Annotated in this window: 198 protein-coding genes, 1 tRNA gene, 9 pseudogenes and 1 riboswitch (2 of these 209 running past the window's edge); of the genes and pseudogenes, 119 read left to right on the top strand and 89 right to left on the bottom strand. The window is 69.2% G+C overall.

The features are described 5' to 3' along the window. On the bottom strand, nucleotides 1–775 hold the 5' portion of the coding sequence (locus tag ACFT9I_RS02200) for an MFS transporter (protein ID WP_382559455.1). Its footprint begins 488 nt before the window's first position; the window shows 775 of its 1263 coding nt (coding positions 1–775); its start codon is at nucleotides 773–775; the stop codon falls past the left edge of the window. Between the two features lie 90 nt (nucleotides 776–865). Between ACFT9I_RS02200 and ACFT9I_RS02195 the strand changes: the two genes are divergently transcribed. From ACFT9I_RS02195 to ACFT9I_RS02150, 10 genes are all read left to right on the top strand, one after another. Further along, on the top strand, nucleotides 866–1627 hold the full coding sequence (locus ACFT9I_RS02195; protein ID WP_382559453.1) for a DeoR/GlpR family DNA-binding transcription regulator: 762 nt from the start codon (nucleotides 866–868) through the stop codon (nucleotides 1625–1627). A 159-nt stretch (nucleotides 1628–1786) separates the two neighbouring features. Beyond that, a complete protein-coding gene (locus ACFT9I_RS02190) occupies nucleotides 1787–2848 on the top strand; it encodes a LacI family DNA-binding transcriptional regulator (RefSeq protein WP_382559451.1) in 1062 nt (353 codons plus the stop codon). Nucleotides 2849–2862: 14 nt separating this feature from the next. Beyond that, entirely contained in the window at nucleotides 2863–4182 is a 1320-nt protein-coding gene (locus ACFT9I_RS02185) for an ADP-ribosylglycohydrolase family protein (RefSeq protein ID WP_382559449.1), read from the top strand. Next, nucleotides 4179–5249 carry a nucleoside hydrolase gene (locus tag ACFT9I_RS02180; RefSeq protein WP_382559447.1) on the top strand — a complete coding sequence of 357 codons (1071 nt, stop codon included), beginning with the start codon at nucleotides 4179–4181 and terminating at the stop codon, nucleotides 5247–5249. The genes ACFT9I_RS02185 and ACFT9I_RS02180 overlap by 4 nt, the downstream gene beginning before the upstream one ends. A 33-nt stretch (nucleotides 5250–5282) precedes the next feature. Continuing rightward, nucleotides 5283–6644 (top strand): ABC transporter substrate-binding protein, encoded by a 1362-nt coding sequence (locus tag ACFT9I_RS02175; protein ID WP_382559445.1) that lies wholly within the window; start codon nucleotides 5283–5285, stop codon nucleotides 6642–6644. A gap of 64 nt (nucleotides 6645–6708) precedes the next feature. Beyond that, the gene (locus ACFT9I_RS02170) at nucleotides 6709–7656 is read left to right on the top strand and encodes a carbohydrate ABC transporter permease (RefSeq protein WP_382559443.1); all 948 of its coding nucleotides are present in this window, start codon (nucleotides 6709–6711) and stop codon (nucleotides 7654–7656) included. Nucleotides 7657–7658: 2 nt separating this feature from the next. Further along, a complete protein-coding gene (locus ACFT9I_RS02165; protein WP_382559441.1) occupies nucleotides 7659–8549 on the top strand; it encodes a carbohydrate ABC transporter permease in 891 nt (296 codons plus the stop codon). Further along, nucleotides 8546–9391: a ribokinase gene (locus ACFT9I_RS02160; RefSeq protein ID WP_382559439.1), complete on the top strand. Its 846-nt coding sequence runs from the start codon at nucleotides 8546–8548 to the stop codon at nucleotides 9389–9391. Before ACFT9I_RS02165 ends, ACFT9I_RS02160 begins: the two co-directional genes overlap by 4 nt. Before the next feature lie 8 nt (nucleotides 9392–9399). Further along, a complete protein-coding gene (locus ACFT9I_RS02155; RefSeq protein ID WP_382559437.1) occupies nucleotides 9400–11334 on the top strand; it encodes a choice-of-anchor Q domain-containing protein in 1935 nt (644 codons plus the stop codon). 115 nt (nucleotides 11335–11449) lie between these two features. Further along, nucleotides 11450–12283 (top strand): hypothetical protein, encoded by an 834-nt coding sequence (locus ACFT9I_RS02150; protein WP_382559435.1) that lies wholly within the window; start codon nucleotides 11450–11452, stop codon nucleotides 12281–12283. A gap of 129 nt (nucleotides 12284–12412) precedes the next feature. On the opposite strand, the gene ACFT9I_RS02145 is transcribed toward ACFT9I_RS02150, so the two are convergent. After that, complete coding sequence (locus ACFT9I_RS02145) at nucleotides 12413–13138, bottom strand: acyclic terpene utilization AtuA family protein (RefSeq protein WP_382559434.1); 726 nt, start codon at nucleotides 13136–13138, stop codon at nucleotides 12413–12415. A 230-nt stretch (nucleotides 13139–13368) separates the two neighbouring features. On the opposite strand from ACFT9I_RS02145, the gene ACFT9I_RS02140 reads away from it, so the two are divergent. The 3 genes from ACFT9I_RS02140 (at nucleotide 13369) to ACFT9I_RS02130 (ending at nucleotide 17152) form a co-directional block, all read left to right on the top strand. Continuing rightward, complete coding sequence (locus ACFT9I_RS02140) at nucleotides 13369–14328, top strand: 5-dehydro-4-deoxyglucarate dehydratase (RefSeq protein WP_382559432.1); 960 nt, start codon at nucleotides 13369–13371, stop codon at nucleotides 14326–14328. After that, nucleotides 14325–15725, top strand: coding sequence for a gluconate:H+ symporter (locus ACFT9I_RS02135; protein WP_382559623.1), 1401 nt, complete (start codon nucleotides 14325–14327; stop codon nucleotides 15723–15725). The genes ACFT9I_RS02140 and ACFT9I_RS02135 overlap by 4 nt, the downstream gene beginning before the upstream one ends. A gap of 89 nt (nucleotides 15726–15814) precedes the next feature. Continuing rightward, complete coding sequence (locus ACFT9I_RS02130) at nucleotides 15815–17152, top strand: enolase C-terminal domain-like protein (RefSeq protein WP_382559430.1); 1338 nt, start codon at nucleotides 15815–15817, stop codon at nucleotides 17150–17152. Nucleotides 17153–17193: 41 nt separating this feature from the next. Here the strand turns inward: ACFT9I_RS02130 and metE are convergent, their stop codons facing one another. After that, complete coding sequence (metE, locus tag ACFT9I_RS02125; RefSeq protein WP_382559429.1) at nucleotides 17194–19518, bottom strand: 5-methyltetrahydropteroyltriglutamate--homocysteine S-methyltransferase; 2325 nt, start codon at nucleotides 19516–19518, stop codon at nucleotides 17194–17196. Between the two features lie 159 nt (nucleotides 19519–19677). Then, nucleotides 19678–19899: riboswitch (cobalamin riboswitch) on the bottom strand. A gap of 152 nt (nucleotides 19900–20051) precedes the next feature. On the opposite strand from metE, the gene metF reads away from it, so the two are divergent. The 3 genes from metF to ACFT9I_RS02110 all read left to right on the top strand — a co-directional run bounded on the left by metF (nucleotide 20052) and on the right by ACFT9I_RS02110 (nucleotide 23556). Then, complete coding sequence (metF, locus tag ACFT9I_RS02120) at nucleotides 20052–20978, top strand: methylenetetrahydrofolate reductase [NAD(P)H] (RefSeq protein ID WP_382559427.1); 927 nt, start codon at nucleotides 20052–20054, stop codon at nucleotides 20976–20978. Then, nucleotides 20975–21442 (top strand): GNAT family N-acetyltransferase, encoded by a 468-nt coding sequence (locus tag ACFT9I_RS02115; RefSeq protein ID WP_382559425.1) that lies wholly within the window; start codon nucleotides 20975–20977, stop codon nucleotides 21440–21442. The genes metF and ACFT9I_RS02115 overlap by 4 nt, the downstream gene beginning before the upstream one ends. A gap of 602 nt (nucleotides 21443–22044) precedes the next feature. Beyond that, entirely contained in the window at nucleotides 22045–23556 is a 1512-nt protein-coding gene (locus ACFT9I_RS02110; protein WP_382559423.1) for an FAD-binding oxidoreductase, read from the top strand. Nucleotides 23557–23603: 47 nt separating this feature from the next. Here ACFT9I_RS02110 and ACFT9I_RS02105 read toward each other — a convergent pair whose 3' ends face one another. Further along, nucleotides 23604–24686 carry an aldo/keto reductase gene (locus ACFT9I_RS02105; protein WP_382559421.1) on the bottom strand — a complete coding sequence of 361 codons (1083 nt, stop codon included), beginning with the start codon at nucleotides 24684–24686 and terminating at the stop codon, nucleotides 23604–23606. A gap of 207 nt (nucleotides 24687–24893) precedes the next feature. Between ACFT9I_RS02105 and ACFT9I_RS02100 the strand changes: the two genes are divergently transcribed. Further along, nucleotides 24894–25811 carry an AraC family transcriptional regulator N-terminal domain-containing protein gene (locus tag ACFT9I_RS02100; protein ID WP_382559419.1) on the top strand — a complete coding sequence of 306 codons (918 nt, stop codon included), beginning with the start codon at nucleotides 24894–24896 and terminating at the stop codon, nucleotides 25809–25811. Between the two features lie 5 nt (nucleotides 25812–25816). Here ACFT9I_RS02100 and ACFT9I_RS02095 read toward each other — a convergent pair whose 3' ends face one another. Continuing rightward, nucleotides 25817–27544 carry an amidohydrolase gene (locus tag ACFT9I_RS02095; RefSeq protein WP_382559417.1) on the bottom strand — a complete coding sequence of 576 codons (1728 nt, stop codon included), beginning with the start codon at nucleotides 27542–27544 and terminating at the stop codon, nucleotides 25817–25819. Between the two features lie 196 nt (nucleotides 27545–27740). Here ACFT9I_RS02095 and ACFT9I_RS02090 point away from each other — a divergent pair, with 196 nt between their 5' ends. Together ACFT9I_RS02090 and ACFT9I_RS02085 are read left to right on the top strand one after the other, a co-directional pair. Beyond that, nucleotides 27741–28991 (top strand): MFS transporter, encoded by a 1251-nt coding sequence (locus tag ACFT9I_RS02090; protein ID WP_382559416.1) that lies wholly within the window; start codon nucleotides 27741–27743, stop codon nucleotides 28989–28991. A gap of 154 nt (nucleotides 28992–29145) precedes the next feature. Beyond that, entirely contained in the window at nucleotides 29146–29694 is a 549-nt protein-coding gene (locus ACFT9I_RS02085; RefSeq protein WP_382559414.1) for a TetR/AcrR family transcriptional regulator, read from the top strand. 54 nt (nucleotides 29695–29748) lie between these two features. Here ACFT9I_RS02085 and ACFT9I_RS02080 read toward each other — a convergent pair whose 3' ends face one another. Beyond that, complete coding sequence (locus tag ACFT9I_RS02080; protein WP_382559412.1) at nucleotides 29749–30312, bottom strand: TetR/AcrR family transcriptional regulator; 564 nt, start codon at nucleotides 30310–30312, stop codon at nucleotides 29749–29751. Nucleotides 30313–30417: 105 nt separating this feature from the next. Here ACFT9I_RS02080 and ACFT9I_RS02075 point away from each other — a divergent pair, with 105 nt between their 5' ends. Then, nucleotides 30418–31326: an NmrA/HSCARG family protein gene (locus tag ACFT9I_RS02075; protein ID WP_382559410.1), complete on the top strand. Its 909-nt coding sequence runs from the start codon at nucleotides 30418–30420 to the stop codon at nucleotides 31324–31326. Between the two features lie 30 nt (nucleotides 31327–31356). Here the strand turns inward: ACFT9I_RS02075 and ACFT9I_RS02070 are convergent, their stop codons facing one another. Next, nucleotides 31357–32145: an alpha/beta hydrolase gene (locus ACFT9I_RS02070; protein WP_382559408.1), complete on the bottom strand. Its 789-nt coding sequence runs from the start codon at nucleotides 32143–32145 to the stop codon at nucleotides 31357–31359. A 197-nt stretch (nucleotides 32146–32342) separates the two neighbouring features. On the opposite strand from ACFT9I_RS02070, the gene ACFT9I_RS02065 reads away from it, so the two are divergent. The 5 genes from ACFT9I_RS02065 (at nucleotide 32343) to ACFT9I_RS02045 (ending at nucleotide 35949) form a co-directional block, all read left to right on the top strand. Further along, a complete protein-coding gene (locus ACFT9I_RS02065) occupies nucleotides 32343–33140 on the top strand; it encodes an SAM-dependent methyltransferase (RefSeq protein ID WP_382559406.1) in 798 nt (265 codons plus the stop codon). A gap of 74 nt (nucleotides 33141–33214) precedes the next feature. Continuing rightward, the gene (locus tag ACFT9I_RS02060; protein WP_382559404.1) at nucleotides 33215–34456 is read left to right on the top strand and encodes an MFS transporter; all 1242 of its coding nucleotides are present in this window, start codon (nucleotides 33215–33217) and stop codon (nucleotides 34454–34456) included. A 203-nt stretch (nucleotides 34457–34659) separates the two neighbouring features. Then, nucleotides 34660–35028 (top strand): MerR family transcriptional regulator, encoded by a 369-nt coding sequence (locus tag ACFT9I_RS02055; RefSeq protein WP_382559402.1) that lies wholly within the window; start codon nucleotides 34660–34662, stop codon nucleotides 35026–35028. Between the two features lie 226 nt (nucleotides 35029–35254). Next, a complete protein-coding gene (locus ACFT9I_RS02050) occupies nucleotides 35255–35566 on the top strand; it encodes an SRPBCC domain-containing protein (protein ID WP_382559401.1) in 312 nt (103 codons plus the stop codon). Then, nucleotides 35563–35949 carry an ArsR/SmtB family transcription factor gene (locus ACFT9I_RS02045; RefSeq protein WP_382559399.1) on the top strand — a complete coding sequence of 129 codons (387 nt, stop codon included), beginning with the start codon at nucleotides 35563–35565 and terminating at the stop codon, nucleotides 35947–35949. Before ACFT9I_RS02050 ends, ACFT9I_RS02045 begins: the two co-directional genes overlap by 4 nt. A 48-nt stretch (nucleotides 35950–35997) precedes the next feature. Here the strand turns inward: ACFT9I_RS02045 and ACFT9I_RS02040 are convergent, their stop codons facing one another. Beyond that, a complete protein-coding gene (locus ACFT9I_RS02040; RefSeq protein WP_382559397.1) occupies nucleotides 35998–36663 on the bottom strand; it encodes a transcriptional regulator in 666 nt (221 codons plus the stop codon). Between the two features lie 112 nt (nucleotides 36664–36775). On the opposite strand from ACFT9I_RS02040, the gene ACFT9I_RS02035 reads away from it, so the two are divergent. Both ACFT9I_RS02035 and ACFT9I_RS02030 read left to right on the top strand, forming a co-directional pair. After that, nucleotides 36776–37738, top strand: a complete 963-nt coding sequence (locus tag ACFT9I_RS02035; protein ID WP_382559396.1) for a threo-3-hydroxy-L-aspartate ammonia-lyase — start codon at nucleotides 36776–36778, stop codon at nucleotides 37736–37738. Between the two features lie 129 nt (nucleotides 37739–37867). After that, nucleotides 37868–38668, top strand: coding sequence for a GNAT family N-acetyltransferase (locus ACFT9I_RS02030; protein ID WP_382559394.1), 801 nt, complete (start codon nucleotides 37868–37870; stop codon nucleotides 38666–38668). A gap of 45 nt (nucleotides 38669–38713) precedes the next feature. Here the strand turns inward: ACFT9I_RS02030 and ACFT9I_RS02025 are convergent, their stop codons facing one another. From ACFT9I_RS02025 to ACFT9I_RS02015, 3 genes are all read right to left on the bottom strand, one after another. Then, the gene (locus tag ACFT9I_RS02025; protein ID WP_382559392.1) at nucleotides 38714–39574 is read right to left on the bottom strand and encodes an ABC transporter ATP-binding protein; all 861 of its coding nucleotides are present in this window, start codon (nucleotides 39572–39574) and stop codon (nucleotides 38714–38716) included. Continuing rightward, nucleotides 39558–40613: an ABC transporter substrate-binding protein gene (locus tag ACFT9I_RS02020; RefSeq protein ID WP_382559390.1), complete on the bottom strand. Its 1056-nt coding sequence runs from the start codon at nucleotides 40611–40613 to the stop codon at nucleotides 39558–39560. The genes ACFT9I_RS02025 and ACFT9I_RS02020 overlap by 17 nt, the downstream gene beginning before the upstream one ends. Before the next feature lie 79 nt (nucleotides 40614–40692). Further along, nucleotides 40693–41568 carry an ABC transporter permease gene (locus ACFT9I_RS02015; RefSeq protein ID WP_382559389.1) on the bottom strand — a complete coding sequence of 292 codons (876 nt, stop codon included), beginning with the start codon at nucleotides 41566–41568 and terminating at the stop codon, nucleotides 40693–40695. Between the two features lie 442 nt (nucleotides 41569–42010). Here ACFT9I_RS02015 and ACFT9I_RS02010 point away from each other — a divergent pair, with 442 nt between their 5' ends. The 6 genes from ACFT9I_RS02010 (at nucleotide 42011) to ACFT9I_RS01985 (ending at nucleotide 48660) form a co-directional block, all read left to right on the top strand. Beyond that, nucleotides 42011–42406: a winged helix-turn-helix transcriptional regulator gene (locus tag ACFT9I_RS02010; RefSeq protein ID WP_382559387.1), complete on the top strand. Its 396-nt coding sequence runs from the start codon at nucleotides 42011–42013 to the stop codon at nucleotides 42404–42406. 207 nt (nucleotides 42407–42613) lie between these two features. Next, entirely contained in the window at nucleotides 42614–43261 is a 648-nt protein-coding gene (locus tag ACFT9I_RS02005; RefSeq protein WP_382559385.1) for a DsbA family oxidoreductase, read from the top strand. Nucleotides 43262–43400: 139 nt separating this feature from the next. Beyond that, the gene (locus ACFT9I_RS02000) at nucleotides 43401–44888 is read left to right on the top strand and encodes an MFS transporter (RefSeq protein ID WP_382559383.1); all 1488 of its coding nucleotides are present in this window, start codon (nucleotides 43401–43403) and stop codon (nucleotides 44886–44888) included. Between the two features lie 239 nt (nucleotides 44889–45127). After that, entirely contained in the window at nucleotides 45128–46540 is a 1413-nt protein-coding gene (locus tag ACFT9I_RS01995; protein ID WP_382559381.1) for a family 2B encapsulin nanocompartment shell protein, read from the top strand. 35 nt (nucleotides 46541–46575) lie between these two features. Beyond that, nucleotides 46576–47766: a family 2 encapsulin nanocompartment cargo protein terpene cyclase gene (locus ACFT9I_RS01990; protein ID WP_382559379.1), complete on the top strand. Its 1191-nt coding sequence runs from the start codon at nucleotides 46576–46578 to the stop codon at nucleotides 47764–47766. Between the two features lie 15 nt (nucleotides 47767–47781). Further along, the gene (locus ACFT9I_RS01985) at nucleotides 47782–48660 is read left to right on the top strand and encodes a geranyl diphosphate 2-C-methyltransferase (RefSeq protein ID WP_382559377.1); all 879 of its coding nucleotides are present in this window, start codon (nucleotides 47782–47784) and stop codon (nucleotides 48658–48660) included. Between the two features lie 127 nt (nucleotides 48661–48787). Here ACFT9I_RS01985 and ACFT9I_RS01980 read toward each other — a convergent pair whose 3' ends face one another. Further along, nucleotides 48788–49732 (bottom strand): MBL fold metallo-hydrolase, encoded by a 945-nt coding sequence (locus ACFT9I_RS01980; RefSeq protein ID WP_382559375.1) that lies wholly within the window; start codon nucleotides 49730–49732, stop codon nucleotides 48788–48790. 91 nt (nucleotides 49733–49823) lie between these two features. Here ACFT9I_RS01980 and ACFT9I_RS01975 point away from each other — a divergent pair, with 91 nt between their 5' ends. Further along, nucleotides 49824–50540: a TetR/AcrR family transcriptional regulator gene (locus ACFT9I_RS01975; protein ID WP_382559373.1), complete on the top strand. Its 717-nt coding sequence runs from the start codon at nucleotides 49824–49826 to the stop codon at nucleotides 50538–50540. A 30-nt stretch (nucleotides 50541–50570) separates the two neighbouring features. On the opposite strand, the gene ACFT9I_RS01970 is transcribed toward ACFT9I_RS01975, so the two are convergent. Further along, on the bottom strand, nucleotides 50571–51446 hold the full coding sequence (locus tag ACFT9I_RS01970) for an ergot alkaloid biosynthesis protein (protein ID WP_382559371.1): 876 nt from the start codon (nucleotides 51444–51446) through the stop codon (nucleotides 50571–50573). Continuing rightward, nucleotides 51446–51910 (bottom strand): nuclear transport factor 2 family protein, encoded by a 465-nt coding sequence (locus tag ACFT9I_RS01965; RefSeq protein ID WP_382559369.1) that lies wholly within the window; start codon nucleotides 51908–51910, stop codon nucleotides 51446–51448. Before ACFT9I_RS01965 ends, ACFT9I_RS01970 begins: the two co-directional genes overlap by 1 nt. A gap of 118 nt (nucleotides 51911–52028) precedes the next feature. Between ACFT9I_RS01965 and ACFT9I_RS01960 the strand changes: the two genes are divergently transcribed. The 3 genes from ACFT9I_RS01960 (at nucleotide 52029) to ACFT9I_RS01950 (ending at nucleotide 54628) form a co-directional block, all read left to right on the top strand. Then, a complete protein-coding gene (locus ACFT9I_RS01960; protein ID WP_382559620.1) occupies nucleotides 52029–52622 on the top strand; it encodes a TetR/AcrR family transcriptional regulator in 594 nt (197 codons plus the stop codon). Between the two features lie 88 nt (nucleotides 52623–52710). Then, nucleotides 52711–53403: a TetR/AcrR family transcriptional regulator gene (locus ACFT9I_RS01955; RefSeq protein ID WP_382559367.1), complete on the top strand. Its 693-nt coding sequence runs from the start codon at nucleotides 52711–52713 to the stop codon at nucleotides 53401–53403. A gap of 70 nt (nucleotides 53404–53473) precedes the next feature. Then, nucleotides 53474–54628, top strand: a complete 1155-nt coding sequence (locus tag ACFT9I_RS01950) for an FAD-dependent oxidoreductase (RefSeq protein ID WP_382559366.1) — start codon at nucleotides 53474–53476, stop codon at nucleotides 54626–54628. A 32-nt stretch (nucleotides 54629–54660) separates the two neighbouring features. Here the strand turns inward: ACFT9I_RS01950 and ACFT9I_RS01945 are convergent, their stop codons facing one another. Both ACFT9I_RS01945 and ACFT9I_RS01940 read right to left on the bottom strand, forming a co-directional pair. Beyond that, nucleotides 54661–55284: a CE1759 family FMN reductase gene (locus ACFT9I_RS01945; protein ID WP_382559364.1), complete on the bottom strand. Its 624-nt coding sequence runs from the start codon at nucleotides 55282–55284 to the stop codon at nucleotides 54661–54663. Then, on the bottom strand, nucleotides 55281–56375 hold the full coding sequence (locus ACFT9I_RS01940; RefSeq protein WP_382559617.1) for an LLM class flavin-dependent oxidoreductase: 1095 nt from the start codon (nucleotides 56373–56375) through the stop codon (nucleotides 55281–55283). Before ACFT9I_RS01940 ends, ACFT9I_RS01945 begins: the two co-directional genes overlap by 4 nt. 221 nt (nucleotides 56376–56596) lie before the next feature. Here ACFT9I_RS01940 and ACFT9I_RS01935 point away from each other — a divergent pair, with 221 nt between their 5' ends. Both ACFT9I_RS01935 and ACFT9I_RS01930 read left to right on the top strand, forming a co-directional pair. After that, nucleotides 56597–57460, top strand: a complete 864-nt coding sequence (locus ACFT9I_RS01935; RefSeq protein ID WP_382559362.1) for a DUF3592 domain-containing protein — start codon at nucleotides 56597–56599, stop codon at nucleotides 57458–57460. 47 nt (nucleotides 57461–57507) lie between these two features. Further along, entirely contained in the window at nucleotides 57508–58749 is a 1242-nt protein-coding gene (locus tag ACFT9I_RS01930) for a hypothetical protein (protein WP_382559360.1), read from the top strand. 34 nt (nucleotides 58750–58783) lie between these two features. Here the strand turns inward: ACFT9I_RS01930 and ACFT9I_RS01925 are convergent, their stop codons facing one another. From ACFT9I_RS01925 to ACFT9I_RS01915, 3 genes are all read right to left on the bottom strand, one after another. Beyond that, the gene (locus ACFT9I_RS01925; RefSeq protein ID WP_382559359.1) at nucleotides 58784–59791 is read right to left on the bottom strand and encodes a hypothetical protein; all 1008 of its coding nucleotides are present in this window, start codon (nucleotides 59789–59791) and stop codon (nucleotides 58784–58786) included. A 158-nt stretch (nucleotides 59792–59949) separates the two neighbouring features. Continuing rightward, nucleotides 59950–60486: an EF-hand domain-containing protein gene (locus tag ACFT9I_RS01920; protein WP_382559357.1), complete on the bottom strand. Its 537-nt coding sequence runs from the start codon at nucleotides 60484–60486 to the stop codon at nucleotides 59950–59952. Between the two features lie 219 nt (nucleotides 60487–60705). After that, nucleotides 60706–61248, bottom strand: a complete 543-nt coding sequence (locus tag ACFT9I_RS01915) for an FABP family protein (RefSeq protein ID WP_382559355.1) — start codon at nucleotides 61246–61248, stop codon at nucleotides 60706–60708. Nucleotides 61249–61418: 170 nt separating this feature from the next. On the opposite strand from ACFT9I_RS01915, the gene htpX reads away from it, so the two are divergent. Beyond that, nucleotides 61419–62324, top strand: a complete 906-nt coding sequence (gene htpX, locus ACFT9I_RS01910; RefSeq protein WP_382559353.1) for a zinc metalloprotease HtpX — start codon at nucleotides 61419–61421, stop codon at nucleotides 62322–62324. A gap of 41 nt (nucleotides 62325–62365) precedes the next feature. Next, complete coding sequence (locus ACFT9I_RS01905) at nucleotides 62366–62950, top strand: hypothetical protein (RefSeq protein WP_382559351.1); 585 nt, start codon at nucleotides 62366–62368, stop codon at nucleotides 62948–62950. On the opposite strand, the gene ACFT9I_RS01900 is transcribed toward ACFT9I_RS01905, so the two are convergent. Further along, entirely contained in the window at nucleotides 62861–64138 is a 1278-nt protein-coding gene (locus ACFT9I_RS01900) for an MFS transporter (RefSeq protein WP_382559349.1), read from the bottom strand. The genes ACFT9I_RS01905 and ACFT9I_RS01900 overlap by 90 nt on opposite strands. A 54-nt stretch (nucleotides 64139–64192) precedes the next feature. Between ACFT9I_RS01900 and ACFT9I_RS01895 the strand changes: the two genes are divergently transcribed. Continuing rightward, entirely contained in the window at nucleotides 64193–64969 is a 777-nt protein-coding gene (locus ACFT9I_RS01895) for an AraC family transcriptional regulator (RefSeq protein WP_382559347.1), read from the top strand. Nucleotides 64970–65110: 141 nt separating this feature from the next. After that, entirely contained in the window at nucleotides 65111–67126 is a 2016-nt protein-coding gene (locus ACFT9I_RS01890; protein ID WP_382559345.1) for an NAD-binding lipoprotein, read from the top strand. A gap of 200 nt (nucleotides 67127–67326) precedes the next feature. On the opposite strand, the gene ACFT9I_RS01885 is transcribed toward ACFT9I_RS01890, so the two are convergent. Then, on the bottom strand, nucleotides 67327–70311 hold the full coding sequence (locus ACFT9I_RS01885; protein ID WP_382559343.1) for an FAD-binding and (Fe-S)-binding domain-containing protein: 2985 nt from the start codon (nucleotides 70309–70311) through the stop codon (nucleotides 67327–67329). 21 nt (nucleotides 70312–70332) lie between these two features. Continuing rightward, nucleotides 70333–71499, bottom strand: coding sequence for a pyridoxal-phosphate-dependent aminotransferase family protein (locus tag ACFT9I_RS01880; protein ID WP_382559342.1), 1167 nt, complete (start codon nucleotides 71497–71499; stop codon nucleotides 70333–70335). A gap of 97 nt (nucleotides 71500–71596) precedes the next feature. Between ACFT9I_RS01880 and ACFT9I_RS01875 the strand changes: the two genes are divergently transcribed. Then, the gene (locus tag ACFT9I_RS01875) at nucleotides 71597–72349 is read left to right on the top strand and encodes an IclR family transcriptional regulator (protein ID WP_382559340.1); all 753 of its coding nucleotides are present in this window, start codon (nucleotides 71597–71599) and stop codon (nucleotides 72347–72349) included. A gap of 424 nt (nucleotides 72350–72773) precedes the next feature. After that, nucleotides 72774–74057: an SLC13 family permease gene (locus tag ACFT9I_RS01870; RefSeq protein ID WP_382559338.1), complete on the top strand. Its 1284-nt coding sequence runs from the start codon at nucleotides 72774–72776 to the stop codon at nucleotides 74055–74057. Nucleotides 74058–74133: 76 nt separating this feature from the next. Here the strand turns inward: ACFT9I_RS01870 and ACFT9I_RS01865 are convergent, their stop codons facing one another. After that, nucleotides 74134–74322, bottom strand: a complete 189-nt coding sequence (locus tag ACFT9I_RS01865) for a hypothetical protein (RefSeq protein ID WP_382559337.1) — start codon at nucleotides 74320–74322, stop codon at nucleotides 74134–74136. A gap of 269 nt (nucleotides 74323–74591) precedes the next feature. On the opposite strand from ACFT9I_RS01865, the gene ACFT9I_RS01860 reads away from it, so the two are divergent. The 4 genes from ACFT9I_RS01860 (at nucleotide 74592) to ACFT9I_RS01845 (ending at nucleotide 78150) form a co-directional block, all read left to right on the top strand. Next, a complete protein-coding gene (locus tag ACFT9I_RS01860; protein ID WP_382559335.1) occupies nucleotides 74592–75239 on the top strand; it encodes a TetR/AcrR family transcriptional regulator in 648 nt (215 codons plus the stop codon). Between the two features lie 138 nt (nucleotides 75240–75377). After that, nucleotides 75378–76619, top strand: a complete 1242-nt coding sequence (locus ACFT9I_RS01855) for an NAD(P)/FAD-dependent oxidoreductase (RefSeq protein ID WP_382559333.1) — start codon at nucleotides 75378–75380, stop codon at nucleotides 76617–76619. 77 nt (nucleotides 76620–76696) lie between these two features. Next, nucleotides 76697–77926, top strand: coding sequence for a cytochrome P450 (locus ACFT9I_RS01850; RefSeq protein ID WP_382559331.1), 1230 nt, complete (start codon nucleotides 76697–76699; stop codon nucleotides 77924–77926). A 29-nt stretch (nucleotides 77927–77955) separates the two neighbouring features. Continuing rightward, nucleotides 77956–78150: a ferredoxin gene (locus ACFT9I_RS01845; RefSeq protein ID WP_382559329.1), complete on the top strand. Its 195-nt coding sequence runs from the start codon at nucleotides 77956–77958 to the stop codon at nucleotides 78148–78150. A gap of 92 nt (nucleotides 78151–78242) precedes the next feature. Here ACFT9I_RS01845 and ACFT9I_RS01840 read toward each other — a convergent pair whose 3' ends face one another. Continuing rightward, a complete protein-coding gene (locus ACFT9I_RS01840) occupies nucleotides 78243–78764 on the bottom strand; it encodes a hypothetical protein (RefSeq protein ID WP_382559327.1) in 522 nt (173 codons plus the stop codon). Between the two features lie 343 nt (nucleotides 78765–79107). On the opposite strand from ACFT9I_RS01840, the gene ACFT9I_RS01835 reads away from it, so the two are divergent. Then, nucleotides 79108–79548, top strand: coding sequence for a hypothetical protein (locus tag ACFT9I_RS01835; protein WP_382559325.1), 441 nt, complete (start codon nucleotides 79108–79110; stop codon nucleotides 79546–79548). 79 nt (nucleotides 79549–79627) lie between these two features. On the opposite strand, the gene ACFT9I_RS01830 is transcribed toward ACFT9I_RS01835, so the two are convergent. Next, on the bottom strand, nucleotides 79628–80032 hold the full coding sequence (locus ACFT9I_RS01830) for a DUF5997 family protein (RefSeq protein ID WP_382559323.1): 405 nt from the start codon (nucleotides 80030–80032) through the stop codon (nucleotides 79628–79630). A 58-nt stretch (nucleotides 80033–80090) separates the two neighbouring features. Here ACFT9I_RS01830 and ACFT9I_RS01825 point away from each other — a divergent pair, with 58 nt between their 5' ends. After that, nucleotides 80091–80897 (top strand): LysR family substrate-binding domain-containing protein, encoded by an 807-nt coding sequence (locus ACFT9I_RS01825; protein ID WP_382559321.1) that lies wholly within the window; start codon nucleotides 80091–80093, stop codon nucleotides 80895–80897. A gap of 55 nt (nucleotides 80898–80952) precedes the next feature. Here the strand turns inward: ACFT9I_RS01825 and ACFT9I_RS01820 are convergent, their stop codons facing one another. From ACFT9I_RS01820 to ACFT9I_RS01800, 5 genes are all read right to left on the bottom strand, one after another. Beyond that, nucleotides 80953–81414, bottom strand: a complete 462-nt coding sequence (locus ACFT9I_RS01820; RefSeq protein ID WP_382559319.1) for an SRPBCC family protein — start codon at nucleotides 81412–81414, stop codon at nucleotides 80953–80955. A 20-nt stretch (nucleotides 81415–81434) separates the two neighbouring features. Further along, the gene (locus tag ACFT9I_RS01815) at nucleotides 81435–82244 is read right to left on the bottom strand and encodes a PrsW family intramembrane metalloprotease (RefSeq protein ID WP_382559317.1); all 810 of its coding nucleotides are present in this window, start codon (nucleotides 82242–82244) and stop codon (nucleotides 81435–81437) included. 89 nt (nucleotides 82245–82333) lie between these two features. Continuing rightward, a complete protein-coding gene (locus ACFT9I_RS01810; protein WP_382559315.1) occupies nucleotides 82334–83119 on the bottom strand; it encodes an SAM-dependent methyltransferase in 786 nt (261 codons plus the stop codon). Nucleotides 83120–83281: 162 nt separating this feature from the next. Next, nucleotides 83282–84352 (bottom strand): hypothetical protein, encoded by a 1071-nt coding sequence (locus ACFT9I_RS01805; RefSeq protein WP_382559313.1) that lies wholly within the window; start codon nucleotides 84350–84352, stop codon nucleotides 83282–83284. An 89-nt stretch (nucleotides 84353–84441) separates the two neighbouring features. Continuing rightward, nucleotides 84442–85269: an aldo/keto reductase gene (locus ACFT9I_RS01800; RefSeq protein ID WP_382559311.1), complete on the bottom strand. Its 828-nt coding sequence runs from the start codon at nucleotides 85267–85269 to the stop codon at nucleotides 84442–84444. A gap of 270 nt (nucleotides 85270–85539) precedes the next feature. Here ACFT9I_RS01800 and ACFT9I_RS01795 point away from each other — a divergent pair, with 270 nt between their 5' ends. After that, entirely contained in the window at nucleotides 85540–86796 is a 1257-nt protein-coding gene (locus ACFT9I_RS01795; RefSeq protein WP_382559614.1) for a glycosyltransferase family 4 protein, read from the top strand. Then, nucleotides 86793–87695: a hypothetical protein gene (locus ACFT9I_RS01790; protein WP_382559309.1), complete on the top strand. Its 903-nt coding sequence runs from the start codon at nucleotides 86793–86795 to the stop codon at nucleotides 87693–87695. Before ACFT9I_RS01795 ends, ACFT9I_RS01790 begins: the two co-directional genes overlap by 4 nt. A gap of 44 nt (nucleotides 87696–87739) precedes the next feature. On the opposite strand, the gene pgm is transcribed toward ACFT9I_RS01790, so the two are convergent. Together pgm and ACFT9I_RS01780 are read right to left on the bottom strand one after the other, a co-directional pair. Continuing rightward, complete coding sequence (gene pgm / locus ACFT9I_RS01785; protein ID WP_382559307.1) at nucleotides 87740–89386, bottom strand: phosphoglucomutase (alpha-D-glucose-1,6-bisphosphate-dependent); 1647 nt, start codon at nucleotides 89384–89386, stop codon at nucleotides 87740–87742. A 61-nt stretch (nucleotides 89387–89447) separates the two neighbouring features. Continuing rightward, nucleotides 89448–90062 (bottom strand): TetR/AcrR family transcriptional regulator, encoded by a 615-nt coding sequence (locus ACFT9I_RS01780; RefSeq protein WP_382559305.1) that lies wholly within the window; start codon nucleotides 90060–90062, stop codon nucleotides 89448–89450. Between the two features lie 156 nt (nucleotides 90063–90218). On the opposite strand from ACFT9I_RS01780, the gene ACFT9I_RS01775 reads away from it, so the two are divergent. The 3 genes from ACFT9I_RS01775 (at nucleotide 90219) to ACFT9I_RS01765 (ending at nucleotide 93989) form a co-directional block, all read left to right on the top strand. Then, complete coding sequence (locus ACFT9I_RS01775; RefSeq protein ID WP_382559303.1) at nucleotides 90219–90713, top strand: FBP domain-containing protein; 495 nt, start codon at nucleotides 90219–90221, stop codon at nucleotides 90711–90713. Between the two features lie 103 nt (nucleotides 90714–90816). Beyond that, nucleotides 90817–91638 carry an HAD family hydrolase gene (locus ACFT9I_RS01770; RefSeq protein ID WP_382559301.1) on the top strand — a complete coding sequence of 274 codons (822 nt, stop codon included), beginning with the start codon at nucleotides 90817–90819 and terminating at the stop codon, nucleotides 91636–91638. Beyond that, entirely contained in the window at nucleotides 91635–93989 is a 2355-nt protein-coding gene (locus ACFT9I_RS01765; protein ID WP_382559299.1) for a glycoside hydrolase family 65 protein, read from the top strand. The genes ACFT9I_RS01770 and ACFT9I_RS01765 overlap by 4 nt, the downstream gene beginning before the upstream one ends. Nucleotides 93990–94061: 72 nt before the next feature. Here ACFT9I_RS01765 and ACFT9I_RS01760 read toward each other — a convergent pair whose 3' ends face one another. Then, nucleotides 94062–94541: an Lrp/AsnC family transcriptional regulator gene (locus tag ACFT9I_RS01760; RefSeq protein WP_382559297.1), complete on the bottom strand. Its 480-nt coding sequence runs from the start codon at nucleotides 94539–94541 to the stop codon at nucleotides 94062–94064. Nucleotides 94542–94707: 166 nt separating this feature from the next. Between ACFT9I_RS01760 and ACFT9I_RS01755 the strand changes: the two genes are divergently transcribed. The 4 genes from ACFT9I_RS01755 to ACFT9I_RS01740 all read left to right on the top strand — a co-directional run bounded on the left by ACFT9I_RS01755 (nucleotide 94708) and on the right by ACFT9I_RS01740 (nucleotide 99648). Further along, nucleotides 94708–96015: an amidohydrolase family protein gene (locus tag ACFT9I_RS01755; RefSeq protein ID WP_382559295.1), complete on the top strand. Its 1308-nt coding sequence runs from the start codon at nucleotides 94708–94710 to the stop codon at nucleotides 96013–96015. After that, entirely contained in the window at nucleotides 95999–97480 is a 1482-nt protein-coding gene (locus ACFT9I_RS01750; RefSeq protein WP_382559293.1) for an APC family permease, read from the top strand. The genes ACFT9I_RS01755 and ACFT9I_RS01750 overlap by 17 nt, the downstream gene beginning before the upstream one ends. Nucleotides 97481–97641: 161 nt before the next feature. Continuing rightward, nucleotides 97642–98442 carry an NPP1 family protein gene (locus ACFT9I_RS01745; protein WP_382559291.1) on the top strand — a complete coding sequence of 267 codons (801 nt, stop codon included), beginning with the start codon at nucleotides 97642–97644 and terminating at the stop codon, nucleotides 98440–98442. Between the two features lie 249 nt (nucleotides 98443–98691). Next, nucleotides 98692–99648 carry a right-handed parallel beta-helix repeat-containing protein gene (locus ACFT9I_RS01740; protein ID WP_382559289.1) on the top strand — a complete coding sequence of 319 codons (957 nt, stop codon included), beginning with the start codon at nucleotides 98692–98694 and terminating at the stop codon, nucleotides 99646–99648. A gap of 93 nt (nucleotides 99649–99741) precedes the next feature. On the opposite strand, the gene rox is transcribed toward ACFT9I_RS01740, so the two are convergent. The 4 genes from rox to ACFT9I_RS01720 all read right to left on the bottom strand — a co-directional run bounded on the left by rox (nucleotide 99742) and on the right by ACFT9I_RS01720 (nucleotide 107678). Continuing rightward, on the bottom strand, nucleotides 99742–101169 hold the full coding sequence (gene rox / locus ACFT9I_RS01735) for a rifampin monooxygenase (protein ID WP_382559287.1): 1428 nt from the start codon (nucleotides 101167–101169) through the stop codon (nucleotides 99742–99744). 208 nt (nucleotides 101170–101377) lie between these two features. Further along, entirely contained in the window at nucleotides 101378–102694 is a 1317-nt protein-coding gene (locus ACFT9I_RS01730) for an extracellular solute-binding protein (protein WP_382559285.1), read from the bottom strand. Continuing rightward, complete coding sequence (locus tag ACFT9I_RS01725) at nucleotides 102691–103656, bottom strand: hypothetical protein (RefSeq protein ID WP_382559283.1); 966 nt, start codon at nucleotides 103654–103656, stop codon at nucleotides 102691–102693. Before ACFT9I_RS01725 ends, ACFT9I_RS01730 begins: the two co-directional genes overlap by 4 nt. A gap of 173 nt (nucleotides 103657–103829) precedes the next feature. Then, complete coding sequence (locus tag ACFT9I_RS01720) at nucleotides 103830–107678, bottom strand: tetratricopeptide repeat protein (RefSeq protein WP_382559281.1); 3849 nt, start codon at nucleotides 107676–107678, stop codon at nucleotides 103830–103832. A gap of 41 nt (nucleotides 107679–107719) precedes the next feature. Here ACFT9I_RS01720 and ACFT9I_RS01715 point away from each other — a divergent pair, with 41 nt between their 5' ends. Then, nucleotides 107720–108085 carry a trypco2 family protein gene (locus ACFT9I_RS01715; RefSeq protein WP_382559279.1) on the top strand — a complete coding sequence of 122 codons (366 nt, stop codon included), beginning with the start codon at nucleotides 107720–107722 and terminating at the stop codon, nucleotides 108083–108085. 75 nt (nucleotides 108086–108160) lie between these two features. Here ACFT9I_RS01715 and ACFT9I_RS01710 read toward each other — a convergent pair whose 3' ends face one another. Both ACFT9I_RS01710 and ACFT9I_RS01705 read right to left on the bottom strand, forming a co-directional pair. Next, nucleotides 108161–109303, bottom strand: coding sequence for a type III polyketide synthase (locus tag ACFT9I_RS01710; RefSeq protein WP_382559277.1), 1143 nt, complete (start codon nucleotides 109301–109303; stop codon nucleotides 108161–108163). Nucleotides 109304–109313: 10 nt separating this feature from the next. Continuing rightward, nucleotides 109314–110522, bottom strand: coding sequence for a cytochrome P450 (locus ACFT9I_RS01705; RefSeq protein ID WP_382559275.1), 1209 nt, complete (start codon nucleotides 110520–110522; stop codon nucleotides 109314–109316). 395 nt (nucleotides 110523–110917) lie between these two features. On the opposite strand from ACFT9I_RS01705, the gene ACFT9I_RS01700 reads away from it, so the two are divergent. Beyond that, nucleotides 110918–111400: a hypothetical protein gene (locus tag ACFT9I_RS01700; RefSeq protein ID WP_382559273.1), complete on the top strand. Its 483-nt coding sequence runs from the start codon at nucleotides 110918–110920 to the stop codon at nucleotides 111398–111400. Nucleotides 111401–111481: 81 nt separating this feature from the next. Here the strand turns inward: ACFT9I_RS01700 and ACFT9I_RS01695 are convergent, their stop codons facing one another. Then, nucleotides 111482–112264 (bottom strand): calcium-binding protein, encoded by a 783-nt coding sequence (locus tag ACFT9I_RS01695; RefSeq protein WP_382559272.1) that lies wholly within the window; start codon nucleotides 112262–112264, stop codon nucleotides 111482–111484. A gap of 157 nt (nucleotides 112265–112421) precedes the next feature. Here ACFT9I_RS01695 and hemC point away from each other — a divergent pair, with 157 nt between their 5' ends. From hemC to ACFT9I_RS01680, 3 genes and pseudogenes are all read left to right on the top strand, one after another. After that, complete coding sequence (hemC, locus tag ACFT9I_RS01690; protein WP_382559270.1) at nucleotides 112422–113357, top strand: hydroxymethylbilane synthase; 936 nt, start codon at nucleotides 112422–112424, stop codon at nucleotides 113355–113357. Between the two features lie 138 nt (nucleotides 113358–113495). Continuing rightward, nucleotides 113496–114419: a TIGR03564 family F420-dependent LLM class oxidoreductase gene (locus tag ACFT9I_RS01685; protein ID WP_382559268.1), complete on the top strand. Its 924-nt coding sequence runs from the start codon at nucleotides 113496–113498 to the stop codon at nucleotides 114417–114419. 89 nt (nucleotides 114420–114508) lie between these two features. Beyond that, nucleotides 114509–115507 (top strand): annotated as a pseudogene (locus ACFT9I_RS01680) (NAD-dependent DNA ligase LigA); the annotation flags it as partial. A gap of 374 nt (nucleotides 115508–115881) precedes the next feature. Here the strand turns inward: ACFT9I_RS01680 and ACFT9I_RS01675 are convergent. The 3 genes from ACFT9I_RS01675 to ACFT9I_RS01665 form a co-directional block, all read right to left on the bottom strand. Next, entirely contained in the window at nucleotides 115882–116316 is a 435-nt protein-coding gene (locus ACFT9I_RS01675; RefSeq protein WP_382559267.1) for a hypothetical protein, read from the bottom strand. Nucleotides 116317–116487: 171 nt separating this feature from the next. Beyond that, nucleotides 116488–117834, bottom strand: coding sequence for a hypothetical protein (locus ACFT9I_RS01670; protein ID WP_382559265.1), 1347 nt, complete (start codon nucleotides 117832–117834; stop codon nucleotides 116488–116490). Nucleotides 117835–118486: 652 nt separating this feature from the next. Beyond that, a complete protein-coding gene (locus ACFT9I_RS01665; protein ID WP_382559263.1) occupies nucleotides 118487–119071 on the bottom strand; it encodes a hypothetical protein in 585 nt (194 codons plus the stop codon). 243 nt (nucleotides 119072–119314) lie between these two features. Here ACFT9I_RS01665 and ACFT9I_RS01660 point away from each other — a divergent pair, with 243 nt between their 5' ends. From ACFT9I_RS01660 to ACFT9I_RS01635, 6 genes and pseudogenes are all read left to right on the top strand, one after another. Further along, nucleotides 119315–119497 carry a hypothetical protein gene (locus tag ACFT9I_RS01660; RefSeq protein WP_382559261.1) on the top strand — a complete coding sequence of 61 codons (183 nt, stop codon included), beginning with the start codon at nucleotides 119315–119317 and terminating at the stop codon, nucleotides 119495–119497. 238 nt (nucleotides 119498–119735) lie between these two features. After that, nucleotides 119736–119999, top strand: a complete 264-nt coding sequence (locus ACFT9I_RS01655; protein WP_382559259.1) for a helix-turn-helix transcriptional regulator — start codon at nucleotides 119736–119738, stop codon at nucleotides 119997–119999. Nucleotides 120000–120167: 168 nt separating this feature from the next. Continuing rightward, nucleotides 120168–121082, top strand: coding sequence for a DUF6083 domain-containing protein (locus ACFT9I_RS01650; protein WP_382559257.1), 915 nt, complete (start codon nucleotides 120168–120170; stop codon nucleotides 121080–121082). A gap of 2 nt (nucleotides 121083–121084) precedes the next feature. Further along, the gene (locus ACFT9I_RS01645) at nucleotides 121085–121561 is read left to right on the top strand and encodes a hypothetical protein (protein WP_382559255.1); all 477 of its coding nucleotides are present in this window, start codon (nucleotides 121085–121087) and stop codon (nucleotides 121559–121561) included. Continuing rightward, nucleotides 121558–123045, top strand: a complete 1488-nt coding sequence (locus tag ACFT9I_RS01640; RefSeq protein WP_382559611.1) for a UvrD-helicase domain-containing protein — start codon at nucleotides 121558–121560, stop codon at nucleotides 123043–123045. Before ACFT9I_RS01645 ends, ACFT9I_RS01640 begins: the two co-directional genes overlap by 4 nt. Nucleotides 123046–123676: 631 nt before the next feature. Beyond that, a pseudogene (locus ACFT9I_RS01635) lies at nucleotides 123677–123972 on the top strand (transposase); the annotation flags it as partial. Nucleotides 123973–124799: 827 nt separating this feature from the next. On the opposite strand, the gene ACFT9I_RS01630 reads toward ACFT9I_RS01635, so the two are convergent. Together ACFT9I_RS01630 and ACFT9I_RS01625 are read right to left on the bottom strand one after the other, a co-directional pair. After that, a complete protein-coding gene (locus tag ACFT9I_RS01630; RefSeq protein WP_382559254.1) occupies nucleotides 124800–125102 on the bottom strand; it encodes a PASTA domain-containing protein in 303 nt (100 codons plus the stop codon). A 54-nt stretch (nucleotides 125103–125156) separates the two neighbouring features. Beyond that, nucleotides 125157–127373, bottom strand: a complete 2217-nt coding sequence (locus tag ACFT9I_RS01625; protein WP_382559252.1) for an MMPL family transporter — start codon at nucleotides 127371–127373, stop codon at nucleotides 125157–125159. 336 nt (nucleotides 127374–127709) lie between these two features. Between ACFT9I_RS01625 and ACFT9I_RS01620 the strand changes: the two genes are divergently transcribed. Then, on the top strand, nucleotides 127710–128912 hold the full coding sequence (locus ACFT9I_RS01620; RefSeq protein WP_382559250.1) for a sensor histidine kinase: 1203 nt from the start codon (nucleotides 127710–127712) through the stop codon (nucleotides 128910–128912). Here ACFT9I_RS01620 and ACFT9I_RS01615 read toward each other — a convergent pair. After that, on the bottom strand, nucleotides 128887–129570 hold the full coding sequence (locus ACFT9I_RS01615; protein ID WP_364536480.1) for a response regulator transcription factor: 684 nt from the start codon (nucleotides 129568–129570) through the stop codon (nucleotides 128887–128889). The two genes, ACFT9I_RS01620 and ACFT9I_RS01615, sit on opposite strands and share 26 nt — an antisense overlap. Before the next feature lie 421 nt (nucleotides 129571–129991). On the opposite strand from ACFT9I_RS01615, the gene ACFT9I_RS01610 reads away from it, so the two are divergent. Then, a complete protein-coding gene (locus ACFT9I_RS01610; protein WP_382559248.1) occupies nucleotides 129992–130546 on the top strand; it encodes an NB-ARC domain-containing protein in 555 nt (184 codons plus the stop codon). A gap of 285 nt (nucleotides 130547–130831) precedes the next feature. On the opposite strand, the gene ACFT9I_RS01605 is transcribed toward ACFT9I_RS01610, so the two are convergent. Beyond that, nucleotides 130832–131221 carry a hypothetical protein gene (locus ACFT9I_RS01605; protein ID WP_382559246.1) on the bottom strand — a complete coding sequence of 130 codons (390 nt, stop codon included), beginning with the start codon at nucleotides 131219–131221 and terminating at the stop codon, nucleotides 130832–130834. A 6-nt stretch (nucleotides 131222–131227) separates the two neighbouring features. On the opposite strand from ACFT9I_RS01605, the gene ACFT9I_RS01600 reads away from it, so the two are divergent. After that, nucleotides 131228–132358 carry an immunity 49 family protein gene (locus ACFT9I_RS01600; protein WP_382559244.1) on the top strand — a complete coding sequence of 377 codons (1131 nt, stop codon included), beginning with the start codon at nucleotides 131228–131230 and terminating at the stop codon, nucleotides 132356–132358. Here ACFT9I_RS01600 and ACFT9I_RS01595 read toward each other — a convergent pair. From ACFT9I_RS01595 to ACFT9I_RS01580, 4 genes are all read right to left on the bottom strand, one after another. Then, the gene (locus ACFT9I_RS01595) at nucleotides 132310–133290 is read right to left on the bottom strand and encodes a hypothetical protein (protein ID WP_382559242.1); all 981 of its coding nucleotides are present in this window, start codon (nucleotides 133288–133290) and stop codon (nucleotides 132310–132312) included. The genes ACFT9I_RS01600 and ACFT9I_RS01595 overlap by 49 nt on opposite strands. 352 nt (nucleotides 133291–133642) lie before the next feature. Further along, nucleotides 133643–135679 (bottom strand): hypothetical protein, encoded by a 2037-nt coding sequence (locus ACFT9I_RS01590; RefSeq protein ID WP_382559241.1) that lies wholly within the window; start codon nucleotides 135677–135679, stop codon nucleotides 133643–133645. A gap of 85 nt (nucleotides 135680–135764) precedes the next feature. Further along, a complete protein-coding gene (locus tag ACFT9I_RS01585) occupies nucleotides 135765–137804 on the bottom strand; it encodes a hypothetical protein (RefSeq protein ID WP_382559239.1) in 2040 nt (679 codons plus the stop codon). Continuing rightward, entirely contained in the window at nucleotides 137801–138469 is a 669-nt protein-coding gene (locus ACFT9I_RS01580; protein ID WP_364536456.1) for a hypothetical protein, read from the bottom strand. Before ACFT9I_RS01580 ends, ACFT9I_RS01585 begins: the two co-directional genes overlap by 4 nt. A gap of 257 nt (nucleotides 138470–138726) precedes the next feature. Between ACFT9I_RS01580 and ACFT9I_RS01575 the strand changes: the two genes are divergently transcribed. The 3 genes from ACFT9I_RS01575 to ACFT9I_RS01565 all read left to right on the top strand — a co-directional run bounded on the left by ACFT9I_RS01575 (nucleotide 138727) and on the right by ACFT9I_RS01565 (nucleotide 140066). Beyond that, nucleotides 138727–139446: a hypothetical protein gene (locus ACFT9I_RS01575; protein WP_382559237.1), complete on the top strand. Its 720-nt coding sequence runs from the start codon at nucleotides 138727–138729 to the stop codon at nucleotides 139444–139446. 39 nt (nucleotides 139447–139485) lie between these two features. Further along, nucleotides 139486–139920, top strand: coding sequence for a hypothetical protein (locus ACFT9I_RS01570; protein WP_382559236.1), 435 nt, complete (start codon nucleotides 139486–139488; stop codon nucleotides 139918–139920). 71 nt (nucleotides 139921–139991) lie between these two features. After that, nucleotides 139992–140066, top strand: a tRNA-Trp gene (locus ACFT9I_RS01565). Between the two features lie 84 nt (nucleotides 140067–140150). On the opposite strand, the pseudogene ACFT9I_RS01560 reads toward ACFT9I_RS01565, so the two are convergent. Then, a pseudogene (locus ACFT9I_RS01560) lies at nucleotides 140151–140409 on the bottom strand (dTDP-4-dehydrorhamnose reductase); the annotation flags it as partial. Between ACFT9I_RS01560 and ACFT9I_RS01555 the strand changes: the two are divergent. The 3 genes and pseudogenes from ACFT9I_RS01555 to ACFT9I_RS01545 all read left to right on the top strand — a co-directional run bounded on the left by ACFT9I_RS01555 (nucleotide 140330) and on the right by ACFT9I_RS01545 (nucleotide 142369). After that, the gene (locus ACFT9I_RS01555; protein ID WP_382559234.1) at nucleotides 140330–140833 is read left to right on the top strand and encodes a hypothetical protein; all 504 of its coding nucleotides are present in this window, start codon (nucleotides 140330–140332) and stop codon (nucleotides 140831–140833) included. The pseudogene ACFT9I_RS01560 and the gene ACFT9I_RS01555 sit on opposite strands and share 80 nt — an antisense overlap. A gap of 335 nt (nucleotides 140834–141168) precedes the next feature. Next, nucleotides 141169–141708: pseudogene (locus tag ACFT9I_RS01550) on the top strand (DUF5753 domain-containing protein); the annotation flags it as partial. Beyond that, nucleotides 141599–142369, top strand: coding sequence for a DUF397 domain-containing protein (locus ACFT9I_RS01545; protein WP_382559608.1), 771 nt, complete (start codon nucleotides 141599–141601; stop codon nucleotides 142367–142369). The pseudogene ACFT9I_RS01550 and the gene ACFT9I_RS01545, both read left to right, overlap by 110 nt. A 28-nt stretch (nucleotides 142370–142397) precedes the next feature. Here ACFT9I_RS01545 and ACFT9I_RS01540 read toward each other — a convergent pair whose 3' ends face one another. Next, the gene (locus ACFT9I_RS01540) at nucleotides 142398–142916 is read right to left on the bottom strand and encodes a hypothetical protein (RefSeq protein ID WP_382559232.1); all 519 of its coding nucleotides are present in this window, start codon (nucleotides 142914–142916) and stop codon (nucleotides 142398–142400) included. A gap of 226 nt (nucleotides 142917–143142) precedes the next feature. Beyond that, the gene (locus ACFT9I_RS01535; RefSeq protein WP_382559230.1) at nucleotides 143143–144096 is read right to left on the bottom strand and encodes a TauD/TfdA dioxygenase family protein; all 954 of its coding nucleotides are present in this window, start codon (nucleotides 144094–144096) and stop codon (nucleotides 143143–143145) included. A gap of 162 nt (nucleotides 144097–144258) precedes the next feature. Here ACFT9I_RS01535 and ACFT9I_RS01530 point away from each other — a divergent pair, with 162 nt between their 5' ends. From ACFT9I_RS01530 to ACFT9I_RS01510, 5 genes are read left to right on the top strand one after another with little or no spacing between them, the layout of a single operon-like run. Then, complete coding sequence (locus ACFT9I_RS01530; protein ID WP_382559228.1) at nucleotides 144259–144930, top strand: hypothetical protein; 672 nt, start codon at nucleotides 144259–144261, stop codon at nucleotides 144928–144930. Next, nucleotides 144927–146270 carry a cytochrome P450 gene (locus ACFT9I_RS01525; protein ID WP_382559226.1) on the top strand — a complete coding sequence of 448 codons (1344 nt, stop codon included), beginning with the start codon at nucleotides 144927–144929 and terminating at the stop codon, nucleotides 146268–146270. The genes ACFT9I_RS01530 and ACFT9I_RS01525 overlap by 4 nt, the downstream gene beginning before the upstream one ends. Before the next feature lie 43 nt (nucleotides 146271–146313). Then, nucleotides 146314–147693 (top strand): cytochrome P450, encoded by a 1380-nt coding sequence (locus tag ACFT9I_RS01520; RefSeq protein ID WP_382559224.1) that lies wholly within the window; start codon nucleotides 146314–146316, stop codon nucleotides 147691–147693. Then, the gene (locus tag ACFT9I_RS01515; RefSeq protein ID WP_382559222.1) at nucleotides 147693–148769 is read left to right on the top strand and encodes a hypothetical protein; all 1077 of its coding nucleotides are present in this window, start codon (nucleotides 147693–147695) and stop codon (nucleotides 148767–148769) included. Before ACFT9I_RS01520 ends, ACFT9I_RS01515 begins: the two co-directional genes overlap by 1 nt. Next, a complete protein-coding gene (locus ACFT9I_RS01510) occupies nucleotides 148766–149875 on the top strand; it encodes a TIGR03857 family LLM class F420-dependent oxidoreductase (protein ID WP_382559220.1) in 1110 nt (369 codons plus the stop codon). Before ACFT9I_RS01515 ends, ACFT9I_RS01510 begins: the two co-directional genes overlap by 4 nt. A 116-nt stretch (nucleotides 149876–149991) precedes the next feature. Here ACFT9I_RS01510 and ACFT9I_RS01505 read toward each other — a convergent pair whose 3' ends face one another. Further along, the gene (locus tag ACFT9I_RS01505; protein ID WP_382559218.1) at nucleotides 149992–150651 is read right to left on the bottom strand and encodes an MSMEG_1061 family FMN-dependent PPOX-type flavoprotein; all 660 of its coding nucleotides are present in this window, start codon (nucleotides 150649–150651) and stop codon (nucleotides 149992–149994) included. 23 nt (nucleotides 150652–150674) lie between these two features. On the opposite strand from ACFT9I_RS01505, the gene ACFT9I_RS01500 reads away from it, so the two are divergent. Beyond that, the gene (locus ACFT9I_RS01500) at nucleotides 150675–150863 is read left to right on the top strand and encodes a hypothetical protein (protein ID WP_382559216.1); all 189 of its coding nucleotides are present in this window, start codon (nucleotides 150675–150677) and stop codon (nucleotides 150861–150863) included. On the opposite strand, the gene ACFT9I_RS01495 is transcribed toward ACFT9I_RS01500, so the two are convergent. Beyond that, nucleotides 150850–151611 carry a DeoR/GlpR family DNA-binding transcription regulator gene (locus ACFT9I_RS01495; protein WP_382559214.1) on the bottom strand — a complete coding sequence of 254 codons (762 nt, stop codon included), beginning with the start codon at nucleotides 151609–151611 and terminating at the stop codon, nucleotides 150850–150852. The two genes, ACFT9I_RS01500 and ACFT9I_RS01495, sit on opposite strands and share 14 nt — an antisense overlap. Nucleotides 151612–151750: 139 nt before the next feature. After that, nucleotides 151751–152071: pseudogene (locus ACFT9I_RS01490) on the bottom strand (cupin domain-containing protein); the annotation flags it as partial. 70 nt (nucleotides 152072–152141) lie between these two features. On the opposite strand from ACFT9I_RS01490, the pseudogene ACFT9I_RS01485 reads away from it, so the two are divergent. The 3 genes and pseudogenes from ACFT9I_RS01485 to ACFT9I_RS01475 all read left to right on the top strand — a co-directional run. After that, nucleotides 152142–152674, top strand: a pseudogene (locus tag ACFT9I_RS01485) (ABC transporter permease); the annotation flags it as partial. A gap of 301 nt (nucleotides 152675–152975) precedes the next feature. Beyond that, on the top strand, nucleotides 152976–153590 hold the full coding sequence (locus ACFT9I_RS01480) for a TetR/AcrR family transcriptional regulator (RefSeq protein ID WP_382559212.1): 615 nt from the start codon (nucleotides 152976–152978) through the stop codon (nucleotides 153588–153590). Between the two features lie 219 nt (nucleotides 153591–153809). Next, a complete protein-coding gene (locus tag ACFT9I_RS01475; RefSeq protein WP_382559210.1) occupies nucleotides 153810–156047 on the top strand; it encodes an MMPL family transporter in 2238 nt (745 codons plus the stop codon). A 355-nt stretch (nucleotides 156048–156402) separates the two neighbouring features. On the opposite strand, the gene ACFT9I_RS01470 is transcribed toward ACFT9I_RS01475, so the two are convergent. The 3 genes from ACFT9I_RS01470 to ACFT9I_RS01460 form a co-directional block, all read right to left on the bottom strand. Beyond that, the gene (locus ACFT9I_RS01470) at nucleotides 156403–156633 is read right to left on the bottom strand and encodes a hypothetical protein (protein ID WP_382559208.1); all 231 of its coding nucleotides are present in this window, start codon (nucleotides 156631–156633) and stop codon (nucleotides 156403–156405) included. Beyond that, a complete protein-coding gene (locus ACFT9I_RS01465) occupies nucleotides 156593–157249 on the bottom strand; it encodes a TetR/AcrR family transcriptional regulator (protein WP_382559206.1) in 657 nt (218 codons plus the stop codon). The genes ACFT9I_RS01470 and ACFT9I_RS01465 overlap by 41 nt, the downstream gene beginning before the upstream one ends. 134 nt (nucleotides 157250–157383) lie before the next feature. Then, the gene (locus ACFT9I_RS01460; protein ID WP_382559204.1) at nucleotides 157384–157773 is read right to left on the bottom strand and encodes a TetR family transcriptional regulator C-terminal domain-containing protein; all 390 of its coding nucleotides are present in this window, start codon (nucleotides 157771–157773) and stop codon (nucleotides 157384–157386) included. Nucleotides 157774–158426: 653 nt separating this feature from the next. Here ACFT9I_RS01460 and ACFT9I_RS01455 point away from each other — a divergent pair. From ACFT9I_RS01455 to ACFT9I_RS01440, 4 genes and pseudogenes are all read left to right on the top strand, one after another. Continuing rightward, a complete protein-coding gene (locus tag ACFT9I_RS01455; protein WP_364536401.1) occupies nucleotides 158427–158855 on the top strand; it encodes an OB-fold domain-containing protein in 429 nt (142 codons plus the stop codon). After that, a complete protein-coding gene (locus ACFT9I_RS01450) occupies nucleotides 158848–160050 on the top strand; it encodes a thiolase family protein (RefSeq protein ID WP_382559202.1) in 1203 nt (400 codons plus the stop codon). The genes ACFT9I_RS01455 and ACFT9I_RS01450 overlap by 8 nt, the downstream gene beginning before the upstream one ends. Nucleotides 160051–160086: 36 nt before the next feature. Beyond that, on the top strand, nucleotides 160087–161652 hold the full coding sequence (locus ACFT9I_RS01445; protein WP_382559200.1) for an AMP-binding protein: 1566 nt from the start codon (nucleotides 160087–160089) through the stop codon (nucleotides 161650–161652). Nucleotides 161653–161704: 52 nt separating this feature from the next. Continuing rightward, nucleotides 161705–162517, top strand: a pseudogene (locus ACFT9I_RS01440) (aldo/keto reductase); the annotation flags it as partial. Here ACFT9I_RS01440 and ACFT9I_RS01435 read toward each other — a convergent pair. From ACFT9I_RS01435 to ACFT9I_RS01385, 11 genes are all read right to left on the bottom strand, one after another. After that, the gene (locus ACFT9I_RS01435) at nucleotides 162464–163147 is read right to left on the bottom strand and encodes a hemerythrin domain-containing protein (protein WP_382559198.1); all 684 of its coding nucleotides are present in this window, start codon (nucleotides 163145–163147) and stop codon (nucleotides 162464–162466) included. The pseudogene ACFT9I_RS01440 and the gene ACFT9I_RS01435 overlap by 54 nt on opposite strands. 32 nt (nucleotides 163148–163179) lie before the next feature. Next, nucleotides 163180–164007, bottom strand: a complete 828-nt coding sequence (locus ACFT9I_RS01430) for a nitroreductase/quinone reductase family protein (RefSeq protein WP_382559196.1) — start codon at nucleotides 164005–164007, stop codon at nucleotides 163180–163182. A 155-nt stretch (nucleotides 164008–164162) separates the two neighbouring features. Beyond that, nucleotides 164163–164879, bottom strand: coding sequence for an NADPH-dependent F420 reductase (locus ACFT9I_RS01425; protein WP_382559194.1), 717 nt, complete (start codon nucleotides 164877–164879; stop codon nucleotides 164163–164165). Between the two features lie 419 nt (nucleotides 164880–165298). Then, nucleotides 165299–165448: a hypothetical protein gene (locus tag ACFT9I_RS01420; RefSeq protein ID WP_382559192.1), complete on the bottom strand. Its 150-nt coding sequence runs from the start codon at nucleotides 165446–165448 to the stop codon at nucleotides 165299–165301. A gap of 130 nt (nucleotides 165449–165578) precedes the next feature. Beyond that, entirely contained in the window at nucleotides 165579–165797 is a 219-nt protein-coding gene (locus tag ACFT9I_RS01415; protein WP_382559605.1) for a reverse transcriptase N-terminal domain-containing protein, read from the bottom strand. 258 nt (nucleotides 165798–166055) lie between these two features. Continuing rightward, nucleotides 166056–166259 carry a hypothetical protein gene (locus ACFT9I_RS01410; protein ID WP_382559190.1) on the bottom strand — a complete coding sequence of 68 codons (204 nt, stop codon included), beginning with the start codon at nucleotides 166257–166259 and terminating at the stop codon, nucleotides 166056–166058. Next, on the bottom strand, nucleotides 166256–166735 hold the full coding sequence (locus tag ACFT9I_RS01405; protein WP_382559188.1) for a transposase: 480 nt from the start codon (nucleotides 166733–166735) through the stop codon (nucleotides 166256–166258). Before ACFT9I_RS01405 ends, ACFT9I_RS01410 begins: the two co-directional genes overlap by 4 nt. Nucleotides 166736–166969: 234 nt before the next feature. After that, nucleotides 166970–167743, bottom strand: a complete 774-nt coding sequence (locus ACFT9I_RS01400; protein ID WP_382559186.1) for an SDR family NAD(P)-dependent oxidoreductase — start codon at nucleotides 167741–167743, stop codon at nucleotides 166970–166972. 53 nt (nucleotides 167744–167796) lie between these two features. Then, complete coding sequence (locus ACFT9I_RS01395; protein ID WP_382559184.1) at nucleotides 167797–169422, bottom strand: beta-N-acetylhexosaminidase; 1626 nt, start codon at nucleotides 169420–169422, stop codon at nucleotides 167797–167799. Between the two features lie 473 nt (nucleotides 169423–169895). Further along, nucleotides 169896–171800 carry a GDSL-type esterase/lipase family protein gene (locus tag ACFT9I_RS01390; protein ID WP_382559183.1) on the bottom strand — a complete coding sequence of 635 codons (1905 nt, stop codon included), beginning with the start codon at nucleotides 171798–171800 and terminating at the stop codon, nucleotides 169896–169898. Between the two features lie 23 nt (nucleotides 171801–171823). Further along, the gene (locus tag ACFT9I_RS01385; RefSeq protein WP_382559181.1) at nucleotides 171824–173254 is read right to left on the bottom strand and encodes an MFS transporter; all 1431 of its coding nucleotides are present in this window, start codon (nucleotides 173252–173254) and stop codon (nucleotides 171824–171826) included. Between the two features lie 613 nt (nucleotides 173255–173867). Here ACFT9I_RS01385 and ACFT9I_RS01380 point away from each other — a divergent pair. Continuing rightward, nucleotides 173868–174488, top strand: coding sequence for a TetR/AcrR family transcriptional regulator (locus ACFT9I_RS01380; RefSeq protein ID WP_382559179.1), 621 nt, complete (start codon nucleotides 173868–173870; stop codon nucleotides 174486–174488). Between the two features lie 539 nt (nucleotides 174489–175027). On the opposite strand, the gene ACFT9I_RS01375 is transcribed toward ACFT9I_RS01380, so the two are convergent. Then, nucleotides 175028–177301, bottom strand: coding sequence for a glycoside hydrolase family 3 C-terminal domain-containing protein (locus ACFT9I_RS01375; RefSeq protein ID WP_382559177.1), 2274 nt, complete (start codon nucleotides 177299–177301; stop codon nucleotides 175028–175030). A 100-nt stretch (nucleotides 177302–177401) separates the two neighbouring features. On the opposite strand from ACFT9I_RS01375, the gene ACFT9I_RS01370 reads away from it, so the two are divergent. From ACFT9I_RS01370 to ACFT9I_RS01300, 15 genes are all read left to right on the top strand, one after another. Next, nucleotides 177402–178058 (top strand): TetR/AcrR family transcriptional regulator, encoded by a 657-nt coding sequence (locus ACFT9I_RS01370; RefSeq protein ID WP_382559175.1) that lies wholly within the window; start codon nucleotides 177402–177404, stop codon nucleotides 178056–178058. Between the two features lie 490 nt (nucleotides 178059–178548). Beyond that, a complete protein-coding gene (locus ACFT9I_RS01365) occupies nucleotides 178549–179817 on the top strand; it encodes a cytochrome P450 (protein WP_382559173.1) in 1269 nt (422 codons plus the stop codon). Nucleotides 179818–179836: 19 nt separating this feature from the next. Then, nucleotides 179837–180040, top strand: coding sequence for a ferredoxin (locus tag ACFT9I_RS01360; RefSeq protein ID WP_382559171.1), 204 nt, complete (start codon nucleotides 179837–179839; stop codon nucleotides 180038–180040). Then, nucleotides 180041–181306 (top strand): NAD(P)/FAD-dependent oxidoreductase, encoded by a 1266-nt coding sequence (locus ACFT9I_RS01355; protein WP_382559169.1) that lies wholly within the window; start codon nucleotides 180041–180043, stop codon nucleotides 181304–181306. Further along, nucleotides 181297–182397, top strand: coding sequence for an NAD(P)-dependent alcohol dehydrogenase (locus tag ACFT9I_RS01350; protein WP_382559167.1), 1101 nt, complete (start codon nucleotides 181297–181299; stop codon nucleotides 182395–182397). Before ACFT9I_RS01355 ends, ACFT9I_RS01350 begins: the two co-directional genes overlap by 10 nt. A 32-nt stretch (nucleotides 182398–182429) precedes the next feature. Then, entirely contained in the window at nucleotides 182430–183863 is a 1434-nt protein-coding gene (locus tag ACFT9I_RS01345; RefSeq protein ID WP_382559165.1) for an aldehyde dehydrogenase family protein, read from the top strand. 55 nt (nucleotides 183864–183918) lie between these two features. Next, nucleotides 183919–186084, top strand: coding sequence for a glycoside hydrolase family 3 C-terminal domain-containing protein (locus tag ACFT9I_RS01340; protein WP_382559163.1), 2166 nt, complete (start codon nucleotides 183919–183921; stop codon nucleotides 186082–186084). A gap of 958 nt (nucleotides 186085–187042) precedes the next feature. Beyond that, nucleotides 187043–188236, top strand: a complete 1194-nt coding sequence (locus ACFT9I_RS01335) for an amidohydrolase family protein (protein ID WP_382559161.1) — start codon at nucleotides 187043–187045, stop codon at nucleotides 188234–188236. A 32-nt stretch (nucleotides 188237–188268) separates the two neighbouring features. Beyond that, nucleotides 188269–189090 (top strand): amidohydrolase family protein, encoded by an 822-nt coding sequence (locus ACFT9I_RS01330; RefSeq protein WP_364536339.1) that lies wholly within the window; start codon nucleotides 188269–188271, stop codon nucleotides 189088–189090. Between the two features lie 101 nt (nucleotides 189091–189191). Continuing rightward, nucleotides 189192–191384, top strand: a complete 2193-nt coding sequence (locus ACFT9I_RS01325; protein ID WP_382559158.1) for an acyl-CoA dehydrogenase family protein — start codon at nucleotides 189192–189194, stop codon at nucleotides 191382–191384. 52 nt (nucleotides 191385–191436) lie between these two features. Beyond that, complete coding sequence (locus tag ACFT9I_RS01320; protein ID WP_382559156.1) at nucleotides 191437–192180, top strand: SDR family NAD(P)-dependent oxidoreductase; 744 nt, start codon at nucleotides 191437–191439, stop codon at nucleotides 192178–192180. Between the two features lie 51 nt (nucleotides 192181–192231). Continuing rightward, nucleotides 192232–193005: an SDR family NAD(P)-dependent oxidoreductase gene (locus ACFT9I_RS01315; protein WP_382559154.1), complete on the top strand. Its 774-nt coding sequence runs from the start codon at nucleotides 192232–192234 to the stop codon at nucleotides 193003–193005. A gap of 40 nt (nucleotides 193006–193045) precedes the next feature. Then, entirely contained in the window at nucleotides 193046–193840 is a 795-nt protein-coding gene (locus ACFT9I_RS01310; RefSeq protein ID WP_382559152.1) for a crotonase/enoyl-CoA hydratase family protein, read from the top strand. A gap of 430 nt (nucleotides 193841–194270) precedes the next feature. Further along, nucleotides 194271–194546 (top strand): CocE/NonD family hydrolase, encoded by a 276-nt coding sequence (locus ACFT9I_RS01305; protein ID WP_382559602.1) that lies wholly within the window; start codon nucleotides 194271–194273, stop codon nucleotides 194544–194546. After that, nucleotides 194546–194695 (top strand): hypothetical protein, encoded by a 150-nt coding sequence (locus ACFT9I_RS01300; RefSeq protein WP_382559150.1) that lies wholly within the window; start codon nucleotides 194546–194548, stop codon nucleotides 194693–194695. The genes ACFT9I_RS01305 and ACFT9I_RS01300 overlap by 1 nt, the downstream gene beginning before the upstream one ends. Here ACFT9I_RS01300 and ACFT9I_RS01295 read toward each other — a convergent pair. After that, nucleotides 194655–195018 (bottom strand): annotated as a pseudogene (locus ACFT9I_RS01295) (DNA polymerase); the annotation flags it as partial. The gene ACFT9I_RS01300 and the pseudogene ACFT9I_RS01295 sit on opposite strands and share 41 nt — an antisense overlap. A gap of 108 nt (nucleotides 195019–195126) precedes the next feature. Here ACFT9I_RS01295 and ACFT9I_RS01290 point away from each other — a divergent pair. Next, on the top strand, nucleotides 195127–196041 hold the full coding sequence (locus tag ACFT9I_RS01290) for an NADP-dependent oxidoreductase (protein WP_382559148.1): 915 nt from the start codon (nucleotides 195127–195129) through the stop codon (nucleotides 196039–196041). A gap of 185 nt (nucleotides 196042–196226) precedes the next feature. Here ACFT9I_RS01290 and ACFT9I_RS01285 read toward each other — a convergent pair whose 3' ends face one another. From ACFT9I_RS01285 to ACFT9I_RS01275, 3 genes are read right to left on the bottom strand one after another with little or no spacing between them, the layout of a single operon-like run. Beyond that, complete coding sequence (locus ACFT9I_RS01285; protein WP_382559146.1) at nucleotides 196227–197006, bottom strand: SDR family oxidoreductase; 780 nt, start codon at nucleotides 197004–197006, stop codon at nucleotides 196227–196229. After that, entirely contained in the window at nucleotides 196985–197350 is a 366-nt protein-coding gene (locus ACFT9I_RS01280; RefSeq protein ID WP_382559144.1) for a hypothetical protein, read from the bottom strand. Before ACFT9I_RS01280 ends, ACFT9I_RS01285 begins: the two co-directional genes overlap by 22 nt. 43 nt (nucleotides 197351–197393) lie before the next feature. Beyond that, complete coding sequence (locus tag ACFT9I_RS01275; RefSeq protein ID WP_382559142.1) at nucleotides 197394–199826, bottom strand: glycoside hydrolase family 2 TIM barrel-domain containing protein; 2433 nt, start codon at nucleotides 199824–199826, stop codon at nucleotides 197394–197396. Between the two features lie 235 nt (nucleotides 199827–200061). Here ACFT9I_RS01275 and ACFT9I_RS01270 point away from each other — a divergent pair, with 235 nt between their 5' ends. The 3 genes from ACFT9I_RS01270 to ACFT9I_RS01260 all read left to right on the top strand — a co-directional run bounded on the left by ACFT9I_RS01270 (nucleotide 200062) and on the right by ACFT9I_RS01260 (nucleotide 203575). Continuing rightward, a complete protein-coding gene (locus ACFT9I_RS01270; protein ID WP_382559140.1) occupies nucleotides 200062–201027 on the top strand; it encodes a LacI family DNA-binding transcriptional regulator in 966 nt (321 codons plus the stop codon). 101 nt (nucleotides 201028–201128) lie between these two features. Continuing rightward, nucleotides 201129–202136, top strand: coding sequence for a Gfo/Idh/MocA family protein (locus ACFT9I_RS01265; RefSeq protein WP_382559138.1), 1008 nt, complete (start codon nucleotides 201129–201131; stop codon nucleotides 202134–202136). Between the two features lie 68 nt (nucleotides 202137–202204). After that, nucleotides 202205–203575 carry a Gfo/Idh/MocA family oxidoreductase gene (locus ACFT9I_RS01260; protein ID WP_382559136.1) on the top strand — a complete coding sequence of 457 codons (1371 nt, stop codon included), beginning with the start codon at nucleotides 202205–202207 and terminating at the stop codon, nucleotides 203573–203575. 388 nt (nucleotides 203576–203963) lie between these two features. Here the strand turns inward: ACFT9I_RS01260 and ACFT9I_RS01255 are convergent, their stop codons facing one another. From ACFT9I_RS01255 to ACFT9I_RS01215, 9 genes are all read right to left on the bottom strand, one after another. Continuing rightward, complete coding sequence (locus ACFT9I_RS01255; protein WP_382559134.1) at nucleotides 203964–205169, bottom strand: PleD family two-component system response regulator; 1206 nt, start codon at nucleotides 205167–205169, stop codon at nucleotides 203964–203966. Then, on the bottom strand, nucleotides 205166–208039 hold the full coding sequence (locus tag ACFT9I_RS01250; RefSeq protein WP_382559132.1) for an ATP-binding protein: 2874 nt from the start codon (nucleotides 208037–208039) through the stop codon (nucleotides 205166–205168). The genes ACFT9I_RS01255 and ACFT9I_RS01250 overlap by 4 nt, the downstream gene beginning before the upstream one ends. Before the next feature lie 546 nt (nucleotides 208040–208585). Continuing rightward, nucleotides 208586–208723 carry a hypothetical protein gene (locus ACFT9I_RS01245; protein ID WP_382559130.1) on the bottom strand — a complete coding sequence of 46 codons (138 nt, stop codon included), beginning with the start codon at nucleotides 208721–208723 and terminating at the stop codon, nucleotides 208586–208588. Nucleotides 208724–209014: 291 nt separating this feature from the next. Next, nucleotides 209015–209344, bottom strand: a complete 330-nt coding sequence (locus tag ACFT9I_RS01240; protein WP_382559128.1) for a hypothetical protein — start codon at nucleotides 209342–209344, stop codon at nucleotides 209015–209017. A gap of 73 nt (nucleotides 209345–209417) precedes the next feature. After that, nucleotides 209418–210286 (bottom strand): IS5 family transposase gene (locus ACFT9I_RS01235; RefSeq protein WP_382559126.1). Its coding sequence is split into 2 segments (ribosomal slippage): nucleotides 209418–210154 and nucleotides 210154–210286, totalling 870 coding nucleotides; the frame shifts between segments, so codons are not numbered across the junction. Nucleotides 210287–210374: 88 nt separating this feature from the next. Next, nucleotides 210375–210803: a hypothetical protein gene (locus ACFT9I_RS01230; RefSeq protein ID WP_364536495.1), complete on the bottom strand. Its 429-nt coding sequence runs from the start codon at nucleotides 210801–210803 to the stop codon at nucleotides 210375–210377. Continuing rightward, nucleotides 210800–212959 (bottom strand): hypothetical protein, encoded by a 2160-nt coding sequence (locus ACFT9I_RS01225; RefSeq protein ID WP_382559124.1) that lies wholly within the window; start codon nucleotides 212957–212959, stop codon nucleotides 210800–210802. The genes ACFT9I_RS01230 and ACFT9I_RS01225 overlap by 4 nt, the downstream gene beginning before the upstream one ends. Continuing rightward, entirely contained in the window at nucleotides 212956–214857 is a 1902-nt protein-coding gene (locus ACFT9I_RS01220; protein WP_364536501.1) for a hypothetical protein, read from the bottom strand. The genes ACFT9I_RS01225 and ACFT9I_RS01220 overlap by 4 nt, the downstream gene beginning before the upstream one ends. Continuing rightward, entirely contained in the window at nucleotides 214854–216311 is a 1458-nt protein-coding gene (locus ACFT9I_RS01215) for a site-specific integrase (protein ID WP_364536601.1), read from the bottom strand. The genes ACFT9I_RS01220 and ACFT9I_RS01215 overlap by 4 nt, the downstream gene beginning before the upstream one ends. A 47-nt stretch (nucleotides 216312–216358) precedes the next feature. Here ACFT9I_RS01215 and ACFT9I_RS01210 point away from each other — a divergent pair. Further along, a pseudogene (locus ACFT9I_RS01210) lies at nucleotides 216359–217468 on the top strand (BRCT domain-containing protein); the annotation flags it as partial. A 118-nt stretch (nucleotides 217469–217586) separates the two neighbouring features. Further along, the gene (locus ACFT9I_RS01205; protein ID WP_382559121.1) at nucleotides 217587–218168 is read left to right on the top strand and encodes a GNAT family N-acetyltransferase; all 582 of its coding nucleotides are present in this window, start codon (nucleotides 217587–217589) and stop codon (nucleotides 218166–218168) included. A 58-nt stretch (nucleotides 218169–218226) separates the two neighbouring features. Here the strand turns inward: ACFT9I_RS01205 and ACFT9I_RS01200 are convergent, their stop codons facing one another. After that, nucleotides 218227–219237 (bottom strand): GlxA family transcriptional regulator, encoded by a 1011-nt coding sequence (locus tag ACFT9I_RS01200; RefSeq protein WP_382559120.1) that lies wholly within the window; start codon nucleotides 219235–219237, stop codon nucleotides 218227–218229. 52 nt (nucleotides 219238–219289) lie between these two features. On the opposite strand from ACFT9I_RS01200, the gene ACFT9I_RS01195 reads away from it, so the two are divergent. Further along, a complete protein-coding gene (locus ACFT9I_RS01195; RefSeq protein ID WP_382559118.1) occupies nucleotides 219290–219694 on the top strand; it encodes a cupin domain-containing protein in 405 nt (134 codons plus the stop codon). Between the two features lie 12 nt (nucleotides 219695–219706). On the opposite strand, the gene ACFT9I_RS01190 is transcribed toward ACFT9I_RS01195, so the two are convergent. Together ACFT9I_RS01190 and ACFT9I_RS01185 are read right to left on the bottom strand one after the other, a co-directional pair. Then, nucleotides 219707–220174, bottom strand: coding sequence for a hypothetical protein (locus ACFT9I_RS01190; protein ID WP_382559116.1), 468 nt, complete (start codon nucleotides 220172–220174; stop codon nucleotides 219707–219709). A gap of 138 nt (nucleotides 220175–220312) precedes the next feature. Beyond that, nucleotides 220313–220627 carry a nuclear transport factor 2 family protein gene (locus tag ACFT9I_RS01185; RefSeq protein WP_382559114.1) on the bottom strand — a complete coding sequence of 105 codons (315 nt, stop codon included), beginning with the start codon at nucleotides 220625–220627 and terminating at the stop codon, nucleotides 220313–220315. Nucleotides 220628–220817: 190 nt separating this feature from the next. On the opposite strand from ACFT9I_RS01185, the gene ACFT9I_RS01180 reads away from it, so the two are divergent. Continuing rightward, on the top strand, nucleotides 220818–223217 hold the full coding sequence (locus ACFT9I_RS01180; RefSeq protein WP_382559112.1) for an AbfB domain-containing protein: 2400 nt from the start codon (nucleotides 220818–220820) through the stop codon (nucleotides 223215–223217). A 27-nt stretch (nucleotides 223218–223244) separates the two neighbouring features. Next, nucleotides 223245–223448, top strand: a complete 204-nt coding sequence (locus ACFT9I_RS01175; RefSeq protein WP_382559110.1) for a hypothetical protein — start codon at nucleotides 223245–223247, stop codon at nucleotides 223446–223448. Nucleotides 223449–223704: 256 nt separating this feature from the next. On the opposite strand, the gene ACFT9I_RS01170 is transcribed toward ACFT9I_RS01175, so the two are convergent. Beyond that, nucleotides 223705–224952 (bottom strand): serine hydrolase domain-containing protein, encoded by a 1248-nt coding sequence (locus tag ACFT9I_RS01170; RefSeq protein ID WP_382559108.1) that lies wholly within the window; start codon nucleotides 224950–224952, stop codon nucleotides 223705–223707. Nucleotides 224953–225476: 524 nt separating this feature from the next. On the opposite strand from ACFT9I_RS01170, the gene ACFT9I_RS01165 reads away from it, so the two are divergent. Beyond that, nucleotides 225477–227909 carry the 5' portion of a carbohydrate-binding protein gene (locus tag ACFT9I_RS01165; RefSeq protein ID WP_382559106.1) on the top strand. The gene runs 450 nt beyond the window's last position, so the window shows 2433 of its 2883 coding nt (coding positions 1–2433); its start codon is at nucleotides 225477–225479; its stop codon lies beyond the right edge, outside the window.

The following is a 227909-nucleotide window of genomic DNA, read 5'->3' as shown; positions in this document are numbered from 1 at the left end:
TCGCGGGCGCGCCGAGGACGTCCTTCAGGTGCAGCGCGCTCCAGTCGTTGGCGGCGCCCTCGGCCAGCATGACCATCGCGGCCAGGGAGGCGAGGATCCAGATCCGCCCGGGGGGCTTGCGCCGCTTCCCGGCGCGGACCCGCTCGCCGTCCGCGCCGTCCGCGCCGTCCGCGCCGTCCGCGGCAGTGGTCGCGGTGGCGGTGGTGGCGGGCTGCGGCGCGGTCCGAAGCAGAGCCCGTGCCGACACCAGTGCGATCACGATGCCGACGACTCCCACGGTGGCCATGCCCATGGGCGGGCTCATGCCGGCGCTCGCGGTGCCCACTCCGACGAGTGCGGCGATGACACCGCCGACGGAGAACATGGCGTGGAAGGCTGACATGATCGGCCGGTTGTACGCCTTCTCCACGTGCACGGCGTGGGCGTTCATGCTCACGTCGAGGCAGCCGTTGCAGAAGCCGAAGACCAGCAGGGCACCCGCCAGCGTCCAGACATCCGGCGACAGGCCGGGCAGCACCAGGGTCGCGCCGGCCAGAACTCCGCCGATGGGGAGCACCACGTGCGCCCCGAGGCGGTCGGCCAGCCGCCCGGCCACCCGCATGCCGGTGAAGGCCCCGAGCCCCAGCAGCACCAGCAGGCTCCCCAGCGTGGCGTGGCTGATGCCGACCCGTTCTTCGATGGCGGGGATGTGCACCACCCAGGTGCCGATCAGGCTGCCGCACAGGGCGAAGTAGACGAAGTTCGCCACGCGGGCGGATCGAAGCGAGCGGTCCATGCCAACCACCATAACGAACATCTATCGTGTTTGGAAATCCATCTAATGAACAGCTTGGATGTTCGGTTCGAGGTGGTGTTCAATCGCGGTATGAGCAACGCAGACCGGCACAGGCTGATCGCCCATGCCGTCAGGGAGTCGGGCAGTTCCTCGGTCCAGGAACTCGCCGAGCTGACCGGCGCCTCGGAGATGACCATCCGGCGCGACCTCGACACGCTGACCGCACAGGGCGCCCTCGAACGCGTCCGCGGCGGAGCGCGCGCCCTGCTGCTCAGGGGTGAGGAGCCGCCCTTCGCGCTGCGCGCCCACGATGCCGTCGACGCCAAGCGCCGGATCGCCGCCGAGGTGTCCTCACTCGTCGCCGACGGCGAGACCGTCCTCCTGGACAGCGGCACCACCTGTCTGGAGGTCGCCAGGCTCCTGCGGCAACGGCCGATCACCGTGATGCCCCTGTCCCTGCAGGCCATCCACACACTCGGCGACTCCCCGGGCCCCACCACGCTGATGGTGCCCGGCGGACGGCCCCGGGCCGCCGAGGGAGCCCTCACCGGCCCCCTCACCCTCGCGTCCCTGGCGGCGCTGCGCTTCGACACCGCGATCATGGGCTGCTGCGGCCTGAGCGCGGCCGAGGGCCTCACCGCCTACGACCTCGACGACGCCGCGGTGAAGAAGGCCGCCATCGCCTCCAGCCGCCGCATCGTCGTCGCCGCCGACGGCAGCAAACTCGGCCACACCGCCCACGCCCACGTCGGCCCCGCCACGCTCCTGCACACCCTGGTCACCGACGGCACGGCGCCCGCCGACGAGGTGGCCGCACTCGAAGCGGCCGGCACCGTCGTCAAGACCGTCTGACGAGACCGCCGCGCGGGCCGGAGCGCGGCGGTCTGCTCGTCACGGAGGGTATCGATCACCCTCGGTCGAATTACAGACAGCGCACCCCTTGACTTTTTGGCGCGATCTGGATGACTGTTGCCACTCGAACGCAAACCGGTTTGCAAGCGAGGAGCGCAGATGGACGAGACGGATGGCGCGTCTACGACAACCCCTGAGCAAACCGGTTTGGGTGTTGGTGGGGCGAAGGGGCCCGCGACCATATCGGACGTCGCCGCGCGGGCCGGAGTGAGCAAGACGACCGTCTCGCACGTGCTGTCCGGCCGGCGGCCCGTTTCCGAGGCCACCCGTCGCAAGGTGACGCGCGCGGTCGAGGAGATGGGGTTCCAGCAGAACTTCTTCGCACTCGGCCTGTCCGGTCGCCGCAGTCAGACCATCGCGCTGGTCGTCCAGGACCTGACGAACCCGTTCTATCCCGCCCTCGCGCGTGGTCTTCAACAGGCGGTCGGAGGGCGCGAGTACGTCGTCCTGCTGGCGGACGTCGGAGCCGGTACGCCGCCGATCGGAGCCTTCCTCAACGAGGCCGTCCAGCGCCGGGTGGACGGAGTGGTCGTGGCCGCCGTCGACGTACCGGACCGCATGCTGGAACCGCTCCTCGCCTCGGGGGCCCGGGTGGTGACCGTCGGCTCACCCCGGCACGGCACATCGACCGATGTGGTGTCGTCCGACGACGAGAGAATCGCCGCCGACGCGGTCGCCTACCTGCACGGTCGGGGCCATCGAAACCTCGGCATCATCTCCGGCCCCAGCCGGGTCGCTCCTGGTTCGGCGCGGCTCGACGGCTACCGGCAGGCTCTGCGTGATCACGGTCTACGGCCCCTGCGGGCGGCCGAGGCGGTGGGTGACTGGACGCGGGAGTCCGGGGCGAAAGCGATGAACCTGCTGATGGACCTGGAGCGCCGGCCGACGGCGGTCTTCTGCGCCAACGACCTCATGGCGATCGGCGCCCTCGACGCGGCCCGTTCGCTCGGTCTGTCCGTCCCCTCCGATGTCGCCGTCCTGGGGGTGGACGACATCGACGCGGCCAGCCTCGTCAGCCCTTCCCTGACCACGGTGCGGGTCCCGGCCCAGGAGATCGGGCGAGTGGCGGGAGAGCTGTTGCTCGCCCGCATAGACGCGCCCTCCGAGACGCCCCGCCGCGTCCTGGTCCAGCACCACCTCGTCAATCGTGAATCTGCCTGAGGAGCTCACCGCTCGTGCACGACGTACTCGACCCACGCGATCTCGTCCCCGACGAAGCCGAACAGCTTCTGTCGTCGGGCCACCCGGCCCAGGATCTGCTCAACGACGCCCGTCGGGCCGCCGCGGCCGACGACCTCGCCGCGCTGGCCTCCATATCGGAGGCGCTCTCCACCATGCGGCGCTCCACCGGCTGGGACTTCGACGAGCCGTCCGACCCCCAGGAGATCCGGGCGGCGCTCGCCCCGGCGGCACCCGCCCGGCCCGCCGTCGCGGAACAGCTTCCGCGCCGACTGGCGGGCGCCTGGCTGGGGCGGTGCGTGGCCAACACGATGGGCAAGCCCGTCGAGGGACTGACGCGGGACGAGGTCGGCATCTACCTGCGGGCCGTCGGCCAGTGGCCGCAGACCGGATACATCCCCCTGCTGGACGAACTGCCCGCCGGGGTCAGCCACTTGCACGAATCGGCCCCCTACGCCGCGGGCGGCCGCTTCGACGCCATTCCGCGCGACGACGACCTGGACTGGACGATCCTCGGCCTGCACCTGCTGGAGACGTACGGAAGCGGCCTGACGACCGAGGACATCGGCCGCGAGTGGCTCGACCGCGTCCCCTTCACCCAGACCTTCACGGCGGAGCGGGCGGCGTACCGCAACCTCATCCGCGGCCTGAAGCCGCCACACACCGCCACCCATGACAATCCGTACCGTGAATGGATCGGCGCGCTGATCCGGACGGACATCTACGGCTACGTCCGGCCCGGCGATCCGCGCGCCGCGGCGAAGATGGCACTGACGGACGCCGTCCTCTCGCACACCGCCAACGGGATCTACGGCGCCATGTGGTCGGCCGCACTGGTCGCCGAGGCCCTCGTCTCCACCGAGCCGATCGACGCCCTGCGCGCCGCACTCACCGTCGTACCGCCGCGCTCCCGGCTCCACGCGAGCCAGGCCGAACTGCTGCGCCTGGCCGAGCGGGGCGCCGACGAGGAGACCGCACAGCGCTGGATCGACAGCGAACTGGGTGGCTACAACTGGGTGCACACCGTCAACAACGCCGCCATCATCGCCGCGGCACTCCTGTGGGGTGAGGGCGACTTCGTCCGCAGCGTCGCCCTCGCCGTCCGCGCCGGCCGCGACACCGACTCGACGGCGGCGACGGTCGGCAGTGTCTTCGGCGCCCTGCACGGACCCGACGCCGTACCTGCCCGACTCGTGGAGCCGACCGGGGGAGTGGTCCGCAGCGCGGTCCGCGGTTTCGACCGGATCACCGTCACCGAACTCGCCGCCCGGACCGAAGTCGTCCGCGCGGCCTTCGAACAGGAAGTACGCGCATGACCACCAACACGCGCACGACCGGCACGCGCACGACCGGCACGCACACGACCGGCGCACACCTGACCGGCACACGCAGGATCGTGATCGACACCGACCCCGGCCTGGGCGAACCCGGATCCGACATCGACGACGGCCTGGCCATCGCCCTGGCCCTGCGCTCGCCCGAACTGACCGTCGAGGCACTGACCGTCGTCAACGGCAACGTCGACGTCGACACAGGAGTCGACGTCGCGAGGCGCCTCACCCAGCGCCTGGGCCACCCGGACCTCCCCGTCCTGCGCGGCGCCGACCGGCCGCTGCTGCGCGACATGGCTCCGCTCCGCGCACTGTTCGACGATGTCGTCGGTGACCGTCCCGTCGCCCCGACAGCGGCGAGGGACCGGCTCGGACCGACCAGCGACCTCACCGCTGCCGCGTACCTCGTGGAACTCGCGGCAGCGCATCCGGGCGAGATCTCGGTGGTCGCCATCGGCCCCATGACCAACCTCGCGCTGGCCCTGCGCCTCGACCCGGGGTTCGCGCGGAACGTGGCGGAGATCGTCATGATGGCCGGTTCCGCCACCGGGTACGCCCAGAACATCACCGTGGTCGGTGACTTCAACGCCTACGTCGACCCCGAGGCGCTCGCGATGGTCCTGGCCAGCGGTGCCCGGCTGCGCATGGTGGGCATCGACCAGACCTCCCGGGTGCGGCTGACCCGCGACGACGCCGCCGTCCTGTCCCGTGGTGACTCCTTCGGCCGCTGGGCCGGCGAGTGCGCGCTGGCCTGGATCGACTTCCTGGCCAGGGCCTTCCCCCTGCGCGAGGAACACAGGGACGCCTGCTTCCTGCACGACCCGCTGGTCGTGGCGGCCGTCATCGACCCGTCCCTGTGCACCTGGGCCGACGCCCACGTGGCCACCGACACCACCAGCGAACTCGCCCGGGGCCTGGTGGTGGCGGACCGCGGACTCGCCCTCGCTCCGCCCCCCGGTCCCCCCAACGCATCGGTCGCCGTCGACACCGACGTGCCTGGCTTCGGCCGCCTCTTCCTCGATCGCCTCACCGGTACCTCCGCCGGCGATTGACCGCGATTCCCATGACCGTCAGAGAGGACCGTCATGAAGCTTTCCGTCCTTCCCCGCCCTGTCAGGGCGGCCACACAACTCGTCGGTGGCGCCGTCGCCGTGGCCCTGCTGGTCACCGGCTGCGGCTCCGGGTCCGACTCGGCCGGCAGCGCACAGCGGCCCGCCGGTCTCACCGCCGCGGACAGCCTCAAGGACCCGAGCAAGCCGGTCACCATCACCTACGCCGGTGCCGCCTACTCGGCGGACGACATCAAGCCGGTGCTCGCGGCCTTCCACCAGGAACACCCGAACATCACCGTCAAGTACCAGGCGGTCCCGTTCGACCAGTTCAACAGTGTGCTCAGCACCCGGCTGAGCCGCCAGGACTCGACCCTCGACGTCTTCGACGTCGACATGCCCCGTACCGACGCCTACCAGGCACGGGGCTGGCTCACCGATCTGTCCTCGGCATTCCCCGACCTGGCGGGCAAGGTCGACAAGACCTCACAGGAGGCAGCGACCAGCGACGGAAAGCTCGTCGCGCTGCCCTACCAGACGTCGAGCCAGCTTCTCTACTACAACAAGGCCCTTCTTGAGAAGGCCGGCATTCCTCTCCCGTCGGCGAAGCCCGCCGACCGCCTGACCTGGGAGAAGGTCACCGCCGACGCCAAGAAGACCCAGCAGGCCGGCGCCAAGTGGGGGCTGCTGTTCGATCAGGTCAACCGCTACTACCAGCTGCAGCCCCTGGCCGAGAGCCTCGGCGGCGGCTCGGGCGCAGGCGGCACCAAGGACCTCACTCCCGAACTGCAGACCGCGGGCTGGGAGAAGGCGATGACCTGGTACGGCTCGCTGTACAAGGACAAGATCTCCCCCCGGGGCGTACCGGTGGCACAGACCCCCGACCTCTTCGCCTCGGGCCAGGTGGCCTTCTTCCCGGGCGGCCCCTGGTGGGCGACCAAGTTCACCGACAACGCCAAGCTGGACTTCGGCGTCACCGCCTACCCGTACTTCAAGGACGGCAAGCCTGTCACGCCCACCGGTGGATGGTCCCTCGGCCTGAATCCCGCGAGCAAGCAGGCGGTCGCCTCCGAGATCTTCATGAAGTACATGGCACTCGACAACGGCGGGTTCGCCCAGCACATGTCCAGCCTCGCCGTGCCGCCCTCCAACACAGCGGGCACAGCGGCCTTCTACGACCAGAAGGTCTTCAAGGACCCCCGCATGGCGGGCGCCGTCGAACTGACCAAGTACGAGCTGGCCAACACCGCGACACTGCGCGCCAGGACCGCCGGCTACGTCGAGTTCGAGGACACCCTGTCCAAGACCTTCGACGACATCAGCAACGGCGCCTCCGCGAGCAGCGCGCTGTCCTCCGCCACCAGCACGATCAACCAGGCATGGGCCAAGTACCGCTGACCCGTGTGAACCGACCGGCCGGAGCGAGCCGACAGAACTCCGGCCGGCGGGAGGGACATCCGCAATGACACTCACCACCCAGCCTCCGGAAGCCGGAGGGACAGCTCCGCCGCCACTCGGCAAGGGCAGCCTTCACCGGCGCAGGCTCGTAGGCAACCTCAGCGCCGCGGCCATCTTCCTGACGCCCGCTCTCGCGCTCATCATCGTGCTGCGGCTCGTCCCGGTCATCCAGGCCGTCAACGACGCCACCCACACCAGCCTCCCCGGCAGCACCCTGCCGCCACGCTCCGTGGGCCTGGACAACTTCACGGCACTCTTCCACTCCGAGGCCTTCTGGTCGTCCGTCCAGCAGACCTTGATCTTCAACGTCATCGTCAACCCGCTGCAGATCGCGCTGGCACTCGCCCTCGCCGTACTCCTCACCCAGAACCTGCCGGCGACCGGTATCTGGCGCACACTGATCTTTCTGCCCGCCGCGGTCCCCATGACCGGTTCCGCGGTGGTGTGGGGCATCGCCCTGCGCCCGGACGGCCCCGTCAACGCGGGACTCGCCTCCGTCGGCATCGGCCAGCAGCCCTTCCTCACCGGGCAGGGACAGGTCGTCGCGAGCCTCATCCTCATCGCCAGCTGGATCGGCGTCGGATACTGGATGATCTTCCTCATCGCCGGGCTCAACGACATCCCGGCCGTGTACTACGAAGCGGCCGCGATCGACGGTGCCGGGCCCCTGCGCCGGTTCTGGTCCGTGACGCTTCCCCTGCTCCGCCGACCGCTGCTGTTCGTCCTGGTCGCCGACACCGTCTCGAACTTCGTCCTGTTCGCGCCCATGCAGATCCTCACCGACGGGGGACCACAAGGAAAGTCGAACTTCCTGATGTACGACATCTTCCACAACAGCTTCGAGCTGTCCGATCCGCACACCGCCGCGGCGGAACTCCTCGTGCTGCTCGCCCTGATGATCGTCATCGTCGGGGTCCAGTTCCGGCTGCTGCGCAGTGCGGAGGGGAGCTGACCATGAACCGCACCCCGCTTCCGCACGCCGTTTCCGCCCCCGACTCATCACCGGCCCGGGGACCCGGCCGGACAGGCCGTGTCGTACTGGCCGTCGTCGCCGTCCTGGTGGCCCTCGCCTTCCTGCTGCCGGTGCTCTGGCTCATCGCCAGCACGTTCCGCAGTGCCAACGAGACCTTCGCCAGCAGTTCGTCCCTGAACTGGCACATGCTGTGGCCCGAACACTGGACTCTCAAGAACATTCACTCGGCGATCGACAACGGCTTTCTGCGCAACCTCTCCAACAGCGTGATCGTCGCGGCCCTGACCGTCGTTGTCGGCATCGTGATCTCCGCGATGGCGGCTTTCGCCCTGGCGGTCGTCGACTTCCCCGGCCGTAAATTCGTCTTCGGCATGGTCGTGCTGAGTTTCCTCGTACCTTTCGAAGCCATCGCCATTCCCCTGGCACACACGTTCAGCGACTGGGGCCTCACCAACAGCATTCCCGCTCTTGTCCTCCCCGGACTCGGGAACGGACTGGCGATCTTCACACTCCGTCAGTTCTTTCTGGGCATCCCGTCGGAGCTGGCCGAAGCCGCACGCGTCGACGGTGCCGGATGGCCCCGGATCTTTCTCAAGATCTATCTGCCGCTGACGCGCCCGGCGCTCATCGGCACCGGTCTGATCCTCTTTCTCTTCCAATGGCAGGCCTATCTCTGGCCCATCCTCGTCACCACCACCGACGGCAAGGATCTCGCGCCCGTCGCCATCGCCAAGACCTTCAACGCGTTCAGCAGCGACTACGGCCGCGTGTTCGCCGAGACAGCCGTACTCGCGGTCATTCCCGCGGTGATCCTGCTCGGCCTGCAGCGCTACTTCGTCGCATCGGTCGCCACCACCGGGAGCAAGAATTGAACCGCGTAGCCGTGGTCGGATCCGCGAACCTCGACCTGGTCGCCCATACCTCTCGTCGCCCCGCTCCGGGCGAAACCGTCCTGGGCACCGGTTATCACCAGCACCCGGGCGGGAAAGGCCTCAATCAGGCGGTCGCCGCGGCCACCATGACCACGACGGCGTTCGTCGGCCGCCGCGGATCCGACGACGCCGGCAGGGGGCTGGCGGCCGAGCTGGTACGGCACGGGGTCGACACTTCCCAGTTCCTCGCCGTCGAAGGACCCAGCGGGCACGCCCTGATCACTGTGACACCCGACGGTGAGAACAGCATCACCGTGCTTCCGGAGGCGAACCACCTGCTGCTACCGGCCGACGCCACCCAGGCGCTCGACGTCCTCGCGCCTCGTCTCGTTCTCACCCAACTGGAGATTCCGCGGGAGACCACCGAGGCCACGGCACGGTGGGCGGTCACTCATGGCGTACGGCTGATGCTCAACGCCAGCCCCAGTGCCGCCCTGCCCGAACACGTCCTCGCCGCCGCGGATCCCCTCGTCGTCAACCTGACCGAGGCGCGGCAACTGACCGGCGCCGACACCCCGACGGACGCCGCGAGGCTCCTCGCGGAGCTGTGCGTGTCCGCCGTCATCACCCTCGGTTCCGACGGCTCTCTCGTCGTGGAGAAGGGTCGGACGACCCACCTTCCCGCACCGAGTCTGACGCCCGTCGACACCACAGGAGCGGGCGATGTGTTCGCGGGTGTGACAGCGGCTCAGCTCGCCCACGGAACCGGCCTCGCCGAAGCGGCGCGACAGGCGACCCAGGCGGCAGCCCAGGCCATCCAGACACCGCGGTCCAGCCGATAGGAGCACCCGTGCACCTCAGAGACCACGCACCACGTCGAGTCAGAGACCACACACCACGTCGAATACGACACCTGCGAACCGCCGCCGCGGGCCTCGTCGGCACCGTCCTCGCCACGCTTGCCGCGACGAATCCGGCGCACGCCGTTCCCACTTCCGCCCCGACCGCCGTGGTCCGGGCGGCAGCCGTACCGCCCTCGACGACCGGTGCCCGGCTCCAGACCTCGGGCAACCCGACTCCCGTGGGAAACGGGACGGTCCGCTACCTGGACTCGCAGGCCGGCGACGACAGCGCGGCGGGCACCACCCCGGCGACCGCGTGGAAGACACTCAACCGTGTCACCGCCGCGTCGCCGGCACCCGGCGACGTGGTCGCCCTGCGCCGAGGCCAGACCTTCACCGGCAGCGCGACGCTGGGCGGCTCAGGCACCGCCTCCGCCCCCATCACCGTTACCGCGTTCGGCACCGGGGCCCCGCCGACCCTGTCGAACCCCGGGGGCTGGAACATGCTGCAGCTCGCGGGCAGCCACATCGAGGTCACCCAACTGCGCTTCGCGGACGGTGCCGTCTTCGACAACGCGGACGGGCAGGGCATCACCGGGCCCAAGTACCGGCTCAGCGGCGCGATCGCCGTCACCGGACCGGCCGGGTCCGCGCACATCCACGACAACGAGTTCACCCAGGTCGGCGTCGGGGTGAAGACCTATGCCCTCGGCACCCGGATCGACCACAACTCCTTCCACGACCTGAAGATCGCCTTCAGAGGCATGGACGCGGGAGCCGAGACGTCCTACGGAGCCCTCGGCGTCTCGATCAACAACAGCGACGCCCAGGTCAGCTTCAACCGGTTCGTCAACTGCCGTTCCACCGACAGCCCGTACGGAGCGGACGGCGGCGCGGTCGAGATCGAGGGCTTCGACCACGCCAAGAACGACATCACGATCGACCACAACTACTCGTCGGGCTCGCAGGGCTTTCTCGAGGTGACCGAGACCACCACCTCGAACGTCAGCCTGCTCTACAACATCAGCGACGACTATCAGCAGTTCGTGGCCTTCGACACGACCACCCAGCCGTCCGGATACCGGGTCGACCACAACACGGTCGTACGGGCCCGAGGCGACAACCAGACGCAATTCGCCATCTACTTCTACCGCGAACCGGGCCCCGACCCGACGGACTCCTGGCTCTCCCTCACCAACAACATCTTCTACCTGACGTCAGGGGTGGTCCTCCACGACTACGACTGGCCGCACGACCACAACCTCGTCCTTGGCACGCTCGGTTACGCGCCCGGCCCCGGCGACATCCAGGCCGACCCCCAGTTCACCGACACCGCGGGCGGCGACTACCGGCCCGGCCCGACGAGCCCGGCCAGGGACAACGGCACCGCGGCGACAGCCGCCACCGACATCTACGGCAACAACAGCACGGTGGGGCCCGGGTCCGACATCGGCGCGGTGGAGGCGCAGAACGCGCCGGCGGCGGGGGCCGACGCCGTGGCCGACGGCGGCTTCGAACAGCAGACGGCCATCACCGCGACCAGTTCGCCCTGGGTGGCGGACGGCAGCCCGCAGTCCGGCGTGGACGTCGCCCAGGGCACGGCACACACCGGCCAGGACAACGCCTGGATCACCTCCACCGACCAGACGGGCTGGGGCGCGGTCAAGCAGAACGTCCCTGTCGTCGCCGGCGCCACGTACCGACTGACCGCCTGGGTGAAGAACTCCGGGAACATCGACCACGGCTGGCTCGGTGCCAAGACGGCCCAGGGAACCGTGATCAACGAGATCAGCCACGGCGGCAGCCCGGACTGGACGCGTTTCGTCCTCACGGTGAAGCCAGGCACGGCCACACAACTCTCCCTGTACGTCGGTTACTACGGTCCGGTCGGTCAGAGCGCGTGGGAGCGGATCGATGACGTCACACTGCGGAGGATCAGCTGACCCGGCCTCGAAGTCGGCCTCGGACGCGGCCTCGGAGCCGGGCGGGCGGGGGCAGGACGCCGATACTGGATGCCGCACCGGACGATCCGGCCGGCACCCGCACAAGGAGACATCGGTGGACGACGAGAGCCCCAGCACGGACGTGACCCTGTGGGCCACGCTGGACGAGCACGCTGCCGGGCCGCGAGGGGATCTCCTCGCCCACTGGTTCCGTACCGCGCTGGACCGGCTCTTCCCGGCGGACGCCGAGGCCGACTCGTACGCGCTGGTCACGCAGTCGATCAGCGGCGGGCATGAGATCCGGGTCCGGGACGTCCGGGCCAACTGGCAGGTGCTCGCCGACGCGCTGCGGCCGCTGCCGTTCTACGCGGCGGCGGGCTTCCACGAGCCCTCCGAGGACGCGGACTCCTGGGTCGACGTCGTCGGCCGCCTCGGCGGCACCCAGACGAGCGGCGGCGGACACACCGAACTGTCCGCGGATCTCCGGGCCGGGGACCGGATCGCGGATCCCGCGTTCTGCGCGGGTCTCGTCGACTTCCTGGCCGTGGCCCTCGACGGAGCCAATCCGGCCTTCGCCCGGGTGGACCACCTCAACTTCCATGAGAGCACCGACCTGGAGGCCACGCTGAGACGCGCCCGGCGCAAGTCCCGGAGGGAGTCCCGCACCCTGCTGCGCGGCTACTCCTGGGTCACCGGCGTCCCCGCCGAACTGGCCGCCCGGCTCGGCGGCGCCCGCTCCCTGGCGGCGACCGGCGCGTTCCACGACGTACGGGAGCTGACCGGCGGCGGGCTGTTGCTCCAGGCCAGCGACACCCTCGCCGGATACGACGAGCGGAGTATGCACGCGGTGTTCCGCGCCCTCGCACCGGTGCTCCCGCCGGGCATGCCGGGCAGGGCCCCCGCCCGGCCCGACCCACGGGTGGTCTTCGAGGACGCGGCAGAGGTCTGAGCGCCCGCGCCGGGCGGCGCGGCGTGGCGGCCAACGAGGCCAGCGGAACGTGGTGTTGCCCGGCGTGGATGTCGCGATCCCGGAGGCTGCCCTGGCTGACGGGCCGTGGGTAGGAGACCTTGACGACGTTCAGGGACGGGATACGGAAGATCCGTACGTGGTCGGCTCGGATCCCATGGCGAAGGCCAGGCTCGGCAGGTACGGCATGTCGGGGAGCGGCAGGTGCAGCATGAGCGGGTTGGCGATCTTCGCGACGGCTGTGGCCGTCGACTGCGCGGGGGCGCGGACCAGCAGCGTGACGCCGACCTCGCGGGGTGGGCGGTCGGCCGGGTCGATGTCTTCCAGGACGGCGTTGTGGCCGTAGAGCCGGATGTCGAAGTCGTACTCGGTGGCGCCGAGTCCGAGGGTGTCGGCGACGCGCTCGGTGAGGATCTTGCGCAGAAAGGCCGCCCACTCCTCGATGCCGGCGAGGATGTGGTCGTCGCGGATCGCGGTGAAGGACATGGTCTCGTGGCCGACGAGCCGGGCTCCCTCCAGCTTGATCGTGTGCTGCTCGGCGGGGTGGAACAGCGATCCCTCGACCCGTACGCGCCGGTGGTCCAGGGTCGTGTACGAGGCTCCGCCGACGTCCAGCTCTCCCGCGAGTTCCCTCATACGGAACGGATCGACCGTCTCGACGATCTTCGCGGCGTGCCAGGTGGGGCCGGGAGGCATGCCCAGGGGGTACGCCGCCGCGACGGCGGTGTCGGTGGCACGCCCGGCGAGTACGACGTCCGCCCCGCCGCGCAGGGCCTCCTCGATCGGCTCGTGCCCCGTCATCCCGACGATGTGGCGGCAGTCCCGGAGGGTGGCCACGTCGAGCGGTTGCGCGGGAGCCGGCGGGTGGATCGCCCGTGATTCCAGGCGGCCGAGGAGGCCGGCGCCGGGCCCGGTCCGCCTCCGGGTCCGGCGGACTACGTCGTGGGGTCGTGGGTCGCTGCGTGGGTGGGTCCGTGTGGGGTGACCCATTGACCTGCCCTGTTCATGGTTCTAGCCTGCATTCTCATACGTAGACGTCAGCTACATGGGAAAGCAGGGCCGGATCGATGGCAGGGCTGAGCGTGGAGACCGATGACGTGGCACAGCGGCTGCGTGAGGCGATGGCGAGCGGAGTGCTGTCCTTCCCAGTGACGAGCTTTCACGAGGACGGCGAACTCGACATGGAGGGCTATCGGGGGTACCTGGCCGCCCAGCTGGCCTCCGCACCCGGTGCGGTGTTCCCCGCCTGTGGAACAGGCGAGTTCAGCGGGCTGAACGAGGACGAGTACCGGGCGGTCGTCGCGGCCACCGTCGAGGTCGCCGACGGCCGGCTGCCCGTCGTCGCCGGCATCGGCTACGGCTGGGCGCAGGCACTGCGGTTCGCCCGGATCGCGGAAGAGGCGGGCGCCGACGCCCTGCTGGTGATGCCCCACTATCTGGTCGAGGCCCCGCAGGACGGCCTGGTGGAGCAGTTGCGCCGGATAGCCGGCGGCACCCGGCTGCCGCTCATCGCCTACCAGCGCGGCCCGGTCACCTTCACCCCGGAGGGGCTGCGCCGGATCGCGGACATCCCCACCGTCATCGGCCTCAAGGACGGCCACAGCGACCTCGACCGGCTCCAGCGCCTCACCCTGGCGGCGCCCGACGGCTTCCTCTTCTTCAACGGCGCGGCCACCGCCGAGATCCAGGCACGCGCGTACGCCACGGTCGGTGTCCCCGCCTACTCCTCCGCCGTCCACGCCTTCGCCCCCGAGATCGCCAACGCCTTCTTCGCCGCGCTGCGCGACGGTGACGACGCGACCGTGAACAAGCTCCTGCGCGACTTCTACGTCCCGTTCGTCGAGCTGCGGGACCGGGTGCCGGGCTACGCCGTCGCGCTGGTCAAGGCCGCCGCCCGGCTGCGCGGCCTGGCCGTCGGTCCCGTACGTGCCCCTCTCATCGACCCCGGCCTGGCCGACCTCGCCGACCTGGCGAAGATCCTCGACGACGGCCTGAACCTGGTCGGCGCCGTACGACGACGCGCCTGAGCCACGCGCCCGCGCCGTCACGAACCACAGTTCGACGCACAGTTCAAAGGGGAACTGCCATGCCTCTCGTCGTCGTCGGGATCAGCGTTCTGATCCTGCTGCTCCTCATGACCAAGCTGCGACTGAACGGCTTCGCGGCCCTTCTCCTCGTGGCCGTCGGCGTCGGCATCGTCCAGGGCATTCCGCTGGAGAAGATCCCTGACGTCCTCTCGGAGGGCATCGGCGGTCAGATCGGCGACACCATGCTCACCATCGGGCTCGGCGCCATGGTCGGCCGCGTGCTGGGGGACTCCGGGGCCGCACAGCGCATCGCCGGCACGCTCCTCGACGCCTTCGGCCCGCGCTGGGTCCAGGTGGCCATGGTCGTCACGTCCATGCTCATCGGCGTGACCATGTTCTACGAGGTCGCGTTCATCATCATCGTGCCGATCGCGTTCACCCTGGTGAGGGTCACCGGGGTGAACCTGCTCTGGGTCGGGCTGCCGATGTCCATCGCGCTGTCCACCATGCACAGCTTCCTGCCGCCGCATCCCGGCCCCACCGCCGTCGCCTCGACCTTCCACGCGTCGGTCGGACTGACCCTGTTCTACGGCCTGTTCATCGCCATCCCCGTCGGTGCGCTCATCTCGCTCGTGTGGCCGCGCCTGCCCTTCATCAGGGCGATGAACCCCAGCATCCCCAAGGGCCTGGTCAGCGACCGCGAGTTCACCGACGAGGAGATGCCCGGCCTCGGCTGGTCCCTGTCCGCGACCCTCTTCCCCGTCGTACTCATCGCCGGCGCCGCGGTGACCGATCTGATCACCTCCGCCGACACCCCGGTCCTGCACTTCGTCGCCTTCATAGGCTCCGCGCCGATCGCGCTCCTGCTGACCCTCGCCCTCGCGGTCTGGGCGTTCGGACCACGGATCGGCCGCAGTCTCGCGGACGTCAGCGCCTCCTGCACCTCGGCCGCCCAGGCCATGGCGATGGTCCTCCTGGTGATCGGAGCGGGCGGCGCCTTCAAGAACGTCCTCGTCGAAGGCGGCATCGCCGACTACATCAAGGACGTCACGGACACCTGGTCGATCTCGCCGATCGTCCTCGCCTGGCTCATCGCGGTCATCCTCCGCGTCGCACTCGGCTCCGCGACGGTCGCCGTCGTGACGGCCTCCGGTGTGGTGCTGCCGCTCCTGGCGGGCAGCGGGGTCCACCCCGAGATCCTGGTCCTCGCCGTCTCGTGCGGCTCGATCGCCTTCTCCCATGTGAACGACCCCGGCTTCTGGTTGTTCAAGGAGTACTTCAACCTCTCGGTGATCGAGGCGATCAAGGTCCGTACCAGCTATACGACAGTGCTCGCGATTCTCGGCCTGGGCGGCGTTCTGGCCGTCGAGTCGGTCCTCGACGTCCTCAACCTCTGAAGTCCCCGACCAGCCCTGCCCCCCGACGACCTCCGTACTCACCGACCGGCCTCCGACCCCCGTACACCTTCGTCCGTAAGGTTTCCCTGATGAGCATCAGCAGCCAGCCAACCGTCACCGCGCTCTCCGTCTACCCGGTCGCCGGCCGGGACTGCATGGAGCTGAACCTCTCCGGCGCGCACGGTCCCTACTTCACCCGCAACGTGGTGGTCCTCCAGGACTCCGAGGGACGGACGGGCCTCGGCGAGGTGCCCGGCGGGGAGAAGATCACGCAGACGCTGCGCGACGCCGAGTCGCTCGTGCTCGGCGCGAAGGTCGGCGACTACAAGCGGGTCCTGCGCGAGATCGGGGACCGGTTCGCGGGCCGGGACTCGGGAGGCAGGGGCGGGCAGACCTTCGACCTGCGTACGACGGTCCACGCCGTCACCGCCGTCGAGTCGGCGCTCCTCGACCTCCTCGGACAGCACCTGGACGTGCCCGTCGCGGCACTCCTCGGCGACGGGCAGCAGCGCGACTCCGTACGCGTACTCGGCTACCTCTTCTACGTCGGTGACCCCGACCGGACCGACCTGGAGTACGCCCGTGAACCCGGCGCGGCCGAGGACTGGTACCGCGTCCGGCACGAGGAGGCCCTGACACCCGAGGCGATCGTGCGCCAGGCCGAGGCCACCCACGAGCTGTACGGCTTCCGGGACTTCAAGCTCAAGGGCGGTGTCCTGGACGGCGCCGAGGAGGTCAAGGCCGTACGCGCCCTCAAGGACCGCTTCCCCGAGGCCCGGATCACCCTCGACCCGAACGGCGCGTGGTCGCTGCGCGAGGCGGTCGAGCTGTGCCGGCCGCTGGTCGGCACGCTCGCCTACGCGGAGGACCCGTGCGGAGCCGAGGACGGCTACTCCGGGCGGGAGATCCTGGCCGAGTTCCGCCGTGCCACCGGTCTCCCCACGGCCACCAACATGGTCGCCACCGACTGGCGGCAACTGACCCACGCCCTGGCCCTGCAGTCGGTCTCCATCCCGCTGGCCGACCCGCACTTCTGGACCATGCAGGGCTCGGTCCGTGTCGCCCAGCTCTGTCACGCGGCCGGTCTGACCTGGGGCTGCCACTCCAACAACCACTTCGACATCTCCCTGGCCATGGTGACCCACTGCGGGGCCGCGGCCCCCGGCGACTACAACGCGCTCGACACCCACTGGATCTGGCAGGAAGGCCTGGAGCGGCTCACCACGGCCCCGCCACGCATCGTCGACGGCGAGATCGCCGTCCCCGACGCTCCCGGGCTGGGAGTCCGGCTCGACATGGACCGGCTCCTCGCGGCCCACGACCTCTACCGGGAGAAGGCACTCGGCGCGCGCGACGACGCCGCCGGGATGCGCTACCTGGTCCCCGACTGGAAGTTCGACGCGAAGCGCCCCTGTCTGGTGCGCTGAACGCCCGGGGGCACGCGACGCGTGCCCCCGGGCCCGTCGGGTCAGGAACCGTCGGCGGCCAGCTGCGCGCGGATCTCACGGGCGGCGGTGACGAGGTTCTCCAGGGAGGTCCTGGTCTCGGGCCAGCCGCGGGTCTTGAGTCCGCAGTCCGGGTTCACCCAGAGCCGGTCGGCGGGGATCGCCTCAAGTCCCTTACGAAGAAGGGCGGTTGCCTCTTCGGCGCTGGGGATGCGGGGGGAGTGGATGTCGTAGACGCCGGGTCCGGCTTCACGCGGGTAGCCGTGTGCGGCGAGTTCGCCCGCGACCTGCATGTGGGAGCGGGCCGCTTCGAGGCTGATGACGTCGGCGTCGAGGTCGTCGATGGCCTGGACGATGTCGCCGAACTCCGCGTAGCACATGTGGGTATGGATCTGCGTCTCCGGACGGACGCCGGCGGTGGTGAGGCGGAACGACTCGGTCGCCCACGCCAGGTAGTCGGCGTGGTCCGACGAACGCAGCGGCAGCGTTTCGCGCAGCGCGGGCTCGTCGACCTGGATCACCGAAGTGCCCGCCGCCTCAAGGTCGTTGACCTCGTCGCGCAGGGCGAGTGCGACCTGGCGGGCGGTGTCGCCGAGCGGCTGGTCGTCGCGGACGAAGGACCAGGCGAGCATCGTGACGGGGCCGGTGAGCATGCCCTTGACCGGCCGGTCGGTGAGTGACTGCGCGTACGACGTCCAGCGCACCGTCATCGGCTCCGGGCGCGAGATGTCTCCGGCGAGCACCGGCGGACGTACGTAACGCGTGCCGTACGACTGGACCCAGCCGTGCTGCGTGGCGACATAGCCGGTCAGCTGCTCCGCGAAATACTGGACCATGTCGTTGCGTTCGGGCTCGCCGTGCACCAGGACGTCGATACCGGTCTTCTCCTGGAAGGAGAGGACATCGCGGATCTCCTCCTTGATCCGCTCCTCGTAACCGGCGGTGTCGATCAGCCCCTTGCGCAAGTCGGCCCGCGCGGTGCGCAGTTCGGTGGTCTGCGGGAAGGACCCGATGGTGGTCGTGGGCAGTAGCGGCAGATTGAGGTGCGCCCGCTGGGCGGTGGTGCGCTGGGCGTACGGCTGCGAGCGCCGGCCGTCCGCGTCGGTGACGGCCGCGGTACGGGCGCGCACGGCCGGGTCACGGGTGAGCGCCGAGCCCGCGCGGGAGGCGAGAGCGGCGCGGTTGGCGGCGAGTTCGGCGGTGATCGCGCCGGTGCCCTCGGCCAGGGCGCGGGCCAGCGTCGCGACCTCGGTGCTCTTCTGGCGGGCGAACGCCAGCCAGTGGGCGATCTCCGGAGCGATGTCGCTCTCGGCGGTGGCGTCGAGCGGGACGTGCAGGAGGGAGCAGGAGGCGGCGACGTCCACCTGGTCGGCGAGGCCGAGGAGCGTGCCGAGGGTGGCCAGCGACTTCTCGAAGTCGTTGATCCAGATGTTGCGTCCGTTGACGACACCCGCGACCAGGCGCTTGCCGGTCAGCCCGCCGACGGCCGCGAGGTCTTCGAGATTCGCGGCGCCCGATTCGGTGAAGTCCAGGGCCAGGCCTTCGATCGGGGCCTTGGCGAGCACCGGAAGCGCGTCGCCGAGCCGCCCGAAGTAGGAGGCGACGAGCAGCTTCGGCCGGTCGGTGGCGCCGCCCAGATCGCGGTAGGCGCGGGTGGCGGCGTTCAGCTCGGCCGGGGTGCGGTCCTCGACCAGCGCGGGCTCGTCCAGCTGCACCCAGTCGGCGCCGGCGGCACGCAGGTCGGCCAGGACCTCCGCGTACACCGGCAGCAGCCGGTCCAGCAGCGTCAGCGGCTCGAAGTCCGCGGCCACGCCCGGCGCGGGCTTGGCCAGCAGGAGATAGGTGACGGGGCCGAGGAGCACGGGCCGGGCGGTGAGGCCGAGCGCGAGGGCTTCCCTCAGCTCGGCGACCTGCTTGGCGGAGTCGGCGGCGAAGACCGTGTCCGGCCCCAACTCGGGGACGAGATAGTGGTAGTTGGTGTCGAACCACTTCGTCATCTCCAGCGGCGCCACGTCCTGCGTGCCGCGCGCCATCGCGAAGTATCCCTCCAGCGCGTCGGCGTCGACCGCCGCACGGTGCCGCGCGGGAACAGCGCCGACCATGACGCTGGTGTCCAGCACATGGTCGTAGTACGAGAAGTCACCGGACGGCACTTCGTGGATACCGGCGTCGGCCAGTTGCCGCCAGTTCGAACGGCGAAGATCGGCGGCGGTCCTCCGGAGCGCGTCGGCGTCGACGCGGCCCTTCCAGTAGCCCTCGATGGCCTTCTTCAGTTCGCGGTTCTGTCCCTGGCGGGGGTAGCCGTACACGGTGGCCCGTGCTGCCGCGGCTGCGGACTGCGCTGTCACGGAACTCTCCTTCGCGAGATGTGTCCTGAACATCCCGGAGACGGGACGCGGACGCGAAGGGACGACCGATCGTGCGGACGCCTCGCGCGATTGCCACGCGTGCCGCTCGATATGTACGCCGACCCGCCCACGAGGTCACCGGAATGGCCGCGCGCGATCGGTCGCGCACGGGCAACGGGCAGGTCTTCGGACTCGTGGGCCCGTCTCGTATCGGTTACGAGACACCTACTGGCCGTCGCTTCCCAGACCCGGCCGGGCCCAGTGCGTATGACGGCGGTCGTTCCCACTCACCGCTGCGGGGCAGTCCCGGATTCCCACCGGGTTCCCTCTTACGACGTCCTGCCTGGCGGGCAGGAGCGAACCAGCTGCACTGAACAGCCTACGGGGGACGGACGGCGCCCACACACCGCTGCCCACAATCCGGACGTGATCCCGGAGGCGATCCCGGACGCGGGACGTGGCGGGCGGCCCGAAGCGGATATCAGCAATTGGACGGCGATCGGATCGCCCGTGGCAGCCATTAACCTGCGCACATGGCTCACGGTATTCCCAGCACAAGAGCGGACCGCGCTCTGTCCATCCGCGACCTCCTCGCCGCGGGCGGCCGTAGCTACTCCTTCGAGTTCATGCCGCCGCGCAGCGCGGCGGCCGAAGCCGGGCTGTGGACGGCGATCCGACGGCTGGAAGCACTGTCACCGGACTTCGTCTCGGTGACGTACGGCGCCGGTGGCTCGACGCGTGGCCGCACCATCGGCATGACCGGGCGGATCGCCCAGGAGACGACGCTCACCCCGGTCGCCCACCTCACGGCGGTCGACCACAGCGTCGCGGAGCTGCGTAACATCCTGGGCCACTACGCCGACCAAGGCGTCCGCAACATCCTCGCGCTGCGCGGCGACCCGCCCGGCGACCCGCTGGGCTCCTGGACGAAGCACCCGCAGGGGGTCGAGTACGCGGCCGAACTGGTCGAGCTGATCAAGGAATCCGGCAACTTCTGCGTCGGCGTCGCGGCCTTCCCCGAGATGCACCCGCGCTCCACCGACTGGGACATCGACATCCGCCACTTCGTCGACAAGTGCAGGGCCGGAGCCGACTACGCGATCACCCAGATGTTCTTCGACGTCGACGACTACCTGCGCTTCCGCGACCGGGTCGCGGCCGCCGGTTGCCCGACGCCGATCATCCCGGAGATCATGCCGGTCACCACGATCCGCTCACTGCGCCGCATTCCGAGCCTCAGCACCGCGGTCTTCCCGGCGGGGCTCGCCGAGCGGATGCTCGCCGTCGAGGACGACCCCAAGGCGGTCAGGGCGCTCGGTATCGACCACGCCACCGAGATGTGCCGTCGGCTGATCAGCGAGGAGGCTCCGGGTCTGCACTTCATGACCATGAACTTCTCCAAGGTGACGACGGAGATCTACCAGAATCTCGACCTGCGGCAGGAGCCACCGACGAGATGATCTCACTCCGTGAAGTGCGCGACAGCGACATGAACATCTTCTGGGAGCACCTGTCCGACCCCGCGGCGCAGCACGTGGCGGCGGTCACCAGGAAGTACCACTACGACCGGGGGCACTTCGACGACCACTGGGCGAGGATTCGTGCCAGCCCGGATGTGCTGATGCGTACCGTGCTCGCCGACGAGGAGGTGGTCGGTCATGTCGCGGTGTACGGGCCTCCGGACGAACGCGAGGTCACGTACTGGATCGGCCGGGCGCACTGGGGCCGGGGGGTCGCCACGGCGGCGCTCGCGGCACTGATCGACCTTGTGGGAACGCGGCCGTTGCACGCCCACGCGGCGGCGGACAACACGGGCTCGATCCGCGTACTGGAGAAGTGCGGCTTCGTCATCACCGGACAGGGGAGGGGCTTCGCCCAGGCCCGCGAAGGCGAGATCGACGAAGTTCTCCTCACCTTGAGCTGAATTCGGCGGGGGTTCGTCCCCGGGTCGGTGACGCCGCCCTGGCCGCTGTCGAGGTGCCCGCGACGTTGTTGACGAGCAGAGCGATGTCCCCGTGCCGGTCAAGCGTGTGGCCCACCAGGCGGGCCAGCCCGCCGGGGTGGCCAGGTCGATCTCCAGCGCGTCCGGTGTCGCGTCCCGAAGGGCGTCGGTAACCGTGCGGCTGGCCGTGCTGCGCTCCGCCGGACCGGTCACCTACCGGCGCCACGGCCGGAGTGTCCGCTACGCACTCGCCTCACCTGAAGCCGCCGACCTGGTGCGCAACCTGACCGGCCTCGCCGGCACCCAATCCGTGCACCCAGGACTGATCCCGGCAGACGCGTCGGCCAACCCACCCTCCAGGGAGGGAGCTTCTCGGGGTTCCGTACTGCCGGGCCGGGGCGGGGCGGGTCGTTCTGGACGTATGCCGCTTGCCCGTTCCCACTCGCGCGCACGGTGATCTTTCGCGTGAACCGTGATCATCCGAGAGTGTCGCGGTTCCTTCGGGTCCTCGTGTCGCTCCATCGTGAGCCTGCCCGCCACGAGGCGGGCCCATGGGATCACCGCAGGACAGAAAGGGAGCGACTGTGCAGATCAGCCGACGAGTCGTACTGCGCGGCGGCGTGGCCTCAGCAGCCGGGGCCGCCCTGGCCGAGGCGTACGCGAGCGGGCCGGCGGCGGCCGACACGGCACGGCGCCCCGAGCGCCACCAGCGCCCCGAGCACGCCGTCTGGCGGGAGTTGCGCCGGACGGTGAGCCCGGCAGCCCGGCTGTACCGGCCCGGCGATCAGGGCTATCCGGCCCACGCCACCCCCAACAACCAGCGCTATGCCTCCATCCGCCCCGCCGGAGTGCTCAACTGCGCCTCGCAGGACGACGTGGCAGCCGCGGTGCGCTGGTGCGCGAAGCACGGGGTGCCGTTCGCGCCCCGTTCCGGCGGCCACAACTACGCCGGATACTCGACCACCAGCGGCCTGGTGATCAGCCTGCGGCCGATCCGGCACGTGGTGCCGCAGGGTCGCCGACTGCGTCTGGGCGGCGGCGCCACCAACTCCGACGTGTACGCGGCCCGGGACGCCGGCCTGTACTTCCCCGGCGGGCGCTGCCCGGACGTCGGCGTGGCCGGCCTGACGCTCGGCGGCGGACTCGGCTTCAACGACCGCAAATGGGGCCTGACTTGTGACCGGCTCGTCGAAACCCGCGTCGTACTCTCCGACGGGACCGTGGTGCGTGCCGCCGACGACGAGAACGCCGACCTGTTCTGGGCCTGCCGCGGTGGCGCGGGCGGCAACTTCGGGATCAACACCTCCTTCGTCTTCGACGCCGTACCGGTGGACCGACTGCGCGCCACCGTCTTCGATCTCGCCTTCGACCTGCGAGCGGCGGTGCAGGTGATGGACGAGTTGCAGCACGTTCTCGACGCCGACCGCGGCTGCGACTTCGATCTGCGCATCGGCTTCAAGCACGCGGGCGAGGGCACGACCTCTCTGGCGCTGCTCGGCCACCGACTCGGTTCCGAGGAGGCCCTGCGCCGTGTCATCGGGCCACTGCTGAAGCTGCGCCCGGCAAAGGAGTTCATCGAGGAGCGCGGTTTCTGGACCGCGCAGGAGTACCTCATGGCGAGTACCGCCATGGAGTCCTACGCCTCCAAGTCCCTCGTCCCCGACCGGTGGTTGACCCCGGACACGGTGACGGCCGTCGCCGAATGGGCCCGCGCGTGGCGCCCCGGCCCGGCTCGGGCCACCGGCTTCGTGACGCTTTTCGCCATGGGCGGCTCCAGCGACGCGCCCCGCCCGGACGAAACGGCCTACCGCCACCGCGCGGCCACCTTCGTGATCGACATCGGCACCACATGGCATCCCGGCACCGCCCCCACCGAGGTGGAGGCCCTGCTGGCACAGACCCGCGCCGTGCACCGCACGCTCCGCCAACGCCTCCGTACCGACGCGGCGTACGTCAACTTCCCCGACCCGGAGCTACGTGACTGGCAGCACGCCTACTACGGCGCCAACTACGAGCGCCTGGTGGAGGTCAAGCGCCGGTACGACCCGGCCGGACTGTTCCGCTACGCGCAGGGTGTCGGCGGACCCCGGAGCTGACGTCTCGGCCTGTCGGGTCGTGGGGTGGGGGCGGGGCTCCCGGACGGTCAGTAGCGGACGTCGCTCTGCAACAGCGGCGGATATACGGCCGATTCCTCGCCGTCCACCGTGGCCCCGGCGAACTGCAGCATCGCGCGCCCCTCGCCGTGCATGGGCGCCGGGTAGTCGAGCGTCGGGGCGGAGACCTCGTCCAGGGCGCGCATGTGTTCCGGGCCCAGCGTGATCTCAAGGGCGGCGAGGTTGTCCTCCAGGTGCTCCACGCGCCGCGCTCCCAGGATCGGTACGACGATGCCCCGCCGGGCCCGCAGCCAGGCGAGGGACACCGCGGCGGAACTGGTGCCGAGTTCGTCGGCGACGGAGGCGACCGTGTCGATGACGGTGTACTCCAGCTCGTCGGGACCGCCGACGTAGGCGGAGCGGGCCGAGTCGGCGACCTCGGCGCCGCGCCGGTACTTGCCGGACAGGAAGCCGTTCTTCAGCGGGCTCCAGGGAGTCAGCGCCATGCCCTGGTCCCGTGCCAGCGGCGCGAGTTCGCCCTCCACGGTACGGGCCAGCAGCGAGTACTCGACCTGCAGCGCGATCAACGGAGTCCAGCCTCTGAGCAGCGCCACGGTCTGTGCCTGCGCGGTGACCCACGCCGGGGTGTTGGAGAAACCGATGTAGCGGATCTTGCCGGCCCGTACCAGGTCGTCGAGGGTACGCATGGTCTCCTCGATCGGGGTGTGGCGATCCCAGTTGTGCAACCAGTACAGGTCCAGGTAGTCGGTGCCCAGCCGCCGTAGCGACTCGTCGAGCTGGGCGACGATCGACCCCCGGCCCGCGCCGCCACCGTTGGGATCGCCGGGGAACATGTTGAAGAAGAACTTCGAGGCAAGCACCACGCGTGCACGCCGCCCGGGGTGTGCGGCGAGGTGGTCCCCGAGGATCTTCTCCGAGTGACCGTTGGTGTAGAAGTTCGCCGTGTCGATGAAGTTCCCGCCCCGGTCCAGATAGGCGGCCAGGATCTTCTCCGACTCCTCGACACCGCACCCGGCGCCCCCGGGGTCCTGCCCGAAGGTCATGGCGCCGAGTGCGAACGGGCTGACACGCAGCCCCGAGCGGCCAAGGGTGACGTACTGATCGAGTGACATGAGAGCCCACCTTCGGTTGTGTGAGTGCTTGCGCGAACGGACGAACGGACGAACGGACGGCTGTACGGCCACAGGAACGAACACCTCCAGCACACCTCACACCCCGTGGGCCGGGGTAGACCGATCCGCGCGAGGCTTTGCACAATCCTGCCGAGTTGGCCCGGATCAGGCTTGCCCAGGTCCGCCGCGAGTGCTTGCCTGATGTGTATGTCCACCACCACGTCGCCGCTCGACGAACTCAGGACGCTGATCGCGGCCCACGCCCGCCCGGACGGGGGAACGGCGATCGAGGGACTGCTGATGTCCCGCGTGGCGGACGTCGAGCCGGATCATTCACTGACCGAGCCGCTGCTGGTGGTCATGGCCCAGGGCGGCAAGCGGCTCCTGCTCGGCGACGAGGTGTACGAGTACCGCGCCGGCCAGTGCCTGATCGTCACCACGGATCTGCCCGTCACCGGCCACTTCCTCGGCGCCAGCCGAGAGCACCCGTCGCTCGCCCTGGGGCTCGTCCTACGGCCGGCCGCGATCGCCCCGCTTCTGCTGCAGAGCGCGGCCCCACGTCGTACGAGCCGCGAAGCCGTACCGCCGTCGATCGCCACCGGCGATGCCGGTCCCGAACTGCTCGACGCCGTAACGCGGTTGGTGCGGTTGCTCGACCACCCCGCCGATGTGCCGGTACTCGCACCGCTGATCGAGCGGGAGATCCTGTGGCGGCTGCTCCGCGGACCGCACGGCGGCATGATCCGCCAAATCGGCCTGCCCGACAGCAACTTGACCCATATCAACCGGGCGGTCCAATGGATCCGCGACAACTACGCCGAACCCCTGCGAGTCGACGACCTCGCCCGGCTGGTCGGAATGAGCACCTCGGCCTTCCACCGGCACTTCCGCACCATCACCGCCACCAGCCCGCTGCAGTTCCAGAAACGCATCCGACTGCAGGAGGCCCGCACCCTGTTGCTCGCCCACCCGGACGACGTCGCGGGCGCCGGACACCTCGTCGGCTACGACAGCCAGTCCCAGTTCACCCGCGAATACCGCCGCCTCTTCGGCGCCCCGCCCGGCCGCGACGCGGCGCGCCTGTCCGCCGCCGCCGATCCCCGCGAGGGCCGACGCCTGCCCTGAAGGGCCTAGTTGGCAGTTGTTCCGTCGGCGGCTGTTCCCTCGGCCGTTGTTCCGTCGTGTACGAGGCGGCCGGCGAACCACGTCTGCCGGACCTGGGTGGCATGAATCCGCTCGATCGGTGTCTCGAAGAGGTTGCGGTCCAGGACGACGAAGTCGGCGGACAGTCCGGGTGTGAGCCGCCCCGTCCACTGTCCCAATCCCATCGCCCGGGCGGCGTTGACGGTGTGAGCCCTGATGGCGGTGTCGAGGTCCAGTGCCTGGTCGGCCGCCAGTGAGCCGGGGAACGAGGGGTCGGGGTTGCGCCGGGTCACCATCGTCTCGATGCTCAGCCACGGATTCGGCACCGGCATGGCGACGGGCCAGTCGGATCCGGCCGCCACGAGGCTGCCCGCGTCGTGCAGTTCCCGCAGGGGCCAGATGCGTTCCATGTAGTGGTCCTGTACCTGCTGGGCGATGACGCCGCTCATGGGGTTGGGGAACCACAGCACCGGTGAGGCGTCGGCCACGACGCCCAGTTCGGCGAAGCGGGCCACATCGTCGGGGTGGACGAACTCGGGGTGCGCGATGTGGAACACGGGCCCGGCGCCGTACCGCTCGCGCATGACCGCGACGGCGTCCAGGCTCTGGCGTACCGTCCCGTCCGCGGTGGCGTGCAGTTTGACGTGCAGCCCGCGCGAGAGCGCGTCCTCCAGCAGTTGGTGCAGTTCCTCGTCGCTGAACAGTCCCTCACCGTGGAACGGGCACGCATGGGCGTCGGGGGCGCCCGCGGAGGCGAAGGGATCGGGCTTGTACGGGTCGAGGAACTTCGACGTCCGGGTCATCGGCACACCGTCGAGGATGCCTTTGACGAAGTCCGGCCGGACATGGGTGGAGCGGCGCGCCGGAGCGGTGTCGAACAAGTCGGTGCCGACCGGGCCCGACTCGATGAACTCCCTGGCCGGCATCGACCCCACGATCCACGCGTTCAGTTCGCCCGCCCGGTCGAGTTCGGTGAACACGTCCAGCCAGGCGCCCATCGTCGCCGCGTCCTGTGTCGCCGTGACACCCATCGAGTTGAAGATCGACACGGCCGTACGAGCCGACCGCAGATCCCGCTCACGCGGATCCCCGAAGCTGCGGCGGGCGGCCAGTTCGGCATCCGTGGAGGGCTGGCCGAGCAGGAGGCCGACCGGACGGCTGGCAGTGTCTCGTACGTAACTGCCGCCGGCCGGGTCCTTGGACGCGGCATCGATGCCGAGGATCCGCAGGGCCCGGGAATTCACCCACCGGTTGTGCAGCGAGTCGTCGCGCAGCATCACCGGCCTGCCCTGACTCGCCTCGTCCAGGGCCGCCAGCATCTCCGGCGTACCCATCGCGTGGAACACCGGGCTGATGACGAGGCCGCCGATCACCCATTCGTCCGGACCGAGTTCGCCGGCCCGCTGCCGTACCGCATCAAGGATCTCCGCCACACCGAACGCCGGCGAGAGCCCGAGCTCCCACGCGGCGGCCTGGCCGCCGAATCCGACATGGGAGTGCACGTCGATCAATCCCGGCAGGACCATGCCGCCCTCGGCCTGGACAACCCGGGTCCGCGCACCGGTCACGGCCGCGACCTCGGCCTCGTCACCCACCACGACGACTTTCCCGTCACGTACGGCGAGGGCCTCCGCCCACGGCCGGGCGGGGTCGAGGGTGTAGACGGCGGAACCACGGACAACGAGATCGGCTGGCTGACTGTCCTCAGTAGACATACGGCTGACTCTCCGGGCCCACCGCGAGGTACGGCCCCGCATTGAAGGAAAAGAACCGTTTTCGCGCTCTTTGTAATCTATCGAAGCGCTCCCGGCCCCACCCGCCGAGCCCGGCCGCGCCCGCGTCCCGTGGTGTGCCGCGGCAGCTCACGCGGAGGAGTGTACGTTCGTACGCTCTGATTGTAGGCTCCCCTCCATGACTGTTGACGTAATGCGCCCGCCTGCCCCGGCAGAACGGCAGGCGCGCACGGCCGTCGCCGTGCTCTTCTTCACCAACGGGGCGTTGTTCGCCAACCTCCTGCCGCGCTTTCCGCAGATCAAGGCGGATCTCGGCATCGGGAACGCCGCCTACGGCCTGGCCGTCGCGGCGTTCCCGACGGGCGCCATCGCGGCTGGCCTGGCGGCCGGGGTACTCATCCGCCGGTTCGGGTCGGGGCCCGTGGCGGTGGCCGGCACCATGCTGACAGGCATAGGTGTCCTGGCCGCCGGTCTGTCCGGCTCCGTGGTGCTGTTCGCGACAGCGCTGTTCCTGGCCGGGGCGATGGACGCGATCACCGATGTCGCGCAGAACGCCCACGGCCTGCGTGTGCAGCGCCGATACGGTCGCTCCATCATCAACTCCTTCCACGCCATCTGGTCCATCGGCGCGGTCGTCGGTGGATCCATGGCCGCCGGCGCCATCGCGCTCGGCCTGTCGCTGGGGCAGCACCTGCTGATCTCGGCGGTGGTGTTCGGGATCGCCGCCTGCGTCGCCCTGCGGTTCTGTCTGACCGGGCCCGACACCGAGCCGGTCGCGGAGGAAGCGGAGAAGACCTACGTAGCTGAAAAAACGGACGAAGCGGACGTCGAAGGCCGGGATCGAGCGGAGCGAGGGGAGCGTAGAAGGGCGCGTCTGCGCACCCGGTACGTGCTGGCGGCACTCGTCCTCATCGCCGCGGGCGGCGCCCTCGTCGAGGACGCGGGCAGCTCCTGGGCCGCGCTCTATCTCTCCGACTCGCTGCATGCCTCGGGAACGCTCGCGGCCTCCGGCTACATCGCCCTGGTCGGAGCCCAGTTCGTCGGCCGCCTGATCGGCGACAGGCTCGTCGACCGGTTCGGCCAGCGTACGGTCGCACGCTTCGGCGGGCTCATCGCCGCTGTCGGCATGGGTCTGGCCCTGGCCGTGCCCACGGCGACCGGCACGATCCTCGGTTTCGCCACGGCCGGGTTCGGGGTGGCGACGCTGGTGCCCGCGGCGATGCACGAAGCGGATGAGCTGCCCGGTCTCAAGCCCGGGTCGGGGCTCACGATCGTCTCCTGGCTCATGCGGCTGGGTTTCCTGCTCTCGCCGCCGATCGTCGGACTCGTCGCGGACGCGACCAGCCTTCGGGTGGGTCTGTTGGTGGTGCCCCTGGCCGGGCTGATGGTGATGTTGCTGGCGGGGGTGTTGCAGGCCCGGCGCCGGTAAGCGGCGCCCCCGGACGGCGACCGAGCGTGTACGTTCGCACGTATGCCGATGGACTGCTTCGGGCGAGGCCCGCGCACATACGTGGAACGCACGCCGGCCGGGGACCTCCGCGGCGACCCCGCCCGCCCGGTCCGTAGCCTCTGAGCGCACCGACATGGCCACCGGACACACCGACCCGCAGCGCCGCGAACGCATCATCGCCGCCACCCTCGACCTCATCGCCGAAGAGGGCCTCGCCCGTGTCTCCCACCGCAAGATCGCGGCGCGGGCCGGCGTGCCGCTGGGATCGATGACGTATCACTTCAGCGGTATCGACGAACTGCTTCGCGAAGCCTTCGGCCGCTTCACCGACCACATCGTCGCGGTCTTCGACACCTACCTCTCCGTCCCGACCGATCGTGACCAGGCAAGACAGGCTGTGGCCGACCTCGTCCACACCCTGTCCGAGGGGCCGCAGCGCGAGCTGGTCCTCACCCAGGAGCTGTACACCCTCGCCGCCCGCCGGCCGGAGTACCGGGAACTCACCCACGAGTGGATGCGCCGCAGCCGTATCCATCTGGAGAAACACTTCGACCCGGACACCGCCCGCCAACTCGACGCCCTCATCGAGGGTTTGGCACTCCACCGCGCCCTGGCCCGCGAACCGCACGACCGCGACCTGACGCTTGAGGCCATCACCCGCATCACCACGCGGGCCTCCTGAACACGCGGGCCTCCTCGTACGCCGGCCGGGCACTGTCAGTACGACAGCGGGCTCTCACCCCTGCGGGCTGACCCCCGCCACGGTCAGGCGGAGCAGCCGGTGCGCCTCGGCGGTGGGGTCCGGGTGGTGTTCCGTGGCCAGTGCGATGCCCGTGACCAGTGTGACCAGGTCGGTGACGGTCACGCCCGGCGCCACCGCGCCGGCCCGCGCGGCCCGCTCCAGCAGCGGTTCGACCGCGCCGCCGAGCTTCGCGGAGCAGGCGTTCACGTGATCCGGGTCGTCCGCCCTCCCGTCCTGGACCAGCGCGTCGGCCAGGCCCCGCGCGGAGGCGGCGTACGTGGTGAGCGCGCCCAGCCACTCCAGCAGCGCGGCCCGCGGGTCGGCCGCCCCGGCCAGATCGCGCGCCCGGGTGCACAGGGCCTCGATCCGCTCGCTGAACACCGCGTTCAACAGCGCGGCGCGGCTGGGGAAGTGCCGCCGCACGGTGGCCGAGCCGACGCCCGCGGTGCGGGCGATCTGTTCCAGGGAGGCATCGACGCCGTGCGCGGCGACCTCCTCCTCGGCCACGGCGAGAATCCGCGCGTAGTTACGACGGGCGTCCGCGCGCTGGACGGTCATGGTGTGATCTCCGAGCTTGCTAAGTGGCGGGGTCCTCCGTATCGTACCGAAAGTTAAGTGGCGGGCCTCGCCACTTAGCTGTGGGCCACCATCCGAGGAACACCCATGACTACAGATTCCGCACCCGTCCTGGTCGTCGGCGCCACCGGTTTGCAGGGCGGGGCCACCGCCCGCGCCCTGCTGGCTGCGGGCGTTCCGGTCCGGGCGTTGGTCCGCGACCCGGCGACCGACCGGGCGAAGGCCGTCGAAGCGCTCGGCGCCGAGCTGGTCACCGGCGACCTGGACGACCGCGACTCGCTGACGCGGGCCGCCGGGGGAGCCCGCGCCGTCTTCTCGGTCCAGATGCCCGACGTGAACGGACGCGCCTTCGAGGGCGAGGTCGAGCAGGCCGTCAATCTGATCGAGGGCGCGCGGGCCGCCGGAGTGCCGCAGTTCGTGCACACCTCCGTCTCCGGCGCCGGGCAGCACACCAGTTGGGTCAGGGACGACTGGGCCTGGATGGAGCCGTACTACGCCGCGAAGGCCGGGATCCAGGACCGGGTGCGTGCGGCGGGCTTCACGCACTGGACCCTCATCAAGCCGGGCTTCTTCATGGAGAACTTCCGCCCCTCCGTGGAGATCCTGTTCCCCCGTGGGGTCGAGGGCGGCCTGGTGACCCTCCTCAAGCCCACGACCCGGCTGTCCCTCGTCGCGGTCGACGACATCGGCAAGGCGGCCGCCGCGGCCATCGCCGAGCCGGAACGGTTCGACGGGGTCGAACTGGAGCTGGCGAGCGACTACTTGACGATGACGGACATCGCCAAGGTCCTCTCCCGCAACCTGGGCGCCGAGTTGACCGCGCCCGATATGACCAAGGAGGAGGCGACCGCCGCGGGGATGCCCGACATGGGATTCGGGCAGTCCCATGTCAATGAGTACCCGCAGCCCGCCCGCCCCGAATTCGCGCGGGCCCTCGGTATCCCACTCACGACCTTCGAGGAATGGGCGCACGCACACCTGCGGCCCACGGCCTGACGTCGCCCGGGGCCTGTTACTCCCCGACGTTCACGCCGGTCGCGACGCCGGTCGCGACGCCGGTCGGGACGTCGGTCGCGCCGCGGCCGCGATCATCGCCGCGGTTTCCTCGCCCGCGCGAACAGCGTGCTCGGCGGTCGAGGGAACACAGTGCCCGAGCGCCGGGTCGAACTCTGTCATGACGACCCCGGCGTGATCCGTGGCGAATTCCCGCAAGGTCACCGGCCACCGCTTCGCGCGCAGGGCGGCGTGGAAGTCGCGCGAGTGACCGCTGTCGAGTACGGAGTCGGCCGTGCCGTGCACCAGCGTGATCGGGACGGCGTCGGTGCCCGCCGGGGTGAGGTCGTCCAGCGGGGCGGTGCCGGTGGAGCGGGCGGGCAGGTCGTAGCGGCCCGCGATACCGACGGCGGCGGCGAGTTGTACGCCCTCGGCCAGAGCGGGTCGCAGGGCGAAGGCCATGGCGGCTCCGGCCCCGGCCGACCAACCGGCAAGTACGACACGCTCCCCGTCGCCGCCGAATTCGACGGCGTGGTCGCGGACGTACCGCAGCGATGCCATGAGGTGCGACCGGCCGCCGTCGGGCGCGTCGGAGCGCCAGTCGGGGACGAAGACCGGCACGCCATGAGACGCGATCTCGCGTGCCAGCGCGGCGAGAACACCCTTCTCGTCCGGGCCGATGCCATGCCACAGCAGCACGCTCGGGCCCAACGGCCCGGCTGTCGCGGGTCGGTGGACATCCAGGTGCTGAGGCGGCGGCGCACCGTCCCCCGGCAGGTAGATCAGATCGCGTAGCTCGGTCCCGGTCTCGGTGGGGGACATGTGCCTTCCGAAGAGGGTGAGGTGCCTCGAACTCGTAGCGTCGCCAACTCGTCGTACGAGGCGGCGTGCCACGAGGTGCGAGGAACTACCTTCGCACGCCGCGAAGTTGCTGTGGGAAGCTGTCGGCAGTCGTTCGCGGGCGGGAGATCCGGAGCGGTCGCCGGGAGCGGCGAGGAGCGAGCAGCGAGGAGCGCAGCGTGGGACAGAACGCCTTCCGTGCCGAGCGGATCGACACCAGCAGGCCCCATCCCGCGCGGATCTACGACTACTTGCTGGACGGCAAGGACAACTACGAGGTCGACCAGCGGGCCGGCGACGAACTGGCCGCCGCGGCGCCCGAGGTGCGGATCGGCGTGCGGGCCAACCGTGCCTTCCTGCAGCGCGCCGTACGGTACGTGGTCGGCAGCGGCGTCCGACAGATACTCGACGTGGGCACCGGGCTGCCCACCTCGCCGAACGTGCACGAGACCGCCCAGGAAGTGGCGCCGGACGTGCGCATCGCGTACGTCGACAACGACCCGATCGTGAACGCGCACGCCAACGCGCTGCTCAGCCGCTCCGGCGAGACCAGCATCGTGCTCGCCGACCTGCGCGACCCGCGGGCCATCCTGGACCACCCCGACGTCCGCCGGGTCATCGACTTCGACGAGCCGGTCGCCCTGCTCCTCGTCGCCGTACTCCACTTCATCACCGACGCCGAGAAGCCCGAGCAGATCGTCGCGACTCTTCGCGACGCGCTGCCGGCCGGCAGTTTCCTGGTCCTCTCGCACGCCACGGGTGACTTCGCCGATCGCAGCGATGCCCAGGCCGTCTACGCCAAGGCCACGGCGACTCTCAACCTCCGTACCCGCGCCAGGGTCGAGCGGTTCTTCGACGGCTTCGAACTGATCGAGCCCGGCCTGGCCCAGGTCCCGTTCTGGCGTCCGGACGCACCGCCGCCGGCGGGATCCGAGACGATCGGCTTCTTCGGCGGCGTGGCACGCAAGACCGGGTGAACAGCCGCCCCCAGAAGGCGGGTTGAGCCGCTGGCTTGACCTTCACGGTGGCGTGAAGGCCGAGGCTGAGCGGCATGGATACGACGGAGAAGCCGAGACAGCCGGAGCCGACGGGGCGTTCGTGGGCGTTGGCGGTGCTGACCATGTGCGCGTTCGTGCTCGGCACCGGAGAGATCATGATCGCCGGGCTGCTGCCCGACATCGCGGCGGACGCCGGAGTGTCTCTGTCCACCGCCGGTCTGCTGGTCAGTGCCTTCGCGCTGACGGTGGTGGTGGGTGGCCCCGTGCTGGCGCTGTCCACCACCGGGGTGCGCCGCGAGCGGCTGCTCGCCGTCCTGATGGTGCTGTTCGTGCTGGGGAACGCACTCGCCGCGCTGGCGCCCTCGTTCGGGGTACTCGCGGCCGGCCGCGTCGCGGCGGCGCTGGCGCACGCGGCGTTGATGCCGATGTTCTTCGGCCTGGCAGCCGATGCCGTACCCCCGGCGAGGCGCGGTACGGCGGTCGCCCGGGTCTCCCTCGGGCTCAGCCTCGCGATGATCGCGGGGTTGCCGATCGGCACGGCGATCGGGCAGTGGCTGGGCTGGCGGGCCACGTTCTGGGGCGTCGTGCTGCTCACGCTGGCGGTGGCCGCGCCGCTGTTGACGCTGGCGAGAACGGCACCGGATCCCGCCGGGGCAGGGCGCGGACGGTCGGCCGAGCTACGGGTGCTGGGGGAGCGCAGGGTGCAGGCGGTGGTGGCGGTGACGGCTCTCAGCGCTGCCGCGGCGTTCACCGCGTACACCTATGTCACACCGCTGTTGACCGACAGCGTCGGCTTCGGCGCCTCCACCGTCACGGTGCTTCTGCTGCTGTTCGGTATCGGCGGCACCGTCGGCAGTCTCGTCGGCGGCAGGCTGGCCGACCGGTCGGTGCTGCGGGCGGTCACCGTCGGGGTGGCCGCCCTCGCCGGCGCCCTGCTGACGCTGGGCGTGGTGGCCACGGTCAAACCGCTCGCCGTGCTGTTCCTCTTCCTCTTCGGCGCCGCGTACTACGCGGTGATCCCGGCCGTGAACACCCGCATGCTGGACGTCGCCTCCGAACGCGCCAGGATTCTGGCGCTGACGGTGCAGAGTTCGGCGTTCAATCTGGGCATCGCGCTGGGCGGCTGGCTCGGTGGACGGGTGATCGCCGGCGGAGCGACGCTGCGCTGGGTCCCGGTGGCGGGCGGCCTCGTCGCACTGCTCGCCCTGGCGGTCGCCCTCGCCGAAAGCCGTCACGACCGGCACCGGGGGACGGCCGGGACCGACGGAGCACGGCACGTGGAGGCAGCGGTATGAGCGACATCAACCGGCGCGTCATCGCCGCGTTCCAGGCCCGTGCCGTGCGGCGGATCCCCGTCGTGCTGCTGACGAGGACCGGCGCTCGGGCTTGACCTTCACGTGGGCGGCAAGGTTTACGCTCCCCCTGAACGGCCCCGGACACGGCCACGGCCACGGCCGCGTCCGGGCCGCGTTCACGTGCACGTCCAGGAGGGAGCGCCATGCGCATCGGGGAACTCGCCCACGCCACCGGTACCACCACCCGGGCGCTGCGTTACTACGAGGAGCAGGGCCTGCTGCGCCCCGTACGCGCCGCCAACGGCTATCGCGCGTACGGGGACGACGCGGTCCGTGTCGTCGAGAACATCCGGCTGCTTCTCGCGGCCGGACTCACCACCGAGGATCTGCTGCTCATCGACGGCTGTCTGCGCGACGAACTCGTCGGCGAACACGCCTGCGCCGACGCCACACCCAAGGCCGAGCTGTTCGAGCAGCGCCTCGTCTTGATCCAGCGCCGTATCGACGACCTCACGGGATTCCGGGACCAACTCCGCGACCGGCTGGCCGAGGTCACGTCGTCGCGAAGGTGAGGTGCAACCTGCGGGTTGCGCCTGAGGTGAGCCATGTGCAACTCTGGGGTTGCACGGTTGCATCCAACTGGCGGCGATGAAGGAGTTTCCTCATGAGCGAGAACCGAATCGAACGCGAGATCACGATCGAAGCCTCCCTGGAACGGGTCTGGTCGCTGGTCTCCGAACCGGGATTCTGGGTGACCGACGAGGCAACCTGACCGGTGCCGTGGCGAAGGAAGGCGAGGTGAACGTGGCGCGGAGCGCCGAGTACGGGGACTTCCCGGTACGGGTGGAGAAGGTCGAGCCGCCGACGTACCTCGCGTACCGCTGGGCCAGCGCGTTCCCCGGGCAGGAACTGCGCGAGAACAACAGCACGCTCGTGGAGTTCACGCTCATCCCGGAGGGTGACGCGACGCGGCTCCGTGTCGTCGAGAGCGGATTCGAGGTGCTGGCCGGGTCCGAGGAGCTGCGCAGCCAGGCGGTGAAGGACAACACCGGCGGCTGGCCGCAGGTGCTCGACGCGTTCAAGAAGCGCGCCGAACAGCCGTCCGCGTGACGGACGAACCTCACGGCCTGGACGCGGTGGTCGACAGCGTCTTCGTCGCCCTGGCGGACCCCACGCGCCGCAAGCTGCTCGACCTGCTCGCCGCCCGGGGCGAGGTCACCGCGACGACGCTCGCCGACGGCCTGCCCGTGTCGCGGCAGGCGGTGGTCAAGCACCTGGCCGTCCTGGACGCCGCCGGGCTGGTCTCCGGCCGCCGGGTCGGCCGCGAGGTGCGCTACGCGGTGCGGCCCGCGGTGCTGGACGCGACGGCGCGATGGATGGCCACGCTGGCCGCCGACTGGGACCGGCGGCTGGCGAACATCAAGCGCGTCGCGGAGGCGGCGGAGGCGGCGGAGGCGGCGGAGGCCGCGGAGCGGGAGGCGGGCCAGGCGTGACGCGGTGCGACATCAGGGGGCCGCGGCCGGCGTCAGGCAAGACACTCCTCAGGGCCCGTCCGGTGCGGTGTCACGGCACGCGGCGAGGTCCGCGTACAGGCCGGATCGGGACACCCCCAGCCGTTCGGCGACGCGAGGCACCGCGTTGCGCATCTTGAACACGCCGCGCCGGTCGAGGGCTTGGACCAGGCCGAGTCGTTCGGTGCGGGTGAGCGCGTCGAACGGCTTGCCCCGGGCCAGTTGTTCGGTGCGTACAACGGCGTCGACCACCTCTTCGAAGTCGTTGGTGAAGGTGGTGGCCGGAAGTTCGACCGGCGCCGTGCCGGCGAGCGCGGACAGGACGTCGGCCGCGTCGCGCAGAGCTGTCACGTCGATGTTGACGCACAGGGCGCCGAACACCTGGCCGTTCCCGTCCCGCAGCGGCATCGTCGATGACTTCAGGACGCGGCCGTCGGGACCGCGCGAGAGGTAGTTCAGATCGTTCGGCGCGTCGTCGCCCTTGGCGAGCACGGAGAGCCCGATCTCGCTCAGCGCCCCGCCGACCCGGCGCCCGGTCACCTGCCCGGCCACCGCCACCACGGACCGATCGCCCAGACGGTAGTCGTGCAGGACGACCTCGCACGACGGGCCGAAGGTGGCCGCCAGCCCGTCGACGACCGGCATCAGCGCGGCCAGGATCGCATCACCCGATGTATCGGACACGCGGCACCTCATCTCTCTCCCGGGCCGCAGCGGCGAGGCGGCAACGTGGACTCCGAGTCTACGTCGTGGACGTATAGTCCAGAGTCGTGTCAGGTTGATCCGTGCCCGTGAAGGGAACCAGCAGATGCCTCAGTCGCCGACCTACGACGACGTCCAGGGCGCCGCCGCGCGCATCGCGTCGTACGCCCATCGCACCCCGGTGCTGCGCTCGCGTCTCATCGACGAGCGGCTCGGTGTCGAGGTGGTGTTCAAGTGCGAGAACTTCCAGCGCATGGGTGCCTTCAAGTTCCGCGGCGCGTTCAACGCGCTGTCGCGGTTCACTCCCGAGCAGCGGCGTGCCGGGGTGGTCGCCTACTCCTCGGGCAACCACGCCCAGGCGGTCGCACTCTCCGCCCGACTGCTCGGCATGCCGGCCACGATCGTGATGCCGCACGACGCGCCCGCCGCGAAGGTGGCCGCGACCAAGGGGTACGGCGGGGAGGTCGTCGCGTACGACCGCTACACCGAGGACCGGGAGGAGATCGGCCGCGCGCTGGCAGCCGAACGAGGTCTGACGCTGATCCCGCCGTACGACCACCCGCACGTGATCGCGGGCCAGGGCACCGCCGCCAAGGAACTGTTCGAAGAGGTCGGCGACCTGGACGCCCTGTTCGTTCCCCTCGGCGGTGGCGGTCTGCTGTCCGGTTCGGCTCTGTCGGCGAAGGCCCTGTCGCCGAACTGCCGGGTGTACGGCGTCGAACCGGCAGTCGGCGACAAGGGCGCGCAGTCCGTCCGGCAGGGCTCCATCGTCCATATCGACACCCCGAAGACCATCGCCGACGGTGCGCAGAACCAGCACCTCGGCGCCTATACGTTCGACATCATCCGCCGTGACGTCGCCGACTTCCACGCCGTCGAGGACGCCGAACTCGTCGAAGCCATGCGGGCCTTCGCGACCTTCATGAAGATCGTGGTCGAGCCCACCGGATGCCTCGGCTTCGCCGCCGTCCGCGACCTGGCCGCCCGACTGCGCGGGCAACGGGTCGGCGTGATCATCAGCGGCGGCAACATCGACCTCGACCGCTACGCGGCACTGCTGGCCTCATGACCGGCGAAGCCGTATGACCGGCGGAACCATCGCGAACAGGGATCGTTGTCCAGTTGGGTAGCTCTTACGCACGCGACGGACACGACGCTCGCGACAGACACGACGGACGCGACAAGTTGAGGGGTCTCAGTGGCCGGTCTTGCGGACTCGATCGAATCGATGGAACAACTCGCCACGGTCTGGCGCGCCATGGTGCTCGACCGTGACGCGGAAGCGGATGTACGAGACCTTCCCGGCCTCGCCGTTCGCTGGGCGGACTGCCGGTTCCCCTTCTGGAACTGCGTCACGCTGACCGACGTCGGCGCGGACGCCGCGCTCGTCGAGCAACGGCTGCGGCAGGCGGCGGACATCATGCGCTCGAAGAGGCATCCGGGCTTTCTGTGGGTCTTCGAGGATCTCCTCGACGACGGGGCACGCGCGGCGCTGGAGACGGTGGCGGGACAGGCGCTCCTCGAACACGCCTTCCCCGGCACGGGCATGGCCGGAGACCTGCTCCCCATTCCTGAACCCGACCACCCCGACCTGGAGTTCGTGCGCGTGCGCACCGACGAACAGCTCCGGGCCTACGCGGACCTCAACTCGCGTGCGTACGGATTCACCCCTGAGGACGGTCGCGACGGACTGGCCGGCTCCGCGCTGTGGAAGAACGAGGTCTACGCCTACCTGGGTATGCGGGACGGCGTTCCGGTGACCTGCGCCGGGACGGTCGAGGCGGACGGCCGGCTCTTCGTCGTGCTCGTCGCCACGGACCCGAAGTGGGAGCGCAGGGGCTACGGCGAGGCGGTGACACGCAAGGCGCTGTACGAGGGGGCCCGAGCCACCGGACTGACCCGGGCGACCCTGCACGCGACCGTCGCCGGGTCGCCCGTGTACCCGCGTATCGGCTTCGTGCCGAACTCGCCGATGCGCTTCTACAGCTTGAAGGGCTGACCCGGGCTGACTCCCTGCCCCGCCGGCCCTGAGGAGGGGGCGGGGTCAGCGGGCCGCGTCCCGTACCGCGGCGCCGATCTCCGCGCGCAGCGCGGCGTACTCGGGCAGACCCCGCAGCTCGTCCGGGTCGTCGGCGCTCCCGTTACGCGGCAGGGCGATGGGGGCGTCCAGCGCCACGGTCCCCGGACGGGCGGTCAGAACGACCGCCCGGGTGCCGAGGAAGACGGCCTCGTCCACACTGTGCGTCACGAAGACCGACGTGGTCCCGGTCTCGGCGCTCACCGTGCGCAGGTCCTCCTGGAGGCGTTCGCGGGTGAGCGCGTCCAGCGCCGCGAACGGCTCGTCCAGCAGCAGTAGATCCTTGCCGCCCGCCAGGGCCCTGGCGATGGCCACCCGCTGCTGCTGGCCGCCCGATATCTGCCAGGTCCTGCGGCGCGCGGTGCCGGCCAGCCCCACCCGTTCCAGCAACTCCTCGACGCGTGCGGGGCGTTCGGCCCGGGGAACCCCGGCGTAGCGCAGGGCCAGGGAGATGTTGTCCCCGACCGTGTGCCAGGGGAACAGCCGTGGCTGCTGGAAGACGACTCCCGCCTGACGCCCCGGCTCCGGCGGCCGGCCATGTACGGCGACCTCGCCCGACGAGGCCTGTTCGAAGCCGGCGATCAGCCGGAGCAACGTGGTCTTCCCGCACCCGGACGGGCCGACGAGCACCAAGAACTCGCCGGCCGGGATGTCCAGCGACAGCGGGCCGAGCGCGGTGACGGCGTCGGCGCCGCGCCCGTACCGGTGATGGACGTCGCGTACGGTCACGGCGGGCGGTGTGACGGCCGCCGGGCCGTCGTCCGCAGGGCGGGTCGCCTCGTCGTGCTGCCGGACCGCGCCGGCGGGGTGCTCATTCGGTGACGGCATCGCTGAGCCCTTCCACGTACACGGCCTTCTCCAGCTCCGACAGCTCCGGGGCGGCCGGGATCTGCTTCTGTCCGGCCAGGAACTCCGCCGCGCTCCGCAGGTTCTGGGCCAGTCCGCCGACCTGGCCCGGCCGGCCGAGCCACTTGTCGTCGGCCTGTTCCGCCGGCTTGAGGAAGATCCCCTTCTTGAGCTGGGCGGCGGCGTCCTCGGAGCTGATACCGAGCTGCTTGCCGACGGCCGCAGCGGCGGCCGACGGATCGTCATGGATCACATTCAGCGCCTGTGCCTGGGCCTTGCGCCAGGCGGTGATCACTTCGGGCTGCGCCTTGATGAAGCTGGTCGACGCCACCCCGAGGTCGAGCGTGGGCTTGTCGGCCGCGGCCAGTTCACGGCTGGTGATGAGGGTCTTCCCGCTCTTGCCGAGTTCGTCGAGCGTGGGGAGCCAGACGTAGGCCGCGTCGATGTCGCCGCGCGACCAGGCGGCGACGATGTCCTGCGGTTCCAGGTCGAGCAGCTTGACCTTCGAGGCGTCCACGCCCGCTCCGTCGAGTGCGGCGAGGAGGCTGTAGTGCGAGGTGGAGCTGAACGGTGTCGCGACCTTACGGCCCGCCAGATCCTTGACGTCCTTGATGCCCGAACCGTCACGGGCGACGAGCGCCTCGTTGTCGCCCGCGACATCCAGCACCCAGGTGACCTGGTACGGGATGTTCAGCGGCTCGGACAGACCGCGTGCCACCGGGCTGGAGCCGATCGCGGCCAGATCCACCGAGCCCGAGACGAAAGCGGTGTTGATGGTCGCGCCGGAGTCGAACTTGATCCACTTGATGGTGTGGTCGGGCAGCGCCTTCTCCAGCCAGCCGTTCTCCTTCACGATCAAGTCGCCACTGGGGAAAGCCTGGTAGGCGATCCGGATCGTCTTGCCGCCGCCCTCGGAATCACTGCCCCCGGCGTCACCGGTACCGCAGGCGGTGACGGCGATCAGCGCTCCCAGAGCCGCGACGAGCGTGGTGGTGCGGCGCGGACCGCGTGTTGCGGGCATGGCGTAGTCCTTCATTCGGTGGGCGGTGAGTAGAGCGGTACGGCGGGGAGAGCGGTACGGCGGGGGAGGGCGCGCGGCGTCAGGACAGTCGGCGCCAGGGCGCGAGCCGGTTCTCCACGCTCCGCAGCAGGCCGTCGATCAGCAGGCCCGAGACGCCGATCGCGAAGAGGCCGAGGATCACCACGTCGGACTGGTTGTAGCGCTGGGCGTCGCGGATCATCCCGCCGATGCCCGGCAGCCCGTTGACGGTCTCGGCGGCGACGACCGAGGAGTACGCGATCCCGAACGCCAGCCGTACGCCGACCAGGATCTCCGGCAGCGCCGACGGCAGGACGACGGAGGCGACCACCTGCGAGCGGCGTGCCCCGATGGCCCGCGCGGCCTCCACCAGCGAGGCGGGTGCGGAGGCGACGGCGGACGCGGTGGCCACGGCCACCGGCGGCATGGCGGCGATCGCCAGCAGCCACAGTTTGGGCGCCTCGTCGATGCCGAACCAGATGATCAGCAGGCTGAAGTAGGCGAGCGGCGGCAGGGTACGGAGAAAGGCGACCGCCGGCTCGAACACGACCCGCACCCACGGCAGCGTGCCCATCAGCACCCCGGCCACGAGCCCGGCCAGGACGCCCGCGCCCGCTCCGATCCCGATCCTGCGCAGGCTGATGCCCACATGTTCGATCAGGGTGTGGCCCTGGTAGCCGCGTACGCCGTCGTGGGTGCCGGACGTCGTGACGAGCGCGTCCCAGACGGCCGAGGGCGGTGGTACCAGCAACGGTGACCACAACCGCAGGGCGGTCACGAGCTGCCAGAGGGCGAGCAGGACGGCCAGGGCGATCAGCCGGAGTCCCACCCTGCGCAGCCGCGCGGCCCTCTCCGACGAGCGGCGCGGCGCGGGGGCGGTCCCGGTGGAGAGCTCCGGGCCCGACGGATCTTTCGCCGTGGCGGTGGATGTGGTCATGGCGGACTCCGTCGAAAGGGCGCGGCCAGGCGGACGATCGCGCCCGGGAGGGCGGACAAGGAGACGGGCAGGCCTTCCCGCCGGGCGCGAACGGCGCCTGCGGGAAAAGGGAGATGCCACCGAGAAGATGCGAGGTGCGGGGTGTGCGAGGGCGGGGTCGGCACGCCGTACACGGAAGGATTCAATCCGTGCCGACGCGCGGACAGGGCCGCACGATTCGGGAAGCGCTCAGCGCCGCCGGGCCAGGCTCAACAGGAGCAGCTGGTCACACGGCAGAGATCGATGTGGAGACACTCCACGAGATACTGATCGCTGGTCACGGCAGGATTTCTAGCACAGCGCCATGGCCGGTACCAGAGGGTGTCCGCGACCTGGTACGGAACAGGGCGAGCGTGCACGGTAACTGAGTCTCCGTCAGCCGGCCGGTGGTTAAGCTCGCCTCATGGCCGCAGAGAAACCCGCGACGTCCCGGCTCCCCGAAGGCGCGGGCGACGCGTTCCGGGAGGACTGCCCGGGGCGTACCGTGCTCGACCATGTGACCAGCCGCTGGGGCGTGTTGATCCTCGCCTCGCTGCGCGAGAGGCCGCTGCGGTTCTACGAGGTGCGGGACCGGGTCGGTGGGATCAGCGAGAAGATGCTCTCGCAGAATCTGCGGATCCTGGGCCGTGACGGGCTGGTCGCCCGTGAGGTGGAGCCCGCGCTGCCGCCCAAGGTCAGTTACTCCCTGACACCCCTGGGCCAGGAGCTGGCTCATCCGCTCCAGAGCCTCATCGACTGGATCTCGGCCTGCACGCCCGCGATCGTCGAGGCACAGCGCGCCCACGACACGGCTTCCTGACCGGAGGGGAGCGCCAGGGGGTGTCGCACTCGGTCGCCCGGTCTGCGGCTCGGCCCACGTCTTGGACCGCGACTCGCCGGCCTGGGTGATGTGCGTCACGCCGCGACGTGGGCCCGATCGGAGAGCCTGCACACCTACTTGGAGGGTTGCGGCTTACCTCAAGGTAGGGGCTTACTCGCAGAACGTCCCTTCTCTAGGCTCCCGGGCGTGAACGAGATCACTGTGGAGATCTGGACCGACGTCGTCTGCCCGTGGTGCTTCATCGGGAAGCGGCGGTTCGAGAAAGCCCTGGCGCAGTTCGAGGAGCGCGACGCGGTGCGGGTGCACTGGCGCAGCTTCGAACTCGACCCGGCCGCGCTGCGCGACGCCGCGGAGACCATCCCCCAACGCATGCTCCGGCGCCAGGGCATCCCGCCCGAGCGGGCCGCCGAACTGCTCGCCGGGGTCAGCGAACAGGCCGCGGCGGAGGGCCTGGACTACCACCTGGACCGGGCGCGTCCCGTCAACACCTTCGACGCCCACCGGCTGGCGCACCACGCGGACACCCTGGGCCTGGCCGAACGCTTCCAGGAGCGGCTCATGCGCGCCTACACCGCCGAGGGCGCGTCGGTCGCCGACCACGCCACCCTGATCACGCTCGCCGAGGAGTCGGGGCTCGACACGGGTCCGGTACGTGAGGTGCTGGCCGGAGACGCGTACACCGACGCCGTCAGGGCGGACGAGGCCCGTGCCGCCCAACTGGGCGTCTCCGGAGTGCCCTCCTTCGTCGTCGCCGAGAAGTGGTCCGTCTCCGGCGCCCAGCCGGTCGACGTGCTCGGCGGACTGCTGCGCCGCGCCCTAGTCGAGACCGCCTGACCCGGCGGGCGGCACCCCGGCCCGAAGGCCACGGCCATGACCACCGTCCAAGTACGGCACGACCACCGCGACCACGACACACGCCCCGCACGGCCCTCGGCTGTCCCGTCCTCATCCCGCCCCGAGAAGAGAGTCCCCCATGAGTACGTCCACGGCGCGCTCCGGTGCCTCGAACCCGACCGAGGTCCACCCCGCCGGCGAGCCCCGGCTCGGACTCGTTCTGACTGTCTGCTGTCTCGCGCAGTTCCTCGTCACGCTCAGCGTGGCGATCGTCAACGTCGCACTGCCCAGCATCCAGAGCAGCCTGGGCTTCAGCGCCGGCGGCCTCCAGTGGGTGGTCAACGCCTACACGGTGACCTTCGCGGGCTTCCTGCTGCTCGGCGGGCGGATCGCCGATCTCTTCGGCCGGCGCCGGATCTTCCTGTCCGGCGTCGCCCTCTTCACGCTCGCCAGCCTGGCCGGCGGCCTGAGCCAGAACGCGGGCACCCTGATCGTGGCCCGCGCGGTCCAAGGGCTGGCAGCCGCGGTGATCGCGCCGACCACGCTGGCGGTGCTCGGTACGACGTTCAAGGACCCGCACCAGCGGCACAAGGCGTTCGGCGCCTGGGGTGCCGTGTCCGGCGCCGGCGGCGCGTTCGGTGCCCTGGCGGGCGGGGTGCTCACCGAAAGCCTGTCCTGGCGGTGGATCCTGTTCGTGAACATCCCGATCGGCCTGCTGCTCATCTTCGGTGTCCTGCGGGCCATCACGGAGCTGCGGCACGACGGGCAGGACCGCCGGCTCGACGTCACGGGCGCGGTCACCGTCACCGTCGGTCTGCTCGCCCTCGTGCTCGGCATCGTGCGGAGCGGACCGCGCGGCTGGGACTCGGCGCAGACCCTGGTGCCGCTGCTGACCGGTATCGCGCTGGTGGTCGTATTCCTGCTGGTCGAGGGGAAGTTCGCGGCCCAGCCCCTGATGCCGCTCGGGATCTTCCGGTCCAGGTCCGTCACCGCGGCCAACGTGGTCGCGATGACGAGCGGGGCCGCGCTGTTCAGCATGTTCTACTTCCTGACGCTCTTCCTCAGCCAAGTACGGGACTACAGCCCGCTGCGCACCGGCTTCGCGTACCTCCCGCTGGCCTTCTCCATCATGGTGGCCGCACAGTTCTCGGCCGCCCTCGTCCGCCGGGCCGGTCCCCGTGCGACGCTGCTGGCGGGTATGGCGCTGACCGCCGGAGGGCTGCTGTGGCTGTCCCGGATCACCGAGGACTCCACCTTCGTCGGCGGACTTCTGGGGCCCACGATCATCCTCGGCGCGGGCCAGGGCCTCTCGATGTCCGCATCGGCCATCGCGGGGGTCGCCGGTGTCGCGCCCGAACAGGCCGGTCTCGCTTCGGGGTTGCTCAACGCGACCCGGCAACTGGGCGGCGCGCTGGGCCTCGCCGTCCTCGCGGCGGTGGCCACCTCCCGTATCGACACGGTCCTCGACGAGGGCGGCCGGCCCGCGGCGGCGCTTGCCCGGCATGCCTATGCCTCGGGTTACGCGCTGGCCTTCGGGGTGGCGGCGGGCCTGGCCGTTGTCGGTCTGCTGGCCGCGTTCGCCGCGCCCGGCAGGCCGCCGGCGCCGAAGGGCCAGGCCGCGGAGTGAACTCCTGACTCCCCGGTGCACGGCACTGGTTGATCGCACTGGTTGATCGCACCGTTCGAACACCGCCGGTCAGTCGGATAAACCTCATGGCGAACAAGATCGCCGCATCGAGGTAACTCGGCGGAATCTTCGGCCGAGTTGGGCGCGACGGCCGTTAGCGTTCCCATGGACCTGGACGGATTGCCCGCGATTACGCGTATGTCCGCCCAGCACCGCCGTCGCAAAGGAGAACCCACCCGATGACCGTCGACAGCAGCCCGGAAGCACAGCAGGAGTCGCCACCGCAGTCCAGTCTCGGCACCGCGGCTGCCCGCAATCTCGCCACCACCACCAAGTCCGCCCCGCAGATGCAGGAGATCACCTCCCGGTGGCTGCTGCGGACGCTTCCCTGGGTCGAGGCCAAGGGCGGTGTCTACCGGGTGAACCGTCGGCTGAGCTACACCGTCGGCGACGGGCGCGTGGAGTTCGTTCAGGACGGTGCCAACGTCCGGGTGATCCCCCGCGAACTCGGCGAACTGGCCCTGCTGAGCGGCTTCGAGGACGACGAGGTGCTGAGCGCGCTCGCCGACCGGTGCGTCCAGCGCGACTTCCGCGCGGGCGAGACGCTGGCCGAGCGAGGAACGCCCGCCGAGCAGATCCACCTCATCGCGCACGGTCGCGTCAATCAGACCTCCGTCGGCAAGTACGGCGACGAACTGGCCGTCGCGGTCCTCGCCGACGGCGACCACTTCGGTGAGGACGCGCTCCTGGACACCGACGCGAGGTGGGACTACACGGCCACCGCCGAGACCAACGGCACCCTTCTCACCCTGTCCCGGGCCGACTTCGCCGCCGTACTGTCCTCGGCGCCCGGCCTCCGGACCCACGTCGAGGGGTTCAGCTCGATTCCCCACCAGCGGCAGAACCGGCACGGCGAGGCCGAGATCGCGATGTCGGCCGGCCACACCGGCGAGGCCGCGCTGCCCGGCGCGTTCGTGGACTACGAACTGAAGCCGCGCGAGTACGAACTCTCCGTCGCGCAGACCGTTCTGCGCGTCCACAGCCGGGTCGCCGACCTCTACAACGGGCCGATGAACCAGACCGAGGAGCAACTCCGGCTCACCATCGAGGCGTTGCGTGAGCGCCAGGAGTACGAGCTGGTCAACAACCGGGAGTTCGGCCTGCTCCACAACGCCGACTTCAAGCAGCGCATCCAGCCCCACTCCGGTCCGCCCACCCCGGACGACCTCGACGAGCTGCTCTGCCGCCGCCGCGGCACCAAGGTCTTCCTCGCCCACCCCAAGACGATCGCGGCGATCGGGCGTGAGCTGAACGCCCGCGGGCTCTATCCGGACCACGTCGACCTCGGCGGCCAGCAGGTCCCGGCCTGGCGCGGCGTACCGATCCTGCCCTGCGGCAAGATCCCCGTCACCAAACAGAACACCAGCTCGATCATCGCCATGCGCACCGGCGAGGACAACCAGGGGGTCGTCGGTCTGCGCCAGACCGGCCTGCCGGACGAGTACGAACCGGGTCTGTCGGTCCGCTTCATGGGCATCAGCGAGCAGGCGATCATCTCGTACCTGGTCAGCACCTACTACTCCACCGCCGTCCTGGTGCCCGACGCGCTCGGCGTGCTGGAGAACGTGCAGATCGCCCGCACACGGTCGTAGTACCGACCGGGCACCACGACCCCAAGGAGTTACGGATGCCCGATCCCGGGCCTTCCTCTCTGCAGCCGAGTCCGTCCGCCGCCGCGGTGAGGCAACCGAGCCCTGCCCTGGAACGGATCCTGGGCGGCCCCAGTGGTCTGGGCACGGCCAGCCTGCACCTGGGCCGACCCGCGGCACCTCCAACTCCCCCCGAAAGCACCGCTCTCCCGGATCCTCCGCAGCCCGAGACCCCGGAGGAGGAAGCGGAGGGCAGACCGATCCCCGGTCTCTATCACCACCCGGTGCCGCAGCCCGACCCGGTACGGGTGGAGGAGGTCGGACGCCGGATCAGAACGTGGGCGGTGGACGAGGTCCAGGCGTTCCCGCCGGAGTGGCAGGATCAGTTCGACGGCTTCTCCGTCGGCCGCTACATGGTCGCCTGCCATCCGGACGCCCCCACCGTCGACCACCTGATGATCGCCACCCGGCTGATGGTCGCCGAGAACGCGGTCGACGACTGCTACTGCGAGGATCACGGCGGCTCACCCGTCGGACTCGGCGGCCGTCTCCTGCTCGCGCACACGGCTCTCGACCCGGTGCACACGACGAAGGACTACGCATCGCAGTGGGCGGAGTCGCTCCAGTCCGACGGACCCCGGCGCGCCTACCGCTCCGCGATGGAGTACTTCTGCCGGCAGTCCACTCCCTCGCAGGCCGACCGGTACCGGCACGACATGGCCCGTCTGCACCTGGGCTATCTCGCCGAGGCCGCGTGGGCCGAGACGGATCACCTTCCCGAGGTGTGGGAGTACCTGGCGATGCGCCAGTTCAACAACTTCCGCCCCTGCCCCACGATCACCGACACCGTCGGCGGCTACGAACTGCCCGCGGACCTGCACGCCCAGCCCGCCATGCAGCGGGTCATCGCGCTCGCCGGCAACGCCACCACGATCGTGAACGACCTGTATTCGTACACGAAGGAACTCAAGAGCCCCGGACGGCACTTGAACCTGCCCGTGGTGATCGCCGAACGTGAGGGCGTCTCCGACCGGGACGCCTATCTGAAGGCGATCGAGGTCCACAACGACCTCATGCGCGACTTCGAAGCCGAAGCCGCCGCCCTGGCGGCCGCCTGCCCCGTCCCGAGCGTGCTGCGTTTCCTCCGGGGAGTGGCCGTGTGGGTCGACGGCAACCACTACTGGCACCAGACCAACACCTACCGATACAGCCTGCCCGATTTCTGGTAAGGAGCGCATTTCACTGTGACCAGCACCCAGCTCAGCACCGGCACGTCCGTGTACATCCCCGCCCCGGCGTCGCCGTACCAGGGTGACATCGCCCGCTACTGGGACGGTGAGGCCAGGCCCGTGAATCTGCGTCTCGGTGACGTCGACGGGCTCTACCACCACCACTACGGCCTCGGCGACATCGACCACGCCGCCCTGGGGGACCCGGAGGACAGCGGGTACGAGAAGAGGCTGATCGCCGAGCTTCACCGGCTGGAGTCGGCCCAGGCCGAAGTCCTCCTGGACCAGCTCGGTTCCATCGGGCGCGACGACACACTCATGGACGCCGGCTGCGGCCGGGGCGGTTCGATGGTCATGGCCCATCAGCGGTTCGGCTGCACGGTCGAGGGCGTCACCCTGTCGGCCAAACAGGCCGAGTTCGCCAACCGGCGTGCCCAGGAACTCGGCATCGAGGACCATGTCCAGGCCCGCGTGTGCAACATGCTCGACACGCCCTTCGAGACGGGGCAGGCCGCAGGCTCGTGGAACAACGAGTCGAGCATGTACGTCGACCTGGACGACCTCTTCGCCGAGCACTCCCGCGTCCTCCGGATCGGCGGCCGCTATGTGACCATCACCGGCTGCTGGAACCCGCGTTACGGCCAGCCCTCGAAGTGGGTCTCCCAGATCAACGCGCACTTCGAGTGCAACATCCACTCCCGCCGTGAGTATCTGAAGGCCATGGCCGACAACCGTCTCGTACCGCAGGCCATCATCGACCTGACCCCCGAGACGCTGCCCTACTGGGAGCTACGGGCCACGTCTTCGCTGGTCACCGGCATCGAGGAGGCGTTCATCAACTCGTACAAGGACGGCTCCTTCCAGTACCTGCTGATCGCGGCCGACCGCGTCTGACCGAAAGCTGAGCGACAACCGACCGAAGGCCAACTGAAGCCGACCGGAAGGTCCGGACCGCCCGTCAACCTACGGACGGATCCGGACCTTCCGGCGGGCGTGGTGGACCCGACCGCCGGGTGGATCGTCAGTTCGTGGAGCCGGCCGCGTAGAACGCCTGAACAGCGAGGCCGATCCACTCGGGCCGCTCCCAGGTGCTCCAGCGGGCGCGCGCCGCCTTCTCGATCGTGGCCGCCGCCTCGTCGGCGGACGCGCCGCTCGTGCGCAGGCGCTCGACCTCGTCGCGCACGTGGGCCAGGTAGTCGCGTACGTCGCGGATCAGCGAGGTGTCCGACACCTCGCCGTGCCCGGGAACGACGATCTCCGCTTCGAGGGCGGCGAGTTGATCGAGCACGGTGATCCAGCGCGGGCCGTCGACATCGACGTCGTACGGCGGGAAGTACGGGGTGATCGGGAAGATGCGGGTCTCGAACAGGTCCCCGCCGAACAGCACCCGGTCGTCGATGAGCACGGTCTGGTCGGAGGCGGTGTGCGCCGGGCCGACGGTGCGCAGCACCGCCGTACGGCCGCCGAGGTCGATCTCGGCCCGGTCGTCGTACACGAGATCGGGGTCGACCAGCTCGACGCCGTCGAGTTCGGCCGCGACGGCGGGGCTCATGTTCCGGAACATGTCGATGTACGCGGAGCCCTTGCGGTGCAGTTCATCGCGCTGGCCGCGGTTGTACACGATCGTGGCCGCGCCTTTGAACGCCTGTGCGCCGAAGCCGTGTTCGGGGTGGAAGTGCGTGATCGTCAGATAGAGCGGCAGATCACCGGCCAGGAGCCGGGCCTGCTCCAGGACGTGGGCGCCGTTGCGGGGGCCCATGCCGGTGTCGATGACCAGCGCCGCCTTCTCGCCCACGACGATGCCGATGTTCGGTACGAGGTCCACGCGCCGGTCGGGTATCACGAAGACGCCGTCCGAGACCTGGACCGGTTCACCGCTCACGATCGGCGCCGGCGCTCCGCCGATGTCCGGCGCGCCCTTCGGGTCGATGCCGCCCGTACTCACCGAAGGTTCTGAGGTGCACATGGCCGCACTCCAATCTAATCAGCGTTCAGATGGCGTGCGTCGAATGTAACACCGATCTGAGCGCCGTTAAGATTGGCGGTAGGATCGACGGATGGCGAGACAGCACTACCACCACGGTGAACTGCGGAACGCGCTGCTGGACGCCGCGGAGGCGCTGGTCCGCGAACGCGGCGCCGACGGCTGGTCGCTGCGCGAGGCGTCGGCGCGCGTCGGGGTCAGTTCCAGCGCCGCGTACCACCACTTCGCCTCACGCGACGCACTGGTGCGCGCACTGAGGCGGCGCGTACTCGCCCGGCTGGGCGAACGCCTGAGCCAGGCCGTCGGCCGAACCGCCGGCCCGGAGGCGGGCACCGATCACCAGCGGCGCCTGGTCGCCGTCGGGCGCACCTACGTGCAGTGGGCCGTCGAGGATCCCTCGGTCGCGCGGCTGGCCTTCGGCGCGGGGGCCGTCGAGCCCGGCTCGGATTCCGGCTCGGATCCTGACTCCGACTCCGGCCCTCGTCCCGACTCCGGGAGCGCGCCCCACCCGCACGACCTCCTCGACGCCGAACTCGACCGGCTCGTCGAGGCCGGCGGACTGTCGGAAGCCGCCCGCCCCGGGGCCGACTTCGTCGTCTGGGCCGCCATCCACGGACTCGCGACGCTGCTTGTCGACGGGCTGGCCCGGCTCGACGAGCCGCAGGCCGTCGCTCGCGAGGCGGAGCGCGTCGTACGGGCGGTCCTCACCGGCCTGACGCGGGAAGCCGTGCCGCCCCAGAACTGGCCGACCGTGCGCTCGGCCCACACGGAACGCCGCGCCGAACGGTAGGGCGGCCGACGGGTTGTGGTGTGCGCCGGCTCAGGCCAACTCCCGCTCGGCGAAGGCGCGGAAGGTGCGCGGCGGGCGGCCGGTGACGCGCCGCACCGTGTCGGTGGTGCGGTCCTCGGTCCCCTCCGAGATGGATCGGTCCATGCCGGCGAGCAGCGCGGCGTACTCGGCGGGCATCAAGGTTGCCAGACGGTCGCGCATCTCCTCGTACGTCAGCTGTCGATGGGTGACGGTCCGGCCCGTGACCTCGGCGAGTACGGCGGCGATGTCGCCGTAACTCAGCGCCTGTGGACCGGTGATGACGAGTTCACTGTTGGGGGCCTGGGTGTCGGCCAGCGCGCGGACGGCGACGCCGGCGATGTCGTCGGCGTCGATGAACCCGACACGGCCGTCACCCGTGGCCGTCACGACGGTCCCGTCCGCCCGGATGCTCTGTGCGTGCGGGTGGTCGCCGGCGAAGTTCTGCATGAACCACGAGGGCCGCAGCACCGCCCATTCGTCGAACAGGCCGGGCAGCGCCTGGTGGATCTGTCCCGTGGACGGACCGCCGGCGGGGATCGCCGACGAACTGAGCAGTACGGCACGGCGCACGCCGGCCGTACGGGCCTGCTGGAGGAAGGGCAGCATGATGTCGGCCGGCTCCAGGGAGCCGAGCGGCGGAATGAGATAGACCCGGTCCGTGCCGCTGAGGGCTTCGTCGTACGTCGTGGGGTCGTTCCAGTCGAAGCGGACGGCCTCGGTGCCGGTCACGGCGGTGGCTCGTCGGCTCGCGGCCTTCACGCGGTGCCCGCCCGCGGCGAGTTGGGCGGCGACGCGGCTGCCGGTGGTGCCCGTGGCGCCTATGACCAGGGTCGTGCCGGGAGTCGTCGTACTTCCGGGGGTGGTCGTCCGTCCGGGAGTGCTCATCAGTTCTTCCCTGTGAAGTCGACCGAGGGGTCCTGGACCGCGAGCGGGTTCCAGTAGTCGCGGTAGTGGGTGATGAGGCCGTTCTTGACGGTCACCACGGCGATGTAGGTCATGTCGAACGGCTTGTCGGTCTCCACCAGCCGGCCCACCCCGCGCATCTCGACCACGATCGTCTCCGGGACGGTGGTCCGGTGGATCTCCACGTCGGGGAAGTCGTGGACGTCGATGTGGTCGGGGTAGCCGCGCATGTAGTCACCGATCGCGGCCTTGCCGTCCAGCCGCTTCGGCCAGCCGTCGGGCGCGAACGGGAATTCGAGCACGCCGTCGGTGTCCCAGAGGTCGACCCAGCCGGGGATGTCCTTTTCCACCAGCAGTCGCAGTCCTTGGCGATACAGGTCCGCAGGTGCGGCTGCGGCTGCGGGTGTCGGGGCGGGTGCCGGGGCCGGTGCCGTGTTCGTGGGCATGAGGTGCTCCATCCAGTACGATACGGACCGTGGGTCCGCTTCTTGTTGAACGATACGGACCTTGGGTCCGCTTTGCAAGCAACGGAGGAATCTCATGTCAGCGCCAGCGCCAGTGCCGGTGCCCGAGCGCAAGCCGCGCAAGGACGCGGCCCGCAACCGGGCCGCCGCCCTCGCGGCGGCCGACGACCTCTTCGCCCACTGCGAGAGCCCCGAGTCGGTCACGATGGCCGACATCGCGGCGGCGGCCGGTGTCGGCAAGGCGACGCTCTTCCGTGCTTTCGGCGATCGCACCGGCCTGATCCACGCGCTGTACGAAGCGCGGCTCGAACCGGTCGCGAGCGCCATCGAGCAGGGCCCGCCGCCGCTGGGACCCGACGCCCCGCCGCGCCGGCGCGTACCCGCCCTGCTCGACGCCGTCCTGTGCTTCAAGCTCGACAACCGCCACCTCGCGCTGGCCCTGGAAGGGATCGGCGGCGACAGCCCGTACCGGGCGGGCCACTACCAGCGGTGGCACGGCACGCTCCAGGCCGTACTTGAGCAGATCCCCGGTCTCACGGACAGCGATTTCACCGCCCACGCGCTGCTCGCCGCCACCCGCGCCGACCTCGTCGAACACCTCGCCGGTCAGCAGCGCGTGCCGCGTGAGCTGATGCGGGCGCAGCTGGCGTCCTTCACGGCCAAGGTCCTGGGCTCCGACGCCCCTCCGAGCTGACGGTCGAGCCTCCCGAAGGGGGCGGGGTGGTGGGCGGCGGCATAGGCCGAACTTGTTCGTGACGAACATGTTCGTTACGCTCGTAGGCATGACACCACGTCCCCCCGCGCCCAAGAGCCGCCGCGAGCGTCCGGCCAAGCCCGCGCTCAGCCATCAGGGCATAGTCGAGGCAGCCGTACGGATCATGCGTACGGAGGGACTTCAGCGCGTCACCATGCGCCGTCTCGCGAAGGAGCTGGACACCGGGCCCGCGTCCCTCTACGTCTACGTCGCCAGTACGGCCGAGCTGCACGCCGCGATTCTGGAGGAGTTCCTGGGCGCGGTCGATCTGCGCCCCGTGACGGCGCGAGGGGACTGGCGCGAGCGGCTCGCCACGGTCCTCATCTCGTACACGCGCGTTCTGTTCGAGCATCCGACCCTCGCGCACTCCGCGCTCGTCGCCCGGCCGTCCGGCGCCAACTACTTGGCGCTGGTCGAGGCGGTCCTCGCCCTGCTGGACGAGGGCGGCGTCCCCGGGGCCCAGGCCGCGTGGGGCGTGGACGTGCTGCTCCAGGTCGCCACCGCCACCGCCGCCGAGCAGTCCACCCGCGCCGAGGACACCGACGCGAGGGACGACCACAACACACTCGCCAGGACCCTGCGAGAGGTGTCGGCCGACACCCACCCCCGTATCGCCGCGCTCGCCGACGACCTGGTGTCCGGCACGCCGCGGGAACGTCTGAGCTGGATGTTCCGCACGGTCGTCAACGGAGCGCTGACCACGCCTCGGCAACAGCCCTGAACTCGGCCACCGGCGGCCCCGTCGGCAGCGCCCGCCCCCGCACCTCACACCCTGAAGAAGGAGCGCCCCCATGACCACCACCACCCACCACCCGATCGCCGTCATCGGCGGCGGCCTCGGCGGCCTGACCCTCGCCCGGGTCCTGCACGTCCACGGCATCGACGCCACGGTCTTCGACCTGGAGGCGTCCCCCGACGCGCGGACGCAGGGCGGCATGCTCGACATCCACGAGGAAACCGGCCAGGCGGCGCTGCGCGAGGCCCAGTTGCACGAGGCGTTCCTGGCCAAGGTCCACCCCGGCGGCCAGGCGCTGCGGGTCCTCGACAAGCACGCACACGTCCTGCGCGAAGAGAAGGACGACGGTACGGGAGGGCGCCCCGAGATCGACCGGGGCGACCTGCGCGACCTGCTGGTCTCCTCACTGCCTGAGGGCACCGTCCGCTGGAACGCCAAAGCGGTCTCCTGCCGCGCGCTGGGCGACGGCAGGCACGAGGTCACGCTGGCCGACGGCCACGTGTTCACCACGGACCTGCTCATCGGCGCCGACGGCGCCTGGTCCCGCGTCCGGCCTCTGATGTCCGCCGAGACGCCCGCCTACACCGGCATCTCCTTCGTCGAACTCGACCTGCACGAAGCGGAGAAGCGCCACCCCGAGAGCGCGGCGCTGATCGGCGGCGGCATGTGCTTCGCGCTCGGCGACGAGAAGGGCTTCCTCGCCCACCGCGAGACCGACGGCAGTCTGCACATCTATGTGGCGCTGCGCGCGGACGAGAAGTGGCTGGGGACCCTGGACTTCACCGACCCGGACACCGACACCGTGAAGACGGAACTGCTGAAGAACTTCGACGGCTGGGCCCCCGCCCTGCGAGATCTCGTCTCCGACGCGGACGGCCCGCTCGTGCCCCGCTACATCCACGCCCTGCCCATCGGCCACCGCTGGCCCCGGGTCCCGGGGACGACACTCCTCGGCGACGCGGCCCACCTGATGTCGCCCTTCGCCGGAGAGGGCGCCAACCTCGCCCTGATCGACGGCGCCGACCTCGGGCGCTGTCTGGCCGAGCATCCCGGTGACCGGGAGGCGGCGCTGACGGCGTACGAGGAGATCCTCTTCCCGCGCTCCGAGGAGACGGCCGAGCAGTCCGTCGAGGGTCTGGAGACCATCTTCGACGCGAGCGCGCCCCAGCGGCTCCTCGACATGTTCGCCCAGTTCGACGAGACACAGTGACGGCCCGCTGATTCCCCGCTCACCGGTCCGCCTCAGGACCTGTCGCGGCCCAGGAGTTGTTCCATGGCGGCGGCCCCCTCGCTGAAGGCGTCGCGCCGGCGGTGGGGGCCGCATCCCTGGACCAGTCGGGCGTAGTCGGTCGCGGCGGCCGTGATGCGGTCGCGCAGGACCGCCGCCCCGTCCGACTGGGAGCCGAAGTCGTCCGTGGCGGCGTACACGCCCCGCGACGACACGATGGCGTGCAGATACGAGAACATCGGCCGCAGCGCGTGTTCGAGAACGAGCGAGTGCCGTTCGGTGCCGCCCGTGGCACCCATGAGCACGGGCATGTCCGACAGCGTCTCCTCCGGGAGCACGTCGAAGAAGGACTTGAACAGACCGCTGAAGGAAGCGTTGAACGCGGGGGTGACCACGATGACCCCGTCGGCGTCCGCGACCGTACCGAACGCCTCGTCGAGCGGCGCGGCCGGGAAGCCGCTGAACATCGCGTCGATGATGGCGTGTCCCAGGGGGCGCAGTTCGACGAACGAGGACTCCACCGTGATGCCGGCGGCGGTGAGTTGTGTACGTACGGCTGCCTCCAGGCGGTTGGCGAGCATGCGCGTCGAGGAGGGTTCGCGCAGTCCGCCGGTGATGATCGTGAGTTTGGTCGTCACGTATTCCCCGCATTCCCCGCGTCGCGCTCCCGCAGCAGCGACTGATGCGTGGGGGCCGCCGGGGCATCGGCGGACCTGCCGACGGCGAATTCCTTGCGGAGGACCGGCACCACCTCTTCCCCCAGGAGGTCCAGCTGCTCCAGCACCGTCTTGAGCGGCAGTCCCGCGTGGTCGAGGAGGAACAACTGGCGCTGGTAGTCGCCCGCGTACTCACGAAAGCCCAGCGTCTTGTCGATCACCTGCTGCGGGGAGCCGACGGTCAGGGGCGTGAGCGAGGTGAACTCCTCCAGGGACGGCCCGTGCCCGTACACGGGCGCGTTGTCGAAGTACGGCCGGAACTCCCGTACCGCGTCCTGGCTGTTGGGGCGCATGAACACCTGTCCGCCGAGGCCCACGACGGCGGACTCCGGGGTGCCGTGCCCGTAGTGCGCGAAGCGCTGCCGGTACATCTCCACCATCTTCCGGGTGTGCGACGCGGGCCAGAAGATGTGGTTGGCGAAGAATCCGTCTCCGTAGTAGGCGGCCAGTTCCGCGATCTCGGGGGTACGGATGGAGCCGTGCCACACGAAGGGCGGGATGCCGTCCAGCGGGCGGGGTACGAGGGTGAAGCCCTGCAAGGGCGAGCGCAACTTGCCCTCCCAGTCGACCACTTCCTCGCGCCACAGCCGACGCAGCAGGTCGTAGTGCTCGACGGTCAGCGGGATGGCCTGACGGATGTCCTGGCCGAACCACGGATAGACCGGCCCGGTGTTCCCACGCCCCAGCATCACGTCCGTCCGGCCGCCCGACAGGTGCTGGAGGACGCTGAAGTCCTCGGCGATCTTGACGGGGTCGTTGGTGGTGATCAGCGTGGTCGACGTCGACAGGATGATCCGCTCGGTCAGCGCGGCGATGTACCCGAGCAGGGTGGTGGGGGAGGAGGGCACGAAGGGCGGATTGTGGTGCTCGCCCGTGGCGAAGACGTCGAGGCCGACCTCCTCCGCCTTACGGGCCACGGTCACGGTGGCCCGGATACGTTCCGCCTCGGTGGGAGCACCGCCTGTGGTCGGGTCGGGGGTCACGTCACCCACGGTGAAGATTCCGAACTGCATCCCGCTCATATCGCCGACACCGCCCTCCTCGGCCGCCTACCGGACTCACAGAACACTGGAGTCACAAAACACCTCATTTCTACCCTCCGAGGTATGCGTTGAATCCGGTCGCGTACGCAGGAGGACCGGCGGACACGCAGGGGACTGCCCGTCGCCCACCCCCTGCGGCATGATTGATCGCGGATCGGCGCCGGGCGGCGGGGTGACGACAGGGGGCGGGCATGAACTGGCACGGAGCGCTGCTGCTGTGGTGCGCGGCGTGCGGCGTACTCGCGCTGATCGGGTACGGCCGGTCACTCGCCGGCGTCACCTGGGCACAGCGGGCGGTGCGGGTCCCGGGGCGGATAGCCGAGGTACGGACCCCGCAGCACGGAAGCGACGGCTCGGCCGGGATACCTGTGACGATCGCCTTCCCCGACCCCGCCACCGGACAGGAGCACGTCCTGCCCTACGTGGCCGGGGACAGCGGGATCCGGCTGGACACGGTGTGGGTGGGCCGCGAGCTGGCGGTGCTCCACCCACCCGGCGAGCCCGCCAATTTCAAGATCGCGTACGACCTCGGGGACAACCGGCACGGCCTGGCCTGGCCGCACTTCCTGGCCTTCCTGCTGTACGCGGGGCTGGTCGCCGACACCTCGATCAGACATGGCTACCCGTGGACCCTTCTCGGCGTGGGCGTGCCACTGACCGCCGTCATGGCGGTCGTCCTGCGTGACGAATTCCGCCTCGCGCGCCGCGACGCCGCGAGATGGGAGGCCGCCGTCGCCGTGCCGGGCCGGGTCGTGGCCGTCCTCAGGACCGAGCACGAGGACGGGGAGGGCTCCTGGACCAGCTACGCGGCGGTGATCACCTTCACCACGCCCGAGGAAACGGTTGTCACCGCACGCTTCCGCGTTGATCGGAACGATCCGGCCACCGCGTACGGCCGGGAAGTCACCGTCCACCACCCACCCGAGGACCCCGAGGTCTTCACCCTGGACGGTGCCGCCAGTCGGCGCTCCGAGCTCCGGCAGGCCGCCTTCGTCGTCCTGTGCCTGCTGCTGGGGGGCGTGGCCGCGTCGGTCACGGGCGCGGTACTGCTGTGACGGCGCCCGGTCCGCGGCGTCCGAAAGTCAGGCCCTAGTCTTGCCGGATGCGTATCGGGGGCATCGGGGAAAGCGGCGACGGCGGTAACAGCGACGGCGGCACCGGCGACGGTGGCAACGGCGGAGGCGACACGGAGAGTTCTGCCGAGCGGCCGGGGCTCCGTGGCCGGTTGCGTCGGGCGGGGAAGTACCAACTCCTCGTGGTGGGAACGGCGTTCGTGGTGCTGGTGGCCGGAGTCGCCGTCGCGGTGGCCGTCACCGGTGACGAGGACGGCGAGAAGTGCCACGAGGTCCCCGCGTCGGTCCGGGCGCTCGCCGACGACCCCGCGGCGGCCACGAAGGCTCTGGATCCCGGGGACGAACTCGACCGGATCTCGTCCGCCTCACATCTGCTTGCGCACGGCGCGGTGTGCGGCGACGGGGCCCGCGTACTGGGCCGCGTCGTGGACGCGGGCACCCGCGCCACAGGACCCGGCAAGCCGCACACCGCGGCGCAGGCCCGTAGCGCGTACGCGGTGGCGGCGGCCCTGAGCGGCGAGGAGATTCCGGCGGGGCTGGCGCCGGGTGTGGCACGGATGCTGGCCGAGTACGTGGTGGACGCCGGTCGGGACGACGGCTTCGGCGGGAATGACGCGACCAGCCCGGTGGCCCTGCCCAATGAGGCCCTGCCCGACAAGAACGGCTATACGGAACTCGGCCGCTTCCTCGCGCCCGACGAGGTGCACACCAGATTCGAGTACGACGACTACGACGCGAACACGGACATGAAGACCCTGGTGGCCGAACTCGCCGAGGACCCGGAGGCGTTCGCCGTTCTCTACGACGCCGAACGCGCCAATCTGGCCGCCTACCTGGAGCGGTTGACCGATGAGGGCGGTGACCCGGACTTCCGCCCCTCCCCGGCCGACCGCAGATCGGGTCCGACGACCTGGCCGGACAACGATCTCCAGGATCTGGCGGGCCGGGTGGGCACCTTGATGAAACACCGCGCCAACCACACCAGGGACGGCACGATTTCCGACCTCGACGCCTTCGACCGGTCCGTACGCGAGCACACCCGGGGCACGTTCCGGCCGGCCGAGAAGCAGCTGAAGACCCGTCTCCCGGTGGGCGACATAGCCGACCGGCCCGTGGCCGGCCCCGTGCGGGGCGATCTGATGGACGGCCGGGAGCAACTGTTCACCGTGCTGGACAGGTGGGCGGAGCAGCGCCACATACCGGACCGACGAGCCTCCGCCATGCGGCAGTTGATGGACGACTTCTACGTGCGGGGGCTGTGGCTCAGATAGTTCCGCCGACGTGAAGGCGTGTCATGACGCCGCGTCAGGAGTGGAACCGGAGGTCCGTGCAGCCGTGGCGGCGGACCTCGTCCCGCGCGAACTCCTTGAACATGCGCTCCTTGGCCGCCGCGTCGACCCCGGGGATGACGTCACGGGAGCCGGCGTAGGCGTAGTTGGCGGCCTCGCCGTCGCAGCGGGCGCTCGCGGTGCCCGGCCGGGGGATGCCGTCGTTCTCGTTCGCCGTGAGCCGGTTGCTCCAGTCGCCGTACCAGGACACGAAGGCGAGCGCCGCGCCGTCCCTCGACGATCCGTCCTCGCTCTCGGACGTCAGCTCGCAACGCCCGGTCGGGGCAGCGCTGTTCGCGCCCACCTTGATCCGCCAGCCGCCGTCCTTCGGCAGCCCGGCCCGGGACACCCAGGCGCAGGCCGTGTCCGCCGCCTCGGCCACGGGGACCGCCGGCACCTGGTTGGTGTCATCGGTCCGTGGGAGGTCCTTCTTCGGGGGCTCGATCGCCTCGGCGCCACAACCCACCTTGTCCGAGGCCGAGTTGGCGAACGCCACGGCGATACGGTACGCGGCCACCTGCGTTTTGGCGGGAATGGCCTGCCCCAGGTAGGTCTGCACCATCAGCTTGCGCTGTCGGCCCTGACTGTCCTTGCCGAGATCCGGGCAGGGCACGAGGAACCGTATGGAGCCGTTCTCGTCGATGAAACCGGGCAGGCTCCCGGGCAGCGGCTCCTGGCTCTCGAACCCCTCCCGGGTGAAGACCGCCATGAACGCCCGGTCCTGGTCGTCGCGCCGGGTGTACGCCGACATCGTGATGGTCCGTTCTCCGGAGACGTTGTAGCCGTCGAAGGTGAGCGAACAGGAGTAGGAGCCGAGCGCCTCGGTACGCTTCGACTCCGCGGACTCCAGGTCGGCGTCCGCCGGCGTGAGCCCCTTCACGACGTCGCGCGGCAGCGCGCCGTCGCACGCCTGACGGACCAGCAACCACTCCTGCATGGAGGGCGCGGCCAGATAACCACCCAGCCCGAGCACGGCCGCAGCCACCACAGAGACCTTCACCCAGCGCCGCATCGTTCCCCCGTCGTACCGGCCACCCGGAGGCGTCCGGCGCCTTCCGTACGTACCGCCGCACCCTAACTCGTCGGTGCCGACGGCCTACCGGCCGGGGAACGCCTCCGTGGGTACGCGGGGGCTCCGAGGCGTCAGGGCCCCGCAACGCCGGTCAGGTGGTCGCCGGGGATACCCGCCTTCTCGGGACGGTAGTAGTCCCTGATTCCCTCCGCCCATACGGCCTCCGAGATCCGGTCACCGTCAACGGGGCCGAAGGCGTCGAACAGCGCGTCGATACGGGACCGTTCGAAGCCGATGGCGATCATCAGGGCCATGAAGACGGGCCGTGTCACGAGGCCGTCGCCCTGCGGGGCGCCGAGCGCGGCCAGCGCCTTGGCGAACTCGTCGATCGTCGCCTCGAACCGCTCCGGCGACAGCACGCACGCGGTGAACTCCTCCCGGCTGATCCGCCCGTCACCGTTGGCGTCCAACTCGGTGACCAGGGTCCGCCAGTAGCGGCGACAGGACTGGAGCAGCGCGCTCTTCGCGACATCGTCGGACGCGGGCGCCGCCGCTGACACCCGGCTCGCCAACAGCTCGAAGTCCTCGGCCTCCAGACAGCCGTTCCCGTCGGCGTCGAGCAGGGAGAAGACAAGTTCGACACGGTCGGTCGCCTCAACGGTACGCATGGGGGCTCACCTTTTCTCTCCGGTCCTCCAGCCGGAGCCCGTGCCCCGGCGGCTCCCTCACTATCCGGCGGGCGCGGGAGCCGCGGTGCGGAAAGGCGGTGTGGTGCACACGAACGGGGGCAATCCACCGGTCTGCGCATGAAACGCCCCGACCTGGAAAGCGAAGGCGCCCGACCGCGCGGCCGGGCCCACCCGATGCCCGTACTACCCGCCGCGTCACTACCTGCCGCGTCGCAGCTGCGCCGAGAGGTGGTGCTGCAGCGGCTGACCCACCGCCGCCAGATCGTGGACGAACGTGAGCGCGCCGTCGTCGGTCAGGGTGTAGCGCCGACGGGTGGCGTCGACCTGCTTGGCCGTGGGGGTGCGGGCCACCTCCGTGGTGGCGAGGTCGACCGTGTTCTCGGCCGCCCGGCCCACCGCGATCTCCGCGATGCCGGTGGGCTGGGTGATCAGTGCCTCCACCCGGCCGTCGGGCTGCAGCCGCCACCAGCCGCTCTCGCGCGCCGACGGGCGTAGCGGTACGTCGTCGGCGTCGACCAGCCAGGCCCGCGTCTCGTAGTGGAGGAAGGGTCGGCCGTCGTGGCTGAAGGTGATCTCCTGCGCGTAGGTGAAGTCCCCGGTGAGCGTCGGATATCCGCCGCGTCCCCGGCCGTGCCACGTGCCGAGGAGACCGAGCACGGGCGCGAGCAGTGCGTGCGGTGCGGGTGCCTCGTCCGGTCGGTGGGCATCGGGATACGGGTGCTCTGGTACGAGGTCGAACACGGTTCGCGCTCCTGGGATCGAGGCCGGTGCAGGGTGGCAGCCTAGGCGGCCCGGACCCTTCCGTGACGGGCCGGGCCACCCGGTCTCGTACCGTCCATACATTCCATTTACGTCGTTTTGCCGAGATGTGGAGGAAAATGGCAGAAGTAGAGATCTGACGGAGGCGAGCGATGACACGAACCCGCTATACGAAGGACCGCGGCCTGACCACGCGCATGGTGACGACCATGTTCCTGATCGGCCTGCTGTACGTGGTCTTGGTCGGTGTGCTGCTGGCCGTGCTGGGGAAGTTCTGGCCGGTGATCCTGATCCTCGCCGGGGTGCTTTTCGTCGCCCAGTTCTGGTTCAGCGACAAGATCGCGGCCTTCGGCATGGGCGCCCACGAGGTCACCCCCGAGCAGGCGCCCGAGCTGCACGGCGCCGTGGACCGTATCTGCGCACTGGCCGACATGCCCAAGCCCAAGGTGGCGATCTCGGACAGCGACATACCGAACGCCTTCGCCACCGGCCGGAGCGAACGCAGCGCACTGATCTGTGCCACCACCGGGCTGCTCCGCAGACTGGAACCGGAGGAGCTGGAGGGCGTCCTCGCCCACGAGATGTCGCACGTCGCGCACCGCGACGTCGCCGTGATGACCATCGCGTCGTTCCTGGGTGTGCTGGCGGGCCTGCTGACCCGCTTCGCGCTCTACAGCGGGCTGTCGAGGAGCGCCGGCAACTCCGGTCCCCTCGGTATCGCTTTCCTGTTGATTCCGCTGGTCAGCGCGGTGGTGTACGCGGTCGGCTTCCTGCTCACACGGCTGCTCTCCCGCTATCGGGAGCTGTCCGCCGACCGTACGGCGGCGCTGCTCACCGGACGGCCGTCGGCACTCGCGTCGGCGCTGACCAAGGTGGACAGCCAGATGGCGCGGATCCCGACGCGGGACCTGCGGAAGGCGGAGCCGTACAACGCCTTCTTCTTCGTGCCGGCCTTCTCTTCCGGCGAGAGCCTGGGGCGGCTGCTCTCCTCCCACCCGACACTGGAGCAGCGGCTGGACCAGCTGGGCCGGATGTCCGCCGAGCTGGCCCGCCCGTGAATCCGTCGCCCGTCCGATCGTCACCGTGAGGAGCTGGTCCTGTGGGCCTTCTCGACACCATCCTCGGCCGGAGCAAACCGGTCCGCCCCGATCTCGACCAGCTGTTCGCCCTCCCGTCCGCCGCACTCACCCTCCAGGCCGGGGCCGGCTACACACCCACCGGCCTCGGTTCGGTCTGTTTCGCCGGCGTGGAGGGCGGCGGCTTCGCCCGGATCAGACAGGACGTACAGGAACTGCTCGACGCGGACACCGGCGAGGACAGCCACCCCGTGGAGTTCAGCCAGGATTCGTACGGTTACACCTGGCTGCTCGCCCGACAGGCGCCCGGCGACACGGCCACGCTGGTCAACGATCTCCACGCGGTCAACACCCTGCTCCAGGACGGCGGTTTCGGCCCGCAGCTCCTCTGCTCACTGATCAGTTTCCGGGACGCGGAGCAGCGGCCGCTCGCCCTCGTCTATCTCTACAAGCGCGGCAGCTTCTACCCCTTCGCACCGTTTCCCGGGGCCGCCGAGAAACGGGACAACCAGCGGGAGCTACAGGTCAGAGCGGTCCTCGGCGACGACCTGCGGATCGAGTCCGACCTCGCCCGCTGGTTCCCCGTCTGGGGTGCCCCCGGGCTCTGACCGGGCCTCGGCGGTTTGCCGCGCCGTCGCCGTGGGACTCGCCGTTGGACTCGGCGCGCCCGGTTCGGGCAGCGTACGGAACAGCAGCCAGCTCAGCGCGGGCATCAGGATCAGTGGTGTCAGGGCCGTACGCAGGGACGTCGCGTCGGCGACCGTGCCGATGAGGGGGCTGGCCAGGCCACCGATGCTGACGGTCAGCCCCAGGGTGATCCCGCCGGCGGTGCCGACGCGCGTGGGCAGATAGTCCTGGCCGAGGGTGACCTGCAGTGAGAAGGGGACGTACAGGCCGGCCGAGGTCAGCGCCACGCACACGAAGACAGCCGGGCCGGGGACGAACACGATCCCCGCGACGGCGGGGATCGAGACGAGATACGACCAGCGGGCGACCGTGACCCGGTCCCAGCGGTCCGCCAGGCTGCCGCCCAGCACCGACCCCACCGCGCCGCCGCAGTAGAGCACGAACAGCGCCGCGGTCCCCGCCGTTCTGCTGCCGCCCGGACGCTGCTCGATGTAGAGCGAGATGAACGTGCTCAGGCCGACGAAGACGACGGACCGGCAGACCACGGCCAGTGACAGCCTCACGAAGGAGGCCACGTCGTCGGTGGCCGGCACGACCGCCTTGCCGGAGGCGGCATCCGCCGTCTTCCGCAGCGCCCGCAGGACGGGCAGACACAGCACGCTGCCCGCGAGGGCCGGCACCACGAGCAGTGGCGACAGGCGCAGACCGCCGGTGGCGACGACCGCGGTGACCAGGAGCGGCGCGGTGGCGAAGCCCAGGGTGCCACCGAGCGAGAACCAGCCCATCGCGCTGTGGCTGCCCTCGCTGGCGAGCCGTGCGACGCGGGCGGACTCGGGATGGTAGGCGGCGACCCCGATACCGGACACCGCCACGAACGCCAACGTCATGGCGTACGAACCACTCAGACCGCTCAGCGCGATCCCCACCCCGCCGAGAATCGTGCCCGCCGGCAGGAGCCAGGGCATCGCCCAACGGTCCGTGAGCGCGCCGAACACCGGCTGGACCACCGAGGACAGCAGCGACGCGGCGAGCACGATGCCCGAGACCGCGGCGTAGCTGTAGGCGCGTTCGGCGACGAAGAACGGCACCAGCGAGGCGACAGCGCCCTGGTAGACGTCCACGCAGGCGTGGCCGACGGCGAGCAGGATGATCGATCTGTTCCTTGGCACCTCGCCATGGTCTTCGCCGAGTCACCTGTCGCGCTTCCGATAAACTGCCAGACAATGAAGGAAATCCGCCACACACCTGTGGCGCCGACCCGCACCCAGTGGCTGGCGCCCGGAGCCGCCATCGACGCCCACCGCCACGACGACCACCAGATCGTCTACGCGGGCCGCGGCGTGCTGGCCGTGACGACCAGTACGGGGTTGTGGATCGCGCCGGGAACGCGCGCCATCTGGGTACCGGCCGGCACGGTGCACGCCCACCAGGCCCACGGCGAACTCGAACTGCGTCTGGTCGGCCTGCCCGCGAGCGAGAACCCGCTCGGCCTCGACGAGCCGACCGTGCTGACCGTCGGCCCCCTCCTTCGGGAACTGATCCTCGCGCACACGGACACGGACACGAACACGCACGTGGACGCGCGCGGTCCGCACGACGACAGCCCCGAACGCGCCCGCCTGCGGGCCGTGTTGCTCGACCAGTTGCGCGTCTCGCCGCAGCAGCCCGTGCATCTGCCGACCCCCACCACCCCTCTGCTGAAAGCGGTGTGCGAGATCCTGCGCACGAACCCCGCCGACAACCGCACCCTCCCCGCACTCGGCAGGGAAGTCGGCGCCAGCGACCGCACTCTCTCCCGTCTCTTCAAGGCCGACCTCGGTATGACCTTCCCGCAGTGGCGCACCCAACTGCGCCTGTATCACGCACTGGTGCTGCTCGCGGAGCACACCCCGGTGACCACCGTGGCCCACAGGTGCGGCTGGTCGTCGGCCAGCGCGTTCATCGATGTCTTCCGCCGCACCTTCGGGCACACCCCCGGCGCATATCAGCCCCGTCGCTGACGCCCGCCCGATGTGCGCCTGCCCGAAAGGGTGAACCGGCTCCCGAACACGGCGTGTTCCGGTGCCGGAGGCAGCACTGTGCGAAGGCGGGCCGACCTGCGTCGTAACCGCTTTACAGGGCCTGGGGGAAGGGGGGCGGGAGTGGCACGAGACAGGACTCGGCGGCCGGTCTCGTTGCGGGACAGGGCGAGTTACCGGTTCGACCGTACGCTGGCCCGCAGCACCGGCACCCTGATGGGCTGGCTGGTGATCACCTGCCTGGCCGTCGTCGTCCCGGTGAGCGCGCTGCTGGCATGGACGGACCCCGGCTCACCGCGATCGCTGTCCGGCCGGCTGACGGCGGCATGGCGTACGAGCGCGGAGACACTGCGCCTGGGCGCGATGACCGGCACACCGTTGCGCATGGTGCTGTCCGCCGTCCTCGGGCTGGTCGCCCTGCTGTGCGTCTCGACCCTTGTCGGGGTGATCACCAACAGCCTGGCCGAGCGCATGGCGGAGTTGAGCCGTGGGCGGTCGACGGTCCTGGAGCAGGGCCATGTCGTCGTCCTCGGCTGGTCGGACCAAGTGACCACGGTGGTCTCGGAGTTGATCGCTGCCCAGGCCGGGCGGACCGGGCGGACCGGGCGGCCGGCGCGCCGGCCGCGCGCCGTCGTCCTGCTCGCCGAGCGGGACAAGACCGAGATGGAACGGGCGTTGGCGGCCCAGGTCGGTCCGGTCGGACGTGCCCGGCTCATCTGCCGCAGCGGTCCCGCGAGCGACCCCGCCGTACTCGCGCTGGTCAGCCCGGGGACGGCGAGCACCGTGCTGGTGCTGCCGTCCGGGGGACCGGGGGCGGACGCCGAGGTTCTGCGGATCCTGCTCGCGCTGCGAGCGGTCATCGGCGAGGGGCCGGCCGGGCCGCCGGTGCTGGCGGCGGTGCGGGACGACCACTACCGCGCGCCCGCCCGGCTGGCGGCGGGACCGCGCGGCACGGTCCTGGAGACCGACACGGTCACGGCCCGGCTCATCGCGCAGTGCGTCGGCCGCCCCGGTCTCTCCCTCGTCCTGCGTGACCTGCTCGACTTCGCCGGCGACGAGTTCCACGTCACCGACGCGACCGCGTTCCATGGAGGTCCCTTCGGCGCGGCACTGCTGGGTCATGCCGACTCCTGCGTGATCGGGCTGCTCACTCCTCAGGGACGTACGGTGCTGAATCCGCCCGCAGACACCGTCGTCGCTCCGGGGAGTCGGCTGATCGTCGTCACCCGCGACGACAGCGCGGCAGGGCCGGCGGACTGTCGGCACCTCGTCGACCCGTCGGCGATCGCCGGGGACCGGCCACCGCCGGAGGAGCCCGCGCATCTGCTGATGCTCGGCTGGAACCGGCGGGCGCCGCTCGTCGTGGGGCAGTTACGCCGGACGGCCCGGCCGGGTTCCGTACTGGACGTGGTGACGGACAGGGCGGTGCCCGCACCACGCGAGCCGGAGCCGGAGCCGGAATCGGATTCGGAATCGGAGTCGGAGTCGGTTCCCGAGGCTCGGCTGGCCGTACGGTTCCGGTCCGCCGCCCTGTCGCGTCCCGAGACCCTGCTCGGGCTCGACCTCACCCCGTACGACGGACTGGTCGTCCTCGGCCCCGACCCGGGCGAGGGTCCTGACCGCCCCGACGACTGGACACTGGTCACGCTGCTGGCCCTGCGGCTGCTGGAAGAACGAACGGGAGGGCGGGAGTTACGCGTGGTCAGCGAGCTGACCGACGACCGCAACCGGCCCTTGGCACCCGTCAACCCCGGCTCCGACGTCATCGTCAGCGGAGAGCTGACCGGACTGCTCATGGCGCAGATCGCGCAGAACCGGCATCTGGCGGCCGTGTTCGACGAGTTGTTCTCCGCCGACGGCAGCATGATCTGCCTGCGGCCCGCCGGGACCTATGTCCGTCCGGGCAGTGAGGCCACCTTCGCCACCGTCGTGGCCGCCGCACGCGACCGGGGCGAGTGCGCCATCGGCTACCGCCGTCACGACCGGCGGACGACGGCACCCGACCACGGGGTCCGGCTCAACCCCCACAAGGGCGAGCGACGCGCGTGGAGTGCCGAGGACCAGGTGGTCGTGATCACGACCGAAGCGATCACACCGACTGCCGCCTCCCCGCAGAACGCGGAAGAACATCGGCCTTGACGGCCTGTCCGAACCCCGAAGGGGTCCGCACAGGCCGTCGTCACGACGGCCACCCACGCGTCCGGCGAGCCGATCTTCGCCGCCGTATCCCCGGGGAACGCCCGTTCCCTGCGCGCCTTCCTCGCCGCCGGCTTCGTACCTCTCGGCAGCGAGGTCATCCTCCGCCCCGCGCGTCGTGCCGGGGCCGGCCCCCACCGGGTTCAGTCGGTCTTGATCGCCTCCCACAGCAGCTGGACGGGATGCCAGGCGTCGCGCGCCGTGCCGTGGAAGATCTGCTGGCGGCAGGACACCCCCGTGGCGACCACCACCGTGTCCTGCGGCTCGGCCGTGATCGCGGGGAAGAGACGGTCCTCGCCCACCGTCATCGACACGTCGTAGTGCTCCGACTCGAAGCCGAAGGACCCCGCCATCCCGCAGCATCCGGCGTCCAGTTCGACCACCGTCACGCCGGGGATACGGTTCAGCAGCGCGACGGTCGCCGCCGTGCCCACCTCCGCCTTCTGGTGGCAGTGGCCGTGATACATGAGCGTGCGCCCGGCGAGCCAGGAGTCCTCGCGCGGTCGCAGCCGCCCGTCGTCGATCGCTTCGACGAGCAACTCCTCGACCTGGCGCACCCTCCCCGCGATGTCCTTGACCGCCGGGTCGTCCGGCAGCAGGGACAGGTGCTCGTCGCGCAGTGTCATCAGGCACGAAGGCTCGCAGCCCACGACAGGCGAGCCCGCTTCCGTCGCCTTGCTGAGGGTGTCCGCCAGGTGGCGGGCCTTGTTCTTCGCGTCGTCCACCAGGCCCTTGGAGAGACTTGACCTGCCGCAGCAGACGCCGCTCTCCAGCCGTACGTCCCATCCCGCCCGCTCCAGCAGTTGGACGGCCGACCGGCCGATGTCCGGCTCGGTGAAGGTGGTGAAGGAGTCGGCGAGATAGGTGACGGTGCCCTGGGTGATCGGATGGGTGGTGTTCTTACGGCGCCGGAACCAGCGCGTCAGGTTCTGCCGTACGAAGACGGGCAGCGGTCGCGCCGGGGCGATGCCCACCGTACGGTCCATCAGCCGGCGCACCAGGGGGATGCGCCCCGGCAGATTGGACAGCGGCGCGGTCGCCGAGCCCAGCCGGTTCAGGAACCGGATCGACCCGAAGATGCGGGAGCGCAGCGGCACACCGTGGATGTCGTGGTGATGCGAGAGCGCCTCGCTCTTGAGGGTCGCCATGTCGACGCCGAGGGGGCATTCGCTCTTGCACGCCTTGCACATCAGGCAGAGGTCCAGGACCTCGTGCAGCCGCTCGTCCCCGAGCGCGGCGTGCGGGTCCGGTTCGGACAGGGCCTTGACCAGGGCGGCGGCCCGGCCGCGCGTGGAGTCCTCCTCCTTGCGGGTGGCCATGTACGAGGGGCACATGGCGCCGCTGCCGGACTTGCGGCACAGGCCGATGTTCATGCACCGGTCCGCCGCGGCCCGCATGGCGCCCCCGCCACCGTCGTCCGCCCGCTGCCCCGCTCCCGCCCCGATGACCTCGAAGGAGAGCCGGGTGCGCAGGGGCTCGACGGGTAGCAGCGCCGCGTCCCGCAGGTTGTCCGTCATCGACGGCGCGTCCACGATCTTGCCGGGGTTGAGCACGTTGTTCGGGTCGAACAGCCTCTTGACCTGCCGCATCGCCTCGTACAGCGCGTCGCCGAAGATCTCCCGGTTGAACTCGCTCCGGGCCAGCCCGTCGCCGTGCTCGCTGGAGTTGACGCCGCCGTACTCGGCGACGAGATCCTTGATCTCCACCGCGACGCTGCGCATCTTGACCACGTCCGCCGGGTCGGTGAGGTCGAGATACGGCCGGATGTGCAGACAGCCGACCGAGCAGTGTCCGTAGAAACCGGCCGTCATCCCGTGCCGGTCGAGGACTTCCTTGAACCGGTTGGTGTACTCGGTGAGATGGACGGGATCGACGGCGGTGTCCTCGACGAACGCCAGCGGGCGCCGCGTGCCCTCGCTCGCCGCCATCAGCAGGCCGAGCCCGGCCTTGCGGACCTTCAGCAGGGAGGCCTGCTGGGCCGGGGTGACCGCTCGCAGGGTGTGATACCCGTGCCCGTTGCGGGACCACAGTCCCGTGAGTCGCTTCAACTGCCCCAGCAACTCGGCCTCGTCGTCACCGCTGAAGGAGACGAAGAGCAGCGCCTCGGGATCCCCGCTCAGGAGTTCGCCCAGCGACGCGTACTCGATCTTGCGGCGGGACAGGTCGAGAATGGTCCGGTCCATCAGCTCCACGGCGGCCGGATCGCAGGAGAGCGCGTCCTGGGTCGCGTCGATGGCGCCGGCCACGGAGGTGAAGTGGCCGACGGCGATCACCGTACGGCTCGGCTTGGGCACCAGGTCGACCAGCGCACTGGTCGCGACGGCCAGGGTCCCTTCCGAGCCGACGACGAATTTGGCCAGGTCGAAGACGGTGTCCTCGCGTGCCAGCCGGTCCAGCCGATAGCCGCAGGCGCGGCGCCAGTGGGCGGGGAAGCCGTCCGCGATGGCCGCGTAGTTGGCCCGTACGATCTCGGGCAACTCCCGGTGGAGCGCGCCCTCCAGGGTGGAGCGCGTGGCCCGGTGCGCGCGTGTCGCCTCGTCGACACGGTCCAGCCGGACCCGGCTCGCGTCGGAGAGCACCACGTCGAGTTCGCGGACGTGGTCGATGGTCATGCCGTGGCGCAGCGATCCGCTGCCGGCCGAGTTGTTGCCGATCATCCCGCCGATCGTGGCCCGGTTGCTGGTCGAGGTGTCCGGGCCGAACATCAGCCCCCAGGGGCTCGCGGCGCGGTTGAGCTGGTCCTGTACGACTCCGGCCTCGACCAGCGCCGTACCGCTGCCGGCGTCCAGCTCCACGACGCGGTTCATGTGCCGGGACAGGTCCAGGACCAGCCCGGGACCGACGGTCTGGCCGGCCAGGCTCGTCCCGGCACCGCGCGGTACCACCGACACCTGGTGGGCAGCGGCGGCCGCGACCGCCGCGGCGACGTCGTCGGCGTGCCGGGGGAAGACCACCCCGAGCGGGGTGATCGCGTACATGCTGGCGTCGCGTGCGAACAACTGCCGTGTGTAGTCGTCGAATTGGGCCTCTCCTTCGAGATCCCTGTCGAGATCCCGCTGGAGCGTGCGGGCCAGCTCCTGGCTCTCCGCGCTCTCGTGCGTGGGGCGCTCGCCCCTGGTGACGGTCATGCTCGGCAACCTCCTCGGTGTTCAGCCCGCGCTCAGGACGTCCAGCGCCGCGTTGAGCCCGCCCGGATCGATACGTACGCCTGCCAGTTGGAGACCCATCTGCACCCCGGCGAGCGTGCCCGCGAGCGTCAGGTCGTTGAAGTGCCCCAGGTGACCGATCCGGAAGATCTGCCCGGCGAGCTTGCCGAGTCCGGCGCCCAGGGACATGTCGAACCGGTCGAGGATGATCTCCCGCACCTTGTCGGCGTCCACGCCGTCGGGCACGAGGACGGCGGTGAGCGCGGACGAGTGTTCGCGGTCGTCGGCGCACAGCACCTCAAGTCCCCATCCCCGCACGGCGGCCCGGGTGGCGGCGGCGTGCCGGTCGTGCCGGGCGAAGACCGCGGGCAGGCCCTCCGCCGCGAGCATCCGCAGCGCCTCGTCGAGCCCGTACAGCAGGTTGGTGGCGGGGGTGTACGGGAAGAAGCCGCGCCGGTTCGCCTCGATGATCGGCTGCCAGTCCCAGTACGAGGTGCGAAGTCCCGAGGTGCGGGAGGCGGCGAGGGCCTTCTCGCTGACCGCGTTGAAGCTCAGGCCCGGTGGGAGCATCAGCCCCTTCTGGGAGCCGGCCACCGTGACGTCGACCCCCCATTCGTCGTGCCGGTAGTCGATCGAGCCGAGCGAGGAGATGGTGTCGACGAGGAGCAGCGCGGGATGTCCCGTCGCGTCCATCGCCTGCCTGATCTCGGCGATCCGGCTGGTGACACCGGTCGATGTCTCGTTGTGCACGACGCAGACGGCCTTGATCGTACGGGCGGTGTCGGCCGCGAGTCGTTCGGCGACGGCTTCCGGGTCGGCGCCGTGCCGCCAGTCGCCCGGCATGAAGTCGACGTAGAGGCCGAGGTCGGTGGCCATGCGCTGCCAGAGGGTGGCGAAGTGGCCGGTCTCCACGTGCAGGACGCGGTCGCCGGTGTTGAGGGTGTTGACGAGGGCGGCCTCCCAGGCTCCGGTGCCGGAGCCGGGGAAGACCACGACGGGTCCTGAGGTGCCGAACACCGGCTTGAGCCGGGCGAGCAGGTTCGTGGTGAACGCGGCGAACTCGGGGCCGCGATGGTCCATCGTCGGCGCCGACATGGCGCGGAGTACCTGGTCGGGGACGTTGGTGGGGCCGGGGATCTGCAAGAAGTGCCGCCCGGTGTGAGTGGTCACGGTGGCCAACTCCCTTGAAAAGCGTGCCACTATGTGGCACGGTGTGTCGTAAGATGGCACGGCGGAGCATATGAGCCAACCACTCGGGAGTCAACGGATGCAGAGCGTTCTCAATGCACTTCGGGTACTGGAAGAGGTCGCCGCACGGCAGCCGGTGGGCGTCGCCGACCTGGCCCGCGCCCTCGATCTGCCCAAGAGTTCGGCGCAGCGCGCGCTGCGCACCCTGGACGCCGCGGGCTGGATCCGCCCGGCCGGCGGCGAGGTCACCCGCTGGGTCCTGACCACCAAGGCGCTGCAGGTCGGACGCCGTGCCACCGGGGAGCTGAGCCTGCGCGACGTGGCCGTGCCGATGATGGAGGAGCTGCGCAGACGCACCGACGAGACGGTCCATCTCACCGTCCCGGACGGCGACAAGGTGGTGCTGATCGAGCGCCTGGAGACGTCGAAGGCGGTCCGGATCATCCTGGCCCTGGGCACGCACCTGCCGCTCCACGCCTCCGCGAACGGCAAGGCCGTGCTCGCCGCGAGCGCACCCGAGGTGATCGAACGCCAACTGGCCGCGGGGCTGGAGGAGTTCACGACCGCCACCCTCACGGGCCGGGACGCGGTGCTCGCCGAACTGACGCTGATCCGAGAGCGCGGGTACGCCACCAACAGCGGCGAATGGCGCGACGACGTCTCCGCCGTCGCGGCCCCCGTCCTCGGCGAGGCGGGTACACCGATCGCGAGCATCAGCGTCAACATGCCGACGAGCCGGATGAGCCCGGAGTCGACCGCCGCGCACGGCGCGCTGGTGAGCGAGACGGCGCGCCAGGTCAGCGCGGCGCTGGGGCACTCACGCCAGGGCTGAACGGGGCGGTCGGCCAGGGGAAACAGGGCCGTTCACCAGGGGATTCGAGCGGAACGAGGCGGCTGTCCGACGAGGGCCGGGCCGCCTCGTTCCGGTCGTACGACGAAGGGGCGGGCCGCCTCGGCCGATCACCGCCCGACCGGACGGGTCCCCGCCCCGCCCGTCGCGAAGGATTCCGGCAGGCCCCTTGACGCCGCCGGAAAACCTCTTCAATACTCCCGACTGCGGAAATCAATTTCCGTCTGGCGGAATGATTCACCCATCCCTGGACCGGTCCGGGACCTTGGGAAGTCGTTCGCGCGCCGTCTCACATCCCGGCATCTCCGGTGCCGCGCGCACCCCTCGTCATGCCCCGACGCGCCAGGGCACCGACATGCCCCGGTGCACCGCGACATGACCTTCGGCCGACGGCAAGGGAGCCCTCGTGTCAGACCAAGTCATCTCCATCATCGCCCTCGTGCTGATCTTCGCCGTCGCGACCTTCTCCGCGGTCCATCTGGGTGTCCTCGCGATCGTCGCGGCGTTCATCGTCGGCTCCACGGTGGCGGACGAGTCCAGCGACGACATCTTCGCCGGCTTCCCGGGCGACCTGTTCGTCGTACTGGTCGGCGTGACCCTCCTGTTCGGAATCGCGAAGAGCAACGGCACCGTCGACTGGCTCATCGACGCGGCCGTGAAGGCGGTGCGCGGCAGGATCGCCTTCATTCCCTGGGTCATGTTCCTGGTCACCGCCGTCCTCACGGCGGTCGGCGCGGTCACGCCCGCGGCGGTCGGGATCGTCGCGCCGATCGGGCTCGGTTTCGCCGTGACGTACGGCATCAGCCCTGTGCTCATGGGGCTGTTCATCGCCAACGGGGCCAGCGCGGGCGGCTTCTCGCCCATCGGGGTCTTCGGCAGCATCACCAACAACGTGGTCGAACGCAACGATCTGCCCGGCAACCCCGCGCTGCTGTTCACGGCGTCGTTCCTGTTCAACGTCGGCCTGTGCGTCATCGTCTTCCTGCTCTTCGGCGGGCGGCAGTTGCTCGGGCGAATAGCGACGGGCGCCGGGAAGGACAAGGGCGCCCCGGCCGAGGCGGCCGAAGGGGCCACGCCGCGGGAGCCTCTCCGCCTCGACCTCCCGCGCGCGCTGACCCTCCTCGGACTGCTCAGCCTGGTCGCCGGCGCCCTCTTCTTCGACCTGGACGTGGGCCTGATGGCGCTCACCATCTCCGTCGTCCTGACTCTGGTCGCGCCGAAGTCGGCCAAGGGCGCCGTGGACAAGTGCGCGTGGTCCACCGTGCTGCTGGTCTGCGGCATCGTCACGTATGTGAGCCAGATGGAGCGCCTCGGCACCATCGACTGGCTCGGGACGCGGGTCGCGAGCATCGACGCCCCACTCCTGGGAGCCCTGTTGATCTGTCTCATCGGCGCCGTGGTGTCGGCCTTCGCCTCGACCACCGGCATGCTCGGGGCGCTGATCCCCCTGGCGGTTCCCTTCCTGCTCACCGGCCAGGTGGGAGCCGTGGGGCTCATCACCGCGCTGGCCATATCCGCGTCGATCGTGGACGCGTCGCCGTTCTCCACGAGCGGCGCGCTGGTGACCGCGAACACGCCCGCGGACCAGCGCGACCTGGTCTTCCGTCGCCTCATGGCCTGGGGCCTGGGGATCGCCGTCGTGGGCCCCGTCGTCACCTGGTGCCTGTTCGTCGTCCCCGGCTCGCTCTGACCGGTCGCCGACTCCGAAACGGCCGTCGGCCCCCCGCGGATGACCGCGGGAGGCCGACGACTGCGTACGAGGCGTCTTAGATGTTGTCGCCGAACACGATGACCGTGTTGAAGCTGTCGTGGATCCAGGTGGCGACGAAGTCGCTGTTCACGATGCTGTTGCCGTCGTGCTCCCCGCCCCGCTCATTGGCGGAGGCGGCGCCCGCGCTGCCGAGGAGGGTGAGGGCGGCGAGCGCGGTGGCGGCGACTGCTGTACGGATACGCATGGGACTTCTCTTTCTACGGTGCTACGGGGACTTTCGGACACTGCACCCATAGACGCCGGACGCCTCTCGATAACCGAGTCGCGGGGGAGACCACTCCGATGCCGGACTGCGGCCGCGTTTTCGGCTGCGGGCACGGATGCGTGAACGGCGAAATTAAGTCAGTCGCTTGCTTTAATTGGATGGGGGCGGTTGACTGATCACGTACTCGAAGCCGACCACGAGGATGTGCGATGGGTGACCCCGGGCGAAGTGCCGGTACGCTCGTGCCCGTGAGAGGGAAGACCGGCCGGGGGGAACGCGCCGACGCGACGCGGGAGTTGATTCTCGGCACGGCGGAGCGCATGTTCGCCGAGCACGGAGTGTTCGCGGTCTCCAACCGACAGGTCAGCGAAGCGGCGGGGCAGGGCAACAACGCCGCCGTCGGCTACCACTTCGGTACGAAGACGGATCTCGTACGGGCGATCGCACGCAAGCACGCCGAGCCGATCGAGGAACTCCGACAGCGGATGGTGGCCGACGTCGGGAGTTCCCCCGATGTACGGGACTGGGTGGCCTGTCTCGTACGCCCGGTCACCGACCATCTCGCCGAGCTCGGCAGCCCCACCTGGCATGCCCGGTTCTCCGCCCAGGCGATGACCGACCCCGGTCTGCGCGAGATCATGACGCAGGAATCGCTCACCGCGCCCTCGCTGCACCGGATCATTCAGGGGCTCGACACGGCCATGCCGGATCTGCCGGCCGAAGTCCGCGCCGATCGCGGTGACATGGCCCGCCAGCTGATGGTGCACGTCTGCGCCGAGCGGGAGCGTGCGCTCGCCCTCGGCGCCGCCACTCCACGGTCGAACTGGCACGACGCCGGGACGGGCCTGATCGACGCGATCGTCGGGCTCTGGATGGCCCCCGTCACACAGCCCTGACCACCCCTCACCCCTTCCCCCGACCACTCCCCACCCCTGATCGCCTCGCCCTTGAGCCCTCCCATGCCCTGGGCGCTGTCGAGGCCACCCCTGCGACCCCACGTTCCTCGCCGAACCGCAGACGGAGGAGTTCCGACGATGACAGCAACGGTGGACCGGACACCACGCACCACACCTCGCGAGACCGCGGACGTACTGGTGGTCGGCGCGTCCGCCGCCGGGCTGACCACGGTCGAGGCGTTACGACGCCACGGCTACACCGGCAAGGTGACGGTGCTGGGCGCCGAGACACACGCGCCGTACGACCGGCCACCGCTCTCGAAGCAGGTACTCGCCGGCACCTGGCAGCCCGACAGAGCCCAACTGCGCCCGCGGGAAGTGCTGTCGGCGTTGAACGCCGAGTTCATCCTCGGCGACCCGGCGGTCGGCCTGGACGCCGCCACCCGCACCGTGCGCACCGCGTCCGGACGCACCCTGCGCGCCGAGGCCGTCGTCGTGGCCACCGGTACGAGACCCCGCACCCTCCCCGGACAGGCCGGTCTGGCCGGGGTCCACGTACTGCGCACCCTCGACGACGCGCTCGCGCTCCGCGCCGGACTTCTCGGCGCCGCACGGCTCGTGGTCGTGGGAGACGGCGTGCTCGGCGCGGAGATCTCCGCCACCGCCCGCACCATGGGCCTCGACGTCACCGTCGCGGGACCTCAGCACGCGCCCATGGCGAACCAACTCGGCCACGGCGTCGCCGACCTGCTCGCCGAACTGCACACCGAACGCGGGATCCGACTGCGGCTGGGCGCCGGTGTCCGCGGACTGGTCGGCAGCGCCGGCGCCGTCACCGGCGTCGGTCTCGACAACGGTGAGGTGCTGCCCGCGGACCTCGTCGTGGTCGCGATCGGCGCCGCTCCGGTGACCGACTGGCTCCAGGACAGCGGCCTGCGGGTGGACAACGGCCTTGTCTGCGACTCCCGTTGCCGGGCGGGCGAGGGCGTGTACGCCGTCGGGGACGTGGCGCGCTGGCATCACGACCGACTCGGCGGACTGCTCAGGCTGGAGAACCGGACCAACGCCGGCGAGCAGGCCATGGCCGTCGCGGCCAACATCCTCGGCGGCGACCGGGCGTACACCCCCGTGCCGTACTTCTGGACCGACCAGTTCGACACGAAGATCCAGGTGCACGGCGTCGTTCCCGCCGGCGCCGACGCCGAGATGACCGTCGTGGACGGAGACCCGGCGACCGGACGATTCGTCGCCCGGTACCGCCGAGAGGGCCGGGTCACCGGCGTACTCGGCTGGAACATGCCCAAGCAGACCCGCCTCCGCCGTCAGGACGTCGCCGACGCGCTCGCCGGCGGACCGGCCCGGACCCCCGCCCCGCACTGACAGACCCCGCCCCGTACCGACAGACACCCGGACCCTCCCACCACACCCCCACGCCCCACCCCCCTTGGAGGAGACACATGACCAGCACTGTCGAATCAGTCGGCGAGACCCCGGCCGGAGTCCCGCACTTCCCGATGGACCGGGCGGCCGGCTGCCCGTTCGACCCGCCCCCCGCCGCCGTCGCCCAGCGGACGGAGGCTCCGCTCACCAAGGTCCGGATGTGGGACGACAGCACCCCCTGGCTGGTGACCGGGTACGCCGAAGGGCGCGCCCTGCTCGCCGACCCCCGCGTCAGCGCCGACATCAAACGGCCCGGCTACCCGCTCCAGGCGCCCCTCCCTCCCGACGCCCCGTCGGCCAGCTTCATCCTGCTGGACGACCCCGAGCACGCCCGACTGCGGCGCATGGTGACGGCGCCCTTCGCCATCAAGCGGGTGGCGGCGATGCGCCCGGCCGTCCAGCAGATCGTGGACGACCTGATCGACGACATGCTGGCCGGTCCGAAACCGGTGGACCTGGTGGAGGCGTTCGCCCTGCCGATGCCCTCGCTGGTGATCTGCCAACTGCTCGGAGTCGCCTACAGCGACCACGACTTCTTCCAGGCCAACAGCAAGATCCTCATCAAGCGGGACAACGACCCACAGGAACGGAACGACGCCTTCCGAAGGCTGCTCGACTATCTGGACGACCTCATGGGCGAGAAGCTCGCGGCTCCGGCAGACGACGTGCTGTCCAGCCTGGCCGTGCGGGTGAAGGCGGGGGAGCTGACCCGGCACGAAGCGGCCCAGATGGGCGTTCTGCTGCTGATCGCCGGACACGAGACCACCGCGAACATGATCGCGCTCGGTACGCTCGCGCTGCTCGAACACCCCACCCAGCTCGCGCTCCTGCGTGACTCCGACGATCCCAAGCTGGTCGCCTCGGCCGTCGAGGAACTGCTGCGCTACCTCAACATCGTCCACAACGGCCGCCGCCGGGTCGCGCTCGAAGACATCGACATCGCCGGTCGACGCGTCCGCGCCGGCGACGGGCTGGTCATCGCCAACGACGTCGCCAACCGCGACCCCGGCGTCTTCCCGGAACCCGACCGCCTCGACATCGAGCGCGACGCCCGGCAGCACGTGGCCTTCGGCTTCGGCGTCCACCAGTGCCTGGGCCAGCCGCTGGCCCGGCTGGAACTCCAGATCGTCTACAGCACCCTCTACCGGCGCGTTCCCACGCTGCGGCTCGCGGCCGACATCGAGCAGATCCCGTTCAAGCACGACGGCGGCGTGTACGGGGTCTACGAACTGCCCGTCACCTGGTGACCCGACCGACCCCCAGCGAAGGAGCCCTCATGAAGATCACCCTCGACCAGGACAAGTGCGTCGCGTCCGGACAGTGCGTGGTCGCCGCGGCGGAGGTGTTCGACCAGCGCGACGAGGACGGCATCGCCGTACTCCTCGACGCCGAGCCCCCGGCCGACCAGGCCGCCGACACCCGCCACGCGGCGTCCGTCTGTCCGGCGCTCGCCATCCACATCGAGGAATGACGAGGAACGACACAGGGGCGGCGGCCGGGAGTCCCCGACTGCCGCCCCGCTGACCACCGGCCTCATTCGGCCGGAAACCGGCCGTGTCGATGTCAGTTGGCCGGAGCGAGATCCGTGATCTTGCGGGTCTGCAGATCCGACTGGACCTTGATCTTGCTGATCCCGGGGTTCTCGCCGTCGCTCCAGGTCAGCGTGACCAGCGCGGTGGCGTGCCCCGCGCCCGAACCGGTGTACGTGACCTTCCACTTCACCGGCACGTTCTGCGCGAAGAGAATCCCGTCGGCGTGCTCCTTCGCCTCGAACGCCGCGACCTTCTTCTGCGCGGCGGCGCTCAGGTAGAACTTCTTCAGCGCCTTGGCGTTGGCGCTCGCCGTCGGGTCCTCCAGGTCGTACACGGAGTCGATGTACGAGCCGTAGAAGTTGGCGACGCGGCCGGTGATGTCGCGCGGGTCCCCCTGGGCCGGCGCGGCGGCGGCCGCGACGCTGTGCGACGGTGCGGCGACCTTCCCGGAGGGGCCGGTCGCGCCGGCCAGAGCCGGGGTGATCGCGACCAGCGAGAGTGCGGAGGCGAGGCCCGCGGTGGCGATGAGCGTCGTGCGAATGCGAGTGCGCATGAGAATGTGCCTTCCCCGTAGTCCGGCTCCGCGACATGGTCTCGGTCTCGGTCTGTCGCGGAGCCGTTTGGTCACCGCCTAAGACTGCCCCGGCAAAGAAATAGTTCCGCCAATTCCCACACTGTTTTCAGGATGAATTGAAGTGGGCCGAAAGGTCGAATGGTTGTAGGGCCCGGAGAAAAATAACGGCAAATTCGCGGGCTCGTGCGTATGCGGTACCGCCCCATGGCCATTCACTCCAATGGCCCAGTTCGGCTGGTCGTGGGAGCAAGAGCGGCGGATTGTCGGGCCCATGCCGGAGTGGTCCGGAGAGCGGGCCACGTACTCGGCCGAGGAGGCTCTCATGGCACAGACCGCGACCCCTTCGGGGGCACATCAGACACCGCGTCGCAAAGGCCACGGCGGGACCGCGTGGGCGACGGGTGGGGCGATGTTCGCCGGGGTCCTGCTGTTCGTGGACGGCGTACTGGGCGTCCTGAACGGCGTCGTCGCCATCGCCCGGGACAACGTGTTCACGCTCAACGGCAGCTACACCTACCAGTTCACCCTGACCTCATGGGGCTGGATCCATCTGGTGGTGGGCGCGGTTCTGATCCTCACGGGACTGGGCATCATCAGCGGCGCGCCCTGGGCGCGGGTGCTGGGTGTGGGCGTGGCGGCCATCAGCGTCGTCGCGAACTTCATGTGGCTGCCCTACCAGCCCGTATGGGCGGTCATCACCATCGCGATCGGCGTCTTCGTCATCTGGTCCCTGCTGACCGACCGCACCAGGGCGGCGCGGTAGTCGGGCCGGCGCGTCAATCACGTACGGCGAGCGGCCGGGGTCCCCTGCCGCTCGCCGTCGCGCCGTCGCGCCGTCGCCGTCAGGAGCGCGGGCGGCGCGCCTCGGCGCTCCGCTCCGCGTTCTTCTCCTTGATACGGGCCGCTTCCTTACGCACCTCGGCCTGGGTGGCGCGCTCGCGTCGCAGCCACGCGGGATGCTCCTCCTTGAGCGCGTCGATCTGCTCGGTCGTGAGGGCGTCGGTGACGCCGCCACGGGCGAGCCCCGCGATGGAGACGCCCAGCTTGGCCGCGACCACCGGCCGGGGATGCGGGCCGTCGCGCCGCAGTTCCAGCAGCCACTCGGGAGGATCGGCCTGGAGCGCGCTCAACTCGTTGCGCGAGACGACACCCTCCTGGAAATCGGCTGGGGTGGCCTCGAGGTACACACCCAGTTTCTTCGCCGCCGTGGCGGGTTTCATCGTCTGGGTGGTCTGGTGCGACGTCATGGTGCCCAGACTATCGAGCGCGTGCCGGGCCTCTGACCACGACCGGTAGCCTGGCCGTGTGACTGGCTCGGAGGTACCCCTCGCGTCCCCCACGTTCCGGCTCGCGTACGTGCCGGGGGTGACCCCCACCAAGTGGGTGCGGATCTGGAACGAGCGGCTGCCCGATGTTCCGCTGACCCTGACCGGGGTGCCCGCCGCCGCCGTCGCCGACACGCTGCGCGCCGGTGAGGCCGACGCGGCATTCGTCCGGCTGCCGGTCGACCGGACCGACCTCAGCGCGATCCCGCTCTACACCGAGACGACGGTCGTCCTCGTCCCGAAGGACCACCTCGTGGCCGCCGTCGACGAGGTCTCCGCCGCCGATCTGGCCGACGAGATCGTGCTGCACCCCCTCGACGACACCCTCGACTGGGAGGGGCGCCTGCCCGGCCGGCCCGCGAACGAGCGACCGGCCACGACGGAGGACGCCGTCGAGCTGGTGGCGGCGGGCGTGGGCCTTCTCGTCGTACCGCAGTCGCTCGCCCGGCTGTACCACCGCAAGGACCTCACCTACCGGCCGGTCTCCGACGTCCCCGAGTCGCGCATCGCGCTGTCGTGGCCGGAGGAGGCGACCACCGACCTGGTCGAGGAGTTCATCGGGATCGTCCGGGGGCGCACCGTCAACAGCTCACGGGGCCGCCGCTCGGCCCCGGCACCGGAGAAGCCCGCTGCGAAGGCCAAGTCCGCCCCGAAGGCCAAGTCCGGAGCGGCGCCCAAGCGCGCCGTCGGCAAGCCGACGGGCAAGAATCCCCGGGGCAACCCCCGGGGTGGCGGTTCCGGCGGCGCGAAGAGCGGCAGGCGCGGCAAACCGGGTCGCCGCTCCTGAGGCACCGGCGGGCACCCGTAGGCACGTACGCCTGCACACCCGTACCGGGCGTCCGTCAGCGATCCCCTTCGACGAGCCTCGCGAGATTGTCCAGCGACATACGCGTGCCCATCTCGTTGTCGGCCGCCGGCACCGCGTCCGGGACCCCCGCGTGCACCATGAGGACCTCCGTACCGCCCTCGACGTCCGAGAGCGTGGTCGTCATGGTCATGACGCCCCCCATCGTGGGATCGGCGGTCTCGAACTCGATCACTTCCACGACCTGTTCGTCCGGCACCAGCCGTTCGAAGTGCCCGTGGTACGTGTCGGTCCGCGCACCGGACTTCCCGGTGTCCGTCGGCGCCTCGTAGACGAGCGAGATACGGAACCGCCCGCCCTCGCGGCTGTCGAATTCGTGCACCTCGGTGGTCATTCCCTCGGGTGCCCGCCATTTCGCGACGGAGTCCGCGTCCAGCAGCGCGCGGTAGACGGCGGCACGCGGGGCCCGTACACGCCGGGAGATCTGGGTCGAGTACATGGAGGAAACCTAACTCCCGCTCACGACCGCCGTACGGGCCTCGCGCCCGCGGCCGGGCTGTCCCAGGACAGGGTGTCGCTCCGGTGGAGTTCGACGAGGAGCCAGCCCAGCGAGACCGCGGCCAGCAGAACGTACACGGCCCGGTTGCTGACCCCGTCCCAGAGCGCGTGCAGGGCGACCGCGAACACGAAGGTGATGACGAGCCGTGCGGTGGCCGCGAGGGACCACCGCGCCGCGACGGCCGCCCACAGTGCTCCGCAGACGAGTCCGGTCCACGCCATGTGCGCGGCGGGCGAGCTGAGTCCGCGCAGCAACAGGGTCTCCTCGACGTCCCCGATGTTCCCCTGGGACGCCAGCAGCGCGGTGAACGCGTACCCCATCGTTTCCAGTACGGCGAATCCCATCCCCGCCGCGACCCCGATCAGCAGCCCGTCCCCGACCCGCACGGTGCCGCGCTGCCACTGCCACACCAGGATCAGCACCGGGACGATGAGCTTGCACGACTCCTCGATCAGGCCGATGCCGATCAGGGACAGCGTGCCGAGGCCCCGGAGGGTGTCGAACTCCAGCCGTCCGGCGGCCACGATCCCGACCACGCCGCCGAACAGCGCCGCGATCCCCAGCACGAACGGCCCGATCCGCCACTCGCCCGTGCGCCCCGCCACGAAGGTGAGGAAGGACAGCGGGACGACGAGCGCGCCCAACAGGATCAGGGACGGTACGTAATTCACGTTGCGGGTGTCGATCAGCGTGCCCTGCACCAGGAAGTACAGCCCCAGCCCGACGGCCAGCACCGGCAGCCATGCCCACTTGCGCAGGGTCGTCGGCATCGCACAGCACCTCGGTCTCACGTCGGCGGCGGTCGGGCCACCGCAGCGTAAGCCGGACCGGGCCGTGCGAGGGTGCAGCGACCCGCGGCTTACGGGATGCGCGCCACGCCCGCGTAGATGCCGCTCATCTCGTCCTTGGGCGCGTCCGTGTCCTTGAACCAGGCGGGCGCCGTGACCAGTCCGGGCTCGACCATGTCCAGCCCGTCGAAGAAGCGGCCGACCCCGGCGTGGGTACGGAATCCCAGCCTGATGCCGCCCTTCGCGTACTCCGCGACGACCTTGTCCGACAGCTCCGGCACCAGGTCCGACGCCGCGTGGGACAGCACCAGATAACTGCCCGACGGCAGCACGTCCACCAGGCTGGAGACGATGTCGTACGGACCCTGGTCGTCCGGGACGAAGTGCATGAGCGCGATGAGGGACAGCGCGATCGGGCGCTCGAAGTCCAGGGTGGCGCGGGCGTACTGCAGTATTTCCTGCGGCTTGCGCACATCGGCCTGGATGTAGTCGGTCGTGCCCTCGGGCGTGCTGACGAGCAGGGCCTCGGCGTGCCGCAGCACGATGGGGTCGTTGTCGGCGTAGACGATCCGCGCCGTCGGCAGGATCGCCTGCACGATCTGGTGCAGGTTCGGCTCGGTCGGGATGCCGGTGCCGATGTCGAGGAACTGGGTCACGCCGTTGCCGGCCAGCCAGGCGGCCGCGCGGTGCATGAACTCCCGGTTCTGGCGGGCACCGTCCCTCGACTCGGCCGGCAGCCTCTCGCCCACCTGACGGTCGACCTCGTAGTTGTCCTTGCCGCCGAGCAGCCAGTCGTAGACCCGTGCGGGGTGCGGCTTGCTGGTGTCGACCTGAGGTTTGGGCGTCCCTGCCGTCATACGAAACTCCGATGGGTGCGTGGCGGTGCGACGGGAGGCGGTACGACACGTTCGAGCGCCGTCGCGGGGCTTCCCGGGGCGTCACCAGCCGTCCGGAGAAGTCTGCCACAGCGCCCGCGAGTTGATCAGTTCGCGGTGCGCGAAGGCGACTCTCCGGCCGCCTCAGCCCATCGGCAGACCCAGACCGTAGAACGTGACCCGGTACGCGCCCATGTCCGTGGCCTCGGAGCCGATGAGCAGGTCCTCGGGAGACTCCACCCCCATCGCGCGGGCCGTCGCCACGATCGTCTCGGCGAGCACCTGTCCGTCGGGCTCACCCGGACCGCCCGCGTCGATGCGCAGCCGGGGGTGGCCGGGGTCGGGCCAGGGCCGGCCGGTCGTCGGATACTCGGCCGCCGTGCCCCAGCCCAGCGACGGCGGGTCGACGGACTCGTCCGCGAAGGAGGCGAGCATCAGCCGGTCGCCGCAGTCGATGTCGAAGAGAATCGGCGCGCCCTTCCCCTCGATCCGGCCGTAGATCGGCATCCACATCGGGGTCCGCAGCGCCGTCGTCTCGGCCGGGAGCGTCGTCAGGAAGGCGGCGAGCGCTCTGGTCATCGACTCCCAGCTCCGGGCCCGCCAGCCGCCGGGGAAGGTCAGGCCGCCGTTCGACCCGTCGGGCCGGAAGCCGAAGAAGCCCGTGATCCCGTGCTCGTCGCCGTTCCCCTGGCGTACGAACCAGCTCTCGGCCGGGTCGGTGGGCTGGAGGACCAGCTCGGGCCCCGTCGCTCCCGCGCGCAGTTCGATCGTGTCGGTCTCACCACGCCAGCGCAGGTACGGGGAGCCCCAGCCGGGCACGGTGCGGAGGAACGACGCCAGCCTCCCGTGCACACCCATGATCGACGCCTCGCCGAGCGCGGCGGTCAGCTCGTCCTTGACCAGCCGGAAGGCCTCCGCCTGGGAGGCCGCGTCCGGCGCGGTGTGCCGTACGGGGACGGCCAGTTCGACGTACGCCTCGCCGCCCACGTACCGCTCCTCGAACTTACCCACGGGCCGCAGCCGCGCGTCGCCGGTGGAGCGGCCGGTGACCACGGTGGGACTGCCGCTCCAGCCCCAGCCGAGCCGGACGACGAGCGCCCGTGTCGCGTCCGACGTCCAGCCGCCGGTGTCCGCCGCGCGGAGGCGGACCGCCAGGGCCGCGATCGTCTCGTCCGTAGCGCTCTGTCGCGGTGCGCTGCCCTGTTGTTCGGTCATACGACCGATCTTGCCGTACTCACCGGCCGTTCTCCGCCGAGAGTTGCGGAGTTGGGACATCCATTACGGACCGGGCGGCGGGGCGGATGTCAGCCGTTGTTGCGGTCGGGGTCGAGACCGGTGCGCTCGTTCCGGTTCAGGGCCGAGATCTCCGCCATGTCGCCCTCGCTCAGCTCGAAGTCGAACAGGGCGAAGTTCTCCTCGACGCGCGAGCGGGTCACCGACTTCGGGAAGACGATGTCCCCGCGCTGGAGGGCCCAGCGGAGCGTGACCTGGGCGGGTGTCCGGCCGACCGTGTTGGCGATGCCGACGATGATCGGGTCGTCCAGCACCTTGCCCTGGGCGATGGGGGACCACGCCTCGGTGGCGATGTCGTGCTCGGCGTCGAACGCCCTCACCTCGTCCTGGGTGAGATACGGATGCACCTCGACCTGGTTGACGGCGGGCACGATCACGGAGCCTTCCAGCAGGCGGCGCAGATGGTGCGGCTGGAAGTTGGAGACGCCGATGGCCCTGACCCGCCCGGACCGGTAGATCTCCTCCAGCGCCTTCCACGTCTCCACGAACTTCCCGAGGGCGGGCAGCGGCCAGTGGATGAGGAAGAGGTCGAGGTGGGCCAGCCCGAGGTCCGCCAGGCTCTGGTCGAACGCGGCGTGCGCGGCGGCGGGCTCGTGGAAGGGGTTGTTCAGCTTGCTGGTGATGAAGATGTCGTCCCGGTCGATTCCGGAGTCGCGGACCGCCTGGCCGACCTCCTTCTCGTTGCCGTACATCTCCGCGGTGTCGATGTGCCGGTAGCCGATCTCCAGCGCGGTCAGTGTCGCGGCGCGGGTGTCGGCCGGCGGGATCTGGAAGGTGCCGAAGCCGAGCTGGGGGATCTTCACCCCGTTGTTGAGCGTGATGTCGGGGACCGCGTTCATGGTGGCTCCTTGCTGTGCCGCTTCGACGGGGGGTGGCGGTGGGGGTGGCTGTGCGGTGAGGGGGCGGTGCACAGGGCCGTCTTCCCGATCGTATTGCCGGTAAAACAGCGGAATGCGGCAAATGCTCCAGCCGTCTTCTCGTGCGGGGCGCCTTCTCGCGCGAGCCGCGTCCGACGACGCGTCAGACCAGGTGGTTACGGCAGGGGGTTTTTCTCCTTACCAAGGGGTTACGCAGGCAACCTTCTGGATGTCCAACCCGTCATGCACGGCATGAAGATCTCATTTCTTATACACAACGCGTATGGGATAGGAGGGACGATAACCACCACGTTCAACTTGGCCCGCGCGCTGGCTGATCGGCACGATGTGGAGATCATCTCGGCTCTCCGGCACCGGGAGCGGCCGAACCTCAACCTCGATCCGCGCGTACGCCTGCGGCCCCTGGTGGATCTGCGGCACGAGAAGAGCGATCCGCGGCATCTGACGCCGGCGAAGGTCTTCCCCTCGTCCGAGTACCGCTACCGGCAGTACAGCGCGCTCACCGACGAGCGCATCGGCGAGGCGCTGGCGTCGCTCGACGCCGATGTCGTCGTGGGCACCCGGCCAGGACTCAACGTGCACCTCGCCCTCCAGGCGCCCGCCCGCACGGTGCGCGTCGGGCAGGAGCACCTCACGCTGAACAACCACCCGCCGCGCCTGCGCAACGCGCTGCGCCGGGTCTATCCGCGCCTGGACGCGATCACCCCCGTCACGGAGGCCGACGCCGCCGCCTACCGGCGCAAGATGCGGCTGCCGGGCGTCCGGGTGCAGGCGCTCCCCAACAGCGTCCCGGCCCCCACCCTTCCCCCGGCCGACGGCGGCGAGCGCGTCGTGATCGCCGCAGGACGGCTGGTGCCGGTGAAACGGTTCGACCTGCTGATCGAGGCCTTCGCGGCGGTCGCCGCCGAGCGGCCCGACTGGCAATTGCGCATCTACGGCAAGGGTGAGGAGCAGGAGCCGCTGCGCGCGCTCATCGACCGGCTCGGCCTGCACAACAACGTTTTCCTGATGGGCGCCGTGACCCCGATGGAAGCCGAGTGGGTCAAGGCCTCGATCGGAGCCGCGACATCCAACTTCGAGCCGTTCGGCATGACCATCGTCGAGGCGATGCGCTGCGGACTGCCCGTCGTGAGCACCGACTGCGAGTACGGCCCCGGCGAGATCATCGCCCCCGGCGAGGACGGCCGGCTGGTCCCTGTCGGCGACCGGGACGCACTGGCCGGGGCCCTGCTGGATCTCGTACGCGACGACGAACTGCGCCGCCGGATGGGCCGTGCCGCGCTGCACAACTCCCGGCGCTACGCCCCCGGCCCCGTGGTGGCCCAGGCCGAGCAGCTGTTCGAGGAACTGGTGGCGGCCCGGAGCGCCGGCGGGCCGGCGGGGCGCGCGACGGACCACGCCCTGGTGAGCGGTGGTTACGCGGCCAAGGACACCGCGCTCGTCGCGGCCAGCAGCGTCCTGAGGACGGTACGGAAGGCACGGGGATGAGCGGCGACAACAGCGGATACACACCGGTCACGAACGCGTCGGTGACGAACGGGCCGGTCACGAACGGACCGGTGGAGAAGCCCCGCGCGGACGCGACCGTGGACGAGGAAGGACGGTTCGTCGTACGCGTACGACTGCCGCTGCCCGACTCCGCGCGCCCCCGGCTGCTGCTCCAACTGCGCCCGAAGAAGGGGCAGTCGGAGGAGATCGGCCGCGTCGTCGCGCTGCAGCCCGACGGGAAGGGCGAGTGGCGGGCCGTCCTGGAGACGGCACCCGCCCTGGCGGAGGGCCGCTGGGACGCGTACGTCCTGCCGTCGCCCGGCGGGGAGCGCGTACCGCTGCTGCCCGGTCTGCGCGACCTGCGCGCGCTGGTGTCCGGCGGCGGCGACGGCCGGACGACGCCCCTGGCGGTCCGGATCCCGTACGCCACCAAGGACGGCCGTCTCGCCGTACGGGCCTGGCTGCGGGCCTCGCACGCGGAGGCCGGCCGGATCGTCTTCGCGGGCCGGTCGATGACCGTGCGGGCGCGGCTGTTCGGGCCCCGGCTGGGGGAGGGCGCGACGGCGCTGCTGCAGCGACGGGGCCGGGCCACCGCCGTACGGCAGATCGCGCTCCGGGCCGAGGGGCGCCAGGACTTCTCGTTCACCGTGGACTACCAGGAACTCCTGGCGGACGGCGCCCAGCCGGGATCCGGGGCGGCGCCGGTGATCTGGGACGTGTACGTCCGCCCGGCGACGGGCGCGTCCCGGATCCGGGTGGCCCGGCTGCTGGACGACGTCGCGGACCGCAAGACGGTCTTCGTCTACCCGGCCGCCACCCTCGGCGGGGTGACGGCCCGTCCGTACTACACGGTCGACAACGACCTCTCCGTGGAGATCGCTCCGCCACCCGCCCGGTGAACGCCGGTGCAGGGCCCCGGAGTTGACGCCCCGTCAGGGCCGCGTCAGCCCGCGGCCCGCAGCGCCGTCGACACCAGGGTCTTCGCCTCTTCCTGGACCTCGCTCAGATGCTCCGGGCCCCGGAAGCTCTCCGCGTACACCTTGTACACGTCCTCGGTGCCCGACGGCCGCGCGGCGAACCAGGCGCTGTCCGTGCACACCTTCAGGCCGCCGATCGCCGCGCCGTTGCCGGGGGCCTCGGTGAGGACCGCGGTGATCGGCTCGCCCGCCAGGGAGTCGGCGGTGACCTGGTCGGCGGAGAGCTTCGCGAGGACCGCCTTCTCCTGCCGGGTCGCGGGCGCGTCCACGCGGGCGTAGGCCGGGTCGCCGAAGCGGTCGGCGAGCGCCGCGTAGTGCTGGGACGGGGTGGAGCCCGTGACGGCGGTGATCTCGGAGGCCAGCAGCGCGAGCAGGATGCCGTCCTTGTCGGTGGTCCACACCCGTCCGTCGCGGCGCAGGAACGAAGCGCCTGCGGACTCCTCGCCGCCGAAGCCCAGACTGCCGTCGTACAGACCGTCGACGAACCACTTGAATCCCACCGGCACCTCCACGAGCGTGCGCCCGAGGTCGGCGGCGACCCGGTCGATCATCGAGGAGGAGACCAGCGTCTTGCCGATCCCGGTGCCGGCCGGCCAGCCGTCGCGGTGCGCGTAGAGGTACTGGATGGCCACGGCCAGATAGTGGTTGGGGTTCATCAGACCGCCGTCCGGCGTGACGATGCCGTGCCGGTCGGCGTCGGCGTCGTTGCCGGTCGCGATGGTGTACGTGTCGCGCTGCGCGATCAGCGAGGCCATCGCGTACGGCGACGAGCAGTCCATCCGGATCTTGCCGTCCCAGTCCAGCGTCATGAACCGCCAGGTCGGGTCGGCGAGCGGGTTCACCACCGTGAGGTCGAGCCGGTGCCGTTCGGCGATCCGGCCCCAGTACCCGACCGAGGCGCCGCCGAGCGGGTCCGCGCCGATCCGGATCCCGGCGTCGCGCACCGCGTCCAGATTCAGGACCGACGGCAGGTCGTCCACGTACCGGGTCAGGAAGTCGTGCCGCCCCGTGGTGTCGGCGGCCAGCGCCCGCGTGTACGGGATCCGGCGGACCTCCTTGAGGCCCGCCTCGATCAGGGCGTTGGCGCGGTCCTGGATCCAGGAGGTGGCGTCCGATCCGGCGGGACCGCCGTTGGGCGGGTTGTACTTGAACCCGCCGTCGGCCGGCGGGTTGTGCGACGGCGTGACCACGATGCCGTCGGCGAGGCCGGTGGCGCGGTCCTGGTTGTACGTCAGGATCGCGTGCGAGACGGCCGGGGTGGGTGTGTAGCCGTCGTCCGAGTCGATCAGGACGGTGGCGCCGTTGGCGGCCAGCACCTCCAGCGCGGTGACCCGGGCCGGCTCGGACAGGGCGTGCGTGTCGGCGCCCAGGAACACCGGCCCGTCGGTGCCCTGGCGGGTCCGGTAGTCGCAGATGGCCTGGGTGGTGGCGGCGATGTGGTCCTCGTTGAACGCCGCCACGAGGGCGGAGCCGCGGTGCCCCGACGTACCGAAGGTGACCCGTTGCGCGGGCTCGGCCGGATCCGGGTGCAGCGCGTAATAGGCCGTCACCAGCCGCGCCACGTCCACCAGATCTCCGGGCTGCGCCTGCTGCCCGGCCCTGTCGTGCACCATCGGCGAACTCCAATCGTGTCGGTCGGCCGCCGCCCGGGGCGTCGAGCCCGAGGTCCTGGCGCTACGTAACCCTATGAGGTGAGGCCGCGCCAGTGGGCGCCGCGGTCCCCGCGCGCGGCCAGTGCTCCAGCAGGACATGGAGCGCTTCGACGGTCCGCTCCCAGGACGCCCGTACGTCGCGGTCGGCCGCGAATCCGCCGTTGGCCTCCAGTGTGCTGAAGCCGTGGAAGGTGCTGCGCAGCAGCCGTACGGCGTCGGTCAGGTCCGGCTCCGTCAGGCCGTACGCCCGGAGCATCCCGTACGTCATCTCGATGGTGCGCACATATGACGGGGGAGTGGCCGCGATCGCTGGGTCGATGGGGGTCTGCGTGGCCGCGTACAGGCCGGGGCGCTCCAGCGCGAACGCCCGGTACGCGTCGGCGAACGCGACGAGCGAGTCCTTGCCGGCCCGGCCCGCCACCGCGGTGGCGACGCGTTCGGCGAACTCGTCCACCGCCAGCAGCGCGATCCTTGTCCGCAGGTCCGCCGCGTTCTTGAGATGGGCGTAGAGGCTGGCGTCCTTCACGTCGAAGCGCCGGGCGAGCGCGGCCATCGTGACGTTCTCGAAGCCCACCTCGTCCGCGAGGACGCCCGCCGCCTCGGTCAGCCGGTCGACCGTCAGTCGTTCGCGCGCCATGGGCGCCACCTCCTGTGCTCGGCCGGTGCTCGGCGTGGTGCGACGCGGTTCGGCGTGGTTCGGCGTGGTTCGACGGGGCTCCATCCCAGCATACCGAGCTGCCTAGGGGAAATAATTGTTTGCCTAATACGATTAGGCACTGTTAGCTTCGGAATCATGAAAGCCGTGACCGAGCAGGACATCCGTACGTCGTTCGTCAATTGCTCCAAGGGAGAGGCGGCGCGACTTCCGCTGCCGCGCGACCTCGCCGAGCGCCCCTGGGAAGACCTGGACTTCCTGGGCTGGCTCGACCTCTCGGCGCCCGACCGCGGCTATCTCGTCACCGAAAGGGACGGCGCGCTCGTCGGTGTGACGCTGCGTTATCCGTCGCGACGGCGCGGGTTTCTGCACCGCAGCATGTGCTCCCTCTGTCTGACCACCCACCCGGGCAGCGGTGTGTCGCTGATGACCGCGCGCAAGAGCGGCAGGGCGGGCCGCGACGGGAACTCGATCGGGCTGTACATGTGCACCGACCTCGCCTGCTCCCTCTACGTACGCGGAAAGAAGGCCGCGGCGCCCGGGGGACGTATGGAGGAGAGCCTGACCGTGGAGCAGCAGATCGAGCGCACGAGGGCGAACCTCTTCGGCTTCCTCGACCAGCTCGCTCCCTGACGGGCGGGCCGGTCGCCCAGACGGCCGAACGGCCAGGTCGCGCCGGGTCGGCCGCCCTACGATTGCCGGGAAAGCAGCCCTCTTCCACGGAGCAGGTGCGCGCATGACGAAACTCGGCCTCCCGGACAGCATCCAGGTCTGCCTGTTCGACCTCGACGGTGTCATCACCAGGACGGCCGTCGTGCACGCGGCGGCCTGGAAGGAGACGTTCGACGCGTTCCTGCGGGAGCGCGCGGGCGGGGGCGGGGGCGACGACGGCGAACTCCGCCCGTTCGACGCCGTCGCGGACTACAACCAGTTCGTCGACGGGCTTCCCCGCGCCGACGGCGTGCGGGCGTTTCTCGCCTCGCGCGGGATCAAGATCCCCGAAGGCGCGCCGGACGATCCGCCCGACCGGGCCACCGTCCAGGGCCTCGGCACCCGCAAGAACGACCTGCTGCTGAAGAGGATCAAGGCCGGCGGCGTCGAGGCGTACGAGGGTTCGCTGCGCTACATCCGGGCGGTCCGGGCGAGTGGACTGCGTACCGCCGTCGTCTCCTCCAGCACCAACTGCCGCGACATCCTCCGGGCCATCGACGCCGAAGCCCTCTTCGACACCCGCGTCGACGGCGTCGTGGCGGCGGAGCGAGGACTGCCCGGCAAGCCCGACCCCGCCCCCTTCCTCGCGGCGGCGGACGACCTGGGCATCGAGGCGTCGGCAGCCGCCGTGTTCGAGGACGCGCTCGCGGGCATGGAGGCGGGCCGCGCCGGACACTTCGGGTACGTCGTCGGCGTCGACCGGGTCGGCCAGGCCGACGCGCTGCGGGCCCACGGCGCGGACACCGTCGTCACCGACCTGGCAGACCTCGCCGATCCCGGCGAACTCGCCCGCCCCGCCGGCCGCGCGGACCGCGCCGACCCCTCCGACCAGGAGCCGCAGGCATGATCACCGACTCGATGTACGCCGTGGAGCCCTGGTCCCTGCGGGAGACGGAACTCAACCTCGACGTCCTGCCGCAGAGCGAATCGGTCTTCGCGCTCTCCAACGGCCACGTCGGCTGGCGCGGCAACCTCGACGAGGGCGAACCGCACGGCCTGCCGGGCTCGTACCTCAACGGCGTCCACGAACTGCACCCCCTGCCCTACGCCGAGGCCGGCTACGGCTACCCGGAGTCCGGCCAGACCGTCATCAACGTCACCAACGGCAAGATCATCCGACTGCTGGTCGACGACGAGCCGTTCGACCTGCGCTACGGGCAGCTGCGCTCCCACGAGCGTGTGCTCGACCTGCGTGCCGGCGTGCTGCGCCGCACCTGTGAGTGGACGTCACCGGCAGGCAGCACCGTACGGGTGCGCTCCACCCGGCTCGTGTCCTTCACCCAGCGAGCCATCGCCGCCATCTCCTACGAGGTCGAGGCGGTCGACTCCGAGGTGCGCATCGTGATCCAGTCGGAGCTGGTGGCCAACGAGCAACTGCCCGACGCCGCGACCGATCCCCGCGCCGCCGTCGCGCTGGAGGCGCCGCTCCAGGCGGAGGAGACCTTCGCGTCGGGAAACCGGCTGCGGCTGGTGCACTCCACACGCCGCAGCTGTCTGCGCGTCGGCGCGGCGGCGGACCATGTCGTGTCCGGACCCGAGTCGACCACGACGGAGTGCGAGTCCGACGACGACATCGCACGGCTGACCGTCACCTCCGTCCTGGCGCCCGGCAAGAGCCTGCGGCTCGACAAGCTCGTGGCGTACGGGTGGTCGAGCACCCGGTCGCTGCCCGCGGTCAGTGACCAGGTGGACGCCGCTCTGGCGGGCGCGGCGAGCGTCGGCTGGAAGGGGCTCGCCGACGAACAGCGCGCGTACCTCGACGACTTCTGGAGGTGCGGCGACGTGGAGGTGGAGGGTGACGAGCAGATCCAGCAGGCCGTACGCTTCGCCCTCTTCCACGTTCTGCAGGCCGGCGCCCGGGCCGAGCAACGAGGCATCCCCGCCAAGGGGTTGACCGGCTCCGGCTACAACGGACACGCCTTCTGGGACACCGAGGCGTTCGTCCTGCCGCTGCTCACCTACACCTCGCCCGACGCGGTGTCGCAAGCGCTGCGCTGGCGCCAGAGCACCCTGCCGGCCGCGCGTGAGCGGGCCGAGCAACTCGGGCTGGGCGGGGCGGCGTTCCCCTGGCGGACCATCGAGGGCTCGGAATGCTCGGCCTACTGGCCGGCCGGCGCCGCCGCCTTCCATGTGAACGCCGGTATCGCCGACGCCGTGGTGGGCTACCTGTCCGCCACGGAGGACGAGGAGTTCGAGCGCGAGTGCGCCGTCGAACTGCTGGTGGAGACAGCGCGGTTGTGGCGGTCCCTCGGTCACCACGACCACCACGGCGCCTTCCACATCGACGGCGTCACCGGCCCCGACGAGTACAGCGCCGTCGTGGACGACAACACGTACACGAACCTGATGGCCCGGACGAATCTGCTGGCGGCGGCCGACATCGTGGAGCGCCACCCCGACCGGGCGGCCCAACTCGGCGTCGACGACGAGGAGAGCGCCACCTGGCGGGACGCCGCCGAAGCCATGCACATCCCCTACAACGACGAGTTGCGGGTGCACGAGCAGGACAACGGGTTCACCGGGCACCAGCAGTGGGACTTCGAGGGCACCCGGCCCGACCAGTACCCGCTCCTGCTCCACTTCCCCTACTTCGACATCTACCGCAAGCAGGTCGTCAAACAGGCGGATCTGGTCCTGGCGATGTTCAAGTGCGGCTCGTACTTCGACGCCGACCACAAGTCGCGCAACTTCGCCTACTACGAAGCCATCACCGTCCGCGACTCGTCGCTGTCGGCCTGCTGCCAGGCGGTCATCGCGGTGGAGACGGGACACCTGCGCCTCGCCTACGACTATCTGACCGAGGCGGCGCAGATGGATCTGGAGGACCTGGAGCACAACACGCGCGACGGCCTCCACATCGCCTCGCTCGCGGGCACCTGGACGGCTCTCGTGGCCGGCTTCGGCGGAATGCGGCACCACGGGGACCGGCTGGACTTCTCGCCCCGGCTGCCCGAGCAGATCAGCCGGCTCGCCTTCACGATGCAGTTCCGGGGCCGCCATCTGCGGGTCGAGATCACCCCGACGACCGCCACGTACACCCTCCCCACCGGTGACCCGCTGAAGATCCACCACTACGGCGACGTCGTCACCGTCCACGGGGGAGTCACCGAGGCCCGCGCCATCCCGGCCGTCATCGCCCCGCCGACGCCGGACTATCCGCCGGGGCGCCGGCCCAACGCGGCCGGGCACCGACACTGACGTGACCGACGGGGGGCGAGCGGGCCCGGCCGGGCGGGGGCCGTCCCGTTCGGCCCGGTCGGACCGTGCGGCTCAGCCCGTGAAGTCCGGCGCGTAGACCCACTTCGTGGTCTCCGCGATCAGCGTCACGTCCGTGGACAGCACCCCCGTGATCGACCTGATCGACGCGATCAGGTCGATCAGGTGCGCGTCGTCCCGCGCCATCACCTCCACCATGAGGTCGTACGCGCCCATGCCTGTCACCACGTAGTACGCCTCGTCCAGCTTCGACACGCTCGCAGCGACGCTCCGCGTCCGTGAGTCGCACCGGATGCCCACCATCGCCGAGCGGTGGAGGCCGTGCGTGCCCGGGTGGGTCATGGTGCCCACCGCGACGATCCGCTCCGCGATCAGCCGGTTGAGCCGCTGGCGCGTCGCCGCGTGCGACAGGCCCACCGTCCGTGCCAGTTCCGCGACCGGCGTGCGCCCGTCCGCCTGGAGGATGCGGACCAGGGTCCGGTCCGTCTCGTCCAGGTCCGCGGGCCGCAGGCCGCTGAATTGTCCGTGTCGCACAGTGCTCCTCGGGTCCTCTGGGGCGGGACCTCCGGGAGGTCTCGACACCCCGTCTTCGTCGCGCGTACCCATCACTTTCATCAGGAGATTACTCGACAGGACTCATTGACACCATATTGATCGTGCACCTAGCTTCTAGCCATCACTTTGACGGTAGAGGTGCTCCATGACAACGAAAATACATGCTCTCCATGCATCCACACTGATCGACGGAACGGGTGCCGATCCGATCGACAACGCCGTTCTCGTGATCACCGACGGCGTCATCACCGCCGTCGGCACCGAGACCGAGGTGACGGTGCCCGGCACGGCGGAACACGTCGATCTCCACGACGCGACCCTGATCCCGGGCCTCATCGACTGCCACACCCACCTCGGCGGCACACAGAGTTCCGACTTCACCCAGTGGGTCATCGAGGACGACCTCCAGCAGGCCGTCGAGTCGACCGTCCAGATGCGCGAGCTGATGGTCCACGGCGTCACCACCATCCGGGACATCTCCCGCAACGGACTGCGCCTCAAGCGCGCCGTCAACGCCGGGCGGCTGCCCGGACCCCGGATCGTGGCCTGCGGCCCCGGCATCTCACGTACCGGCGGCCACGGCGACGCGCACAACCTGCACTGCGACCTGGTGCAGCGCAGCCACCCCTGGGCCCTGCTCGCCGACGGCCCCGAGGAGATCCGCAAGACCGTCCGGCTGCTGAACCGCATGGGCTCGGACGCCGTGAAGATCTGGGCCACCGGCGGCGGCATGTGGGACAAGGAGCTGGAGACCGACCAGCACTTCGACCTCGACGAGCTTCGCGCGGTCGTACGGGAGGCGCGTATGGTCGGCGCCCCCGTCCTCGCGCACGCCGAGTCCCTCGCCGCCACCAAGGACTGTCTGCGGGCCGGGGTCGCGACACTGGAACACGGCGAGGAACTGGACGAGGAGTGCATCGAGATGATGCGCGACCAGGGCGTCGTCCACGTACCGACGCTTCAGCTGTTCCTCGGCCCGTGGTTCGACCACTACCCGCCGCCGCCGCGTCAGGGCCTGGAGGACTACCGGGGCGAGACGATGGTCGAGAAGGAGAAGAACCGCGTGGCCGACAACTTCAACGCCTCCCGCACGGCGGGTGTGCGCATCGCCGTGGGCAGCGACAGCTTCTCCAGCGAGACCGTCCCCTTCGGGGTCTCGACCCTCACCGAGGTCAGGACGATGATCGAGACGGGCATGCCGCCCATGGACGCCCTCGTCGCCGCCACCCTCAACGGCGCACGCGCGCTCCGCGTCGACGACGTCACGGGCTCACTGACCGTCGGCAAGAGCGCGGACGTCCTCGCGCTCGGGCTGAACCCGCTCGACACCCCGAAGGCGTACGGCCGGGAGCACATCGTCCGCGTCCAGCGCGGCACCCAGGTCTGGGTCGACCGGGCGGAGACAAGAACAGAGCTGCCGGACCGGGAGGACCGTCATGGCGAAGTCGTCTGACACGCGTGCCGAGGGGCAGGGCACGGGCCCCGGCGCCGAGCCGCGGCCGGTCCGTCTCGCCAACGCCGGGCTGACCACCAAGGACCTCGTCTTCTTCGTCGTCGCGGCCGCCGCGCCCCTCACGGTCATGGCCGGCGTGGTGCCGCTCGCGATCCGCACGGGCGGCGAGTCTGCCGCGTACGGCTACATCGTGCCCGGCGCGATCCTGCTGCTCTTCGCCGCCGGGTTCACCGCGATGAGCCCGATGATCAAGAACGCGGGCGCCTTCTACTCGTACATCGCCCGAGGTCTCGGCCGTCCGCTCGGCATCGGCTCCGCGCTGGTCGCGCTCGTCGCCTACAACGCGATGGCCGTCTGTCTGCTGGCGGGCTTCGCCTACTACACGGCGAACACCTTCTCCTCGCTGTTCGGCCTGGACGTCCCCTGGCAGCTCATCGCGGTGGTCGGCACGGCGGCGGTCGCGTTCCTCGGCTACTCCAAGGTCACCCTCGGCGCCCGGGTGCTCGGCATCGCCCTCGGGCTCGAACTCCTCGTCCTCGTCATCTACGAGGTGTTCGTGCTGGTGAAGGGCGGCGCGAGCGGCCCGACGGTGAGCGTCTTCGCACCGAGCCTGGTCACCCATGACGGCTTCGGAGCGCTGCTGGTCCTGACGGCAGGCGGCTTCATCGGCTTCGAGGCGACGGCGCTGTACGCGGAGGAGGTCCGCGACCCGGCGCGTACGATCCCGCGCGCCACCTACATCGCCATCGGCTTCCTCGCGGTCTTCTACACCTTCTCCGTGTGGTGCGTGTTCGTCGCGTACGGCTCCGACGGGGCGGTCGCGTTCGCCGGCGGTGACGACGTGGCCAACATGACCTTCGCCTCGATCACCCACTACGTCGGCGCCTGGGCCTCCGACTTCGGCCAGATCCTGCTCTGTACGAGCGCCTTCGCCGCCGCCCTCGCCTTCCACAACGCGGCGTCCCGCTACTTCTTCGCGCTCGGCCGGCAGCGCGTCCTGCCGACCGCGTTCGGCAGGATCCACCGGCGGTCCGGCGCACCGGTCGGCGGCACGGTCGCGCAGACCGTCGTCAACGCCGTGGTCCTCGGCCTGGCGATGATCCTCGGCGCCGACCCGTACCTCGTGGTCTTCCTCTGGTCGGCCGCGCCCGGGGTGCTCGGCATCCTCGCGCTCGAAGCGCTCACCGCGCTCGCGGTGGTCTGCTTCTTCGCGAAGAACCTCCGTGGTCACTCGCCCTGGCGCGTACTGGTGGCACCCGCCGTCGCCGCCGTCGGTCTGGTGGTGCTCGTGTGGCTCTCGGTCTCCCAGCTCGACCTCCTCACGGCCGCCGGCTCCGCCGTCAACTGGTCGCTGCTGCTGCCGCTTCCGGTGCTCTTCCTGGTGGGAGTGGCGATGGCGTTGCGTATCCGCCGCCGGGACCCGGTGCTCTACGAGTCGCTCGGCACGGAGGATGTCGAGGGCTGATGTACAGGCTTCCGACGCACCTCGTTCATTGCCGCTGATCCCCAACTCCAGGCAGACTCTGCGTGTTCAGTGGCCGCCACGCGCACGACATGGTTGACATGCGTGCCGTGGACGGCCCGGCCCAGCCCGCCCCCACAGCGGGTTCGACCAGGAGGACGCAGTTGAAGAAGAGTCGGCCCTCGGCCAAGCGAACGGGCTCGTCGCGGCGGCTCGTGAGGATCTCCCTCACGAGTCTCGTCGGAGCCGTAGCACTGGTGGTGGCCTCCCCGGCCATCGCCCACGCCGATCCCCCAAGGGCACTCCCCGGCAACGCCAACGGGCAGGAGCGGTCGTTCCAGCCCGCCTACGACTACGACCGTGACGGCTGCTACGCCAGCCCGGCCATCGGCCCCGACGGCACCATAGCCCCGGGGCTGGGAATGGGCGGCGACGTCAACGGCAACTGCCGTGACCTGTCCGACCTGGAGAACACCAACAGCTACTCGCGCGAGAAGTGCAACAACGGGTGGTGCGCGATCATGTACGCGTCCTACTTCGAGAAGGACCAGGTGTCACTCGGCGGCGGCAGCGCCGGGCACCGCCACGACTGGGAGCACATCGTGGTGTGGGTGAAGGACAACAACGTCGAGTACGTGTCGACCTCCGCCCACGGCGGGTTCCAGATCCACAACCGGTCCCAGATCCAGTTCGACGGCAGCCACGCCAAGGTCGTCTACCACAAGGACGGCGGCAGCACGCACGCCTTCCGTGCCGCGAGCACGGGTGACGAGCCGCCGGAGAACCACAAGGGAACGTGGCAGTATCCGACGCTCGTCGGCTGGGAGGGCTACCCCGCCGGTCTGCGCGACAAGCTGAGCGGGGCCGACTTCGGCAGCGCGACGCTCGGTATCAAGGACAGCACCTTCAACTCGCACCTCTCCAAGGCCAAGCCGGGCGGCATCCCGTTCGACCCGAACGCCTGACGGGCGGTGGCGGGGCGGCGTCTCTCGGGGCGCCGCCCCGTTCGCATGTCCGGACGGCCCGCACGCGACGATCACGTCCAGCCGTCGGGGGAGCGTGCCGGGGTGCAGTGGTGGGCTGAAGTTCCGCTATTGGTACGGACCTTGACGCCGTTCGTTGGTGTCCCTACGGTGGCCAATCAGCTCCAGTGTTCACAAGCTCGTCCCCTGTTCGCATATGAGACCCCACACTCCCGCAGGAAGGCGCTTGCGATGCGTGCTCGAAGGCTGCTCCCCACCCTCCTCGCCGTTGCCACGACGGCCGGCGTGCTCTCCATGACCGCCACCCCGGCCCACGCGGCGGTCATCAACGTGAAGACCGCCGCCGAACTGAAGACGGCGCTCACCACCGTCCGCCCCGGCGACACGATCCAGCTCGCCGACGGCAACTACACCGGAAACTTCAAGGCACTGGTCGCCGCCACCGCCAACTCCCGTATCACGCTCGCCGGTTCGGAGAAGGCCGTCCTCAACGCGGGCGGCGGGTACGTACTGCACCTCAACGGCGCCTCGTACTGGACCGTCAAGGGTATCACCCTCACCGGCGCCCAGAAGGGGATCATGGCCGACACGGCCGACGGCGTCGTCATCGACTCCGTCGTTGTGCACAACCTGGACATGGAGGGCATCCACTTCCGGAAGACCAGCCGCGACGGAGTCGTCAAGAACTCGCGGATCTACGACACCGGCAACGACGGCCGGGGCATGGGCGAGGGCGTCTACGTCGGCTCCGCCGGCGGCACCTCCGACAAGAGCGACAACGCGCAGATCCTCAACAACACCATCGGTCCCGATGTCGGCGGCGAAGCCATCGACATCAAGGAGGGCACCACCGGCGCGAAGATCATCGGCAACACCTTCGACGGCCGGGGGCTGACCGGCGCCAACTTCGACGACTCCTGGGTCGATGTGAAGGGCAACAACACCCTCGTCGAGAACAACACCGGGAAGAACACCACCAACAACGGCTTCGAGACCCACACCCAGCAGTCGGGCTGGGGCTGCGGCACGATCTTCCGCGGCAACAAGTCGGACCTGAACGGTGCCACCGGCGACAAGCAGCTCGCGATCAACGTCACTGCCGACACCGCCAGTTGCCGCACCACCGTGCACTCCAACAACACCGTCACCGGCGGCCGCGGCCTGACGAACATCGCCATCACCCCCTGACCGGCGGCGGCCGATCCACCCTCGACCGCCGGACGGGCTGTCCCCCCTCGCCACTCGTCCGGCGGTCGAGCCTGTCGAGCCGGCGCCGCGCGCTCAACTCACCGCGGCGCCGAACCACGTGGGCAGCCGGTCCACGAGATCCGCCTGGTCGTCGCCGACCCACGCCACATGGCCGTCCGGCCGCAACAGCACGGCGGGCACGTCCAGTTCCTCGCTGACGTCCACCACGTGGTCGACCCGGTCGGCCCAGCCCGCCACCGAAAGCCGGCCGGTCTGGTCGAGCAGCAGGCCGCGGCCGCCGTGCGTCAGCTCGTACAGGCGCCCCCGCTTCAGCGTCACGTCCCGCAGCCGCCGGCCGAGCAGGTCGTGCCCGTCGCCGAAGTCGTAACGGACCCTGATCGCGATGATCTTCTCGATCAGATACCGGCTCACCTCCTCGAAGTCCATCAGTTCCGACACCAGCCGGCGCACGGCCCGAGGACCCGGCTCGGTGGACATCAGCTCCATCTGCGCGCGGGTGTTGCTCAGCACGTCGGCGGCCACCGGGTGCCGTTCGGCGGCGTAACTGTCGAGCAGCCCCTCCGGCGCCCAGCCGCCCACCTCGGCGGCCAGCTTCCAGCCGAGGTTGAACGCGTCCTGGATACCGAGGTTGAGGCCCTGCCCGCCCGTCGGTGGATGGATGTGCGCCGCGTCGCCGGCCAGCAGCACGCGGCCGGACCGGTAGCGCTCGGCCTGCCGGGTGGCGTCGCCGAAACGGGACAGCCAGCGCGGCGAGTGCACGCCGAAGTCGGTACCGGCGGTCGCCCGCATCTGCTGCTTGAACTCCTCGAAGGCCGGCGGGACCGAGCGGTCCTCGGCCACCGTCGCGGCGGGCACGACGACGCGGTGCACCCCGTCCCCGAGGGGCATGGCGCCGAACCGCAGCTGCGTCTTGTGGACTTCGGCCATCACGGCGGTCATCGTCTCCTGCGACTCGGCCACCGCCATCTCGCCCAGCAGGGTGTCGACTCTGCTGGGCTCACCGGGGAAGCCGATGCCGAGCAGTTTGCGCACCGTGCTGCGGCCGCCGTCGCAGCCGACGACATAGCGCGAACGCAGCCGCGTGCCGTCGGCCAGCTCGACGCTCACCCCTTCGTCGTCCTGACTCAGCCCGACCAGCTCGCGGCCCCGCCGGATCTCGACGCCCAGCTCGGTGGCGTGCTCGTTCAGCAGCCGCTCGGTGACCGGCTGCGGGATGCTGAGGACGTACGGATGCGAGGTGTCCAGCCGGCCCGGCGCCGGCTTGCGGATACCGGCGAAGAACCCACCGAGCGGGTACTGCCGGCCGAGTGCGAGGAACCGCTCCAGCAGCCCGCGCTGGTCCATCACCTCGATGCTGCGCGCGTGCAGACCGAGCGCGCGGACCACCCTGGTCGGCTCCGCCTCCTTCTCCAGCACGAGCGTCCGTACGCCGTGCAGCCGCAACTCGGCGGCCAGTATCAAGCCGGTCGGTCCGCCGCCGGCCACGATCACGTCAAACACAGAGAACCCCCATGTATCGCCAATGGCATGCAGAAGCACACAGAAACCGTGAATCGAAGATTTCGGTATGTTCCGGTGCCTCGGCCGGCAATTCTGCGGCACGACGGGGGTCTTGCCGCAAGCCCCCGGGTGCGCTATATGTTGAGAGTGGCAAGGAGCGAGTGCGCTCCTTGCCTTTCGTGTTTCCCGAAGATCCGCCGGACACCCCCTAGCCCCCGGGCACCCCGCCGGGTGGCTCCTCGCACAGGTCGTCCAGTACGAACGCCCCCGCCCTCCTCTGCAGCAGCCGCTCCGCCTCCAGTTGGCCCAGCAGATCGTCGAGCGCCACGGTGTCCTGCGGTTTCTCCAGGAATTGCAGTACGGCCCGCTGGAAAGCACCCCGCAGCGTCGACGGCATGGCGTCCGACGCGTCGAAGCAGATCTGATCCGCGTTGTTGAACATGCGCAGCACGGCCGCCGAGGCACCGGTCGGGGCCGACGTACCCGCCGTTCCCGTTATGCCCGCCGCGCCGGACGGGAAGTACGGCCGTTCCCCCGGATCCGCCGCCTCGACCCAGTCGGCCTGGGCCCGCGGCGAGGTGAGTTCCAGCAGCAGCTCCCATGCCGCGTCGCTCGGTTTGAACACCGCGGCCATGTCGCCCGAGACCTCGAACACGTTCCGGTCCGCCGGCAGACCCGCGACGAAGTTGGCCGTCGGGGCCGGTGTCACGTCGAGACCGTAGTGGCGGCGGATGAACGAACCCTGGTGCTCGCGGGTGCAGTCCTTCCCGTTCAACAGCCCGTACCTGCCCGCGCCCAAACTCTCGAAGTGCCTGGTGAGCGAGTTGAGACCGTTCGCCGTGCCGTCGGTGGCGAGCACGGCGGCCCACTCCTGCCAGGCCTCCTTCACGGGCCCTCTGTCCCACGCCTGATTTCCGGTGGCCCACTTCTCGTACACCTCGTACCCGTGCCGTTGCAGCAGCAGGTCCTCGATCCAGTCCGTGCCCGGCCACCCGGACGTCGCACCCGATGCCATGCCCAGACACCACACCGCCTCCTCGGCGTCCGCCTGCTCCTCGCCCGCCTTGCTCCACACGATGGACTTGAGGTCCACCCGTACGGGAACCCAGTACGCGTGCACGTCCGCGTCCCCGTCGTTGTCCGTGACGGGGAAGCGCGGCGCCCACGGCCCGATCGCCTCGTTCTCCACGTCCGGCGGCAACGGTTGCGCGTCCCCGTCGAGCGCGTACTCGGCCAGTTCGCCCGTGCCGTTGAGGATCGCCACGTCGGGCGGGGCGTCCGTCCGCAGCTGCGCGACCAGCGTCTCGCGCAGCGAGCGCGTGCCCTCGTACACGTAATGCCGGCCCGTCCGCTCTCCTATCTTCGCGAGCGCCGCCTTGAACGGAATCTCCTCGCCGTCCGTCCACGGACCGAGGACCACCAGCGTCGGCTTCTCCTCGGCCGCGCACCCGGCCGACACGACGGCCGCCCCGGCGAGCAGGACGCCGGCCAGCACCGAGCGGAAGAGACCGTACGGTGCCTTCACGACGTCCTCCAGAGGATCTGCAAGTGCCTGCGGCCGTAGTGGAACAGCGTGAAGCCGGACGCCACCGCGCCCACCGCACCGACCGCCAGGGCGACTTCGGCGGCCAGCGCCCACCTGCCCGGATGCGTACCGCGCAGGTCGACGGCCAGTCGCTCGTCCAGATCCTCGATCGTCGGATCGGCCTTCACCGTCGCACTCACCGTAAGCAACTCGGCGCCCGCCCGCCGCACTTCCAGCTGCGCCCGATGCTGACCGACCGCGCCGAGCACCAGCACGCCGAGGACCAGCAGCACCGGCAGCGCGCACAGCGCCAGCACCAGGCTGAGCACATGCAACTGGGCGTGGATGAAGTCCAGCGCGCCGACGACGACGAACACGAAGACCAGCACGGCTAGCAGCGCGCCCGCCGCCGTCACGGCGGACAGCGCGCTCCAGCCGGAAAGCTCCGACGCGTCCTTGTTCAACTCGCCTTCGAGGGCCGCGATGCGGTTGAGCACGGCCATGGGCTCGTCGGGCGTGCCGACGTCGTGCAGCAGACTCGCCGCGTAGTCCAGCCCCGCCGTGCGCAGTGCCTCGCTCTCGTGGTGGCTGTCGGCCCAGCCGATCCAGTCGTCGTAGGCCACCACCAGCCCGGACACCACACGGACCTCCTGCTCCTGGTCGGTGCGCAGGGCCTCGGTCTGTGCCGCGTTGTTGAGGCTCTGCGACGCCTCGGTCAGCAGGGACGGATACCTCTCGCCGAGCCCGACGAGATCGGTCTGGAGCAGCGGATCCCTGCCGTTCTCGCCGAGCCGCAGGGTGGCCTCGTTGTGCGCGAGGGCCAACGACGTTCTGGCATGGGCCAGTTCGACCATGGCGGGGGCGTAGCGCTCCCGCAGTTGCCGCGTACGGTCGTGGAGGTCGAGGTACGCCGTCCCGGCGAGCGCCAGGACGGTCAGGGCGAGCGCCGGCAGCAGCAGCATGCGGCTGAACAGGAACGGGGCGGTGTGCCGTCGCCTGTCCGTCCGGGACCTGCGCCCGGAGGACCGGTCCCACAGCGGCCGCCCCACCGAACGCCACACGGCACGCCCGGCCGACCGCAGGGCCCTCCGGGGGGACCGGAGTGACGCGGGAACGGCGAACCGGGGGCGGCCCATCACCGCTCCCCGGCGCCGGCGTCCGCCGCCGACGGCTCCGTCGCCCGGCCCCGCAGCCGACCGGGTAGCCAGCCGCGCAACCGACCCTGGCGCTGCTCGCCCCTGCTGTGGCCGAACGCGAACGGACGGGTCCGGTACGCGTTGTCGAGCAGGGCCCTCTCCAGTTTCCTGTGCTCATCCAGGGTGGTGCGCGGCACCTGCTCGGAGAGCCGCTCATAACCGGCACCCAGCTGTTTCCGCAGGGTGTGCTCCGTGTCGGGAATCGCGATCTCCTGGTCCAGCGCTTCGCGGAGCGCGCGCAGCGGATCCGGCACCGGGGGAGCGGTGACCAGCCGGAGCAACAGCTCCAACAGATCGGTGCGCAGGCGGTCCTGGGCCTGACGGTCTGTCAGTCCCTCGTATCTGGTGAGCCGGTGCAGCGCCTCGCACGCCTTCCTGGCGGCGTCCACGGTCGGCGGCCCACCGTCGGCAGGCAGGTCCGCGTGGATCCGCGCCATGCCCGTGCGGGCGGCGGTGCGATGCCGCGAGTCGGCGGGGACGGCGTCGAGCCGGTCGAGGGCGAGCTGGGTGTCGCCGTCGGCCAGATGGATACGGGCGAGGCCGAAGGCGGCGCTGCCGAGCGCGTGGTTGCGCTTCCACACCGCGCTGTAGAAGACCATCGCGTCCTGCTGGTGGCCGAGGACCTCGTGGCAGTAGCCGAGGGCCAGCTTGGGCGCGTACTCGCCGGGAATCGCCGCGTAGACCTGGTCGAAGGACCGCAGTGCCGACTCCATGTCGTTTCCGGCGAGATGAAGCAGCCCCTGGTGCCAGCGCAGTCGCCAGTCGTACTCGGCCAGGGTGCCGACGGCGACCTCGGCAAGCTCCAACTCGCCCGTGGCCGACTCCAGATGCTTGTCCGCCTCGGCCGGCTGGTAACGGCCCACCTCCAGATGGAGGCGGCAGCGCAGGAGCGCCAGTTCGGGGGAGGGCCCCCAGCCGGCGCTGAGCTGGAGCAGACCGGCCGGATCGTCGTACGACGTGCGCTGCAACTCCTTCCAGTTCAGGTCCCGCTCACTCACCTTGGGTACGGGCAGACCCACGGCCACCTCGGCCGGTTCCGGCGGCCGTATGGTCAGCGGACGCTTGTCGGTGCCGCCGTGCCGCCACTGTTCGAGCGGCGGCGCCTTGCCGAGTTCGCCGTCGAGCGCGGCGGGCGCGGCCGAGAACAGCAGTGACGGCTGGAACGTCTCCTCGTCGCGCCGTAGCGAGCGCAACTCGCGCAGCACGCCTCGGAGCTGGTCGGACATCTCCTGCGCGTCGGCGAACCGGTCCTCCGGGCGCCGGGCCAGGGCCCGGTCCAGGACGCGCTGGAGCGAGGTCGTACCGAGGTCGACCGGGGGTGCGGGAACCCGGTCGAGCAATTCCTGGAGGACGGCCCCGACCGCGTACAGATCGGCCGCGACCGTCACCTTGGTGGAGGTGCCGATCTCGGGGGCCGGAAAGGTGACCGGGCCCGCGTGGCCGATCTGGCGGACGCCCGCGACATCGATGAGTTTGATGCCGTTGCCGCAGTGGATGACGTTGGTGAGGGACAGGTCACCGTAGACGAACTCCTCGTCCTTGTGGAGATATCTCAGCGCGTCCAGGATCTCCAGTCCGTAGACGGCGATGAACTCGTGGACGCGGTAGCCGTCGAACGGCGCCGCGTTCTGCTCGATCTGTTCGGCGACCCACTTCAGGGGAGCCCCGTCGGCGAACTCCATCACGATGAACCGGGCGTTGTTCGCGGGGTGTTCGGGCTGCTCGGGGTGGCCGGGATGCGGGGCGTAGTTGAACACCTTGATGATCGAAGGGTGGTTGAGACCGACCAGCCGGAGCAGTTCGAGCCGGGAGATCTGCCGGTCGGTCTGGTCGGCGGGATCCCGTACGCCCTTCAGGGCCACCGCACGGCCCTCCAGCATCTGGTCACGGGCGAGATACACCTGGCCGTAACTCCCCTCGCCGAGCAGTCCCACGACCTTGTACTGCTGGTGCAGCACCTGGCCGCCCACGAGACCGGACTCCGGCTCCGTCGGTGTCTCCGGCTCGGGCTCCACGAACGCGTCGGGATCCTTGACCCTGATGTGCGGCAGATCGGTGAGTTTGTCACCGGGCGGGAGCACGACGTACTCGCCCGGTGAATTCGGCCGGTCGAGGTGCTGTACGGCGGAACCCGTCCGCTGGACCGCCTCCTCGACGGCGACATCGAGCAGGAACAACTCGTACGCGAGAGCGGCACTCTTGCGCGGGACCTCACCGTCCGTCCGTAACTCGGCCAGCCGCGAAGCCAGTTGGCGGTGCTGCGGCGGGGGCGCTTCGGTGCCGCCCCGGTCACCCGAGTGCGCGTACAGCCTGCGGAACCTCTTCTCCAGCGCGGCGAGCACCGCGAGCCGCGCTCCCACGGCCGTCGTGCGGCGCTCGGCCCACGCGTCGTCGAGCAGCGTGTCCACGACGCGTTCGAGAAGCGGCGACCGAGGGTCGCGGAAGACGAGCAGCAACCGGGTCAGCTTGCTCGCCCGCAAGGCCCTGAGCAGCGGCAGTGTCGCCTCGCCGGTCGGAGCGGCCTTGTCGACCGAGAGGAAGGCGGCGGAGATCGGTGGACCGTCCCCGGCGATCCGCGCCAGTACGCGGTCGTGCTCGTCCGGTCCCCCGCGCTCGTGGGTTCCGGGGGCTCCGGAGGGACCCACCAGACCGATGCGCTCGGCGGTGAACGCGATCAGCTCTCCGGCTGTCTGGTCCTTCGCGTCCACGGCCAGGTCGATCGAACCGACGGGCGGTCCGCCGGCGTTGCGCGGGCCGGCCCGGCGCGGATTGCGCTCGCGGTCGGCGAGATTGAGCGTGGCGTGGATCGCCGAGATGTCGTCGTGACGGCCCTCGCGGGCGAAGACCAGCTCCACCGGCTCCGTGGCCGCGCGCCTGCCGGACACCGAGGCGGCCCCGGACACCGGATTCGAGACCGGGGCATGGGCCGCCGTGCCCGTCTCCGGAGCCGCGTCGATGAGCCAGTTGGTCACCTTGCGGCGGAGCCCGAGAGCGCGGTTCGAATCACTTCTGGGCGGATCGCGCGGAATGGTGCGCGACAGGGCGCTGCGCCCCGTCACCTTCACCTCGTCACGCTGATCGGCCGGCAGGGACCGCAGAACGGACAGATGCCCCACGATCGTGTCGGTCGGGATCATGTAGGTGTGGCTGACGTGGCCTCGGACGTTCTCGAACTGGTACGCCATGATGCCGATGACCGCGCCCGAGCGGGTGTGGACCACGCCGCTGCCGCTGAAGCCGCGGCGTGGTGCGAACGACCCGATGTCCCGGTCGAGTTGGATCCACTCGGGATCACGCCCGGGGCCGCCCCAGCTCCTGAGCCGGGCGTTGACGTCCTGGCCGCCGGGTAACTCGGTCGTGTAGCCGACGGAGTGCACCAGCTCGTCGCGCGCCGGGATCTGGAGATGCAGCACAGCGGGCTCCACGGGTGGCGCGGAGGCCAGCCGTAGGAGGGCGATGTCGCCGCTGTACTGGGCGGTCAGTGGTCTGAGGTGGTCGGCCAGTACCTCGGCGCGCAACCGCACGGGCGGGTTCGCGCGGGTGCCGGGGAACTCCGCGTACAACGGCTCGACGGGCCGGGGCGGATCGTCGGGCCGGCCGGCTCCCCGCGAACCGTCCGTCCGGCTGCCGGACTTGGACAGCACCACGTGGGCGCAGGTGAGCACCAGCCCACCCGGGAGCAGCACGCCCGCGCCCAGCGGTGCGCCGCTGCCCTCCCCCTTGACCAGCCGGACGCGCCAAGAGGCGTCCTGCGGGGTGGGGTTGGAAGTGCCTTCGGGCTCCCTCATACTGCTCAACAATAGCCACGGGGGGTGACAATCGACCCCCGTTGCGTAACGAGAGGGTGGGGATGGGCGCGGGTGACGGACGTGGTGGACGTGGCGGGCCCGACGGTGCGGAGACGGCCGGTCTCGCCGAGGTGATCGGCCGGATTCGCGAGGAGCTGGAGGAGGCGCAGCACGACGGCAGGGAGAGCAGGCTCCAGTTCCGGGTGGAGCGGGTGAACGTCGAATTCTCCGTGCAGGTACGGCGCGAGGGCACCGGCAAGGGCGGTCTGAACATCGGCGTCGTCACGGCCGAGGCGGGCGGGACGGCGGCGCGCGAGAACATGCACCGCATCGAGATCGAGCTGATGCCGCACGACAGGGACGAGCCCCCGGAGGGGCAGGGCTTCAGCATCGGCGGCGAGGAGTAGCACGCCGGACGGGCTGCGGGGCCCGGCGCGCCGGAAGGGTGTCGAGCCCGCCCGGCGCCCCAGCACGCGCCCCGATCAGCCGACCGCGTCGGAGCCGGCCATGTCGGAGCCGGCCATCAGGACCGGCGTCGGGAGGATCACTTCCCGTTCGATCTGTCCGCTCTCCTGGCCGCCCACCGACCAAGTGCCGAGGGAGAGTTCGGCCGTGATGCCGGGACCGAAGCCGGCGATCACCCCGCGCGCGCCGTGCTCGGCGCCGCCGTCCTCGAAGAAGCGGTCCAGCGCGTCGAAGATGACGGCGCTCGCGATGTTGCCGCGCTCGGTGAGGGTCGCCCGGCTGTAGCGGACCATCTCCGCCGGTACGTCGAGATAGTGGCAGAGGTCGTCCAGGATCCTGGGTCCGCCGGCGTGCACGATGTAGAAGTCCAGTCCGGAGACGTCCCAGTCGTGCGGCTCGGCCATCTCCCGCATGGCGGGGGCCAGTACGGACATGGTGCCGGGCACCCGCTTGTCGAGCATGAAGTGGAACCCGGTGTCACGGACCGCGTAGGAGATCCAGTCCTCCGTGTCGGGCACCAGATGGGAACCGTTGCGCTCCAGCTGTACGCCGGTGCCTCCCTGGCCGCGTACCACCGCGGCGGCGACGGCGTCCCCGAAGAGGCCGTTGGAGAGCAGATTGCCCACCGCGAGGTCCGTCGGCTGATAGCACAGCGAGCAGAACTCGCAGGCCACGATCAGCACGTTCGCCTGCGGATACGCCGAACAGAAGTCGTGCGCCCGGTTGATGGCCGCACCGCCGGCCGCGCAGCCCAGCTGGGCGATCGGCAGCTGCCGGGTCCCCGATCCGAAGCCCATGGTGTTGATGAGCCACGCGGTCATCGAGGGCATCATGAAGCCGGTGCACGACACGTAGACGATCATGTCGATGTCCTGCGGCGCCAGTTCGGCGTGGGCGAGGGCCCGCTCCACGACCTCGGGCACCCTGGCCTTCGCCTCCACCTCGTAGGCGTCGTTACGGGCGGTGAAGCCCGGGTGCCGAAGGGTCTCCTCGATGGGTCGCACCAGACGTCTCGTGCGGACACCGGTGTTGCTGATCAGCCGCACGGCGAGTTCCAGCTGCGGGTGATCGGGGTGGAGCGTGCGCGCCAGCTCCACGGTCTGTTCCAGCGTGATGACGTGCTCGGGGACGGCGATGGCGGGCCTGCACAGAGTTGCCATGATCAGCTCCTTACCAGGTCACCGGCAGGGCGAGCGGGTATCGCCAGATCGAGACGGTGTTCCACCGCACCTCCTCCGCCGGTACGGCCAGACGAAGGTCGGGGAAACGGGTGAGCAGTGTGCCGATGGAGACCTGGAGCACCATGCGGGCCAGGTGGGCGCCCAGGCAGTGATGGCTGCCGTACCCGAAGGTCATGTGCAGGGCGGGGTCCTCGCGGTGGAAGTCGAGTTCGTCCGGCCGGTCGTAGGCCAGCTCGTCACGGTTGGCGGTCAGATAGGACACGTGCACCGTGTCGCCCGCCTTGATGACGACACCGTCGAAGTCGACGTCCTCCATGGCCACGCGAGGGATACCGACGCCCTGGCGGAACGGGATGTAGCGCAGCAGCTCCTCCAGCGCCTGCGGGAGCAGTTCGGGCCGGGCGCGCAGCTCGGCCGCCCGCTCGGGCCGGGTCAGCAGCGTGTAGATGATGTTGCTGATGTTGTACGTGGTGGTGTCGTGACCGGTGATCACCAGCAGCATGGCCAGCACGGCGAGTTCGTCCGCGTCGAGCATCTCGTCGCCGATACGCGCCGTGGCGAGCCCGCTGATCAGGTCCTCGCCGGGCGCGCGCCGCCGCTCCGCCGTCAGTTCGGAGAAGTAGGCCCGCAGCCATGCCTTCGCCTCGACCGCCGAATTCCGGTCGGCGGCATTCATGGACATCATGTCCATGGCCCGCTGCCGCAGTTGGGGGCGGTCCGCCTCCGGTACGTCCAGCAGCTCACAGATCGTCATCAGCGGCAGCCGGTCGGCGAGATGGTCGGCGATGTCGGCCGGCGCGCCGTTCTTGGCCATGGTGTCCAGCAGGCCGTCCACGGTCCGCTGGGTCCACGGGCGCAGCGCCTCAACCTGCGGGGTGGTGAAGGCCTTGTTGATCAGCTTGCGCACCCTGTTGAGAGCGGGCGGGTCCATGAGGTTGATCGACTCGGACTGCGCGATGGGCGCCGGAGTGATCCGGGGGAAGTCCTGGCCGATCAGGGCGGCTCTGCTGAAGCGGCGGTCCGAGGTGACGGTCTTCACGTCCTCGTACCGGGTCACCAGCCAGCACTCGCCCTCGCCGTACGGCATACGCACACGGGCGACGGGTGCCTCGATCCGCATCCGGGTCATGAAGGGGTCGGGTTCCAGGGCCTCGTCATGGCGGAAGGGGCAGGTCTGTACTGAGTCCACGCCGGTCATCACAGCACTCCCATGGGCAAGGATGGTCACTCATGGTGACGTTGGCAACTCAGGGTTACTACCTTGCGGAGGGTGCCGCCATGCGCGGAGATGCCAAGCTCACCTGTACGGGTAACCGGTGCGATCAGGTGTTCACAACCGACCCATGTGCGGACGTCGAAGAGACGCGGCCGTGCGTTCGGCCATCTGCTTACGGCGCGTTTATGGCGCAGGAGGTCGCGCCCGGCGGGGCGGGGGAGCCGTCGAACGCGCCGGAGCGTGGCGTCGGGGAGCGGGGCCGCCCATGCGCTCGCCCGTTCCGGTGGAGCGGCGGACGATCAAGGTTCGGGAGGGTCCGCGGACGCCAGAACCCCAGTGGTCGGGCGTACAAGGCGCCCTCAGGTCAGGACTCCACGATGATGCGTACTCTCCTCCACGCCACCGCCGCCGCGGCGGCCCTCACCCTCGGCCTCAGCGTCGCGGCCGTCGCGGCTCCGGTGCCGGTGAAGGCCCTCAACTGCGACGGGGACACCGGCAGATGTACCGCGGACCTGCAGTTCGGTGACGGTCGTTGGAAGGCGGACTGGGGCGTGAACGTGTTCCACGCGAACTCCCGCGCGGCGGCGGTCGCCGCGGCTCCGGTGCCGGTGAAGGGGTTGAACTGTGACGGGGATACGGGGAGGTGTACCGCCGATCTTCAGTTCGGTGACGGTCGTTGGAAGGCGGACTGGGGCGTGAACGTGTTCCACGCGAACTCCCGCGCGGCGGCGGTCGCCGCGGCTCCGGTACCGGTGAAGGGGTTGAACTGCGACGGGGACACGGGGAGGTGCACCGCGGACCTTCAGTTCGGCGACGGCCGCTGGAAGGCCGACTGGCCGGTGAACGTCTTCCACCAGTGACGGACCGGTGACCGATCACTGACCGGCACGCGCTGATACGGGTCGGACGCCGGTCCGCGCGGCGGCGCGGGCCGGCGTCCGTCAGCGGACGTCCACGAAGTCGCCCGTCGCGTTCTTCGGGGCCGTGGTGGTCGTACCGGCGAAGTTCCACCGCCAGTAGCCGTCGGACGCGGCCTTCACGGTCGTACGGAGATTGCCCGTCCCGTCGGTCGTGACGGTCTTGACGGTGGTGTAGGTGTCGCTTGCCTTCGGGCGGAACTGCAGCGCCACCGGTTGGCCGGTGTATCCGGCGTAGCGGTAGGTGTCCCAGTTCGCCCGGGTCAGTTTGCCGGTGACCGTGAGGGTGCCGCCCTTCGCGACCGGCTCGGGCGCGGCGTTGACCGTGAGTACGGCCGCGCGCTTGAGCAGGAAGCCGCCCGCGTGCTTCGTGAGGAAGGAGGCGCCGTCGTTGGTGTCCACCAGCGTGTTCACGTACCAGCTGCCCGCGTTGGTGTTGCTGAGGTCGGCGTCGTCGTTGTACGGATCGAGGTGGGGATCGACGGTGAAGGTGGTGGTGCAGGCGGTCGCGGTCTCACAGAGCGCGTCGGTCGTGTAGAAGCCGACAGCGGGCCCCAACAGGTCGACGTCGGCGAGATAGAGGCCGGAGTCGTCGCTCCCGTGGACCGTGACGGTGAAGGTCTTGCGTTCGGTCGTGCCGACGACCACGTCCTTGCCGCCGTTGACGACGACGCCGGTGACCACCGGATCTGCGGGGACGGCGGCGCGCACGGGGGCGGCGGGGGCGCTGTTCGCGAATGCGGTCGGAGCGGTGAGCCCGCCGACCGCTGCGGCGACGGTCAGGACGACAACGGCGTGTCTGATCATATCAGGTATGACAGCCGAAAGCGGCAAAGGTTGCGGGCGCTGCGGCCGCTTGGCTCGTACACCTGCCCGAGACGCCCAACGTACGCTTCGCACGGGCGAGATGGGCACCCCGGGTCGGATGACCGGAGCACCGGCCCGACGCTCTATCGTGAACGCCATGTCCACCCCAGAACTGATCCGCATCGTCTCCCGCGACTCGCCGATGGCGCTCGCCCAGGTGGAGCGTGTGCGTGCCGAACTGACCGCGCTCCACCCCGGCGTCGCGACCGAGGTCGTCCCGGTCAAGACGACCGGTGACAAGTGGATGGGGGACCTCTCCCTCGTGGAAGGGAAGGGCGCCTTCACCAAGGAGGTCGACGCCGCCCTCCTCGCCGGACAGGCCGACCTCGCGGTGCACTGCGTCAAGGATGTGCCCGCCGACCGGCCGCTGCCCGCCGGGACGGTCTTCGCCGCCTTCCTCAAGCGGGACGACATCCGCGACGCCCTGGTCCACCCCGGTGGACACACCCTCGACGAACTGCCCGCAGGCACCCGCGTCGGTACGTCGTCGGTCCGGCGCGTCGCCCAGCTCGCCGCCTCCCACCCGCACCTCATCTGCGTACCGATGCGCGGAAACGCCAACCGCCGGCTGGAGAAGCTCGCGGCCGGGGAGGCCGACGCACTGCTGCTGGCCGTCGCGGGCCTGGAGCGCATCGGGCGCGGCGACGTCGTCACCGAAGTACTGCCGGTGGACCTCATGTGTCCGCCCATCGGCGCCGGGATCCTCGCCCTGCAGTGCCGGGAGGAGGACACCGACACCATCGACATCGTCTCCGCGCTCGGCGACCGGGACACCTACAAGGAAGCCTCCGCCGAGCGGATGTTCCTCCATGTCCTCCAGGGGCACTGCAACAGCCCGATCGCCGGCTTCGCGCACGCGGAGCGCAGCGGTGGCCTCTCCCTGCGCGCCCGGGTCTTCACCCCGGACGGCAAGACGGTCCTCAACGCGCACGAATGGGCCGGCCCGCTCGACCCGGCGACCCTCGGCACCTCGGTCGCCGTGGCCCTGCTCCGCCAGGGGGCACGCGAGCTGATCGATTCCATCGCGCACTGAGTTCCATCGAGCGCCAAGGGCGGCCGTTCGGCGATGAGTTGACCCGTGGAGCCGCCCCGCCGAGCTGCCCTGCCCAGCTGACACACAGCTGTCACACAGGAACGGAATGCGTGACCGGCGAGCGCTGGTTTCCCTGTCATGACTGTGGGAGTAGCACTCAACGCGACGGATTCCGACAACCAGATCGACGCCACCGTACGGCTCGCCGAGGAGGCCGCGGCGGCGGGGCTGCGGTCCGCCTGGTTCGGTCAGACCTTCGGTGCCGACTCGCCGCAACTCGCGGCGATCGTCGGACGTGAGGTACCTGCCCTCCAGGTGGGCACGTCCGCGATCCCCGTCTTCGGACGGCACCCGCTGACCGTGGCGAGCCAGGCGCTGACCGCGCAGGCGGCTACGCAGGGCCGCTACCACCTCGGCGTCGCGCTCGGCGCCAAGTTCCTCGTCGAGGGCGGCTTCGGTGTCCCGTTCGAACGCCCCGTCGCGCGGCTGCGTGAATTCCTCACCGTCCTGCGGCAGTTGACCGAGACCGGTGCCGCCGACTTCGAGGGTGAGCTGCTCACCACGCACACCCCCATCCCCGTGCGGGTGCCGGGGGCCGACGCGGGCGTGCCGCTGCTCGTCGCCGCGATGGGGCCGCAGGCGCTGCGCGCCAGCGGGGAGCTGGCGGACGGGATCCTGCCCTATCTCGCCGGGCCCCGCGCCCTGGCCGACCACATCGTCCCGGCCGTCAACGCGGCGGCGGAGGCGGCGGGCCGCCCCGCGCCCCGGATCGTGGCGATCGTGCACGGCGTGGTCACCGACGACATCGACGCGGTACGCGAGACGCTCACCGACACACTCGCGTTCTACGAGCAGATCCCGTCCTACGCGCGGGCCATCGAGCTCTCCGGCGGCAAACGAGGCGTCGACGTGGCCGTGGTCGGCGACGAGCGGACGGTGGCCGCGGAGGTCCGGCGCTACCGGGACGCCGGGGCGACGGAGGTCGTCTTCGCGGGCACGGAGATCGCCGGTGACGCCGACCGGCGCCGTACCTGGGATCTTCTCGGGGAGCTCGCCGGCTGAGCGCCCGCTCGGACTCCGCCACCGGCAAACGCCCTGGTCAGGCCCCTGTCCACAGCTCGGGCAGGGCGTTGTCAGTGGTGGGCGGCAAGATGTGGGACATGACGACACCCGCAGCCGCTCTTGTCGACGCAGCCGCCTACGCCGTCGCGGTGGACACCGCGACGAAGGCCGCCGCCGCCTACTACGCGACGGGCGAGAGCGCCCTGGACGACGACGCCTACGACCGCCTGGCACGGGGCATAGCCGCCTACGAGGAGGCTCACCCGGACGAGATCTCCGTGGACTCGCCCAGCGGAAAGGTCGCGGGCGGCACGGTGGTCGGGGACGTGCCGCACACGGTGCCGATGCTCTCCCTGGACAACGTTTTCGGCGGCGACGAGTTCACCGTCTGGGCGGCCTCCGTGGAGCGGCGGATCGGCCGGCCGGTGGAGCACTGGAGCGTCGAGCCGAAGCTTGACGGACTGGCCGTCGCCGCCCGGTACGAGCACGGCCGGCTGGCCCGGCTGATCACGCGCGGGGACGGGCTCGCGGGAGAGGACGTCTCGCACGCGATCGGGATGATCGCGGGCCTGCCCGACCGGCTCGCGGAGCCCGTCACGCTCGAAGTGCGGGGCGAGGTCCTGATGGCCACCGAGCAGTTCGAACAGGCCAACACGCTCCGTACGAGCCACGGCGGGACGCCGTTCGCGAATCCGCGCAGCGCCGCGGCCGGGAGCGTACGGGCCAAGGACCGGCCGTACCAGGTGGAGATGACGTTCTTCGCCTACGCGGCCCTGCCCCTCGCCGATTCCGGCGGCGACCTGACCGCCTCGCTCACCGAGCTGCCGCACAGCGAGGTGCTCACGCTCGTCGGGGGCCTGGGCGTGCACACGACGGCCGGCACCACGGTTCCGCCCAGGACGGTGACCGACGCCGAGGCCGTGCGCATTCGGGTGGAGGAGATCGGGGCGCTCCGCGCGGAGCTGCCCTTCGGTATCGACGGCATCGTCATCAAGGCCGACGCCGCGGCGGACCAACTGGCCGCCGGATCGGGCTCCCGCGCGCCGCGCTGGGCGATCGCGTGGAAGCTTCCGGTTCTTCCGCCAGTTTGCTGAGCTACTCTTCCTCTCTCCGATGTAGGTTTTTGCAGGTGAGGAGCCTTGACTGGCGAGCCATCAGACAACACCTGTGTTGCTCCCTTCTCCTCCGCCGCCTCCTGCCGGGGAGTACCTCGTCCGCCACCAACGAGGGGACGGACCCGGTCATTGCCCGTGCGTGATCGTTCAGACCGTAGGTACAAGGGAAGGGTGGGTGTCGACCCATGACAGTCCGCCGGGATCGAGTCGGTGTCGGGCGCGGGTGACGGCGACATAGGCCAAGCGGGCGTCGCTTCTGTTGACGGACTCCGGGATCGGGCGGCCGTGAGCGTCGTGTCGGCCCGTGTCTTTTGGTGGTGGAGAGTCGTCACCGATCTTGACGGCTGTCATTCACGGCTTTTGGCTATCTGTGCGGTGGAGACGGTCACGTCGGCGTGTTTCTCTTCGGTGATTTTGTCAACGGCATTGAGGATGGCGTCAGATCCGTGTGTGTCGACGAAGGGCTGAAGGTCGCGGCCCGCAGGGTCGAACGCAGCGTAGTCTTGCAATTTGCCCGAGGAAGCGAAGAGAACCAGTCCTGAGTGAGTGGTGCGTCGGCCTTTCTTCAAGTCGCGGGCAGCGAAGGCCAATGCCTGCAGCGTCTGTCCCACACGCGTCAGGGTGACACGATGGCCTTCGGTGAGTAGACGCATGACCTCGGTCATCGCGCCGATGCTCGTGCGGTAGAGGGTCGCGTCGGGACTGACGATGTTGCCGATTTCGGTGGTGATTGACTCACTGCCGGTCAGGCCGATGGGGGCGTCGGCTGCGCCGGCCAGCACGTCTGACCGGGTTGACGGTTCCCCACTTGGCACCGGCAAGTCTGCAGCCTCAGCTTGCCGCTCACTTCTCGTATGTGAGCAAAATGGTGTCGGGACGGTGTCGGGATGGTGTTAGGCATGTGCGGCGGTGATTGCACGTGCCTGAGTGATTTCCACAAGCGTTCCGCAGGGCTACATCGGCCGTGCCCGCCGATTACTTGAGGGCATTCGGTCCAGCTCGGCGAAGATCTGCTGTTTTAGGCAGGTGCGCGAACCCTGAATCAGGAGCCTCCCTTGCCTTGTCTCGTGCGGGGCGAGACGGGCACGGATGTACTGGTAGAGGCCAGAATGCCGACGTACCAGTTCGTCGTAGGCCTGGTCCGCTGACTGCTTGAGTCTCACATGGCTGGGATCGCTTTTCTCGGCCAGAGTCAAAGCGTCGTTGAGAGTAGTAATCAGGCGCACGCTTTCGTCTCGCCGCTGCAGCAGAGCGGAGAACAGACGCCGACGAGAATGGAGTTGTTCTAGTTGTGCAGTGCTGCGACGAGAGCCGACGAGAGGCAGGTCGTGCAGACGCTTGGTGGTGGGGTTTTCCGCAAGAGGCGCGATCTCGGCAAGGACCACTTTTAGCTCGTCGCGCCACCGGTTGAGGACGAGTGGGTGGCACAGCGCATCGTCACGACCGTCGTGCTGACCGGCGTCTGCGATGAGACGCCGGCGGAAGGCTTGGCTGTCGAGCGTCAAGACCTGTTCGACGGCTGCATTGACCGGCGCGGCGAGCCAACCGTTGGCGATACTCCGGGTGATCTTCTCTGCGATGCTCCTGATATGGATGGTCACGGAATCGGCGAGCCCGTCTGCCGCCGCGATGCTGCGGACCAAGGCTTCCTTCTCGGCACTGAGATAGCGTCCCAACCAGGCCCGTGCCAGCCGTTCCGGGTCATTGGTTTCCGACGGGAAGGGAAGGACCCCGGCTGCGGTGAGTTCGGCGATGCGCTGTTCCTTGAGGAGCCACTCTGTCTTGCGAAGCCGATGCCGCAGCGCCTGCTGCTGTTCCGCGAGCGAGTTGGTCACCTGGTCGTGCCCGATGACCAGCACGCGCATCTCACGACGGATCTGCCGGTCATGCATGGCATAGAGGAGGGCGTCCATGCTGTGCTGGATGTGGTCCGGGCCGAAAAGCACATCATCGAGATCCGTGCGTTGCGCACCAACCGCACTGGCGGTGACGACGTCGGCCAGGTCGAGGAAGCTGACGTTGATCAGATCGGACAGTTCCTGAATCGGCAGCTGCCACGGTTGAGAGTGCGGAGAACGGGTTGTCCTGAGCCCAACAGAGGAGACCCGATGGGCAATGCGCTTCTCGGGGAGCCGGACGTGCGGCTCGGTGAGATCCAGAGCGAAGCGGCAGTTGAGGTACCGGGTGGTGCGGCCGCGGTGCAAGGCGCTGATGGGTCTGTTCCGCAGGGTGCGACAAGGGAGACGCCTGGCAGCTCCACAGGTCGGACACTCGATCGTGATGATCTCGGTCGAACTCACATACCACAGAGCGTCACGTGCGGAGGTGGTGGGCGACATTCTGGCGAGACGCGGATGGTTCATGGGCTTGGGACACATGTGGGCGAAAATGCCACGCGGCGCGCGGAGAGATGCCGGGCCATGCCGCCCTGTCCCACGAACGTACCGAATCGCGGGAATCCTTGTTCCATCGTCGAACCCGCACTCCGTTCCGGAGCGCCCCTTCGAGCAGGACCAACAACGGTCGGAACGGATTTAGCATCGTGCGCCGATGGCCGCAGCCCGGAGCCGGGCGGAGGGTGGAGTGGCTGTTCGCGATCGACTTCTTCATTGTGCGGGCTCAGCAGCATTCTGCGGCCAAAGGTGGCTTGAGAACGCAGACTCGAACGCTCCTGCGGCGGGCTGGCCAGCACATTCCACCTTGCTTGCGACGGACAGGGCCGACTGCTCGCCTTCCTCGTCACCGGCGGCAAGGGCTCCGAGGCGGTCCAGAGACGGCTCGAGGGCGAGGCGTGGGCGAAGCACGTGCTTACTACGGGCAGCTACTTCTTCCACCTCCACCCGGCAACACCTGGATCGATGCCCTCCGTTAGGGATTCTGGCCACTCTCGCGGGCACGCTTTCTCAACCCAGAATCACCCTTGGGCGTGCAGCAGGTCTTAGCGCGACAGCTCTATGCCAGGAGTGCGCGCGGGGTATTGGAGGCACGAGCCCATTTCAAGTCCTCTCTGTCTTGGCTGAATTGCCATTGCGCGATTACGCCAGCGAGGGTCAGTTGGTCGAGTGCTTGGATGAGGGCGTCTGGTTCGAGGCCGCAAGCTCGATACAGGCGGTCGGATTCAGTGTTGAACTGCGCGACGCCGGGGGAATGGTGGGTGGACAGGGCCAGGAGGGTGAGGCGTGTCGCGGGCGGCTGAGGGCTCAGTTTCGGTGACGCGGTGATGCGAAGGGCCCAGTCGGCTGCCTGGCGTCGGTCGGTGCGGCTGGGTGCCTGGACGTGGGTGGCGGCGTCGAGAAGCTGGACCGTGCGGGGTCTGCGGTGTGTTCGGCCGTCGTCGGATGTCTGGAGGTGGAGCCAGTTGGCTTGTTCTAGTTCTTCCCAGATGGGCTGGTCGTAGCGCAGGCGCATGCCTTTCAGCAGTCCGGCGGGCAGGAGGGCCTGCCCGTTGTTGTCGGTGCGCAGGGCGCACTGGAGGGCGAGCAGGCGGGCCTCGGGGCTTGTGCCGTGGGGGAGGGTGGAGGCGAGGTAGCTGAGCATTTCCTGGACGCGGAGTTGCTTGGACGGGCCGCCGGGTCTTGTACCAGGTCCTTTTCTGGCTGGGCTGCGGTTAGAAGGCGGTGGGCCGGTGGTTGAGGCCGCGTGCGTGGTGTCAGGGACGACGGCGGCGTGTGCGGTGGCTGCGGCGCAGGCGGCGCAGGTGTCGGCGAGGCGCCAGGTGCGGCCGCTGCGTTCGCGGGTGAGAACGAGCAGGATCGGGCCGGCGCAGCCGCGGTGGCGTGGATGCCAGTGGCATCCGTGCTGCTGGCACTGGCAGGTCCGCAGATGGGCGGGGAGCGCCGCGCGGCGCGCGTGGCGGGCCAGGTGCGCGAGGACGTGGGACCGTGCGGAGGCCGCTGGGACGGAAGTGGTGTCGACGGTGCACTGCGGGCAGTGGAGGGCCGGCCCGCCGTGTCGGGGGCGTAGTTCGACGGTCCAACTGCGTCGGACGGTCTCGTATGGGGTGGTGCACAGCCTCATGGGGCGCGTGTTCCTCCTGTCTGGCCGCGCCGGTATGGGGTCCTTCGGTGACCTGAGGCGGGTGAGTGGGGTGGTGGGCGCACCGTAGTGCAGATCTCTGCCCTCTCGTTCGGCCTACCGCCCTGCACAAGTAGGGCAGAGGTCTGCACTGACAGGGCGGGGGTCTGCACCTTCGGATGGGGAAGTGACGATCTTCCCGCCGGACCCGAACCTCGAAGCGCTGCGCCTGGAACTGGCGCGGCTGCGGGGCGATCACGGCTGGAGCTATGACGAACTGGCCAGCCGCAGTGGCCTGTCACGGCGCACTCTCATCGAGATCGAGCAGGGCCGCACCATCGGAACCCTGGCCACCTGGCACGCCCTCGCCCACGCTCTCGGCGCCCCGCTCGACGAGCTCTTCGGCACCCTCTGTGTGGGCCACGAACCCCCGTCGCCCCAGGACGGCTAGACCGTTCAACTCGCTTTTTGCGACCGCGGGAGGACCACCCGTACCGGTGACGACCTGCGAACGCGCGAGCGAACAGCCGTACGGGTGTGGCAGTGAAAGAGGCCGTCCGGGGGACCTAACCGGCCACGACACCCCCCGGTCGGCGTGCCGCCTGGCACGTTCGCCGCCATGCACTCCACATCAGCCTCCAGCAGACGCCGCTGGGGCGGCACCCAGCCCCAGGTCCATCGCCGCCACCGTCGACTGAAGGTCGCATCGACCAGCACCAGTCGCCTCCTGCGCACCGGGCAGAGCGGCCCCTGCGCCGCGTGCGGCAACCGCGTCGAGTGGTACGACCGCATCGGCCACCAGCCCGTCGATCTCCATCCCAACGAACTGCCCACCAGCGTGATGCCGTCGGCCTGCCGCTGGCACGTCAGCTCCGGCACGGCCTACCCCGCCGGCGACGGGACCGCCTGGTGCCGGATCCCGCACCCGCTCCTGTGTCCTGGCCGCGAGACACCTGATCCGCTGACACCGCACCTGGCCGAGCTGCGCCGCCGCCTCGCACTGCGCACCCGCCGCATGATTGACACCGGCGCCTTCACCCCCACCACCGCCCAGCCCAACCCTTCCGAGTTCCAGTCGGCCGGCTGTCGCCCGGCCCGACCGGTCGTGCAGCTCCTCTACGGTCGCTACCTCGCCAACTGCCCCGTCGAAGACATCCAGTGCGTCGCCCAGACCCGCACACGTCACCGCTGCACCCACCCTGTCCTGACCCCTGGCATGCCAGCCGGCATCTGGACGCTCATGCTCGCCACCGCCGTGCGCGGGCAACTCGCCCTGCCAGGGGGTGGCATGGCGGTCTACGACCTCACCCCGCTCCCTTACGCCGAGCAACTGCGCTGGCGCACCCAGCACTGCCCCGCCCACGCCGCCACCCCTGCGGCCGCGGACCTCGCACGTGCCGACTGGGAGATCTTCGACCCGCTGCTCCATCACCAGCACATCCACCCCCGCCTGCCGCTCACCACCCCCGCTGGCGCTGGCGCCCGGAGACACCGCTGCGTTCAGCTCGACCTCCCGCAGGCCGGGGAGGAGTGACGATGCCCCGCCACGCCGTCGAGATCACCCTGACCCGGCCCGCCACCCCCACCGAACTCGCCCGCGCGACCCAGGCCCTGCCTCTCGCCGCGAACCACGACTCGACGCGCCTGATGGCGCTCATGAAAGCCGGCAACCCCGACCAGGCCCTGAACCGCGCCCGGCGCCGCCTCAAAGGACTGCTCCCCATCGACGCTCTCACCACCCACTACCCAGACCAGGAGGGACAGGTTCTTCTCTCCGTCGCCTTCAGCCCAGCCGCTGACGCCGCCGTCCGCCGTGCTGCGGAACACGAGGGCCAGGAACCGCACCAGTTCCTGGGGCAGGTCATCAGAAGAGCCCTGGAGGATCACGCCCGGCGGGAGGCCGCGGACCTGGACCACGCCCTGCGCTCACTCCTGACGCGCACTAGCCCCGACCGGCTCGTGGCCGCTGTCGGCCGCACCCTCACCCACACCACCGGAGAGCGCACGTGCTGAAACCGACCGACGAACAGGTCGCGGCCGCCGACGTCTTCCAGGTTGGCGGCCACCTGGCGCTCCAGGCGGGCGCCGGCACCGGCAAGACCAGCACCCTGGTCCTCCTCGCCACACGCACCAAGCGCCGGGGCCGCTACATCGCCTTCAACAAAGCCATCGCCCTGGACGCCGCCGCCCGCTTCCCGCTCACCGTCACCTGCAGAACCGCCCACTCCCTCGCATTCGCCGCCACCGGCCACCGCTACACCCGCCGGCTCAACGGCCCCCGCCAGGCAGGCTGGAAAACCGGCAGAGACCTCGGCATCACCAAAACAGTCCGCATCGGCGAACGCGACGTCTCCCACAAAGCCCTCTCCCACGCCGTCCTGCGCACCGTCACCCACTACTGCCACTCCGCCGACCCCCACCTCACCCGCTCCCACGTCCCGCGCCTGCGCGGCCTCGAAGACCACGCCCTCCACGCCCAGCTCGCCCACGTGGTGCTGCCGTTCGCCCGCAAAGCGTGGGCCGACCTCCAGCACCCCGACACCGGCGTCATGCGCTTCGACCACGACCACTACCTCAAGATCTGGGCACTGACCGGCCCGAGGGTCGACGCCGACTTCCTCCTCCTCGACGAGGCCCAGGACACCAACCCCGTCCTCGAACAGGTCTTCACCGCACAACGCGACCACGCCCAGCTGGTGATGGTCGGCGACTCCGCCCAGGCCATCTACGGCTGGCGCGGCGCCCGCGACATCATGACCGGATTCGACGGCCACTCCCTGTCCCTGTCCCAGTCCTTCCGCTTCGGCCCCCGCCTCGCGACCGAGGCCAACCGGTGGCTGGCCATCGCCGGCGCCCCGATCCGCCTGACCGGCACCGACACCATCCCCACCGACCTCAACCCCGTCGAATCCCCCGATGCGGTGCTGTGCCGCACCAACATCGGCGCCATGACCGAAGTCATGAACCACCTCGCCACTAGCCACCGCGTCGCCCTTGCCGGGGGCGGAGACAGCCTGCGTGCCCTGGCAGGCGCCGCCCGCGACCTTAAGGAAGGCCGCCCCACCTGGCACCCCGAACTGCTCCTCTTCGCCACCTGGGGCGAACTCCAGGACTACGCCGCACACGACCCCGCCGGCGGCGACCTGAAGCCGTTCGTCGACCTCATCGACCAGCACGGCCCCGAAGCGATCCTCGCCGCTATCGACCAGCTCACCCCCGAAGCCCACGCCGACATCACCATCTCCACCGCCCACCGCGCCAAAGGCCGCGAATGGAACACCGTACGCATCGCCCCCGACTTCACCCCGCCCAAAGACACCGACCAGAAAGACACCAACGGACGCCCCGTCCCCGGGCCCATCCACGACACCGAAGCACGCCTCGCCTACGTAGCCGTCACCCGGGCCCGCAGCCAACTCGACCTCGGAGGACTGTCCTGGATCCACAACCATCCCGAAGGACACCCCGCTCCGCAGTCGGCACCGGCGGCGCCGTGAGTCACTGACCGCCTCCTCCATCCCGAGGTAGGAGCCTCAGGACCTGCTCGACAAGGACGATCGATAGCCGCTCCTCCCACGCTGGTTCCATGAGCTGTACGTGGGACTGCCGCTCATGCCAGCGCAGCCATGCCGCGAGGCCGGACGGGTCTGGGACGAACAGCACGGGCACGGCGTGGTAACCGTCCAGACGCTCGTCCAAGTCGCAGTGCACGAAAAGTGGAAACCTCCAGAACGGTCTCCGCGCTGTTGGTCTCTGCACTCATCAAACCGCCGCTGATTGGGGCTCGGGGCGGGTTTTGTGAACTCGACATCCGGAGCCAGACTGGCAGCTTTTGGCTGAGGGCCGGGAGATCGGCGGACGACCTGACCCGCATCTCGCCGTAACTGGCTGAGCACATCAAGCGGTTCGGCGAGTACTCCAACCACGAACTCGGCATCCAGCCCGAGGAGTACGACCCGAAGCTGAACGCCGACTCACCCAGTTCCGCGAACAGGAGTCGGCCGCCTCTGGCTTCGAAACCGCCACCTGACAAGGGGATGCGCTTTCGAGGCTGCTGGCCGATGAACGGGGATCTGGCGAAGTGCTGGCCGCTAACAACGGCTACACAATGGGGTGAATCGCTCCTGGTTGCCGTGTCTGGGGCAGGAGTTGAGCGTTCGGTGCGGTGTGGGGACTTCGCCGTGGATCGTGTCGGATGAGCTGTGGGATCACATGGAGCCGCTGCTGCGGCAGCGGGAACGGCGCTTCCGCTATCTGTGTCGCAGGCCCTTGCCGGACCGGGATGTGCTGTGCGGGATCTTGTACGTCCGGGATCCAGTGAGAGTACCTGCCGCAGGAGTTGGGCTTCGGCTCGGGCATGACGTGCTGGCGTCGACCGCGCGACTGGAACGAGGCCCGCATCTGGCAGCGGCTCCACGAGGCCACGAGGTTCTGCTCGGTTGGTCCGTCCCTGGTCCGCGAAGAGCCCACAGTGACGTCCGGAGGCGCGGTTCAGCACATCAAGATCGGACAAGTTACTGCGCCCAACCCGCTGATCCTGATGTGATCGGCATATGACGGCCATGCCTCCATCGTGGAGTTACTGCGGTACAGGAGCTACAGAGGAAGATGCTGTGGGCTGCCGAGGAATACGACTTGGCAGCGAGGGAAAGTGCCTGGCCCATATGAGCCCCAGCGGCCAGCAAAGCTACTTGAACAGACTCACCCCCGGAACAGGCATTGACTTGAGCGGAACCACATTAACAGGAGATGTCTTCAGTCAGATCCTGGCGAAACTGAGAGCAACCCCTGAACAACCCCCTAAATTCGGCACGGCCATATTTGATGATTCAGTTTTCATCGACGACGTCAGGATGCGGGGAGCCATATTCTCAAAAGGATGCTCTTTCAAGTCGGCACATTTTCATGGCGAAGGCGACTTCGCCAGCGCCCGATTCTCCGCGGATTCGGACGGCGAGATGGAGCGAACGACTGCAAACGGAAGGGGTTGTCGACAGGTACCCAGTTCCCCACGATGTGAATGACCAGCGCTGCGTGGCGCCCTGCCGCCTTGGCCACGACTTCTCGCCGGGATGCTGGCCGTCATTGGTGCAAACCGAGTAGCTCCAACTGGCGCGAAGTCACCCCGATTAGTGTAGTTCGAGATGGTGTTGACCATCTCTTGCGAGGTGGCAGGGTTTCCCGTCCTGCCAGAGCTTCCTCATGTCAGCTTCGACGTAGCCGAAGCGACGGCGGACCGTAGAATGCTCTTTCAGCAGGTCTCGTCCTTCTTCACGACGTGCACGGTGACGGATGTGGTGAGGGGCAAGCGCGCAGGCGGCGGTTGCTGAGAGCAGACCTTCCAGTTGCCTCCGCGCAGCGGAAGGCGGTTGCTTTCGTGGGCGTCCTCACCGGCGAGCCGGTTGAATCCTGCGTTCTGGGCGGCCGCCCGAGCCTCGCTGAGGGTCATTCCGCGCAGGTCCGGAAGCTCGGCTGTGCGTTTCTTGCTCTGTTGGGACAGCGCTACCAGAGCGACAATGATCACGACGGTGAGGACCGCGGTGCCTTTACGCATGACTCACTCCTAGGGACATGCGCCCGCACACGGGATGCGCGGGCGCATCGGGGCTCAGCGGGTCGGGCTGAAGTCGGCTTCTGCGGGGGCGGGTTCGAGGGGCGCGGGGACGGCGCTGCCGAGCTTCTCGCCTTCGATGTCGACGTGCGGCAGGCGCCGGTCGATCCAGCCGGGCAGCGACCAGGCCCGTTGGCCGAGCAGGGCCAGGACGGCAGGCACGATGGTCATGCGGACCACGAACGCGTCGAAGATCACAGCGACGGCCAGACCGAAGCCGAGCGACTTGATCATGGCGTCGTCGCCGCCGATGAAGCCACCGAAGACCCCCGTCATGATGAGGGCGGCAGCGATGACGACCGTCCCACTGTGCCGGAAGCCCTCGGTGATCGCGGCTCGCGACTCGGCGCCGTGGACGTACGCCTCCCGGATCCGGGTGACCAGGAAGACCTGGTAGTCCATGGCGAGGCCGAAGACGATGCCGACCAGAAGGATCGGCATGAGGCTCATGACCGGGCCGGTGGCCTGCAGGCCGAACAGGTCCTTGAACCAGCCCCACTGGAAGACCGCGACCACTGCGCCGAGAGAGGCCAGGACGGACAGCAGGAAGCCGAGCGCCGCCTTGAGCGGCACCAGGATCGAGCGGAAGACGAGGATCAGGACCAGGAAGGCGAGGCCGACGATGAGCGCCAGGTAGGGGAACATCGCGGCGGAGAACTTCGCGGCGACGTCGATGTTCATCGCGGTGGTACCGGCGACCAGGGCCTGCGCGCCGGTGGCGGCCTGGACGTCCTGGGCCTGGTCACGGATGGTGTGGACGAGGTCGTTGGTCTGTTCGCTCGCGGGCGAGCTCTTGGGGACGACGGTGACCATCGCGGTGTCACCGGCCGGGTTGTACGTGCCCGGGGTGACAGCGGCCACGTCCTTCAAGTCAGCGACTTGATCGGTGACTTGACCGACCGCAGCCCTCGTGGCCGCCGGGTCGCTGCCGCTGACGACCAGGGTCAGCGGCCCGTTGAACCCGGGGCCGAACGACTCGGCCAGCATGTCGTAGGCCTTGCGCTCCGTCGTCGACGTGGGCTTGGAACTGTCGTCGGGCAGGCCCAGTTCGAGCTTGGTCGCCGGCAGCGCGATCACACCGAGACCAAGAACCGAGAAGAGCAGAACCTTCCACGGACGGCGCAGGACGAAGGCCGCCCAGCGCTCCGCCAGCGGCACCTTCAGGGCGGTGGTCTTCGTACGGGTGGGCTTCCGGCGGGAACTGCGTCCCAGGATCCGGTCTGGGGCAAAGGCCAGCAGGGCCGGGACCAGGGTGATGGCGACCAGCACGGCGACAACGACGGCGCCGGCGCCGGCCATTCCCATGGCCGTGAGGATGGGCAGGTTCACCACGGCCAGGCCAACCAGGGCAATGACGACGGTCAGACCGGCGAAGACCACCGCCGAACCAGCGGTCCCGTTCGCCCGGCCGGCCGCCTCGCGGGCGTCGTACCCTGCGGCGCGTTCGGAACGGTAGCGGGAGACGATGAACAGGGCGTAGTCGATGCCCACCGCGATGCCCAGCATCGTCGCTAGCGCCGAGGTGCTGCTGCTGAGGTCCAGTGCGGCAGTGAGCGCGGAGACGGCACCCATGGTGACGCCGACACCGACCACGGCGGTCAGCAGCGGCATGCCGGCCGCGATGAACGAGCCGAAGGTGATGACCAGGATCAGCGCGGCGAGCACAAACCCGAGCGCCTCGGAGGAACCGCCCGACTCAGCGGGTTCCAGTGCGCTGCCAGAAGCCTCGACGGTCAGGCCCTGGTCGCGTGCGGTGTCGAGGGCGTCGTCGAGGCGGTTGTGGTCCCGGTCGGTCAGGTCTGCGGCCTTGGCCTTGTAGGTCACCAGGGTGTAACCGGTGGTGCCGTCGGCGCTGATGGTCTTGGCCGTGAACGGGTCGGCGACCGAGGCGACCCGTGGCGACGACTCCTTCAAGTCCTTGAGCAGCAAGGCGACTTCGGCCCGCTGGCCGCTGTCGGCCAGCTTCTCCTCGTCGGGCGCCCGGACGACGACGCGGGCGCTCGCTCCGTCGGCGTTGGCCGCGGGGAACTTCTCGCCGAGCACGTCGTACGCCTTCTGCGCCTCGATGCCGGGCAGGGTGATGTCCGAGTTGCTGCTGCCGCTACTGCCCGCCGCCGCGGCGGCGGCGACGCCGAGTGCGACCGTCCAGAGCAGCAGGGTCAGCCAGCGGCGCTTGAATGCGCCGCGCCCGAGCCGGTGCAGAAATGTAGCCATGAGAACCAGAGACTCCGTACGCCAGTATTGAGAGGAGGTAAAGAGGGCGGGGCCCTGGGCTGCTCGCCCGGCGCCCTGGAGTGTGTGCCGGCGCCCACGGGGCACGGCACACACTCCAGAACCACCCCGTACGCCCGGAGCGCCGAGAGGCCCGGGCGCGGCCCGTCGTCGACGGGCCGGCGGTGGGGCGTCGGCGCCGGGGGAACGCCAACGCCCTGGAACCATGCTGCGGCAGTCCGCGACGGCGGCGTGTCAGCCCTGAGTACGGACTGCGGCGCGCCGTGTCGGTCATCCGGCCGACACCACGGGAGCGGTTCGGCTTCCTAGGCTGGTGACGTGGACTGGAAGCTTCCGTTTTCTCCTGGTATCCGGCGCGTCATCTCCGCCGCCGCGATGGTGTCCCTGGCCCTGCTGTGGGCGGCCGACATCCTGGTGCTGCTGTTCGTGACCGAACCGCCGATCTCCCCCACCACCTGGCTGCCGGTGTTCGTCACCGGCCCCGCGGCCGCGCTTGCGCTCCCCGGCACCCGCTACTCGCCGGCATTCCCGGTACGGGCAGCGGGGATGGCCGCCCTGTCCCTCACGATCACCTGCGTATGCCTGTTCACACCGGTGACCGGGACGGACATCGGCTACCTGGAGGCGTTCGCGCTGCTGTGCCTGATCATCCGGACACTCGCTCAGGTCCAGCCCGCCCGCACCATGGCGTGGACCGTCGCCGCCCTGGCCGTCAGCATGGTGATGCAGACACTGCGCACCCGGACGCTGGACGGCTTCATCGCGGGCAGTTACGCGGTGACGATCATGCTCTCGCTCGGTATCGCCATGGGGTGCGTCCTCCGCGCGACCGAGGCCCGCCGGCAACGCGCCGTACAGGACGTGCGGCAGGCTGAACGGCTGGCTCTGGCCCGGGATCTGCACGACCTGATCGCCCATCACATGACGGGCATCATCGTGCAGGCCAATGCGGCCAGGACCGTCCACGCGACCGCACCCGAGAAGGTCGAGCCGGCCCTGGAGGCGATCGCCCGGTCCGGGACGGAGACCTTGGAGTCGATGCGCCGGCTGGTGCGGGTGCTGCGCGAGGACAACCATCAGACCCTGCGACCGGGCGATCTGCTCGCCGAACTCGGGGATCTCGTCGGCGAGTTCTCCCGACGCCGCCCCAACGCCCCGGCGGCCCGGCTCGAGGCGAGCGCCGCGGTCCGCACGAGCCGGTTCAGCCCGGAGGTCGAGGCGACCGTGCTGCGAGTGGTGCGGGAGGCCCTCACCAATGTCCTGCGCCATGCGCCGGGCGAGCGGGTGACCGTGCGGCTGGACGCCGCCACGGAGTGGCTGCAGCTGACGGTGACCAACAGTGCGAAGCTGCGTCCGACGGACCGCCCGGCGGGCGGCTTCGGCGGCTTCGGGCTGATCGGTCTGCGCGAACGCGTCGAGGCACTCGACGGTACGTTCCGGGCCGGTGCGACGGACTCCGGTCAGTGGGAGGTACGGGCCATCCTGCCGCGCCCCGTCACAGACGCTGATCGCGCGAGGTGACCACGCTGTTCTCCCACGCCCAGGCCGCGATCTCTACGCGGTTGCGGGCCTCGACCTTGGCCTGGATCCGGGCCAGATACGTCTTCACCGACGACAGTGACAAGAACAGCACCTCTGCGATCTCCTGGTTGGTGCGGCCCACCGCCACCAGGCGGGCGATCTCTGTCTCCCGGCCGCTCAGCCCGGCAGCCTCCCGGTGCTCCCAGCCGCCGCCGAGTCCGTGCGTCAGTCTGCGCAGCAGTCGCACGTTGACCGCCGGCGAGACGAGCGCGTCGCCACGCGATGCCGCCCGTACCGCCTCCACGAGCAGTGCGGGCGGAGCGTCTTTGAGCAGGAAGCCACAGGCCCCGTTGCGCAGTGCGTCGCGCACGTAGTCGTCCTGGTCGAACGTCGTGATCACGACGACGTTCGTCGCGGGTTCACCTGGTCGCTCGCCCGCCAGGATGCGGGTGACCTCCAAACCGTCCATCCGCGGCATACGAATGTCGACCAGCGCCACTGCGGGGCGCAGCCGGCGGGCCAGCTCGACACACTCGACACCGTCGCGGGCGACGCCCACGACCCGGATGCCCGGCTGGGCATCGAGGATCATCTCAAAGCCGGCCCGGACCAGCTCCTGGTCGTCGGCGATCACTACATCGATCAGCTCATCGGCCACAGTCGTCCTTCTGTCTCTCAGATGAGCCGTCTCGCAGAGGAATCCACTGACGTGTGACCGAACAGGTGCTATCCCATGGCCATCGGCCCGCGCCGGCGAAGCCAGCAACCCCAACAGGCTATTACGCCGTTTCCAACAGCCCTGCGCGGTCATCGCCGAGCAGCTCACCTCGGACCGTCACTCGGACAGGCCGGGGCCGCCGAGCGGCTGGCAGACCTCGCCGCCACCGCCAGCGAGGGCGGCCTGGCCAACACCGGGCACCTGGCGATCGACAGCTTCACCCTCGTACAGCAGGCCGCCCCGCGCACACCCGCCGCCTGGCCGCACCAAGTCGGCGTGCTCCCGCCCCGGGCCCTGTCCTTCTAGCACCGGGCCGAGGCAGTCCATCTGCGGACAGCGATCGACAGTGGGGGGCCCTGCCATGCTCAGCAAGGTACTGACCGGAACCGGCGGGGTGGGCAAGACCCAGCTGGCCGCCGACTATGCGCGCACCGCCTGGGACAGCGGCGGGGTCGACATACTGGTGTGGATTAGCGCGAGCAGCCGCTCAGCAATCACGGCCGGGTACGCGCAGGCAGGCGTGGAGGTCCTTGGCGCCGATCCCAGGGAACCGGAGGAGAGCGCGCGGGCGTTCCTGGCCTGGCCGGAGCCCAAAGACGGCCAGAAGCCGTGTCGGTGGTTGGTCGTACTGGACGACGTCGCGAATCCCGCAGATATGCACGGCTTGTGGCCGCCCACCAGCCGCCACGGCCGTGCCCTGGTCACCACGCGCCGCCGCGAGGCCGCCTTGACCGGAGTGGGGCGGCGCCGGGTGACCGTGGGCTTGTTCACACCCCCCCCCAGGATGCCGCCGCCTAATTCACCGCCGTACTTGCCGCGCACGACCGCCACGAGCCAAACGACCAGATCAACGACCTTGCCGCCGATCTTGGATACCTGCCCCTTGCTTTGGCCCAGGCTCGCCCGAGCACGGTGATCTGGCGGAGCTGCGCCGGCTGTCCGATGGTGGCAGTGCCACGGCAACCGACCAGCTCATCGAAACGGCCGCCGAGCATGAAGACCTGGACGAACTGCAACGCCTTGCGGACCAGGGCAACAAAACTTCGGCGGAGCAGCTGATGGAGCTTAGCGAGGAGTGACCCCTGGGCGCCCCCAGGGCGAAAGTTCGGCTTCTGCCTGAGGTCCCCGCCGCCGGGATACCGCTGTTCACGGCCCTCATCGGCGTGGAACAGGTATTTCGCAGCCCATCCAGACTCGTGGGTCAAGCGTCCGTTCCGTACCTGGCTGACATGGCCTCCACCTCGGGCCATCCGCTGACCAGCGCGCCGGTCTCCCGAGAGCGGCGCGCACCCTCCCCGAGCAGCTGCCACAGCTCCGGATTGGCTGCGAGGACCTTCGGGTCGAACTCCGCCCGGTTGCCGAACACGTCGCGGCCGCAGCCGAACTTCTCGGCAGCTGGCAGTTCGTCCTCGGGGCGCTCGTCCTCACCCTCGGGCCAGCGATCGCCCTGCGCTGGCGGCACATTGCCCTGAACGCCCTCACCGACGACGAGCGCGCCGGGGCAGCCGACCGCCGTGGCCGCCGGGTCGAGGACATCCTCACCGTCGTCATCGCCGCGGCCGCGGCCACCGGTCTGCGCCGGGTCGGCCACCACCAGATGGGCCTGGAGGCCCCGTTCGACCTCCTGCCCTTCGTCGCGCTGGACGTCGCCGCGATGGTCTGCGGCCGCCGAGCCCGCGACGGCGAAGGGCCGGGCCTGTCCGGAGCGCTCTTCTGGATCCTCGCCGGCATCAGCGCAGTGCGGTCGCCGGACGGAAAGCGCGAGAGCGGCGCTGTCGGTGGTGCCTGGCAGGATTCACGGATGGAGATCAGCCATGCGCTACGCCACCGCGTGAACCAGCAGCGCCTCGACCAGGCCCTCGGTGACAAGGCGGACCGTGTCCAGGAGCGTTTTGAGGACGTCTACCAACGCGGTTACCCGATGCGCGTGATGCTCGAGGAACTCGGCCACGAACTGCTCGACCACGTCGCAGCGCGCACCATCCAGGACCCCGACCTCGATGACGAGCGCACCCGCGTCGCCCTGGTCACCGCTGGTGAATGCCGCCTGGGCGTGCTGGACCTGGGCTGTACCCCCAGAGGCGACTGGGAGATCCCCTTGGCTCTGACCGGGACGCGTCTGACCAACGAAGAGCTGGACTACGACGAGATGCACGACGCGACCGACACGGTCACTGCCCGTACATGGGTCGACGCCTTCGACATCTGCGTCGCCAGCGGTCTGGTGCGGGACTGGGAACGGGTGATCGGTCTGCTCCTGCGCAACGACTTCGCACCCGCACTGCGCGACAGCCTGCCCCACGCTGGCCGGGACTCCATCTCCGAACCGGACGACCTCGCACACATGGACGCCCTGTGCGGCTACCTGACCCCGGCCCGCGGTCACCTGCCCCGAGACTGGCCACAGGTGACGCTGACCAAGCCATCGACGGACGAGCGACTGGACGCGGCTCTCGCCTTGGACGCCGTCCACGCCGTGAGTCCCGACCAGCGCCTGCTGCGCGTCCTGCTCCGCGACGATCAGAGCGCCTTCGAGCGGGCCTTGGACGAACGACTGGCGCAGCACCGTGTCGGCTTTGGTGAGAATCCCGCGCCCGGGAGTCTGCTTCCCTTTGGCGCGATCGCCTTGGCCGCACTCGCCGTGCAGGCGCATGGCTGGGACCTGCAGACCAGGTCCGCCTACCTTCCGACCTCGCTGCTGAAGCCGCCTACCCCTGTCGGCTCCTGACCCGGCCCGACGCTCAGAACGGTCGTCGCCGGACCTCCGGGGTTACAGCAGGTCCACGTCCGCTTCGACGTACCCGTACTGGCGCGCCATGTGTACCAGCGCCTCCCGCAGCAGGCTCTGGCGTTCTGCGTGGCCCATGGCCGGCGCCGCAGTGATGGTGACGGCCATCTGCGACCTGGTGCCGCTGTCGTTGGCGCCGAGCGGCGCCAGATCGACGAGCGAGCCCAGGGCGGGCAGGACGCCGTTGTCGGCGGCCGGTCGCACGTCATCCGCAGTTCGGTGGTGGGTGGGGCGGCCCAGGACAGCCCCACCGGGTCACCGACGACATCGGGCAGCAACTCGGCGGCCGTCTCCCACGTGCTCAGCAGCACGGCCTGGACCTCGTCGAAACCCAGCCGCGTGTCCCAGCTGGGGCCAACGGCTGCCGCCCACGCCTCCGGGTTCTCGATCAGGACGTCCGCGCAGGCGACCACGGTGGACTCCATCGTCGTGGGCAGGGCGAGCATGACGGACGCCTTCAACGCCGAGCCGCAGTGCGATCCCGCGAGCGTGCACGTGTAGCCGACGGAGCGGGTCGAGTTGCCGAAGGGGCCGCGTTCCCAGCGAGCGGCGGGAAGCTGCGCGCCCCTGCGCAGGGACAGCATCGTCACTGCGCCGGCCACCGCGCTGTGCGGCAGCTGCTGCTCGAGCAGAGTGCGCCGGGGTTTGGTGACCTCCGGCCGGTCCGTGCCGGCCCAGGGCAGGTTCACCACGGCGCGCAGGCGCAGTGCCGGCGTCTGGCCGGAGGTTCCGATCTCGGCCGACCGGCCCTGGTTGAGACTGAAGCGGGGGAGTGGCTGCCACCTCCACACGCCGCGCCCCGAACACGTCAGGCGGCCCGCGCCCCACGATCCGTCGTCGACGTCCACACTCCGGGAGTCGGCCGCGATCACCCACGGTGTGTCCGTGCCCTCGGGCGGGCGGGGAAAGCCGATGGCGGCGAGCGGGTTCTGGCCCCGGGCATGCCGGCCGGCTTCCGGTCGGGGAGGGTCTGCCCGACCGCGAGCGGGAGATGCGGGCAGCGCACGCGCAGTTGGCCGAAGCAGGGCTGGGCCAGCCGGCCGGAGAGACGTGGGCGCAGGGCGCGGCCGCTCTGCAGGATCTGCACCACGAACGGGACGGCGAGCCTGGCTGGGTGCTGTGCCTGGTGGCCGGATGCCCACCGCTCAGGCCATCACCGAGCTCGTGCGGCAGGCCGCATCGGCGCTCCCGTGGTGGTCTGGGCACGCCGGAGGCGATGACCGGCTACACGTCGCTGGGGTCTCGTTTGTTGCCCTGAACTCGGACCATGATCAGGGTGCGCGGACGAGGGTCGCCGGCGGGGCCGGGCATGGTGCGGACCTGGATGCACGCCGGGATGGCCGCGAGACCATGCGGCTTCGGGGTGAGATCCAGGACCACGAGGAAGTTCACGGGTGGGCCGGCGACCTGGTACGAAATCGCCTGGGGCCCGTAGGCCTTGGCGTACGCGTCCCAGGAAGAGTCGGTCCAGTCCCGCTTGAGCTCCAGGGTGATGAGTTCGGTGTGCGGCTGCCAGGCGATGTCGACGCGGCCGCCCCCGATGTTGGTTTCCTCCATGCGCACCCGCAGGCCCTGGCCGCGCAGGAAGTCGCGGAGGTCGCGGCCGAGTTCGGCTTCGCGGGGTTTGTCCTCGTCCTTCTTGAGTTGGCGGAGGTAGGCCCGCGCTTGTCCCCCGTATTTCTGTGTCTCGGACAGCCGCAGGTCGACGAACCGGAGCAGGTGCAGGACCATGCGGTCCACGTCAGCGGCGAACTGCCCGACGTATCCGTCCGGGCATTGCTCCTGCAGTTGGCGGTGGGTGTCGCGGAACGCCGTAGCGACGATGGGCACTTCGTCGACCGGCAGGGCGGCTTGCCGGGAGGCGAGCATCGCTGCGATCCGCTCACTCAGCTCCGGTACGTCTGCCAGCAGGTTCTGCAGGCGCTCGGTATCTGCTGCGGAGAGCCCGAGCCCGGCGAGTTGCGCCGCCGGGCGGTCAGGTTTTGGGGACGAGGCACCACCCCCGGTGTCCAGCGCCTGCCGGAGCCGGGCGGCCTGTTCCCGAACGAGCGTGGTGGTCGGGTCCTGGTCGCGGCCAGGGTCCTCGACGAGTTCTTCCAGCCACTCGTCCAGGAGGGCCAGTCCGCCTTCGTGCGCGAGGAGGGTGGCCTCGACTCGGGGAGCAAGGAGGGAATGAAGGCCGTGCGTGGCCGCTGGTACAACAGGCCCCGGCTGGAGATTGGCCGGGGTCGAGGAGGGGGCGAACAGGTCGAGCGTCCGGTGGGCGGTGTAGACGTCCACGAGATCGCTGATCACGGCGGCGGCGTGGAGCCAGGCTCCGGGGCGGTCCGCGTGCTGTGCGCGGGTGAGGGTGTCGAGGAGGTGTTGCCAGGCGGTGAGGGTGTCCAGCCGCGGAGTGCGCCACCCAGGTGGCAGGCCCAGGAGGTTGAGGCGTAGTTCCAGGACGGCTTCGTCGAGCTGGCTTCTGGCGTCGTCGGGGAGAGGAGCGCCGGCGGAGAAGGCGAGAATCGCGTCGATGGCGGTGCCGAAGGCGGCCGCGTCGGGTCGTTTTTCGTCCTGGTGGGCGTCGCTGAGGTGTAGACGGGCTTCCAGAAGGAGTGGGCGGGCGCGGTCAGCGTCGTTGGTGTGCAGGGCTTGGCGCAGGGCGAGCATGCCGAGTTCGAAGGCGGCGTCCTCGGAGACATCGTCGCGTTCGACCAGCTGACTCAGGAGGAGGCCGGGGGCGGGCGAGTCGAAGTGCTCGGCGACGGCTCCGGCGACTCTGACGGTGCGCAGGGCGTAGTCGTCGTCGATCCGTGCAAGTTCCCGTTCCCGGTTCAGGCGGCGCAGACGGTCCAGGAGGCCATATTCGGCGGCGGCGCCGGCCAAGACGACGCGGGCAGTGCCTTCCAGGGCGATGCCGCCCAGGAGGTCGGTGTGGCTGCGGCTGGCATCGAGCCAGATGTCGGCCAAGTCATCGCCGAGTTCGTGGACAACCTCGGGACATCCGAGGAGGGAGGTGATGACGCCCTCCATGCGGAGCGGGTCCTGAGGGACCTCGGCGGCAGTGAGGAGGAACGCACGGGCCTGGTCGTCCTGGATAGCGGTGTGGTCGGCGCACATCAGGGCGACGAGCGTGGGCAGTTCGTCGTGGTCGAGCAAGGTGGCGGTGTCCTGCAGGAGGTGGCCGAGACCCCCGAGGTCGACGAGGGACGGCGTGGGTCCGCCGGCGCGCTGGGCGTCCACCAGCGGTTGCAGCGGATCGGGAGCGCCAGGGGACACCGGTCACCATCTCCTCACTGCGCTCGGCCGTCTGTGGAGCATAGGGGCCGGGCCTGTACCTGGAACACCCGCCGAAACGGGGTGGTCACCACAGGCGTTCCCCGGCCGGCGCGAGGCGTAGCTGGTCTTCCGGAATGACCGAGGCCACCTCCTGGCCGCGAGCGGTTGCGATGACAACCTGGAGCCGTGGGGCCGTCTCGGTGAGCTGGACGAGCCCTTCCAGCATCAGCTCCAGATCTCCGCGGTCGACTTCTTCGGCGCCGGGCGAGTCGATGATGAGCAGTCCCGGGTGCCTGCCGACGCCAGTACGGATGCCGTGCCGCAGGAGCGCGGTGGTGGTGACGATCTTCAACCGGAGCTGCTCGCCCTCGGTGAGCGATCCGTACGACTGATGCTGGCCGCCCTTCCACACCTTCAGGGTGGCGCTCGTGCCCAGTTCGACGTCTTCGAGCATCTCCAGCCCGAGCTGGCGGCCCATCGTCACGATGTCGGTCTGGACGGCTCGGATGACCTCCTTCAGGGCCTGGGTGCGGCGGGTGTGCGCAGCCTTCTCGGCCGCCTTGAGGATGTCCTGGTCCCGTTGGAGCGGCGCGAGTCCTGCCGGGTCGCCGAGGTCGTCGAAGCGTCCTCGACGTTCATCGAGGGCGCCCTTCAGCCGGGCGACCTCGAGCTCGGCCGCTCGGCGATCGCCCGTGGCCGGGCGGGCCAGCGCCTCCTGAAGGGCGTTCCGGGTCTGGCCGAGTGCGGCAGTGACTGCGGTCGCCCTGGCCTGCTTGTCGGCCAGCACGGTGGCCGCCGTCTCAACGGCCTGTTGGACCTGGGCGAGTGTCTGGCGCAGTTCCTGGTCGTCGTCGACGTCGTCGAGGCCGTCTTCGTCGGCTGAGGTGCCGTCGTACTGCGTTGGGGACGGGTGCAGTTCGGAGGTGCACAGGGAGCAGTGGCCTTCGTCTTCCCGGGCCCATTGGGTCTGGGTGACCTGGGCATCGCAGCGGGGACACACCGTCGGTTTCAGGGTGTGGAAGAAGGCCTTGGCGAGGGCGGCTTCGTGCGCGGCGTGGACCAGAGCGGCCAGGTTCTGGCGCTGCTGTTCGAGTTCGTCGTGCTGCGAGCGGGCTTCGGCGAGCTCGCGCTGCGCGGCGCCGGCCGCTTCGGTCGCCGCCGCGAGATCCTGGTATGCGCCGTTCAGGTCGGCGGCGCTCTGACCGAGGTCGGGAAGGGCGTCCAGCCGCTCCTGGGCTCGTTGGAGGCTGCGATCGAGTTCGTCGATTTTGCTCTTACGCTCGTCCGCCTCGGCCTGCGCGCGGGCCTTGGCGGCAGATAGCTGCGCCGTGACGATCTTCTGCGCGACCGAGGCGGACACCATCGTGGCGGCCCAGGGTGCTCCCAGAAAGAGCTCAAGGAGCCGGGTCGGCAAGGCGTTACGGGCCTCGTTACCCAGCAGGTGGCCCAGGCCGGAACGGTTGATGTGGAGGGCACTGGCGTACGCCGGCCAGGACAGCTCGCCGGTCAGGGGCGGTCCATCCACTCCTTCGGGCCGCTTCTGCTGGGTGCGCAGCGGCTCCAGGCCGAGCCGGTCCAGCATGAAGGCGTCCATCAGCTCTTCGAAGGTGGCGGCGTTGTCGAAGGTCAGGAGCACCGCTCCGGTGTCCTTGGAGGCCACGGTCCCCGAAGGTTTGCTGTTGCTGACGGTCATCTCGACGACGAGGGTCTCGTCGTCGAGGACGAACTCGGTGCGTACCCGGTGCAGCCAGCTCTGGACGTCGCGCTGGAGGGCACTGCGGCCGCGCAGGCACCACAGGATGATCTCCAGCACGCTGGACTTGCCGGCCTCGTTCTTGCCCGACGAAGCCAGGCACCACACTCCGGGTCCCATCTTCCAGTGGAAGTGAAAGGGCTCGCCCTCCTGGTCGTCGCCGCCATCGTGGTCGCCGGCCGGAGCGGGTCGCACGCCCTCGAACTCCACCTCGGTGACGCTCAGCGAGTGCGGCCTGGGCAGGGCGGTCTGCGGACGCACGCCGTGCTCGGCGAGGACCGCCTTGACGTCGTCCAGCTCTCGGCCGGTCGCCTTCGCGATCTCCTCCAGCCACACCTCGACCGGGCCCGGGCCGCTGCTCTCTGTGGTCATGCCAGTCCCTCCTGGGCCAGCGCCTCGTCCAGGCGCTCGCGGACCCGCTCGGAGATGCCGCCGATCATCTGGCGCACGGGTGTGGTGGCGTACTCGGGCTGTCCGTATTGCTGTTCCTTCAGCTGGGCTCCGGTCATCCCCTCGACCGCGGCCGCCACGTAGCCGGTCTGCTGGTCGTACCAGGCGAGGACCTCTTCGCTCTCGCGCAGCCGTTGGGCTTGGTCCGCGCCAGCCTGGAGGAGGAAGTAGTCCCTGCGGCGGACTCGTTCGTCGGACACTCGGCCTGCGCGCCGTACCGCGATGAGTCCCAGGTGGCGCAGCACGCTCAGGGCGTTGTCGAGAGCTTCGTAGGCTCCGTGGTCGTTGCGGAGCATCCGGTAGGTGTGCAGTTCCGGCTCGCGGTCTTCGAAGACGGCGCGGGCGTCGAGGAGCCGCTCCGCCGCCAGGCTGCCGTCCTGCCACCTGGTGATGATCAGGTTTGCGAGGTAGTCCGGGTTCCGTACGAGGAAGTCCAGTTTCTGCAGCTTGCGCTGGGACTGGATCGCCCGAACGGCTGTGGCGGGTACCTGCGGCCAGTCGGCGCAAGGGTCACCCAGCCGATCCAGGATGAACAGGACTCGTACCGCCGTCTGGCCTGTGGTCGGTGAAGGACTGACCGCGACCACCCCCTTGGACCTGCCCGAGCGTCCAGGACCCTCACTGATTGCTGATCATCGGTCACTCACCATACAAGTGAACATCACCGATTTACCCCCGTGTGGCGCGATCGGCCCGAAAATCTCGATCGGCCGGAGGAGTGAACCCCGCGGTGTCGCCTGTGGTGTCGTATGCGCTTCATGGCGTAGGGCACTGGTTGACGGGACACCGACGTGCCGGTGCCAAGCTCGTATGTAGACAGACCGAGGGACGGAGCCCGATCGTGGTGAACGCCAGCAGTGCGCCTTTGTACTACGTGCCGTGGTCCCCCGAGGAACCCGGCTGGACGACCGACCAGGCAGGCATCCGCGGCGCCGAATGGCTCATGGAACAACCGGGCCAGAAGCTGGTCCTGGTCCCCCAGCTGCAGAACTACCAGCAACACCCGATGGCCCAGCACGTACGGAACGCCGTCGTCGCCAAGCGCGGCGCGCTGTCGGGGTGGGACTGCGGCCCGGTGTTGGCACCATGGCCAACCCGGGAGAACGTGGGCGATCTCGCCAGTGACCTCCGGGGCCGGGCGACAGCCATCTGCGTCATTCCATGGGGCACCGATCCCCTCCTGACCGCGTGGCTGCGCGCACGCCGTGCAGTGAGCGTGGTCAACGGCTCCGTACACCCCGAGGCGGACGAACCGCTGCTGGAGCCGGTGGTCGAGGCGGCGATGACCGAGCTGGGGCAGCACGTGAACCACGCCAACGCCCTCGCCAGCCACATCGACAAGGCGTTCGCCTTGCACACGCTGCTGAAACTGCACGAGGCGGGCTACCGGTGGAACGTCGACAAGCTGTGCGGCTGGGCGCTGGGTCATGGCTTCACCGGCGCAGAGGAAGACCGTCTACGGCAGTACGCCACCAAGGTGCTTGAGGGATCCACGTTCCGACCGCTTCCGACCGACCCCTTCTCCCCCGGTGCCGTTCAGCGATGGCAGGACCAGGCGTCTTAGCTGCGCGCGGTGAGGTCTGGCGCGGTACCGTGTCGCGCCATGACGCTGAGGACCAGCAGGGACCTTATGGCCTGGCAGCCGCCCACCGGCTGGCGCGAGCTGAGCAGCGAACAGCGCCACGCCTACCTCGAGCGCCACGGCATACGGATCCCGCTGAGGCCGGCCGACTGGGAGCAGATGGATCACGACCGGCGCATGGGCTACCTCTCCTGGCACTCCCGAATCCTGAGCGACACCCCCGATGCGCGGGCGGCCAAGGAGCGCGAGTACCGCAAGGACCTGCGAGCCTGGAACGTGCTGATGGGCTGGTGGATCCTGTGCCTCCTCGTCGGGCTGGGCATTGTCTGGGGAACCGGTGCGGCCGGTGAAGGCCTCGGGCTGCGCATCGGCATCACGCTCTTCGCGGGCGTGGGGTACACCATGGCGATTCTCATACCGATGCTGATCAGCAGGCCCTCCCCGCCCCGCACCTGATCCTTCGTCGGTGCTCGGCCCGAGATTCGGTGGCTGAGGGAACTACGGCCGTGCCAGGCTCCAGCCACCGAAGGGGCGTAGCTCAGCTCGGCCAGAGCAGCGGACTCCAAACCCGTGCGCCGCAGGTTCGAATCCTGCCGCCCCTGCGCGAACGGCAGCGCGGCCAGGTCCTCATGGGACCTGGCCGCTCGCTCATGAGCCGACGAACTGGGCGTCACGCCAGTGCGCTGCAGGAACTGCCGAGCACCGCGCATCGCCCGGCTGTCGAGGCGGTACGTCGCGGGCGCCGGGAAGGGTGCTGCGGGCCCGCAGGCCCGTGGGCAACCGGGCGTCGTCGAGGCCGTCCCGCGTGGCGATAAGGATGCCGAGGTCGTGACGGCTCAGCGCGTCGGGCCCGCCGAGATGGTGCATGCCAGCCGCGTCGCACGAGGCCAACTCCAGCAGGGTGGCGGCCAGATCGGCGACGTGCACCGGGCTGCGGACGTCGTCAGGCAAGTCCCACGCCGCCTACGCCGGGCTGCGCCGTCTCCTCGCCGCCGGCTACCGCGAGGAGAACATCACCGTCCACCAGGCCCACGATCTCGCGCGCAGCTACGAGCCCGGCATGATCGAGAACACCACCGCCGTCACGGTCCATGACGACCTGACCCTCTCCATCGACCTGGTGCGCGAAGCCACAATCCCGCTGAAACCAGACTCCGCCGACGTCCAGGCCATGATGGCCCTGGAAGCAGGAGCACTGGCGGATGCCGTCGCCCGCCTCAGCCTGCTGCCGCGGCGCTCCTGGCTCTTGATCGCCTCGAACATCGACTGCCTCGTCGAGGCGGTCGGCCAAGAGACCGCCGACCGCCTCGTCGCCGTCGCTGAGCACGCCGAACTCGACCCCCGCCCCCGGCCGGCCCTGCGCTGGTAGCAGCCGGAAAACCAGCATGCGCGCCGCACCTCAACCGGCTGGACTACTCTGCGCGTTGTCGTCAGGGCGAAGGATGGGGCGGGTTGTGGCCAAGCGGACGAACGGCTCCGAGAAGAACCGCAAGGAGCCGATGTCCGGCGTCGCGCGCCGGCTATGGGCGTTCTCCGGCAACGAATGCGCCTGGGGCGACCGGCTTCTGCCGCATCGCCCAGTTCACCGACCTGCTGTCCGCCTACGGCGTCGGCTTCGAGGGCCAGGAACTGCTGCTCGACTGGTACAAGAACGCCAAGGGCGACGACTGGTGGACACCGAACACCTCGGTGCTTCCCTCCGGGATGCCCGTCTACCTCGGGTTCGAGTCGGGCGCGAGGATCTTGCGCCCGTGGTGCCCCAACGTCGTCTACGGACTGCTGCAGACCGAGCGCTACGCCCGTGCGCTGATGGAGTCGGCGAAGGGCGCCGACGAGACCACCACCGACTTCATCGATGGGTCGGTGGCAGTGCGCGCGAACCGCAAGAAGCTGATCACTGAGGCCAGCGCCGAACTGTTCAGCCTGATGGACGAGCCGGCGCTGCGGAACGTGGTCGCGGACGGCGAGACCATGCGGGGCCAGTACCGGGAGATCGCCGAACTGGCGAAACTGCCCAACGTGACCGTGCGGATCATCCCGTTCTCCGCCCCCGCCTACCGGGTGACCTCCGGTGGTTTCACGGTCCTGGACTTCGACCGCAAAGATCTTCCCGGACCGGTCGTCTCCATGAGCACTGTCACCGGGACCATGCAGGTCCTATCGCAACCGCGGGTCGTCAAACAGTTCGCCCGCCGCATCGACTTCCTCGCCGGCGGCGCCCTGCCCGACCACGAGACCCCCACCCTGCTGGAACGATACGCACGAGAGGGGCCTGATCACCATCAACACCCACACCGAAACCGGCCGCCCGTACGGCGAGTGGTTCAAGTCCTCCTACAGCAGCGAACAAGGCACCGACTGCGTCGAAGCCTGTCCCCAGACCGGCGTAGTCCACATCCGCGACTCCAAACGGAACGCGGACAACGGCCCGCGCCTCATCTTCCCTCTGACCGCGGTGGTCTTGGAGCAGAACTGGGGGCGACTGGGGACCATGAATGCCTCCGCGACCCGCTCCGGACGCAGAGCGCACAGGGCGCAGTACTCGACGGCCTCAACGTGCCGTCGCAGTACAGGGGTAGCCGAGCTCTTCCATTGGGTCCACGCATCTGTGCTGAACCGGAACCCCCGATTTGAAGCGGGTACGGCCTTGCCTGCGCTCTCAGGGGGGCTCCGCCGCCTTCTCCTCTCCGGAGGGGCGGCGCATGCCCGACAAGTGGCGTACTACGGGGTCGAGGCGGCAGCGGTCCTCGGACAGCTCAGCGAGGAAGCCTTTCCGCAGGAGATCGGGCAAGGCGGCCCGGCAGGCTTCGGGAAGGTCGGCCGGGATCTGTCCGAGAAGCCCAGGGGTGCTGTGTGCGGCGAGGAACAGGCCGGCCAGCCGTGCGGCGGGGGGACAGTTTCTTGACCGGCTTGGCGGACAAGGCCCGCGTGGTTCATCCGGAAACCCGCGAGCGCGTGCTTTTCCCGAAGGGCAGAGGGTGATCACTCTTCTGGGTCAGGGCGGGAACGGTGACCGGGACCGGCGTCGACGGATCACCGTCGAAGAGCGCGTTGTCCATCTGCCAGCCCAGGCCGCGAAGGGCATCAACGGCTCCCCGTGGATGACCTAGCCGCAGGGCGGACAGATCCTGCCCCGTGAGGTTGCCGACACCGCCCCGTGCGGCCCGGATGGCCACCACCACAGCGACAATCTGAGCGTCGGGCCGGGACCGGGCGAAAGCGGCCGGACTCGGCCGGTCCAGAGGCGGGCTGAGCAGCAAGGTCCACGCCGCGGTCGACGCCTCGGGCCTGCCGCTGGTCTTCGTCCTGACCCCCGGCCAGGCCGCGGACTGCCCGCAGTTCCAGGCGATGGTGGTGGGTCTTGTGTGTGTGGCCATGGCGTTCTGCGAGGTGAGTGCCCGCTTCCAGCCCGGCGCCATCACGGAGCGGGCCGGGGTGCTCTTCACGTGCATGGAAGCCCGGCTCAGACGTGAGCCGTCTCAGCTCCCGTCAGGAACCGACGGCCTCCCGCGCGCCGACAAGGCGCGAGTCGACCGGTGGTGCCGGCGTGAGGTCAGTTTCTTCGAATGGGTGACCTGTCGGTGGAGACGGGCTGACCTGACCGGGCCTTGGTACGGGTGAACACGCCTGCTCACCGGGCAGGGCATCGGCACCGCCGCCGGGGATACGCTCGCCGCCTCAGTCGGCGATGGTCGCCGTGCGCGGCTCGCGGCCCGGCGCGGGGTCGAGGTAGCGGCCGTGGCCGTAGTCGCCGAGCAGGGTGGTGCGCTGCGCGCGTCGGCGCACGTCCAAGGGCACGCCGGCGGCGCTGTGGATCACGCGCCAGTTGTCCCAGACGATGACGTCGTCCTCGCTCCACTGGTGGAAGTAGGCGAAGCGCTCGTCCACGAGGTGGTCCGCCAACTGGTGCAGCAGGGAATCGCTTTGCGCCGGGTCCATGCCGAGCACGAGCTTGGCGTGCATCGGCGACAGCTTGAGCACCTCGCGGCCGGTCTCCGGGTGGATGATGACCAGCGGGTGCACCACCGGCGGGAAGTCGTACTTGCGGAGATCGGCCATGCTCTCAGGATCGGTCTTCAGGTTCACCAGGTCGGTCGGAAAGCCGTAGGGGTTCTTTTCCATCTCCGGTGTGAAGTGGTAGACCACTTCGAAGTCCCTGATGCGCTCCTGCAGTTGTACCGGCAGGCGCTGCCAGGCGGCGATGCCGTCGATGAAGCCGGTCTCGCCGGCGATGGCCGCCGGCTCGATCATGCGCAGCACCGCGCCGCGCGCGATCACCGACGTGAAGGACTGGTCCCAATGCCAGCCCAGCCAGCCGGCGCGCTCGGCGCCGTTGACGCGCATCATGGGGCCGGGCCCCTTGCGCTTTTCGGGATCGTATTTCAGCTCCATCAGATAGGGATTGTTGTCGACGTTGAGGTCGGGCGTCGCGGAAGACTCGAGCTTGCCGAAGCAGCGGCTCAGCCGAAGGTGTGCCTCGGCCGAGCGGCAGCCGCGGAACAGCAGGATGCCGCCGCGAGTCCAGGCGTCCAGCAGCGCCTGCCGTGTCGCCTCGTCGATGTCCCGCTCCAGGTTGAGGCCATGAACTTCCAGGCCGATGTGCGGCGACAGCGGTGTGGTGATGACGGGCATGCGCGCTCCCCTCGAGTGACAGTTCGTCATCGAATTCGCCTGCGGTCGTGCCGTGTCGGCCGGCGGTGCTCGTACTGAGATTGAACACCACACCAAACGAACATTCAATGTGTGCGAAATGACACTTCTCAAACAAGCGGCATGCTCGTTACGGTAGTTGGCGTGAACTACTCGCTTCGAGCCCCCGGTGAGGCGACCCTCGTGAAGCCCGTCGACTGTTGCAGGGCGGCCGTCTGGGGATCTGGGCGCCTGAGTGCCGAGGTGGTTCGGACTCTGGCCGGTCTAACCTCGGTTGATCTGGTGTCAGTTCTGGCCCACAGCGAGGGCAAGGCCGGTCGCGATGCCGACGAGCCAGCCGGCATCTGGGCGTTGGGCATTCCGGCCACAACGGACGGGGCGGAGATGCTTGCCGCTCGCCCCGAGGTGGCCGGGGGCGCCAGTTTCTACCTGGGGGCCGAGCAGCGCCCCTCCGACGCGGTCGCTGCCGAGTACGCGGTCGTGGAGATCGAGGGCCGGCCGTCGTTGCGGGTGACGCCGGAGTTGAAAGCGTCACTGCGAGACAGACTGGAACGGTATCCGGAAAATCCGGACACGCCGGTCATCTACTCCGCGGCGGCGGGGCCGATCGTGCAGTCCATTCCCTTGGTGATGGCGGCTCCTGCGGGAGTACATGAGGACCCCTCGGTCCCCGGCGCATTTCGACGCACGTTTCCTTCGGCGGGGGCCCAGCTCGCCTGCCCCGGTGAGGATGTCGGAGATCGGCACCACCCCTTTCCCCCGCAACCCTTGTGCACGTCGCGTTGTCGCGATGTGAGAACGGTAGGAGCGACATGAGCGGAACAGCCGAATCGCGCTCAGCCGTATCGGCTCCCGACGGCGGTCGGGACTGGCGGACCGTACTGGCCTCGTCGGACGTGTACACCGTGCTGTCCGACCCGGTGGTGATGGCGGATCCACTGCCTCTGGCCGCCTGGCTCCGGGACAACGCCCCCGTGTACCGGAGAGCGGACGGCGAGTACCTGGTCAGCCGCTACGAGGACGTCTCCCGGCTTTTCCGGGCGCCGATAGAGCGCATCCGGGTGGAGGCGGCCGGCGTCCTCCGGTCCGGGGCAATGGAAGACCATCCGAGCGTTCGCCGGCTGGCGGACACCATCGGGCTACGGAATCCGCCCGAGCACACCCGCCTGCACCAGGTCTACATGCGGTACTTCACCCCCGCGCGAGTGTCCGCGCTCCGCGAGCGGACCCGGGCGATCGTGGCGGACAGCGTCCGAGACCTCACGGAGAGATTGACCGCCGGAGAGCAGGTGGACCTGCACCATCTGGCGACGGATCTTCCCACGCACCTGATGAGTCTGCTGCTGGACCTGCCCCCGAAGGATGTCTCCTGGCTGAACACCTGCGTGTGGCATATCGAGCAGCCGTTCGACCCGACGATCACCGACGCCCGGCTGGCCGACGCGGATCGCAGCAGTCAGGAACTGGACGCCTTCGTGGTGGACCTGGTGGCGCGCCGGCGCGGCGGCGGAGGCAGCGACCTGATCACGGCACTGGCCGACACGAGAGATGACGAGGGCGGCCTTTCGCAGAACGACATCATCGCCATGGTGTTCACCATCCTCGCGGGCGGAGTGCCCACTGTCGCCTCCGTCATCGCCTTGGCGCTGTGGCGCACTCTGGTTCGTCGTGAGCACGTCGACAGCCTCGCCGGATCCCCGGGCGCGGCAGCCGCGTACGTCGAGGAACTGATGCGATTCGAGTCACCGGCGATGTACAGCCCGATGCCGCGAGTCGCCGTACGCGATATCGAACTGGGGGGTGAGGTTCTCCCCGCGGGCTCGCGGATCTACGGGCTGATCACGGGCGCCAACCACGACCCCCTGGCGTTCCAGGATCCCGGAGTGTTCGATCCGTCGCGTTTCGATCCCTCATCACGGCGCCGTAGCGATTCCGCCGTGCTGGCCTACGGCACGGGGATTCACCGCTGCGTCGGGGCGCATCTGGCCTCGATGGAGATCGAGGTGACCCTCGACGAGATCTCCCCGCTCCTGTCGGACCTGCGGGTGGATGGGCCGGTGACGTGGGGACGCACCTCGTACATCCGCAGCGTCAGCACACTCCCCGTCCGGCTGGGCGCCTCGGCTCCGGCCCGGTCGGAGCGCCGGCGGCCATGAGGCGGTTCCGAATCCCTGGCAGATTGGAGAGAGGTTCATGTCGATGACGGCCCAGCACCGCGTGCCGAAGGCCATGCGTTCGCGTGTTCCGCTGATCGGCGGCGCCGTTCACATCCGCCGCGATCCGCTGGGGTTTGTGCAGCAGATCCGCGGTTACGGCGATGTGGCCACCTTCAAGCTGGGCCCGCGCACGGTGTATGTGGTGAACCACCCCGATCTGATCCGCCAGATGCTGGTGACGGATGCCGGCAAGTTCCACAAAGGGGTGATGTTCCAGAAGGCGCAGGTCCTGGCCCGCAACGGCCTGTTCACTTCGGAGGGGGACTTCCACGCCCGGCAGCGTCGACTCATCCAGCCGGCGGTCCACGCCTCCGAGATCGCCGGCTACACCCGGACCATGGTGGACCAGGTCCAGGGGTTGGTGAGCGCATGGGCGGACGGCGAAGTGATCCGGATGGACGAGGTCACCCTCCCGCTGGCGCTCGGCATCGTCGGCCGGGTCCTGTTCTCCACGGACCTCGACCGGGAGACCACGGCCGAGATCCAGGAGACCCTCCCTGTGTTGCTGCGGGGGCTCGGCCAGCGCGCCCTGGCGCCGTTCGACTTCCTGGACCGGTTGCCGACTCCGGCCAACCGGGCGTTCGAGCGTGCGCTGCCGCGGTTCCAAGCCGTGATCCACCGGATGATCCGTCAGCACCGGCTCGATCTCGGGCAGCGCCCGGACCTGCTGACATCGCTGTTGCAGGCCGTGGACGCGGACACCGGTGCGGCGATGACGGACGAACAGGTCTACGACGAGGTCACCAGCATGATCATCGCCGGCAGCGAGACGACGGCAGCCGCGATGTGCTGGGCCGCCTACCTGCTCGCCACCCACCCGGCTGTGCAACGCGGCATGCAGGACGAGGTCGACGACGTCCTGCGGGGCCGTCCGGTGCGGTACGAGGATCTGGGCCGACTGGAGTACACCCATCGCGTCGTCAAGGAGACCCTGCGCCTCTACCCGACCACCTGGATGCTGATGCGCCGTCCCCTCGTCGACGCCGATCTCGGCGGCTACCGGCTCCCGGCCGATGCGATGGTGCTGTTCTCCATCTTCGCCCTGCACCGCGACCCGGCCCTCTTCCCGGATCCGGAGCGCTTCGACCCGGACCGCTGGCTGCCGGCCCGGGCCGAGACGATCCCGCCCCACGCCTACATGCCCTTCGGCGCCGGCCCGCGAGGGTGCGTCGGGGGGCCGTTCTCCCACACCGAGGCGTCCGTGTTCCTCGCCACCCTTGCCCAACAGCACACCCTGGTTCCGGTGTGCGACGAACCGGCCCGGATCGTGACCACGCTCATCCCGATGCCGGGGCCCATTCCGCTGGCCGTGCGTTCCCGCGAGGAGCCACCCGTGTCGACCTCACCGGAGGCCGTGACCTGATGAAGCCCTCGACCGTTGCCACCGCCGTTGAACGGGCACTGGAATACCTGGCGGGACAGCACGAACTGTCCTACCCGGACGCCACACACGTCATGGGCACCTACTCCACCGCGCAGTTCACCGAGCTCCACCAGCAGCAGTCGGCCCCGCCCCGGCCAGGGGCGGGAGCAGAGCCGGGGAGGTTCGCCGAGTTCCGCTGCGTGGGCGCCGTCTACCATGTGGCCACCATCACCGAGGCACTCCTGGACGCCGTGGATGCCGGCTACAAGGAATGCGAGCCACTCGCCCACGACAACACCGCCTGGCTGCTCTCCCAACGCGACGGCGTCTCCTGGCGGTACTTCCCCGGCTTCGATCCCCTACCGCACGACGCCGACACCCTGGCCCAAGTCCTGCGTATCCTCATCCGCACAGGCCGCGCCGACAGCGCAGTCGTGCGAGCCGCCACAGCTCTCGCCGCGCGCAACGCATGGGACGACGGCGTCGTCAACACCTGGCTGCTCGACGTGCCCGGCGAACGCGATGCGGCCAACCGGCTCTGGGGCCGAGGCCGGAACGACACCGGCCGCGACGCCGAGGTGGTCGCCAACCTCGCACACGCCACCCACCTGTACGAGCAGCACATCGGACCCCTGCCACTGAGCCGGCTCGTCGGCCCGGCCACCCGCTGGCTGATCGACCAGCAGCAGGCCATGGGCTTCTGGCGAGCATCCTGGTACGTGGGAACCTGCTACAGCACCTACGTCGCCGTACGCCACCTCGCCGCCCTGGGCGGACATGAAGAAGAGATCGCCCGGGCCGCACGCTTCCTCGCGCAGGCACCCGCACCCGATCCTCTCAACCGGGCCCTGGCCATGCTGGCCCTGACCGCGGGCGGCACCTCCGTGTCCCCTGACGACTGCCGGCTCCTGATCGGCAGCCAGTTCCCTGACGGCTCATGGGAGGCAGTGCCCTGGCTCGACAACCACGCCAGAGTGTGGGGGAGCCGCGCCGTCACCACCGCGCTCTGCCTCCAGGCCCTGCTCGCCGTGCGGCGTGACGGCGCAAGCGCGCACCACGACGGCAGGATGCCGTGAGCGACACCCCTTCCACTCCCGCCGCCTTGCCGCTGGGGGCATACATCCTGTCCGGCCGCGTGCCTGACGCGCGGGCGGGCATCGCCCAGGCGCAGGCCGGAGAGGCACTCGGGCTCAGTAATCTGTGGATCTCCGAGAAGTTCGGTACGAAGGATGTCGGCGCGCTCGCAGGCGCACTGGCCGCATGCACCACAAGACCCGGCATCGCCGCGGGAGTTGTCCCATTTCAGACCCGGCACCCTCTGCAGCTGGCCTCGCTCGCGGCCACCGTGCAGTCGCTGACCGCGGGCCGCTTTCTGCTCGGGCTCGGACGCGGCGGCAGTTGGCTGTCCGGACTCGGTGTGCCGCCGACCGCCACGGCACGAATGGTCGTCGACACCGTAACCATGCTGCGCCGCCTGTGGAACGGCGAAGAGGTGACCTACCACGGCCCCGCAGGCGATTTCCCGAGGCTTCAGCTCCGGGAGCTGCCGGCCACACCTCCGCCCCGTGTCGTCCTGGCCGGGATCGGTGAGCAGTCCCTGCGACTCGCCGGAGAGCACTTCGACGGTGTGCTCCTGCCGGCGTTCACCACGCCGCAGGCAGTCGCACGGATCGCCGCCCGTGTCCGCCGGACCGCGACAGCCTGTGGCCGCGGTCCGAACGCCGTGCGCATCTACGCCACCGTCCTCACCGCGGCCGACCCGACACCTGAGGCCAGGGATGTCATAGCGGGGCGGGCGGCGACCTACTTCCAGGCTCCCGTCGGCGGAGAACGGCTGGTCCGGACGAACGGCTGGGACCTGGACGCGTTTCGACGACTGCGCGGACATCCCCACATCGTCCGACTCGGCGACACGTACGCCGATGCCGTCCTCGACCCCCTCGACCTCGCTGAGGCCGCCCACTTGATACCCGAAACCTGGCTCGACGATTCCACCGCGACCGGGAGCCCTCGTACCTGCGCCGCCCGGCTTCAGGACTACCTCGACGCCGGCGCCGACGAGCTGGTCCTGCACGGCACCACACCCGACCGGCTCGCTCCCGTCATCCACGCCTTCGCCGCACTCCGCCCAGCATCGCGGCCGCAACCCGCCGCGGCAGACACACGGGATCACCCACCATGAGCCGCACCGCCACGCTACGTCCACGCCCACTGCGCATGACAGTGACCAGGCGTAACGGGCTGCGTGCCGGTCCGGGGGCTCGGCGGGCCGGTGGGCAGCGATCGCTGGTCGGCCCGTCACTCGTACCGGTATTTCAGCGCGTCCGCCTCCGCCTGCTCGATGTCGGCGATCGTCAGCTCTGGCATCCGCAGCTGGGCCAGCGTCACCTCGGCCGAGGCCGGCTGGGCGTCCGCCGGCAGCCACTGCTCCGGCTTCCAGGCCCCGCTGCGCAGGAGCGACTTGGGGCAGTGCGGGTAGACCTCCTCGATACCCAGCACCAGCGCACTGGCCGGCGGCTTGCCCACGGCGGTCAGCTGCGACAGCAGTTCCGGGCGGGTGGAGACGCACGCCCGGCCGTTCACCCTGAGCGTCGTGGTGCGCCCCGGGATGACGAACAGCAGCCCGGCCCGTCCGGTGGCGATGACGTTCTGCAGGGTGTCCAGCCGCTTGTTGCCGGTCGCGTCCGGAATCGCCACCGTCCGTGTGTCCAGGACGGCGACGAACCCGGCGGGGCCGCCGCGCGGCGAGACGTCACAGTTGCCCTCGGCGTCCGCGCTGGCGACCAGGACCAGCGATGAGCAGCCGATCAACCGCTCGGTCTGTTCGGTGAGTTCGGTCATCTGCTTGCGCACGGCCGCCTCGCCGGGGAGTTCGTAGGCCCGGCGCAGCGCCTCCTGGTCGGGCACGGCGTCGAGGCGGAGCAGGTCGAAGGCACTGCCGGCGAGGGGTGACGTCATGCCCTCGACCCTAATGGGCCGACTTGCGACAGATCTTGGCCGGTGAGCGCGGGGCCCCCTGGCCCCCGGCACGGCCGGGTGAACTCATCGGCATGGCCGGTGAGTTCGCGAACGCCTTGGAGACCCGGCAGGGCGGGCACAGTGCCGTACGCCTGAAGTTCCTCGCCCAGCAGCTCAGCGCCCTGACGCGCGCAATCGTCAGACGATCTTGACGACCATGCCGGTGCCTTCGAGCGCGGCCACTTCGTCGGCGGATGCTGTGTCGTCGGTGACGAGGGTGTGCAGGAGCGTGGCGGGACTGACATGCGCGTGGGCGGTGTGGCCGAGTTTGCTGCCGTCGGTGGCGACGACGATGCGGCGGCTGGAGGCGATGGCGGCCTTCTTCACCGCCGCGTCGTCGAGGTCGTAGGCGGTCAGGCCCTCGGCCGCGCTCAGGCCGCAGCAGCCGATGATCGCGGTGTCGAAGCGCAGTGCCGACAGGGAGGCGAGGGTGAGGGGGCCGGTGAGGGCTCCCTCGGCGGCCCGGGGCCGTCCACCTGGGACCATCAGCGTGGACGGACCGAAACCCTGGTCGAGTACCTGGATGGCCTGCAGGGACAGTGACATCACCGTGACCGGCCGCCGGCGTAGCAACTGGGCGATCTGCAGGCAGGTGGTGCCGCTGTCGAGGAGGACGGTCTCGCCGTCGGCGATGAGTGAGGCCACCTCGGCGGCGATGCGGCGCTTGGCGTCGACGGCCTCGTGAGCCCGCAGCGCGAAGGGCGGCTCCTCACCCCTGAGCAGCAAGGTGCGCGCACCGCCGCGGACGCGTTCGAGGACACCTTGCGCGGACAGCGTGTCGAGGTCGCGCCGGATCGTCATCTCCGAGGCGCCGGTCAGGTCCGCGAGTTCCTGGACCGTGATCCTGCCCGACTCCCTGACGGCCTGGGCGATCATGCCGTGCCGGTCTGCGTTGCTCATACGGGGATTGAACACCACACCAAACGAGCATTCAATGTGTGCGAAAAGACACACTTTAAACATCATCGATGCTCATTGCGATGGCTTACGAGAACCATTCACCTCGCGAGCGGGCCCACGCCGTCCGAGGACGGGTGGGTCACTGATCCGCCGGCAGCGCGTACGGCCGGGGAAGGTTCACCACGATCGCCTCCTGGGTGCTGCGGGCGATGACGACCACGGCTTCCTCGGTCGGGTCGGGGTTCTCCTCCCGGTGCGGCACGAACGGCGGGACGAAGATGTAGTCGCCCGGTGCGGTGCGCAGCCGTACCTCCACCGGCTCGTCGCCCGAGTCGTCCAGGAAAACGAACTCCGGGTGTCCGCCGACCACATGGATGGCGGTCTCGGACTCCCCGTGGTGGTGGTCGGAGGAGGAGGTCGCGGGGGCCACGTGCGTCTGGCCCATCCACAGCTTCCGGGAAGGTGTGGATGGAACCCGTCACCGGGGGACGTCAACGGCTCGGTCATGGCGGGGACGTCAGGGCGGCTCCGGAAAGGAGGCGACTCCCGAGGCGATCGCCCGGGTGGAGGCCCAATGGGGCCTCCACCGGCCCTTCCTGGTCCAGTACGGGGACTGGCTCGGCGGCGTTCTGCACGGTCAGCTCGGCACCAGCTGGACCAACGGCGCCGACATCTCCACCCTCATCGGCCTCGGCCTGGGCGTGAGTCTGTCGGTCGCGACATTCGCGCTGAGCTTCGACGTCATCGCCGACATCGCCCGCCAGTTGCGTACGAGTCTGATCGGCGCCTACTCCGAGAACTATGTGACGGGCGCGGTGGTACGGGGGTTGAGCCCCCGCCGGATCTTCGGCCTGTGCTGCGCAACGGCCTGGGGCCGACGCTCGCCACCCTGGGCCTGAAGTTCCCGTCCCTGGTCGGCGCCTCCGTCGTGACGGAGTGGATCTTCGGTCTGCAGGGCTTCGGCAGATTCGCCAACGACTCCGCCCAGGCCGGTGACGTACCCGCCGTACAGGGAGTCCTCGTGGTGTCGATCGTCCTCGTCTTAGGCTTCAACCTGATCGTCGGTACGGGGGCTGCGGCGGCCGGTGGCGGCGTTGCTGATAGCGACGCCGATGAGGCTGAGGCCACCCGCGACGACCAGGGCGATCATGGCAGTCCGCCCAGCACGGCGGTGCGATGCAGGGATTCTCATCTGAGAAGAGCTTCTGCACTCCGCACCCCAACCCCACTGGCCCGGGAGCAGGCCTCGTCCTCACCGACTCGTTCGGGAAATCGAATTTTCGGAAACTTGATTTTCGATGATGAGGGTGGCTACAGTTCTGATGTCAGCTAGGGATGTCAGTTACGGATGATGGGGTGCGGCTATGGCGGAGGTGCCGGTGGCGTCGGGCTACCGCAAACTCACTCCGGAGCGGGAGCGTGAGCTGCTGCGGGTGACGGCGGAACTGGTCGGCGAGGTCGGGTACGACCGGGTGACGATGGCTGCGATCGCGCGGCAGGCGAAGTGCAGCACGGCGACGCTCTACCGGCAGTGGGAGAGCAAGCCGCGGCTGGTGGTCTCGGCGTGGAGGGCTCACGAGAGCGAGCGCGGTGGTGACATAGGGCAGATCGACACGGGCAGTCTGCGTGGAGATCTGCAGGGAGTGGTGAGCACTCTGACGGCCGGAGACCCGGCCAATCACATGTTCGCGTCGGTGTCCGCCGCCATCGCGGAGAACGAGGGGCTGATGGAGGTCGTCCGCGAGATTCTGATCCATCCGATCCTGGAAAATCTGACCCAGTTGCTCGACCGCGCGGTGGCCAGAGGTGAGATCGCGGCCGGCAACCCGGTCATCGGGCTGACGCCCCAGATTCTGCTCGGCCCCTGGCTCGCGCAGGACATCCTCTACGGCACTTACGCCACCGAGGGGCTGATGGAGACCATTCTCGACACAGTTCTCCTGCCCGCGCTGGCACCGCGGGCCGCCGCCTCCCTGTGACCTAATTTCCGGCACGACGGCCCGCTCCCGCCACAGGCCGGTCCCCCCGGCCGCGCCGTCTGTCTCCGTCGGCGAATTCCGCATCCTCCGAAGAGCGGCCTGAGCGCCGCCTCCCTACTTCTGTATGCCTTCAAAGCCCCGCACCCGCCCCGAACCCCGTTGCGTACCGGACTCACGGCACCGCACACCCCAAAACACCCTTGATCGGAGATCCTCCCCATGGCTACCTTCCTTCACAGGATCGGCAGGTTCGCCTTCCGGCGACGCTGGCTGGTCGTCGTCCTGTGGGCGCTCGTTCTGGGCGTGGTCGGCGCCGGCGCCGTCAGCGGTTCGGGTCCCACCAACTCGAGCACCTCCCTGCCCGGCACCGAGGCCCAGCGGGCGTACGACCTGCTGGGGGAGAAGTTCCCGGCGGCCAACGCCGACGGGGCCACCGCTCGCATCGTCGTGCGGGCTCCCGGCGGGGAGGAGGTCGGCAGCGCCGCGAACAAGGCCGCGCTCGAAGTGACCCTGGCCGAGGTGAAGGAATCATCCCCGCGGGTGGCCCAGGTCAGCGACCCGTTCGCGACGCGCACTGTCAGCGCGGACGGCACCACCGCTTACGCCCAGGCCACCTATTCCGCGAAGGACGCGGACCTGACCGACGGTGATCACACCGGTCTGGAGAAGGCGCTGGAGTCGGGCCGCGACCAGGGGCTGACGGTGGAGGCGTCCGGCAACGCGCTGGCTGCCCCGACGGAGAGTTTCATGGCCGAGGCCATCGGCTTCGCCCTGGCCGCCGTCATCCTCGTCATCACCTTCGGCTCGCTGATCGCCGCCGGTCTCCCGCTGCTCACCGCTGTGGTCGGGGTCGGCGTGAGTGCCGCCGCCATCACCGCGATCAGCGGTCCGCTCGACCTCACCAGCAACGCCTCGGCGTTGGCGACGATGCTCGGTATCGCCGTGGGAATCGACTACGCGCTGTTCATCGTCTCCCGCTACCGTTCGGAGCGCGCCGACGGTTACGACGCGCGCGAGGCCGCCGCCCGGGCCAACGGCACGGCCGGGTCCGCCGTCGTCTTCGCCGGACTGACCGTGGTCATCGCACTCGCGGGTCTGTTGGTCGTGAACCTGCCCGTCCTCACCGCGATGGGCCTCGCCGCCGCCGGTGCCGTCGTCATCGCTGTCCTCGTCGCCACCACCCTGATCCCCGCGCTCCTGGGATTCGCCGGTGAACGCGTCCGCGGCAAGCCGCGCGCGCAGACCACTCCCGAGACCGGGACGGCCGGGACCGCCAAGGCGGCCAAGGCGGGGCTGGGCCAGCGGTGGATCTCCTACGTCTTGCGCAGGCCTGTGAAGGTGCTGCTGCTGAGCGTGGTCACCCTCGGTGTGATCGCCCTGCCTGCCACGAAACTCGAACTGGGACTGCCTGACGACGGCGCCAAGGCCACCTCCTCCACCCAGCGCCAGGCGTACGACATGCTGGCGCAGTCCTTCGGGCCCGGCTTCAACGGTCCCCTCACGGTGACCGTCGACGACCAGGACCCCACCGTCGCCCGCACCAGCGCCACGGACATGGGCAAGTCCCTCGCCGGTCTGCCGGACGTGGCCGCCGTGACCCCGGCCGCCTTCAACGAGGCCGGCGACACCGCCATCATCACCGTCATCCCCAAGAGCACACCCGGCAGCGAAGCCACCAAGAACCTCGTCGACGCCGTCCGCTCGGTTGCCGCCGACCTCAAGTCGGACACCGGGGCCCGCTCTCTGGTGACCGGTACGACGGCGCTCAACATCGACGTCTCGGCCAAGTTCAGCGCGGCGATCGTGCCCTACCTGGCCCTCGTCGTCGGCCTGGCCTTCCTCGTACTCATCCTGGTCTTCCGCTCGATCCTCGTACCCGTCAAGGCGGCCCTCGGCTTCCTCCTGTCGGTGCTCGCCTCCTTCGGCGCACTCGTCGCCGTCTTCCAGTGGGGCTGGCTGAAAGACCTGATCGGCCTGGAGCAGACAGGGCCGGTCATGAGCCTGATGCCCATCCTCATGGTGGGCGTCGTCTTCGGCCTGGCCATGGACTACCAGGTATTCCTGGTCACCCGCATGCGCGAGGCGTACGTCCACGGCGCCGACGCCCGTACCGCGATCGAATCAGGCTTCAAACACAGCGCCACCGTCGTCACAGCCGCGGCCCTCATCATGATCTGCGTGTTCGCCGGCTTCGTCGGCTCGCACGACGCCATGCTCAAGTCACTCGGATTCGGCCTCGCGGTCGCTGTCGCCTTCGACGCCTTCGTCGTCCGCATGACGATCGTGCCCGCCGCTCTCGCCCTCCTCGGCAAACACGCCTGGTCCCTGCCCGGATGGATCGACCGCATCCTGCCCAACGTCGACATCGAAGGCGAGAAGCTCGCCACTCACACACCAGCCCCCACACCCACGGACCGCGAACCCAGGTTCGCAACCTTCTCGGACAAGGACCACTGACACCACCACCCCGCAGGCCCGCGGCTGCCACGGCACCGCGGGCCTGCCCGGCGCCGTGGCTGTGCGGGTGTCGGCGGGAGGCGTTCCGATATCGGTAAGTACGTGCGCCTGTGGACTGTCCGTACCTGATCGATATTGCGGCGGAGCAGGCACCGGACGGTGCCGATCGGCGGCGCGCGGCGACCCGACCTTGTGGGACCCCAGCCTGCGGTCCGTCCTGAGCTGACGGCCGCCGGCCACGGGCCCGACCGGGTTTCGAGCCCTGCCGCCGACTGCGGGCCATCAGCCTCGCGACAGGCGACTACAACGGCTGGTTCCGGCAGCTGCACCCGATCGAATGGCTCGCGGCCCACACCTACAGCAGCGAACGGGCGGCTGATGTTTTCGGCCGGCTGAAGAGCCGGGATGCCCGGATCAGGTCCTCGTCGACGACGGTGGGGCGGCCGTCGACCTTGCCCCGGGCGCGGACGGCGGCCAGGCTCTCGCGGGTGCCGGCGACGACGAGTTCGCGGATGAACTCGGCGAGGCTCCGGGCCAGTGCCGGATCATGCAGAGGTGCGCTCGGAGCGGTTCCCCCGCAGGGCATCGGAACGCCGCGCACGGGCGCCCAACAAGATGTCGGCGACGCCTTCGACCTGAGCGAGCGCTTCCTGGAACGTGATCCGCCCGCTGGACATGCGCTTGACTGCATCCCACAGCACGCAGTGGATCGCGAGGCGGATGGAGGGGATCTCGTCCTCGGGCACGCCGGCGAGCAGGTGGTCGAACGCGGCGACGTGCAGCTCGGAGTTCTGTTCCATCAGCCGCTGGACCTCCGGCTCGGCCGACGCCAGCATCTGCACTGTGAGGGCAGCCATGCCGGGGAGGCGATCGAAGGCCTGCAGGGCACGCCGCAGGAAGTCCTTCACCAGCAGCAGCACGTCCGAGTCCGGGTCGCGGTTCGACACCAGGATGCGGCGCGTGACCTTGCCCTGCCACTCCACCAGCGCTGCAGCCTGGAGGTGATCCTTCGACCGGAAGTACCGATAGGCGGTGCCCAGTGCCACTCCTGACCGTTCGGTCACGTCACGCATCTGGATCGACGCCGAACCGGATTCGTTGACGAGCTCGATCATCGTCTCGATGAGCCGAGCACGGCGGACGAGCTGTCGACTCGTCATCATCTCGATGGACAGCGGAACGGGTGAAACGGCAGCTGACACAAGCGAGATCTTACCACCGGCTCCTTCCCGGCAGCCGGTACTTCATAGAATCGAATTCTATGCATTCTATAAAGTACCGAGACGTATTTCTCCCGAATGTCACACCGAGAACGCGGCCCCGTTTCGCACCGGCGTCAGTGTTCGGAGTGGCCGCGCAGGCAGTCGGCCAGGGTGTCGAGGGACGCTTCGAGCACAACGGTGTCGCGCCGGGCCCGGGTGAGTGTCAGGCCATCCTGGACCGCGGCGAGCAATGCGAGGGCGAAGCGCTCGGGGTCGAGCCGGTGGGGCAGTTCGCCACGCTCCCACATCGTGCGCAGGCCGTGCCGCAGCGAGTGTTCCCATCGGCTGAAGCCGTCCCGCAGGTCGGCCCGCGCCTCCGGGGCTGACCCGGACAGCTCGTTGGTCGGGCTGCCCACGGGGCAACCCTGTTGGTTGCGCCCGTCCCGATGGATGCTCGCGATGACGTCGCGCCACGCCTCCAACGCCTCGATGCTGTCGAGGTTGGCCAGCAGTGGCTTCTGCACTCCGAGCACGCTCTCGGTTCTGGTGGTCGATGACGGCGCGGATGAGGCTGTCCTTGCCGTCGAAGCAGTAGTAGATCTGCGAGGCGCTCACGCCGGCGGCGGCCCGCACAGAGTGGACGAAGTTCTACTTGCGCACCGGCGCCGGCTCACTGTCCACCGCCGCTCCCATCGTCCGGGCCACGGCGGACTTCCAGGCGCTGGGCGAGGGCCTGACCTTCACCACCGGGCCCCTCACGAGGTCCTGTCGGCTTTCGCGCAAAGGCGGCAAGACGGCTCCATCGACCCCGGACTGCCCGCACTCGAGATCACGCTCGCATCCACGAACGCTGTCTTCGGGCTCGCGCGGAGATGCTTGAACAGCCTCATGACCAGGAACGACGTAGCTCTGACCGCGCGACTCATCGCCGCAGAGCCCGACGCCTGGGAAGCCATGCTGACCGCCAAGCAGTCGCACCGTAGCTAGAACTCTGTTTCATTGCCTGGTGCAGGGTGCACTCTGCTGGACCGTAACCTCGCTGTCCGACCAGCTTGGATGTGCCTATGGCAGCCTTGTGGACAACCGCTAAGTGAAACCGTATTCTCGCTGCACGCCGATCGGACAGCTTCGAGCGCCTCGCGCCGCGGGGTGCGGTTCTCATCCTTGGGAGCACAGCGTGGATCGAACGCACAGCGTGGACCGAACGCCCATCGTGGATTACCTCGTCCTTGATGAGCCCCCGCACCTGGTCGTGCACGAGTGCACCGCCTGCAAGGCCCGGTACTTCGACCGGCGCAACGCCTGCGCCGCCTGCGGGAGGACCGAGTTCACCCGAGCCGATGTCGAACGCGACGGCACCCTGCGGGCCTTCACGATCGTCAATGTCGCGGCGGACGGTGTCCCGGTGCCGTATGTCGCCGCGATCGCGGACTGCGCGGGCACCGCCGTCCAGGGATTGGTCGTCAACACTGCTCCTGATCCCGCCCACGTGTGGCTCGGTATGAAGCTCCGGTTGACCACATTCCCGATTGGAACCGACGCCGCCGGCGTCCAGGCCATCAGCTACGGCTTCGAGCCGGCCGAGGAGGGCGACGGCAATGACTGAGAACGTCTGGATTCTCGGGATCCACATGACGAAGTTCGGCAAGCACCCCGAGAAGGACACCATCGACCTGGCGGTCGAAGCCACGCTCGGTGCGCTGGCCGATGGCGGTGTCGGCATCAACGACATCGGTGTCCTCGCGGCCGGCAATCTCTTCGGCGGTCCCGCGACGTTCGGTCAGAGCCTGCAGAAGCAGATCGGGCAGACCGGCGTGCCGGTTTACAACGTGGCCAACGCGTGCGCGACCGGCGCAACAGCCCTGCGCGTCGCGATCATGGCCGTCAAGGCCGGCGAGACCGACATGGGGCTCGCGGTCGGCGTCGAGAAGCTGTCCGGGACGGGGCTGCTCGGCGCCGGCGCGGCCACGAAGGCAGACGAGCAGTGGAGCCCGCAGGGACGCTTGGGAGCGGTGACGTCCCTGGAAGGCCGTGTCAGGACGGACACGATGCCGGGGGTCTTCGCGCAGATCGGCATGGAGTACGCGGGGCGCCATGAAGGCGTCGACTTCGAGCTGTTCGCACGCATCGCTGAGAAGAACCACGCGCACTCGACCCTGAACCCGCTCGCCGCGTACCAGAAGCGGTTCACGCTGGAAGAGATCATGAACGATGTCATGATCGCCTACCCGAACACCCGGCCGATGTGCTCGGCCAACTGCGACGGGGCGGCTGCGGCGGTGGTCGTGAGCGACAGCAAGCTCCGCACGCTCTCGCTGCAACAGCGGCGTCGCGCCGTCAAGGTGAGCGCCTCGGTGCTCACCAGCGACCCCTGGGAGGAGGGGTGTCAGGTCCTGCCGGACGTCAATACGCTCACCCAGCAGGCGGCCGGCCAGGCTTACGAGCTTGCCGGTGTCGTGCCGGAGGACCTCGGCCTGGTCGAGTTGCACGACTGCTTCGCCACGGCCGAGCTTGTGCACTACGAGAACCTGTCCCTCTGCGCGCCAGGAGGAGCCGTCGACCTGTTCGAGTCGGGAGCGACCTGGCGCGACGGCCGCATCCCGGTGAACGTGTCGGGAGGGCTCGAATCCAAAGGGCACCCGGTGTCGGCGACCGGCATCGCCAACATCTGGGAAGTGGCGACCCACCTGCGCGGAGAAGCCGGTTCCCGCCAGATCGACGGCGCCAAGGTCGGACTCGCCCACGTCATCGGGCTCGGCCAGGCATGTGCCGTGCACATCCTGGAGAAGTCCGCCGTCTAAGAGGGGCCGGCCCATCGTCGAGAAAGGAGATCCGCAATGGCTACCGATCTCACCCTGCCGATCGGCGCCTACTCGGTCGGCGCCACGTACCCGGACCAGATCGCGATCGTCGCAGCAGACGATACGACGACGACGTTCGGGCTGCTTCTCGAGCGCGGCAACAGGCTGTCCAACGCGCTGCGTGCGCTGGGTCTGCGCAACGGCGACGTCGTGGCATACCTCCTGCGCAACGAGCCCTCGTTCTTCGAGGTCGCGCTCGGTGTGGAGCAGGTCGGGATGTACCGGGTGCCGATCAACGCCCATCTGACCCCGGCCGAAGTCGCCTACATCGTCCGGGACTCGGACGCACGGGTGCTTGTCGCGTCGCATGACCTCGCAGCAGCCCTCGCCCCGGTGCTCGACGAGCTCGTCGAGCACCGCTTCGTTGTCGGCACTCCTGTAGCGGGCTGGCACGACTACGAGGCGTGGCTCACCGCAGCCGATGCCGGCACTCCGGCGGACCGCCGCTTGGGCGCGACCATGGGCTACACGTCCGGCACCACCGGGGCGCCCAAGGGCGTTCGCAGGTCACTGGCGGCCATCCTGCCGGAGGAGGTGCTGCCCGCGATGGACCGCATGACAAGGTTGTTCGGGTTCCGCGCGTTCGACGGCGTTCACCTGGTCATGGCTCCGCTGTACCACTCCGCGCCCAACACCTTTGCGGTCAACGCGCTGCACCTCGGCCACACCGTGGTACTGCAACCGCGTTTTGACGCCGAAGCGTTCCTGACCGCCGTGGCGAAACATCACGTGACCAGCACTCACCTGGTGCCGACGCACTTCCACCGGCTCCTCGAATTGCCGGAGGAAGTGCGGGCCGCCGCCGACCTGGACAGCCTGGAGACCGTGGTCGCCGCGGGTGCCCCCTTCCCACCGAACCTGAAGGCACGAGCGCTCGCCTGGCTCGGTCCGGTCGTCTGGGAATACCTCGCCTCGACCGAAGGGCTCGTAAGTGTCATTTCCCCGACGGAGGCAATGGCACATCCCGGTTCGGTCGGGCGCCTCATAGACGCCAAGATTCTCGACGAGAACGGCGAACCTGTCGCGGCAGGCGAGGCCGGCCTCATCTACTTTCCGGCCGGGCAACCGCCGTTCCGCTATCACAACGACCCCCTCAAGACCGCCGCCACCGTCCGCGCCGACGGGTATGCCACCGCCGGTGATATCGGCCGCGTCGATCCCGCCGGATATCTGTATCTGCTGGACCGGCGGGTCGACCTCATCATCACCGGTGGTGTCAACGTCTACCCGGCGGAGGTCGAACAGCACCTCGCTGAGCACCCTGCGGTCGCGGACGTGGCCGTGGTCGGAATGCCCGACCCCGAATGGGGGAACCAGGTCGTTGCCGTGGTCCAGCTCGCCGACGGGGAACACCACCGCGAACTGCTGCCTGCCGAACTCGACAGGTTCTGCCGCTCGGTGCTGACCCGAGCCAAGTGCCCACGCCACTACGAGTTCGTCGACACGCTGCCGCGCACGGAAACCGGGAAGCTCCTTCGCCGCGTCGTCCGCGACACTCTCAGCTCGTCGAACGGCGCGCGGCCTTGGACGCTGCGTCGATGATGCGCCAGACAACGGCTGACGCGACAGGCACTGATCCACCACCAAGTGCGCGGCTCGTCCGACACCGGAGGGCGGGAGCTCCTTCGACGGACGGCCCGAGTACGTCCGGGCGGCCTGCGAGGCCAGTCTGCTCCGGCTGGGCACCGACCGGATCGACCTGTACTACTACCACCGCCTCGACCCGAGCGTGCCGATCGAGGAAACCGTCGGGGCGATGGCCTCTCTCGTCACGCAGGGCAAGGTCTGCGCGATCGGCCTGAGCGAGGTCGGACCGGACATGCGGAGGCCGAGGTCCTGCCCGAGTGCCGACGGCTGGGCATCACGCTCGTGCGTACAGCCCGCTGGGCCGGGCCACGCTGGAGGGCCGATTCGCCCGAGGCGCCGCATTCGACAGCAACGACTTCCGGTCGACGCTGCCCAAGTTTCAAGGGGACAACTTCGAGCACAACCTGCGGCTGGTCGACGCCCCAAAGCCTTCAGCGCCGAGAGGAACTGCACGCCCGGGCAGGTCGCACTGGCCTGGCTGCTGGCCCAGGGCCACGACATCGCGCCCATGCCCGGCACCAAGCAGGTGCGGTACGTACGGGAGAACCTGGCGGCCGCGTCCGTACCGCACCGAAGACGGCTGGAAGCTGACAGGAGCACGCCTCCAGCCGAGAGTCGTTTCAAGCCTGACACCCCCCGCCGAAGAGTGTGTCGGCGGGAAGTCGGCCGTGTCCTCTCGCAGCGGGGGGACACGGATATGAAGCGGCGAGGGTGTACCCGTCGCCGTGCAGTACCCGCATTGTTCTGCCCGGCGTCGGATTCGCGATCACGCTCCGCAGCGGGGCGGGGTGGGGGTGCCGTAGACCCGTTTGGCCTGTGAGGCGTAGATGCGCGGGGCCACGATCGGCATGATCAGGCGAGCCACGAGAGGAGCGTGCGAAAGGATCTCTTTGATCACATCAGGATCCCCCTCGTACATCATCATTCCTAGACTGAGGGGCAGGGCTTTCTTCGGAGTTGCGGCCAGGCCGTGCTCTCCGAGCTTGTTCCATTCGGCGGCAGTGACGAACTTCTCGGCCAGGGGGAGAATCTCTTGCTCCTCCATGGTCATGTGTTCCAGCAGACGGTCGAGCAATACGTCGAAGGCCGTGGCGAGATTCTCGCCTCCCTGAGCCGTGGATTGCCAGGTCGGCAGAAGTTCGTTCACGTCGTGGAGAGCGGCCTCGATACCGTGATGCTGCTCCTCCATGGTGGGCACGATGGCAGCGGCCCGCTCTCCGCCTCGCTCCAGCAGGAGCGGCCACAGGACGAGATCCTCGCCCTTGTGGTGAAGATGCAGGATGAGACAGACCTTCTGTGCGTGGGCCGCGACAATCGCGGTCTGCCGGGTGTTGCCCGGGGCAACGTCGCGGACGGCCCGGGGAAGGAGACGGAACTCCCGGCGCATCAGGGTGTGCGCCGTATACATGTCGCGCACGTCCGCCATGGGCTGGACGGTCACCTGTTTCACGGGTACCTCAATCGATGGTGGATAGCTTCATGTCAGCCGATAGCAGAAACGCGCTCAAGGCGTACCACGGGGAACGTTCGAGACGTCTTTTTCTCATAGTCGCGAATGAACGGCCAGTGCGCACGCGCAGTCTCATACAGACGTTCCCATTCCGGACCCTCCCGGAAAACCGTGGCCCGCACTTCCTCGGTACGATTGCCGAATTCAACCGTCAAGCGGTCCATCGACTCCAGATTGCCGACCCAGTGAGGCTCGGTCGGAGCACCCGCAAAAGAGCCGAGCAGCAAATATGATCCGTTATGGGTCATATGCGACACCGGGGTGACGTATTCCTTCTTGGACTTCCTGCCGATGTGGTGCAGGAGGACGAGATCGAGACCCTTGAGAGCCCCGCCCATGGCCTGGGCGACGGCACCTTGGTGGGCTCTGAATTCCTCGATTACGTCAGCGTTTGGATCGGTCGCCATTTCACTCTCCTTTGGCTTGCGTGTGGATGCCTTACTCCCTCTGGGTCGCACCTGCGGCGGGACCTGTAAAGAATCGGAATAGCCGCCGCAAGTTGCTTGCGAGCCAGATGTGGGAGAGTCGGCGGACGGGTCAAAATGCGGAGGAAATCGGCCCCCGTCAACCCGGATCGTCGCCCCGGAGGCGTATGCCGCGGTCGTGCCGGCCAGATAGGCGACAGCGGCCGCGATCTCCTCCGGACGTCCGAACCGGCCGACATCGTTGGGCACCCAGTCGGCCGCGGCTGAGCGTTCGAGATCCGCCCAGTCCCCGGTCCATCCATGAGCCGACGCGATCGCGGTGACGAGCTCCTGTATCGAGTCGGTGAGGATCGCGCCCGGCGTGACGTCCCGCATCCTCGGCACGAGCGACCCCGGAGCTCCATGTCCATGCTTCATTTCCCATGTGTACACCTGTAGGCTCCGCCGCCAAATGCTTTGCGGAACCTGGCCATCGGCAGACTACGGCCTACCGGGAACTTGAAGTTGCCCTGGGTCTCGTGGCCCTCATGTCAATCTCGATCGTGCGGCAACCTGGCGGAGTCGAGTTTCAGACGTAGCTGCGATGCGGGCAGCGGCATGCCGGGGTCGGTATCCAACCGATCCCACCAACTGCCGCTTGAATCCTTCATGTAGGGAGCACAGAAGGCCGGGGTGCCCAGATCGAATAGGTTACTGTCGCTAAGGCTGCCGACATCAACGGAATCCCACCCCAAAGCGCTCAGAAGCGACATCGCCTGACGCTTGGATTCGCCGTTGTCGCTGACGACCGGCAGTGCGCTTCGGTCAGGCGCGCCGGCAGGTCGGGCCAACAACTCCAGGTGAGCCGCAAATATGTTACTGAAAGCCTTAACAATGTGCGCATCGGCAAGATGGGCTTGTACCAACTCCGATGGCGTGGAGCCTGCTTCCAGCAGGTGGGCCACTTCTTGATCGCGGCGCGGGTCAAAGTTCATAGTCTCGATCACCGTCTGTCCCTCGAAGTAAGCTGGCGGAAGATCGCGAAAACGCAGAAATGGAATCGCGACCACAACCAACTCGCTGGCGCGGGCGGCCTCTTCGATACTCACAGGCCGTGTCCCACCGCCAAGCTCGTCCGCAAAGGAGGTGAGACTTCTCGGCCCACGGGAGTTACTGATCAGCACACGCACGCCAGCACGAACGGCCAACCTCGCCACGGCTGCGCCTATGTTTCCGCTTCCCACAATTCCCAATGTCTGTTCGCTCACCGTCTACCCATCCTTTGTTGCCCTGGAGTACCGTCGGACCAGAATCGTCGAAAGCGCACATAGCACCTGAACTCCGGCAGGGAGCTGGTCAATTGGTGTGTGAGAGTCCGCCCGGGACGCCGACCCGACCAGACCCGTTCGCGTTCACGTGTGCGCCGGCCATCCGGGTATCGAGTACTGGACACGGTGTCGCTGACTTAGAAGTGCACATCAATAATGAAACAAGATTCTGATTACTGTCAACTTGCCAGGGGGTGTCGGCTGGCCGGCATGCATGCGACCGTTGCAGTAGCGAGAATCTGGTTCTACGCTCTAGGTCGGCTCAACTCCCTGACCTCGCGTTCCAGTTCCGCGAGGTGGGCAGCGTCTGTGCTGGTCGTGCCGGGGACGAGTCCCTCGTCAGTCTCGGCGCGCTTGACTCAGGTCCGCAGGGCCTCGGGGTGCACATCGAGCTGGTCGGCGATTCGCTTGATCGCGCCGGCACGGGTGCCGGGGTCCTTGCGGGCCTCAATCGCCAGCCGGGTCGCACGCTCGCGAAGTTCATCGGGGTACTTACGGGGAGCAGCCATGAACGGATCCCCACGGGTCTTCGATGTCTCCATCGAACCCGGGGCGGTTGAAGCCGTGATCACAGATCCTCTCATGAGTCCCATCTGACCCTCTGTCAACACACTCCGCATCTCGGGGAACCTCGGATGATCACCGGTCTCGTCCCTGTGCTGTTGCCACGTCAACTCCCGCCGTCGCGCGTCCAGCGTTGATCTCCGCGACCCGTCGCAAGCTCAGGAGCGTGTTCGCACGAGACCGGAGCATCAGCTTCTGCAAATTGCGGACCTTCCTCAGATCCCCTGCCTGCGATGCCGTGAAGATTCTCTGCCGCAGACGCCGTACGTCTTCCTCGATCCGCCACCAGTCAATCGGAGTCCGATCTGTTCCCGCTGGGGAGTTGAGCCTTCCCTACGGTCGGCTGACCGGGCCAAAGCGGCCTGGACCTCAACGGGGTTTCCACGTTCCACACGAATGAGATACGACCGGGGTGGGTGCTCCCTCTACCCCGAGGCCGCGGTGTCCGCCGGGCCGGAGTGACCTTCTGCCGGCCAGCGCCTGCCGCTTCTCAACGGCTAGCCATGCACCCCACTCACACATTCCATCGGCGGGGCTTGGGATCACGAGGCATCATCGGGAGTTCATGTACTTCACCCGTCCGCTCTTCCCCTTGCCGGTAGTCACCATGTTTCTGATCGGGCCGGCAACGCGCTTGTAGGCGTGACGGTGAGGGCGGCGCATGACCCGTCCAGTACGCAGGGCGCGGGTCAGTTCTCGGCGCAGTGCACCGCGGCCCTGGACGTAAAGCGCCTGGTAGACCGTCTGGTGGGTCACGTGCATCTCCGGCAGGTCGGGGAAGCGTGTCCGCAGAGCCAGCAGATCTGCTCGGGGCTCCACCGCATCATGAGGTGGTCCTGGATGAATTCCCGCAGTTCGATGTTCTGACCGCTCTTGCCCGCTTTGGGTCGCAGGCGACGTATCTCGGCCTCGAATGGCCGGTAGGTCCAGCCTTCATTGGGCATGGGGCGCCGGTTGCGTCGTATCTCCCGGCTGATGGTGGAAGGACTGCGGCCCAGGTCGGCGGCGACCCGCCGGATCGACGCGTTCTCGCGCAGCCGGTCGGCGATGCGGATGCGCTCGGCCTCGGTGAGGTAGCGAGAAGCCGAGGGCGGTTCCTCCATGATCCGTACAGGAGGAACCGCCCTTCTGCCGCCTGGCGGTGAGTGCCGGCCATCGCGCCACCGCTTACCGGTGCGGAGGTTGATGCCGACGATCCCCGCGGCTTCCCGCGTGCTGTAGCCCTGCTCCATGAGCTGGAAGTATGCGGCCCGCTCACGAGCCAACCTCTTCCCGCCCCCGGTTCTCCCGGATCTCGAAGCGATTCGCACCACTCCCTCGGCTGAGGTCGTTGCTGTCGCATCGCGCGACCTCGGCCGGGCCTGGGAGTACATCTGTTCGCCGGTACATACTCATGGCGCTGCGGTCGACGTAGTTGCTGCGGCAGGGAAGGCCCTCGCATACGTGCTCGGTTGGATCGCGCCAGTTCAACGGTAGGCGCCGGCTCCTCCGTCGACCATGAACGTCCGCCCCGTTATGTAGGTGGATTCATCGCCTATCAGCCACGCGGCGACGGCGCCGATGTCGGCCTTGACGTCGCCGATGCGACCCATGGGGTTGCGCTGCAGGGCGCGGTGGTAGGCGTCGGGGTCGACCGTCTCCCACGCCTTCATTCCCTCGGAGTTGGCGTACGGGGCGATGATGTTGGCGCGGATCGCTTCCTTTCCCCACTCGAGTGAGGCGACGCGGGTGATCCCGCGGATGGCCTCCTTGGCACCCGCGTACGCGGCGAAGCCTTCTTCGCCCCCGGTGCCCGCGCTGGAGCCGAGGTTGACGATCGAACCGCCGCCGGCCGCCTTGAGGTGTGGATAGGCCGCCTTCATCAGATGGAACGTGGCGCGCGGACCGGTGTCAAAGGTCCGCGCGAAGGCGGCATCGTCCTGTTCGACGAAGGGTGTGGGGTTCTGTACCCAGACGGCGTTGTTGACCAGGCCGGTGAGCGTGCCGAAGCGTGCCGTGGCGGCGTCGACGATGACCGAAGCCGATCGCGGCTCGCGGAGGTCGGCCTGCAAGCTGGCCACCGCCGGTGCCACGGCTTCGAGGGAGTTGTGGGCTGCGGTAAGCGCGGGGCCGTCGATGTCGGTGAGGAACAGTCGCGCGCCACGCTCAGCCAGGGCGGTCGCGATCCCCAGGCCCACGCCTCGCGATGCTCCGGTGACGATGACCGTGTGTTCGCTCAGGGACTGCGGGTGTGCGTACATCTGGCTCCTTCTTTGGTCGTTCGGGGTTCATCAAATGCGGGCTGCTGCTGCGGTCAGGCCCAGTCGACCTCCACCGAGCGGAACCAGTTCCAGTCGCGCCGCCGCCAGGCCACGGACTGCCGACCGAGGCGAGCGGCGTACGCGTCCCACTCGGTGGGGTGCCGCTGCGCCCAGCCTTTCTCCGCCAGGGCGGCGAGCCGGGGCAGAAGCATGAGTTCCAACGCGGAGTCGTCGGCGAGTGTTTCGCACCAGACGGCCGCCTCGACGCCGACGATTTCGTCGTCGCCGAGGACCTCCGGGGTGTCGTCCACCGGGTCCCACTCGACGCCGGAGCGGATCGAGGTCGGCGGGTACAGCTGCATGCCGAGGCGGGCCCGCGCCGCTTCCTGGTCGGGGTCGGACGACGCGTCGGCGTGCGGTCGGTCGAAGTAGAGCCAGGTGGAGGGTGATACCAGCAGCTGGGCGCCTCGCGCCCGCGCGCTGGGCACGTCGTGCTTCGCCTTGCTGAGGTTGTCGAGCAGGACCGGCAGCAGTGCCGGCGGCACCATGGCGCCGAGCGTGTCACCGGCGGACTCGATCTCACCCGCCGCCATCCAGTACTGGACGACGTCGTCGCGGCCGATGGCGGCACGGGCAATCTCCTGCCAGCCGACCACCCGCTTCCCGCGGGCGCGTACCAGGGTGGCAGTGCGCTCGACAAACGCGGCATGCGCCTCGTCCGGCATGCCGAAGGCCTCGTCCCCGCCGATGTGCAGGTAGGCGCTCTGCGGGAACTGCGGCACTACGGCGTCGAGTACGTCCTCGACGAACGCCCATGTCTCGTCGCGGGCCGGGTCCAGGCACTTCAGCTCGAAGGTGTTGCCGTCGCCGAGGTCGATGGATGCGGCGTCGGGCGAGGCGAGTTCGGGGCAGGCGGCGATCGCCGCCGTGGCGTGGCCGGGCATGTCGATCTCGGGGACGACGGTCACGAAACTCTCGGCCGCGTAGGCCACCAGGCCGGCGATGTCGGCCTGGGTGTAGAAGCCGCCGGGCCGGTCGTCGGCCGCGCCGAGGGCACCAATCCCGGTAAGCGAGGGCCGCGACAGCACCTCGATACGCCATCCCTGGTCGTCGGTCAGGTGCAGGTGCAGCACGTTCAGCTTGTGCAGGGCGCACATGTCGATGACGCGGCGGACCGTGGCGGGCTCGTGGAACGTGCGGACGACGTCGAGGGACAGCCCGCGCCAGGCGAACCGCGGCCCGTCGACGATACGGGCGGCCGGCAGCTCGGCGACGCCGTCCTGCGCGTGCGTCGAGATGAGCTGCCGCAGGGTGGTGAGCCCGCGGAACACGGCCTCCTTCGTCGAGCCCCATACCCGCGCACCCTTGTCGGTGATCTGGAGGCCGTGGCGTTCGTCGGCGTCGCCGGTGGTCGCCTTGCCGTCGGCCCGCAGTCCCGAGGCGGGTGAGGTGCTGTCGAGGCCGGAGTCGTCGATCTGCAGGCGGATGTGCGGGCCGCTGGCGGCTTCGCCCCCCAGGCTGAGGGAGATCCCGGAGTCGATGCGGACGTCCTCGGTGAATCGCGCGGCGATGCCCGCGAGTCCGGCCGACTCCACGAGGACCCCGGTGGCGCTGGTGACAGCCAGTACGCCCTCGTGGGTGGCCGCAGTGGCAGGTGCGGGAATCAGCGGAAGCTCCATGAGTTCCTCGGGTTCCTTACGGTGCAAAGTGGGTGGTAACGATGATGAATTGCGGCCTGCGTCGGGAATGCCTTCGCGGCAAGAGCTTCAGCGAACGCGTCGAACCGGGAGAACCGCGAAGGCGGCGACCAGCACCAAGATGAAGGCGAACGGCCGGATGGGACCAGCGGCGCCACCGCACACGGTCAAGATCAAATCGGTGAGGACCAGACCGATGCCCGGCCGCCGTTGTCGTGCTCGTCGTAGCCGACGTGGTCGGTGATCTCGCCTTCAAGGACGGACTTCAGCACCCGCTTGGTCAACTGCTGGAGTCCGCCCTCGCCGGTCAGCTACAGGCCGTCGGCCCGCCAGGGCCCCGTCGACCGGCATCGCCACCAACTGTTCGTCCGAAGCCGAAGCTGACGGCTCATCGAGGTATTGCGAGGTCTGTTCGTTCTCCACGGTGGTCTCAGTCATCACAGGTGTCTCCTGGATCAACGGATCGGCCGTTCATCGGACGCTCCCGGCGTCGGTGTCGGGGCGAGGGGGTAGGAGACGAAGGCGAAGCGGGTGGAGTCAGGGCTCCAGCTGTTGACGTTGATGGTGCCCTGGCCGCCGAACAGCGGCACCCGGGCCAGTGGTGTGGTCCAGTCCGAGACATCGACGAGGACGATTTCCACCGGCAGGTTCTTCGGGTGGCCCTCGGTGCCCACTGGGAATTGCAGGTAGGCCGCGAGGCGCCCGTCCGGCGAAAGGTGGGGGAACCAGTCGACGGTGTCGGTGGAGGCGAGTCGTTCGACCTTGTCCGGGGAGGGCTGCGCACTGGGCACTCTGGCCAGTTGGGAGTGGCCGGGCCTGCTGGCCCAGCGTTCGGTGTTGAAGTAGATCCATTCGCCGTCAGGGGACCACTCGGGCCCGTCGATGGCGCCGGCGCCGGTGTCGTGCACTGTGACGGGACCGCCCTCGGGGGAGATCAGGGCGAGCCTCGCCGGGTTGCCCGGGGTGTCGATCCGTACGAAGCCGAGGGTCTTCCCGTCGGGTGACACGCCGTGCAGGAAGTGCCACGCATCATCATCGTCGGTGACCCGGCGCACGAGGCCGCCGTTCAGGGACCCGTGGTAGATCTGCCCGTCCATCGCCGACATGAAGATCGAGGCGCCGCCGGGGTCGAGCACGTGGTCGTTGTTGATGTGCGGCAGGCCCTCGTGGGCGATTCGACGGGGCTTGCCGCAGGAATCGAGCGGAAACTCCCACAGCCCGCCGTTCCCGTTCAGGTAGAGCGTTTCGCCGTTGTCTCCCCAGTTGGGTGCTTCGAAGAGCAGGTCGTCGAACTCGGCGACGATCACGTCCGAGCGGGAGGCCACCTCGAACACATGGAGGCGGCACGTCTGGCCAGGCGCCAGGCCCCGCGAGAGGCCGCCAGGGGTCCGTTCGAGCAGGCGGGTGAACTCGCGGGGAGTCCGCACCCCGGCCCTCGCTGCCAATTCGGCGAGGTCGAGCGCCGGCGGTCGATCGGGCGTGGGGGCGTCCTGGGGGGATGGCGAAGACGTGGTCATCTCTGGACTCTCCTGTGCCGGTCGGTTGCCGGAATGTGATGGTGGGGCCGGCTGAGGCTGTGGCTCCGACCTCGGCTGCCCGCATTCGGTCCTGGTTGATGCGGCGACGAATTGTTCGACCAGCAGGGCGATCTGTGCGGCCGCAAGCTCGGTCAGGTGCACGCCGTCCGTGGTGGTGGTGAAACCGTGACGGCGCGCGATGGCGGCCCAGGTTTGCCGGAGCAGGAACCGCCGCGCCGTCGCCGCGCCCATGAGCTTCTTGGTTCCGTCCCACTGCGCCGATGGCTTGTCCGGCGTGATCAGACCGGCAATCTGTTCGTGGACCGGCAAGACCGGGACCGCGGCCTGCGTAGCGACTTCGTGGATGATCGCGTTGTAGGGCGCGACGAGTTCTCCCCATTGCCCGCCGGTGGTGTCGCCGATCGGCGGAAGCGACATGAGCGCGATTCCGGCGGACGTCTCGGACTTCAGCCGCTCGACGATCCGGTGCAGGTTTTCCCGGTACCACTCCGGGGTCGGGCGCTGCGGGAGACGTTTGGACTTCAGGCATTCGTCTGACCATTGAGCTGAAATCTGTGCGGCCATGTCGTTCGTGCCGATGAGCACCGTCACGATCGCGGGCCGGCAGGCGATCACCGCGTCCAGGCGGGCCAGCAGGTTCCAGGCCAGGTCCCCGCTGATTCCGGCGTTGACGGTGTCCATTGTTGGGGCCACGGCCGTGGCGACCCGGCGGACCCAGTCCGCGCTGATCTTTCCTTGCGTGATGCTGTCGCCCGCGCAGACGAGCACCGGGCGGCCGCCCGGGTGAGCCGCGTAATGGCGAGGGCCAATCGGTTTGGTCACGAGGAATGGTCCCTTCGGCAGACTCAGCGAATGCGTTTGATCGGGAGGATGATCAACCCGGCCAGGAGGACCAGGACGAACCCGATCGGCCACACAGGACCGTAGGCACCGCCGGACGAGGCGACGACCAGGCCGGCCAGAATGGGGCCGAGCGCCTGGCCCAGGTTCTGGCCCAGCGTCGCCACACCGAGGTCACGGCCCGCCGACTCACGGTGTGGCAGCAGATCGATGAACAGCGCCTGGTCGACGACGATGTACACGCCGAGCCCGAACCCCCCCACGACCGCCTGGACGAACATCGCCGGGACCGTCGGCCACGCGAACGGGACGAGGAAGGACACGGCCAGGATGATCGAGGCCGAGACCACGAAAGGCTTACGCCGGCCGATCTTGTCGGACCATCGGCCCGAGACCACCATGCCGATCAACGCGGCGGGAAGGCCGGCGAGTTGCATCAACGGCGCGGTCTGCGCAGCCTCCTTCTCCGACAGCGCGGGCGTCACGTAGCTCTGCAGCATGTAGAGCGCGTAGACATTCGCGATGCCGAAGCCGATGAAGAACAGTACCTTCGCGACCCACGCCCACCGGAAATCCCGGTCCCCGAGGGCTTGTACGTACGAGGCGAGGAAAGTGCGGATCCGCAAGGGTTCGACGGCCAGGTCCCGGGACGAACGGTCCCGGGCCAACAGGACGAAGCAGAGCGAAGTGAGCAGGAGTGCCACGGCGAGCGGGAAGTACGTCGCGAGCCCGACCGCCGCGAACAGGGACCCGGCGATCACCGATCCGCCGATCCCGCCGAGGTAGACGATGACGCCGGTGACTGTGGAGAGGGTGCCGATGCGATTCTCCGGAACGCGGTCGACGACCGTGGCCATGAGCGGGCCCTGGCCGGAGCCCGTCACCAGCAGGGTGAGGGAATAGACGACCACCAGGACGGCAAGGGACGGCACGACCGGCAGCAGCGCGACCATCGCCGCGCCCGCGACACCCCCGGCGGCGATCCAGGGGGCCCGGCGGCCCCACCGCGACCGGGTCCGGTCCGACATCAGGCCGACGACCGGCTGGATGAGCATGGTGATGACGACCCCGACGGTCGTCACCAAGGAAAGGCTGGTCGCCCGTGACGAGTTGAACTTGTTCAGGAGCCCCAGGAGCCGATGCTGCTCCGCCGTCGGCGTCACCTTGCCCGCATCGACCTGCTCCTTCAGCACGTTGAGGTCGTGCAGGTGTACCTGCGCGTCGGCCCCGGTGAAGACGTGCGCGAATTCCAGCTGCTGAACGTGAACCGGCAGCAGGATGATGGTCATCGACCCGTACAGCAGGATCATCCCGAGGCTGGCAAGAGCGTAGAGGTACGTGTAGCGGCGGAAGGCCCGGGTCTTCGGCTGGTAGCGCACGGCCACCGCAGAGCCGGTCTGCTCGGCCGCGTCTGCCGACGGCGTGTCGGTAGTCATCGGATCTCGGACGGCGCAGTCGACATGGGAGGCCCTTCGCTGGGGAGGAGTGTGCTGGGCTGGGTCTGCGTTCGCCCTCTTGGAAAGGCGGGCGGTCACCTGGCCGATGTGGTCACCGGTTCAGGCCACTGTCACGTGCCGAGGTGATCGGGACGACATGACAGAGAATGGAACCCCGTTTCATTACGGGTTCGTTGGGGGCAGGTTTCCATCAGGAGAACGCCTAGGTCAACGGTAGTGGACAAAAAACTAACTGAAACTGCATTCTAGATGTGTGGGCACGGATAGGGTCGAATTGACCTTCGTCCACCACCCTGGGCGCTGAATCACGCCGCCGCGGACCGCGATTGTCATCCTTGGAGCACAGCGTGGATCGAATGCTGATTGTCGACTGCCTCGTCCTCGACGAGCCCTCCGTGCCTGGTGGCGCACGAGTGCACGGCCTGCCGGGCCCGGCGCTTCGACCGGCTCAACACCGGCACCGCCTGCGGCGGGATGGATGCGCGGTGCGTCGGTGCTGCGCAGCGCGATCCACGTACGGAAACCGGGAAGTCCCTTCGCCGTGTCGTCCGCGACGTTCTCCGAGTCGGCGGCGACTGATATGAACACATCCGTGGCAGACGTTGATGCGCAGGCGCCCCTGGCTGTCGAGATGATGACGAGTCGGCAGCTCGCCCGTCGGGCACGGCTCATCGAGACCGTGATCGCGCTCGTCGCCGAATCCGGCACGGCCTCGATCCAGATGCGTGATGTGACCGACCGGTCCGGGGTGGCGCTGGGCACCGTCTACCGGTACTTCCGGTCGAAGGATCACCTCCTTGCCGCGGCGTTCATCGAGTGGCAGGGCAAACTCACGCGCCGGATCATGTCGTCGAAGCGTGACGAGGACGAGGATTCACTGTTGTTGGTGCAGGACTTTCTGCGCCGCGTCCTGCGGGCCTTCGATCGTGCCCCCGGCATGGCCGTGCTCATGATGCACGTGACGGCCTTGCCCGATCCGGACGTGCAGCAACTCATCGACCAGGGCAGCAGCGGCTTCTACTCCGCGTTCGATCACCTGCTCGCTGCGGAACCCCGCGACGACGTTTCCTACATACGACTCGCGATCGGCTGTGTTCTGGTGGACGCGGTCAGCCGTATGTCCAGTGGACGAGCCACTTTCCAGGAAGTGCGGACCCAGGTCGACGGCGTCGCCGACATTCTGTTGCGCACGCGCGGCCGGCGTGCCGCTTAGTCGCCCGAGAGTCGGTCGCAGCGAACTTCGGCCTGATCCGGGGTGGCGCTTCGCCGTCGACAGAAGCGGGCTTCGCCGATGACGCGACCGCGTCGCGACCTTCTTGAGACGAGAGAGCGCCGTTCGTCATCGGCGTCGAAACCATGCCCGGAGCGATCGCATTCAGGGGGATGCCGGCCCCGGCCCACGTGCCGGTTGTCGAGGAACGTCGAACCCACTGCGCGAAGGGCCGCCTTGCTCGAAGGGCAGATCGACGCTCCTGAAGTAGTTGACGGCCGCGGTGGCAGGAATCGGTGCGGCAAGCCCCGCGACGGCGATGATCGTGTCAATTGAGCCTCCGGATCTTGTCCTGTACTCCCCAGCCGTGGTTGAAGGGCGTGGGACTCATGAAGACCCCTCTGTACCAACCGGCGTCAAGTTCGGACTGGCCACTGCCATCCTGCTCTGGCCGCCCGCCCATTGCCTTCCGTGTAGAGCCCGGTGTCCTGACCTTCATGCCCGGGGGCGCAGCCAGGACCGGTGCGCGTGCCGGGCAGCAGTCAACGCGCCAGACGCGCGAGCACCTCGTCGATGTCGTCATTGGAGAAGGCGCCCGCGGAGACGATGCGGAGCTTCTCCAGCGGCATACCGTTGATGACCTCGGTCACGATGCGCTGGGCCTCCGGGGGGATCTCGGCGCCGCCACCGAGCAGCGGAGAGGCTGCCATGAACCGTGTGACCATGGCGGCGAACTCGGGATCACCGAGGAAGTGGCCCATCGGGGTTCGCCGATCGACGATTTCCACCGAGTGGGTGTCCCCGGCCAGCTCGACACTCACACTGGCCCGGATGTCGCGCGAGGAGTGTCCGATCTCGATGGTGAAGGTGCCGCTCTCGATTGCCCAGTGGTTCCGGTGCTCGTCCCAGAACGCGAAGTCGCGGCGATCCAGTTCGACTCGGATGGTGATGGTTTCGCCTGCTGGAACCCAGACCTTGCTGAATCCGCGAAGCTCCCGTTCCGGTCGCGGGACGGTACTGATGTCGTCGTGCACATACACCTGGACGACCTCGAATCCGTCACGCTCGCCGACGTTGCGGACGGCCACCTCCACGGTGACGTTCTCGTTGCCGTGGACCGTGGCGCGCGGGTCCGAATACTCGAATTCGGTGTAGCTCAGGCCGTGTCCGAACGGGTAGGCCACCGGCATCTTCCGACGGTCGTAGTAGCGGTAGCCGACCCAGATGCTTTCCCGGTAGTGCACGCTGCGCTGCGCTCCTGGATAGTCCACATAGGCCGGTGTGTCCTCCAGTCGCAACGGCACAGTCTCGCTGGTGCGGCCCGAAGGGTTGACCTCGCCGAAAACGATGTCCAGCGTTGCCGCGGCCACTTGCTGGCCGCCGAGGTTGAGGTCCAGGATCGCGTCGACCTTCTCGTGCCACGTTGCCATGTCGATGACCGAGCCCTTGTGCAGGATGACGACCGTGCGCGGGCTCACCGCGCAGACCGCGTCGATCAGCGCGAGATGGGATGCGGGCAGGGACAGGGTTTCCCGGTCGTAGCCTTCCGACTCGGTCATCTCGGTCAGTCCGACGAACAGCAGGGCGACATCGGCTTCCGACGCCGCGGTCACGGCCTCGTCGAGCAGGCTCTGGTTGACCTGCTCGCTGTCGTATCCCCGGGCGTAGCGAACCTGTTCAGGAGAAAGGAAACGACCGATCTCATCGCGCGCGGTCGCGTACGAGGCGACATTGACGCCTGAGCTGCCACCGCCTTGGAACCGGGGCTTCTGGGCGAACTCGCCGATGAGTGCGACGGTGCTGGTACGCGCCAGCGGGAGCGTGTCGCGTTCGTTGCGCAGCAGGACGATCGACTGTTGGGCCACAGTGCGGGCCAGTTCGACGAGTTCAGCTTCGCTGCTGGCCACCGGATCGGGGCGATCACGGGCCGCGAAGCGGGAACTCAGCTCGATGATCCGGGCAGCGGCGCGATCGATGTCCGCCTCGCTCAGTTCGCCCGACCGCAGTGCGTCCCGGATCGCGGCAGCGCCCACCCCGTTCGAGCTGGGCATCTCCAGGTCGATGCCGGCCTTGAGCGCGGCGACCTGGTCGCTCACGGCACCCCAGTCGCTGACGACCACGCCGTCGAACCCCCACTCGTCACGGAGAATCTCGGTCATCAGCCGGTGGTTCTCGGTGCAGGGGATGCCGTTGACCGCGTTGTAGGCGGCCATCACCGTCGCCGGTCGTCCCTCGGTCACCGCGATTTCGAACCCGCGCAGGTAGATCTCGCGCAGGGCGCGCTCGTCGACCTCGGCACTGATCGTGAACCGGTCGTACTCCTGGTTGTTCACCGCGAAGTGCTTGACGGACGTGCCGACGCCGCCGGACTCGGTGCCGGCGATGACCGCGGCGGCGAGACGGCCGCTCAGGTAGGGGTCCTCGGAGAAGTACTCGAAGTTCCGGCCACCCAGGGGGGTGCGTTTGATGTTCATGCCCGGCCCGAGCACAACCTCCACGCCGGTCCGGCGGGCCTCGGTGGCGAGCGCGGCGCCCTGCGTCCGGGCCAGGGCGGTGTCCCAGCTGCAGGACAGCGCGGAAGCGGTGGGGAAGCAGACGGCGGTGGGGGCTTGTGGGGTGCCGGTCTGGTCGCCTGAGGCACCCCAACCGATGCCATGAGGACCGTCGGACAGCGTCATCGGGTTGATGCCGCGATCCGGATAGCCGACGGTCTGCCAGGAGGACGCGCCCGAGAGCAGCGCGATCTTCTCCTCGATCGTCAGCCTGGCGAGTGCCTGAGAGGCGGTGGGGTGCGAGTGATCGCTCTGTAGTGTCATCGGTACAGCCCGTCTTTCCCGAGGCAGATGGGGGTAACAGCTTGTTACCCCCATCTTCGGACGCTAGGCTCGAACAGCTCGATCTGTCAAGGAGGGGTACGTGGCCGCAGGGGCACCCAAGGACGTCGTCGCTGCGGGCTCCGACGTCGAGAATCTCGAGGCCTTCCGCGAGCGGCAGCGCGTGGCCGTCGCCGACGCTCTCATCGAGCTGGTCTGCACCAGCGGGTTCGCCGCGGTGAACGTGAGCGACCTGGTGCGCGTCGCCGGCATGAGCCGGAAGACGTTCTACAAGTACTTCCCGTCGATCGAGGCCGCGCTCGTCCACACGCAGAAGATGATCCTGGCTGGAGTGCGAACCGAACCGGCGTTACGACACGAGTCGGGCTTGAGTCGCTTCCTTGGCCAGCTTCGCGGAATCGCGGATCTCGCGCTGGACCATCCCGAGCGGATGATCTTCCTCGGCTTCTTCGACTTCGCAGTCAAGGGAAACATCCAGGCGGCGGATCGCGAGGCCTACGAGGCGTTCACGGTGCATCTGGCCGAGGAGTCCGTGTCGGCTTTCACGCAAGGGCAGCAAGACGGCTCCATCGACCCCGGACTGCCCGCACTCGAGACCACGCTCGCGTCCACGAACGCGGTCTTCGGGCTCGCGCAGAGATGCTTGAACAGCCTCGTGACCAGGGACGACGTAGCTCTGACCGCGCGACTCATCGCCGCAGAGCTCGACGCCTGGGAAGCCGTGCTGACCGCCAGGTAGCGCGACCTCGACCGCGGCCGTCCGGGAAGACGTGCGACGAGTGGAACGCGGTTTCATTGGACGCCCATCAGTGGGCGGGCGGTTGTAGTGCGAAACACCGTTCTAGCACTGGACGGGAGCGCGGTCGGGGTGAGTCGATCTTCGTCCGCCGGCGCAGGCGGCGGACGCGCGGCCATGGCCGGCCGCCCACCCGAGGTCCGGATGGGTTTTTGGGGAGGCGGCCTGCCTGCGCCGCAGTGCGAGATCCCGTAGAGGCGAGTTCTCTTGGGATCGATGCATCCCATCGTGTTTCCCGTGTGGGTGACAGTTGGGTTGCCAAAGCTGAAATCGTGTTCTAGCTTCCCACTGTCAGGTCAACTCCGGCGCGTGTGATCCGGCTGGCGCTCGCGAAGAGCCTTCCAAGGTGAGCCGCGTGATCCGGACGAGCGCCTAAGCGGTCATGCCCGATCCGGGATCGAGCGGCTGATCCGCTGTAGCCGAAAGAGCAAGTATGAAACTGCATCGCACACCGCATGCGTCCACTTGCGACAGGGACATCTCCAGCAGAGAGTTCTGGGCCAAGCCGTTCGACGAACGTGACGAGACGTTCCGGTGGCTCCGCGAGAACGCGCCGGTGAGCTGGCACCCGCCGCTCGAGCATCCGGCAGTCCACGGCGAGGCGGGCTTCTGGGCGCTGACGCTGGCCGAGGACATCACCTTCGCCAGCCGTAACCACGAGTTGTTCAGTTCCGAACTCGGTCTGCCGTATCTGCCGCCTCGCGCCGCAGGGGCACCGTTGATGGCGCCGACGATTCTGGAGCTGGACCCGCCGCGGCACACCGAGTACCGGAAGGTGCTCAGCTCGGCGTTCACGCCCAAGGCGGTGGCGCTGCTCACGGAGAAGATCGAGCAGCGCGCCGAGCAGATCGTCGACCGTGTTGTGGGAGGGGGCACGTTCGACTTCGTCGCCGAAGTCTCGTCGAAACTCCCGATGCTGACCGTCGCGGACCTCGTCGGCGTTCCGGAGGACAAAGTCACGTCGTTCGCGGAGGCAGGCAACAATCTTGCCGCGCTCGAGGATCCCGAAACCCTGAGCAGACTGCCCGCCGGCGTGACGCCGCAGGAGTGGGCGAGCCAGCAGGTCGCGTACCTGATGGAGACGGGGATCGAGCTTGCCGAGGCCCGGCGGGCGCACCCCGAGGACGACATCGTCACGAGGCTGGTCACGGCGGACATCGGCGGGCGTCAGCTCAGCAACGAGGACATCGGCACCATGATGATCCTGTTGAGCGTCGCCGGAAACGATACGACCAAGCAGACGACCAGCCATACCGTCCTCAACCTGGCTCGGCATCCTCAGCAGCGGGACTGGCTGCTCGATGACTTCGACGGCCGGATCATGGGATCGATCGAGGAGTTCGTGCGGCACACGACGCCGGTCATGATGTTCGCGCGTACCGCGACCCGGGACACCACGATCCAGGGCACCGAGATCACCGCAGGGGACAAGGTCGGGCTGTTCTACTGCTCGGGCAATCGGGACTCGACGGTGTTCTCCAAGCCGGAGGCCTTCGACCTCACCCGCCCGGTGTCCGGACACGTCGGGTTCGGCGGCGGTGGCGTGCACTTCTGCCTGGGCAACGGCGTGGCGAAGGCACAGCTACGCGCGCTGTTCCGGCAGATCCTCACCAAGCTTCCCCACATCGATGTCGGCGAGCCGGAGGCGCTGAGCGGCGGGGGCATGAACGGCATCAAGCGCCTGCCGGTAACGGTCAGCTGAACCACGGACGGGACAGATCATGGAGATTCACGTCGACCGTGCCCGGTGCACAGGCATCGGGATGTGCGAATCGGTCACTGCCGACTACTTCGAAGTGCTTGACGACGGGTCCCTTGTCCTGCATCGCGTTGACGTGCCAGAGAACGACGTCGCGCTGATCGAGGACGCTGTGCGCGCGTGTCCGGCGGGGGCGCTGTCACTGAAGAGCGGACACGAGGTCTAAGTGGACGGATCAAGTGCGGGACTGGTCGTCGTCGGGGCGTCACTCGCGGGCCTGCGAGCAGTGGAGTCGGCGCGACGCGCGGGCTACATCGGTCCGATCACCCTGATCGGAGAAGAGGTTCACGCCCCGTACGACCGCCCGCCGTTGTCCAAACAGTTCCTTCTGGACAATCGGAACCCGGCGCCGCTGTGCACCGAGGATGACCTCCGCGAACGACTTGGAGTGCGACTCCTGCTGGGCCGTGCGGCGGTCGGACTCGATCCGGGCTCACACGTCGTGCGGCTCGATCAAGGACACCTGGTTCCTTACCGCCATGCGGTCATCGCGACCGGCGCGAAGCCACGAGGGCTGAACGAGGCGGGTGGATTGGCCGGCGTGCACACCCTGCGCACGGTGGAGGACGCTTCGACCATCCGCGACGCGCTGACTCCTGGAGTGCGGGTCGTTGTCGTCGGTGCGGGATTCATCGGCGCGGAAATCGCGTCGTCGGCGGTGTCCGCCGGAGCGGCGGTGACCATCGTCGAAGCCGCGCCGGCACCACTGCTGCGGGCCGTGGGTGAACTCGTGGGGACCGAACTGGTCAAGTTGCACGACTTGGCCGGCGTTCGGGTGGTACTCGGAGCGCGAATCACCGAGCTGCTGGGGACCACACGCGTCACCGGGATCCGCCTCTCCGACGGGCAAGTCGTCCGGGCCGACATGGTGGTCGTCGGCATCGGCGCGGCTCCGGCCACCGACTGGCTGAGCGGATCAGGAGTCGTGCTCGACCCCGCCGACGGCGGGATCGTCTGCGACGAATTCCTGCGCACGTCGGTCGCGGACGTCTACGCCGCAGGTGACGTGGCGTGCTGGCCGAACGCGATCATGGACCGGCGGATGCGGATGGAGAACTGGACCGGCGCCGCCGAACAGGGGGCACGAGCGGCGATCAACGCGCTGTTCCCCGACCGAGCCACGGCTTACGAGACGGTTCCGTACTTCTGGAGCGACTGGTACGGCAGCCGCATCCAGTTCGCAGGCACCGCACTCGCCGAGCGGGCCGAGATCGTGACCGGTGACGTCGAGCAGGGCCAGTTCGTCGCCCTCTACAGAACCGGTGGCCGCCTGGTCGGTGCGGCAACACTCAACCAGCCGGCAAAGATCATGAAGTTGCGTCGGCTGATCCAGAGACGATCAAGCCTCGACGATGCCGTCCAGCTGCTCCAGCGGTCGTACACCGTCCCTGTACCGGAACCTGCAGCAGAAAGAGCCCAACCATGCCCCTGACGACCCAAGCCCCCATCCTGCGTACCGCCGACGGCCCGTTCGTCATCGAGGACATAACCCTCGACCCGTTGGGACCTCAGGATCTGCTCGTGCGCGTTGCGGGGACGGGCATGTGCCACACCGACCTGATGGCCCGCGACCCTGGATTCGCGTCCGTTCTGCTGCCCGCCGTACTCGGCCACGAAGGCTCCGGCGTAGTGACGGCGGTCGGAAGCGAGGTCACGGACTTCGCCGTCGGCGATCACGTCGTGATGTCGTTCGACTCGTGCGGTGGCTGCGCGTCATGCCGAGTCGGTGACCCCGCCTATTGCGAGAACTTCCTGGAAAGCAATCTCTCCGGCCGGTGCCGGGACGGCCGCGCCGGCGCGACGGGCAGTGACGGTGAGGCCGTCAACACCCGGTGGTTCGCCCAGTCCTCGTACGCGGGGTTCGCCGTCGCGACCCGACGCAACGCCGTCAAGGTCGACCCGGACCTGCCGTTGGAGCTGTTGGGGCCGCTCGGGTGCGGCTTGCAGACCGGTGCGGGTGTCGTGTTCAACGAGATGGACCTGCAGCCTGGCCAGAGCATCGCCGTGTTCGGTGCCGGCACCGTGGGGCTCGCGGCCGTGATGGCCGCGAAGATCGCGGGCGCGACGGAGATCGTCGTGGTCGACACGCACCCGGGCCGCCTGGACATGGCGGTGGAACTCGGTGCGACCCGCGTCCATTCGGACAGCCTGGAGCTCGTCAACAGGATCGTGGATGGTGAATCCGGAGTGGACCACTCCCTGGACACCACCTCCGTGCCCGCGGTCATGGCGGCGGCGGTCCAGGTCCTCGCCCCTCGAGGCGGCGCGGTCCTGGTGGGCGGGGGAGCGGGAGCGCTGACGATCCAGCCGTCCCAGCTCGCCGGGCGGCGCCTCACCTACGTCCTCGAAGGAAGCGCGGTCCCGCAGGAGTTCATCCCGACCCTGCTCCGGTATTGGCGCGAAGGAAGATTCCCGTTCGACAGACTCATCCGCATCTACCCGCTCGCCGACATCAACCAGGCCGAAGCCGACTCGCTGTCGGGAGCGACGATCAAACCTGTCCTGATCCCGGAAAGCGTCTGACTATCACGCCGCGACGATTGGAAGGCAGCGTTATGACCTGGCAGACCACTGAGCCGATACTCGCGACGGCCGACGGCGTTGACCTGTCCACATCGGACACATTCGGGATCGTGAATCCTGCCACCGGCAAGGTGTTCGCACATGCCCCGGCAGTCGGGATCGACCAGCTCGATCACGTGTTCAGCACCGCTCATCGCGCGTACGACAGTTGGAAGAACGACGAGTCGGCACGGCGCACCGCGCTACACGCCGCCGCGGACCGTCTCGACTCGGCTGCCGACGAACTCGCGCCCCTGCTCACTGCCGAACAGGGTAAACCGCTCGCCCACGCGCGAGACGAAATCACGAGATCCGCGTTGTGGCTACGGTACTTCGCCGACCTCGAGGTCCCCCGGGAAATCGTTCGCGACGACGCCGAGGCGTACCAGGAGGTCGTCCGCAGGCCGCTCGGTGTGGTCGTCGCGATCACCCCGTGGAACTTCCCGATCATGCTCGCCTTCTGGAAGATCGCCCCGGCACTGCGCGCGGGCAACACCGTGGTGGTCAAGCCTTCGCCCTATACGCCGCTCACCATGCTCGCCGTGGGCAGGCTGCTGCGCGATGTGCTACCCGCTGGGGTCCTGAGCGTGATCAGCGGCCCGGAGCCCCTCGGCGCGGCGGCGGTGGCGCACCGCGTCCCCCGCAAGGTGAGTTTCACCGGCTCCACCCGTGTCGGCCGCCAGGTCGGAATCGCCGCGGCCGCCGACTTCAAGCGCGTCACGCTGGAGCTCGGCGGCAATGACCCGGCGATCCTCCTCGACGACGTCGACGTCGACCGAATCGCACCATCCCTGTTCTGGGGCGCGTTCGTGAACAGCGGCCAAGTATGCCTCGGCGCCAAGCGCATCTACGTCCACCACTCGATCCATGCCAGGGTGGTCGAGGCGATGGCGGCACTCGCCGGCACGGTTGTGGTGGACGACGGTGCGACGCCCGGCGCCCAGTTCGGCCCCCTGAACAACCTTCCCCAGTTCGAGCGGGTCAAGGAGTTGGTCGACGACGCGGTCCACCACGGGGCGGCAGTCGCGTTCGGAGGCGCACCGCTCGACCGCGACGGGTACTTCTACCCACCCACCGTGCTGTCTGCCGTGACCGACGGCATTCGCGTCGTGGACGAGGAACAGTTCGGTCCGGTCATGCCCATCGTCGCCTTCGATGACGAGGCCGACGTGGTGCGGCGCGCCAATTCCAGCGCGTACGGCCTTACTGCGTCAGTATGGTCGGCAGAACCCGAACGCGCCTACGCCCTCGCGGCCGAAGTCGACAGCGGCCAGGTCAGCGTCAACGTCCACGGTGGAGGGATCGCGCCCACCTTGCCTTTCGGCGGCCACAAGGACAGCGGCATCGGCGTCGAGAACGGCCCATGGGGCCTCGCGTCGTACAGCGATATCCAAGTCATCGCCGGCCCCCCACGCAGTTCGTCCTGAGCCCTGGAGCACGCCCGCCAGGTATGTGCGCCGTTCGATGACCACTGGAGCCACCATGACCGATCCTGTCCACCCGCCCGGCACCGCCTTCGCCGACGCCGTCGACGCTGTTCGTGCCGGCAAAGACGTCGAGACCGCCATCGCAGGACTCCTCGGCCGGATGACCGACGACGAGCTGCTGTGGCTGCTCGACGGGGATCTCAACCTGCGGACCGGATTCCGCCAGATGAGCTCGGAGTACAACACCCTGCCCATCGAGGCCGGCCGGGTCGACCGTCTGGGGATCCCCGGGATCCGCTTCACCGACGGACCACGGGGCGTGGTCATGGGCAACGCGACCGCGTTCCCTGCCTCGATCGCCCGCGCCGCCACGTGGGACACCGACCTCGAACACCGCATCGGCGACGCCATCGGCGCGGAGGCCCGCGCCCTGGGCGCGAACCTGTTCGCCGGCATCTGCATCAACCTCGCCTACGCCCCTGGCTGGGGGCGCAGCCAGGAGTCCTACGGGGAGGAACCGGTCCTGCTCGGCGCCATGGGCGCCGCCCTGACCGACGGAGTCAACCCCTGGGTGATGTCGTGCGTGAAGCACTTCGCGCTGAACTCGATGGAGGAAGCCCGTTTCACCGTCGACGTCCAGGTCGCCGACGACGTGCTGCACGAGGTCTACCTGCCTCACTTCCGCACGGTCGTGGCGGCCGGTGCGGACTGCGTCATGAGTTCCTACAATTCCGTCAACGGAATCTGGGCAGGGGAGAACCACTACCTGCTCACCGAGGTGCTGCGCGACACCTGGGGCTTCACCGGGTTCGTGATGAGCGACTTCCTCTTCGGCCTGCGCCGACCGATCGAATCCGTCGCCGCGGGCCAGGAACTGGAGATGCCGCTGCGCCAGCAGCGCGCCCGCGAGCTGCCTGCCGCACTGGCCGACGGCCGCCTCGCCCGCGCTGATCTGCGGGTGGCGGCCACCCGGATCCTCACCGCCCAGGTTCACCTCGCCCTGCGCGCCCGACCCACCCCCGCCCGTGATGTCGTGGCTTCCGCCGCACACCGTGAGTTGGCCCGCGACGCCGCCCGCGACGGGTCGGTGCTGCTGCGCAACGAGCTGACGGACGGCGCCGCGGTCCTGCCGTTCTCTGCCGACGCCTTGCGCCGCCTGGCTGTCGTCGGGCGGCTGGCCGACCAGCCCAATCTGGGGGACGCGGGGTCTTCGAAGGTTCGCCCGCCATCCACCAGCAGTGTCCTGGCCGGCCTCCGCGAACGTCTTGGGAACCGTGTCGTGCACGGCCGGGACCTCGCTGCGGCCACCGCCGCCGCCCGCACCGCCGACGCCGCGGTGGTCGTCGTCGGCCTTTCGTCGCTCGATGAGGGCGAGGCCATGGCCAAGGTCGATCCCCAGGTGATCCGGACGCTGGGCGGGATCACCAGGCTCCCCGGCGTCGCCCGGCTCCTGAGCAAAGTCGTGGCTGCCGGTGACCGGAGTAAGAAGATGGGCGGGGACCGGCGCGATCTGCGCCTGCACGCCGATGATGTCGCACTGATCCAAGCCGTGGCCACGGTCAACCGGCGAACGGTCGTCGTAGTTGTCGCCGGGGGAGCCGTCGTGCTGGACCCGTGGGAGGACGAGGTCGCCGGGATCCTGCTGGCCTGGTATCCCGGCATGGAAGGGGGGCGGGCGATCGCTGACCTGCTGTGCGGTGATGCCGAACCCGGTGGACGACTGCCGGTGGCCATTCCCCGTCGCCGCGAAGATCTGCCCGTCGTGGAGTGGGAGGCGCGCACCGTGGCCTACGGGCGCTGGTGGGGGCAGCGCAAACTCGACCGGGAGGGCATCACCGCGGCGCACCCATTCGGCTTCGGTCTGGGATACACCACCTTCTCGCTCGCCGACCTTCAGGTCGGGCCGGTCGAGAACGAGCGGTTCACCGTGACCGTGTCGGTGACCAACACCGGTCGGCGCACCGGTCGCCACGTTGTCCAGATCTATGCTCACCTTCCTGAGCAGGAGCGGACCGTGCGGGCGCTGATCGGTTTCCAGGCAGTACGGGACGTGGCGCCCGACGAGACCCGAACCGTGACCGTTGACTGCAGCACCCGGCCACTACAGCGCTGGACGCGCGACGGCTTCACGATCGACCATCTCGCCACCGTGCAGATCGAAGCAGCGTCCTGGTCCGGCGACCCGTCAGCGGTTACCGGTGTGCTCACGACGCGACCGTGAGGTTCGTACCTTGAACTGACGCTGGCTGTTCACCAAGTCTGTCGAGGAGGCCCAGGCGTTTACGCCGTGGAGGAATCGGCCGTGCGGGCTGACCGTGGCGCCGGCGAAGGTGCTGTGGGCCGACAGGCGGGCCGGGCCGGCGGGACCCGGCCGCGCTGGACGACCGTTGCCGCTGCGGCCGGGCCACGCAGACGAGGACCACCTGCGCGGCCGGAGGATGACCGATGTGAATGACATGCGAACGAGACGGTGATCGCGAAGCTGCCGGAAGGGGCCGAGTCGGCCCCTCGGGCCGGCAGATCGCGAAGCTCACCTCGTTCGAGAAGAAGACCGGCCGGCGCCAGAGCATCACCGCGGCCAACATCAGGCACATCGCCGGCTCCCACCGGCCGGGTGCGCACGGGCAAGGCCCGCGGCCCGCACAGTCTTCTCCCGAAGTCCTGGGAGATCAATCGCCGGTGGATGCCGGCCTGCAACTTCGCCGCCGACCTGGACGCCAGGTTTGCCTGCTGGCCCTGCACGGCGTCGAGGATCTCGCCGACGCGGAACCCGGCAAGACACGGCCTGGCACCTGCCGGCCGCCTCGCCGTATACGCCCGCAGCCGCCTGCCTCGGATCGACGCGAACTGGCCATGGGCGCAGGCGTTCACCACCGCATGGCAGCGGCTCACTGTCCGCAGCGCCACGCGACGGCCGCACCTCGACCGACCGGGGCGGGGGACCTTATGGGCACGCAGCCGATCAGGGCGTCCTCACTCGTGAAGAAACAAGGCTGATAGAACGGCGATCCCGTCTCCGAGGCGGAAATCCCCCATGCCGGCCAGCAGGGAATCGCCATCTGGCCAGTCTCTTGATGTGGCAACTCCGTGCACCCTTGACGCGGGCGAAACAGCGTTCTACCTTCAGAGGTGAAATCAGATTCTATTTTTGGCTTGGCGGTCCACTGAAGGGACGCGACGTGACCAACGACGGCATCCGGGGATTTGACGCGGACAACCACTACTACGAAGCGATGGATGCGTTCACCAGGCACATCGAGCCGCAGTACGCGAAGCGGTGCATGCAGTGGGCGACCCTCGGTGGCAAGACGCGGCTCCTGGTGGGCGGCAAGATCAATCGGTTCCTTGCCAACCCGACGTTCGACCGGCTCGCTGAACCGGGTTGTCTGGAGGACCTCTTCCGCGGGAAGAACGACGCCGGCAAGTCGACCGTGGAGCTGTTCGGTGAGCTGACGCCGCCGCGTCCGGCCTACCTGGACCGGGATGCCCGGTTGGCGACCATGGACGAGCAGCGCCTCGACGGCGTCCTGCTCTTCCCGACCCTCGGGGTGGGGATGGAGCAGGCGCTGCGCGCCGACCTTCCGGCGCTGACCGCGGCGTTCCGCGCGTTCAACCAGTGGCTGCGCGACGACTGGGGGCACACCTACCGCGACCGCATCTTCGCCGCCCCCTACATCACGCTCGCCGACCCGGACAACGCAGTCGCCGAGTTGCGGCTGGCGCTGGAGAACGGCGCACGCGTCATCGACATGCAGGCCGGTCCGATCCTCACCGAGCGCGGCTGGAAAGCGCCGGGCGACCCGATGTTCGCCCCGTTCTGGTCGCTGCTCAACGAATCGCAGATCACCCTGGCCTACCACGCCGCAGACAGCGCGTATGCCGACCTGCTTCCCCTGTGGGGTGAGAGCGCCGAGCTGGAGGCGCACCGGAGTCCGCTGCTGCGAGGTCTGCTCTCGGCCAATGCGGTGCCGGACATGATGGCCGCGCTGCTCAGCGGGGGCATCTTCGACCGCTACCCGAACGTGCGCGTCGCGGTCATCGAGACCGGCGCGGACTGGGTCGGTCCATTGTTCAAAAGCCTCAAGCATTCCTATGGGCAGCAGCCGAAGGCATGGACATCCGATCCGATCGAGACCTTCCGTCGGCACATCTGGGTAGCGCCCTTCTACGAGAACGACCTCAATGAGGTCAAGGACCTCATCGGCGTCGACCGCATCCTGTTCGGCTCCGACTGGCCGCACACCGAAGGACTTTCCGAACCGCTCGCCTATGTGAAGGACATCGAGCGAGCCGGTCTGTCCGAGGTGGAGCGGGACAAGATCATCCGGCTGAACGGAGCCAGCCTCGTCCGGCCCGCCTCCGAGGTCCTGTGAGCGCCTCTTTGGGGTACCCGATCATCGACACCATGATCGGGTTCCCCACCGAGGGGTCCGACCAGTACGACTTCATCAGGAACCAGGCCAAGGACGAGCAGACCAAGGCGGAGTACGAGTTCCCGGTCGAGTACATGTTCAAGAACGTCCCCGGAGAACTGTCCGCCGAGGACCCGGTCGCCGTGACGCTATCCGAAATGGACCGTTTCGGAGTGTCGCGGGGGCTCATCGGGGTGGGCCCGACCGGAGTGGAGGCCCTGCGCCGGTACCCGGACCGGTTCGTGGCGCAGGTGGACGTCGACGCGAACCGCGGCATGGCGGGGATCAAGGACCTGGTGCGGTGCTATGAGGAGTACGACGTCCGGGCGGTGAGCGCGTTCCCGTGCGGCATGGCGCCCCAGGTTCCCATCAACGACAAGAAGATGTACCCCATCTACGCCAAATGCGTTGAACTGGACCTCCCGATCTTCGTGAACGCGGGTGTACCTGGTCCGCGACTGCCCTTCGCACCCCAGCATGTTGGCCTGATCGACGAGGTCATGTACGACTTTCCTGAACTCGTCTTCGTCGCCCGCCACGGTTGTGAACCGTGGGAGGAGCTGGCCGTCAAGCTCATGCTGAAATGGCCCGGCCTGCACTACTGCACGTCGGCCTTCTCGCCGAAGTACTACCCGAAGGCCATCGTCGACTACGCCAACACTCGCGGCGCAGACAAGATCATCTACGGCGGATATTTTCCGATGGGGCTCAGCCTCGAGCGAATCATGGGCGAACTGCCGAAGGTTGCATTCCGGGACCACGTATGGCCCAAGTTCCTCCATGAAAATGCCAGCCGGATCCTCAAACTCGGCTGACCGCCACCAATTCACCCACCGAGAACGTTCCGCGGCGAGGACAGCCGCGCGGGGCCGATCCCGTGCTGCCCTTCTCGCCGTTGGCGACCGGGAGAGCCAAGATGTCCATCGGTTTCACCGTCGAACATGACGAGCTCACCGCATCGGTGTCCGGTCTCGTCGCGCGTCATGCAGCCCATTCCGACACCCGCGATCGGTTCGACGCCCTCGCTGCCGGCGTACGTCAGCCGTACTGGGAAGTGTTCCACCAGCAGGGCCTGCTCTCCATCCACCTTCCCGAGGTCCACGGCGGCGGCGGGTTCGGCGTGCGCGAGCTCGGTGTGGTCCTGGAGGCCACCGGACACGGCCTGTTGCCGGGGCCGTACTTGCCGACGGTCCTGACCGGCGCCGTCCTCGCGGACAGTGGCGGCGGCCCCGCGTGTTCCGCAGTGCTGTCCGCGCTGGTGGCCGGTGCCACGGCGGCGGTCGCGATCGGTACTGGCGAGCTGATCGCCCGGCGTACTCAGAACGGCTACGAGGTCACCGGTTCGGTGTCGCCCGTGCTCGGTGCGGTGGCGGCCGAGCACCTGGTACTTGGGGCGCGGTTGGAGGGCGACGTCGAGTTGGAGGGTGAAGAGGTCTGGTTCACCGTCCCGGCCAGTGCCGTCACCGTGAGCGCCGAACGGGCTGTCGACCTGACCCGCGACGTCGGCACCGTCTCCGTGGCCAGGCTCATGGTGGCGACCGATCAGTTGCTGTCCCGGATCGATTCGGCGTGTATCGGTACCACTGCGGCCGCCCTCGCCGCGGCCGAAGCGGTGGGAACTGCCAGGTGGTGCCTGGAGTCGGTGCTCGACTACGTCAAGGTGCGTGAGCAGTTCGGGAAGCCGATCGGCTCGTTCCAAGCGGTCAAGCATCGCTGCGCCCGGCTGTTCGTCAGTGCGGAGACCGCGGCGGCCGCGGCGTGGGACGCCCTGCGTGCCGCAGGCGAGGACGAGTACCAACGCCGCATGGCGGCCACCGCGGCGGCCGCCGTCTGCCTGCCCGCAGCGGTCAACGCGGGGCTGGACGCGATCACCTTGTTCGGCGGTATCGGATTCACCTGGGAACACGATGTGCATCTGTACTGGCGGCGTGCGCAGAGCCTGCGTGCGCTGTTGGGCCCGACCGATCGGTGGGCACGTTCCCTCGGGAGACTCGCGGTCGAAAGGGACCGGGACTTCGAGATACGCGACGTCGAAGTCGAGGATGCCGTCCGGGTCGAGATCGCTTCCGATCTTGCACGAGTGGCTGAGCTCCCGGCGGCGCGACGCCGCGGTGTGCTAGCCGACCTCGGCTATGCCGCGCCGCACTACCCTCGCCCTCACGGACGCGCCGCGACCCCCGCCGAGCAGCTCACGATCACCCAGGAGCTCACCCGACTGGGGATCGAACAGCCGTCCATGGCCATCGGCGAATGGGTGGTTCCGACCCTCATCGCGCACGGCGACGACGGTCAGCGTGAACGTTTCGTGGCTCCGTCGCTGCGGGGAGAAATCGCCTGGTGCCAGCTGTTCAGCGAGCCAGGAGCTGGCTCGGACCTCGCGTCGCTCGCAACCAAGGCGACCCGGGTAGACGGTGGTTGGCGGCTGAGTGGCCAGAAGGTCTGGACCTCTCTGGCTCTCGAAGCGGACTGGGGTGCTTGCCTGGCCCGCACCGACAACACCGTCGCCAAGCACAAGGGCTTGTCGTATTTCCTCGTCGACATGCACGCCGAGGGCGTGGAAGTCCGGCCACTGAGGCAGTCCACCGGGGCCGCGGAATTCAACGAGGTTTTCCTCGACGACGTGTTCGTGCCGGACGACTGTGTGGTCGGGGAACCCGGCCAGGGCTGGGCTCTCGCTCGCACCACGCTGTCCAACGAACGGATCGCCATCGGCGGCGGTATGTCGGGCTCCGGGCTCGGTGTGCTGCGTCGGCTCGTTCGCGACGGCACAGTCCCGCTCAACGGACCGGACACGGCACGAGTGCTCGGCGGGCTGACCGCACAGGAGAACGCGTTGTCCGCACTCAACCTACGGGCGGTGCTGGCCCGGCTGTCGGGCCTTGAACCGGGCGCTGCGGGCAGCGTGTCCAAGGTGGCCAGGGCACTGCACTGCCGGGCGACCGCCGACGCGGTAGCAGACATCCTCGGTCCGCTGGCCGTCCACGTCGATCCACGCAGTTCCGAAGCCACCTGGAACTACCTGAACGTGCCTACTTTCCTGATTGGCGGTGGAACCGTCGAAATCCAGTACAACGTCATCGCCGAGCGCATCCTCGGCCTACCCCGGTGACCATGTGCGAACCATGGCATCGAAGTCCTCTGGAACCAACAGGAGCACAGTAATGACCAGTCGAGTCGCTCTCGTGACAGGCGCGGGCCGAAACGTCGGACAAGGTATCGCTGTCGCGCTCGCCGAAGCCGGCTATCGGGTCGCCGTGAACGACCTTGATGACCAGCGCGCCAAACAGACCGTGGAGCTGATCAGCGGCAGCGGCGGTACTGCCGTGTCGGCGCCGTTCGATGTGACTGATCCCGAGGCGGTGGCGTCGGCTGTCGCCAAGGTCCACCAGGAGCTTGGCCCGATCGACGTCGTGGTGAACAACGCGGGCATCGCGGAGGGCGGCATGGCGGGCCCGTTCCTCGACAGCACTCCGTCCGACTGGCACACCCACATCGGCATCAACATGATCGGAGCGGCGAACGTCTTGCACGCCGCCCTGCCGGGAATGGTCGAACGGGGATGGGGACGCATCATTCAGATCTCCTCCGGCGCCAGTTCGGTGGGGCTGAACATCGGCGTCTCGTTCTACGGCGGCAGCAAGGCGGGGATCGAAGGCTTCCTGCGGCACCTCTCGAGGGAGGTGGGGCCGTCGGGGGTGACGGTGAACTCGCTGGCCCTCGGCTTGATGGACAACGTCGGAACCGACATCCCGACGATGAAGGAACTCCTCGCCGGCATTCCGGTCGGCCGCCTCGGTAAACCGTCGGATGTCGGCGGCGCGGTTCTCTGGCTGTGCTCTGAACCGGGTGCCTGGGTGACCGGGCAGACCATCCACATCAACGGAGGCTCGGTCAACGGCCGCTGAGCGTCCGAGTACCAAGCAACTCCACCGAATCAACAGGGGACGAGAATTCTGATGGACCTTCATGGAGTTTCGGCGATCGTGACGGGCGGTGCCTCCGGTCTCGGGGCCGCTACCGCCCGGCGGCTCGCCGACCGGGGAGCAACCGTGGTCATCGCCGACATCTCGGAGGACAAAGGAAAGGAGACGGCGGCGAGTATCGATGGCGTCTATGCGCGAGTCGATGTCACCTCGACCGAGGACATCATCGCCGCCACCGAACTCGCCACGACACTCGGCCCCCTCCGGGTGTTGGTGAACTGCGCCGGCCTGGGATTCGCCGGCCGGACAGTCGGGCGTGGTGGTTACGAGTCGGCTCACGACCTCGACACGTTCCGCCGCATCATCGAGATCAACACCATCGGCACCTTCAACTGCATTCGTATCGCGGCCACCGCGATGGCCAAGACCGAACCTCTGGCCGATGGCGAGCGCGGGGCCATCGTCAACACGGCTTCGCTCGCCGCGTTCGACGGCCAGATCGGCCAGGCCGCCTACGCCGCGTCCAAGGGCGGCATCGTCGGCATGACACTGCCGATCGCTCGCGACCTCGCAGCGATCGGTGTCCGCGTCTGCACCATCGCTCCGGGCCTGATCGACACACCGATCTACGGCAAAGGTCCGGGCGCCGAGCAGCGGAAGGACAACCTCAAGCGCGATGTGCTCTTTCCTAAACGCCTCGGCACCGCCGACGAGTTCGCCACTCTGGCCGTCGAAATGCTCAGCAACAGCTACCTCAACGGCGAGGTCATTCGCATCGACGGCGGCGCCCGGCTGCAACCGAAGTAGCAGCTGCCGAAAAGCCGGCCTGACAACGGGAGACCCACTGATGCCACAGGTACTGACCGAACAGGACGGACACGTGCTGACCGTCACCCTCAACCGCCCTGCCAGACGCAACGCGCTGACGATGTCCGGCCTGTCCCGGCTGGCGGACATCTGGAGCGAGGCCGCCACCGACACCAGCATCCGGGTTGTCGTCCTCACCGGAGCAGAGGGTTCGTTCTGCGCCGGAATGGATCTGCGCGGCATGGCGGGAGAGGCAGGCGACGAGGAGGCCGCCGCAGCCGAACGGGCCAAGGCCGACCCGGGGTTCGCCTACCGCGGTCTCCTCAAGACCGACCGACCGAACAAGCCGGTCATCGCAGCCGTCGAGGGAAACACGATCGCGGGAGGCATGGAACTGCTCCTCGGCACAGACATCCGAATTGCCGGCGAAAGCGCACGGTTCGGGCTGTCGGAGGTCCGTTGGGCGCTCTATCCGGCGGGTGGCGGCGTTGTCCGGCTCTCCCGTCAAATCCCCTACCCTGTTGCGGCCGACATGCTGCTGACCGGTCGGCACATCGACACGACGGAAGCCGGCCAGCTGGGCCTCATCGGCCACATCGTCCCCGACGGGAAGGCGCTGGAGACCGCGCGACAGATCGCCGCCACGATCGCGGCCAACGGCCCACTGGCGGTCGAGGCAGTCGTGCGCACCCTCCGCCACACCGCGGCGATGTCCGAGGAAGAGGCTTTCGCCTTCGAACAGTCACACATCGCCACGATCTTCGGCTCGGACGACGCGAAGGAAGGCCCGAGGGCCTTTGCCGAAAAGCGAGCTCCGGTGTTCCACGGCCGCTGAACTCCGTGTCCCGAACTCGTCTCGGCCGCCTGACCTGCGGCCGCTTGACCGGAGAGCCGATGGAACAACCGATGACCCGGCCGAGCTGATGGAGCGATTGAGGGGGCGGACGGTTCCATGTCGTTGGAGTCGGCGGAGCAACTCGGCTTCGTTTCGCCTGGGCCCTCCACCTCTGCCACCGTTCCCTTCTTCTCCTACGACCGCCCGGAAACCCATGGGGTGCACGTCGAGCAGGTCCTCGTTCCCCTGCGGGACGGGAATCAGCTCACCGGTGCGCTGCACCGGTCGGCCAACGCCGATGGCACGCCCGCTGTCGGCCGTTTTCCGGGGATCGTCTACGAGTTCAACGGGTACAACGCGGTGCTGCTCTTGGCCGCCGGGGCGAAGTGCTTCGTGACTCGGGGATGCGTCGCGCTGACGGCGGCCGCACCTGACCGCGGCGATCGCCGTTCAGGCGATCAGCGACTGGTACGAAAACACCATCGAGAGCGGCGGGAACGCGAAGATCCACGAATGGCAGCGGTCGACCGCGCCCGAGACGCTCGCGACCTATCCTCGGCATCCGTTCTACGACTATTGGCGCGAGCGCAGCGTCAAGGCCCGCTGGGACCAGCTTCAGATCCCTGTCCTCGACGTCGGCGGCTGGCTCGATCCCTACCGCGCGGCCATGGTCGAGAACTTCCGCGCACACCCGGACACTGTCTGATGGTCGCCGGACCGTGGGCGCACGGCACGCTGCCCGGCCAGTTCGAGGACATAGGCTCGGCCCCCTACCTCGCCTGGTGGGACCACTGGCTGTCGGACCTGCCCGGCGCGCTGCCCGAAGATCGTCGTCGTGCCCGGCGACCTCCATGAGCCCCCGGTCGCGGGAGATCGCCGCCAGGACGCGCGGCTCCATCTGGTCGGCGTCCGCCCATCACCAGCCGCCAGCCTTCGTCGGCGACGACCGCTCCCCGTATGACACGTGGGATCTGCAACGCGCCGCCGCCGTTGGTCGTCCAGCGGCCGGAGACCGTACCGCCCGGCAGATACTCCGGCCGGAAGCGGCCGTCCCGCACCCAGTCCTGGAGCCAGCTCCAGCCGTGCGCCGTCCAGATGCGGTACAGCTTCTCGTACTCGATCAGCGGAGCCACGGCCAGATGGTCGATCTCCTCCAGTGACATGAATCGACATGACTTACGCGGAAGACGACGTACAAAACACGAAACACGTCCCTATCGCACCGGCTCAAGAGGAATTGACGAGCGCCCCGCGACGTCGGTGGGCTCGCATCTACGGAGGCTGACATGCAGGCGATCGTTTTCGAGGAGTTCGGCGGTCCTGAGGTGCTTCAGCTCAAGGACGTCGAGCAGCCGCAACCGGGGCCGGGCCAGATCCGCGCGTCGGTGCGGGCGGCGGGGGTCAACCCGGTCGATGTGAAGATCCGTAAGGGCTGGATGGCGGAGGTCATGCCGACGGAGTTCCCCGCCGTCCCCGGCAGCGAGTTCTCCGGAGTCGTGGACGCCGTCGGCGACGGCGTCATCGGACTCTCCGTAGGAGACGAGGTCCTCGGCTGGTCCATCGACGGCGCCTACGCGCAGTACACGCTGGCCACCAACGTCGTGCCCAAGCCGGCCGGGCTGAGCTGGGACGTGGCGGCGGCGCTGCCGGTGGCCGGCGAGACGGCCCGGCGGGTGCTGGACGACCTGGCCGTCAAGGAGGGCGAGACCATCCTCGTGCACGGCGCGGCCGGATCGGTCGGATCGATGGCCGTCCAGCTCGCCGCGGCCCGCGGCGCGACGGTCATCGGCACCGCCTCCCCGGCCAACCACGACTACGTACGGCTGCTGGGCGCCACCCCGGTGACGTACGGCGACGGCCTGGTCGAGCGCGTCCGCGCCGCCGCGCCCCAGGGCGTGGACGCGGTCTTCGACACCGCGGGCAAGGGCGCGCTGCCGGACTCGATCACCCTGCGCGGCGGCACGACGGACCGTGTCATTACGATCGCCGACCCGACGGCCGCCGAGCACGGGGTGGCGTTCTCCTCGGGCGGCTCGACCCCCGAGGAGAAGCGCGCGGGCCTCACCGAGCAGGCCCGACTCGCGGCGGACGGCACACTGCGCGTCCTGGTGGCGCAGACGTACCCCCTCGCGGAGGGCGCCAAGGCCCAGTCGGCGAGCGAGTCGGGCCACACGCGCGGCAAGCTGATCATCAGGCCATGACCTGACGGGCCGGACCAGGTGAACCTCGGCGCCTTGCAGCCTCGGCGGCGCCGCTCCGCTCACTCCAGCTTGCGGATCACCCGCGCCGGGGTGCCGACCGCCAGGACCCGGCCGGCGTGTCCGGCTGATGGGACCGTCGAGCGGTCGAATCGAGCGCTGGGCCCGATTCGACCGCATGGCCCGGGTCACCAGACGGAGTCGCCCCGAACGAGTGCTTCGCCGCCACCGTCCACAAAGATCACCTGACCGCACAGGTGGCTGTTCTCGTGGCTGACCAGCCAAGCCAGTAGCCGCGCCGGCACCTGCGCGTCGGCGAAGCCGTTGAGCGGCATCGGTACCGAGGCCGCGATCACCTCGCGGCCCGCCGGTGAGGAGAGCGCTTCGCTCATCAGCGGCGTCGAAACCACACCGGGAGCGATCGCGTTCAGCGGGATGCTGGCCCCGGCCCACCGACCGGCGGTCGCGGAACGCCGGATCCACTGGGCGAAGGCGGCTTTGCTGGAAGGGTAGATCAACCCTTCGGTCGCCGGGTCGGCGGCCAGCGCCGTCGCCCGGGCCAGCGCCGAGGGCTCGTCGTCGGCTCGAAAAGCGGCGAGGAGGGCCTTGTCGGTGGGCCCGGTGCCGGCGAAAGAGCCGACCCCGACCGCACGGGGCGAATCGGATCCGGCCAGGAGGGGGCGTAGACCGTCCAAAGTGGCCACCATGCCGAAGTGGTTGACGCCCGCCGTGGCCGGAATCGGTGCGGCCAGCCCCGCGACCGCGATGATGGTGTCGATCGAGCCGCCGGACCGGCTCTTGACCTCGTCGACCATCCGCTCGCGATCTCCGGGCGAGGTCAGGTCGACGAGCACATCGGCATCGCGGATGTCGACACCGATGACCGATTCACCGCGCTGCTCCAGCAGCCGTTTCGTGGCCAGGCCGATACCGGATGCAGCGCCGGTCACCACGTTGATTCGGGGCACGTGATTTCTCCTATCCTCTGGCCGATAGCGCTGCTCAGCGTGACCGGCTCCATTCTTCGATTGTCGGCCGGATGAGCGTCCCCATTCGCGGTATCCCTGCCGTTCAGGTGAACCTGGTCAGGCGTGAGATTGCGACGTAGCGACCCATCGTCCGCCCCGCGCGTCGGCCAGAGGCCGAGATATGTCACCGACTTGCTGGCCTCGGCGACGATCTCCTGGCAGCCGGGGTTGAGTTCGCGCATTTCATGCGCATAAGACCGGTTAAAGGCGGCGTCCAACCGGGAAAGCGCCGTCGTCCCCGCGACTTGGCGGGCCGCTGCGCCGTGCGGTCGAGTGCTGTTCATGGCAAACCTTGGATTCTTGCCGGCGCGACGGTCTTCGGGTGTATCAGTCCACGTTGACCACGACCGAGGTTTCGGGAAAGCCGACGGCCGCGGCCTTGATGACGACGCTGCCGGTGCCGGTGGGGCGGACGACAGCCAGGAGTTCACCGGCATGAGTCGTCCGCGTCGGTCCCGTGATCGCTTCGTGGGGTTTCGGATCACTGGAACCCAGTCCCTGCAGGACAGCCGGACCTTCCACGGTGATCGTGACGGTCTCGGCCTGCGAGGGGTTCACGCGACCGTCTCGGTCGACGAGCGCGAGGCGTACGAACGCCAGCGACTCGTCGGTGAGGTCGAGGTGATCACTTTCGGGGGTAAGGCTCAGCGCTTCGACGGGTCCGGCCGTGCTCAGTTCGCTTCGCCCGGACTCGACGCCGTTGTGGTAGGCGACGGCCGTGACCGTTCCCGGCTCGTAGGTCGTGGCGAAGGCTGCGATGTACCCGGCAGCCGCCCCCGCCGCAGCCTTCCCGACCGAACGGCCGTTGACGAGCAGCTCGACCTCGTCGGCCGATGAGTACACCTCGATGGCGACCGGGTGGCCTTCGTCGCCGGGCCAGGTCCACCTTCCCTCCAGGCCACGCCACCCAAATGAGTTCGCGGCGAGTTCGATGTCGAAGAGCGAAGGCTCCTGTACCGCGATGTACGGCGTGTCGCGGAGGCCGAAGACCGTTTCGCGGAAATACGACGCGGGACGCCGGACTCCGGTGATGTCGAGATCTCCCGCCATCGCCGTGAGGTAGGGGAACGGTGCGAGGAATTCGGCGGCCCCCGCCTGTGAGGCACGACGCGCGCGTCCGACACCGACTTCGCCCAGGTAGTCCCAGCCGGTCCAGCAGAAGTCCCCGATTACTTGGGGGGAGTCGACGATGGTGGCCCAGTTTTCGGCGATCGAGCGCCGGGAGGTTTCGCTGCCGACGCTGATCCGATCGGGAAACTCGTCGGGGTCGAGGGCGTACCGCGCGTCACCGTAGTTGTAGCCGGCGACGTCGACCTGCGCATATGCCTCCTCCATCATCCGTGCGGCGACGGGGGACTGCCAGAACTTCACCAGGACGTCATCCATCGAGGCGAGGACGTCGTTGACCCCGATGTTCTGCTCCGCCATGACTGCGGCGGCGTCGTCACCCGCGGCCACGAGGACCTGCCCGGCGCAGAGGGTGAACCGCGTCGGATCGAGCCGCTTCAGGGTGCCCGCGAGGTCGCGGCCGGTCCCGGCGTCGAGCGGGTTCCCGGTCTCGGCGATCTCGTTGCCGACCGAATAGAGAATCACGCTGGGGCGGTTGAAGTCCTTCCGGACCATCGACTCGATGTCCCGCTCCCACCAGTCCGCGAAATCCTGCGCATAGTCGAAGAGGACCTTGCGTGAGGTCCAGGTGTCGAAGGCCTCGTCCATCACGAGAACTCCGTACTTGTCGCAGGCGCGGAGCAACGCGGTGCTGGCGGGGTTGTGCGCGCTCCGGATCGCGTTGAAGCCCGCCTCCCGCAGGAGCCGCACTCGCCGCTCGTCGGCCGCGCCGATGGTGGCCGCCCCGATCGGGCCGTTGTCATGGTGCACGCACGCGCCCCGCAGCTTGACCGTGGTCCCGTTGATCCGCAGACCGTGCACCGGATCGAGGTCGATCCTCCGGATGCCGAAGGTGTCACTGGCCTGGTCGAGCTCACTGCCCGCACTGCCGTCATCGTTGTTGTCGAAGAGGGTCACATACCCGCGGTACAGCGCCGGCGAGTCCGGGCTCCACAGTTTGGGGTCGCGGACGAACACTCGGCGGGCGACCTCGGCAGGTTCACCGGGAAAGATCGTGACTGGGGCCGTCGCGGTCGCCACCGTCCGCCCGGTGGCCTCCTCGACGATCTCCATCCGCACGCGGACCGTGCGTCTGATGGGAGATTCGTTGTCGATGCGTGCCTCCACCTGCACCACCGCCAGATCGTCGGCGACCTGGGGGGTGGAGAAGCGGGGGCCCTCGGGTGCGAGATGCAGCAAGCCGCTCCGGTGCAGAGTGACGGGCCGGATAAGGCCGGCGCCGGAGTACCACCGCGAATCCTGGCCGGACGTCGCCTCGACGCGGATCGTGTTGACCGCGCCGTAGCGGAGGAAGCGATCAGCGGGCACGAAAAAGCGCGAGTAGCCGTACGGGCGATGCGCCGCGAGGGACCCGTTCAGGTAGACGCGGGCGTCTCGGTACACGCCTTCGAACTCGAGTACATGGCGCTGGTCCACAGCGCTTTCCGCGATCTCGAACGTCTTCTCGTACTCGATGTCGAGGGAGGGGAAGAAGCCGGAGTTCGCGCCGTCGGCCACGTTCGCGTCGCGAGGACTCGAGAGCAGGGCGTCATGCGGCAACGTCACGGCCGTACGGGGGCCGCCTTGCAGCGCGAAGAAGGTCGAGCCAAGGGGGCGCACTGCCCAGCCGTGGTTGAAGGACGAAGTGATCATTGATGCTTCTCCTGACTAACGCGCGTTAGTAACAGTAGCCATTGTGTGGGAGGAAGGGGAGGTCGTCAAAGGTCCCTGCTTGACAGGCAAGAATGCCGGGCGTGAGGTTCGAGAGCGGGTCCCGTGGATACGGACCGGGTACTCCTGTTGACGCGTGTTAGTAGGTGCCGGTAGCGTCGTCGGCAGACTGTACGAGTGGGGGGCGCGTTACATGGGAGAGAGTGCCGAGGGCCGGGTGCCGAAGGCGGCGACCAGTGCCGACGTCGCCAAACTGGCCGGAGTCTCCCGGGCCACGGTCAGCTTCGTCTTGAACAACGCACCGCAGTCGATCGCCCCGAAAACCCGGGAGAACGTCCTGCGGTCGGCCAAGCTGCTGAATTACCGGCCGAACCTCTCGGCCAAGGCTCTCGCGGAAGGGACGAGCCGGGTCGTTCTCTTCGACCTGAGTGCCCCGTCGTGGCACGGGCAGGCGGTGCATGTGCTCGCGGAGCTGACCACAGCCCTGGCCGAGCACGGACTCGTGGCGGCGGTCCATCTCGACGCGCCTGTCCGGGAGTCCCTGGTCGTGACGGCACTGCGCATCCGTCCCCGGCTGGTGCTGCCGAGCCGGGCGCTGAGTCCTCAGGAGCGGGCGGAGCTCGACGATGCGGGCATCGTGGTGGTCGAGGCTCCGGTGACGGAAATCGCCGACGTGGAGGGACTGGCCGCGCAGATCCGCCTGGAGCACCTTCGCCGGCGTGGGCACAGCCGGATCGCGATCGCCGAGCGCGAAGGGGCTGGGCTGGCGTCGGTCGTCGGGACTCGAAGGCACGCGGTATTGGCGGCCGCGGCCGAGCTCGGCATACCGGAACCCATGGTCGTTGCCTTCCACGATGGTGCGAGTGCGGTCAGCCAGGTGCAGCGGATCATGGCAGCCGGATGCAGCGCCGTATGCGCCTTCAACGACGACACCGCCTTGGCCACGATCCGGGCCGCGGCCGACGCCGGCGTGCGATGCCCCCAGGACCTCGCCGTGATCGGTGCTGATGACATCTTCCCGGGCAGCGTGTCCTTCCCACCGCTGACCACGGTCAAGGTCGACTTCGAACGGCTCGGCAAGCTGCTCGCCCCCACCGTGCTCGCGGCGCTGGGAGTTGCCAACGTGACGCCCCCGCCTGAACTGGACGACGTGCTGACGCTCGTCGTCCGCGAATCTACGTGAATTCTCCGATCTGTTCGAGATTGCCTGCCGCGCCCGCCAGGACGATCGATGGAGTGTCCAGTGCATCTCAATCTGTCCGGAACCGTAGAGAGGACCCGATGATGAGCGACCGTAAATTCCGGTGGGGGATCTCCAGCCCCGCCTCCATCGCCGTGGAGTTCACCCGGTCGATTCAGTCTTCCCCCTCTGCGGAGATCGCCGCTGTCGCCTCCCGTGACCTCGGCCGGGCCAAGGCGTTCGCCGAGGAACACGGCATCGGTACGGCTTTCGGCTCGCTGGCGGAATTGGCCGCGTCGCCCGACATCGACGGCGTGTACGTCTGTTCGCCGGTGTATGCGCACGCGGCGGCGGTCGAAGTCATCGCTGCCGCGGGTAAGGCGATTCTCATTGAGAAGCCCTTCGCGATCGACGCGACGGAGGCAGAGGCGATGTTCGCTACCGCGAAGCGGCACGATGTCTTCATCATGGAAGCGATGTGGACCCGGTTCCTCCCGGCCTGGAAACAGATCCGGGCGCTGGTCGACGGAGGGCGGATCGGTGAGATCCGCTCCGCGTCGGCCAGCTTCGGTTTCTCGTTGCTCGGGGGATCGCGGGACGACTTCCTCCTCGACCCGGCGAAGGGCGGCGGAAGTCTTTTGGAGCTCGGCGTCTACCCGGTCCAGTTGATTCAGGACTATCTGGGCGTGCCGACCCGGATCGAAGCCGCGATCCTCGAGTCCGACAAGGGAGTCGACCTCACCGTCGCGGCTGCCTTGACCTTCGGTGACAAAATCGCGTCTCTGCAGTCGTCCATCACGCAGATGCTGCCCGGTTCCGCATCTCTCAGCGGCACTTTCGGAATCATTCACGTCCCGGCGTTCTTCCATGCGGCCCGCCGGTTTGAAATCCACACCCTGGACGGCGACGCCGCCCATCCCTTTTCGGTCGAACTGGTCGATGCCGAACCGGAAATCGGCCCGCTCGCCTATCAAGCCATCCACGTCGCTGAGCGAGTCGCCCAGGGCGAGACCGAAAGCGATGTCATGACCCCGGACGACACCGTCGTGACCCTGCAGATCATCGACGCTATCCGCGTGGCCGGCCGCTCGCGAAGGGCCTCGGGTTCCTGACCTGCTCGACGAAAGTCCGACAGGCGATGGCGTGAACTCCTCGCCCTGATCAGCCGGCACCCTCGTGGTTGCGGCGCACCACCACCCCGCCGTTGCTTGCTGTCAGCAATCGCCTGCTCGTGGCCGGTCAGCAGCATCGGGCGTCCCGGTTCGCCCCGCTAGGGGTCGTCCCCAACCGTCTCATGCCGTGCAGCCTGGCGTACCGGGAGCAGGTGCGCGTGTTCAACCGCCGTTACGCGGAAATCCTCATCGCCCACCGCACCTTGCAAGGGTTCGGCGCCAGTGGCCTGATGGCGACCGCGATCATCGCCGACCTCGTTCCCCTGCGCGAGCGCGGCAAGTTTCAGGGGGCATTGTCGGAGCCCCGCGTCCATGTTGGACACGGGGCTCAGCCAGGGCCCGCCGCAGGGCCGACACCACCTCGGATCTCGTGTCAGGACGGACCCATGAGCGACCAGCTGCTAATCGGGATTCTCGGCGCGGCCCAGATCTCGGCGAAAGCCCTCCTCGTCCCGGCCTCGACCAGCAGCGAGGTCGAGGTCACCACGATCGCCGCGCGTGACCCGCAACGGGCCAGGGAGTACGCGGCCAAGCATGGCATCCCAAGGGTCGCCGCGAGCTACGAGGAACTGCTCGCAGACCCGGATATCGACGCGATCTACAACCCGCTGCCCAACGGGCTGCACGGCCGGTGGACCTTGGCCGCACTCGCGGCGGGCAAGCACGTGCTGTGCGAGAAGCCATTCACCGCGAACGCCGACGAGGCCCGCGTGGTCGCCGATGCCGCCGAGAGGTCCGGACTGGTCGTGATGGAGGCCTTCCACTACCGATATCACCCGCTGGCGCAGCGCATGCAGGAGATCGTCGAGTCCGGAGAACTCGGCAAGCTCCAAGCGGTCGAGGCGAGCTTCTGTTTCCCACTGCCCAAGTTCAGCGACATCCGCTACAACTTCGACCTTGCCGGTGGCGCCCTGATGGACGCGGGCTGCTACGCGGTGCACATGATCCGCCTGCTGGGCGGCGCCGAAGCAGGCGGCGAGCCGGAAGTCGTCCGGGCCGAGGCGAAACTGCGTGGCGCGAACATCGACCGGGCTATGCGCGCGGACTTGCGCTTCCCCGCCGGACACACCGGACGTATTCGCTGCTCGATGTGGTCGTCCGACGTGTTCAAGATCAGTGCGCGCGCTGTCGGCGAGCGCGGTGAGCTGTCGGTCTTCAATCCGCTCACGGGAAACCGGATTTCGATGCGTGGCAAGGAAGGCAAGAGGGTCGAGCGCGTCAGCAAACGGGCCACCTACGCGTATCAACTGGACGCGTTCGCCGCGGCAGTCCTGCGCGGTGAACCCGTCCTCACCCCGCCCGCCGACTCGATCGCCAACATGACGGTCATCGACGCGATCTACACCTCGGCCGGCCTACCGCTCCGGCAACCGGTCTGACTCTCCGTCGCAGTGGCCGCTGGGACGGCGGCAGGCGGTGTCGAGCACCAACTCGCGCCAAGTGAGCGGCGCCAACAACTCCTTCGGGGGTTTACTTCGGAGCCGTCGGAGCCGGTCGAGGGTGACTTCGCTGGTCAGCAGTCCAGCGCACCTTCGATGCGCGCCCTGGACACGGCAAATCTTGGCGCGCGCCGGCTGTGCTTCTGTCTGCCCCTGACGAGGGGCGGTTCCTGCTCGGGATCATGGAGTGTGGCTCACACATGAGTGCGTCCCGCACAGCCAGGAGTGAGGTCATCAGCCGCTTGACCCCTTCCTTGAGGACATGGTCCTTGGGAAGGGTGACCCGACAGCGGATTCTGGGCTGCTGCTTACGGCAGGGTGAGCACGTTCATTGGAGCCACTGTGCTAGCGCCTGCCACGTACCGCCGGGATGTCCGGCCGTTGTTGTGTCTTCGCCGTCGTCGGCCTTGGCGTACTTCAATGGGGTGGTGGAATCGGGGCCGCTCTTCGTGCGCTGTAGGCCGTCAAATTGGAGGCAGCGCGGTGTTCCGGACTGGTGCGTTGCCTGTGCGACAAGCCAGGGGGAGAGGCGGAGGGGCGAGGACTGGCCGGTGAGGAGCAGCATTCGGCCGGTCACTTGGGGGTGCTCGGTGCGGAAGGTTCTGGGGCTTGGCTTTCCGGCTCCGGTGAAGGTGAGCACGTCAAGGGTGTAGGTCGAGCCGTCGTAGGTCATGGAGGTGGGCACGGCCAGTGTGGCGCGCCAGGATGACGCGGCGCGGTGGGCGAAGCGGCGGAGTAGGAGGTCCAGGCTGTCGCGGTGAGCGGGGGTGGCCGTGGCCCTGCCGTGGGCGATGTCGTTGCGGAGTTTGATGAGGTCTTGCACCGGCTGTCGGTCGGCGCGGTCGGGCATGAGCCAGGAGAGAATCTCGGTGAAGGGGGCGCAGCATCCTGGGGTTTGAGCGAGGGCGGTGCACAGGGTGAACCATGTGCCCATGCTGGGCTGTGCGAGGCGTTCTGGGCCGATGCCTTGGAGGGGTGCTGGCGCGGGGTTGCTCAGGCCGAGCGCGGCTGCGAAACGGAGTACGGCTTCCAGCGTGTGGAGACCTTCGGTGACCTGTTTGTCTGGGTCGGTGGTTCGCGCGTATCGGGCGAAGCGGAACGCGAGGGGGGTGGGCAGGTGCGTGCTGGCGAGTTCCAGCGACTGTTCCAGCCGGTCGCGCAGGATATGAGTGCACCGGCCGAGGAGTTCCTCGCCGGCGGCGTCCTTGTCGATCCAGTCTGCTGATCCCAGCCGCAGGGCTTCGACGACCTGCTGCTTCGATCCTTCGCCGGAGAGCACCAGGGTGGGGATGCGCCATCCGTCGAGGCTGAGGCGGCGCAGGAGCCACAGGCCGCCCCATTCCTCGGGGGGCATCTTCATATCCACGATGATGAGATCGAAGGGGCGGGTGGCCATCTCTGCCAGGGCGGTGCGGCCGTCGAGGACGAAGCGTAGTTGTGCTCCCGCTCTGCGCAGCGGGCTGCAAAGAGTTCGGGCGACGTCGGTCTGGTCGTCCGCCACGAGGATGCGTGCCCCGGTCACCTGATCGGTCACAGGTCCTCCGGTGTTGTGGCGGGGGCGATCGGCAGTGTGATGAGCCAGGCGGTGCCGCTGCCCGAGGGGGCCGGGACGGTGATGAGTTCTCCGCCGGCGCGATGCAGGAGTGATCGGACGCCCAGGAGACCGAGGCCATTGCCGCCGGGTTTGGTACTGCGCACGCGGTCGCCTGCTACGAGGGCCGCGATCACTTCGGGTGGCAGCCCCGGGCCGTCGTCGGTGACCTCGATGACGGCTTCGTCGTCGTCGGCGGTCCATTCCAGAGTGATCGATCCGCCATTACGGAGTGCCTCGATCGCGTTGCCGACGAGGTTGTCCAGGACGGCGGTGAGTCCGCCTTCGTCGAGGGCGACGCGGACGCTGCGGGGTGCGTCGGGTATGGACAGGGAGATTGAGCCGGGGAGTCGGGTGAGTACACCGGAGGCGTAGTGGCGCAGGAAGGATCCGATGTCCACGCTCTCGGTGCCGGCGGGTCCCAACAGAGAGGTGGTGGAGCGGAGACGGGCGGTCAGGGCGTGGGCCTGGTCCAAGTGGCGGCTGGCGGCGAGCTGCTGCTGGAGGCGTGCGGTGCGGGTCTCGGCCGGGGAGGAGTCGGCCAGCCTGGCGGCCACGAGCTGGTTCTTGAGATCGTGCAGCAGGTCGGCCACCGCGGCCTGGTAGGGCCGGGCCGCAGGCTGCAGTGCCGCTCGCGCCGCACGAGTGATGGGTCCTGCCGAGGTGGGGTCCGCTGTGGTGAGGATGGCGGCGTCGATGCCACGCTCGTTCAGCGTCAGCACGGCCGTCCTGCTCACGCTCGACCACAGGGTGCACATCCGCGTGCCGGCGGCCGGGTCGAGCGGAGCGCCCGCCAGGAAGCGCAGGCGCAACGGGCTTGAGCTAAGGACCTCGACCGATGCCGACGTGTCAGGGGCAAGGACTGCAGAGGCTCCGGCATCCAGGATGGCCCGTTCACTGCCGGACAACCGCACGCTGGGCAGGAGGCGCGGAACGAGGAGTCTGCCGCGGTGCAGGAGGCACCAGTCGTCGGCGAGCTCACGCAGGTCGACGCCGAGGTCGTCGCTCCCCAGGCATCGGCAGAGGTCCGCCAGTTGTACGAGGCGCTGGAGCTGGTCGGCGGTCAGCGCATCCGGTGTATGCAGCCTTTCCAAGATGTCCAGGACGGCAGCCAGTTCCGGCTCGATGGCCTCCTGCACGCCGGCGGCGAGCTCGCTCGCCGCGCGGAAGGCCTGCTCGAAGTGGCTGATACTGTACCGGAAGTCGACAGTGCCGCTGATGAGTTCGTCGGCCCCTTGGGCCCATGACAGGAGGTCTGCGGGAGAAGCCGCCCAGTGCAGGCCGAACAACCGTGCGTCCACCCAGCGCCGCACTGGTACGCGGTGTACGGCCAGCACCGCGGCCTGATGGCAGAGGAGAAACCGGCCCACCGACCGGGCGGTCCGGTCTTCGCTCCCGAGATCATGTGCGGGGCGGCACGCGGCGAGCTGGTCGAGAACGGTCAGCACAGCCTGGGATGCCTGGTGCTTGGCCTTCGGTCTGGCGCCGATCCACGCGCCCTCGATATGTGTTCCGGTACCCAGCTCCGTGCTGCTCAAGGTGGCGGTGGCGTGCTGCTCTATCGCATGGTCGGGGCCAGACATGCGGTAGGTGAAACCGATCCGCAGTTTCATGGCGGAGGCCGCTTGTTGCAGCAGTGTGGTCGGGTCCTGCTCCCGTGGAATTCCCGGGGCCACCATCCGCCACACGGGCTCCCACTGGCGCGGCCACGTGGGACGCAGCGAATCCGGGAATCCTCTGGCCACGAATACGGCACCGATCACGGCCTGGAAGGTGTTTGCGCCCGTCTCGGCCGGGACACCCAGCAAGGCCTGGCCCGCGCCCAGCAGCAGACCCGACTCCAGGCCGGTGTGCCGGAACGCGCCGTCGTGTACCTCGTTCGGCATGGTCAGTAAGGACAGTTCCTCGGGAGGGTCGGGCAGCACGCGGCGTACGCTGTCGAGGGTGTGTTCGTAGTTCAGCACTTGAGAACCGACGAATCCCAGGACCTGGTTGTCCTGCTGGCGGCAGGCGGCCAGCATCTCCCGGTGCTCGTACGCCCACGAGGAATGGATCAGAGCCTGGGACAGCAGCGGGCGAGCCTCGGCTGCCAGTGAGAACAGTTCCTGCAGGTGTCGAACTATCCTTGCGTGAGACTGCTGACGTGGGATCTGTACAGGGATAGGCCGTGGAGCAGTGGCGTTACGGGTGCCGAGGGCCTCCGGCATATACCTTAGGAGGAAGTCCAGCGCGGCCTGCTGTGACGCGCGCTTCTTGCTGGGTCCCGCACCGGTGCCGCGGCGCCCGCGGCTGTCAGTGACGACAGCGCGGAATGTCAACGCGTGCTCAGGACCTTCGCGTTGGTACTCGTAAACTGCCGAGCCGTTGTTGAGTCTTCCCTGGAGTCTTTCCTGGAGTTCCGTCTTGGGATCCGCGATGCTCCCGCCCTCATCAACGGCAGCGATCACGCGGCCCACCAACGCTGCGGCGGACGCTTCCTCGCCGGCGAGGCAGAGCACCCCGACAACCTGATAGCACAGTTCAGCGGCCGACCGGGCCGGAAGCGGGCCACCTTCGAGGCTGCCCCCGACCGCGCACGACTGGCCGATCCACTCCTGCCGCGTCGACCAGGACTGCACGACAGGCGGAACCAGACCGACCCCCTTACTCAACGAACCCGCCGTCTGCACCCCACCGCGCCGGAGGACCTCGACCGTCGCCTGCTTCCTCAAGTACTCCATGCCGAGCCGCTGGAGCACATTCAGGAGACTGCGGGTAACCCCGGGGAACAGGTCGCGGTGTTCGTGGAGGTACGAACTGTGGGTCAGCGCCACTCGCAGCGCCCTACGAAGTTCGGGCGCGGGCTCCGGCAACCCCAGCCCGCACAACGTGTCAACCGCAGCATCGATCTCGTGCGATCCGACCGTCTTGGAGTGTGCCAACACTCCTAAGCTCTGCTGGTCCGTTGACTGAACCGAACCGCCCGCATCCGTCCCCACGCGATGAAGCCCCCTCTGCCCACATCGTCACGCCGCCACAAGGGACTGTAGCCGCGCTGGCCCGGCCACCCCCAGAGATCATCATGCCCGGGCACCGCGTTCTCGACCCGCTGCCTCTGTGCCCGGAACTCCACGAGCATGGCCAAAAGGCCGTCAGAAGGGTTGCGTCGGCCGCCGTCTTGAGGTCGAGAAGTGCGGCCCGGGTGTCAGCTGAGTGCACCGACGCGGTGGGCGAAGGACCGTACCGCTGCCTGCTGGCGGCCGCTCGCGACCACGGCACGTGACGGATCTCAGCGCGGCCGATCCGCAGTCCGTACGCCGGAGCCTTGCCACGTACGTCAAACGGCTCCTGACGACCGACGGCTGCCCCTACGCCGAAGCTCACTGCGAGGCTCCCGCAACGCACTCGCACAGGGCGTCGCCGGCCAACTCACCGCACACGGGCGTCACGACGACCTGGCCGGGCCCGACGAGGCCCTGGAGTGGGGCGAGTTCCTGACTGCGGGACTCTACGTGCACTACCTCCTCACCACCCAGGAACCCAGTGCTTGCCCGGACCAGGCGGCGGCCCTGGGCCACGCCGTGCCCCGCAGCCTGCCCGCGCTTCTGGAACTCGACCTCGGGCGCCACGCCGGCCGACCCCTGCTGCGGTCTGTATTGGCGGCGCTGGCTTCGCCGAAGCCAACCAGGGCAGTTGTGTGAACTACCCATCATGGCCGTGTGGAAATGTGCACTGCTGGGCCCCGTGAGCCGCCATCGAACTGAAGGTCCGGTTTGCCGCACCCACGCGGAGGAGGGCTAGGGCGTGTTTTAGAAGTTGCTGGTGTGCTGGGTGGGTCGTCCGGGGAGGTCGCGGGTGGCCATCCAGATGGTGAGGTCGCCGGCGATCTGGTCGATGCTGGTCTCGGTGGCGACGTCGTGTTCGCGGCGGGTGGTGTCTCGGCGGACGACCTCGTAGCCGCCTTCGTCCAGGACAGCGACGGACGTGAACCAGGCCGGGTCGTCTTCGTCGGGCTGGACGACGACGAAGGTGTTGTCTGTGTCGTTGAGGTCGTCGATCAGCATGAACAGCGCGTCCTCGGACGGGTCCTCGATATGGTCGCCGCTCTCACTTTCGGCCCGGTAGTACTCAGCCCCCATCGGCCCCATCTCCCCTCAACCCGCTGACCTGATCGCGGCCAGAATGACATGCCGGACCGACACCCCTGGCAGGTCACAGCCATTCGTTGATCGCGGCGATGAGAACGGTCGCCTCGAAGCGGACCGCGAGCTTGTCGAACCTGGTGGCCACCGCCCGGTTCCGCTTCAGCCGGTTGATGCCGCACTCGACCGCGTGCCGGGCCTTGTAGTCCTCACGGTCGAAGGCCGGAGGCCGCCCGCCGACCGTGCCCCGGCGCTTTCGGTGGCCGGCCTGATCGGCAGGTTCCGGGATCGTGCAGCGGATCCCGCGCCGACGCAGGTAGGCGCGGTTCGCGCGCGATGAATACGCCTTGTCGCCACGGACCCGCAACGGACGAACCCGTGGCCGGCCCAGCCCGAGACGGGGAACCCGGATGGCTTCCAACACGGCTGTGAACTGCGGGCTGTCTCCCCACTGTCCGGCTGTGACCAGCAGCGACAACGGCTTCTGACCTTGTTCGCAGGCCAGGTGAATCTTCGTGGTCCAGCCGCCGCGGGAACGGCCCAGGCCGTGATCGTCGGGTTCGTCCTGGTGGCCGCCCGGCGGTTCCTTCTGGGTCTGGCCGTCACGCCGGGCACCGGCCGCGTGCTGATGGGCCCGGCAGATCGTGGAGTCCACGTTCACCTCCCAGGTGATCAGCCCGGCTGCGTCCGCCCGGGCCTGCAATCCGGTCAACACCGCCGACCAGACCCCATCGCGCTGCCAGCGCCGGAAGAGCCCATAGACGGTCTGCCACGGACCGTATTCTGTCGGCAGATCACGCCACGGGCCCCGGCCCGCACCTGCCAGCGAATCCCGTCGATCAACCGCCGCCGGCACACCGACGGCGTGCCCAACACAGCGACCGGCAACAACACCCCCAGCACCGCCCACTGCTCATCTGAAAGATCCCCTCGCCCCACACCGAGATCATCACGGCCCGAGGCGAGACGCGGACCCAGTTCTAAAACACGCCCTAGCCGACGGCAGCAGAGCATGCAGAGCCAGCGGTCAGGGAAGATGCGCAGGCTGCCGGGGAAGGGTATGGACCTTAGCCGTGGCCGTGCCTTGTCCGCTGAGCGCGGCGTGTTCCAGGGACATTAGGTTCAAGGCGGTCGCGTAGATCTGCAGCCGCTCCTCAAGGAAGCGGCAGTGGGCCTGGAGCGTGGTGTGTTGCGTCCTCAGCGTCTTGTAGGCGTCCGCCGACCGGATGTGTGAGGCTCGCTCCGTCTCCTCCTCGGAGGTCTTGGCCTGGAAGAGATCTTTGAGGTCTGGATGCTGGTGAGTGAGGTGCCAGCGTTTGACGTCGGCCTCAATGGCCAGCTGGCTTACGTTGAGCCGCCCGTTTGACCGTTGCGGAGTGCCGGCGAACAGGCGGTTCATCGCGGCGATGATGGTTCGGCGGACGGGGTCCGTCTCGTTCTCGAGGGGAAAGGTCATCGGCCTGTGGCTCCCTGCTCATGTGCTTCGATGATTGACCTCAGACGGTTGAGCTCGTGCTGTTCGCGCTCGTGACGAACCGGTGGGGCCAGTGGATCCGCGACGATCTCTGCGAGCTCTGCTGCCCGGCGCTTGACGTACTCGATGTCGCGATCGGTGCGCGCGAGGTTGACGCATTTTGGGCGGCAGTCGTCGTGGTCCGGGGTGACTTGGGGATCGTCGGCGTCCCCTCTGAGTTGGCATGCGGCAGTGGCGGGGTTGAGGACGCAGGTCATGCCTTCACCGTGGTGGATCTGCAGCAGCGTGTTGCCGAGCAGGTCGCGGGCATGACGTTCCTTGGTCAGCACTCGGCCGCCGAACTCGCGGCTGGCGGCATTGACCCGGTATCGGTAGGTGTCGGCGGCCGGTCCGCTGACATGCTCTCCGTCATTGAGAGCTTGTTCATCGTCGGCGAGGCATTCGAGGCGGTGGAGCCAGTCCTCGAAGGCGTACTCGTCGGGGAACCCCGATTCGTAGGTGCCCGCGTAGCCCTGGAGCATTCGAGTGTGGGCATGACCGTACTGAATGGAGGCGGCGATGAGGCCCCGGGGCCGGCGGCGGATGAACCAGGCCAAGGTGCGGCGGAACCGACTGCCCTTGAGACTGCCGCGACCGTCATCAGGGATGAGGTCCGCGCGGCCGCGGCGTTCACATTCGGTGTTCACCCAGGTCACGAAAGCGGCCAGATCCTTGTTGATGTCCTTGTCCTGCCGCGCCTCGCCCAGACGCTTCCTGCCTGGCGGCCGCTTGAGATAGACCTCGATCTGGACGGGAAAGAGCAACGGACTGGGGTGAAGCCGCTCCAGGACGCCTACCGCGCGGGCGACGATCTCGACGACGACCCAGGGATCGTGCCGGAGTTCCCCTTCGGGAATCTTGCTCCCGTCCTCGTCTGCGGCCCCCTTGAAGTACAGACCCTCCATCAACCACAACCCGGTGTCCGCATGGTGCGTGATACAGCCGCGTCGCAGGTTCAGGACTTCTCCGACTCTCGCGCCGGACAAGTAAGTGATGATAATGAAGCAGGCGGTGCTCAGCAGCCGGGCGAGCCGGGGCGGCTCGTCGTAATGGATGCGGTCCGATCTCCAGGGCTGGCCGTCCAAGCGGCCGGAGACGCGTGGTCCGACATAGGAGAACTCGCTGATCGGAAGGCCGGATTCGTCCACCAGCCGGGCGGCAGTGGTGTGCTTGGCGGATTCTGCGCAGTTCAGGACCGCAGCCAAGTGTCGCCAGTTGACGACCAGATCACCGCTGACCGTGCGTGTCCCTGGCAGGGCCTCGCCGCGCTCGCGCAGATCTTCAAGGTAGGCGATGAGCTTCGGCCGCAGCTCGCCGGGGCGGTAACGAGGTTGGCGGTTGGTGCCGGCCCTTCGCCTCCCCTCGGTGGTGTTGGCGTGCAGTGTAAGACGCTCGGCATGGGCAGCGAGGATGTCCTCGGAGAAATCCTCGATGAACCGAATCGCCCAGAGCAGGAGCATCTGCATGGTGGGCTCGCCGATGCGCCGGGTGCGGTTCTGGCGGTGGACATGTCTCCCCGATAGCAATTCCTGGGTGTCTTCTCCCGCCCAGGGTGGGGCGTCCGGCAACCGCATCAGTGGCGGGAGGATGTCCCGGTATCCCCAAAGGCGGCGGACCTCGGTGATTTGACGGTATCCGGAGGCCAGGGGAACTTCATCGTCCCTAAGCGCGACAAGGTAGTTGTCCAGCAGGTCCTGGGTGACCTGGCGGAACTGTGTCACGCCTTGGGCGGCGAACCACGCAAGTACCGATTGAAGTCCGTTGGCGAATGCCCGAGCGATGGTTACAACGGCGCTCCGCTGACCCCTGGCGCCGCGTACTTTCCGGTATTCGGTGTGGTTCAGTAGCTGCCAGACGTAGAACTTGGCCGTGAGTCTCAGTTCGGCCGGAATAGCAGCGAAGTTCAAGGTCGTGGAGGGGTAGTGATCCTCGAAGATCGCGGGGTTGAGGTCCCAACGGTCGTCACGGAACCGGGACAGCCTCGATCGGTCTGCCTCCGGTCGAAGGTCGCGATTCAGAAGGACCAAGGTTTCGGGACCGGGCCACTGGGTGCCCGCCGGGATCTCGCCCCAGACGTCAAGCGGTGCAGGAGTGGTCATCGAAGGTCGAGCTCCCGGTTGAGGAAACGGTCGGCGAGAGCGCGATCGGACGCGGTGGCATTCCGCCGGGCATCGGTGACGGTTGCATCATCGTGCTGGTCCAGCAGATCGGCCAGCTGGGCATGCGGGCCGGCGAACCGCTCGGCCCATCGCAGAACATCCATTTCGTCCCGCCGTTGGAGCAGTCGGTCGTGAACCAGTACCTGGACCGGGACGTGTTGCGGCAGGGCTCTGGCACACTCGCATCCCAGGCAGAGCATGAACGAGGCCGGGCAGGGCTGCCCGGCCGGCGCGTGCGGACCGTTCTTGTTGTCAGTGCAAGACGCCAGAACGGTGTCCAGCTCCCCGGCAATCATGCGTTTCAAGACGGCCGGGTCAAGTCCCAGTTCATTGGCCACAGATACCGGATCGATACGGGCCCGCTCGACCTCCTGCGCACTCATCACGGTCACCGTTCCGCGGGCGCGCGCTTTGTCGACCTCGCTGGCCAAGACCTGGGCGACGACCTTGCGGTATTCGGTGACGTTGCCCCGATTGCGGAGCATGTAGTGCGTCACCGCAGTCTTCTCGGTGTGTGCGACCGGCCTCTGATTGAGCTCGATATAAGTCAGCCGCAACAGGTCAAGACGCACCACCAGCGGAACCGGCCTGCCATCCTGGTCGAGTGTGTCGGACGGCAGGGACCAGGCCCTGCTCAGTCGGGTGACCAACAGACAGTGGGGGAACGGCCGCAGTCTGCGGCTTGCACCGCTCCCATCACCTGCGTCGGTGCTCGCATACCCGATCAACAATCGCTTGCCGCCGGTCATGGCCCGGGAACGGGCGGTCAGCTCGTGGAGCAGAATGTAGAGCCCGAAGGGCGTGTGAAGCTCATCCCGGGTCCGGACTTCCTCCGGCTTCTCCGGGATGCTGATCCAGTCCGGGACATCGGTCAGCGCCAGGTTCATGTAGGCGCGTCGGCCCCGCCGCAGCTTGCGAAGGTCCACGATCGCCGTGCCGGGCCCGCCGCTGTAGCCGTCCGCACGATGATGCGCCGCCGGCGTCTTGTGGATCACCTCCGGATTCTCACCAGTCATCGCCGCCATCAGCACCGCGCCGGCCGCGATCTCATCCATCGTCAGATGAAGCCAGGACACGACGTGTTTGACCGAGCCGAACTGCTTCTTGATCCATCGCTGCGGAAAGCTCCGGCCAGCGGCCACTCCAGAGGCCCGGACGTAGCGGGGAACATCGGCGAACCGGTCCGCCCAATCCAGCAGTTGAAGCCTCAGCGCCAGTTGCTGGTCATCGCCGACCTCCAGTTCTCCGTCTCGAAACTGCCGCAGCAGCTCGCGGTTCTCTCGGATGCGCCGCGCCGCCGCGCGCAGATCCGAGCGGGCGGCGTCCGCAATGCGCTTGAACTCCGCCCGGCTGTAGCTCTCCTTCGACGTGTTCTTCCGATGCCGCCCCGGTAACGCGGCAGCGACTCTTCCAGCCATTACATCGGTGAGCCCGTCCGCCTCGGCCAGCAGAAGCCGCAGTTCGCTGAGTTCATCCGGCCCGCACGCTAAGTGCTTGCGGCTTTTGTAGAACCCGTCGAAATGCTCAGGCGTCAAGTGCTGCACTTCCCTCGGGGGCCATCGCAGCGACGCCAGATAGCGGTCAAACTTCACCAGCACGCCGTAGACATGGTTCATCGAATTCAGCGAGTTCAGTCCCGCGCCGGGTGCGACCCGCTTGACGAACGCGGCCACCAGAACGTCCCGCAGCCCCGCCGCCATGGTCAACACGGACAGGTCGTAGTCGCGGTGGTCTTCCCCGTCCCAGCTGAAGCACCGCACCACCTCTCCCGGCAGCAGCCCGTACTTCGTCCTCGGCCCACCGTCGGGCAGCGACGCCCGCCGGCCACGCCCGCTCACCGGCCAACCGCCAGCGGATCAGTGCGGACCCGTGGGTGAGCGGTGAATACATCCGCCATGAACACATCGACCGGGAAGCCCTCGGCTTGCGCCAGCAGCATCTCGACCTCCAGGGTTCGAAACGGCTCCAGATAGACCTCCTTGGTGGTCTCCACCTGGCGGTGCCCGAGCATTGTTTGGACCAGGTGCCAGTAATCGCCGAACTGTTCGCGGAAATCCCGTCGCTCGTCCTCGCTCACGTGACCCAGCCGCGCGGCCCAGACCAGCTTTCCAATCGCGTACCACTTCAAGGCGAAAGAGTGGCGCAGCATGTGCGCGGTGCAGGAGAAGTTCTTTAGCCCCAGCATCTCGATCCGCTGGTTTGCTACGTCGAAGGTGTGCTCCCACCCCCGACTGTCACGCGGCAGCCCGTCCTCGTTCAGCCAGAGAGCGAGCGGCTCCAAGCCCTGTGGAGTGCGTTGGAACAGGCGCAGCCGCGTACGAGGACCGATGTCATTCCACAGCTTCCGCTCGGCCCCGCCGCGGACGCCCTCCAGCGTCACCGACTCCGTGCCCTGCGCCGCCATGACCAGCCGCCGCCCCTCCACCCGCTCATAGCGCCCCGCTACCTGGGCCCGCCGCACCGCCGCGGCCCGCGCGCTCTCGACATAGGACAACAGTCCCTTCATCGAAGAGCGAGGGGTCCAATACGGGTGTCCGTAGCCACCCTTGGCGCAGGCGTCCGCCAACTGGCAGGTGTAGTAAGTCCGGCGACGGTCGTAGGTTGGCAGCTCGGGAAGTATCACGCTCGCCCACTCCGAGACCCGCAGTCCGTTGCCGTAGAGGCCTTCGCAGAAGGCCGTGTCCCGCTGTTCGTTGCGGCCTCGCCACCAACGATCGGGGCGCCCGGACAGATCCATCCCACGAATTCCCAGGTCAAGCCATCGCCGGAAACCGCCTGAGTCGAGCCACTTCACGTCCTCCCGGCGGGTGGCGCGCGGAGGGTCGAAGTCCTCGAAGGGATGGGTGGTCCCATATTTCTTGCGCGTCCACTTGTAGAACTTCTTCAATGCCGCCAGGTCTCGGGCGAACGAGTTCGTCTGGATGGAACCCTCGTTCGCAGGATCGGTTACACGCCAGAACAGGAACTCCTCAGCGTCGTCCTCGACCGCCTCCCACCAGTTCACCGCTTTGGGCGCCAGGTAGTTCAGCCACACACCGACCGAGTATGTGTAGTCACGGTACGAACGGTCTCTGAGGTTGCGCCACTTCGCAGAACCGAGGCAGGCGTTGACACGCAGGTCCGGCTGGCCATTCGGGTCAATCAGGAAGCTCTGGCCGTCACGCCCGCCGACAGCACGCACCCACGAGGCAAGATCCGGCGCGAATCCATCGAAGGCACCGGCGAGTTCACCGAACTCTCGCCCCAAGTCGTATCGGTGCACCTGCCATCGGCGCGCTGCCGCATCAGTCATTGTCACGAGAACCTTAACGACCCGCTGCAACAACAGACACTGGTCAACGAATGCCGACGGTCGAGAAGGTGACACGGCTGCTGGACGTGGAGTGGAACGTCGGCCGTACGGGCACCATCGCGCCCCGCGCGGTCCTGGAACCGGTCGAGATAGACGGCTCGACCGTCACGTACGCCACCCTGCACAACCCGAACGACATCACCCGCCGTGACCTGCGGATCGGCGACCACGTCATGGTGTACAAGGCGGGCGACATCATCCCCCGCGTGGAGGCGCCCGTCGCGCATCTGCGTACGCGGGAGGAGCAGGCCATCGTCTTCCCCGAGGTGTGCCCGCAGTGCGGCTCGGACATCGACACCTCCGAGCAGCGCTGGCGCTGTGTGCGGGGCCGTAACTGCCATGTCGTCGCCTCCATCTCGTACGCCGCCGGACGCGACCAGTTCGACATCGAGGGTCTGGGGGCGACCCGTGTCGTCCAGCTCGTCGACTCCGGTCTCGTCGCGGACATCGGCGATCTGTTCACGCTCACCCGTGAGCAGATCCTCGGGCTCGACCGGATGGGGGAGACCAGCACGGACAATCTCCTGGCCGCGATCGAGCGCGCCAAGGGGCAGCCGCTCTCCCGGGTGCTGGCCGCGCTCGGCGTGCGCGGCACCGGACGCTCCATGTCCCGCCGGATCGCACGGCACTTCGCGGCGATGGACGTGCTGTGCGCCGCCGGCGAGGAGGCGATGCAGCGCGTCGACGGGATCGGTGTGGAGAAGGCTCCGACGATCGTGGCGGAGCTGGCCGAGTTGGCGGAGCTGATCGAGAAGCTGCGTGCGGCCGGGGTCAACATGATCGAGCCCGGCGCGACGCCTCCGTCGGACGACCCGGCGGCCGTCGCGGACGGCGAAGTCGCAGCGGGGAGTGGCCCGTTGGACGGAATGACCGTGGTGGTCACGGGCGCGATGACGGGACCGCTGGAGAAGCTCTCGCGCAACGAGATGAACGAACTGATCGAGCGGGCGGGCGGCAAGTCCTCGTCCAGCGTCTCCAAGCGCACGTCCCTCCTGGTCGCGGGTGAGAACGCCGGGTCCAAGCGGGAGAAGGCGGAGAAGCTCGGTACGCGGATCGCCTCACCGGACGAGTTCGCGGAGATGATCGCGGAGCTCCTCGGTGACGGTGACGGCGGCGGCGACGGCGGCGGTGACGGCGGCGGTGACGGTGACGGCGCCAGTGGCCGTGACGCCGGTAACGACGGCGCTGACGAGGCGGACCGGTGAGGGAGACGCCATGCCGTACCTGATCGACCGCGCGATACCCGTCGGCTCGTTCGCCGGGTCCGGTCAGCCGACACTGACAGTCTCGGGCGGGGCGCTGTTGCGGCCCTGGCTGATCAGTGATGCCGACGCCGTGACGGAGGCGTTCCGGGATCCGGCGATTCAGCGCTGGCACGTGCGCAGAGCCGACTCCGTGGACGAGGCACGGGGGTGGATCCAGGAGTGGCAACGCAGTTGGGGCGAGGAGACCGCCGGACACTGGGCGGTGGCCGACGCGCAGACCGGGGCTCCGCTCGGCCGTATGTCACTGAAGGCGTGGAACCTGACGGACGGGACGGCCGACATCGCCTACTGGATGATGCCCGCGGCGCGGGGCGGCGGTGTCTGTCCCCGCGCGGTCACCGCGCTGGCGAACTGGGCGCTGGGCGAGGCCGGGTTCCACCGGCTCGAACTGGAGCACTCCACCGCCAACGAGGCGTCGTGTCGCGTCGCCGTCAAGGCCGGGTTCGCGGACGAGGGCGTACGACGGGGGGCCGCGCTGCACGCGGACGGGTGGCACGACATGCACCTGCACGCCCGGGTCCGTCAGGACTGACCTACGGCGGGCCGGACCGGACCGGTCCGGCTCGGTCCAGCCCGGTCCGGTCCGGTCATCAGCTCGGGCCGGGGCCGAACCGGCGCTGGTAGTCCGACGGCGTCAGTCCGGTCTCGCGACGGACGAGCGTCCGCAGATTCGTGGCGGTGCCGAGGCCGCTGCGCCGCGCGACCAACTCGAAGCGTGACTCGCCCCGTTCGATCAACCGGCAGGCGAGGGCGACCCGTTCGCCGGTGAGCCACGCCAGCGGAGTGGTGCCCAGTTGCGCCTGGAAGCGCCGGTGCAGCGTCGCGGGACTGACCGACGCGCGCGCCGCCAGGTCGGCCACCGTGAGCGGAGAGTCCAGTCGCTCCTGCGCCCAGGCCAGGACGGGCGCCAGTGACTCGTCCGGCAGGTCGGGCACCGGACGTTCCACGAACTGCCGCTGCCCGCCGTCCCGGTGGGCGGCGAAGACCAGCCGTCGGCTCACGGAGTTGGCGACCTCCGCGCCGTGGTCACGACGGACCACATGCAGCCCGAGGTCGAGCGCGGCGGCGCTCCCCGCCGCCGTGAGGATGTCGCCGTCGTCGACGAACAGCACGTCCGACTCCAGCTGTACGGAGGGGAAGCGGGCCCGGAAGGAGTCCGCCCACTGCCAGTGCGCGGTGGCCCGCCGCCCGTCGAGCACCCCCGCCTCGGCCAGGGTGAAGGCGCCGCTGCAGAAGCCGACCAGGCGCGCGCCGCGCGCGTGGGCCCGCCGGACGGCGTCGAGCACGGCCGTGCGGCGGGGCACCTCGACATCGGGCCGGTTGGGGACGATCAAGGTGTCCGCGGTGTCGGCCACCGCCAGCTCGGCGACGCCCGTGAGCGTGAAGAATCCGTCTCGCATCAGGGTGCTCGGCTCGGGGGAGCAGAGGCGGAAGTCGTAGAGATCACGGCCGATCTCGGGCCTGTGCAGGCCGAAGATCTCGGTCGCGCAGCCGAGCTCGAAGGGGTTCGAGTTCTCGTCCACGATCACGACGACCCGGTGGGTGCGCCGAGGAGCACTCGGGCCACCCCGGAGTGGGCCGTGCGAGGATTCTTTCGTCATATGCAATTCCTAGCACTCACGCCGGCCGCGCGGAACGGACGAGCATGGAGGCATGAGCAATGAACCCAACGGGCCCATCTCCCTCGACAAGGCGCTCACCTCCTTCGACGCCCTGTGGAGCCCTCGTATCGTGACCCGCGTCAACGACTACGACGTACGCGTGGCCAAGGTCCAGGGCGAGCACGTCTGGCACGTCCACGACGACACCGACGAGTTCTTCCTGGTACTCGAAGGAGAGCTTCAGATCTCGCTGCGCGAGCCCGCCGGCGAGCGCACGGTCGTACTGCCGCGAGGTGCGGTGTTCACGGTCCCTCGCGGTACGGAGCACAAGCCGTACGCCCCGTCCCAGGCGGCCATCCTGCTGTTCGAGCCCTCCGGGACGTCGACGGTCGGCGACCGGCACGACGAGGTCCCGGACCATGTCGACGCGACGACGGGCCACGCACTCGGCTCCTGACGGCGTACGTCCTCAGTCGGTGGCCCGGACGTAGGTGACGTCGAAGTCGGACGCCCAGTGTTCGCCGTCCTCCGACCGCTCCCAGCCGCCCTGGATCGTGTCGCCGGCCTCGTCGAAGGTCGCGGCGAACCGCTGGTGGAAGCCCGGTGCCGCGCGCCACTGCTTCCATACGCCGGCGGTCAGGCTCGTACGGTAGACACGTGCGACGCCCCGGCCGTCGGCGTACAGCGTCGTGAACTCGTCGGCCGTGTCGTCGTAGCCGATGATCGTGCTGGTGGGGAACGGCACATGCGGTCCCCACTCCGGCGGGAACGCCGTCGTGGGCCCCGCGTCCGCGCGCTGGACGAGAAAGGCGCCGCCCTCCAGCCAGGCGAACTCGGTCCGGACCGGCCCCGCCCGGTGTCCGGCGGCCCACATGTCCCACTCGCCCACGAGAGCGTCCAGCCGGCTCAGCGCGGTGTGGGGTGTCGGACGGCGCATCGGTCTCTCCTCTGTACGGATCGGGGATGGTGCGACCCCGCTGTCAGTGGTGACCCGGAAGTCGCCCCGAACTCATCGATCCGCTTGGCCGCAACTGAGGTTGAAGCTGAGGTCGAGGTGGGAAACGGCCCTGCCCCGCTACGCCTGGCCCGTCTCGAAGCGGCTGATACGGCCGTCCGTGACGGTGAACGCCCAGCGCGTCCGCATGGTGCCGTACGTGGCGTTGGTGAACGTCGCCGTCAGGGCGCGGCCCTCGTCGGAGGCGGTCTCGATGTCCATCCGGCCGTCGGCGGAGAAGATCTCCTTGTCCACCCAGCCCGCGAGGTCACGGTCGCTGCCGTCGTCGGACATCGTGGCGTCCGGGGTCAGAACGGCGAAGAAGGCATCCCTGTTGCCGCCGTTGATCGCCGAGACGAACGCGGCGACCGCCGGGTCCGCGGGGATGACGCTCATGGGTGGTCCTCCTTGTGACTGGCCTTCGGTACGGCGGGCAGTGCCATCATCACGCCTGCCGCGCCGCCGCGCAGCCCGGCGGAACGGGCCCGTGCGAGGAGGGTGTACAGCCTTCCTCCAACGATGTAAAAGATGCCTACGGGCCGAACCAGCACCGTCCTCGCCCGATGACCGAGGAGGGCAATCGACCATGCACGCCTCGTACACCTCGTATGCCTCGCTGCTGTGCCCCACCCCCACCGATACCCCCACCCGTACCCCCGCGCTCACCCGCAACCGCGTCACCGCCTGGCTCGGCGCCCTGCTGCTCCTGTGCGCGAGTCTGGTGGTGGCCGGCGGCCCCGCCGAGGCGAAGGCCGCCGCCTGGCAGCCCAAACCGTCGCCGATGACCACCCCGTGGACGAACCAGGTCCCGGTCGACAACCCGCTGCCGGAGTATCCGCGCCCCCAGCTCACCCGCCCCGACTGGCTCAACCTCAACGGCATCTGGGACTTCGCGGTCACCGGCGCGAACGCCGGGCAGCCCGCCACGTTCCCCGAGCAGATCAGGGTCCCGTTCGTCGCCGAGTCGGCCCTCTCCGGCATCCAGCGCAGGATCACCCAGAGCGACAAGCTCTGGTACAAGCGGAACTTCACCGTGCCCGCGGGCTGGAACGGCCGCAGCGTCCAGCTGAACTTCGGGGCCAGTGACTGGCAGACCACGGTCTGGGTCAACGGCCGGCAGGCCGGCGCGGCCCACAGCGGCGGGTTCGACGCGTTCACCTACGACATCACGCCGCTGCTGACCGCGGGCACCAACACCGTCGTCGTCTCGGTCTTCGACCCGTCCCAGACCGGCGGCCAGGCCGTCGGCAAACAGCGGATCAGCGAGGTCACGCCGCATCCCGGCGGAGGAATCTTCTACACGGCCGCGTCCGGCATCTGGCAGACCGTCTGGCTGGAGCCCACCGCGTCCGCGCACATCACCCGGCTCGACATGGTGCCCAGCCTCTCCGACAACACGCTGAAGGTCACCGTCCGCGGCGCCGGTATCGCCGGCCAGACCGCACGGGTGACGGTCTCCTCCGGCGGTACGACCGTGGCCACCGGCACGGGGCCGGTGAACAGCCAGTTCTCGGTGGCGATCCCGAACCCGCGCCTGTGGACCCCCGAGGATCCGTTCCTGTACGACATCAAGGCCGACCTGCTGTCGGGCACGGGCGGCGCGACCGTCGACTCGGTCGGCAGCTACGCCGGGATGCGCTCCATCTCCGTCGGCAAGGTCGGCGGCGTCCAACGCCCGCTCCTCAACGGCAAGTTCGTCTTCCAGACCGGCACGCTCGACCAGGGCTACTGGCCGGACGGCATCTACACCGCGCCCAGCGACGAGGCGCTGCGTTACGACCTCCAGAAGCACAAGGACCTGGGCTTCAACATGGTCCGCAAACACATCAAGGTGGAGCCGCAGCGCTGGTTCTACTGGGCCGACCGGCTCGGTCTGCTGGTGTGGCAGGACATGCCCGCGATGGACACCCGGACTCCGGACAGCGCCGCGCGCGTGCAGTGGGAGGCGGAGTACGACCGGATCATCGACCAGCACCGCAGCTCACCGTCCCTGGTCATGTGGGTCAACCAGAACGAGGGCTGGGGCCAGTACGACCAGGCCCGGATCGCCGACGAGGTCAAGGCGTACGACCCCTCCCGCCTCGTCAACAACATGAGCGGCGTCAACTGCTGCGGCTCGGTCGACGGCGGCAACGGTGACGTCATCGACAACCACGTCTACGTCGGACCCGGCACGACGACACCGACGGCCACCCGTGCGGCCGTCCTCGGCGAGTTCGGCGGGCTGGGCTGGAAGGTGCCAGGACACGAGTGGTATCCCGGCGGCGGCTTCAGCTACGAGGACCAGGCGAGCGTCTCCGCGCTGAACAACCGCTTCGTCGGGCTCATCGACACCCTCCGCGAGAACCAGCTGCCCAGCGGTCTGTCCGCGTCCGTCTACACCGAGATCACCGACGTCGAGAACGAGGCCAACGGCCTGCTGACGTACGACCGGCAGGTGGTCAAGGTCGACGCGGCCCGGGTCAGGGCCGCCAACCTCGCTCTCGTCGAGGCCTCGCGCAACCCGCCGCCTCCGGTCACGCTGCCCACCGGCCAGAACAAGTCGCTGCGGGTGACGACGCCCGGTCACACGGGCAAGTACCTGCGCCACCAGGAGGGGCTCGCGTTCACCGCGCCCGTCGACGCGAACAGCGACAGCCTGCTGAAGAACGACGCCACCTGGAAGATCGTCCCGGGACTCGCGGGCAGCGGCTGCTACTCCTTCGAGTCCCGGAACTATCCCGGCCAGTACCTCCGGCACCGCGACTTCCGTGTGTACAAGGAGGCGGGCGACGGCTCCGCGCTCTTCCGGGCCGACGCCACGTTCTGCGCGCTGCCCGCCGCCGGGGGAGTACGGCTCGCCGCGTACAACCTGGCCGGCAGCTATCTGCGGCACATCAACTCGGAGGTGTGGATGGCGACTCGGGGCGGTCCGCGGGCCTGGGACAACCCCGCCTCGTTCACCGAGGACACGATCTGGTCGGTCGACGGCCCGTGGGCGCCCTGACCGTGGGGGTGTGCGAGCATTCCGGTCATGGATCTGGCTCAACTCGAACTGGCCGTACAGCGACTGCGTGATGCCGAGGCGGCCGTCGACGCCGCGCGCGCCGATGTGGAGATCGAGGCGGTCCTCGCCGTACGCCGCGGCGAGGCCGTCGAGGACGTCTCGACGGCCTCGGGCATCACCCCGCACGACCTGGTACGACTGGAGGCGACGGCCGGCGGGCCAGACCAGTAGACCCCGCGGACACCCCCTAGGGCGTGTCTTCAAAGTAGCGCCGTCCGCCCGCAGGGCGGGGCCCGCGCCCGCTGCGGAGCGGCTGATGTCTCGTTGGTGCGGTGCATCGCAAGGCGGAGGATCGGCGTTGTGGATGGCCCGGGCGTACTTGGTCGATTCCGACAACGCAGGGGGCACCCCCGTGGCCCCCTCGGGGCCTACGGGGGAGAGGTGCCGTCCAGGCGTCGCGGGCCAGGCGGGACTTTGAAGACAGGTCCTAGCGCTTCGCGCACAGCGCGGCGTCCACCGCTCCCTGCAAGTGGTCCAGCCGGTCGCCCTCCGCCGCCCAGGTCGTCGTGTAGACGGTCACGTTCCCCCGGCCCGTGGTGGCGTGGCCGCCGCCCACCGAGTTGCCCGGCAGGTCTCCGCCGTGGCCCCAGTACGCGCCGCCGCAGCTCAGCGGGATGCTCGCGACCCCGTACCCGTAACGGCTGCCCTGCGGATAGACGTCCCGCCCGCTGACGTCCGTCGTGTCGTGGGTCATCTGCCGTACGGCCCGGTCTGGCAGCAGCCGGCCGGCGAACAGCCCCTCCCAGAAGGTGTTGAGGTCCTTCGGGGTGGACACCAGTCCGCCGGACGGTCCGAACTCGTAACCGGGCAGCTCGGTCACGTCGACCACGCCCGCTCCGGGATCGGCGGGGTGGTAGCCGTAGTTGTGGGCGTGCGCGCCGCGCAGGGTCAGTTCGCCGGGCGCGGGCCAGTAGGTGTTCCGCAGGCCGAGGGGGCGCAGCACGGTCCGCTCGATGTACGTGCGGTAGTCCTGGCCCGACGCCTTGTTGATCAGGAGGCCCAGCGCCAGGTAGTTGGTGTTGGAGTAACCCCACTCCGTGCCGGGCGCGAAGTCCTGCCCCTTGTCGAGCGCGAGGGCGAGGAAGCTCTCGTCCGTGTACGGTCCGCCGCCGTTCCAGTCGACCAGACTCGTGTACTCGGGCAGTCCGCTCCGCTGCTTCAGCAACTGCCGTACGGTGACGGTGCTTTCCGCCAGCTGCGGGACATAGCGCCCGGCGGGCGCGTCGAGCCGTACTTTGCCGTCCACCACCAGCCGCATCACGGCGGTGGCGGTGAACGCCTTGGTGTCGCTGGCCAGTCGGAAGCGCGCGTCGGCGTCGACCATCGGCCGGCCCGTCCCGACCTCCGCCGTCCCGGCGGTGTACGTCCGGCCGTTGACGTACGCGAGTGCGCCGGGCACCCCGTCCCGCTCGACCAGCAGGTCCAGTTGGCGCTGTACGGCGGCGGGCCCGGCGTCCCGTGCGGCGGCGAGGGGGGCGGCCGTGGCGATCAGCGCGGGGGCCAGCAGGGCGAGGGCGACGACGCGCCGGCGGGCGGGCCTGCCGCCGCGGACGCTCCCGGTCCGGGGTCCGGCCTTGATTCCGGTGCCCGTCTCGGTGCCCGTTTGGGCGCCTGTACCGATGGCCGTCTCGGTGCCCGTTTCGATGCCCGTCCCGGCGGTTCTGTCGCGGCTCATGGTGAATCCCCTCGTTGTGCGTGTCCCCGGCCGCGTTCCGGCCGATGGCATGAGCTTGGTCTTTCCGGACCGCGAGATCACGGGGGCTGAACGGCACATCATGGGGTGTATCCACCCCCACCGCGACGCGGGGGTTCTCCTGCGGGTCCGCCCTGACATCTGTCCGTCCCATGCCGCGACTGCGGCATTTGTTCAGTGTGCGAACGCAATCCGATGTGTGCGTCAACGGCCGGGAACCATCCGCCGGAGCGCTCCTCGCGCCGTGTCGATCCAGCAGCAGGTCAAGGCAATTTGGATAGACCCTTGACAAATTAGTGGCCCGTTGCCAGCATGCGAAACTCTCGCGGGTTTCCCGCGAATGTTCGGTGCCGTATCGCATGCCCCTGCACGGACCAGTACGGCTGCTCCCCGGGTGACGGGACATCGCCCGGGCGGCAGGTTCCTCCCTGAGTGAGACACGGTGGCGCGCTCGCCCGCGCTTCCGCCTGTCTCTCTTCCCTTGATCAGGTATGGAAGGAAGCTCGATGTCAGGACTCTCAGGACGGCCGCGCCCGAGACAGAAGTGGCTGAGGTGGCTCGCGGTACTGGGTCTGGTGGTGAGTGGCGGCGCGATCAGCGTCCCCACCGCCGCCGCCCACCCCGGTCACCCCGGTCACGAAGAAGCACCCGCAGCACCCGCCGCCATCCCGGCAGGCGACTACCAGCAGGTACAACTCGCGCTCGGTTCGGCCGAGTTGGGCGAGGCGATGTCACTCGCCGTACTGCCCGACCGCGCCGTCGTGCACACGGCGAGGGACGGTACGGTCCGCTACACGGACGCCGCGGGCAACACCAAATCGGCAGGCAAGCTGGACGTCTACACCCATGACGAGGAAGGCCTCCAGGGGATAGCCGCCGACCCGAACTTCCAGAGCAACCGGTATCTGTACCTGTACTACTCGCCCAAGCTCAGCACGCCGGGCGGCGACGCGCCCGTCACGGGCAACGCCGCGGCGTTCGAGCCGTGGAAGGGCCACCTCAACCTCTCGCGCTTCACGCTCAAGGCCGACAACACGCTCGACCTGGCCAGCGAGAAGGTCGTGCTCGAAGTCCCCAACGACCGTGGCCAGTGCTGCCACGTCGGCGGTGACATCGACTTCGACGCGCAGGGCAACCTCTACCTGACGACGGGCGACGACACGAACCCGTTCGAGTCGTCGGGCTACTCGCCGATCGACGAACGCACCGACCGCAACCCGCAGTTCGACGCCCAGCGCTCCTCGGGCAACACCAACGACCTGCGCGGCAAGGTGCTCCGCATCAAGCCGACCGCGGCCGGCGGCTACACCGTCCCGTCCGGCAACATGTTCGCGGCCGGCACCGCGCGGACACGCCCCGAGATCTACGCGATGGGCTTCCGCAACCCGTTCCGCATGTCCGTCGACAAGGCCACCGGCATCGTCTACCTCGGCGACTACGGACCCGACGCGGGCGTCACCAACGCGAGCCGCGGGCCCAGCGGCCAGGTCGAGTTCAACCGCATCACCGGCCCCGGCAACTACGGCTGGCCGTACTGCACCGGCACGAACACGGCCAACGAGACGTACAGCGAGTACACCTTCCCGAGCGGCCCGTCCGCCGCGAAGTACAACTGCGGTGCGCCCGCGAACAACTCGTTCCGCAACACCGGCCTGCCGACCCTGCCCGCCGCCAAGTCGAGCTGGATCAAGTACGGCGGTGACGCGGGCACCCCGCCCGAGTTCGGCGGCGGCTCCGAGTCGCCCATGGGCGGTCCGGTCTACCGCTACGACGCCAACCTCAACTCGAACGTGAAATTCCCGCAGTCGCTCGACGGCCGCTTCTTCGCCGGTGAGTACGGCCGCAAGTGGATCAAGGCCATCGAGGTCAAGACGGACGGTACCCCCGGCGTCATCGAGGCCTTCCCGTGGACCGGCACCCAGGTCATGGACCAGGCCTTCGGACCGGACGGCGCGCTGTACGTCCTGGACTACGGCACCGGCGGCAACAACCAGGCCCTGTACCGCGTCGAGTACGTCGGCGCAGCCAACCGCAACCCGGTCGCCAAGGCCGCCGCGGACAAGGTGTCCGGCCCCAGCCCGCTGACCGTCGCGTTCTCCTCGGCCGGCAGTGCCGACCCCGAGGGCAAGGCCCTGACGTACTCGTGGAACTTCGGCGACGGCACCACCTCCACGGCCGCCAACCCGAGCCACACGTACACCACCAACGGCACCTTCCGGCCGACGCTCACGGTGCGGGACCCGGAAGGTCTGACCGGCACGGCGAGCCTGGTCGTCACGGCGGGCAACACCGCTCCGACCGTGACACTCCAGAGCCCCAAGGACGGCCAGCTGTTCTCCTTCGGTGACACCGTGCCCTTCCAGGTCACCGTCAGCGACCCGGAGGACGGGGCCATCGACTGCTCCAAGGTCAAGGTCACCTATCTGCTCGGCCACGACGAGCACCGGCACCAGATCACCCAGGCCACCGGCTGCTCGGGCAACCTCAACGTGCCCGCCGACGGCGAGCACGACAGCGCCGCCAACATCTACGGCGTCTTCGACGCCGAGTACACCGACGGCGCCGGGCTGACCACGCACAGCGCCCGAATCCTCCAGCCCCGGCACCGCCAGGGTGAGCACTTCTCCGCCCAGTCCGGCGGCATCCAGGTCGCCGCGCACGGCACCGCCGAGGGCGGCAGCACCGTCGGCTTCACGGACAACAACGACTGGGTCTCCTTCAAGCCCTACAACGTGTCCAACGCCAACAGGATCACCGCCCGCGTCGCGTCCGGCGGCGTCGGTGGCAGCCTGGAGGTACGGGCCGGGTCCGCGACCGGCACGCTGCTCGGCTCGGTGGCCGTGGCACCCACCGGCGGCTGGGAGAACTTCGTCGACGTGTCGGCGAATCTCACCAACGCCCCTGCCGCGTCGACGGAGTTGTTCCTCGTCTTCAAGGGC

Source organism: Streptomyces sp. NPDC057137, from assembly GCF_042670825.1.
Lineage (GTDB): Bacteria > Actinomycetota > Actinomycetes > Streptomycetales > Streptomycetaceae > Streptomyces.
Note: the sequence above shows the minus strand (reverse complement) of the source record. Positions and strands in the feature narration are given on the sequence as shown.

Excerpts from the sequence above, each read along its gene's own strand:
- ACFT9I_RS02195 (WP_382559453.1), top strand. The coding sequence starts at position 866 with ATGAGCAACGCAGACCGGCACAGGCTGATCGCCCATGCCGTCAGGGAG.
- ACFT9I_RS02190 (WP_382559451.1), top strand. The coding sequence starts at position 1,787 with ATGGACGAGACGGATGGCGCGTCTACGACAACCCCTGAGCAAACCGGT.
- ACFT9I_RS02180 (WP_382559447.1), top strand. The coding sequence starts at position 4,179 with ATGACCACCAACACGCGCACGACCGGCACGCGCACGACCGGCACGCAC.
- ACFT9I_RS02175 (WP_382559445.1), top strand. The coding sequence starts at position 5,283 with ATGAAGCTTTCCGTCCTTCCCCGCCCTGTCAGGGCGGCCACACAACTC.
- ACFT9I_RS02170 (WP_382559443.1), top strand. The coding sequence starts at position 6,709 with ATGACACTCACCACCCAGCCTCCGGAAGCCGGAGGGACAGCTCCGCCG.
- ACFT9I_RS02165 (WP_382559441.1), top strand. The coding sequence starts at position 7,659 with ATGAACCGCACCCCGCTTCCGCACGCCGTTTCCGCCCCCGACTCATCA.
- ACFT9I_RS02140 (WP_382559432.1), top strand. The coding sequence starts at position 13,369 with ATGGCAGGGCTGAGCGTGGAGACCGATGACGTGGCACAGCGGCTGCGT.
- ACFT9I_RS02130 (WP_382559430.1), top strand. The coding sequence starts at position 15,815 with ATGAGCATCAGCAGCCAGCCAACCGTCACCGCGCTCTCCGTCTACCCG.
- metF (WP_382559427.1), top strand. The coding sequence starts at position 20,052 with ATGGCTCACGGTATTCCCAGCACAAGAGCGGACCGCGCTCTGTCCATC.
- ACFT9I_RS02115 (WP_382559425.1), top strand. The coding sequence starts at position 20,975 with ATGATCTCACTCCGTGAAGTGCGCGACAGCGACATGAACATCTTCTGG.
- ACFT9I_RS02105 (WP_382559421.1), bottom strand. The coding sequence starts at position 24,686 with ATGTCACTCGATCAGTACGTCACCCTTGGCCGCTCGGGGCTGCGTGTC.
- ACFT9I_RS02100 (WP_382559419.1), top strand. The coding sequence starts at position 24,894 with ATGTCCACCACCACGTCGCCGCTCGACGAACTCAGGACGCTGATCGCG.
- ACFT9I_RS02095 (WP_382559417.1), bottom strand. The coding sequence starts at position 27,544 with ATGTCTACTGAGGACAGTCAGCCAGCCGATCTCGTTGTCCGTGGTTCC.
- ACFT9I_RS02090 (WP_382559416.1), top strand. The coding sequence starts at position 27,741 with ATGACTGTTGACGTAATGCGCCCGCCTGCCCCGGCAGAACGGCAGGCG.
- ACFT9I_RS02085 (WP_382559414.1), top strand. The coding sequence starts at position 29,146 with ATGGCCACCGGACACACCGACCCGCAGCGCCGCGAACGCATCATCGCC.
- ACFT9I_RS02080 (WP_382559412.1), bottom strand. The coding sequence starts at position 30,312 with ATGACCGTCCAGCGCGCGGACGCCCGTCGTAACTACGCGCGGATTCTC.
- ACFT9I_RS02075 (WP_382559410.1), top strand. The coding sequence starts at position 30,418 with ATGACTACAGATTCCGCACCCGTCCTGGTCGTCGGCGCCACCGGTTTG.
- ACFT9I_RS02070 (WP_382559408.1), bottom strand. The coding sequence starts at position 32,145 with ATGTCCCCCACCGAGACCGGGACCGAGCTACGCGATCTGATCTACCTG.
- ACFT9I_RS02060 (WP_382559404.1), top strand. The coding sequence starts at position 33,215 with ATGGATACGACGGAGAAGCCGAGACAGCCGGAGCCGACGGGGCGTTCG.
- ACFT9I_RS02055 (WP_382559402.1), top strand. The coding sequence starts at position 34,660 with ATGCGCATCGGGGAACTCGCCCACGCCACCGGTACCACCACCCGGGCG.
- ACFT9I_RS02040 (WP_382559397.1), bottom strand. The coding sequence starts at position 36,663 with ATGAGGTGCCGCGTGTCCGATACATCGGGTGATGCGATCCTGGCCGCG.
- ACFT9I_RS02035 (WP_382559396.1), top strand. The coding sequence starts at position 36,776 with ATGCCTCAGTCGCCGACCTACGACGACGTCCAGGGCGCCGCCGCGCGC.
- ACFT9I_RS02025 (WP_382559392.1), bottom strand. The coding sequence starts at position 39,574 with ATGCCGTCACCGAATGAGCACCCCGCCGGCGCGGTCCGGCAGCACGAC.
- ACFT9I_RS02020 (WP_382559390.1), bottom strand. The coding sequence starts at position 40,613 with ATGCCCGCAACACGCGGTCCGCGCCGCACCACCACGCTCGTCGCGGCT.
- ACFT9I_RS02015 (WP_382559389.1), bottom strand. The coding sequence starts at position 41,568 with ATGACCACATCCACCGCCACGGCGAAAGATCCGTCGGGCCCGGAGCTC.
- ACFT9I_RS02010 (WP_382559387.1), top strand. The coding sequence starts at position 42,011 with ATGGCCGCAGAGAAACCCGCGACGTCCCGGCTCCCCGAAGGCGCGGGC.
- ACFT9I_RS02000 (WP_382559383.1), top strand. The coding sequence starts at position 43,401 with ATGAGTACGTCCACGGCGCGCTCCGGTGCCTCGAACCCGACCGAGGTC.
- ACFT9I_RS01995 (WP_382559381.1), top strand. The coding sequence starts at position 45,128 with ATGACCGTCGACAGCAGCCCGGAAGCACAGCAGGAGTCGCCACCGCAG.
- ACFT9I_RS01990 (WP_382559379.1), top strand. The coding sequence starts at position 46,576 with ATGCCCGATCCCGGGCCTTCCTCTCTGCAGCCGAGTCCGTCCGCCGCC.
- ACFT9I_RS01980 (WP_382559375.1), bottom strand. The coding sequence starts at position 49,732 with ATGTGCACCTCAGAACCTTCGGTGAGTACGGGCGGCATCGACCCGAAG.
- ACFT9I_RS01975 (WP_382559373.1), top strand. The coding sequence starts at position 49,824 with ATGGCGAGACAGCACTACCACCACGGTGAACTGCGGAACGCGCTGCTG.
- ACFT9I_RS01970 (WP_382559371.1), bottom strand. The coding sequence starts at position 51,446 with ATGAGCACTCCCGGACGGACGACCACCCCCGGAAGTACGACGACTCCC.
- ACFT9I_RS01965 (WP_382559369.1), bottom strand. The coding sequence starts at position 51,910 with ATGCCCACGAACACGGCACCGGCCCCGGCACCCGCCCCGACACCCGCA.
- ACFT9I_RS01955 (WP_382559367.1), top strand. The coding sequence starts at position 52,711 with ATGACACCACGTCCCCCCGCGCCCAAGAGCCGCCGCGAGCGTCCGGCC.
- ACFT9I_RS01950 (WP_382559366.1), top strand. The coding sequence starts at position 53,474 with ATGACCACCACCACCCACCACCCGATCGCCGTCATCGGCGGCGGCCTC.
- ACFT9I_RS01940 (WP_382559617.1), bottom strand. The coding sequence starts at position 56,375 with ATGCAGTTCGGAATCTTCACCGTGGGTGACGTGACCCCCGACCCGACC.
- ACFT9I_RS01935 (WP_382559362.1), top strand. The coding sequence starts at position 56,597 with ATGAACTGGCACGGAGCGCTGCTGCTGTGGTGCGCGGCGTGCGGCGTA.
- ACFT9I_RS01930 (WP_382559360.1), top strand. The coding sequence starts at position 57,508 with ATGCGTATCGGGGGCATCGGGGAAAGCGGCGACGGCGGTAACAGCGAC.
- ACFT9I_RS01920 (WP_382559357.1), bottom strand. The coding sequence starts at position 60,486 with ATGCGTACCGTTGAGGCGACCGACCGTGTCGAACTTGTCTTCTCCCTG.
- htpX (WP_382559353.1), top strand. The coding sequence starts at position 61,419 with ATGACACGAACCCGCTATACGAAGGACCGCGGCCTGACCACGCGCATG.
- ACFT9I_RS01895 (WP_382559347.1), top strand. The coding sequence starts at position 64,193 with ATGAAGGAAATCCGCCACACACCTGTGGCGCCGACCCGCACCCAGTGG.
- ACFT9I_RS01885 (WP_382559343.1), bottom strand. The coding sequence starts at position 70,311 with ATGACCGTCACCAGGGGCGAGCGCCCCACGCACGAGAGCGCGGAGAGC.
- ACFT9I_RS01875 (WP_382559340.1), top strand. The coding sequence starts at position 71,597 with ATGCAGAGCGTTCTCAATGCACTTCGGGTACTGGAAGAGGTCGCCGCA.
- ACFT9I_RS01865 (WP_382559337.1), bottom strand. The coding sequence starts at position 74,322 with ATGCGTATCCGTACAGCAGTCGCCGCCACCGCGCTCGCCGCCCTCACC.
- ACFT9I_RS01855 (WP_382559333.1), top strand. The coding sequence starts at position 75,378 with ATGACAGCAACGGTGGACCGGACACCACGCACCACACCTCGCGAGACC.
- ACFT9I_RS01850 (WP_382559331.1), top strand. The coding sequence starts at position 76,697 with ATGACCAGCACTGTCGAATCAGTCGGCGAGACCCCGGCCGGAGTCCCG.
- ACFT9I_RS01845 (WP_382559329.1), top strand. The coding sequence starts at position 77,956 with ATGAAGATCACCCTCGACCAGGACAAGTGCGTCGCGTCCGGACAGTGC.
- ACFT9I_RS01840 (WP_382559327.1), bottom strand. The coding sequence starts at position 78,764 with ATGCGCACTCGCATTCGCACGACGCTCATCGCCACCGCGGGCCTCGCC.
- ACFT9I_RS01835 (WP_382559325.1), top strand. The coding sequence starts at position 79,108 with ATGGCACAGACCGCGACCCCTTCGGGGGCACATCAGACACCGCGTCGC.
- ACFT9I_RS01830 (WP_382559323.1), bottom strand. The coding sequence starts at position 80,032 with ATGACGTCGCACCAGACCACCCAGACGATGAAACCCGCCACGGCGGCG.
- ACFT9I_RS01820 (WP_382559319.1), bottom strand. The coding sequence starts at position 81,414 with ATGTACTCGACCCAGATCTCCCGGCGTGTACGGGCCCCGCGTGCCGCC.
- ACFT9I_RS01815 (WP_382559317.1), bottom strand. The coding sequence starts at position 82,244 with ATGCCGACGACCCTGCGCAAGTGGGCATGGCTGCCGGTGCTGGCCGTC.
- ACFT9I_RS01810 (WP_382559315.1), bottom strand. The coding sequence starts at position 83,119 with ATGACGGCAGGGACGCCCAAACCTCAGGTCGACACCAGCAAGCCGCAC.
- ACFT9I_RS01805 (WP_382559313.1), bottom strand. The coding sequence starts at position 84,352 with ATGACCGAACAACAGGGCAGCGCACCGCGACAGAGCGCTACGGACGAG.
- ACFT9I_RS01800 (WP_382559311.1), bottom strand. The coding sequence starts at position 85,269 with ATGAACGCGGTCCCCGACATCACGCTCAACAACGGGGTGAAGATCCCC.
- ACFT9I_RS01795 (WP_382559614.1), top strand. The coding sequence starts at position 85,540 with ATGAAGATCTCATTTCTTATACACAACGCGTATGGGATAGGAGGGACG.
- ACFT9I_RS01790 (WP_382559309.1), top strand. The coding sequence starts at position 86,793 with ATGAGCGGCGACAACAGCGGATACACACCGGTCACGAACGCGTCGGTG.
- pgm (WP_382559307.1), bottom strand. The coding sequence starts at position 89,386 with ATGGTGCACGACAGGGCCGGGCAGCAGGCGCAGCCCGGAGATCTGGTG.
- ACFT9I_RS01780 (WP_382559305.1), bottom strand. The coding sequence starts at position 90,062 with ATGGCGCGCGAACGACTGACGGTCGACCGGCTGACCGAGGCGGCGGGC.
- ACFT9I_RS01775 (WP_382559303.1), top strand. The coding sequence starts at position 90,219 with ATGAAAGCCGTGACCGAGCAGGACATCCGTACGTCGTTCGTCAATTGC.
- ACFT9I_RS01770 (WP_382559301.1), top strand. The coding sequence starts at position 90,817 with ATGACGAAACTCGGCCTCCCGGACAGCATCCAGGTCTGCCTGTTCGAC.
- ACFT9I_RS01765 (WP_382559299.1), top strand. The coding sequence starts at position 91,635 with ATGATCACCGACTCGATGTACGCCGTGGAGCCCTGGTCCCTGCGGGAG.
- ACFT9I_RS01755 (WP_382559295.1), top strand. The coding sequence starts at position 94,708 with ATGACAACGAAAATACATGCTCTCCATGCATCCACACTGATCGACGGA.
- ACFT9I_RS01750 (WP_382559293.1), top strand. The coding sequence starts at position 95,999 with ATGGCGAAGTCGTCTGACACGCGTGCCGAGGGGCAGGGCACGGGCCCC.
- ACFT9I_RS01740 (WP_382559289.1), top strand. The coding sequence starts at position 98,692 with ATGCGTGCTCGAAGGCTGCTCCCCACCCTCCTCGCCGTTGCCACGACG.
- ACFT9I_RS01725 (WP_382559283.1), bottom strand. The coding sequence starts at position 103,656 with ATGCTGCTGCTGCCGGCGCTCGCCCTGACCGTCCTGGCGCTCGCCGGG.
- ACFT9I_RS01720 (WP_382559281.1), bottom strand. The coding sequence starts at position 107,678 with ATGAGGGAGCCCGAAGGCACTTCCAACCCCACCCCGCAGGACGCCTCT.
- ACFT9I_RS01710 (WP_382559277.1), bottom strand. The coding sequence starts at position 109,303 with ATGGCAACTCTGTGCAGGCCCGCCATCGCCGTCCCCGAGCACGTCATC.
- ACFT9I_RS01705 (WP_382559275.1), bottom strand. The coding sequence starts at position 110,522 with ATGACCGGCGTGGACTCAGTACAGACCTGCCCCTTCCGCCATGACGAG.
- ACFT9I_RS01700 (WP_382559273.1), top strand. The coding sequence starts at position 110,918 with ATGATGCGTACTCTCCTCCACGCCACCGCCGCCGCGGCGGCCCTCACC.
- ACFT9I_RS01695 (WP_382559272.1), bottom strand. The coding sequence starts at position 112,264 with ATGATCAGACACGCCGTTGTCGTCCTGACCGTCGCCGCAGCGGTCGGC.
- hemC (WP_382559270.1), top strand. The coding sequence starts at position 112,422 with ATGTCCACCCCAGAACTGATCCGCATCGTCTCCCGCGACTCGCCGATG.
- ACFT9I_RS01685 (WP_382559268.1), top strand. The coding sequence starts at position 113,496 with ATGACTGTGGGAGTAGCACTCAACGCGACGGATTCCGACAACCAGATC.
- ACFT9I_RS01665 (WP_382559263.1), bottom strand. The coding sequence starts at position 119,071 with ATGCTCAGCTACCTCGCCTCCACCCTCCCCCACGGCACAAGCCCCGAG.
- ACFT9I_RS01660 (WP_382559261.1), top strand. The coding sequence starts at position 119,315 with ATGCCAGTGGCATCCGTGCTGCTGGCACTGGCAGGTCCGCAGATGGGC.
- ACFT9I_RS01650 (WP_382559257.1), top strand. The coding sequence starts at position 120,168 with ATGCACTCCACATCAGCCTCCAGCAGACGCCGCTGGGGCGGCACCCAG.
- ACFT9I_RS01645 (WP_382559255.1), top strand. The coding sequence starts at position 121,085 with ATGCCCCGCCACGCCGTCGAGATCACCCTGACCCGGCCCGCCACCCCC.
- ACFT9I_RS01630 (WP_382559254.1), bottom strand. The coding sequence starts at position 125,102 with ATGCGTAAAGGCACCGCGGTCCTCACCGTCGTGATCATTGTCGCTCTG.
- ACFT9I_RS01625 (WP_382559252.1), bottom strand. The coding sequence starts at position 127,373 with ATGGCTACATTTCTGCACCGGCTCGGGCGCGGCGCATTCAAGCGCCGC.
- ACFT9I_RS01610 (WP_382559248.1), top strand. The coding sequence starts at position 129,992 with ATGCTCAGCAAGGTACTGACCGGAACCGGCGGGGTGGGCAAGACCCAG.
- ACFT9I_RS01600 (WP_382559244.1), top strand. The coding sequence starts at position 131,228 with ATGGGCCTGGAGGCCCCGTTCGACCTCCTGCCCTTCGTCGCGCTGGAC.
- ACFT9I_RS01585 (WP_382559239.1), bottom strand. The coding sequence starts at position 137,804 with ATGACCACAGAGAGCAGCGGCCCGGGCCCGGTCGAGGTGTGGCTGGAG.
- ACFT9I_RS01570 (WP_382559236.1), top strand. The coding sequence starts at position 139,486 with ATGACGCTGAGGACCAGCAGGGACCTTATGGCCTGGCAGCCGCCCACC.
- ACFT9I_RS01555 (WP_382559234.1), top strand. The coding sequence starts at position 140,330 with ATGCCAGCCGCGTCGCACGAGGCCAACTCCAGCAGGGTGGCGGCCAGA.
- ACFT9I_RS01540 (WP_382559232.1), bottom strand. The coding sequence starts at position 142,916 with ATGCACGTGAAGAGCACCCCGGCCCGCTCCGTGATGGCGCCGGGCTGG.
- ACFT9I_RS01535 (WP_382559230.1), bottom strand. The coding sequence starts at position 144,096 with ATGCCCGTCATCACCACACCGCTGTCGCCGCACATCGGCCTGGAAGTT.
- ACFT9I_RS01525 (WP_382559226.1), top strand. The coding sequence starts at position 144,927 with ATGAGCGGAACAGCCGAATCGCGCTCAGCCGTATCGGCTCCCGACGGC.
- ACFT9I_RS01520 (WP_382559224.1), top strand. The coding sequence starts at position 146,314 with ATGACGGCCCAGCACCGCGTGCCGAAGGCCATGCGTTCGCGTGTTCCG.
- ACFT9I_RS01515 (WP_382559222.1), top strand. The coding sequence starts at position 147,693 with ATGAAGCCCTCGACCGTTGCCACCGCCGTTGAACGGGCACTGGAATAC.
- ACFT9I_RS01505 (WP_382559218.1), bottom strand. The coding sequence starts at position 150,651 with ATGACGTCACCCCTCGCCGGCAGTGCCTTCGACCTGCTCCGCCTCGAC.
- ACFT9I_RS01495 (WP_382559214.1), bottom strand. The coding sequence starts at position 151,611 with ATGAGCAACGCAGACCGGCACGGCATGATCGCCCAGGCCGTCAGGGAG.
- ACFT9I_RS01480 (WP_382559212.1), top strand. The coding sequence starts at position 152,976 with ATGGCGGAGGTGCCGGTGGCGTCGGGCTACCGCAAACTCACTCCGGAG.
- ACFT9I_RS01475 (WP_382559210.1), top strand. The coding sequence starts at position 153,810 with ATGGCTACCTTCCTTCACAGGATCGGCAGGTTCGCCTTCCGGCGACGC.
- ACFT9I_RS01470 (WP_382559208.1), bottom strand. The coding sequence starts at position 156,633 with ATGCCCTGCGGGGGAACCGCTCCGAGCGCACCTCTGCATGATCCGGCA.
- ACFT9I_RS01450 (WP_382559202.1), top strand. The coding sequence starts at position 158,848 with ATGACTGAGAACGTCTGGATTCTCGGGATCCACATGACGAAGTTCGGC.
- ACFT9I_RS01445 (WP_382559200.1), top strand. The coding sequence starts at position 160,087 with ATGGCTACCGATCTCACCCTGCCGATCGGCGCCTACTCGGTCGGCGCC.
- ACFT9I_RS01430 (WP_382559196.1), bottom strand. The coding sequence starts at position 164,007 with ATGCGGGACGTCACGCCGGGCGCGATCCTCACCGACTCGATACAGGAG.
- ACFT9I_RS01420 (WP_382559192.1), bottom strand. The coding sequence starts at position 165,448 with ATGGCTGCTCCCCGTAAGTACCCCGATGAACTTCGCGAGCGTGCGACC.
- ACFT9I_RS01405 (WP_382559188.1), bottom strand. The coding sequence starts at position 166,735 with ATGGAGCAGGGCTACAGCACGCGGGAAGCCGCGGGGATCGTCGGCATC.
- ACFT9I_RS01400 (WP_382559186.1), bottom strand. The coding sequence starts at position 167,743 with ATGTACGCACACCCGCAGTCCCTGAGCGAACACACGGTCATCGTCACC.
- ACFT9I_RS01395 (WP_382559184.1), bottom strand. The coding sequence starts at position 169,422 with ATGGAGCTTCCGCTGATTCCCGCACCTGCCACTGCGGCCACCCACGAG.
- ACFT9I_RS01385 (WP_382559181.1), bottom strand. The coding sequence starts at position 173,254 with ATGACTACCGACACGCCGTCGGCAGACGCGGCCGAGCAGACCGGCTCT.
- ACFT9I_RS01375 (WP_382559177.1), bottom strand. The coding sequence starts at position 177,301 with ATGACACTACAGAGCGATCACTCGCACCCCACCGCCTCTCAGGCACTC.
- ACFT9I_RS01365 (WP_382559173.1), top strand. The coding sequence starts at position 178,549 with ATGAAACTGCATCGCACACCGCATGCGTCCACTTGCGACAGGGACATC.
- ACFT9I_RS01360 (WP_382559171.1), top strand. The coding sequence starts at position 179,837 with ATGGAGATTCACGTCGACCGTGCCCGGTGCACAGGCATCGGGATGTGC.
- ACFT9I_RS01350 (WP_382559167.1), top strand. The coding sequence starts at position 181,297 with ATGCCCCTGACGACCCAAGCCCCCATCCTGCGTACCGCCGACGGCCCG.
- ACFT9I_RS01345 (WP_382559165.1), top strand. The coding sequence starts at position 182,430 with ATGACCTGGCAGACCACTGAGCCGATACTCGCGACGGCCGACGGCGTT.
- ACFT9I_RS01340 (WP_382559163.1), top strand. The coding sequence starts at position 183,919 with ATGACCGATCCTGTCCACCCGCCCGGCACCGCCTTCGCCGACGCCGTC.
- ACFT9I_RS01330 (WP_364536339.1), top strand. The coding sequence starts at position 188,269 with ATGATCGGGTTCCCCACCGAGGGGTCCGACCAGTACGACTTCATCAGG.
- ACFT9I_RS01325 (WP_382559158.1), top strand. The coding sequence starts at position 189,192 with ATGTCCATCGGTTTCACCGTCGAACATGACGAGCTCACCGCATCGGTG.
- ACFT9I_RS01320 (WP_382559156.1), top strand. The coding sequence starts at position 191,437 with ATGACCAGTCGAGTCGCTCTCGTGACAGGCGCGGGCCGAAACGTCGGA.
- ACFT9I_RS01315 (WP_382559154.1), top strand. The coding sequence starts at position 192,232 with ATGGACCTTCATGGAGTTTCGGCGATCGTGACGGGCGGTGCCTCCGGT.
- ACFT9I_RS01310 (WP_382559152.1), top strand. The coding sequence starts at position 193,046 with ATGCCACAGGTACTGACCGAACAGGACGGACACGTGCTGACCGTCACC.
- ACFT9I_RS01300 (WP_382559150.1), top strand. The coding sequence starts at position 194,546 with ATGGTCGCCGGACCGTGGGCGCACGGCACGCTGCCCGGCCAGTTCGAG.
- ACFT9I_RS01290 (WP_382559148.1), top strand. The coding sequence starts at position 195,127 with ATGCAGGCGATCGTTTTCGAGGAGTTCGGCGGTCCTGAGGTGCTTCAG.
- ACFT9I_RS01280 (WP_382559144.1), bottom strand. The coding sequence starts at position 197,350 with ATGAACAGCACTCGACCGCACGGCGCAGCGGCCCGCCAAGTCGCGGGG.
- ACFT9I_RS01275 (WP_382559142.1), bottom strand. The coding sequence starts at position 199,826 with ATGATCACTTCGTCCTTCAACCACGGCTGGGCAGTGCGCCCCCTTGGC.
- ACFT9I_RS01265 (WP_382559138.1), top strand. The coding sequence starts at position 201,129 with ATGAGCGACCGTAAATTCCGGTGGGGGATCTCCAGCCCCGCCTCCATC.
- ACFT9I_RS01240 (WP_382559128.1), bottom strand. The coding sequence starts at position 209,344 with ATGGGGGCTGAGTACTACCGGGCCGAAAGTGAGAGCGGCGACCATATC.
- ACFT9I_RS01230 (WP_364536495.1), bottom strand. The coding sequence starts at position 210,803 with ATGACCTTTCCCCTCGAGAACGAGACGGACCCCGTCCGCCGAACCATC.
- ACFT9I_RS01225 (WP_382559124.1), bottom strand. The coding sequence starts at position 212,959 with ATGACCACTCCTGCACCGCTTGACGTCTGGGGCGAGATCCCGGCGGGC.
- ACFT9I_RS01215 (WP_364536601.1), bottom strand. The coding sequence starts at position 216,311 with ATGACTGATGCGGCAGCGCGCCGATGGCAGGTGCACCGATACGACTTG.
- ACFT9I_RS01205 (WP_382559121.1), top strand. The coding sequence starts at position 217,587 with ATGCCGTACCTGATCGACCGCGCGATACCCGTCGGCTCGTTCGCCGGG.
- ACFT9I_RS01200 (WP_382559120.1), bottom strand. The coding sequence starts at position 219,237 with ATGACGAAAGAATCCTCGCACGGCCCACTCCGGGGTGGCCCGAGTGCT.
- ACFT9I_RS01195 (WP_382559118.1), top strand. The coding sequence starts at position 219,290 with ATGAGCAATGAACCCAACGGGCCCATCTCCCTCGACAAGGCGCTCACC.
- ACFT9I_RS01190 (WP_382559116.1), bottom strand. The coding sequence starts at position 220,174 with ATGCGCCGTCCGACACCCCACACCGCGCTGAGCCGGCTGGACGCTCTC.
- ACFT9I_RS01185 (WP_382559114.1), bottom strand. The coding sequence starts at position 220,627 with ATGAGCGTCATCCCCGCGGACCCGGCGGTCGCCGCGTTCGTCTCGGCG.
- ACFT9I_RS01180 (WP_382559112.1), top strand. The coding sequence starts at position 220,818 with ATGCACGCCTCGTACACCTCGTATGCCTCGCTGCTGTGCCCCACCCCC.
- ACFT9I_RS01175 (WP_382559110.1), top strand. The coding sequence starts at position 223,245 with ATGGATCTGGCTCAACTCGAACTGGCCGTACAGCGACTGCGTGATGCC.
- ACFT9I_RS01170 (WP_382559108.1), bottom strand. The coding sequence starts at position 224,952 with ATGAGCCGCGACAGAACCGCCGGGACGGGCATCGAAACGGGCACCGAG.